General features: G+C 56.8%; 182 protein-coding genes, 5 tRNA genes, 3 rRNA genes, 5 pseudogenes and 1 riboswitch (2 of these 196 only partly in view). Of the genes and pseudogenes, 61 read left to right on the top strand and 134 right to left on the bottom strand.

All coding sequences use genetic code 11. From position 1 onward, the window contains the following. Positions 1–2477, top strand: the 3' portion of a protein-coding gene (gene cobN / locus CGLUCO_RS06260; protein ID WP_005390120.1) for a cobaltochelatase subunit CobN. 1120 nt of this gene lie to the left of the window's left edge; only the last 2477 of its 3597 coding nucleotides appear in the window; the start codon falls outside the window, past its left edge; its stop codon occupies positions 2475–2477. On the opposite strand, the gene CGLUCO_RS06255 is transcribed toward cobN, so the two are convergent. Next, positions 2474–2722, bottom strand: a complete 249-nt coding sequence (locus CGLUCO_RS06255) for a DUF3253 domain-containing protein (RefSeq protein ID WP_084036258.1) — start codon at positions 2720–2722, stop codon at positions 2474–2476. The two genes, cobN and CGLUCO_RS06255, sit on opposite strands and share 4 nt — an antisense overlap. Positions 2723–2765: 43 nt before the next feature. On the opposite strand from CGLUCO_RS06255, the gene CGLUCO_RS06250 reads away from it, so the two are divergent. The 4 genes from CGLUCO_RS06250 to CGLUCO_RS06235 all read left to right on the top strand — a co-directional run bounded on the left by CGLUCO_RS06250 (position 2766) and on the right by CGLUCO_RS06235 (position 6278). Then, complete coding sequence (locus tag CGLUCO_RS06250; RefSeq protein ID WP_084036257.1) at positions 2766–3290, top strand: FxsA family protein; 525 nt, start codon at positions 2766–2768, stop codon at positions 3288–3290. An 8-nt stretch (positions 3291–3298) separates the two neighbouring features. Then, on the top strand, positions 3299–4843 hold the full coding sequence (gene lnt / locus CGLUCO_RS06245; protein WP_084036256.1) for an apolipoprotein N-acyltransferase: 1545 nt from the start codon (positions 3299–3301) through the stop codon (positions 4841–4843). A 19-nt stretch (positions 4844–4862) separates the two neighbouring features. Beyond that, positions 4863–5660, top strand: a complete 798-nt coding sequence (locus CGLUCO_RS06240) for a polyprenol monophosphomannose synthase (RefSeq protein WP_084036255.1) — start codon at positions 4863–4865, stop codon at positions 5658–5660. Positions 5661–5981: 321 nt separating this feature from the next. Beyond that, entirely contained in the window at positions 5982–6278 is a 297-nt protein-coding gene (locus tag CGLUCO_RS06235; protein ID WP_005390132.1) for a class III extradiol ring-cleavage dioxygenase family protein, read from the top strand. Between the two features lie 202 nt (positions 6279–6480). Here CGLUCO_RS06235 and CGLUCO_RS06230 read toward each other — a convergent pair whose 3' ends face one another. Further along, complete coding sequence (locus tag CGLUCO_RS06230; protein ID WP_005390133.1) at positions 6481–6867, bottom strand: RNA polymerase-binding protein RbpA; 387 nt, start codon at positions 6865–6867, stop codon at positions 6481–6483. Between the two features lie 114 nt (positions 6868–6981). On the opposite strand from CGLUCO_RS06230, the gene CGLUCO_RS06225 reads away from it, so the two are divergent. Genes CGLUCO_RS06225 through CGLUCO_RS06215 form a run of 3 tightly spaced genes read left to right on the top strand, consistent with a single transcriptional unit; the run spans position 6982 to position 8202 of the window. Beyond that, a complete protein-coding gene (locus CGLUCO_RS06225) occupies positions 6982–7320 on the top strand; it encodes a hypothetical protein (RefSeq protein ID WP_311197335.1) in 339 nt (112 codons plus the stop codon). Positions 7321–7333: 13 nt separating this feature from the next. Next, entirely contained in the window at positions 7334–8029 is a 696-nt protein-coding gene (locus CGLUCO_RS06220) for a YceI family protein (RefSeq protein ID WP_005390138.1), read from the top strand. A gap of 2 nt (positions 8030–8031) precedes the next feature. Further along, positions 8032–8202 (top strand): hypothetical protein, encoded by a 171-nt coding sequence (locus tag CGLUCO_RS06215; RefSeq protein ID WP_005390139.1) that lies wholly within the window; start codon positions 8032–8034, stop codon positions 8200–8202. A 408-nt stretch (positions 8203–8610) separates the two neighbouring features. Here CGLUCO_RS06215 and CGLUCO_RS06210 read toward each other — a convergent pair whose 3' ends face one another. The 3 genes from CGLUCO_RS06210 to CGLUCO_RS06200 form a co-directional block, all read right to left on the bottom strand. Continuing rightward, positions 8611–9351 carry a TSUP family transporter gene (locus CGLUCO_RS06210; RefSeq protein ID WP_005393898.1) on the bottom strand — a complete coding sequence of 247 codons (741 nt, stop codon included), beginning with the start codon at positions 9349–9351 and terminating at the stop codon, positions 8611–8613. An 85-nt stretch (positions 9352–9436) separates the two neighbouring features. Then, positions 9437–9934, bottom strand: a complete 498-nt coding sequence (gene tpx / locus CGLUCO_RS06205; RefSeq protein WP_005390141.1) for a thiol peroxidase — start codon at positions 9932–9934, stop codon at positions 9437–9439. 40 nt (positions 9935–9974) lie between these two features. Further along, positions 9975–11183 (bottom strand): cyclopropane-fatty-acyl-phospholipid synthase, encoded by a 1209-nt coding sequence (locus tag CGLUCO_RS06200; protein WP_084036254.1) that lies wholly within the window; start codon positions 11181–11183, stop codon positions 9975–9977. Positions 11184–12106: 923 nt separating this feature from the next. On the opposite strand from CGLUCO_RS06200, the gene pflB reads away from it, so the two are divergent. The 3 genes from pflB to pflA all read left to right on the top strand — a co-directional run bounded on the left by pflB (position 12107) and on the right by pflA (position 15627). Then, complete coding sequence (gene pflB / locus CGLUCO_RS06195) at positions 12107–14212, top strand: formate C-acetyltransferase (RefSeq protein ID WP_005393893.1); 2106 nt, start codon at positions 12107–12109, stop codon at positions 14210–14212. A gap of 93 nt (positions 14213–14305) precedes the next feature. Then, on the top strand, positions 14306–14557 hold the full coding sequence (gene grcA2, locus CGLUCO_RS06190) for an autonomous glycyl radical cofactor GrcA2 (RefSeq protein WP_005390145.1): 252 nt from the start codon (positions 14306–14308) through the stop codon (positions 14555–14557). Between the two features lie 200 nt (positions 14558–14757). Continuing rightward, on the top strand, positions 14758–15627 hold the full coding sequence (gene pflA / locus CGLUCO_RS06185; RefSeq protein WP_005393891.1) for a pyruvate formate-lyase-activating protein: 870 nt from the start codon (positions 14758–14760) through the stop codon (positions 15625–15627). 35 nt (positions 15628–15662) lie between these two features. On the opposite strand, the gene CGLUCO_RS06180 is transcribed toward pflA, so the two are convergent. Continuing rightward, positions 15663–16298, bottom strand: coding sequence for a class I SAM-dependent DNA methyltransferase (locus tag CGLUCO_RS06180; RefSeq protein ID WP_005393889.1), 636 nt, complete (start codon positions 16296–16298; stop codon positions 15663–15665). A gap of 157 nt (positions 16299–16455) precedes the next feature. Between CGLUCO_RS06180 and CGLUCO_RS06175 the strand changes: the two genes are divergently transcribed. After that, a complete protein-coding gene (locus CGLUCO_RS06175; protein WP_005393887.1) occupies positions 16456–17793 on the top strand; it encodes an SLC5/6 family protein in 1338 nt (445 codons plus the stop codon). Positions 17794–18002: 209 nt separating this feature from the next. Here the strand turns inward: CGLUCO_RS06175 and CGLUCO_RS06170 are convergent, their stop codons facing one another. Then, positions 18003–18455 (bottom strand): PaaI family thioesterase, encoded by a 453-nt coding sequence (locus tag CGLUCO_RS06170; RefSeq protein ID WP_070739297.1) that lies wholly within the window; start codon positions 18453–18455, stop codon positions 18003–18005. A 109-nt stretch (positions 18456–18564) separates the two neighbouring features. Between CGLUCO_RS06170 and gnd the strand changes: the two genes are divergently transcribed. The 5 genes from gnd to CGLUCO_RS06145 all read left to right on the top strand — a co-directional run bounded on the left by gnd (position 18565) and on the right by CGLUCO_RS06145 (position 24971). Continuing rightward, the gene (gene gnd / locus CGLUCO_RS06165) at positions 18565–20016 is read left to right on the top strand and encodes an NADP-dependent phosphogluconate dehydrogenase (protein ID WP_084036253.1); all 1452 of its coding nucleotides are present in this window, start codon (positions 18565–18567) and stop codon (positions 20014–20016) included. 82 nt (positions 20017–20098) lie between these two features. Then, on the top strand, positions 20099–21484 hold the full coding sequence (locus tag CGLUCO_RS06160) for a hemolysin family protein (RefSeq protein ID WP_005393885.1): 1386 nt from the start codon (positions 20099–20101) through the stop codon (positions 21482–21484). Then, positions 21481–22524, top strand: a complete 1044-nt coding sequence (locus tag CGLUCO_RS06155) for a hemolysin family protein (protein WP_005393884.1) — start codon at positions 21481–21483, stop codon at positions 22522–22524. The genes CGLUCO_RS06160 and CGLUCO_RS06155 overlap by 4 nt, the downstream gene beginning before the upstream one ends. Beyond that, complete coding sequence (locus tag CGLUCO_RS06150) at positions 22517–23383, top strand: 3-methyladenine DNA glycosylase (RefSeq protein ID WP_084036252.1); 867 nt, start codon at positions 22517–22519, stop codon at positions 23381–23383. The genes CGLUCO_RS06155 and CGLUCO_RS06150 overlap by 8 nt, the downstream gene beginning before the upstream one ends. 103 nt (positions 23384–23486) lie before the next feature. After that, complete coding sequence (locus CGLUCO_RS06145; protein WP_231286062.1) at positions 23487–24971, top strand: hypothetical protein; 1485 nt, start codon at positions 23487–23489, stop codon at positions 24969–24971. Between the two features lie 788 nt (positions 24972–25759). On the opposite strand, the gene CGLUCO_RS06140 is transcribed toward CGLUCO_RS06145, so the two are convergent. The 5 genes from CGLUCO_RS06140 to secA2 all read right to left on the bottom strand — a co-directional run bounded on the left by CGLUCO_RS06140 (position 25760) and on the right by secA2 (position 30748). Continuing rightward, the gene (locus CGLUCO_RS06140; RefSeq protein ID WP_084036251.1) at positions 25760–26305 is read right to left on the bottom strand and encodes a MerR family transcriptional regulator; all 546 of its coding nucleotides are present in this window, start codon (positions 26303–26305) and stop codon (positions 25760–25762) included. A gap of 168 nt (positions 26306–26473) precedes the next feature. Beyond that, positions 26474–27019: a bifunctional nuclease domain-containing protein gene (locus tag CGLUCO_RS06135; protein WP_231286078.1), complete on the bottom strand. Its 546-nt coding sequence runs from the start codon at positions 27017–27019 to the stop codon at positions 26474–26476. 37 nt (positions 27020–27056) lie between these two features. Next, positions 27057–27722 carry a transcriptional regulator FtsR gene (ftsR, locus tag CGLUCO_RS06130; RefSeq protein ID WP_070739306.1) on the bottom strand — a complete coding sequence of 222 codons (666 nt, stop codon included), beginning with the start codon at positions 27720–27722 and terminating at the stop codon, positions 27057–27059. A gap of 231 nt (positions 27723–27953) precedes the next feature. After that, positions 27954–28382: an oxoglutarate dehydrogenase inhibitor Odhl gene (gene odhI, locus CGLUCO_RS06125; protein WP_005390169.1), complete on the bottom strand. Its 429-nt coding sequence runs from the start codon at positions 28380–28382 to the stop codon at positions 27954–27956. 86 nt (positions 28383–28468) lie between these two features. After that, the gene (secA2, locus tag CGLUCO_RS06120) at positions 28469–30748 is read right to left on the bottom strand and encodes an accessory Sec system translocase SecA2 (protein WP_005390170.1); all 2280 of its coding nucleotides are present in this window, start codon (positions 30746–30748) and stop codon (positions 28469–28471) included. Positions 30749–31223: 475 nt separating this feature from the next. Here secA2 and CGLUCO_RS06115 point away from each other — a divergent pair, with 475 nt between their 5' ends. The 4 genes from CGLUCO_RS06115 to CGLUCO_RS06100 all read left to right on the top strand — a co-directional run bounded on the left by CGLUCO_RS06115 (position 31224) and on the right by CGLUCO_RS06100 (position 35857). Next, entirely contained in the window at positions 31224–32450 is a 1227-nt protein-coding gene (locus CGLUCO_RS06115) for a bifunctional alpha/beta hydrolase/OsmC family protein (RefSeq protein ID WP_084036250.1), read from the top strand. 134 nt (positions 32451–32584) lie between these two features. Further along, positions 32585–32658, top strand: a tRNA-Pro gene (locus tag CGLUCO_RS06110). A gap of 521 nt (positions 32659–33179) precedes the next feature. After that, complete coding sequence (locus CGLUCO_RS06105; RefSeq protein ID WP_084036587.1) at positions 33180–34379, top strand: IS110 family RNA-guided transposase; 1200 nt, start codon at positions 33180–33182, stop codon at positions 34377–34379. A gap of 377 nt (positions 34380–34756) precedes the next feature. Further along, positions 34757–35857: a lipase family alpha/beta hydrolase gene (locus CGLUCO_RS06100; protein ID WP_005393873.1), complete on the top strand. Its 1101-nt coding sequence runs from the start codon at positions 34757–34759 to the stop codon at positions 35855–35857. Between the two features lie 205 nt (positions 35858–36062). On the opposite strand, the gene CGLUCO_RS06095 is transcribed toward CGLUCO_RS06100, so the two are convergent. Continuing rightward, positions 36063–36566, bottom strand: a complete 504-nt coding sequence (locus CGLUCO_RS06095) for a phosphoribosyltransferase (protein ID WP_005390173.1) — start codon at positions 36564–36566, stop codon at positions 36063–36065. 495 nt (positions 36567–37061) lie between these two features. On the opposite strand from CGLUCO_RS06095, the gene CGLUCO_RS06090 reads away from it, so the two are divergent. The 4 genes from CGLUCO_RS06090 (at position 37062) to CGLUCO_RS06075 (ending at position 42384) form a co-directional block, all read left to right on the top strand. Beyond that, positions 37062–38570, top strand: coding sequence for an alanine/glycine:cation symporter family protein (locus CGLUCO_RS06090; protein WP_196793944.1), 1509 nt, complete (start codon positions 37062–37064; stop codon positions 38568–38570). Positions 38571–39078: 508 nt separating this feature from the next. Further along, positions 39079–40272 carry an NAD-dependent epimerase/dehydratase family protein gene (locus tag CGLUCO_RS06085; protein WP_196793933.1) on the top strand — a complete coding sequence of 398 codons (1194 nt, stop codon included), beginning with the start codon at positions 39079–39081 and terminating at the stop codon, positions 40270–40272. Between the two features lie 65 nt (positions 40273–40337). After that, entirely contained in the window at positions 40338–41474 is a 1137-nt protein-coding gene (locus CGLUCO_RS06080) for a glycosyltransferase (protein WP_005393867.1), read from the top strand. Beyond that, positions 41464–42384 (top strand): spermidine synthase, encoded by a 921-nt coding sequence (locus CGLUCO_RS06075; RefSeq protein ID WP_040428839.1) that lies wholly within the window; start codon positions 41464–41466, stop codon positions 42382–42384. The genes CGLUCO_RS06080 and CGLUCO_RS06075 overlap by 11 nt, the downstream gene beginning before the upstream one ends. Here CGLUCO_RS06075 and CGLUCO_RS06070 read toward each other — a convergent pair. The 20 genes from CGLUCO_RS06070 to CGLUCO_RS05975 all read right to left on the bottom strand — a co-directional run bounded on the left by CGLUCO_RS06070 (position 42347) and on the right by CGLUCO_RS05975 (position 63306). Then, positions 42347–43315 carry a hypothetical protein gene (locus tag CGLUCO_RS06070; RefSeq protein WP_301387088.1) on the bottom strand — a complete coding sequence of 323 codons (969 nt, stop codon included), beginning with the start codon at positions 43313–43315 and terminating at the stop codon, positions 42347–42349. The genes CGLUCO_RS06075 and CGLUCO_RS06070 overlap by 38 nt on opposite strands. A gap of 297 nt (positions 43316–43612) precedes the next feature. Beyond that, on the bottom strand, positions 43613–44575 hold the full coding sequence (locus CGLUCO_RS06065; RefSeq protein ID WP_005393863.1) for a sugar-binding transcriptional regulator: 963 nt from the start codon (positions 44573–44575) through the stop codon (positions 43613–43615). Positions 44576–44726: 151 nt separating this feature from the next. Beyond that, complete coding sequence (gene der, locus CGLUCO_RS06060; RefSeq protein WP_005393862.1) at positions 44727–46340, bottom strand: ribosome biogenesis GTPase Der; 1614 nt, start codon at positions 46338–46340, stop codon at positions 44727–44729. Further along, complete coding sequence (cmk, locus tag CGLUCO_RS06055; RefSeq protein ID WP_005390185.1) at positions 46337–46999, bottom strand: (d)CMP kinase; 663 nt, start codon at positions 46997–46999, stop codon at positions 46337–46339. Before cmk ends, der begins: the two co-directional genes overlap by 4 nt. Next, on the bottom strand, positions 46996–48045 hold the full coding sequence (locus CGLUCO_RS06050; RefSeq protein WP_084036286.1) for a pseudouridine synthase: 1050 nt from the start codon (positions 48043–48045) through the stop codon (positions 46996–46998). Before CGLUCO_RS06050 ends, cmk begins: the two co-directional genes overlap by 4 nt. Before the next feature lie 232 nt (positions 48046–48277). Beyond that, entirely contained in the window at positions 48278–48937 is a 660-nt protein-coding gene (gene bioD / locus CGLUCO_RS06045) for a dethiobiotin synthase (RefSeq protein ID WP_005393859.1), read from the bottom strand. Positions 48938–49400: 463 nt separating this feature from the next. After that, positions 49401–50714: an adenosylmethionine--8-amino-7-oxononanoate transaminase gene (locus CGLUCO_RS06040; RefSeq protein ID WP_005393856.1), complete on the bottom strand. Its 1314-nt coding sequence runs from the start codon at positions 50712–50714 to the stop codon at positions 49401–49403. 94 nt (positions 50715–50808) lie between these two features. Beyond that, the gene (gene scpB / locus CGLUCO_RS06035) at positions 50809–51339 is read right to left on the bottom strand and encodes an SMC-Scp complex subunit ScpB (protein WP_005393855.1); all 531 of its coding nucleotides are present in this window, start codon (positions 51337–51339) and stop codon (positions 50809–50811) included. Between the two features lie 130 nt (positions 51340–51469). Continuing rightward, positions 51470–52315 (bottom strand): segregation and condensation protein A, encoded by an 846-nt coding sequence (locus CGLUCO_RS06030; protein ID WP_005390190.1) that lies wholly within the window; start codon positions 52313–52315, stop codon positions 51470–51472. Beyond that, on the bottom strand, positions 52312–53208 hold the full coding sequence (locus CGLUCO_RS06025) for a ParA family protein (RefSeq protein ID WP_005390191.1): 897 nt from the start codon (positions 53206–53208) through the stop codon (positions 52312–52314). The genes CGLUCO_RS06030 and CGLUCO_RS06025 overlap by 4 nt, the downstream gene beginning before the upstream one ends. Positions 53209–53545: 337 nt before the next feature. Beyond that, positions 53546–54628 carry a site-specific tyrosine recombinase XerD gene (gene xerD / locus CGLUCO_RS06020; RefSeq protein ID WP_005390192.1) on the bottom strand — a complete coding sequence of 361 codons (1083 nt, stop codon included), beginning with the start codon at positions 54626–54628 and terminating at the stop codon, positions 53546–53548. Positions 54629–54630: 2 nt separating this feature from the next. Next, on the bottom strand, positions 54631–55245 hold the full coding sequence (locus CGLUCO_RS06015) for an NUDIX domain-containing protein (protein WP_005390193.1): 615 nt from the start codon (positions 55243–55245) through the stop codon (positions 54631–54633). Next, the gene (locus CGLUCO_RS06010; protein WP_005390195.1) at positions 55245–56255 is read right to left on the bottom strand and encodes a copper transporter; all 1011 of its coding nucleotides are present in this window, start codon (positions 56253–56255) and stop codon (positions 55245–55247) included. Before CGLUCO_RS06010 ends, CGLUCO_RS06015 begins: the two co-directional genes overlap by 1 nt. A gap of 15 nt (positions 56256–56270) precedes the next feature. Beyond that, on the bottom strand, positions 56271–57440 hold the full coding sequence (steA, locus tag CGLUCO_RS06005; protein WP_005390196.1) for a putative cytokinetic ring protein SteA: 1170 nt from the start codon (positions 57438–57440) through the stop codon (positions 56271–56273). A 231-nt stretch (positions 57441–57671) separates the two neighbouring features. Further along, positions 57672–59342 (bottom strand): DNA repair protein RecN, encoded by a 1671-nt coding sequence (gene recN / locus CGLUCO_RS06000; RefSeq protein WP_084036287.1) that lies wholly within the window; start codon positions 59340–59342, stop codon positions 57672–57674. A 64-nt stretch (positions 59343–59406) separates the two neighbouring features. After that, positions 59407–60252, bottom strand: coding sequence for an NAD kinase (locus CGLUCO_RS05995; RefSeq protein ID WP_084036288.1), 846 nt, complete (start codon positions 60250–60252; stop codon positions 59407–59409). Continuing rightward, complete coding sequence (locus tag CGLUCO_RS05990) at positions 60249–61061, bottom strand: TlyA family RNA methyltransferase (RefSeq protein ID WP_084036289.1); 813 nt, start codon at positions 61059–61061, stop codon at positions 60249–60251. Before CGLUCO_RS05990 ends, CGLUCO_RS05995 begins: the two co-directional genes overlap by 4 nt. Positions 61062–61478: 417 nt before the next feature. Further along, on the bottom strand, positions 61479–61655 hold the full coding sequence (locus tag CGLUCO_RS05985) for a hypothetical protein (protein WP_005390202.1): 177 nt from the start codon (positions 61653–61655) through the stop codon (positions 61479–61481). Continuing rightward, on the bottom strand, positions 61655–62638 hold the full coding sequence (locus CGLUCO_RS05980; protein WP_005390203.1) for an HAD-IIA family hydrolase: 984 nt from the start codon (positions 62636–62638) through the stop codon (positions 61655–61657). The genes CGLUCO_RS05985 and CGLUCO_RS05980 overlap by 1 nt, the downstream gene beginning before the upstream one ends. After that, a complete protein-coding gene (locus tag CGLUCO_RS05975; RefSeq protein ID WP_005390204.1) occupies positions 62638–63306 on the bottom strand; it encodes a tetratricopeptide repeat protein in 669 nt (222 codons plus the stop codon). The genes CGLUCO_RS05980 and CGLUCO_RS05975 overlap by 1 nt, the downstream gene beginning before the upstream one ends. A 36-nt stretch (positions 63307–63342) precedes the next feature. On the opposite strand from CGLUCO_RS05975, the gene CGLUCO_RS13130 reads away from it, so the two are divergent. After that, positions 63343–63690, top strand: coding sequence for a hypothetical protein (locus CGLUCO_RS13130; protein ID WP_005393841.1), 348 nt, complete (start codon positions 63343–63345; stop codon positions 63688–63690). A 519-nt stretch (positions 63691–64209) separates the two neighbouring features. Here CGLUCO_RS13130 and rrf read toward each other — a convergent pair. The 19 genes from rrf to pheS form a co-directional block, all read right to left on the bottom strand. Continuing rightward, positions 64210–64326: ribosomal RNA gene (gene rrf / locus CGLUCO_RS05970) — 5S ribosomal RNA — on the bottom strand. Between the two features lie 133 nt (positions 64327–64459). After that, a 23S ribosomal RNA gene (locus tag CGLUCO_RS05965) occupies positions 64460–67557 on the bottom strand. 377 nt (positions 67558–67934) lie between these two features. After that, positions 67935–69459, bottom strand: a 16S ribosomal RNA gene (locus CGLUCO_RS05960). Together the 16S, 23S and 5S rRNA genes form the textbook arrangement of a ribosomal RNA operon. Before the next feature lie 601 nt (positions 69460–70060). Beyond that, a complete protein-coding gene (galK, locus tag CGLUCO_RS05955) occupies positions 70061–71296 on the bottom strand; it encodes a galactokinase (RefSeq protein ID WP_005392431.1) in 1236 nt (411 codons plus the stop codon). Next, a complete protein-coding gene (gene galT / locus CGLUCO_RS05950; RefSeq protein ID WP_084036150.1) occupies positions 71296–72423 on the bottom strand; it encodes a galactose-1-phosphate uridylyltransferase in 1128 nt (375 codons plus the stop codon). The genes galK and galT overlap by 1 nt, the downstream gene beginning before the upstream one ends. A gap of 52 nt (positions 72424–72475) precedes the next feature. Further along, the gene (locus tag CGLUCO_RS05945) at positions 72476–72919 is read right to left on the bottom strand and encodes an ATP synthase subunit B family protein (protein WP_005392429.1); all 444 of its coding nucleotides are present in this window, start codon (positions 72917–72919) and stop codon (positions 72476–72478) included. A gap of 15 nt (positions 72920–72934) precedes the next feature. After that, a complete protein-coding gene (locus tag CGLUCO_RS05940) occupies positions 72935–74596 on the bottom strand; it encodes a sodium:solute symporter family protein (protein WP_034989647.1) in 1662 nt (553 codons plus the stop codon). A 341-nt stretch (positions 74597–74937) separates the two neighbouring features. Then, positions 74938–76164, bottom strand: coding sequence for an aldose epimerase family protein (locus tag CGLUCO_RS05935; RefSeq protein ID WP_232621848.1), 1227 nt, complete (start codon positions 76162–76164; stop codon positions 74938–74940). A gap of 913 nt (positions 76165–77077) precedes the next feature. Next, positions 77078–78337: a tyrosine--tRNA ligase gene (gene tyrS / locus CGLUCO_RS05930; protein WP_005392426.1), complete on the bottom strand. Its 1260-nt coding sequence runs from the start codon at positions 78335–78337 to the stop codon at positions 77078–77080. 227 nt (positions 78338–78564) lie between these two features. Next, positions 78565–78765, bottom strand: a complete 201-nt coding sequence (locus CGLUCO_RS05925) for a Trm112 family protein (RefSeq protein ID WP_005392425.1) — start codon at positions 78763–78765, stop codon at positions 78565–78567. Positions 78766–79187: 422 nt separating this feature from the next. Further along, on the bottom strand, positions 79188–80630 hold the full coding sequence (gene argH, locus CGLUCO_RS05920) for an argininosuccinate lyase (protein WP_005396225.1): 1443 nt from the start codon (positions 80628–80630) through the stop codon (positions 79188–79190). 102 nt (positions 80631–80732) lie between these two features. Then, positions 80733–81482 carry a hypothetical protein gene (locus CGLUCO_RS05915; RefSeq protein ID WP_070738988.1) on the bottom strand — a complete coding sequence of 250 codons (750 nt, stop codon included), beginning with the start codon at positions 81480–81482 and terminating at the stop codon, positions 80733–80735. Next, positions 81475–83139 carry a vWA domain-containing protein gene (locus tag CGLUCO_RS05910; RefSeq protein ID WP_232621849.1) on the bottom strand — a complete coding sequence of 555 codons (1665 nt, stop codon included), beginning with the start codon at positions 83137–83139 and terminating at the stop codon, positions 81475–81477. The genes CGLUCO_RS05915 and CGLUCO_RS05910 overlap by 8 nt, the downstream gene beginning before the upstream one ends. A 1-nt stretch (position 83140) precedes the next feature. After that, complete coding sequence (locus CGLUCO_RS05905; RefSeq protein ID WP_084036148.1) at positions 83141–84310, bottom strand: hypothetical protein; 1170 nt, start codon at positions 84308–84310, stop codon at positions 83141–83143. A gap of 500 nt (positions 84311–84810) precedes the next feature. Then, positions 84811–86016, bottom strand: a complete 1206-nt coding sequence (locus tag CGLUCO_RS05900) for an argininosuccinate synthase (RefSeq protein ID WP_084036147.1) — start codon at positions 86014–86016, stop codon at positions 84811–84813. A 386-nt stretch (positions 86017–86402) separates the two neighbouring features. Beyond that, complete coding sequence (locus CGLUCO_RS05895; RefSeq protein ID WP_005392417.1) at positions 86403–86879, bottom strand: arginine repressor; 477 nt, start codon at positions 86877–86879, stop codon at positions 86403–86405. A 466-nt stretch (positions 86880–87345) separates the two neighbouring features. Beyond that, entirely contained in the window at positions 87346–88209 is an 864-nt protein-coding gene (locus tag CGLUCO_RS05890) for a formate/nitrite transporter family protein (protein WP_232621850.1), read from the bottom strand. A gap of 443 nt (positions 88210–88652) precedes the next feature. Beyond that, positions 88653–91181, bottom strand: a complete 2529-nt coding sequence (gene pheT / locus CGLUCO_RS05885; RefSeq protein WP_084036145.1) for a phenylalanine--tRNA ligase subunit beta — start codon at positions 91179–91181, stop codon at positions 88653–88655. A gap of 120 nt (positions 91182–91301) precedes the next feature. Then, positions 91302–92309: a phenylalanine--tRNA ligase subunit alpha gene (gene pheS, locus CGLUCO_RS05880; RefSeq protein WP_198481516.1), complete on the bottom strand. Its 1008-nt coding sequence runs from the start codon at positions 92307–92309 to the stop codon at positions 91302–91304. Between the two features lie 70 nt (positions 92310–92379). Here pheS and CGLUCO_RS05875 point away from each other — a divergent pair, with 70 nt between their 5' ends. After that, on the top strand, positions 92380–92511 hold the full coding sequence (locus CGLUCO_RS05875) for a hypothetical protein (RefSeq protein ID WP_005392410.1): 132 nt from the start codon (positions 92380–92382) through the stop codon (positions 92509–92511). Between the two features lie 602 nt (positions 92512–93113). Here CGLUCO_RS05875 and CGLUCO_RS05870 read toward each other — a convergent pair. Both CGLUCO_RS05870 and CGLUCO_RS05865 read right to left on the bottom strand, forming a co-directional pair. Then, positions 93114–93917 (bottom strand): annotated as a pseudogene (locus CGLUCO_RS05870) (TrmH family RNA methyltransferase); the annotation flags it as partial. A 371-nt stretch (positions 93918–94288) separates the two neighbouring features. Then, positions 94289–94825, bottom strand: a complete 537-nt coding sequence (locus CGLUCO_RS05865; RefSeq protein WP_232621851.1) for a TM2 domain-containing protein — start codon at positions 94823–94825, stop codon at positions 94289–94291. 851 nt (positions 94826–95676) lie between these two features. Between CGLUCO_RS05865 and CGLUCO_RS05860 the strand changes: the two genes are divergently transcribed. Continuing rightward, entirely contained in the window at positions 95677–96609 is a 933-nt protein-coding gene (locus CGLUCO_RS05860; protein WP_005396202.1) for a diacylglycerol kinase family protein, read from the top strand. A gap of 237 nt (positions 96610–96846) precedes the next feature. Here CGLUCO_RS05860 and rplT read toward each other — a convergent pair whose 3' ends face one another. Genes rplT through infC form a run of 3 tightly spaced genes read right to left on the bottom strand, consistent with a single transcriptional unit; the run spans position 96847 to position 98047 of the window. Beyond that, positions 96847–97233 carry a 50S ribosomal protein L20 gene (rplT, locus tag CGLUCO_RS05855; RefSeq protein WP_005392403.1) on the bottom strand — a complete coding sequence of 129 codons (387 nt, stop codon included), beginning with the start codon at positions 97231–97233 and terminating at the stop codon, positions 96847–96849. 54 nt (positions 97234–97287) lie between these two features. Continuing rightward, the gene (gene rpmI / locus CGLUCO_RS05850) at positions 97288–97482 is read right to left on the bottom strand and encodes a 50S ribosomal protein L35 (protein ID WP_005392402.1); all 195 of its coding nucleotides are present in this window, start codon (positions 97480–97482) and stop codon (positions 97288–97290) included. Positions 97483–97525: 43 nt separating this feature from the next. Beyond that, a complete protein-coding gene (gene infC, locus CGLUCO_RS05845) occupies positions 97526–98047 on the bottom strand; it encodes a translation initiation factor IF-3 (protein WP_081446562.1) in 522 nt (173 codons plus the stop codon). A gap of 389 nt (positions 98048–98436) precedes the next feature. On the opposite strand from infC, the gene CGLUCO_RS05840 reads away from it, so the two are divergent. Beyond that, a complete protein-coding gene (locus CGLUCO_RS05840; RefSeq protein ID WP_005396199.1) occupies positions 98437–99903 on the top strand; it encodes a cutinase family protein in 1467 nt (488 codons plus the stop codon). A 74-nt stretch (positions 99904–99977) separates the two neighbouring features. Here the strand turns inward: CGLUCO_RS05840 and uvrA are convergent, their stop codons facing one another. Continuing rightward, the gene (gene uvrA, locus CGLUCO_RS05835) at positions 99978–102836 is read right to left on the bottom strand and encodes an excinuclease ABC subunit UvrA (protein ID WP_005392398.1); all 2859 of its coding nucleotides are present in this window, start codon (positions 102834–102836) and stop codon (positions 99978–99980) included. Positions 102837–103235: 399 nt separating this feature from the next. Between uvrA and CGLUCO_RS05830 the strand changes: the two genes are divergently transcribed. Next, positions 103236–103832, top strand: a complete 597-nt coding sequence (locus CGLUCO_RS05830; protein ID WP_005396195.1) for an MBL fold metallo-hydrolase — start codon at positions 103236–103238, stop codon at positions 103830–103832. A gap of 67 nt (positions 103833–103899) precedes the next feature. Continuing rightward, positions 103900–104823 (top strand): DoxX family protein, encoded by a 924-nt coding sequence (locus CGLUCO_RS05825; protein WP_005392394.1) that lies wholly within the window; start codon positions 103900–103902, stop codon positions 104821–104823. Between the two features lie 215 nt (positions 104824–105038). On the opposite strand, the gene CGLUCO_RS05820 is transcribed toward CGLUCO_RS05825, so the two are convergent. Further along, positions 105039–105779, bottom strand: coding sequence for a CPBP family intramembrane glutamic endopeptidase (locus tag CGLUCO_RS05820; protein ID WP_084036141.1), 741 nt, complete (start codon positions 105777–105779; stop codon positions 105039–105041). After that, a complete protein-coding gene (locus CGLUCO_RS05815; RefSeq protein ID WP_232621852.1) occupies positions 105754–106347 on the bottom strand; it encodes a TetR/AcrR family transcriptional regulator in 594 nt (197 codons plus the stop codon). The genes CGLUCO_RS05820 and CGLUCO_RS05815 overlap by 26 nt, the downstream gene beginning before the upstream one ends. A 607-nt stretch (positions 106348–106954) precedes the next feature. Here CGLUCO_RS05815 and CGLUCO_RS05810 point away from each other — a divergent pair. After that, the gene (locus tag CGLUCO_RS05810; RefSeq protein WP_084036139.1) at positions 106955–109219 is read left to right on the top strand and encodes a HelD family protein; all 2265 of its coding nucleotides are present in this window, start codon (positions 106955–106957) and stop codon (positions 109217–109219) included. 263 nt (positions 109220–109482) lie between these two features. Here the strand turns inward: CGLUCO_RS05810 and CGLUCO_RS05805 are convergent, their stop codons facing one another. Further along, positions 109483–109923 carry a universal stress protein gene (locus tag CGLUCO_RS05805; protein WP_005392388.1) on the bottom strand — a complete coding sequence of 147 codons (441 nt, stop codon included), beginning with the start codon at positions 109921–109923 and terminating at the stop codon, positions 109483–109485. A 64-nt stretch (positions 109924–109987) separates the two neighbouring features. Beyond that, positions 109988–112081, bottom strand: coding sequence for an excinuclease ABC subunit UvrB (gene uvrB / locus CGLUCO_RS05800; protein ID WP_005392387.1), 2094 nt, complete (start codon positions 112079–112081; stop codon positions 109988–109990). Positions 112082–112713: 632 nt separating this feature from the next. On the opposite strand from uvrB, the gene CGLUCO_RS05795 reads away from it, so the two are divergent. Together CGLUCO_RS05795 and CGLUCO_RS05790 are read left to right on the top strand one after the other, a co-directional pair. After that, positions 112714–114348 carry a peptide MFS transporter gene (locus tag CGLUCO_RS05795; RefSeq protein WP_005392386.1) on the top strand — a complete coding sequence of 545 codons (1635 nt, stop codon included), beginning with the start codon at positions 112714–112716 and terminating at the stop codon, positions 114346–114348. An 894-nt stretch (positions 114349–115242) separates the two neighbouring features. After that, on the top strand, positions 115243–116322 hold the full coding sequence (locus CGLUCO_RS05790; protein ID WP_005396185.1) for a glycoside hydrolase family 183 protein: 1080 nt from the start codon (positions 115243–115245) through the stop codon (positions 116320–116322). A 129-nt stretch (positions 116323–116451) separates the two neighbouring features. Here CGLUCO_RS05790 and coaE read toward each other — a convergent pair whose 3' ends face one another. The 3 genes from coaE to rpsA all read right to left on the bottom strand — a co-directional run bounded on the left by coaE (position 116452) and on the right by rpsA (position 120356). Next, positions 116452–117054 (bottom strand): dephospho-CoA kinase, encoded by a 603-nt coding sequence (coaE, locus tag CGLUCO_RS05785; RefSeq protein WP_231286178.1) that lies wholly within the window; start codon positions 117052–117054, stop codon positions 116452–116454. A 1104-nt stretch (positions 117055–118158) separates the two neighbouring features. Next, positions 118159–118527 carry a hypothetical protein gene (locus CGLUCO_RS05780; RefSeq protein WP_084036138.1) on the bottom strand — a complete coding sequence of 123 codons (369 nt, stop codon included), beginning with the start codon at positions 118525–118527 and terminating at the stop codon, positions 118159–118161. 380 nt (positions 118528–118907) lie between these two features. Further along, entirely contained in the window at positions 118908–120356 is a 1449-nt protein-coding gene (rpsA, locus tag CGLUCO_RS05775) for a 30S ribosomal protein S1 (RefSeq protein WP_005392378.1), read from the bottom strand. A gap of 263 nt (positions 120357–120619) precedes the next feature. On the opposite strand from rpsA, the gene CGLUCO_RS05770 reads away from it, so the two are divergent. Next, positions 120620–121372: a class I SAM-dependent methyltransferase gene (locus CGLUCO_RS05770; protein ID WP_084036137.1), complete on the top strand. Its 753-nt coding sequence runs from the start codon at positions 120620–120622 to the stop codon at positions 121370–121372. A gap of 270 nt (positions 121373–121642) precedes the next feature. Here the strand turns inward: CGLUCO_RS05770 and CGLUCO_RS05765 are convergent, their stop codons facing one another. From CGLUCO_RS05765 to CGLUCO_RS05755, 3 genes are all read right to left on the bottom strand, one after another. Next, positions 121643–121873, bottom strand: coding sequence for a hypothetical protein (locus CGLUCO_RS05765; RefSeq protein ID WP_232621853.1), 231 nt, complete (start codon positions 121871–121873; stop codon positions 121643–121645). A 104-nt stretch (positions 121874–121977) separates the two neighbouring features. Next, positions 121978–124584, bottom strand: a complete 2607-nt coding sequence (gene polA / locus CGLUCO_RS05760) for a DNA polymerase I (protein WP_232622031.1) — start codon at positions 124582–124584, stop codon at positions 121978–121980. 72 nt (positions 124585–124656) lie between these two features. Further along, positions 124657–125157 (bottom strand): hypothetical protein, encoded by a 501-nt coding sequence (locus tag CGLUCO_RS05755; RefSeq protein WP_005392371.1) that lies wholly within the window; start codon positions 125155–125157, stop codon positions 124657–124659. Between the two features lie 86 nt (positions 125158–125243). Here CGLUCO_RS05755 and CGLUCO_RS05750 point away from each other — a divergent pair. Next, positions 125244–125327 (top strand) — tRNA-Leu (locus tag CGLUCO_RS05750). Between the two features lie 134 nt (positions 125328–125461). Here the strand turns inward: CGLUCO_RS05750 and CGLUCO_RS05745 are convergent. The 4 genes from CGLUCO_RS05745 to CGLUCO_RS05730 form a co-directional block, all read right to left on the bottom strand. Further along, positions 125462–126838, bottom strand: coding sequence for an MFS transporter (locus tag CGLUCO_RS05745; RefSeq protein WP_084036135.1), 1377 nt, complete (start codon positions 126836–126838; stop codon positions 125462–125464). After that, positions 126831–127655 (bottom strand): ABC transporter ATP-binding protein, encoded by an 825-nt coding sequence (locus CGLUCO_RS05740; protein WP_005392367.1) that lies wholly within the window; start codon positions 127653–127655, stop codon positions 126831–126833. The genes CGLUCO_RS05745 and CGLUCO_RS05740 overlap by 8 nt, the downstream gene beginning before the upstream one ends. After that, a complete protein-coding gene (locus tag CGLUCO_RS05735; protein ID WP_005392365.1) occupies positions 127655–128731 on the bottom strand; it encodes a FecCD family ABC transporter permease in 1077 nt (358 codons plus the stop codon). Before CGLUCO_RS05735 ends, CGLUCO_RS05740 begins: the two co-directional genes overlap by 1 nt. Positions 128732–128841: 110 nt before the next feature. Beyond that, complete coding sequence (locus tag CGLUCO_RS05730) at positions 128842–129825, bottom strand: ABC transporter substrate-binding protein (RefSeq protein WP_232621854.1); 984 nt, start codon at positions 129823–129825, stop codon at positions 128842–128844. Between the two features lie 216 nt (positions 129826–130041). Between CGLUCO_RS05730 and CGLUCO_RS05725 the strand changes: the two genes are divergently transcribed. From CGLUCO_RS05725 to CGLUCO_RS05715, 3 genes are read left to right on the top strand one after another with little or no spacing between them, the layout of a single operon-like run. After that, entirely contained in the window at positions 130042–130980 is a 939-nt protein-coding gene (locus CGLUCO_RS05725; RefSeq protein WP_005392363.1) for an ABC transporter substrate-binding protein, read from the top strand. Between the two features lie 9 nt (positions 130981–130989). Further along, the gene (locus CGLUCO_RS05720; protein WP_005392362.1) at positions 130990–131889 is read left to right on the top strand and encodes an amino acid ABC transporter permease; all 900 of its coding nucleotides are present in this window, start codon (positions 130990–130992) and stop codon (positions 131887–131889) included. A 13-nt stretch (positions 131890–131902) separates the two neighbouring features. Continuing rightward, positions 131903–132667, top strand: a complete 765-nt coding sequence (locus tag CGLUCO_RS05715) for an amino acid ABC transporter ATP-binding protein (RefSeq protein ID WP_005396170.1) — start codon at positions 131903–131905, stop codon at positions 132665–132667. Between the two features lie 332 nt (positions 132668–132999). Here the strand turns inward: CGLUCO_RS05715 and coaD are convergent, their stop codons facing one another. The 7 genes from coaD to CGLUCO_RS05680 are packed head-to-tail and all read right to left on the bottom strand — an operon-like array spanning position 133000 to position 139474. Next, complete coding sequence (gene coaD, locus CGLUCO_RS05710) at positions 133000–133479, bottom strand: pantetheine-phosphate adenylyltransferase (protein ID WP_005392359.1); 480 nt, start codon at positions 133477–133479, stop codon at positions 133000–133002. A gap of 8 nt (positions 133480–133487) precedes the next feature. After that, positions 133488–134060 (bottom strand): 16S rRNA (guanine(966)-N(2))-methyltransferase RsmD, encoded by a 573-nt coding sequence (rsmD, locus tag CGLUCO_RS05705; protein ID WP_005392357.1) that lies wholly within the window; start codon positions 134058–134060, stop codon positions 133488–133490. Next, positions 134061–134282, bottom strand: a complete 222-nt coding sequence (locus CGLUCO_RS05700; protein ID WP_005392355.1) for a biotin/lipoyl-containing protein — start codon at positions 134280–134282, stop codon at positions 134061–134063. A gap of 41 nt (positions 134283–134323) precedes the next feature. Next, positions 134324–136432 (bottom strand): ATP-dependent DNA helicase RecG, encoded by a 2109-nt coding sequence (locus CGLUCO_RS05695; RefSeq protein ID WP_005392354.1) that lies wholly within the window; start codon positions 136430–136432, stop codon positions 134324–134326. Between the two features lie 3 nt (positions 136433–136435). After that, positions 136436–137827, bottom strand: a complete 1392-nt coding sequence (locus CGLUCO_RS05690) for a DAK2 domain-containing protein (RefSeq protein ID WP_231286176.1) — start codon at positions 137825–137827, stop codon at positions 136436–136438. Positions 137828–137837: 10 nt separating this feature from the next. After that, entirely contained in the window at positions 137838–138506 is a 669-nt protein-coding gene (locus CGLUCO_RS05685) for a uracil-DNA glycosylase (protein WP_084036134.1), read from the bottom strand. Further along, positions 138506–139474, bottom strand: coding sequence for a thiamine-phosphate kinase (locus CGLUCO_RS05680; protein WP_005392344.1), 969 nt, complete (start codon positions 139472–139474; stop codon positions 138506–138508). The genes CGLUCO_RS05685 and CGLUCO_RS05680 overlap by 1 nt, the downstream gene beginning before the upstream one ends. A gap of 19 nt (positions 139475–139493) precedes the next feature. Here CGLUCO_RS05680 and CGLUCO_RS05675 point away from each other — a divergent pair, with 19 nt between their 5' ends. Beyond that, positions 139494–140420 (top strand): DUF3515 domain-containing protein, encoded by a 927-nt coding sequence (locus CGLUCO_RS05675; protein WP_005392343.1) that lies wholly within the window; start codon positions 139494–139496, stop codon positions 140418–140420. 291 nt (positions 140421–140711) lie between these two features. Here the strand turns inward: CGLUCO_RS05675 and CGLUCO_RS05670 are convergent, their stop codons facing one another. Both CGLUCO_RS05670 and CGLUCO_RS05665 read right to left on the bottom strand, forming a co-directional pair. Next, a complete protein-coding gene (locus tag CGLUCO_RS05670) occupies positions 140712–141734 on the bottom strand; it encodes a D-alanine--D-alanine ligase family protein (RefSeq protein ID WP_081446561.1) in 1023 nt (340 codons plus the stop codon). A 5-nt stretch (positions 141735–141739) separates the two neighbouring features. After that, positions 141740–142789, bottom strand: coding sequence for an NAD(P)H-dependent glycerol-3-phosphate dehydrogenase (locus CGLUCO_RS05665; protein WP_005396165.1), 1050 nt, complete (start codon positions 142787–142789; stop codon positions 141740–141742). On the opposite strand from CGLUCO_RS05665, the gene CGLUCO_RS05660 reads away from it, so the two are divergent. Further along, positions 142788–143774, top strand: coding sequence for an NUDIX hydrolase (locus tag CGLUCO_RS05660; protein ID WP_005396164.1), 987 nt, complete (start codon positions 142788–142790; stop codon positions 143772–143774). The genes CGLUCO_RS05665 and CGLUCO_RS05660 overlap by 2 nt on opposite strands. 156 nt (positions 143775–143930) lie before the next feature. Here the strand turns inward: CGLUCO_RS05660 and CGLUCO_RS05655 are convergent, their stop codons facing one another. The 3 genes from CGLUCO_RS05655 to leuC form a co-directional block, all read right to left on the bottom strand. Then, positions 143931–144524: an arsenate-mycothiol transferase ArsC gene (locus CGLUCO_RS05655; RefSeq protein WP_005392335.1), complete on the bottom strand. Its 594-nt coding sequence runs from the start codon at positions 144522–144524 to the stop codon at positions 143931–143933. A 371-nt stretch (positions 144525–144895) separates the two neighbouring features. Beyond that, the gene (gene leuD / locus CGLUCO_RS05650; RefSeq protein ID WP_005396163.1) at positions 144896–145483 is read right to left on the bottom strand and encodes a 3-isopropylmalate dehydratase small subunit; all 588 of its coding nucleotides are present in this window, start codon (positions 145481–145483) and stop codon (positions 144896–144898) included. A gap of 37 nt (positions 145484–145520) precedes the next feature. Beyond that, positions 145521–146894, bottom strand: a complete 1374-nt coding sequence (leuC, locus tag CGLUCO_RS05645) for a 3-isopropylmalate dehydratase large subunit (RefSeq protein WP_005396162.1) — start codon at positions 146892–146894, stop codon at positions 145521–145523. Between the two features lie 53 nt (positions 146895–146947). Between leuC and CGLUCO_RS05640 the strand changes: the two genes are divergently transcribed. Beyond that, entirely contained in the window at positions 146948–147652 is a 705-nt protein-coding gene (locus tag CGLUCO_RS05640; RefSeq protein WP_005392329.1) for an IclR family transcriptional regulator, read from the top strand. A gap of 869 nt (positions 147653–148521) precedes the next feature. On the opposite strand, the pseudogene CGLUCO_RS13125 reads toward CGLUCO_RS05640, so the two are convergent. After that, positions 148522–149526: pseudogene (locus CGLUCO_RS13125) on the bottom strand (integrase core domain-containing protein); the annotation flags it as partial. Between the two features lie 390 nt (positions 149527–149916). Here CGLUCO_RS13125 and CGLUCO_RS05630 point away from each other — a divergent pair. Next, positions 149917–151287 carry a TetR/AcrR family transcriptional regulator gene (locus CGLUCO_RS05630; protein ID WP_070738955.1) on the top strand — a complete coding sequence of 457 codons (1371 nt, stop codon included), beginning with the start codon at positions 149917–149919 and terminating at the stop codon, positions 151285–151287. 123 nt (positions 151288–151410) lie between these two features. Here the strand turns inward: CGLUCO_RS05630 and CGLUCO_RS13120 are convergent. Beyond that, positions 151411–151696: pseudogene (locus tag CGLUCO_RS13120) on the bottom strand (transposase); the annotation flags it as partial. A 404-nt stretch (positions 151697–152100) separates the two neighbouring features. Here CGLUCO_RS13120 and istA point away from each other — a divergent pair. Both istA and CGLUCO_RS05620 read left to right on the top strand, forming a co-directional pair. Next, entirely contained in the window at positions 152101–153783 is a 1683-nt protein-coding gene (gene istA, locus CGLUCO_RS05625) for an IS21 family transposase (RefSeq protein ID WP_198481419.1), read from the top strand. After that, positions 153780–154541: an ATP-binding protein gene (locus tag CGLUCO_RS05620; RefSeq protein ID WP_070840902.1), complete on the top strand. Its 762-nt coding sequence runs from the start codon at positions 153780–153782 to the stop codon at positions 154539–154541. Before istA ends, CGLUCO_RS05620 begins: the two co-directional genes overlap by 4 nt. A gap of 615 nt (positions 154542–155156) precedes the next feature. Here the strand turns inward: CGLUCO_RS05620 and CGLUCO_RS05615 are convergent. The 6 genes from CGLUCO_RS05615 to CGLUCO_RS05590 form a co-directional block, all read right to left on the bottom strand. Further along, the gene (locus CGLUCO_RS05615; protein WP_232621855.1) at positions 155157–155663 is read right to left on the bottom strand and encodes a P-loop NTPase family protein; all 507 of its coding nucleotides are present in this window, start codon (positions 155661–155663) and stop codon (positions 155157–155159) included. A gap of 169 nt (positions 155664–155832) precedes the next feature. After that, the gene (locus CGLUCO_RS05610; protein WP_005396150.1) at positions 155833–156480 is read right to left on the bottom strand and encodes a nucleoside/nucleotide kinase family protein; all 648 of its coding nucleotides are present in this window, start codon (positions 156478–156480) and stop codon (positions 155833–155835) included. Further along, positions 156481–157281 (bottom strand): energy-coupling factor transporter transmembrane component T family protein, encoded by an 801-nt coding sequence (locus tag CGLUCO_RS05605; protein WP_005392317.1) that lies wholly within the window; start codon positions 157279–157281, stop codon positions 156481–156483. Then, positions 157278–158636 (bottom strand): ABC transporter ATP-binding protein, encoded by a 1359-nt coding sequence (locus CGLUCO_RS05600; protein ID WP_260322632.1) that lies wholly within the window; start codon positions 158634–158636, stop codon positions 157278–157280. The genes CGLUCO_RS05605 and CGLUCO_RS05600 overlap by 4 nt, the downstream gene beginning before the upstream one ends. Positions 158637–158926: 290 nt before the next feature. After that, complete coding sequence (locus tag CGLUCO_RS05595) at positions 158927–159586, bottom strand: ECF transporter S component (RefSeq protein WP_005392311.1); 660 nt, start codon at positions 159584–159586, stop codon at positions 158927–158929. Further along, a riboswitch (TPP riboswitch) is annotated at positions 159582–159692 on the bottom strand. (Overlaps the previous gene by 5 nt.) A gap of 142 nt (positions 159693–159834) precedes the next feature. Next, on the bottom strand, positions 159835–160977 hold the full coding sequence (locus CGLUCO_RS05590) for a TDT family transporter (RefSeq protein ID WP_268753250.1): 1143 nt from the start codon (positions 160975–160977) through the stop codon (positions 159835–159837). A gap of 69 nt (positions 160978–161046) precedes the next feature. Between CGLUCO_RS05590 and CGLUCO_RS05585 the strand changes: the two genes are divergently transcribed. Continuing rightward, a complete protein-coding gene (locus CGLUCO_RS05585; protein WP_005396146.1) occupies positions 161047–161943 on the top strand; it encodes a LysR family transcriptional regulator in 897 nt (298 codons plus the stop codon). Between the two features lie 14 nt (positions 161944–161957). On the opposite strand, the gene CGLUCO_RS05580 is transcribed toward CGLUCO_RS05585, so the two are convergent. Together CGLUCO_RS05580 and CGLUCO_RS05575 are read right to left on the bottom strand one after the other, a co-directional pair. Then, on the bottom strand, positions 161958–163235 hold the full coding sequence (locus tag CGLUCO_RS05580) for a 3'-5' exonuclease (RefSeq protein ID WP_232621856.1): 1278 nt from the start codon (positions 163233–163235) through the stop codon (positions 161958–161960). A gap of 185 nt (positions 163236–163420) precedes the next feature. Further along, positions 163421–163493, bottom strand: a tRNA-Glu gene (locus CGLUCO_RS05575). Positions 163494–163712: 219 nt separating this feature from the next. On the opposite strand from CGLUCO_RS05575, the gene thrC reads away from it, so the two are divergent. Both thrC and CGLUCO_RS05565 read left to right on the top strand, forming a co-directional pair. Next, a complete protein-coding gene (gene thrC, locus CGLUCO_RS05570) occupies positions 163713–165086 on the top strand; it encodes a threonine synthase (RefSeq protein ID WP_084036223.1) in 1374 nt (457 codons plus the stop codon). 685 nt (positions 165087–165771) lie between these two features. After that, positions 165772–166467 carry a metallophosphoesterase gene (locus CGLUCO_RS05565; RefSeq protein WP_005392294.1) on the top strand — a complete coding sequence of 232 codons (696 nt, stop codon included), beginning with the start codon at positions 165772–165774 and terminating at the stop codon, positions 166465–166467. A 104-nt stretch (positions 166468–166571) separates the two neighbouring features. Here CGLUCO_RS05565 and CGLUCO_RS05560 read toward each other — a convergent pair whose 3' ends face one another. The 10 genes and pseudogenes from CGLUCO_RS05560 to CGLUCO_RS05515 form a co-directional block, all read right to left on the bottom strand. Beyond that, the gene (locus CGLUCO_RS05560; protein WP_143336855.1) at positions 166572–167672 is read right to left on the bottom strand and encodes an FGGY-family carbohydrate kinase; all 1101 of its coding nucleotides are present in this window, start codon (positions 167670–167672) and stop codon (positions 166572–166574) included. Beyond that, positions 167597–168184 (bottom strand): annotated as a pseudogene (locus CGLUCO_RS05555) (DUF3427 domain-containing protein); the annotation flags it as partial. The gene CGLUCO_RS05560 and the pseudogene CGLUCO_RS05555, both read right to left, overlap by 76 nt. A 15-nt stretch (positions 168185–168199) precedes the next feature. After that, a complete protein-coding gene (locus tag CGLUCO_RS05550; RefSeq protein WP_472843674.1) occupies positions 168200–168484 on the bottom strand; it encodes a DUF8090 domain-containing protein in 285 nt (94 codons plus the stop codon). Next, entirely contained in the window at positions 168376–169659 is a 1284-nt protein-coding gene (locus CGLUCO_RS05545) for a DEAD/DEAH box helicase (RefSeq protein ID WP_159447580.1), read from the bottom strand. Before CGLUCO_RS05545 ends, CGLUCO_RS05550 begins: the two co-directional genes overlap by 109 nt. Positions 169660–169699: 40 nt before the next feature. After that, positions 169700–169930, bottom strand: a complete 231-nt coding sequence (locus tag CGLUCO_RS05540; RefSeq protein WP_143336858.1) for a DEAD/DEAH box helicase family protein — start codon at positions 169928–169930, stop codon at positions 169700–169702. Between the two features lie 172 nt (positions 169931–170102). Then, positions 170103–170423 carry a phospholipase D-like domain-containing protein gene (locus tag CGLUCO_RS05535; protein WP_084036226.1) on the bottom strand — a complete coding sequence of 107 codons (321 nt, stop codon included), beginning with the start codon at positions 170421–170423 and terminating at the stop codon, positions 170103–170105. Between the two features lie 225 nt (positions 170424–170648). After that, positions 170649–171809 (bottom strand): ABC transporter ATP-binding protein, encoded by a 1161-nt coding sequence (locus CGLUCO_RS05530; protein WP_084036227.1) that lies wholly within the window; start codon positions 171807–171809, stop codon positions 170649–170651. Positions 171810–171852: 43 nt separating this feature from the next. Then, the gene (locus tag CGLUCO_RS05525) at positions 171853–173172 is read right to left on the bottom strand and encodes an ABC transporter substrate-binding protein (RefSeq protein ID WP_005392280.1); all 1320 of its coding nucleotides are present in this window, start codon (positions 173170–173172) and stop codon (positions 171853–171855) included. A 165-nt stretch (positions 173173–173337) separates the two neighbouring features. Next, positions 173338–174366, bottom strand: a complete 1029-nt coding sequence (locus CGLUCO_RS05520; protein WP_084036228.1) for a carbohydrate ABC transporter permease — start codon at positions 174364–174366, stop codon at positions 173338–173340. Continuing rightward, positions 174367–175314 carry a carbohydrate ABC transporter permease gene (locus CGLUCO_RS05515; RefSeq protein ID WP_084036229.1) on the bottom strand — a complete coding sequence of 316 codons (948 nt, stop codon included), beginning with the start codon at positions 175312–175314 and terminating at the stop codon, positions 174367–174369. A gap of 506 nt (positions 175315–175820) precedes the next feature. Here CGLUCO_RS05515 and CGLUCO_RS05510 point away from each other — a divergent pair. After that, complete coding sequence (locus CGLUCO_RS05510) at positions 175821–176021, top strand: hypothetical protein (protein ID WP_070739021.1); 201 nt, start codon at positions 175821–175823, stop codon at positions 176019–176021. A 300-nt stretch (positions 176022–176321) separates the two neighbouring features. Here CGLUCO_RS05510 and CGLUCO_RS05505 read toward each other — a convergent pair whose 3' ends face one another. The 4 genes from CGLUCO_RS05505 to gltX form a co-directional block, all read right to left on the bottom strand. Beyond that, positions 176322–177200 (bottom strand): DUF1963 domain-containing protein, encoded by an 879-nt coding sequence (locus CGLUCO_RS05505; protein ID WP_084036230.1) that lies wholly within the window; start codon positions 177198–177200, stop codon positions 176322–176324. A gap of 596 nt (positions 177201–177796) precedes the next feature. After that, a tRNA-Glu gene (locus CGLUCO_RS05500) sits at positions 177797–177869 on the bottom strand. Positions 177870–177902: 33 nt separating this feature from the next. Next, positions 177903–177974 (bottom strand) — tRNA-Gln (locus tag CGLUCO_RS05495). A gap of 230 nt (positions 177975–178204) precedes the next feature. Beyond that, complete coding sequence (gltX, locus tag CGLUCO_RS05490) at positions 178205–179686, bottom strand: glutamate--tRNA ligase (protein ID WP_084036231.1); 1482 nt, start codon at positions 179684–179686, stop codon at positions 178205–178207. A gap of 33 nt (positions 179687–179719) precedes the next feature. On the opposite strand from gltX, the gene CGLUCO_RS05485 reads away from it, so the two are divergent. Beyond that, positions 179720–180820, top strand: coding sequence for an isochorismate synthase (locus CGLUCO_RS05485; protein ID WP_034989638.1), 1101 nt, complete (start codon positions 179720–179722; stop codon positions 180818–180820). Positions 180821–181063: 243 nt separating this feature from the next. On the opposite strand, the gene CGLUCO_RS05480 is transcribed toward CGLUCO_RS05485, so the two are convergent. The 11 genes from CGLUCO_RS05480 to CGLUCO_RS05430 all read right to left on the bottom strand — a co-directional run bounded on the left by CGLUCO_RS05480 (position 181064) and on the right by CGLUCO_RS05430 (position 194785). After that, complete coding sequence (locus CGLUCO_RS05480) at positions 181064–181819, bottom strand: fumarylacetoacetate hydrolase family protein (protein WP_081446556.1); 756 nt, start codon at positions 181817–181819, stop codon at positions 181064–181066. A 73-nt stretch (positions 181820–181892) separates the two neighbouring features. Next, complete coding sequence (locus CGLUCO_RS05475) at positions 181893–182909, bottom strand: 3-isopropylmalate dehydrogenase (RefSeq protein ID WP_005392267.1); 1017 nt, start codon at positions 182907–182909, stop codon at positions 181893–181895. A 126-nt stretch (positions 182910–183035) separates the two neighbouring features. After that, positions 183036–183455, bottom strand: a complete 420-nt coding sequence (locus tag CGLUCO_RS05470) for a hypothetical protein (protein ID WP_231286173.1) — start codon at positions 183453–183455, stop codon at positions 183036–183038. A 55-nt stretch (positions 183456–183510) separates the two neighbouring features. Then, on the bottom strand, positions 183511–185106 hold the full coding sequence (gene serA / locus CGLUCO_RS05465; protein WP_005396125.1) for a phosphoglycerate dehydrogenase: 1596 nt from the start codon (positions 185104–185106) through the stop codon (positions 183511–183513). Between the two features lie 125 nt (positions 185107–185231). Then, positions 185232–186674, bottom strand: a complete 1443-nt coding sequence (locus tag CGLUCO_RS05460; RefSeq protein ID WP_005392263.1) for a hypothetical protein — start codon at positions 186672–186674, stop codon at positions 185232–185234. A gap of 568 nt (positions 186675–187242) precedes the next feature. After that, positions 187243–189048 (bottom strand): GmrSD restriction endonuclease domain-containing protein, encoded by a 1806-nt coding sequence (locus tag CGLUCO_RS05455; protein ID WP_084036232.1) that lies wholly within the window; start codon positions 189046–189048, stop codon positions 187243–187245. A 24-nt stretch (positions 189049–189072) separates the two neighbouring features. Next, on the bottom strand, positions 189073–189897 hold the full coding sequence (locus tag CGLUCO_RS05450; protein WP_005396124.1) for a cation diffusion facilitator family transporter: 825 nt from the start codon (positions 189895–189897) through the stop codon (positions 189073–189075). A gap of 422 nt (positions 189898–190319) precedes the next feature. Next, complete coding sequence (locus CGLUCO_RS05445; RefSeq protein ID WP_005392254.1) at positions 190320–190904, bottom strand: nucleoside/nucleotide kinase family protein; 585 nt, start codon at positions 190902–190904, stop codon at positions 190320–190322. 258 nt (positions 190905–191162) lie between these two features. Further along, positions 191163–192179 (bottom strand): ketol-acid reductoisomerase, encoded by a 1017-nt coding sequence (ilvC, locus tag CGLUCO_RS05440; protein WP_005396122.1) that lies wholly within the window; start codon positions 192177–192179, stop codon positions 191163–191165. 121 nt (positions 192180–192300) lie between these two features. Beyond that, complete coding sequence (ilvN, locus tag CGLUCO_RS05435) at positions 192301–192831, bottom strand: acetolactate synthase small subunit (protein WP_005396121.1); 531 nt, start codon at positions 192829–192831, stop codon at positions 192301–192303. Then, a complete protein-coding gene (locus CGLUCO_RS05430; protein ID WP_143336859.1) occupies positions 192824–194785 on the bottom strand; it encodes an acetolactate synthase large subunit in 1962 nt (653 codons plus the stop codon). The genes ilvN and CGLUCO_RS05430 overlap by 8 nt, the downstream gene beginning before the upstream one ends. A 422-nt stretch (positions 194786–195207) precedes the next feature. On the opposite strand from CGLUCO_RS05430, the gene CGLUCO_RS05425 reads away from it, so the two are divergent. The 3 genes from CGLUCO_RS05425 (at position 195208) to CGLUCO_RS05415 (ending at position 199280) form a co-directional block, all read left to right on the top strand. Further along, positions 195208–195747 carry a PH domain-containing protein gene (locus tag CGLUCO_RS05425; protein WP_005396117.1) on the top strand — a complete coding sequence of 180 codons (540 nt, stop codon included), beginning with the start codon at positions 195208–195210 and terminating at the stop codon, positions 195745–195747. Between the two features lie 259 nt (positions 195748–196006). Then, complete coding sequence (ilvD, locus tag CGLUCO_RS05420) at positions 196007–197842, top strand: dihydroxy-acid dehydratase (RefSeq protein WP_034989652.1); 1836 nt, start codon at positions 196007–196009, stop codon at positions 197840–197842. A 91-nt stretch (positions 197843–197933) separates the two neighbouring features. After that, positions 197934–199280, top strand: a complete 1347-nt coding sequence (locus CGLUCO_RS05415) for a glycosyltransferase family 87 protein (protein WP_005392245.1) — start codon at positions 197934–197936, stop codon at positions 199278–199280. A gap of 6 nt (positions 199281–199286) precedes the next feature. On the opposite strand, the gene CGLUCO_RS05410 is transcribed toward CGLUCO_RS05415, so the two are convergent. Continuing rightward, positions 199287–200183, bottom strand: a complete 897-nt coding sequence (locus CGLUCO_RS05410) for a DoxX family protein (protein WP_005396113.1) — start codon at positions 200181–200183, stop codon at positions 199287–199289. A 90-nt stretch (positions 200184–200273) separates the two neighbouring features. On the opposite strand from CGLUCO_RS05410, the pseudogene CGLUCO_RS05405 reads away from it, so the two are divergent. Beyond that, positions 200274–201383: pseudogene (locus tag CGLUCO_RS05405) on the top strand (glutathione S-transferase family protein). On the opposite strand, the gene CGLUCO_RS05400 reads toward CGLUCO_RS05405, so the two are convergent. Continuing rightward, a complete protein-coding gene (locus CGLUCO_RS05400; RefSeq protein WP_005392241.1) occupies positions 201380–202264 on the bottom strand; it encodes an ArgP/LysG family DNA-binding transcriptional regulator in 885 nt (294 codons plus the stop codon). The pseudogene CGLUCO_RS05405 and the gene CGLUCO_RS05400 sit on opposite strands and share 4 nt — an antisense overlap. Before the next feature lie 141 nt (positions 202265–202405). Here CGLUCO_RS05400 and CGLUCO_RS05395 point away from each other — a divergent pair, with 141 nt between their 5' ends. Continuing rightward, complete coding sequence (locus CGLUCO_RS05395) at positions 202406–203089, top strand: LysE/ArgO family amino acid transporter (RefSeq protein ID WP_232621857.1); 684 nt, start codon at positions 202406–202408, stop codon at positions 203087–203089. A 121-nt stretch (positions 203090–203210) separates the two neighbouring features. On the opposite strand, the gene mgrA is transcribed toward CGLUCO_RS05395, so the two are convergent. The 5 genes from mgrA to CGLUCO_RS05370 form a co-directional block, all read right to left on the bottom strand. Further along, positions 203211–204284, bottom strand: a complete 1074-nt coding sequence (mgrA, locus tag CGLUCO_RS05390; protein WP_034989650.1) for an L-glyceraldehyde 3-phosphate reductase — start codon at positions 204282–204284, stop codon at positions 203211–203213. Between the two features lie 20 nt (positions 204285–204304). Further along, positions 204305–205621: a YkvI family membrane protein gene (locus CGLUCO_RS05385; RefSeq protein WP_005392230.1), complete on the bottom strand. Its 1317-nt coding sequence runs from the start codon at positions 205619–205621 to the stop codon at positions 204305–204307. Positions 205622–205799: 178 nt separating this feature from the next. Further along, positions 205800–207305 (bottom strand): Asp-tRNA(Asn)/Glu-tRNA(Gln) amidotransferase subunit GatB, encoded by a 1506-nt coding sequence (gatB, locus tag CGLUCO_RS05380; protein WP_005396104.1) that lies wholly within the window; start codon positions 207303–207305, stop codon positions 205800–205802. A gap of 58 nt (positions 207306–207363) precedes the next feature. Further along, positions 207364–208719, bottom strand: coding sequence for an MFS transporter (locus tag CGLUCO_RS05375; RefSeq protein ID WP_005396102.1), 1356 nt, complete (start codon positions 208717–208719; stop codon positions 207364–207366). Between the two features lie 13 nt (positions 208720–208732). After that, positions 208733–209488 (bottom strand): glycerophosphoryl diester phosphodiesterase, encoded by a 756-nt coding sequence (locus CGLUCO_RS05370; RefSeq protein WP_231286170.1) that lies wholly within the window; start codon positions 209486–209488, stop codon positions 208733–208735. Between the two features lie 381 nt (positions 209489–209869). On the opposite strand from CGLUCO_RS05370, the gene CGLUCO_RS05365 reads away from it, so the two are divergent. Continuing rightward, positions 209870–210382, top strand: a complete 513-nt coding sequence (locus CGLUCO_RS05365) for a GNAT family N-acetyltransferase (RefSeq protein WP_005396097.1) — start codon at positions 209870–209872, stop codon at positions 210380–210382. Here the strand turns inward: CGLUCO_RS05365 and CGLUCO_RS05360 are convergent. Both CGLUCO_RS05360 and CGLUCO_RS05355 read right to left on the bottom strand, forming a co-directional pair. Further along, positions 210363–211424, bottom strand: coding sequence for a sialidase family protein (locus CGLUCO_RS05360; protein WP_034989636.1), 1062 nt, complete (start codon positions 211422–211424; stop codon positions 210363–210365). The genes CGLUCO_RS05365 and CGLUCO_RS05360 overlap by 20 nt on opposite strands. A gap of 172 nt (positions 211425–211596) precedes the next feature. Further along, positions 211597–212970, bottom strand: coding sequence for a YkvI family membrane protein (locus CGLUCO_RS05355; protein ID WP_084036233.1), 1374 nt, complete (start codon positions 212968–212970; stop codon positions 211597–211599). A gap of 258 nt (positions 212971–213228) precedes the next feature. On the opposite strand from CGLUCO_RS05355, the gene CGLUCO_RS05350 reads away from it, so the two are divergent. The 3 genes from CGLUCO_RS05350 (at position 213229) to CGLUCO_RS05340 (ending at position 217593) form a co-directional block, all read left to right on the top strand. Beyond that, the gene (locus tag CGLUCO_RS05350; RefSeq protein ID WP_232621859.1) at positions 213229–214785 is read left to right on the top strand and encodes an aspartate:alanine exchanger family transporter; all 1557 of its coding nucleotides are present in this window, start codon (positions 213229–213231) and stop codon (positions 214783–214785) included. A 180-nt stretch (positions 214786–214965) separates the two neighbouring features. Beyond that, the gene (locus CGLUCO_RS05345; RefSeq protein ID WP_005392214.1) at positions 214966–215646 is read left to right on the top strand and encodes a 6-carboxyhexanoate--CoA ligase; all 681 of its coding nucleotides are present in this window, start codon (positions 214966–214968) and stop codon (positions 215644–215646) included. A 123-nt stretch (positions 215647–215769) separates the two neighbouring features. Next, on the top strand, positions 215770–217593 hold the full coding sequence (locus CGLUCO_RS05340; RefSeq protein WP_084036235.1) for a 6-carboxyhexanoate--CoA ligase: 1824 nt from the start codon (positions 215770–215772) through the stop codon (positions 217591–217593). 176 nt (positions 217594–217769) lie between these two features. Here CGLUCO_RS05340 and CGLUCO_RS05335 read toward each other — a convergent pair whose 3' ends face one another. From CGLUCO_RS05335 to gatC, 4 genes are all read right to left on the bottom strand, one after another. Continuing rightward, the gene (locus tag CGLUCO_RS05335) at positions 217770–218801 is read right to left on the bottom strand and encodes a 6-phosphofructokinase (RefSeq protein ID WP_084036236.1); all 1032 of its coding nucleotides are present in this window, start codon (positions 218799–218801) and stop codon (positions 217770–217772) included. Between the two features lie 208 nt (positions 218802–219009). Next, positions 219010–220290: an MFS transporter gene (locus tag CGLUCO_RS05330; protein ID WP_005392209.1), complete on the bottom strand. Its 1281-nt coding sequence runs from the start codon at positions 220288–220290 to the stop codon at positions 219010–219012. A 165-nt stretch (positions 220291–220455) separates the two neighbouring features. Further along, complete coding sequence (gatA, locus tag CGLUCO_RS05325; protein WP_005396076.1) at positions 220456–221952, bottom strand: Asp-tRNA(Asn)/Glu-tRNA(Gln) amidotransferase subunit GatA; 1497 nt, start codon at positions 221950–221952, stop codon at positions 220456–220458. A 4-nt stretch (positions 221953–221956) separates the two neighbouring features. Further along, positions 221957–222250 (bottom strand): Asp-tRNA(Asn)/Glu-tRNA(Gln) amidotransferase subunit GatC, encoded by a 294-nt coding sequence (gene gatC / locus CGLUCO_RS05320; protein WP_005392205.1) that lies wholly within the window; start codon positions 222248–222250, stop codon positions 221957–221959. Positions 222251–222477: 227 nt separating this feature from the next. On the opposite strand from gatC, the gene CGLUCO_RS05315 reads away from it, so the two are divergent. Next, positions 222478–223155 carry an ACT domain-containing protein gene (locus tag CGLUCO_RS05315; RefSeq protein ID WP_034989622.1) on the top strand — a complete coding sequence of 226 codons (678 nt, stop codon included), beginning with the start codon at positions 222478–222480 and terminating at the stop codon, positions 223153–223155. A gap of 170 nt (positions 223156–223325) precedes the next feature. Here CGLUCO_RS05315 and ligA read toward each other — a convergent pair whose 3' ends face one another. Further along, complete coding sequence (gene ligA / locus CGLUCO_RS05310) at positions 223326–225365, bottom strand: NAD-dependent DNA ligase LigA (protein WP_005396074.1); 2040 nt, start codon at positions 225363–225365, stop codon at positions 223326–223328. 195 nt (positions 225366–225560) lie between these two features. On the opposite strand from ligA, the gene CGLUCO_RS05305 reads away from it, so the two are divergent. Continuing rightward, positions 225561–226235, top strand: coding sequence for a 3'-5' exonuclease (locus tag CGLUCO_RS05305; RefSeq protein WP_005392200.1), 675 nt, complete (start codon positions 225561–225563; stop codon positions 226233–226235). Positions 226236–226531: 296 nt separating this feature from the next. On the opposite strand, the gene CGLUCO_RS05300 is transcribed toward CGLUCO_RS05305, so the two are convergent. After that, positions 226532–230686, bottom strand: the 3' portion of a protein-coding gene (locus CGLUCO_RS05300; RefSeq protein WP_198481421.1) for a hypothetical protein. It continues 1632 nt past the right edge of the window; 4155 of the gene's 5787 nt are visible here — the last part of the coding sequence; its start codon lies beyond the right edge, outside the window — the gene reads right to left on this strand; the stop codon is at positions 226532–226534.

Raw genomic sequence — 230686 nt, 5'->3', positions numbered from 1 at the left:
TCGGTGATACCGCGAAGATCCCCGGTTATGCGGATCTCGACGGCGATGCGCTGATGCACGCTATCATTGCTGCCGGCGGGCACGATCCAGAATGGTTGACCCCGGAGGTCATGGAGAAGAACGAGCTGCGGGTGTCCGCCGACACATATCGGCGATACTTCGCTACCTTGCCACAGTCCATGCAGGACAAGATGGTGGAGGCCTGGAGCGAGGCGCCCGGTGAGCTCTACGTCCACCCGGAGACGAAGGACATCTACGTCGCCGGCCTCCGCTTTGGCAATGTTGTGGTCATGGTGCAGCCGCCTCGTGGCTTCGGGGATAACCCCGTCGGTATTTACCATGACCCTGATCTGCCCGCGACGCACCACTACTTGGCCACGTACCTGTGGCTGCGGGAGGAGTTCGGTGCCGATGCCATCGTTCACATGGGCAAGCACGGTAACCTCGAGTGGCTTCCGGGGAAGACGATCGGCATGTCTGCGGAATGCTTCCCTGACCAGGCGATTGCGGATCTGCCGATGATCTACCCGTTCCTTGTCAACGATCCCGGCGAGGGGACGCAGGCTAAGCGTCGCGCCCATGCCACGCTCATCGACCACATGATTCCTCCCATGGCCCGCGCGGAGACGTACGGCGACATCACCCGCTTGGAGCAGCTCCTCGACGAACACCAGAACCTCACTGCTCTTGACCCATCCAAACTGCCGGCTATCCGCCAGGAAATTTGGACGCTGCTCACCGCAGCGAAGATGGACAAGGATCTGGGCTGGGACAAGCGCCCCGACGAGGACGTTTTCGATGACATGCTCATGCACGTCGACGGCTGGCTGTGCGAGATCAAGGACGTCGCCATCCGCGGTGGGCTCCACATCCTCGGCGAAGCCCCCACAGGTCACACCCGCATTGAGCTCCTCGCCGCCATGCTGCGCTCCCGTCAGCTGTGGGGAGGAACGCAGACGTTGCCTGGCATCCGTCAAGCACTAGGACTTGATATTGAGGATGACGGTGAGGAGCGGACGGAGACTGACCGGACGCAACTGATCGTCGAAAAGCTTCTTACAGACCTCGATGAGCGCGACTTCGATGCCACGGCCGTAGCCGATGTCGTGGACGGTGTCGAGCTTCCGACAGGAAGCGACAAGGATGCGGTATGTGCACTGCTCCGCTTCACCTGCGAGGAGATGGTTCCCCGGCTGAACGAGACGGCGGGGGAGGTCGACCAGATTATCCGCGCCCTGGACAGCGAGTTCATCCCCGCAGGCCCCTCCGGATCTCCCATGCGCGGGCTTGTCAATGTCCTCCCCACGGGGCGCAACTTCTACTCCGTCGATCCGAAGGCGATCCCGTCACGGCTTGCCTGGGAGACAGGGCAGCTGCTCGCAGACTCGCTCATCGAGCGTTACCAATCCGACCACGACGGCGCGTACCCGCAATCCGTCGGCTTGTCTGTGTGGGGCACCTCCGCGATGCGTACCTCCGGCGACGATATCGCCGAGGTCTTCGCGCTTCTCGGTGTTCTTCCCGTGTGGGACGAGGGCTCCCGCCGCGTCACGAGCCTCGAGGTCATTCCGCTGGAGGAGCTCGGCAGGCCGCGCATCGATGTCACCGTCCGCATTTCCGGATTCTTCCGCGATGCGTTCCCCCACGTTCTTTCGCTAATCGACGATGCGGTGCAGCTCGTCGCAGGCCTCGACGAACCCGCCGAATCCAACTACATCCGCGCCAACGCTGCCGGATCGACCGGCCACGTCAAGCGCATCTTCGGCTCCAAACCAGGCACCTACGGTGCCGGCCTGCTCCAGCTCATGGACTCCGGCCAGTGGCACGGCGACGAAGACCTCGCAGCCGTCTACACCGAGTGGGGTGGCTACGCATACGGACGCGGCATCAACGGCGAAAAGGCCGTCGCCGATATGGAGGCCGCCTACAAACGCATCTCCGTCGCCGCCAAGAACATCGACACAGCCGAACACGACATTGCCGATTCAGACGACTACTTCCAATTCCACGGTGGGATGGTCGCCACCGTGCGCCACCTCACCGGTGCAGACCCCGACGCATTCATCGGCGACTCCACACGCACCGAGCGCGTGAAGACCCGCACGCTCCATGAGGAATCCCGTCGCGTGTTCCGCGCCCGCGTGGTCAACCCGCGGTGGATCGACGCGATGAAAAAGCACGGGTACAAGGGCGCTTTCGAGATGAGTGCCACCGTGGACTACCTGTTCGGCTACGATGCCACGACAGGCCTCATGGACGACTGGATGTACGAAAAGCTCACAGACAGCTACGTCCGCGAGAACCGGGACTTCTTCCAGGAATCCAACCCGTGGGCACTCCGCGACATTTCCGAGCGGCTTCTTGAGGCCGCCGACCGTGGCCTCTGGGAAAACCCACGCCCCGAGGACATCGATACCCTGAAACAGACCTTCCTCGACATGGAAGCGGAAGCCGAGGGCGAGGACGAAGAGGACTAACCCCGCCCGATTCTGACAGGTCCGCGCGCCGTAGCGATATCAACAGGCTGGTCCTTCTGGGTTACCACCACGTCGCCACGAGCGGCCAGCTCACCCGCTACGGCGCGCACCGGTTCCATGAGGTCCCGCCACTGATCGCCGCCTAGCGCGCGGGCGACCTCCGACGGACAGATCGTCTTGTCCGGATCCCTGCGAGCGAGCAATTCTGCGATGGTTTCCCGGATATCCGCGTCAGAAACAGCCATGGTGTAAGGATAACCGCATCGTCCATCGCTATGATGGACAGCAATGAATCTCGCTATTTTATTTCTTGTCTACGTCCTCCTCGAAGGCCTGACCTTCTGGGGCATCGCGTCCCTGGTGGGAGCCGGGTGGGCTCTCGTCGGCCTCGGCTTCCTTTTTATCCTGGGAATTATCCTATCGATGGTGGAAATGCGCTCGATCACCTCTCGCGCGCTTGCAGGCCAGGAAAATGCCGGTGCGGTCCTCGGCGACAACGGGCTGATCATGGTCGGCTCCACACTGCTCGCCCTGCCTGGCTACCTCTCGACGGTTGCCGGCCTACTTCTTATTTTCGGGCCAACGCGCTCTGTCGCCCGCCGGATGATCGCCCGGAAACTGCAAGAACGCATGGACAACATGGCCTACCAGGTGTTCACTCAGCCCGGTTTCTCGCCGTTCGGGGCTGCTGGTCAACGACAAAAAGACACCCGCTTCGGAAGCTTTGGCAGCGACCAAAACGTCGTCAATGACGATAGCGTTATCGATTCCGAGGACATCAAGAAATGGGAAGAGGAGAACGGCTGGCGCTAGCCTCTACCATGAAAACTGCACTTTACACAGTACTTCGGCTAGTCCTCGCGGCGTTCGGCGGCTGGCTCGCCTACCTCGGCTACGAGCCCCACGGCCAATGGGAGCTCGCCCTTGTCGGCGTGGCGCTATTCATCGCCGCCCTGAGTCCCTGGGGCCGGGAACAGGTGGGGAAGAGGTGGGGAGCGCTCCTCGGCTTCGCCCACTTTTTCGCCTGCTATCTGTTTCTCCTGCCGTGGGTGGGGGAATTCGTCGGCGCTTTTCCGTTCGTGGCACTGTCCTTTTTTGAAGCCCTTTATGGTGCTCTCATCGGCGCAGGTGGCGTTATCCTCCTGCGCTCGCGCATCGGCAGCCTGTTCTTCCCACTCTTCTACGTCGCCGTCGAATTCTTCCGCAGCTCCTGGCCCTTCGGCGGTTTCGCCTGGGTGCGCCTCGCGTGGGGACAGGTCGACGGGCCGTTATCCCTCCTCGCGCCCCTCGGCGGACCGGCTTTGGTCACGGCAGCGGCAGTCACCGCAGCCCTCGGCCTCGTCCTCCTCTTTTCACGTCGCTACCTGGCGGGAGTCATCGCCCTCGTCACCGTCGCCACAGTCTTACTTGGCGCCTTTCCCCTAACAAACCCGGGGAACACGCGCACAGGGGCCGTCACCGTTGCCGCGATCCAAGGCAACGTCCCCCGGATGGGTCTCGACTTCAATGCACAGCAGCGGGCAGTCCTTGCCAACCACGTCGAGTCCACGAAAAAGCTCAGTCAGCCGGTGGATATGGTCATCTGGCCCGAGAATTCCTCAGACGTCAACCCGTTTGCGGACACACAGGCTCGGGAGCTCATCGAAGAAGCTGTTGATGCTGTCGGCGCACCGATCCTCGTTGGCACCATCACCCGTGATGAGATTGGGCCCCGCAACACGATGGTTGTCTTCGACCCGAAGCTTGGTACAGGGGAGTACCACCACAAGAAGTACCTCCAGCCGTTCGGTGAATGGATGCCTTTCCGGTCCTTTTTCCGGCTGTTTTCCTCCTATGTGGACCAGGCCGGTAACTTCAAGCCGGGTACGGGAAACGGGCTTGTACACATGGTCGCGGCACAGCTTGAGCAACCCGTCGCCGTCGGTGTAGCAACCTGCTACGAGGTCGCATTCGATGCCGCCTACCGCGATGCGGTCCGCGCCGGCGCACAGATTCTTGCTACCCCTACTAATAACGCCACCTTTGGTTTTACCGACATGACGTACCAACAGCTGGCGATGAGCAGATTCCGCGCAATGGAATTGGACAGGGCAGTGGTTGTTGCCGCCACCAGTGGTGTCTCCGCCATTGTCGCCCCCGATGGCACGGTGATCAGCCAGACAGATATCTTTACCCAGGATCAGCTTGTGGCAACGCTGCCGTTGAAGGAGGGACTCACACCCGCCGCGCAGTGGGGACGCGCCCTCGAGTGGATCCTCACTTCGCTCGGATTGCTGGCGCTTGTTGGGTGCGCGATCTGCTATCGCCGTCCGGAAACCTACGCCTTCTCACTGACCACTGTGCCTGCTCATTCTGCCCAACTGTAACAGGAGTACCCTAGTGGTTATGGCTGACAACACCACTTTGGTTATCATCCCCACGTTCAATGAGCGCGAGAACCTGCCTCTTATTTCCGACCGTCTGATGAAGGCTGTCCCCGAGGCAGATCTCCTCGTCGTCGACGACAACAGCCCTGATGGGACCGGCGACGTCGCAGACGAACTCGCCGCCGCGAACCCACGTATTCACGCTGTTCACCGCACAGCAAAGGAAGGCCTTCTGGCCGCCTACGTCGAGGGCTTCACCTGGGGGCTCGATCGCGGATACACGGTCATCTGCCAGATGGATGCCGATGGCTCCCATGCTCCAGAGGATCTACCGAAGCTCCTCCATGAGATTGAAAACGGTGCCGACCTGGTAATCGGCTCCCGGTATGTGCCGGGTGGCAAGGTGGTCAACTGGCCGAAGAACCGGTATATCCTCTCCAAGGGCGGAAACTTGTACATCGGGCTCATGCTTGGTGGCGGCCTGACCGATATGACGGCCGGCTTCCGCGCCTTCAAGCGCGAAGTTTTAGAGGCGCTGAACTTTGACGAGCTTTCCAGCGCTGGATACATCTTCCAAACGGACATCGCCCGCCGTTGTTTGCGGATGGGCTTCGACGTACGGGAGGTCCCCATCACATTCACCGAGCGGGAGCTGGGGGAGTCCAAGCTTGACGGTTCGTTTGTTGGCGATTCCCTCAAGGTCGTTACCGCCTGGGGTCTCAAGCACCGCGGCAAGCAGGCTCTCAACGCGGCATCACAGCTGGCCGCCAAGGCCGCAGATGCGTTGAGCTCGGTGAGCTCACGCATCAAGGAGTAGCTGCCCGCGCTCTGGCGCAAAGATAGTGTACCATTGGTGACATGTCACCTAAATTGGTGCCCTCACTTTTCGTTGGCCACGGGTCGCCTATGAACGCGATTTAGCAAAAACGCCTTCACCCAGACGTGGAAAAAGCTGGGCGAAAAGGTAGGAAACCCAGAAGCAATCATCGCCGTGTCCGCCCACTGGTACACACACACGGCACCTACGTGACGGCGATGGAAGACCCCCGAACCATTCACGATTTCTGGGGCTTCCCGCCCGCGCTCAGCGAGGTTGAATATCCCGTCCCCGGTTCTCCGGAGGTCGCGGGGGGAAGTTGTGGAGGCCGCAAAACCCATCTGCGTGGAAAAGGATACGCGGTGGGGGATCGACCATAGCACGTGGAGCGTCCTGCGCCATATGTTCCCCCACGCAGATATTCCCGTCAGCCAGGTTTCAGTCAACGCCGACGAACCCGTTGACTATCACATTGAGCTCGGAAAGAAGCTCTCCACCATCCCCGGCGCACTGCCCATCGGCTCCGGTAACATCGTCCACAACCTATCCGCCGTTGACTGGCACACCGAAGCAGGTTTCGATAGGGCAGACCGCTTCGACGAAAAGCGGCAGAGCTGATCACTGCTGAGCCGACGAGCTTCACTGAACTGTACGGGGACCCCGATTTCGCCCGCGCCGTTCCCACGCCGGATCATTTTCTCTCCCTGGCATACTTTGCGGGCGCGACTGAGGGGAAATCCGTGTCCACCTTCAACCGCGCCCGCACGATGGGATCCCTGTCGATGACGGGATACCTCTACGAACAGGATGCCAGAGCAACCTATGCGTTCTTCTTTGCTTCCTCTTCCTTCTGCTGCTTAAGCAGCTTGGCAGCGTGGCGACGACGCTTGCGGAGTGCGTCGACACGCTCGTCAAGAAGTACCTGGAGCTCTTCCATGGAACGGCGCTCACAGAGCATGTCCCAGTGCGTCCGTGGTGGCTTCGTCGGTTTGGATTCCATGCCCTCACCCTCAACGAGGGTGCCGATCTTCCCGTTCTTGCACAGCCATTCCTGCGGAATCTCCGCATCGTCGGCGAAGGGTACATCGAAGATCTCATTATCTTCCGTGCGGTATTTCACCATTTGACGAGGCGCGAGATCGTGATCGCGGTCAGTTTCGTAGCTGACGGCGCCCATGCGGCTGCCGCGCAGTACCCGATCTGCCATGTAGCTGCAACTTCCCTTCGTGAGTGTCCAATTTCTCTGCTCCACGCTCGATGAAGCAGTGACGTAACAAACTATTATAACCTACGACCGCAACCATGGCCTATGGTGTTAGACGTGGAACAGTCCAAAACAGCCAGAAAGCAGCCGTCGTGCGCGTGGTGTGGCAAGCCGATCGAGGCAGGTTCCTGCGGGCGTCGCCGCAAATACTGCAGCCAGGCTTGTCGACAGCGCGCGTACGAACAAAGAAACAATCTATCCAACACAAATATTCCCAACAATGCTGTCATGCTCACTCCAGATCAGGCAGATGAGCTAAAGGACAAGCTCTTTGAGGTTCGCTGCGCAGCCGAAGACATCCGTGAGGCTGTCCGAGACGGGGCCACGCAAACCGAGCTCGAGGGGCTTATCGACGATCTGGTTACCCTAACTCGAGTTACTGAAAAACTACGGTAAACTAATCGACATTATGCGTCGCAGGAAATTACCTCTCATCGTCCCCATTGCCATTGTCGCTATCATCGTTGTTGCCCTCGCCGGAGTAGCACCGATGGTGTACAAGGCTTTCACCTCCCATGGTGTGAAGACGGAGGGCATCGACAACACCGGCGTAACCAGCGCATCCACCGACCTCAACGGCACATGGAAGGTCGTTCCCGGCCCGGAAAGTAACCATTCTTCGGTGGGCTTCACCTTTTACGAGATGCTCCCCAACGAGAAGAAGTACACGTCCGGCTCGACGCGTTACGTTGAGGGGACCGTCAAGGTGGAAGACGACACGCTCGTCTCCGGCGACGTTACCGCTGACCTTGTGAAACTGCGCACAGATGTCCAGGATCGCGATGTCAGCATCCGCCGCAAGCTGTTCCACACAGACCAATTCCCAACGGCGAGCTTCACCACCAACGAGTCCGTGGATCTAAGCGGAATCCCCAGCGACGGTAGCGTGGGCCAGGTCACAATTCCAGGTGAGCTCACCGTCCACGGCGTAACCAACCACGTGGAGCCCGTTTTCGATGTCGTTCGCAGTGGCAAGCACGTGACCATCGCCTCGACGCTTCCGATCAACCGCCTCGATTACGATGTCAAGCCTCCGGAGTTTGTTGCGGCCTTGATCAACGAGGAAGGCGAGGCGAACATTCGCCTCACGTTTGAAAAGGAATAGACATGCTCGCCGAACGTATGCTTCCATTCATTTGGTTGCGACTTGTCGTCCTTATCGGCTTCACAATTTTCGTTGCAGTGAAATCCATGTGGGTAGTCACACTCATCGCCGTGGCGTTAACTGCGTGGACCGTCTTTCAGCTGACATACACGTACCGCAATTTGTCACAGTGACGAAATAGTGACGTGCAGAGCCCGGCATAAAAACACCCCTGGAGGACCTGAGTGTTGAATAGCGTAGCCCAAAAGGGGGCTGCGCTTTTTCTTTCCCTGGCGCCGATCAGTTGTAGGGGTTAAGTACGATACGCCTCAAAGGAACCCGTAGAGATTTCCCAACCATGCAGACGTAAGAGCGAAACATCCTGCGGAGAACAATTGGCGGACAATTCGCCGGGTGTTGACGGGTCCTGAGATCGTCGAGCACGGATAGGACATCGAAAGCAGTACGAGGCCTCATCACCGGGCATGAACCATAGCATGACTCCTTGGAGGGAGCGGTCAACCGGACATGAAGCCCCACAAAACGCCAATGTACGGGTAACTGTCCGATAATGTACATTATGTCAGTTAGGACTTCCCCGCCTAGGCGAGGAACTGGTCGTATCCCAGCTTCGCAGACATCACCACGACGAGGACCAAGATCAGAATGCGAAGCATCCCCGCCCCCTTTGCCATCACGAGTCGGGCGCCGATCTGTGCCCCAATGACGTTCGCAACTGCAAGCGCAAGGCCAAGTCCCCACAGAATCTCCCCGTGGAACGAAAACACGATGAGCGCCCCAAGGTTGGTAAATGTGTTCGCAATCTTCGCCCAAGCGGCGTTCTCGAGAAAATCCCCGCCGCGGATGCTCGTAAAGGCCATGATGAAAAACACTCCAGTTCCCGGACCGAACGTGCCATCGTAGATGCCAATAGCCAACACCGCCGCACATATGGCCACAACCCTGACGGTGGTGTGCGGATACCGCGTAGACGATTGCCCAAAAGACGGTTTGAACAGCACAAACGCCCCTACCAGGACGAGCGCAACTGCAATGATTGGCCGCATAATCGCCTTGTCGACGTTACTCGCCACCAACGCTCCAAGACCCGCACCGACCAAAGCCAACGGTGCATAGCGTAGCGATCGCCTCGCCGAATCTACCTTTGCCCCCAGAGTGAACGCCGCGCTTCCCGTCCCGACAATCGCAGCTACCTTATTTACGCCCAGTGCCTGCGCATTTGAAAACTGCGGGTTGCAGATGAGAATGAGAGGCAGAAGGATAAGTCCCCCACCGCCGATGAGGGCGTCGATAAGCCCTGCAACGAGCGATCCGACGAGCATAACAGCAAGCACAAGTGTAGCTCTTTCTAAAAAGAAAACGGTCGTGGGAGGATTCCCACGACCGACAATTTTACTTCCCGGGCTCTTAGGACAGCGCTGCTAGGGCCTTATCGTAATCCGGCTCCTCGCCGATCTCCGGAACGAGCTGGGTGTACGTAACCTCCCCCTGGGGGTCGATGACGACGACAGCGCGAGCCAAAAGACCTGTCAGAGGTCCGCTTACCTGCTCGATACCGAACGCCTCACCGAAACCGTGGCGGAAATCGGATGCCGTCTCCACATTCTCCAGCCCCTCCGCGGCGCAAAAACGGTCGAGGGCGAAGGGAAGATCGCGGGATACACACAGAACAACGGTGTTATCCAGTGAGGATGCCTTCTCGTTGAAGGTACGCACCGACTGTGCGCAAACGCCGGTGTCTACGGACGGGAAGATGTTGATGACCAGGTTCTTCCCGGAGAAATCGGAAAGAGTGCGGTCCGATAGATCGCCAGCCACAACAGTAAAGTCCGGAGCCTTGTCCCCGACGGCGGGGAGACTGCCGGAGGTCGTTACTGCATTTCCTTGAAAAGTTACTTCAGCCATGCACCCCAATGTAGAGGAAACTGTTTGCCAGCGCTACATCCTAGTGGCTCGCAATTATATGTCGGGCACCGATCATCCCGCTCTCCCCTAACGCCTCGACGCTTGCAAGTGTGAAGCGGAACAAGTTGCGATAACAGGAGTCAAATCCCAACGCTGCGGCCTCAGATTCGGCGTTGTCAAAGTTAGTAAAGAAGATACCGAAGCTTGGTGCGACGTGCGTATCAAAGACCGTGGTCGACAGCTTCGGCAAGCCACTTGCACGGCTAACGATTCTGCTCATCTTTGCCGCATCTGGAAGTCTAAAGGTTGGTGCGAGGTAGCGCCGTGTCACCTGAAGTACGTGGTCAATAATCGCGTGATCGCCAGTGCGCACGAGGGCGGAAACAGCGACTGAGCCGACCGGAGACAGGTTTTCGCTTCCCCACCGCACAAACGCCGAGAACGCAGATTCAGATAGCACATTGGCGTAGTCTCCCGTAGTCACTACCGTGAATCGACGGGGCCGCGTGCGTTCAGTTGGGACTGGAAAGGGTATGCGCCCGACGGATACGCCGGGGATGCGAGCAGCTCGCACTTTTTCCACGTTGAGGGGGTCAGCACTCAGGTACTCTGCCCTAGCCCCCATGGAAGATGCAACCGCACTCAACGCTGCACCGTTATATCCAAGTTCGCTGACGAAATCGCCACTGCGGATATCTACGTCTGCACACAAAACGGCAAGCGCCCGCTGTTGGGCTTCGTCGAGGTCTCGCGGCAGGACCCGTCCCGGCGCCGAATAGGTTCGTGTGGTCAGAGCTGGATTGGGTGTGGTTACAGTCGGGATGCCCGCGTTAAAGATGCCAGGTTGCAGGCTGACCAAACTCCCGGACGCGAGGCGGCGAAGGTCCGTTGGGATCCCCATAGCCTCCTCGTTCGAGGGAACGACCCGAGCTTTTTTCTTCGGCACATAGGCAACACTCATGAGACGGCGAAGAACCGTCGGCAGATCACCGGCAGTCCACTCTCCTGCCATGTACGATTCACCGATCCCGAGCCACCCGGACTCAGCAAGACGATAGAACAATGCATCCGACGAGACGGTTATATCTGCACCGGTTCCTAGACTGATACCAGCCTCGCGGCATATGTCCGCGAAGTGCGCTTCTGCTTTCCGCACGCGGGTACGCCCGAAAAGCCCACCCGTCGGAACAGTAGCGACGGCCGGCCAAAGATCGGGATCTACATGCGAAAGGTGCTCTGGAGTGCTCATCACTTTCCATTTTCCCAAAGTTGAACGCGGTTGGTCTTCCGACACACCTATGCCGCGAAGAGGTGGGGCCAGCGGTCCACCCGAAAGCAGAAACACGAGTGTGGTTTTTGTCGGCACACATGTTCCCTTCCAAACATCAGACCCCTGCGGACCGTGGAGGCACAACTGTGCCTTGCCGACGCACCAGTGTCCCCCGATCCGTCACGTACATCCATCCTAGTTTTTTCACACCCTATATATAGAGGGCCAAAGAGACCCGCGATAGGACGTGGAGAACATGCAGCACAACGCCGACATATCCCGCCACCATTACCATTCACACTACGTTCCTCACCCGTAGAAACTGCGCCAACATACCTTAGATGAGCTGTACCAATGGGCGAATTCGCTTGAGAACGCGCCTTGAGGTTGTCCGATGTCCTATCCAGTGAATCGCTCACACAATCACCGAGCGTCAATAACGTGCACCATTCGGGGGGAGTACTTTCGTACCCTTTCTACAATAAAGTGTGTTACATTACCGCCGGTTGTCTGATGTCAGTTCGATTAACCTCGCACTTTATAAACGGCCGGGGTTAGAAAAGCTTTTAGTGCGGTCAAAAATGTTTGCCGGCACCCCACTTTTAGTATGTTGTAGGTCACATTACACAGGTAGATTTCTCACATCTCTCTTCCCTTTCTCGGGCCCGTCGCCCGCAACCGGGCAGGTCACGGCGGTGACGAAAGTTTGGTGGCGAAACCTTCGCGGGCGACGTGCAAATAGGATGATCTTTTTGTGTGTACAGTGACTCAACGAAAGGCCGATAGTCGCGAACGCCCGGACAGGGCGATCTCCACGGCACGTACGTATGTACCTGGATTGAAGAAGCGGCTTCCGGCTCGCAAGCTAAGTTTTAACGGACCTAACCCGAAAGGCGGGAACTGTGACTGCACAAGTAGACAACCAGAAGGTCGCTGCAGAATGGAAGGGCTTTGAGCCCGGCAACTGGCAGGATGAAATCGACGTCCGCGACTTCATCCAGAAGAACTACACTCCGTACGAGGGTGATGCTTCGTTCCTCTCCGGCCCGACCGAGAAGACCAAGCGTGTCTGGGATCACCTTGAGGAGAACTACCTCTCCGTCGAGCGTAAGAAGCGCATCTACGATGTTGATACCGAAACCCCTGCTGACATCGATGCCTTCCCTGCTGGCTACATTTCTGACGACGACAACGTCATCGTCGGTCTGCAGACCGATGTCCCGCTGAAGCGTGCCATGATGCCGAACGGTGGCTGGCGCATGGTGAAGCAGGCCATCAAGGAGGCCGGCAAGGAAGTTAACCCGGATGTTGAGGAGATCTTCACCCGCTACCGCAAGACCCACAACGACGCGGTGTTCGACATCTACACCCCGCGCATCCGCGCCGCTCGTTCTTCCCACATCATCACCGGCTTGCCGGATGCCTACGGCCGTGGCCGCATCATCGGCGACTACCGTCGAGTTGCACTCTACGGTGTTGACCGTCTCATCGAGGAGAAGACTGCGGAAAAGGACAAGGTTGCAGGCGACAACTTCTCCGAACACTGGGCTCGCTACCGCGAGGAGCACTCCGAGCAGATCAAGGCGCTGAAGAAGCTGAAGCACATGGCTGAAATGTACGGGTTCGACATTTCCGGCCCGGCTAAGACCGCCCAGGAAGCTGTTCAGTGGACGTACTTCGGCTACCTTGCTTCCGTCAAGAGCCAGGACGGCGCCGCTATGTCCTTCGGTCGCCTCTCCGCATTCTTCGACTGCTACTTCGAGCGCGACCTCGCTGCTGGCACCATTACTGAGGACGATGCCCAGGAGATCATCGACGCACTCGTCATCAAGCTGCGCATCGTTCGCTTCCTCCGCACCGAGGATTACGATCAGATCTTCTCTGGCGATCCTTACTGGGCAACCTGGTCCGATGCTGGCTTTTCCAACGACGGGCGCCCGCTGGTCACCAAGACTTCCTTCCGCCTGCTGCAGACACTGCGTAACCTTGGTCCCGCCCCGGAGCCGAACATCACCATTTTCTGGGATCCGGAACTTCCGGCTGGTTACAAGGAATTCTGCGCCGCTATTTCGATCGAGACCTCCTCTATCCAGTACGAGTCCGACAAGCAGATTCGTAAGCAGTGGGGCGACGATGCGGCAATCGCGTGCTGTGTGTCCCCGATGCGCGTGGGTAAGCAGATGCAGTTCTTCGGTGCCCGCGTGAACTCCGCTAAGGCTCTCCTCTACGCCATGAACGGCGGTCGCGACGAGGTCAGCGGCAAGCAGATCACCGACGAGCGCGAGGGCGTTCAGGGCGATGGCCCGCTCGACTTCGACGAGGTATGGGAGAAGTACGAGGAGATGCTGGACTGGGTTGTCGGCACCTACGTAGAGGCTCTGAACATCATCCACTACTGCCACGACCGTTACGCCTACGAGGCCGTCGAGATGGCACTCCACGATGCCGAGATTGTCCGCACCATGGGCTGTGGCATCGCCGGACTGTCCATCGTTGCTGACTCGCTCTCCGCCATCAAGTACGCCAAGGTTTACCCGGTGCGCGACGAGACGGGTCTCATCGTCGATTACAAGACCGAGGGTGACTTCCCCTGCTACGGCAACGACGATGACCGCGCCGATGATATTGCGGCTACGGTGGTTCACACCATCATGTCGAAGATCAAGGAAATCCCGATGTACCGGGACGCTATCCCGACGCAGTCCGTGCTGACCATCACCTCCAACGTGGTGTACGGCAAGGCCACCGGTGCCTTCCCGTCCGGCCACAAGGCAGGCACCCCGTTCGCACCGGGTGCGAACCCCGAGAACGGCGCAGACAGCCACGGCATGGTTGCATCCATGCTTTCCGTGGGCAAGCTGGACTACAACGATGCGCTGGACGGCATTTCGCTGACCAACACCATCACCCCGTCGGGCCTTGGTCGCAACAAGGATGAGCAGGTCAACAACCTCGTTGGCATCCTGGACGCCGGCTTCATCATCGACGGCGATAACTGCCCCGCCTAATCGACACCGTAGGCTTCAAACAATCTTCCTGGGCCCCTCCCCTGTGGAGGAACCGGCCCGGGGCCCCGTAAATACAGAAAGAGAGATAACAATATGTCTGCTCAGACTTTCGAGTCCCGCATGGAATCCATGAAGGCTAACCGCGAGAAGAACAACTCCGAGTCTGGCCTCTACCACGCCAACATCAACGTGCTGGATCAGTCCACGCTCGAAGACGCAATGGAGCACCCGGAGAAGTACCCGAACCTCACCGTTCGCGTTTCCGGTTACGCCGTTAACTTTGTCAAGCTGACCCGCGAGCAGCAGCTGGACGTCCTCTCCCGTACGTTCCACCACAACGCTTAAGGGATAGTTTTCCCAACTCGCCCGCTGCGTACTCCCGTGGCGGGCGCTTTCATATGCCCGTGGATCCTATCTCACCACGGCTTTACATTTGGTAATATCTAATTAACAGTGGACGTTGTGCGATAGCCGCCTCCTACAGGTGCTCATCATGGATGCGGTCGAAATGAGATGAACAACGATTAATCACGAGGAGGAACACTATGGCAGATGGATTAAACTCAACGGTTACTATCGCTCCCTCCGACGGTGAACGCATACGTGGCATGGCCGGCGGCATCGGCGGACATTCCGATCTTGCAGAAGCCGAGCGCTCCGAACTTTTCGCGGCGAGGAGAACGGGGTCCGTGGGGCTCGTTCATTCGTGGGAACTTGTGACGGCCGTCGACGGACCTGGTACCCGCATGACGCTTTTCCTCTCCGGGTGCCCGCTGCGTTGCGTGTACTGTCACAATCCCGACACAATGGATATGAAGGAGGGCACGCTGGAGGATGTCGAGGCGATCATCAAGAAGATTAAACGGTATCGCCCCGTGTTTAACGCCTCTGGTGGCGGCCTGACGATCTCCGGTGGTGAGCCGCTTTTCCAGATCGCGTTTACGCGACGGATTCTGGAGGCAGTTCACGCGGCGGGCATCCACACGGCGATCGACACGTCTGGTTTCCTCGGCGCCAGGCTCACCGATAATGACATCGCCAACATCGATCTCTTCCTCCTCGATGTGAAGTCTGGCTTTCCGGACACATACAAGAGGGTAACGAGCCGCGACCTTCAGCCAACGTTGGACTTTGGTGAGCGTCTCACCAAACTTGGCAAGAAGATCTGGATTCGCTTCGTCCTGGTGCCTGGTTGGACGGACGCTCCGGAAAACATTGAGCGCGTCGCTCAAATCGTTTCCCGCTGGAAGTCATCCGTCGAGCGTGTGGAGGTTCTCCCCTTCCACAACATGGGTGCCGATAAGTGGAAGAACCTCGATATGGAGTACAAGCTCGAGGGCGTGAAGCCGCCGTCAGCAAAGGCGGTGGAGGCAGCACGGGCCGTATTCCGTTCCTACGGCCTCACTACTTTCTAAAAAATATGGACTGGGTAGGTACCCAGTCCATATTTTTAAAACTTCTTCAACAGGCCGAGGTCGAGCGACGGCTTCGCTTGCTTTTCAGCGTGCTCGAGGATGGCGACCACAAAGGAGGAACGTCCTCGCGTGAACGGACGAAGATCCCAGCTTTGCAGCAGCAAGGAGCTGCGCAAACCCGCCGCCTCCCAATCAGCTTCGAACTGATCGAAGCTGTAACCGCGATCCAATCCAAACCCGAGTACCAGGCGACCAGATTGCTTGAGAAGACCCGCTAGCTTTTCTAACACCGCACCCTGGGAGCCCGGAGCCAAGAAGGTAAAGACATTTCCCGTGCTAATGACAGCGTCGAAGGGGCCGGCCGGGAGCTCATCGGCAACGAGGTCGGCGACGTCCCAGGTGGCTTCCGGATGACGAGAGCGGGCAACGTCGATGAGATAGGGATCGATGTCCACCCCCGTCACCGCGTGCCCACAACCAACGAGGTATCCACCGATCCGACCTTGACCACAGCCTACGTCTAGGATTTGAGACTTCCGATCCACGAGAGCGTCGACAAGCCGAGCCTCCCCGTAGATGTCTTTTCCCTCCGCTTCGATACGGTCCCAGCGCTGGGCATAGGCGACTGAATGCTGCGGGTTGTTATCCGTAATCTGTTTCCATGTGGGCATAAAAACAACTGTAGTCTAACCAATCGGGGGTACCCGACATACGTAATTCGGTTTGTTTCCCACTGTTACAACCCCCTAGGGTGGTGTACGTAAAATGTTGAGCAGAATGTGATCTGGTCAACACAGTTAGTCCAATAATCTACAGAAAAGGACCAACGTGGCTTCATCAAAAAATACACAAGCCAATGATGCCGTCGACCGCACACCCACTGCGGCTGCAGACGACTCCGCACGGCAACGCGACGAAATTCCCTCCGACCTCAAAGCTTACGACCGCAGCTGGGTATTCAGCTTGTTCGGTACCGCCGTCGGCGCCGGAATTTTGTTCCTCCCACTCAACGCTGGTATCGGCGGCTTCTGGCCGCTACTCATCGTCACACTTCTCATTCCGGGAATGACGTACTTTTCTCACCGTGCGCTGTCGCGGTTCGTCTGCCTCTCCCCGGGGTACGCCGATGACATCACGGTCGTCGCAGCTCAGTACTTTGGCAAGATTCCCGGCTGGATCATCACGATCCTCTACTTCCTCGCGATTTACCCCATCGTGCTCATCTACGGTGTCTCCATCACCAACACCGTGAACTCCTTCTTCGTCAACCAGATGGGTTGGCCCGAAGTACCCCGCGCGATCCTCTCCGCGATCCTCATCGCCGCCATGATGGCCGTGCTGCTGTGGGGCGAGCGCCTCATGCTCATCGTCACCGGCTGGATGGTGTACCCGCTCATCGCTTGCCTCTTCGGCGTGTCCATCTACCTCATCCCGTCGTGGGACTTCCGTGGCCTCATGGAGATCGGCGATAACTCTCCGAGCTCCATCATCTACTCGGTGTTCATCATCATCCCCGTCATGGTGTTCGCCTTCAACCACTCCCCGGCAATCTCCCAGTTCTCCGTTGCCATGCAGCGCGCACACGGCTCGCGCTCCACTCAGCACGCATCACGCGTCCTGTTCTGGACGATGATCCTCCTCGTCGTGTTCACGATGTTCTTCGTCTGGTCCTGCGTCCTTGCACTCGGCCCCGACGGCATGGCTGAGGCCAAGGAACAGAACCTCCCGGTTCTGTCCTACCTGGCCAACGTGCACGGCAACCCCCTGATCTCCTACCTCGGACCGTTGGTAGCCTTTGCCGCCATCGTCTCCAGCTTCTTCGGCCACTACCTCGGTGCCGCTGAGGGCGCTGCCGGACTCGTTCGTGCCTCTGCACCCGCTTTTGTGGAAAAGGTAGGGATGAAGGCAATCAATACCGGTGTCGCCGTGTTTATGTTCGTCACAACCTGGATCGCGGCGATCATGAACCCCTCGATTCTGTCCATCATCGAATCGCTCTCCGGCCCTGTTATCGCGTCCATCTTGTACCTCATGCCGATGATCGCGATCTACACCGTCGATGTGTTCAAGCCATACCGCAAGAACGCATCGAATATCTTCGTTATCGTGACCGGCCTGATCGCTATTAGTGGCATCTTCCTCGGTCTCGTCCACCTGTTCTCCTAAGTAAAAGAACCGGCGTACCGCGAAACGACCTTCCCCTGCCCGCAACGGGCAGGGGATTTCTTGTGCAGAAAATGAGTGTGCGGGCAACAGCTACAAGCGACGATTCACCCATCGGACTCAGCCAACAGACATAGACAACAACGCACCCAACACACTTCTGCGCTCGTACTATTTTCCAACAGAGGACGTACAAGCTGGAAAGTTCGTTTTTAGTCCATCCGCGCACTGTGCACGATGAGGCGGACGGCGCTCTTGGCCAGGATCCGCTCGCCGCTGGTACAGGTCACGTTCCACAGGTGCAGCGTTTTTCCGCAGTGCACGGCCTGCGCCGTCACGGTGATCGTGCCGTGCGCTGCGGACGAGACGAAATCGGTGGAATTGGAGATGCCCGCAACTCCCCGGGCTCCCGCAGTGGCCACGAGCCCACCAACAGATGCCGCCGATTCCGCCAGTGCTGAGTACACACCACCGTGAACGATACCGAAAGGCTGGGTGACGCGGTCTGTGATCTCCAACTCCATTGTTACCGTTCCGCGGGAAATAGCCGTGTATCGCGCCCCGAGCGTGCTGTCCAACCCGCCGGTGGCAGCGTTAAATTCCGCTATTTCCTGCTCATCGAGAGGGCGGGAATGGGCACGGGCACATAACTCTTGCAGCTTCATGGCCTTAAGGCTACCGCGATTGTGGGGTTCCGGCTCGTGTGAAGGAAAAAGTTGGCAACTTTGTTGCCGAGACTGCTCTCCCACCGGCGGACTAGGTACGATACTAAGTATGACAGAAGCAACTCCTGACAAGAAGGCCCAAATCGGCGTCGTTGGACTCGCCATCATGGGTTCCAACCTCGCCCGCAACTTCGCTTCCAAGGGCTACACCGTCGCCGTCTACAACCGCACCTTCGCCAAGACACAGGCGCTCATGGAAAACCACGGCTCCGAGGGAGATTTCCTCCCGTCCGATACCATCGAGGATTTCGTGGCTAGCCTCGAAAAACCACGCCGTGCCATGATCATGGTTCAGGCCGGTGCCGCCACCGATGCCGTCATTGAGCAGCTCGCCGCTGCGATGGAGGAAGGCGACATCATCATCGATGGCGGTAACTCTCTGTTCACCGACACCATCCGCCGCGAGAAGGCAATCCGCGCCCGTGGCCTGCACTACGTTGGCACCGGCGTGTCCGGTGGCGAGGAAGGCGCACTTCACGGCCCGTCGATTATGCCCGGCGGCACGGAGAAGGCGTACGAATCTCTCGGACCGCTTCTGGAATCCATCTCTGCTCACGTCGACGGCGAGCCGTGCTGCACGCACGTCGGCTCCGATGGTGCAGGACACTTTGTGAAGATGGTACACAACGGCATCGAATACGCTGACATGCAGGTCATCGGCGAGGCTTACGATCTCCTGCGTCGCGTTGGCGGGCTGGATACCGATGAGATCTCCGAGATCTTTGGCGAGTGGAACAAGGGTGACCTGAACTCTTACCTGGTTGAGATCACCGCTGAGGTTCTCGCCCATAAGGATGCTGAGACGGGCAAACCGCTTGTCGACGTCATTGTGGATGCGGCCGGCCAGAAGGGTACCGGTCGGTGGACGGCCAAGGAAGCTCTCGACCTCGGCATCCCGGTCACTGGTATTGGTGAAGCCGTCTTCGCCCGTGCACTGTCCTCCAGCCTCGACCAGCGCGCTGCTGCGCAGGACAAACTGCCCTCCGGCACCCTGTCTGAGGAAGCTGTGGACAAGGATCAATTTGTCGAGGACGTTCGTCGCGCTCTGTACGCCTCGAAGCTCGTTGCCTACGCTCAGGGCTTCGACGAGATCCTTGCCGGGGCGAAGGAATACAACTGGACGATTAAGCCCGGTGAGCTTGCCAAGATCTGGCGCGGGGGCTGCATCATCCGCGCAACCTTCCTCAACCGCATTACCGATGCCTTTGAGAAGAACCCGGAGCTTCCGTCTCTTCTGCTCGACCCGTACTTCAACGGTGAGCTCGATGGTCTGGTGGACTCTTGGCGCCGCGTTGTCGTTGAGGCAACAAAGCGCGGAGTGCCGGTGCCCGTGTTCGCATCGTCACTGAGCTACTACGACGGTCTGCGTTCCAACCGCCTGCCCGCCGCTCTCATCCAAGGTCAGCGCGACTTCTTTGGTGCTCACACCTACAAGCGTGTGGACAAGGAAGGCACCTTCCACACCCTGTGGTCTGAGGATCGCTCGGAAGTTGAGTACTAAATAATTTTTGTCTCGCACCCGCGTTTTGTCTGTCAAAGCGCGGGTGCTGTTGTTTCCACTGTTATGCTATGTGTGATCACTGATGGACATATTTTTAAGTATTTTATCCCTCGTTGGCTTCGTCGCCCTCACGGGGCTTACAGGCCTGTTCGTTGCCATTGAGTTCGCAATCACAGGTCTCGAGAGGGCAACGATCGACAGCCACGTTAAACAGGTTGGCGACCGCCGAGCGCTGGCGATCAAAGAGGCGCACAACAATCTGTCTTTTGAGCTTTCCGGTGCCCAGCTGGGCATCACCATCACCACACTGGCTACTGGTTACCTCGCAGAACCGGTTCTCTCTACATACTTCACCCCTCTCCTCACTCTCGTGGGACTTAGTGAAGAGCTCGCGACCTCCGTGGCACTCATTCTCGCGCTTATCGTTGCCACGCTCCTTTCCATGGTCTACGGCGAATTGGTGCCCAAGAACCTAGCCATTACTAAACCCCTGGCAACTGCCCGCTTCGTCGTCCCGCCCGTCCAGATCTTTAATAAGGTTTTCTCTTGGTTCATCAAAGCACTCAACTGGGCGGCAAACGCGCTAGTACGAAAGCTCGGCGTTGAACCAGCCGACGAGCTCGCGTCGGCCCGCACCCCGCAGGAGCTCGGCGCTTTGGTGCGAAACTCCGCTAATCAGGGCAAGTTTGATCAGTCCGAAGCCCAGATGCTCGATCGTTCGCTCAAGTTTGGCGAATCGGATGCTGATGAGTTCATGACACCACGGTCTACCATTGTTTCTTTGCAAGCCGATGACACTGTTAACGACCTCCTGCGCGTCGCCATCGACACCGGCTACTCTCGCTTCCCCGTTGTCAACGGTGATCTGGATGAGACGCTCGGCGTTGTCCACGTGAAGTCAGCCTTCGGCGTGCCGCGCGATAAGCGCTCAACAACTCAGGTCATCGAGCTTGCTCGCACAGTGCCCGTCGTCCCCGAATCCCTCGACGGCGATGCCGTGCTCAAGGCTGTCCGTTCTGCAGGATCGCAGGTCGTCCTCATCGCGGACGAATACGGCGGTACTGCCGGTTTTGTCACGATGGAAGATGTGGTGGAAGAAATCCTCGGCGAGGTGTACGACGAACACGACGATGCCTACGAGGAGCAGGAATACCGGAAAGCGGGCACACACAGTTGGGACGTTTCTGGTCTCGCTCGCGTGGATGAGCTGCCAGATAAGATCGGGTACTACGCACCCGAGGGCCCATACGAATCACTCGGTGGTCTCATCATGGCCACGCTCGGGGCGATACCCGAGGGCGGGGAAACCGTCCTTTTGCCCGAAACAGATAGGGATTACCTCGACGAATTCGAGTCCGGACTCCCCGGTCGGTGGATCGCACGCGTCACACAGATGGACGGAATGCGCATCGATCGAGCCCTGTTGACCCCCATCACGAACGAGGAAGCGGAGGCGATGCAGCAATGAGTATCTGGACGGCATCCCTCCTCATCATCGTATTGCTGCTGTTCAACGCTTTCTTCGTGGGCGGCGAGTTTGCTCTCATCTCCTCTCGCAAGGATCGTCTGGAAACCCTCGTCAGCCAGGGGAATCATCGTGCACGCACCGTCCTTGACGCGATGGAGCATCTCTCCCTCATGCTCGCGGCCGCGCAGCTCGGCGTGACTATTGCCTCACTTATTTTGGGCAAGCTCGGCGAACCCGCGATCGCTCACCTTCTGGAGCGTCCCTTTGCGGCTATGGCCATTCCGCCAGACCTCCTCCACCCGTTGTCTTTTGCGATCTCCCTTTTCATCATCACGTTCCTCCACATTCTGCTCGGCGAGATGGTGCCGAAGAACCTTGCGATCGCAGGCCCCGAATCGACGGCGCTGATACTCGTCCCGCCACTCATTGCTTTTGAAAAGATCACTCGGCCGTTCATCCACTTTGTGAACTGGATCGCACGGATGACACTCAAAGCCTTCGGGATCGAGCAAAAAGACGAGCTTGATTCCACTGTTGATTCCTCCTCGCTCGCCGCGATGATCGCGGAGTCTCGTTCCGAGGGGCTTATCGACGCCGAGGAGCACGTCCGACTGAAGAAGGCGCTGGGTGCTGCACGACGCAGGGTGAAGGAATTGTGTATCCCCCTAGACAAGGTCATCTCCGTTCCTCTGAACCCGACTGTCAAGCAGCTCGAGGCCGCTGTAGCTGAAACGGGTTTCTCCCGCTTCCCCGTCCGCTCGACCACAGGTTTTGTCGGCTACATCCATGTCAAGGATGTACTAGAGAAGATGGTGTCCGAGGATCCCGGAGCAGAGGACGAGATTATTGAACGCTCGGAGATCCGTTCGCTGAAGGTCATGGATGCTGCCACGCCCATGGACGATGCCCTGCGGATCCTGCGCCGCGACCGCGCCCACATGGGTCTCATCACAGAGAATGGGAAAATTCTCGGAATGGTCGCTCTGGAGGACCTCATCGAGGAGTACGTAGGAACGGTGCGTGACTGGACGCATGAGTAGGCCCCAGAAAGTACTAAGCGCAAGCGAATGGATGCCGCTCGCCCGTGCCCACGAGGAGAGCGTCGACACGCTCACCAAAGCCCACCTCGACCGGCACGCGCGGGGTGAGAAACATCCCGTGTGGGACTTCATTTTTGACTACTACCGCAACTCCCCCGGAAAGTTCCGGCGCTGGCATCCGGGAGCAGGCATCGCCATCGCGGGCGCATGCCCGCACGCCAACTGGAAGTACTACGTCAGCGATGGCGACATCACCTGGTGCGATACCGATGCGTTCCTAGCCAAGCGTGGAAAAACCGCGCGTTACGTAGCCAATCTGTTGCGTGCGACGACCGCACACACCGCCCACTATGACTGCTTCTGCCTGCACGAATGGGCGATGTGCTACAAGGAAACGCCCCGCCACTCGCTTCCACTGCGCCTCGGCTCCGACGGCGTTGTCGACGTTGTGGACAGCCACGATATCCGCTGCACCCACTACGATGCGTTCCGCTTCTTCACCGATGCCGCCCGGTCCCTCAACCAAACGCAGCTCACGCGGGATCTGCAGCCCGTGATGGAGCAAGCCGGTTGTTTGCATGCGACGATGGACCTGTACAAGTGGGCGTTCAAGATGGAACCACTCATTAGCAGCGACATCACTGTAGATGCCTTTCTCCTCGCCTGCGATGCGCGCATTCTCGATATGCAGGCATCACCGTATGACTGCCGCGCCTTCGGGCTCGACCCTGTCGCGGTGGAGACGACAGAGGGAAAAGCCCAGTTCGTGCACCGACAACGCGAACTCGCCCGGCGTGGCACTGCCATCCGCTCGCGCCTGTTGACGGCACTCGAAGCCGCCGGAGTAGACACTCCCTAACTGGAGACAACCAGCACCCCGCGCATTGCTTACAATGGAAATAACCCTCGCCTGCACGGGTGAGCTTTAGACCGCACGACCAAACATAGAAGGTGGACTTACTGTGGCACGTCATTCGACCGGGGAAAACAACTACTCCGTGTCAAAGGGATTCGTCGCCCTTCTGGCGGTACTTCTTCTCGTCATCGCCGGAGGCATCTACGCCTGGGTCAACAGAGACTCAGACACCCCGGGAAATGCCAAGGCAGACTGCCCTGAGGGTTCAGCTTCGTTTCACGTCGCCGCAAGCAATGACAGTGGCCTTGTCCAACTGCTACAGCAATACTCAGACACTGCTCCCGTCGTCCAGGACCACTGTGTGACGGGCACTGTAAGGGAAGACATTGAAAGCGCCGCCGGCGTGGCGATAGCTGGCTCTCCAGATGGCGTGCACCAGTTCCTCGCGGCATCCGGTCGCTCCGGTGCGTCGGAAAACTGGCCCATCGCGGCGCAAACACAACTGGGGCTAGTTCACAAAGATGGCGCGGACTTCCCCGGCGGAGATTGGTCGAATCTCAAAGACCTAGACATCGCATTCCCTGCGGATAACCCCACTGTCTCGGCGGCTGTGGCCGTGGCTCTTGCAAACGGTGACGCGGCAGTTGCTTCCCAGCTTCTGGAAAAAGGTCAGGTCGAATCCCTTGATGGCGCTGTTTCCGAAGGACACCCAATCATCGCTGCAACCCGAGTGCAGAGACCGGAGGGATACTCTTTCTATAACCCCGACGACTACGCACTATCCACCTACTACGTGCCTCTTACCTCCACGGACAAGGTCCCTGAGCTGCAGGCACGCGCTGCCTTCGATTTCGGTTCGTTCCTCGAATCCCAGGATTCCTTCCGTCAACCGGATGAAACCCACGCGTCCTGGCTCGCCACTGCTTCCGCTATCGCGGGTAATTCGTCGGGTACCGGTACATCCGAGCAGAAACAGGCAGCTCCCGCCGTTGATTTCAGTGAGCCGCTAGACACGCTTGTACTCCTTGATACCTCCGCCGCCATGGGCAACGTTGCTAACGGGTCCGACAATACGTGGCTAACAGAGGCGCAGTCGGCCGTCGCCGACTATGCCCGCGCCGTCGGTGGCGCTGGGACGAGCATCTCACTGTGGAATTATTCCTCCCCGCTTAATCCGGGCGTGACGAAGGGATGGCGCCAGAACGTCACCTTCGATGAGGGTGCAGGTGGGGAAGCAGCAGCGAACCACGTCGTCATCCTCGGTTCCGGCGGCGAGTCGTGGACACGTTCCAGCGTAGTTGCAGCTCTCGGCACCGCCGCAGATAGGAGCCGGGCGATCCAGAAGCCGGTGAACCTTACCGTTCTCACCACCGGAACGGCAGATCTCGCTGACGACACGGCCTACACCGATGAGCTCAATGCAACTCGCGGCGATGCTGATGTCCGCGTCAATGTCATCCATATAGGTAAGGGCGATCACGATCAGGCACTCGAGAACTGGGCCGCAGATGCGACCGGTGGACTCGTTACCGATGCTGCTACTCCGCAGGCGCTTCGTGTGGCCTTGCAGAGCCTAAGCCCCACGCAGTAGCTTTGAGCGCACACTTCAATGCCCGGCCCGTTGTGGCCGGGCTTTTCGCTTCTCGACGACGTTCTGTTCCGGACGTGCCGTCACGGTTCGCCTGCCTGTGGATGGTGTTTCGTTTGAGTGGCCCGGCGTGCTAGCTCTAATTGCTAGCCCGGTAGCCGCCACCCCGCAACCCGGCTAACACAACCCGGCTAGCACGAGGTGGGCTGGGGCTGCCGCCTAAACGGAACTGCGCCCGCTTATGCCAATCCGTAGGCCTCTTCTCCAGTTTCTCTACCTGCGTCTCAATGGCCCAGAGGAAACGAAACGTACGGCCGGGTGGCCGCCTCGCGGGTGCCACTGCACGCGAAGGCAGTCATAAGACCGGGGTCGCTCCTCCCGCTCTTCACGACGGGAGTCGTGGTGGTGACATCTGGACGTAGTGGCATCGGGGCGCTGGGGACATCGGGACAGAGTGGCGCACAAGTTCCGCTGTGGACTCGCCAAACGCACCGCCTGTAACCTCAATCGCCTGCTCCAAGCTGCGTGTGAGACTAAAGCGTCAAACGAAATGTCCTCTAGGAAGTCAAGCGGATTCACGAACTCGGCCACAGGGAAACGTGTCACCGTCACAGATAGCCTTACAAAACGGAAATACTCATGCTTCCCGTCGGCCTCCACCCGCATCAGACATGGTCATTTACGGATCTAAGGAAACAACCCCGACCTGATGCACACTGCTCCCAGCAATAGATTAGAAGAAAAAGCCGCACGGGGAGGATGACTTACCCGTGCGGCTTTGTAATACGAAGCTAGGAAAGCTTGCGGCGACGACGCTCAGCCAGTTCGTCCAAACCCGTGGTCTCGCCCTCTGCTGGTTGGTCTAGTCGCTCGTGCGGGAACTGCGTGATCGTACCCGTAAGATCCTTCATAATGCTCGGCACGGCGATACCGAACACGCCTTGTCCGCCGTTGAGCAGGTCGATAACTTCTCCGGCGGAGCGACACTCATACACAGTCTTGCCGTCGGAAACGAGGGTGATAGTCGCAAGATCATTGACACCAAGATCGCGCAGCTTTTCAACGGCAGAACGAATATTTTGCAAGGAAATACCGGTGTCCAGCAGCCCCTTCACAATTTTCAGAACAAGAATGTCACGGAACGAATACAGGCGCTGCGAGCCCGAACCGTGAGCACCGCGGATGGAAGGCTGCACCAGGTTGGTTCGATCCCAGTAATCAAGCTGGCGGTAGGTGATCCCGGCAACCTGGCAGGTTGTGGGAACACGGTAGCCAACTTCTTCATCGGGTCCGATGTCGAAAAGGGACTCTTGCATCGGGCGATCATCGTTTACCATGTGTCATCCTTTAGTCGTGGTGTTTACCTACATTTCCAATGTGCAAAGCAGAACCACCTTGCAACTCTGAAGTTCAACTTTAACACTAGTCACATCCGTGTAGTTTACAAGTTGTAGACGGCGTGTCGTATGAAAAAAGCGCCACACGTACAGCATGGCGCTTTAAACTCACTGGTCATCGGGGTTCTCTAAGTCAAGCTTCAAATCACTTTCACTGATTCCCAAGTCACCCATGAGAGCCGAAAACTCATCGTCGTCTGAAATGTCAATATCGCTCGGATCGAATTGAATGTGTTCGCCCTGCGGTTGGAGGGGTACCGTACCTTCAAATAGATCGAAAAGATCCGTTTGTTCATCAACGGAAAGTCCACATTCACAGAGGACATCCTCTCCGATATACAACGTATCTTCGATGAGATCGGCCATGACCAGTGCATCCGTCGGCCGACAGTCGATCTCCTCACCGTTTCTCAAATAAATGGTGGCATAAAACACACCGTCGGAATAGCCGGTTATCGCAACTTTGTCCACGCCAATGTCTTCAATCCGATCCAGGAGCAGATCCACCCCTTCTGGGCGATTTGGGGGTCGCACGAGCCGTCGCTCTAGATGGACAGCTGAACTTCCGGGCACCCACACGGGGAGGAGAACATTCCCAACCCGAAAGCTCAGGCATGCGTAGGTACGGTCGAAGGAGTACCAGACCTGATCCATGATTGCTTCGCGCAGAGCCGGTTTCTTCCCCATCGCATTAACTCCTGAGAGCGTTCTTCAAGAGGGTCGCATGCAGAGACACGACGAGCGCAGCGATCTCCTGCTGTTTTTCGTCTGCCCGGTGCTTCGCTGTGTCATCCCGTCCCATGGCGAGGGGCTGCGTTACCTGTTCCACGATGTCCGATTGGCGAATCGCCGCGTTCTTCAAGCTCTTGAGATGGCGCGACTGAAGTCCTGCATCGGTCAGGCGTGCGACAGTGGTGACAATTGCCATGTCATCTGCCGTGAAATATCCCGCAGGATCAGGGGTGATGAGTCCCAGCTTGATGCACTCGAATACGAGATCCTCGTCCGCACCGGAGCCGTTGGCGAGATCCACATCGGAAAGTCGCACGGGAGCAGGATCGCGGAAGTTCTCCGGGCTAACCACGGGAGTCGACGATGACGCACTCATGATTGAGGCGACCTCACCGGCGTCGATAGCCTCTAATTGTTCCCGAATGACCTTTAACGGCAGATAATGATCCCGCTGTGTAATGAGGATGTAACGCAGGCGCTCGACATCGTCCTCGGTGTAGCGACGGTATCCAGAGGATGTCCGGGATGGAGAGATGAGTCCCTCCGACTCCAGGAACCGGATTTTAGATACGGTTACGTCTGGAAATTCCTCGTTAATGCGCTTGAGCACGACACCAATCGACATTGTTTTCTTTGCCCTGGGAATCCGCCCACCTCGGGCGGATTCATAAACAGAGGAAGCTACCTCATTTTTACGTGCAGGAACGCTCACAACACCCTCTTCTAACAAAACCTACCGTTATGGTTTCAGATTGTACCCTCACCACCACCTTAACGGCACGCCGTAAACAATCAAGGACACAGTCTTTACAAAAGGCCTTTCCGTGTAACGGAAAGGCCTGGGTATTAGTTTGGACTATTTGGCTTGAAGGTACACGAGGCGGAACTTGCCAATCTGTACCTCATCGCCTGAGGACAGCACCTGGCTGTTCTGAGGTTCACGGTTAACATACGTACCGTTGAGGCTTCCCACGTCGGTGACCTCGTAACCACCGTCAACCTTCTTAAATTCCGCGTGACGGCGCGAGACCGTTACGTCATCAAGCAGGATGTCGGAATCGGGGTGACGACCAGCAGTCGTTACCGGCTGGTCGAGAAGGAACCGTGCGCCAGCGTTCGGGCCCCGCTTGACCACGAGCAGCGCTGAGCCGGAAGGAAGGCTATCCGCGTTGAGTCCCGGTTGCGAACCCGTGTTTGCGCTCGACTCCATTTCCTTCAAGAGGTCTGCGCGGAAAACGGAGGTAGTTTCTACCTGTGCCTCAGGAATCTCGTTATGGTCTGCCATTAAGCGGCCTCCAATTCTCGTAGAAAAAGCATGCGGTTGCTTTCAACTATAGCCAGTTCGACGCGCCACGTGGGGTAATTTTCTGTCTACCGGAAGATATCCGTTACCCCCTGAATGAAGCGCCCGGACTTCTTTTCCAAGGGGTTATCCCCGACCATGTATGTCCATGTCGCCGACGGACGAGACAATCCAAGATCATCTAAGTGGGCACCCTCGTTATCGACGGTTACAGTGTTAAACGTATCCACTGCCTCGTCTACAGCGCGGTTAACGAGATCCTTGAACTCACGCACCGCAATGCGGTGAAACTCAGTCAGTGGCGTTTCCCGCGCGATGGCTCGCAGGTGAATGGATTCTCGTACCTCGTCCATGAGCGCGAGGTGATCGCTCCACCCCATGTCGAGGTGGTAAAGCATAACATCACGCGCGGCCTGCACAAGTGTGTCGTGTGCGACGGTACGCTCCAACTCCTGCACACGATCCGGCGTGCGCTCCGCAAAATCTTGCAGCGCCTTGTCTGTGTCCAAAATGGTCGCGCGCCGTTCGTCGATGATTACACGCTGGTCTGCAAGCAGCTTGGAGTACTTCCATGTCTGTGAGTGAATTTCCAGCAGCTGCCCCTCGGTAACACGCTGACAGTGCTCAACGAAATCTTGCACACGCTTTTCCTGGATGAGACCATCCGGCCCGGGGTGGGCGGTAATGGATTCACCGTCGCCACCACTGAGGATGAGCTCGTCCTCCAGAGAGACATAAAAGACAGCGTGACCGGGATCTCCCTGCCGTCCTGCACGGCCGCGTAGCTGATTGTCGAGGCGCGAGGACTTGTAACGACCGGTGCCGATGACGCAGAGGCCCCCGAGCTCGCAAACTTTTTCGTGTTCAGCCTCGTCGGCACCGCCCAATTTGATATCTGTGCCACGCCCTGCCATCTGCGTGGACACGGTGATCCTACCGATGTCTCCGGCCTCAGCGATGATTTCGGCCTCCTCGGCATCGTTTTTCGCGTTGAGGACGTTGACATCAATGTCGTATTCACGGATAGCTTGTGCAAGTTCCTCGCTCTCCGCCACGTCATGGGTACCGATGAGGATGGGTTGACCGGTGGCGTGTCGCTCGAGAATATCGGCGACGACTGCCTCCATCTTCTCCTCCGCCGTAGCGTAGATTCGGTCGGCTTCGTCGAAGCGACGTAAGGGCTCAGCTCGATCAATGACGGAGACGCGCAGGTTGTAAAACTCCCGTAGCTGATCGGTTGCCTCTACAGCAGTGCCCGTCATCCCGCACACTGCGGGGTACCTCCCGATAAGCGCCTGGAGCGTCATGGAATCGAGGATGCGTCCGCCCTCGGTTACGTCGAGGCCTTCCTTCGCCTCTACGGCCGCCTGGATCCCGTCGGGCCAGCGTTGCAGGTCCGCAACACGCCCCTTTGACGCGTCGATAAGCTGAACCTTCCCATCGCGAACGATGTAGTGCACATCACGCTGGAGCAGAGCCTCCGCATGAAGGGCGAGGTTGACGTGCACAAGCGTGGTACCGACATGGTCTTCACTGTAGAGAGAATCAATTCCGAGCGCTTTCTCCACCACAGCAGCTCCCTCATCCGTGAGAAACGCGTTACGCCCGTCGGCATCAACCGTGTAATGCTTGCCCGGGGTGAGGGTGCGAACGATATCGGTGATGTGGCCCTGGGGCGCTGTACCGGGGACCGAACCGGCGAGGACCAGCGGAACCAGCGCTTCGTCGACAAGCACACTGTCAGCCTCGTCCACAATGGCCACATCCGCGCCGTGCTGGACGGCATCCTCACGTCGTGTAATGAGCTGATCACGGAGCACGTCGAAACCAATTTCGTTGACGGGACCGTAGACAATGTCCGCCTTATATGCCGCGATGCGCTCCTCACGGGTGGACTTTTCCGTGACAAAGGCAACGGAGAGCCCGAAGAACTCCACCAGCGGGCGCATCCACGTTGCATCGCGCTCGGCCAGATAGTCATTCACAGTGATGAGGTGCACTTTCTTGCCTTTGAGCGCAAACCCCGTTGCCGCCATTGCCCCCACGAGGGTCTTTCCCTCGCCCGTTGCCATGTGGATGACATCACCATCAAGAAGCCGGAGCGTAGCCTGCGACTGCACAGCAAAAGGCGTGAGTCCGATGGTTCGTGTGGAGGCAACTCCCAACGCGGCGAGAAAGGCCGGCTGGTCGTCTATATGTTCGCGGGCATAGCGAGCTAGATCGGAATCGGAAAGCGTAGCAAGATCGTCTGCGACTTGTGTCGCCGCAGCAACCACCTTTTTACTTTGCTTTTGGTTGCGCCCCTTCTTGGAGCCCAACGCGTTCCATAACCAATCCATTCCGGCCATGTGTCGCCTTCCTTGTTCGTACCTCACTCATGCCTGTATGCACACACCCGTGGACGGGCGCGCTGCACACCAGCTACGCGGTCATTGTCTCCAGACTAGCGCACGGATTCCCTTGCCTTCTTCACGGCTACCAGCACCGCCACAAAAATTTCCCATTTCGGCGCCGAATCTCACCAGCCATCTCCACCAGTCAACACCACAGCGGGCAGAATCGAGGGACACGTAAGTCGATAGCTGTCCCCTCCAACACACGGGCTATGACAGCATCGACCCGCCGTGGCGCCAGTCACGCCAAGCACTTCCGTGATATACCGACACACCTATTAAGGGGCAAAATCATTAGGATTGGGGACGGTAAAACTTCACGCATTCGCGTTGAGATGAGTAGCCTCAGGTGCGAACGGTACGGTTTGCTCAACAACTACCTACCACCAGCACTGAAGGACACCGCGGAAGAGAAGGATCGGAATACACTATGCACTCAGTAAACGTCACAGTCCCCTCACCGGCAGGCCTCGGGCTCGCCGCAACTATTGACTTCCCGGATACAGAGCCCAAAGCGTTCGCCATCTTTTCACACTGCTTCACAGGTAACCGCCATACGCCGTGTGCATCACGTGTATCCAAAACACTTTCGGAGTATGGCTACGCCGTTCTCCGCTTTGACTACCCCGGCCTCGGCCAATCCGAAGGTGAGTTCGCTGACCAGACCTTCACGTCAAACTGTGAAGACCTCTACGCCGTTTACGAATGGCTGGAAGAGAACTACGAAGCTCCCGCCCTTCTCGTCGGACACTCCCTCGGCGGTGCTGCCGCTCTGCGCACCGGTCAACGGATGAAGAAGCTGAAAGCAATTGCGACCATCGGCGCACCCTTCGACCCTGCACACGCGGTATTCCAGTTCCCAGATGCGATCAGCGAAGTCGACCGCCAAGGCGATTACACCTTCTCCCTTGTGGGACGCACCATGACGATCTCACGCAAGCTCCTCGAAGACCTTGCAGAGACCAACCCGGAGACCTACCTTCCGGATCTAAAGAAGCCCCTCCTTCTCCTCCACTCACCCACCGATCAGACTGTCGGCATCGACAGCGCCCAGCTCATCTTCCAGGTCTCCCGGTACCCTAAGTCCCTCGTCGCCTTGGATAAAACGGACCACCTGTGCACGAAGCCTGGGTCTGCGGCACGTGCCGGGCGACTTATTGCTGAATGGGCCGAGCCGTATACCCAGGTCGGTGAGCGGTTCCGTGAACAGGTAGACGAGACCGTCGCCGAGGCACGCTCTACCCGGACGGGTAAGTACACCGACGCGGTGCGCGCCGGCGTCCGCCATTTCATCTCCGACCGCGAAACCACGCGTGGCGGTAAGGGATACGGCATCACCCCCACGGGACTTCTCATGAGCGCCATCGCTACGTCAACGTCCCAGCAAATCCGTGTCAACGCCAAGAAACTACGCATCCGCGGGTTGGACAACGTACACGTCGATGTTCAGCAGACCCCCACAGCGGCAACTGAGGTCGCCGACTTCACTGGCGACGGTTCCTTCGATCTCACACGGTCGATCGAACTCACCGGCAGGCTTTCCGACGATGAGGTTGCCCGCCTGACAGCTACCCTCGACGATCCGCTCATCCACTCACTCCTTGAAGGTGCCCTGAATATCACCGATACCATCACCAATACATCAGTAGATGCCTGACAAAGCGATTCCAGGCGGAAAATCACCAGCTATTACTGCTTCAAAACTCGGCGACTTTCCACCGCTTCACCTGCCAATTTTGGATCCGTATTGCAATGTTGTAATCTGGATGAGCTGCACAACAAGGGCAGCGGCGGACTGTGGCGCAGCTTGGTAGCGCACTACACTGGGGGTGTAGGGGTCGCAGGTTCAAATCCTGTCAGTCCGACTGAAAAACCGGCACCGCGAACGCGGCGCCGGTTTTTGTTATGCGCACTCCACGCACACAGATCAGCACCCAAAAAGTCACGGGGACAACGCGTCGCCTCGCCACGTGAAGCCAGATCCCCCCAAAGGGGTGTACTCCACCTGCTAGCAAGCGTGCCGTGTTCCGTAACCACATAGCGGCATCTGCGGAGTGCCCATTACGGTTTAGGCAGTTCCCTGCTGGGGACCCGAGGATTCATGGTTTCTCCCCTTTTGGGGTGGGTTATGTTTGTTCCGGTCCCTGCTTAGCAGCGGGACTCGTCACTGGCTTCGGTATGGCTTGTTTTTGTCCCTGTCTGAAAATGATCCGGGGGGTGATGCCGCCGAAGGCAGTGACATACTTCAACTGCTAATAGGAACCTGACTCGCCGGAATGCCTGGTGAAGTCTCAAGTAATGTGGATGCCAGCGAGAGTATGTCCGACGAACCCAGTGACGATATCTGTCCGTTTCACACTTATATCGCACATGGAGAATCGTCCTCGTGACCTACGATTTCGTCATCGGCATCGATGTCGGTAAATACTTTCATCACGCTTGTGTCCTCGACAAAGATGGTAAACAAGTAAAGTCAAAACGCATTGACCAGTCAGAACATTCTTTACGCAGGTTCTTCGACCTTTTCCTCGCCCTGTCCTCGAAAATTTTGGTTGTGGTCGACCAGCCCAACAATATTGGCAGGCTTACCGTCGCAGTTGCCCAAGACATGGGGATTACCGTTAAATATCTTCCTGGATTGTCGATGCGGCAGCTGTCGAGGGTTCATGTCGGAAATGCGAAAACTGATGTTCGTGACTCATATGTCATCGCGCATGCAGGAGCCAATCTTCCCGATGCCTTGCGCAATGTTGACCGTGTCCAGCAGGTGTTCAGTCAGCTAAAAGTACTCAACGGTATCGATGAAGACCTCGCCCGGTCCTACACCAGGCTGATCAATCAAATCCGCTCCTCCCTTGTTGGATCCTATCCCGAATTCGAACGGGTACTTCGTGGCCAAAATATCCACAGACGGTGGGTGTTGCACATGCTGGCCAAATATGGTGGCCCCACAAAAATCAAACGAATGGGGCGCGCACGCCTGATCGCGTTCGCGAAGAAGTACAAAGCAAGAAACCCCGAGAAAATCATCGATGGCCTGCTGGATGCCATCAAGAATCAAACCGTGTCAATCCACGGGTCGGAATATGTTGAACTCGGTGTCGCCATGTCCGCCACTGATGCCTTGGCAAAGCTTGACCACCGGAAAGTTATCGAAGAAAAAGTAGGCGCCCTCATCGAGGAGGTTCCGCACACCCACATCCTCTTGTCTATGCCTGGCATCGGCCCGAAAACCGCAGCTCAGATCCTCATGACAGTCGGGGACTTCTCGGACTTTAAAACAGCTTCCCACATGGCCTCATACGCAGGACTATGCCCACAGACCAACCAGTCAGGCACATCCATCAACACGAAATCACCGAACAGGGCGGGAAACAAGAAATTAAAGAACGCCCTATGGCAATCCTCATTTTCAGCGATCAGATACCACGAGCGTTCACGCCAATACTACGAGCGGAAACGTAAAGAAGGCAAGAGACACAACGCCGCAGTCGTAGCTCTAGCAAGAAGACGCCTCACCGTCTTGTTCACCATGATGGCAAATCACAGCCTCTACCAAGAACCAGAAAAACAGAAGACAGCTTAACGGGCTAAAACACCCCAGCCGATTGGCAATACGCCAATCGGCTCCCAGGCGTACCCAAAAACAATCCCACACCGAACGTCACCCCCAACAACTACCCCCCTCAGGTTGACGAACTATATAGGAACACCCCCCCACCTAGCATGGCGGCTCACATCCGTTGAAATGCCCAAATCCCGTCATCCATTCCTTCACAACTGTTTTTGAATAGAAAACTACTATGCATGCTCCATAGTTACGCTTTCTGCACCCTATCCAGGTGGAGAAAAATGTCGAGACGCTCGACTATAGTTTCTTTTCGGAGTTGGACGTGAGTTAAGGCTCACCGACTGTGCGCTCCCCAGGTGTCTCAAGAGATTAGGAAGTTTTAGGAACCGGAAATGACCATGTCCGTTCGTCTTACATGCGCAGCCGCAATTACATCTGTAGCGGTTGCCCTCGCAGTTCCAGCAGTCGCTGCAACGACGCAGCACACATCCACGGAGCCGTCTACGACTACCACGGTTGTCGCAACGGCCCAGAGGACATCCGCTGAACCGACACCCGATGCCCGGACCGCTGAAACGGGGACCAGACTCCGCGACCTTCAGACGACCGACGGGTCCTCCACGCAGGATTCCGCGAATGGGCAGTTCAGCGACCCCATCACGCCTATTGGCGCCCCGTCATTCCTCAACGATCCCGACTGTGTTCCCGCAGCCGAACATCCACATCCGGTGCTTTTCTTGCACGGCACCACACGCAATATCAAAGACTTTTACGATTCTGCATCTTCACTCCACAACGAGGGCTTCTGTGTTTGGGGATACAACTATGGGAAGAACACAGGGCTTTCGATTCAAAATCTGAACCCCAGTATGTACGCGACGGGTGACATCATGACGTCTGTGGCGGAAGTCTCCCACCAGATTGACTATGTCCTAGAGAAATCCGGTGCAGACAAAGTCGACCTCGTCGGGCACTCTCAAGGCGGCATGATCCCCAAGGCGTACATCGCCAAGTATGGTGCTGAGAAGGTCAACCGTGTAGTGGCGATGGGTGCCCCGTTCCACGGCACAGCGATCAACGGGTTCGGCACCTTTGCGCGTGGACTCATCACCCTTGCTCCACACCTCATGACTTTCTTCCTGTCGCCGGCGAGCGCCCAGCAAATTATCGGCAGCGACTTCAACGCGTGGCTAAATGCACAGCCGGACACGGTCCCTGGCGTAATCTACACGTCCTTCTTCTCCCCCGATGACACCGTTGTCACGCCGAACAGCACGAGTGAGCTTAGCCCCGTCGACGGTGCCGATGTTGCTAACGTCAACGTCAAGCAGGCCTGCCCCTTCAAGGACGACAAAATTATTCACGATGATCTACCAACTTCTCCCACCATGGCATCGCTGACCTATTGGGCACTGACGCGCGATGCAGGAGAAACCGCGCCGGCCATCGATGCCTGCACTGCCCTGCCAAATGATGAATTGACCTGGTACTAACGCCTCGATAACGACTATGCCACCTTGCGTTTCCATCCGGATCGTTGAAGGCAGGAACCTGCTTTTCCAGATCTAATGGTTCTGCCATGTGTGGCGTTAGACCGATACATCATCCCCGACTTCGCACACGATAAAAGGTCCGCAGCTTGCCTGCTGCGGACCTTTTATCCTTCGCTCCCCTTGATTATTGAGTGGATCGTCGCCCCTAGTTCGATTTGGTAACCGGGGGCTCGGCTGACCATGGAAAAGCAATCCACTGATCTGTGTGGCGCCACACGTAATTCGGTTCGACAACAGAGCGAGACTTGCCGTAAATGACAGCAGATCGCACCTCTGCAGCACTCTTCTGCAAAATCTTTAGCACAAGATCCAAGGTACGACCGGAATCCGCAACGTCATCAACAACAAGCAGCTTCTTGCCACCAAGCGCGTTGGTGTCCAGCAACGGTTCGAGAAGGATCGGGTCGGGGAGGGTCTCTTCCACATCGGTGTAAAACTCGACGTTTATTGCATCGGAAAGCTTCACGCCCATGGCGTAGGAAAGGGCACCAGCGGGCAGTAATCCACCCCGAGCTACCGCGATAATAATGTCGGGCTCATAGCCCGAATCGACAATCTGTTGAGCGAGCTCGCGTGATGCTTGTCCGAACATATCCCACGTGAGGACCTCAAGGTTATCCATGTTGGAAGAGTCTGCATGATAGGCCATATATTGAGGATACCGCCTCAGTTAAGTCGGCGGTAATAAGTTCGGCGTTTTCCTGGCCTCATCAGCGCCACGCAGGTGGCCTCTTCGTATCTTCTTCGTACGTCCCTAAAAACCAGGGGACAGGGCCTACCTATCCCAAGCGATGCCCCACCCACTCTAGGACAAAGGCCCCAGCCGCCCCAAGAAAACGTGCTCCTTGTGCCAAGATAGCGGCTTACCTCTCCTTGCCCTACCCCAGGCGATGGCCTGCCTAGCTCTACTGACGGCCCACGCTTTTCCACCACAGTGCACCAGTGAGCAATCATTGTTTGAATATTCATCGTTTGTAGTTAGCGGTTTGCCTGCCCTATCCAGTGCTGTAGGTTTCACCTCCTGCTGCGGAACATCTGATAAGTTGGGTTTTTCCATGATGCTTAGGGAGGTTTCAGTTACTTTAACTAAATGCCAGTCGTGTAATCTACTCCCATGAATATTATGGAAGGCTTCAACAGCGTCATGGGTGTGTTGGAGAATGCTGTGGGAACCTTTAACGGTCACCTGTGGTCATTCCTGCCCATCCCCCTCATGCTGGCAGGCATTTACTTCGGTTTCCGGACATTCATTGTCCAAATCCGCAAAATCCCCGATATGTTCAAGGCTGTTCTTGAAAAGCCTGCAGAGCAAAACGAGGAAGATATTTCCCCCTTCAAGGCATTCACGATTTCCGCGGCCTCTCGCGTGGGCACTGGCAACGTAGCCGGTGTCGCCATCGCCATTACCACTGGTGGCCCTGGCGCCGTCTTCTGGATGTGGATGGTTGCCATCGTCGGTGGTGCCACGAGCTTTGTGGAATCGACTCTTGCCCAGCTGTGGAAGACCCACGACGGAGATTCCTACCGCGGTGGCCCAGCTTATTACATGACGCGCGGATTAAATTCCAAGGTCTTGGCAACAATCTTCGCTATCGCAATTGCCTTCACCTTCGGTTTTGTGTACAACGCCCTCCAGTCCAACGCCGTCGTAGAAGCCATCGCTAAATCAGTCGAAACCATTGGTTCCCCAATGGATGAGCATACGACGTTCCTCGTACGCCTCGGAATCGGCATTGTTATGGCGGTTCTCGCCAGCCTTGTTATCTTCGGCGGAATTCAGCGTATTGCGAACTTCACCCAAATGATCGTCCCGTTCATGGCTGTGGCCTACCTCATCCTCGGCATCATCATCGTCGCTCTGAACATTGAACAGGTTCCTGGAATGATCGCCGACATCTTCGGTGCGGCCTTTGGGTTCCGCCAGATCGGTGGCGCCACTATGGGCATGGCATTCATGTACGGAATGCAGCGTGGCCTATTCTCCAACGAAGCCGGCGAGGGGTCTGCCCCGAACGCTGCAGCAACTGCAACGGTTTCGCACCCGGTGAAACAGGGGCTCGTTCAGACTCTGGGAGTCTACTTCGATACGCTCCTTGTCTGCTCCATCACGGCCTTCATCATCCTCTTGAGCGATTACCACACTGCTGCCGACGGGCAAACCTCGTCTCTCACCCAGGACGCCGTTGCGCATTCCGTGGGCACCTGGGGTATCCACTTCGTAACGCTCGTTCTCTTCTGTCTCGCCTTCTCCTCGCTGATTGGCAACTACTACCTAGCACAGGCAAACGTGCAGTACCTCACCGATTCCAAGACGGCTCTGACAGTATTCCGAGTTGTCGTTCTTCTGTTCGTCATCTTTGGTTCCGTCGGATCTGTTCCGCTCATCTGGGCACTCGGCGACACCTTTGCTGGCACGATGGTGATCATCAACCTCATCGCGATCGTTCCACTCGGTGGTGTAGCTATCAAATTGCTGCGCAACTACTCGGAGCAGCGTTCCAAGGGGTTGGATCCTATCTTCCACCGCGCAATGCTTCCGGAAATCAAGAACGTGGAGTGCTGGAACGGCACCGATTCTGCAACCAAGAATTATCCCGTAGCCTTCGATGCTCTCGGCATTCCGCTGCCGGAAAAGAAGCAGGAGAGCAACTAACCTCCCCATCAGCAACGTGAGTGTCATAGACATTCAAGGTACACATACCGTCTTTCTCTCGGACCGCTATGGTGGTCCGTCCGAAGCGCTTCATATCGATTCGCCACCAACTGCCCGCACTAGTAGGTGCGGGAGACCGGTGGCGTTTCTGTTTTTGGTCCAACCTTTCCTTTCAGTGACTTTCAGCGTTCAAACGGGCACTGACGTTTCTAGATACGGTGCCGCTCCTCCTACATTTCGCCGTCACCAGGGGACTAACCACGACGAGCTGCGAAAGTTTCTCAGCCAGCGCAAACGATCTGATGCCCCACACGGATACATCTGCACGTGCGATGTCCCCCATAGCTCAGCAGATTGAGGCTGACCATCTTCGTGTGCTCCCCCCATGTGCACCATCATTGGGGGTAACCGGCTCATCAATATTTTTGTTCTTGCGCAGCGAAGTTAGTAAATACCCACTAAAGTTGAACGCTGTAACTATTTTCGACCATGGTAAGTGGAGATCTACGTGAAAATTGCAGTCCTCGGAGGCGATGGCTTTTGCGGCTGGCCAACAGCCTTGCACTTGTCCGATGCGGGACACGACGTACTCATAGTGGACAACGGTTCACGGCGAGCGATTGACGAGGAACTCGGCGCATTTTCCCTCACACCGATTTGTCCCCTCAATGAGCGGGTCAAGGCCTGGAAGGACGTAACCGGCAAGGAGATCCGCACTTTCAACATTGACATCGCGCAGGAGTACGACAAGCTGCGGGAATTCCTTGCCACTGAGCAGCCCGATGCGGTCGTACACTTTGCTGAGCAGCGCTCCGCGCCGTATTCCATGACGAACTCCACGCACAAGCGCTACACCGTGGACAATAATGTCAATGCGACACACAACTTGCTTGTCGCCATTGTGGAAAATGATCAGGACATTCATGTCGTGCACCTGGGCACGATGGGTGTCTACGGGTATGGTACTGCCGGGATGAAACTCCCTGAGGGCTACCTCACCGTGACTGTGAAGGCCGACGGTAAAGAGATTGAGCAGGAAATCCTGTACCCCACGAACCCAGGCTCCGTGTACCACATGACCAAGGTGCTCGATCAGAACCTTTTCGCGTATTACGCCAAAAACGACGAATTGCGCATCACTGACCTTCACCAGGGCATCATTTGGGGTACGCACACACCACAGACTGAACGAGACGAGCGCCTCATCAACCGGTTCGATTACGACGGCGATTACGGGACCGTTCTCAACCGCTTCCTCATGCAGGCTGCCCTCGGATACCCGCTGACGGTGCACGGTACCGGTGGACAGACCCGCGCATTCATTCACGTCCGTGATATGGTGCGCTGCATCGAGCTCGCTATCGAGAATCCTCCATCCCGCGGCGATCGGGTTAAGATCTTCAACCAGATGACCGAGACCCACCGAGTGCGGGATCTCGCTCAGCTCGTCTCCAAGATCACCGGAGCAGAGGTTCAGATGGTTCCCAATCCCAGGAAGGAATCTGCTGAAAACGAGCTACTCGTCACCAATGACAACTTCCTCAAACTTGGTTTGGAACCTACTACCCTGTCCGAGGGGCTTCTCCATGAAGTGGAAAACACCGCAAAGAAGTACGCAGACCGCGCCGATCTTGATAAGATCCCGGCTCGCTCGCTGTGGACAAAGCACCAGCACCCCGGTGAGCCGAACCTGAACAAGTAATATTGTCGCGCCGTGTGCTCACCCCAGTGCGGGCGCACGGTGCCTTTCTTCTTACACTAATTTTCATGCGCATCGCCTTTTTCACTGAGGTATTTCTACCCAAAATCGATGGTGTCGTCACGCGTTTGACGAAAACGCTCGAGCAGCTCCGTGTCCTCGGGCACGAATGCATCGTCGTTGCACCGCAGCCCTGCCCTACTACCTTCGCGGGATTCCCCGTCGTGGGTGTCCCTGCTACTGGGCTAACCGTCTACCCGGAACTTAAGTACGGGTGGCTCACCCCGCACGCGGTTAGCACCGTTATTGATTTCAACCCAGATATCATCCATGTCGTGAATCCCGTGTGGTTGGCTGCGGGTGGCATCTGCGTAGCGCGTACACAGCGAATTCCTCTGGTTGCTAGTTTTCACACTAACGTCCCCGATTACATGATTGACCTTGGTTTAGGGATTATCAGTGGACCCGTTCAGCGGATCATTCGTTTTTTCCACAATCGTGCGAAGATCAACCTCGTCACATCTACACCAATGCTCGAACGCGCAACCAGCGTTGGAATAAAAAACGTTCACCTCTGGCCAAAGGCTGTGGACACTCATCTCTACCACCCCGGACGGGCGACTCAAGAAATGCGTCAGAAGCTCTCTTCTGGGCACCCAGACGATCCTCTCATGCTATTTGTCGGTCGGCTAAGCAAGGAAAAGAACCTCGCTTTTCTTCATTCGGTCATGTCCGACCTTCGCACGCGTTTACCGAAGGCCCGCCTGGCATTTGTCGGCGGAGGTCCCGATGAAGAGGAGTTAAAGCAACTCTTCTCTTCGGATTGGTGCACGTTTATGGGTTACATGCGGGGGGAAGAGCTGGCTGCTGCATTCGCGTCGGCCGATGTATTCTTGTTCCCCTCCAAAACAGAAACCCTCGGTCTCGTGGCTCTTGAGGCGATGGCCAGCGGGATCCCGGTCGTTGGAGCCCGCGCAGGCGGCATTCCGTTCACTGTTGTCGATGGCCACACCGGTTTTCTTGCGCCACCGGACGACGTACAGGAATGGGTTCGTCTCATCATTGCCGCCTATGAGAACTCCGCGTTCCCTGAGCAGGCGCGCGCCGAGGCTGAAAAATACTCTTGGTTGGAAGCTACGCGCACCCTCACCGATTTCTATAGACAAGCGCTCAACAGCGGCGAGGGAAAGAGTCATGGCGCATAGGAAACCTGGAACACGTCGGCGAAATACCGTCGAGCTCACACGTGCCGAAGACGCTTCCGACGATGTTCTCGTCCGTGAAAACGGACGGGAGTACCCCATCGACTCCGGAATTGCTACCTTTGAGAAGGTAGCCGGTTACGCGGATTCCTGGAACCTTCTCATTAACGGCCAGTACTCGTCTCACATCACCGTCGGTGAGCCTACCCGCCTTTCCTTCCCCTACATGCAATGGATCGCAGCCGGAGTAGCGTGGTTCGAACGAGAGACAGGCACCGAACCTCGTCGAATCACTCACCTTGGCGGCGCCGGTTGTTCGCTAGCTCGATATATGGCAGCCACGTACCCTAGCAGCAGGAACACCGTTGTTGAGATTGATTCTGCGCTTGCGGATCTAGCCCGAAATCTGTGCGACATACCTCGCGCGCCACACGTGAAGATTCGCGTTGGCGATGCGCGAAACGTGACTGAGTCGTTTCGTCCAGCATCTCGGGACATTGTCATCCGGGATGTGTTTTCATCCTCCACCACTCCTGTTCCCCTCACTACCGTGGAATTCACTGAGGCAGTGCAGAGCAGTCTGGCACAACCGGGTCTCTACGCCGTTAACTGTGGTGCGCAGGCTGGTCTCGATACCGCCAAACGTGAGGCGGCCACACTTCGGGAGACGTTTGCCCATGTCGCTCTGATCGCAGACAGCACGGTGTTGAAGGGCAAGCGTGGTGGCAACATCGTCTTCCTCGCCTCGTCTGTTCAGCTCCCACAGCGGGATTCGTCGGCTGCCACCGCGCTTTCCTCCGACGTCATGCGCGGGCGCGTACCGGCCGTGTACAAGGATCCTGCATGGGTGGCACAGTTCTCCGCTGGGGCTGCGGTTATCTGTGATCCGCGAACACCACAGGATGCGGATTGACCTGATTGTCCCCCACGGTGCACTGCATCGCATCGCCGGGTAGAGAAGGAACGCGTTGGACCGGGGTGACCGGGAGCACCTCTATGTCATCAGTGGAACAGGACCCACTGGATAACGCCGGGAGTAAACCGATAAATGATGCGTATTTTCTCTGTTTTTCCCTGGGCATTGCTTCAGGAAGAAGCAGGATCGTTTTCCATTCGTCCCTCGCAGGTGCCTCCACGCTCGTGGGTGCCGCAGGCAAAAGAGAAATCATCGGTGAGACGACACACGTGTGGTGAGTGAACGCACCGGTGACATCGGCGGTGTGTTGTTGCCGCGACCCCTGGGTTGAAGCCACTACGATGAATCCATTTCCGACCGAGGCTGTGGAGTGGAACGAGCGGCGGTCGTTCGACCAGCCGAATTTTGTCCCGGTCACGCCAGGCAAGGTGGCAGTGCCGAAGTTTTGTGCGTAACCGTCTGCTGCTATCTCGTGGGCGGCTTCCATCGCCTCTATAACTGGCGAATTCTGTTTTACTAAGCTGTGGAGAAAGCGAACCATGTCGCCTGTGGTCGTTACCCCTGCGCCCCACTTGTTACCCACCCAGGTTGAGCGGAGATTTTCCTCTTTGACAATAATTCGAATTGATGCAGGATATTTTTCAAACAGTTCTTTGGCTGCCTCATCGTCAGAGCCCTGTACCATTTCCAAGGCCTTGGTTTGATCTGCGGCTGCGCCGAGGCCGTCTGCGTGACGGATGACGTATTCGGCGATGAGGAGCTTTATCAGGGATAACGCAGGCACAACTTCGTAGGCATTGGATGTCTCCACCCAGCGCCCGCTCGCGGTATACATAACAGTGATGTGAGTACGCTCGCGCGCGACAATAGCCCCTGACTCATCGATTACGGCCAGCGGGAACGATGTGGGTGCCAACGAGGCTGACACACAGCATTGTCCGTCTCCAGCTAGACGGCTATTCTGCTCTCGTGCTCGAGCTACAGGCTCCCCCGAAAACGCTAGGGCGAGAAGACAGCATACAACTACCCACGTACACACCCCGTTGACCACGCGCAGCCTTCCATCACACACCCGAAGAGTGTACAACTGTGGCTTGCACCCGCTGGCAACCGGTATCCTCTGGCCGGATACTGTCGGTAGGTGCCTAGCGGCAGCAGGTACCCGCCGACAGGTGCCCACCGGTATGCGTCTGCCAACCGGTATGCGTCTGCCTACCGGTGCGTGCTAAAGGGTCTGGAGAATATGCTCGGCGACGGTCGCATCTGTCACGAAATGGGTGGCCATCCCCTTTTCCAAGGCGACGCGGAGAGGAGCTGCTTTCTCTAACCCTCCCGCTACGAGTAACCGCACCGGAACTTTTCGCAGATCTGCGAGGCTAATCCCCACGGAGCGGGCATCGATTTCAGGCACCGCGATCTCACCGTCGGCTGTGACCCACCGGGAGCAAATATCGCCCACAGCGTGTACGAGGATCCGCTCTACATCCGCGTCGCTGAAATATCCCAGCTGCAAAAGCGTGGAATCCGGGCTGGCCGCGCCGACTGTAAAAACAGCGATCGTGGACTCGCGGGCGAGCGAAGTCAGCTGTTCAATGAACGGTTCTTGCTCCACCAATCGCTTTACCTCTGCAGATTGGAAAACTGCGGGAAGTGGCAGAAGATGCGCGGGGGCGTAGAACGCCTCGGAGAACTTTGAGATGGTGTCGAAATCGTTGGTGCTGTGCGCCGAGTGTGATAGACCCCCTTTTAGCTGGACAATCCGCACGCCAGTCACTGTTTTCTGATGCAGCTGATTGGCAATAGCGTGCAGGGTGTTTCCCCAGCTCACGCCGATGAGGTCGCCATCGGAGACAAGGGAATCGAGCAGCTGAGCCCCTATTTTTCCGAGCTCCATGAGAGAAAGGGAGGGCGCATCGTTGACTGTCGCCCCAGATGCTGCCGTAATTGCTGGAACCACCCGCGCTTCGGTTAGCCCGAAGGCCTGCTTTAAGCGTTCGGCGAGGATTGAGCTAGAGGTACGGGGGTCATCGATTTCAATGCGCACATATCCGGCATCCCGGGCAAGGGTGAGAAGCTTGGACACCGTCGGGCGGGACACACCTAGTTTTCCTGCGACTTCGGATTGAGAAAGCCCCTCGACGTAGTAAAGCTTAGCGGTGTCGATGGCCAGCGCAATCCTCGAATCCATGGGTTTTAGCTTACGCTACGGCATGCGTCTGTCCGTACATGGCTCGATATTCGTGAGCCTCATCACTCCACAAGGTAAGCCCCGGTGGCACCCTCCTTTGGGGATGCCGCCGGGGCCTACATCAGCACACTCATCATGCTGCAGAAAAGAGCTAACGCTTCTTTCGGTTGGTTTTGCCACCGCGCCGTTCACGCACGCGGACCGCGATCCGCACGGGAGTACCCTCGAACCCGAACTGCTCACGGAACTTGCGTTCCAGGTAGCGCCGATAGGACGCGTCGAGGAACCCTGTGGAGAACAAGACGATGACCGGTGGCTGGGAGGATGCTTGCGTGGCAAAAAGCACGCGTGGCAGCCTGCCACCGCGCATCGGCGGCGGGTTGGCGGCGATAGCTTGCCGCAGCCAGTTGTTCAACTGGCCTGTGGACACACGCTGATCCCAGGACTCAAGTGCCTCGAGCATGACAGGCTCAAGCTTTTGCAGTGCACGCCCTGTCTTGGCCGAGATGTTGATCCGCTTCGCCCACGGAACATGAGCCAGCTGCTCGTCAATCTCCCGGTCGAGGTAGTCCCTTCGATCTTCGTCTACGAGGTCCCACTTGTTAAAAGCAATAACGAGAGCCTTGCCCGACTCCACAATCATCCCCAGCAGCTTCTGGTCTTGTTCGGAAATCGGCTCCGAGGCATCGATGATGAGGATACAGACTTCGGCTGCATCGATCGCGGTCTTGGTGCGAAGGGAGGCGTAGTACTCGTGACCGGAGGCATTTTTTACTTTTCGACGCAGCCCTGCGGTATCGATGAACTTCCACAGGCCACCTTCGAGTTGCACCAGCGAGTCGACAGGGTCGACGGTGGTTCCGGCGACGTTATCGACAACGGATCGTTCCTCGTTGGACAGTTTGTTCAAAAGGGAAGATTTACCCACGTTTGGCTTGCCAACGAGAGCGACACGACGTGGCCCCTCCGTGATCGACGTCTGGCGTGGCTCGTCAGGAAACAGTTCGAGAATCTGATCCAAGACATCTGCACCACCCTTGCCGTGCTGTGCGGAAACCGGGTACGGGTAGTCGAGACCTAAGCCCCAAAACTCTGCGGTTTCTGCCTCCTGCTTCGGAGAGTCTACCTTGTTCGCCACGAGGATCACGGGTACGTCCGAACGCTGCAGATTGCGAGCCATGACCTCATCGGAAGCGGTGATCCCGACGTTGGTATCTACCACCATTACGATGACATCAGCGGTCTCCATTGCAACTTCCGCCTGGCGAGCGATGGCCGCGTGGATACCCTTGGCATCCGGATCCCAGCCACCCGTATCCTGCACCCAGAAGCGCTGTCCATTCCACTCGGCGAGGTAGCTCACGCGGTCACGGGTGACCCCGGGGGTGTCCTCCACGACCGCCTCGCGGCGTCCGAGAAAGCGGTTCACGAGTGAAGACTTGCCAACATTCGGTCGACCGACAACAGCGACCGTACACAGGGCTTCCTCCGTGTGCGTGGGCTTCTCTACACCGAACGCACGCTCCAGCTCTTCCCACTTAGCTTCATCGGTCAGATCATCGTCATCCAACCCGTCGATCTCCTCATCGAAAGTGGAAAAGTCGAAGTCGTAGGGCTCGAACTCGGAGTTGGCGTAACCACCGCCCGTAACTTCTACATCTTCTTCCAAGAAGGCATCATCAGCGGAGATCTCTCCTCCGTCCGCAGCCGGATAGACGAAGACGATGTCGTCACCGTCTGTTTCATTAACTGGCTTATCGGTCATTTTCCCTCCTGGTAGGCGTTGATGACGGCAGCGATGACCTCGTCCATGGTGAGGTCAGACGTATCGATGATAGTGGCATCCTCTGCAGGGCGGAGCGGTGATGCCTTCCGGCTGGAGTCACGCTCATCGCGACGAATGACGTCGGCGAGGACAGTGTCATAATCCGACTGCTTTCCTGCCGCCAAATTCTGGTCGTGGCGACGTTGTGCCCGGACCTCCGGGCGAGCGTCCAAGTACACCTTGGTTGGAGCGTCGACAAGCACTACAGTACCGATGTCACGCCCTTCCATGACGATATCGCCAGCCTCTTTTGCGATGCGACGCTGCTGGGCAACGAGGTTTTCGCGAACCTCGGGGATCGCCGATACAGCGGAAACAGCTGCTGTAACTTCCGGACCGCGAATCTCGGCAGAAACATCGTCACCTGCCAGGAAGACGCGCGTGTCTGCGGGATCGTCGGAGACCTGCAGTGGCACATCCGCCGTCCGCTCGATAACTGCGGTGGCATCCGCAGGATCGATACCACCACGCAATACGTGAAGGGTGGCAATCCTATACATCGCACCGGTATCGAGATACTTGGCACCGAGTTGTGTGGCTACGGCACGGGAAACAGAGGACTTTCCGGTTCCCGATGGCCCATCAATCGCAATAATCACATTTCCACCGCCTTGTAAAGAGCGCGGAGCTCAGAATCGTTGAGATGCCTGATCGCGCCGGGGGTCAGCTCCCCGAGCTGAACAGTGTGAATCTTTGTGCGCACAAGCTGCTGCACGGGGAAGCCAAGCTCCTTCAACATGCGACGGACTATGTGCTTGCGCCCCTCATGTAGTTCGACACGGATAAGGGAGCGCCCTTCGTAGGTGTCAACGATCTGAACGTAATCAGCCTTAGCAATGCCATCCTCTAGATCGACACCCTCGCGAAGCTTCTTCACCAGCTCGCGATCGGCCTCACCAAGGACCGTGGCAAGGTATGTCTTGGAGACGTGGTACTTGGGGTGCATCAGACGGTTAGCAAGCTCGCCGTCGTTGGTGAGCAGCAACAAACCTTCTGTTTTCGCATCGAGGCGTCCGACGTGGAACAGATGCAGACCCGCATCCACCTTCTCACCCACAATATCGCCGACACACGGGCGCCCCATGTCGTCCTTCATTGTCGACTGCACACCTAGTGGCTTGTTCAAAGCGATGTAGACGAGATCCTCGTTCACCTTGACACGCACTCCATCGACGCGGATCACTGCGGTATCCGGATCAACCCTCACGCCTTGACGCATGACTATTTCACCGTTGACTTCGACGCGACCCTGAGCGATCAGTTCCTCCGACATGCGACGGGAAGCCACACCCGCTTGCGCGAGAACCTTCTGCAGACGAACGCCACCTTCGGCGCCGGCACTTCCTCCACCGGAGTGACCGCCGTTGACATGCTGATGACGTGCAGGCTTGGCCTTGGAGATGTACACGTCTTCGGCGCGACGAGAGTGCCCCGGAGCCTGTGATTGTGCCCGTCGACCGTTTCGTCCGCCTGCCGCACCACCGGTGCGGGGCTGCTCATAGTCGCGCGCGTGCGGGTTCTTGTGGGAGCGCTTCGCGCCCTTGCCTTTTCCTGATGTATTTTTGCTGAATGACCGGGATGAGGAGCCGCCATTACGGCCTTTGTTCCTTCCCGGTGTGCCGTCTCGGCGAGCGGATGGTGTCACAAATATTCCTTCTTCGTTTGTAGAGTTTTTAGCTAATCGGTTCGCAGATTAGCTCATCGGTTCCCTGATCAGTGCCGTGGTGCCACCATTCAGCACGTGCATGGTGGTGCGCGCGCTGATCTGAATCCGATTCTAGCCCTCCACGCGCTTCGCTATCTGGCGATCCCGTGGAGCCGGTCGTTTCCTGCGCCCACCGTTGAACTCGGAAGACGCTCGACGGGGCAACGGTACACTACAGACCCAATTTATTCAATTCCAGCTCAGCTGCGACACGGGCGAATTCTGTTTTCCCAAGGGTCCCACTTCCCTCTGGCATTACACCAGCGAAGGGCACTCCCGTCTTTGCCTCCATCTCATCGACGTTCAGGCGAGTGGGCAAGTCCGGATCTGCCGGATAACTGCCGCCAATGACACCGAGCACCGTGGCACCGCGGGAGCGAATGTGTGACACGGTGAGCTCAGCTGCATTAAGGGAACCAAGCTGCATGGACGTGACGACAATAATTGGCAGATTCAGAGTGAGGCACAAGTCAAGGAAGGTCCAGTCCTGCCCGAGACGAACAAGAATGCCGCCTGCACCTTCGACGAGGTAATTACCGTCACGCTTGTCCACCTCAGCGGCTACCTCCTCCAGCGTCGCCGGTTCGATCCCCGCTCGCAGAGCCGACTGATCGGGGGCGAGAGCCTCCGGGTAGTGCATGACCTCTTCAGTCTCGATGCCGGTGAGCTGGCGCACGGTCCGCGCGTCCGAATCGTTGACTCCCGTCTGCACTGGCTTGATCATGTGCCATTGCCCACCTGCAACGTTTCGACGATTGAGCTCTACTGCCAACGCCGCAGTGACGATCGTCTTTCCTACATCGGTGTTGGTTCCAGTGACTGCTATCTTCATTCCTAATTTCTCTCTTTCTCTATTTCCTTAGTGTTGCGTCATTCCCGTGGTTTCTGCGCCATTCCCTGAGCACTCAGGTTGCTGCCGTGCCCCGCAGCTGCCCGGACTTCTAGTCGGAGGGAGCCCTAAAATGGGGCTGCGCAGCTCACGTTGCGTCATTGTGTTTACCGTTGCGATTGGTGCTGAGTGGCGTTGCTTGGCGCTTCTTGGAGCTGCGTGGCGCTGCGTAGCGTTGCTTGGCGCTGCGCCGAATTGTTCCTTTGTCGTTCCTTAGTCATTCTTTAGGTATTCCCTAGGCACAACCATCTCTGGAGGCACATCCATTTCTGGCCGTTCGACTGGGGCTTCCACTGACCACCAATTGGTTTCCCTGGCAGCCTCGAGAATGTTCTCGCCGACTGCGCGTTGCGTTTTTGTGGGACTCTCGCCGTCTCTCACAGCTGGTGTCGGTTTCCCGCAAGAGCTACGCATGTGCGGCAGCGGATACAAGGCCCCGGCAAATTGTGGCGAGTTCGTCATCGCTACAGATAAACGGTGGCATAGCGTAAATGAGGCGCCCAAATGGGCGAATCCAGATTCCTTCGTCCATTGCAGCCCGAGTCGTAGCGATCATGTCCACATCGTGGTTCATTTCGATGACACCGATAGCACCACACACTCTTACATCAGCTACCCCGGGCACGTCCCTCGCTGGTGCTAGTCCTTCGGTGAGCACCGACTCGATGTGTGCAATGTCGTACGGTGCCGTTTCCATCAGAGTGACTGAGGCCAGCGATACCGCACACGCAAGTGGGTTGCCCATGAAGGTTGGACCATGCATCAGTGTCCCAATGACCTCGGCGACTTCACTGGTTGTGAGTGTTGCTGCGAAGCTTAAGAAGCCCCCGGTCAATGCCTTGCCCACACACATGATGTCCACACCCATACCTGTGGTGACGAACATCGGTCCGGTCCGCTTAAAGCCGGTGGCGATTTCGTCAGCGATGAACAAAATTCCGTGCTTGTGGCAGAGTTCCACTACTTTCTCCACAAGTGCTGTGTCGTGGAAGCGCATCCCCCCAGCGCCTTGAACGTGAGGCTCAACGATGACGGCAGCCACCGAGTCGGTGATGTAGCTCTCGAATTCCGCCACATACGCGTCCTGTTCTGCCTCCGTTGCACCCAGGACAGGTGGAGCGGGGGCGAAGATCTGTGTCGTGAGGGTCCCCTCCCACATAGAGTGCATACCTCCTTCGGGATCACACACGCTCATGGGTCCTTGCGTGTCGCCGTGGTAGCCACTGCGCCAGGTCAGAAATCGATTCTTTTCCGGGTGGCCCTTCCCCCGCTGGTATTGGAGCGCCATCTTCATTGCCACCTCGACGGAAACGGATCCCGAGTCAGAGTAGAAGACGCGTTGAAGGCCCGTAAGCTGTACAAGTTTCCTAGCAAGCTGCACCGCTGGTTCGTGCGTCAGGCCACCGAACATAACGTGCTCCATCGTGTCAATCTGCTTCTTGGCCGCCTCCACAATCTCCGGATGGCGGTGACCGTGAGCTGCAGCCCACCAGGAGCTCATGGCGTCGATGAGCTTCCCCTCAGTTGTGGAAAGGTAGACCCCCTCTGCTCCATGAACGAGCACGTGGGGATACGTGTTGGGGGTGGGAGCATAGGGGTGCCAGAGATGCTCCCGATCAAAGGCGATGAGTTCCCAGTCTAGTGACTCACGAACGCTATCGGCTGAATTCTTTTCATCATCCGCAATCACGCCATGAGCTACGCCCAGTGCAGTGGGCATACCCGGTGAATGGACGGTTTCCGGTGAATGGACGGTGTCGGATGACGTAGCGACGTCCGACACATCGACTGCATCCGTTTCTATTTCATCTTGGTTATATCTGCTCAATCTGGTCTACTTCCGGCAGCAAGGGGGCAAGGTTTGGCAGCCGGTCAAGCGAATCGATACCCAAATGTTGACGGAAAAGCTCCGTCGTTTCATAGAGAATTGCACCCTGCTCTGTGCCGCATTCGCGAACGAGCCCGCGAAGGCTCAGCGTGCGCATCACACCGTCGACGTTAACGCCACGGATGGCAGAAATCTGAGAACGCGTCACGGGTTGGCGGTAGGCCACGACCGCTAGAGTCTCCATTGCCGCCTTCGTGAGTTTCGTATGGCTTCCACCTGTGATGAAACGTTCCACAACGCGGGAGTTCTCGCGCCGAGTGTAAAAGCGCCAACCTCCGTCTACTTCACGGAGATCTATCCCGCTACCCCGGCCGCTGAAATCATTGGACATCGCCCGCAACTGGGTAGCAACGTCGTCCTCTGAGTGCTCTGTCGCCGCAGCTAGCGCCGCAACAGTCGCAGGAGTATCCACCACCAATAGAATGGATTCCAACTCAGACCGTAACTGCATACCCATGATTAAACTCCGTTCAATACGTTTATTCAAGCGGTCATTTCACAAAATAACGAACTCTCAACGTTGCCCAATAATCAATTCCAGAAGCCTCTCAGATGATTAATGCCGCGACGGAAGAAGGGGCACTTTCCTAGTCCCAGTTCGCAGCAGCAACAACCGTTGGATCTACTGTCTTCCCCGTCCAGGCTACATTGAGTTCTTCGAGCGGCACGGGTTGATCCACGTCCACGGCGTGTGCTTTGAAGAGCTCGAGCAACGCGAGGAAACGGCCGACAATCTCCATTGTGACGGTGCAGTCACGGGTCAGGGTGGAAAAAGTCATCCACGTACCCTTACCAGCCAGCGAGAGAGTATCGAGAAGGAAGCCAGCCTCGTGGGGGACGGAAACCTCTACTTGGTGCAGGTGACCGGTGTCCACCGTTTCGTCCTTATGCGGGCGAAAGACGCTCGCAGCTAACGTGGCAAAGTCTGCCAGGTCAATATCCAGGCGCAGCGGGGGCAACACGTCCACGAACGGTTCTTCCATCGAGACCTCGCGGGGGTAAATTTTGTCGGCCTCCGCCTCCCATTTCCGGAACAGTGCCGCAACCTTCTGGTAGGCCCGGTACTGGAGAAGTCGGACGAAGAGTAGCTCCCGTTCACGGAGAGCTTCCAACTCCTCCTCGGAATCGCTTTCACCATGGGGAATCAGGCGGGCAGCCTTGATGTCCAAGAGCGTTGCCGCGACGAGTACGAACTGCGTCGTTTCATCGAGGTCGGCGGTTTCCCCCAACGCGCGCGTGTACGCGATGAATTCGTCCGTCACTTCCGCTAGGGCCACCTCGGTGATGTCCAGTTTCTTCTTGCCAATGAGGTGCAGAAGCAGGTCAAAGGGGCCCTCAAAGTTGTGAAGCGCGACGCGGAACCCGGTGAGCTCCGGCTGTTCGGCTTTTTGAGAAAGTGACGCGTCGTCGCTGATATTCGTTACAGGGCTCACTCGAGTGTGGTCCGTTCGATGACCTCTTTGGCCAAGTTTCGGTACTGCTCGGCCCCCTGCGACTTCGGGGCCCACGTGGTAATCGGCTCGCCTGCGACGGAGGTCTCGGGGAACCGCACAGTTCGGGTAATGACCGTGTCAAACACCTTATCGCCAAAAACGTCGACGAGCCGGTCCATAACCTCGCGAGAGTGCGTCGTACGCCGGTCAAACATAGTGACCAAGATCCCCAGCACGTCGAGGTCAAAGTTGAGCCTGTCACGCACCTTCTCCACTGTGTCTGTCAAGAGTGCAAGCCCGCGCAGCGAGAAGTATTCGCATTCCATTGGGATGATCACACCTTGTGCACAGGTCAGGGCGTTCACAGTGAGGAGCCCCAGGGAGGGCTGGCAGTCCAGGACGATGTAGTCATATTCCTTCATCACCGGACGCAATGCACGGGCGAGAGTTTGCTCGCGACCGACCTCGTTAACGAGCTGGATTTCCGCTGCTGAAAGGTCGATGTTCGCCGGAACAATGTCCATCCCCGGGACACGGGTAGACATGACCGTTTCCTCGATGGTGGCATCGGTATCCACCAGCAGGTTGTACACAGTGAGATCCAGCTCATCTTGGCGGATTCCGAGTCCCGCAGAGAGGGCGCCTTGGGGGTCGAGGTCCACGAGCAACACCTTGCGTCCCTGCTCAGCCAAGCAGGCGCCGAGGTTGATCGTTGAGGTTGTCTTTCCCACGCCGCCTTTTTGGTTGCACATGGCGAGAATCTTTGCCGGACCGTGCGTGGTCAGCTCCGGTGGCTCCGGAATCGTGCGCAGCGGACGGCCGGTCAGACCATACTCGGAATCTGCCGGCAGGTCGGACTTGCTAAACAGTCCGTCATCATCGCGCGTGGACACAGCACCTCCATGAACATTCACCAACAACCGCACCCGAGTCGAAAAAGGATTTTTCTCCTGCGGGGAATTACAGCGCCGTAATTAGCTTCTTCTTGTTTTTAAAGTCTACAACGCATCTCCGGCACCCACGACGCGATCGCCGCGCGTGTCCAAACCCTCAACATGCACTTCACCGTTAGTTTTACTGTGCCAGGGGCCTTCTCCTCGGAGTTGTCATTCGGCAATTTTCTCCGCGTCTTTCTGCTCCTTGTCCCGGGATCTCGCTTGTCGACGCTTCGTCGTTACGCTCACTAAGGCACAAGGACGCCCCCGTCACCTCGCTGCGCACCCTCACTCCTTAGGCGCGCGGGTGCGCCGTGCGCCACATGGCGCGGAGAGAATCAGCGGTGATGTGAGTGTAGATTTGCGTAGTTGTCACTGAGGCGTGACCGAGGAGCTCCTGGACGCTGCGGACATCTGCCCCGCCTTCAAGGAGGTGGGTGGCGAACGAGTGACGAAGAGTATGCGGCGAGATGTCTTTCGTGATGCCGGCCTCCGTCGCAGCTTGTTTGACCACTTGCCACGCTGATTGCCGGGACATTGCTTTACCTCCGCGCACATTTAAGAACAAGGCTGCGCTTTTCCCCTTGTTCAGCTGCGGACGGCCACGCACGAGATACGCATCCACGGCTTGCCGTGCGTGAGAACCTACGGGAACGATACGTTGCTTATCGCCCTTGCCAGTAAGCACGAGAATGCCATCGGTTTCCTCCAACGCGGTGATGTCATCCACCGCAAGGCTGAGGACCTCGGAGATGCGTGCGCCCGTTCCGTAAAGGAGCTCCAGAAGCGCCTTGTTCCGCAAAGCAACAGCGCTGTCGCCAGCTTGGGACTCAATGAGGGTGTTTATCTCGTCCACGCTAAGCGTGTCTGGGAGGTGCTGAGGCATCGCCGGGGGCGTGATGTCATGTGCTACGTCATCAGCGACAATTCCCTCGTCGCGTGCAAAGGCGTGGAAGCCACGGATGGTCGAGAGCATCCGTCGTACGCTGGTAACGGCGAGCCCGTGCCTGCCGAGGGATTGAAGAAATGCCTCAATGTCGGTCGCAGCGATGGAATCCAGAGACCTCTCCCCCACGAAATCGAGGTAGGAAGCGAGATCACGTCGGTAGCTCGCAATCGTATTCCGCGCCTTGCCACGCTCGACAGTAAGGTAAGTGATCCACTGGCGGGCAACCTTCGCTGCCGATGTTTCCGCCTGATGCCGGTTTCCACTCCGCAACGGGCGAGAATCCGCCGTGTCGGCAGAGTCTCCGGTTTCGCGCTGGCTTGTCTGCGCTCCGCGACTTTCGCCACGCGCTCCGCGACGCTCTCCCCAGTCACGGCTGTTGATGGAGCGCCGCGGGTTCGAGACGGGCTCCGCCGGATTCGTCTTCACCATTCCTAGGGCCGACCGCCAGCTTGCAAAGCTCGCTTTCGGTCGGCAAGCGCCACGGGGCGGAGGCTGAATGGTGTGTCAACACTGCGCTCTTTTCCGCCACAGCACATGATCCCGGCGATGGCGATGGAGTTACAGATCTCACCATCGAGAACCATGCGCCTGGCAGTGTCGAGCGGAACCCACTCCCAGGTGAGGTCTGCTTCCTCATCTTCCGCCTCCGGTCGGAGGGTCTTCGAGACATCCGTGGCATGGAAGATGCGGACAGCCTCATCGCAAAAGCCCGGGCTAGTAACCAAATCCGTGATGAGCGCCCAGGAACCCGCAGCCAGTCCCACTTCTTCCTTCAGCTCCCGCTGCGCGCATTCGAGAGCCGTCTCACCTGGCTTGTCCAAGAGGCCGGCAGGCAGCTCCCAGAGGTGTGCGCCCACACTGTGCCGATACTGTTTTTCCAGCGCAATCGCTCCATCCTTCTCACAGACGACCGCGATGGCACCAAAATGCTCGACGATTTCCCGATTCGCTTCACCGGTCGGCATCGTAACGAGATCACGCCGGACGGAGATGATAGGGGCATCGAGGAGGTGCTCAGATGACAAAACCGAAAAATCAAAACTCATTATGCTGGTGCCACCGCATCTGTCTTGTCCGCTGTGCCGTAAGAACCGGAGCCGCCAGAGATTTGCTCGACCGTAGCCAGCACGGTTGCGAGCCTCCCGTAGAAACGGTCAATGGAATCCACGGTAGATACGCTCAACGCATCCTCTTGGTTCGTTCGCAGTCTGCCAATCAATCCGTCGGGGCCGGCAGCGGGCAGTCGCCCCGCAACTGTCGTGGGAAGCCCGCTTTTATCCAGCGCACGCGCGAAGTCCACATACTGGCTCACGCGGAAGGAGTCTTCCCTCCCGTCGGAGTCGCCGGTGACGAGTACAACTGCGGCGGCAGTGGGCACGTCCCCCTCATAGGAGAGGTAACCGGCCTCTTTCAAAGCCCCAAAAACAAGGTTGCGCTCATCTTGTCCAACAGGGCTTGTCGACGGCTTCTGCTCACCCTGATTCTCGTTCTCCCCCTCATCCTCGGGAGACTCTGGTTGCTCGCTGGAGGGAGAGTCTGACGGTGCAGCCACATTCGTGGGGCTCTCAGACAACGTCGCACCGATGAGCTCACCCATGTGTGTTCCCACGGATCGGTTATCCTCGCTCAGCTGAATCCCCGCAGGCAGTGTCGTGGCTGCAAGCGATTTAAGCGGTTCAGCGGAATCCTGGGTGAGGAACGAGTCGGTCAGAGTAATGCGTGTCACTGAGGGAGCACCGCCGATCTTCGACAGCCAGTCAATATGGCCAAAATCCTCCTCATTTACGCTCGGGGTGGTGATGAGGACAACGGGCTTGTCAGCTAGCCGGCCCCGCACCGTGTCCTCCGCGATATCAGCGATATAACTATCTGCAGACTGAGCCTGGGCTTGGTATACAGCCGCATCGTGCTCAGCGACTGCGAGCTTGTCGCTCACGCCACCGATGGGTGAGCCTGACAGGCTCGGCGCAAGGAGGTACGTGCCCGCAACGAGTCCACCTGCCAGACCGAACATGATTCCTGCTGTCACTGCAGCTGTTGGGTTTACACGTGCCATAGAACTCATCCTCCTTTACTTAAACCAACTCTGAACGGTCAGAGCGACGTTGTTCCACGTTGTCACCAGGTTCTCGCCAAAAGTGCCATCTCCAGAGAACCCAGCAATGAGAACGGTGACGGCAGCGAGGACGATGAGGCCGAAAAGTGCCCACACCCAGGCAACGGCCGACGTGTCCTGCATGACATAGAGATCGGAAACCGCCCGAGCGTCGACAAGCTTCCCACCAGCCTTGAAACGGGTGAGGAGAGCCGAGGGCTGCTCGGTCGTACCGGCAAAAACTGTCTGCAGATCAACGGGGGTGCCCAGGTGAACGATCATTGAAGCACCGTGGAAATCAGCCAGCAGTATGGCCAGCTCCGTGGATTCCTTACTCAATGCCGGAAACGTGATGGCACCGACACCCAGATCCTGAATGCGCTCCAAACCGGGGGCGTGGCCATCGGGGTCCGCAGGCATAACCACGCGTGCACCGCTACGCAACGCATCGGCTGAAATCTCCGACGGATCACCGACAATGAGATCGGGCTTGTAGCCGGAATCAGTGAGCACATCTGCCCCGCGGTCCACACCGATAAGAACCGGATCATACTCGCGGATGAAATTCTTCAGCTTCTTCAACTCTTGCGGGAGATCATCACACGGGCCGACAATCAGCACCTTCCGGTCCTCAATGTCAATGCCAGGATCGGGAACCCCGACACCGTCGACAAGCAGTGGAGCCTCGGAATGGATGAACTCGATGGCGTTTCCAAAGTAGGCCTCCATCCGATCCACGAGAGACGCTTGCGCAGTGCGAAAATTCTCTTCCGCGATGTCCGGCGTGACCCGGGTGCCTCGAGCAACGAGTCGGTCTCCCACGTATACGCCGTCGCCATCGATGCGCACCTTCTTGCCACTCTTCACCACAGAGCGAATTTCCGCTCCCACCCCCTCGATGAGGACGATGCCTTCGTCGAGAAGCATCTGCGGGCCGAAGTGCGGGACAGATCCGGATACAAACGAGCTAACGTTGACAACCGCCGCCGGAGAAGCCTCGGCAAGCCGGCTGGCGAATGTCCGCGTCATATCGCTTACATCCACTAGCGCGATGTCCCCCGCGCTCAATTTTCGCAGGTGAGCGGGGCACTCTCTCAGCGTGCCGGTGATACCCGGCAAATCTTTCCCAGATCCGAACAGACTCATGGCCACTATTGTGCACGTGAGCAGGACTAAGGTGCGGTAGGCGCGCGGGATGGCACTCCCACATGCCCCAAACGGAGTACGGGGAGCCGCCATCCTTTTGGCTCAGAACGAACCATGCGAGCGCAGTCAGCCACCGAGAAACTGGCGATACATAGCGAACTTTTCCTCTCGTGCGAGGATGGCACACGGTCACGTCCCGCCCCGAAGGGCACTACTGAAGATCCCGCATCCCTAAGAATCACCCTGCTTATTAAACTCCGAAGCCAGCTCCAACAGCTCCTTTGCGTGCGCGCGTCCCGTCGCTGTGTCATCGAGGCCAGCCATCATCCGGGCGATTTCCTCCACCCGCTCTTCACCGGATAGCACCCTAACAGCGGATTCTGCTTCGTCTTTCTCAACATCCTTGGAGACAAAAACGTGGGTCTGTGCATAGGCTGCCACCTGCGGCAGATGTGTCACCACAATGACTTGATTGGATTTGGCCAATAGGGCGAGACGCTTGCCAATCTGTCCAGCTGCTCGCCCACCGACGCCCTGATCAACCTCGTCGAAAACGAGCGTCGCACCACCTTGGCTCACAATCACTTCGATTGCGAGCATGACGCGAGAGAGCTCACCACCGGATGCACTCGCCGCAATCTTCTTACCATTGAGCTGGAACTCAACCTGGTCGAACCCGGAAGCCGACGGTTTGGCCTTTTCTATTGCTACGTCGAAACGAGAGTTGCCCATGGACAGACCGTGAATCTCGGACGTCACAGCGGTAGACAACGCGGTCGCTGCCGTGGCGCGTGCGGCCGTTAGCTTTTTTGCCTTTGCCCGCATACTCTTTTCCGCGGCAACAACCTTCTTCTTCAAGGCTTCTAGGCTCTCGGTCGACACGTCGAGTTTTGCCAGTTTCGCCTCCGCCTTGTGCCACCACTCAATGACACCGGCAAGATCCGGAGCATATTTGCGTGTCAGCCCCTTTAGCGCCTGCTGGCGTCGGAGAGCCTTGTCCAATGCATCGGGGTCGAGCGGAAGATCGTCTACAAAGCGTCCGAGATCCACGGAGACTTCCGTTAGCTGTGAAGTAACCTCGGACAAGACATCAGAAAGACGACTCAGCTCAGGGTCACCTGCGCTGGCCAGAGCAGCCTGAGCCTCCCCCAGTGCGCTTGCAGCGGATGTGTCCTCAAAAGAATCTTCTTCACCATCGATGAGCGCCAGAGCTGTCGAGGCCGCTTCTCGGAGCTGATCCACGCTCTGCAACCGATGGATAGACGTTGCTAGCTCTTCCTCTTCGCCAGCCTCCGGCGCGACCGTGGAAATCTCTGTGATCGCAAACTGCAAGCGGTCTGTTTCCTGCGCGAGCTCCCTTCGCTTTTCTACGCGAGTCTTCAGATCCTTCGCCAGGGACCGCCAGGATGCGTAGGATGCTGCGTAGTCTTCCCGCAAAGGAATGATCGCTGGATCGGACTCATCGAGGGCATCGCGTTGAGCATCCGCCGACATCAACCGAAGCTGATCGTGCTGCCCGTGGATGGTGATAAGGTCAGCCGTAAGCTCACGAAGAACTCCCGCAGGAACCGCCCGACCTCCCAAATACGCTTTGCTCCGCCCTTGGTCGGTGACTGAACGGGTAATGATCACTTCACCGTTTTCATCGATCTCACCGCCACGTTCTTCGACGGCTGCGCGCTTCCGCTCATCGACAACAAAACGGCCCTCGACCATTGCCTTCGACGCACCAGTCCGGACCCGGCTAGCATCCGCCCGGTCGCCTTTGAGAAGCCGTAGGCTCTCCACCACCATTGTCTTGCCGGCACCGGTCTCACCTGTGACGACGGTCAACCCTGCACCGGGCTGCGCACCGGCAGAGGTAAGGACACCGAGATTATGAATGGCTAGCTCCGAGAGCATGCGATCTCCTTCACATCACTTTGGGCTGTGGCATCGCACCGTTCGACCTTTTGGGCATCCACAGCTACCGCGACTCTGCCCACGGTACACGCCTCCGCCAGCCTTCCACAGGCAGACGGAATTTGGTGACCAGGCGATCTGTAAATGTGGAATCGTCCATCCTCACCCACCGTACCTTCTGGCTACCGTATTGCACCTCGACTCTCCCGCGCTCGGGGACAGTGAGAACTCTAAAGCCATCACAGACCGCATGCGCTGACTTCCGCGTGTCCACAGCCACCCTCGACTGCGGACTGACAACGAGGGGTTTAGCAAACAACGCATGTGCATTATTTGGAACGACAAGAATGGCATCCAGGGACGGCCAAAGGATCGGGCCTCCCGCAGAGAATGCATATGCCGTCGAACCCGTTGGAGTGGACACTATGACACCGTCACAGCCGAAGCTTGACACAGGCGCGCCATCGACGCTGAGAATCGAATCTAACACACCTCGCCGCTGTGACTTTTCCAGCGAGCATTCGTTCAGCGCCCAACCCTTTTCGAGAATTTTCCCGTCCTCGTTAAAGACTGTGACATCGAGCGTCATCCGGTCTTCAACACGGTACTGCCGATCCGCTACAGCGTGGAGTGCTGTTTCCAACGAATCAGCTTCCCACTCAGCAAGGAACCCGACGTGACCCAAGTTAATCCCTAACACTGGAAGATCCGCCTGGCGGGCAATCTCTGCCGCGCGCAAAAACGTTCCGTCTCCTCCAAGAGATAGCACGAGCTCCACGTCTCGACGCTGGTCATCAGTGGGAAGGTCATACACAACTCTGATTCCGTAGGAGTGCAGAAGTTCCACGGCTTTATCCACGTCGTGCCTCTCAAAATGGGACACGACTAATACAGCGCGTTTTTCGGTCATTGCGGGCCCTCCTCAACAGCCGTGTGTACTCGATCGACAATGTGCTCGTCGCTCATCGGCTTGGCGCCACGGGTGAGCCAGAGGAAGTACTCCACATTGCCACTGGGCCCGGGAAGCGGTGAAGCCACAACATCACGCAACCCCGCGCCCTGTTCCTGCGCGAATCGGGCGATATCAATAGTTACTTCTGCTCTAAGCTCTGGTGAGCTTACGACTCCGCCGTGTCCCAGCCGATCCTTACCAACCTCGAACTGTGGCTTCACCATTGGAAGAAGGTCCGCACCCTCCTTCACACACCCGAGTATGGGCGGAAGGCAGAGGCGAAGTGAGATGAAGGACAGATCACCAACCATCATGTCACAAGGGCCACCTGTCAGATCCGGCGTTATGTAGCGAATATTCGTACGATCGAGGACTGTGACACGCTCGTCGTTTTGCAGGCGCCAGATGAGCTGTCCATAACCCACATCTGCCGCGACAACTTCTCGCGCACCACGGCGCAAGCAGACATCGGTAAAACCGCCGGTGGAGGCACCGGCATCGAGGATCTTTTTCCCCTTCAGATCAAGCCCGCGCGGTTCAAATGCGTCGAGGGCACCAATAAGCTTGTGTGCCCCACGCGAAGCGTAGTCATCGATGTCTCCCTCCACGCGAATAGAGACATCACCTGTCACACCCGTCGCGGGCTTCGATGCTTTAAACCCACCAACAAAGACATGGCCATCTGTAATTAGCTGCCGAGCCTGCTCCCGGGAGCGGGCGATTTTTCGCCGCACGAGCTCCGCATCGAGCCGACGATGTTGCACCATGGCAGCCTCTTTTCTAGTTTCCTCTATGCCCTGTCTGCAGCAGCGTGAGCGCTCTGAGGGGCGGCATCATGGGTGTATTATCCACCGGAAACCGCAACTCAGGCGCAGGAACCGCGCCATTTCCTCTGAGCGGAAAGGATGGCATCGTTCTCGCGCCAGCGGACTATATAGCTAAAACGTACTGCTTTATAGAATAACGCAGCCACCATCACTACGGTTCATTCCCGTCACTTCCTTTCCGTACAGATACGAGACAGAGGAAACAACCAAGAAAGGAAAACAGCAACCACAACGGGTGCCAAAAGATGCCCGCGCATCATTCCACCACAGCTAGAGCAAGCAGAAGCGCAGGTATCTAAGCAAGACACCTGCGCCAGAAAAACCGGTTATTGCAAACTCGTCGCCACGTCGCTCCTTTTAACGGAGCTCAGCGTTAAGGATGGCGTACGCATCTGTCAGAATCTTCGCCTCGTCGGCCAACGAATCGCACGGGGTATCTAAAATCTCGTCGATTCGCTCCGTAAGAGGTCGGGTCTTCTCGTATAACTGCGCTGGGGAGGGCGCTGCCTGGCGATCCCCTCCTACTCCGGTCATTAGCGCCACTCAGCCAATACTTTTTCAGCCACTGTAGAGGTGGGGATAATGCTCGTCGGGGTGGGACCGTCATGTTTCCACACGACGTCAAGCACGGTACGCAAAGCCTGCATAGCAGTGGAATCCGAGCGCCCGCCGGCAAGAACCACATCGTTGCCTTTCACCATGGCAGAGAAGTCTCCCTGCCGACCGGGCTTGAGGCTTTCGAGCGGGGAGTAAAGATCCCGCAAATCGGTTGCGATGAGCGACGGGCGTTCAGCCGGCACTGCGGCAACGAGGGCGTGATGCCCTGAAACGCCGGTCATCACGTGCAGCGTATCCATTCCTGCGGCATTGCCACCAGCAATATCGGTATTGAGTCGATCGCCGACAGCCAGTGGTACGCGAGAGCCCATCCGCCGCGCCGCATCATGGAACATTTCGGCCTCCGGTTTACCAGCCGAATGTGGACGGACACCGGTGGCGTGCACGACTGCCTCCACCATCGAGCCGTTTCCCACCATCAGGCCCCGCTCCTGTGGCAACGTCGCATCCAGGTTCGACGCGAAGAACAAAGCACCATTGTGAATAGCAAGCGATGCCTCAGACAGCTGCCGCCACCCGGTATCGGGGTTGTGCCCCTGCAATACTGCAACAGGATTCTCATCAGCTGAGTTGACCGGTTCATAGCCGGCCTCGCGCACGAGATCGACAAAAGATTCAGTTCCGAGCACAAGCACTTTGCCGGAAGGTAGCTCACGCTTACACATATCAATGGCAGCCATCGCCGAGGTCAAGATGTCATCGCGCGTAGCCTCAAAGCCCATTCCCTCCAGCTTTGTGGCAACAGCCTCCGGACCACGGGACGCGTTATTCGTTACGTACATTTTCCGCGTCGCGCATCCCGCCAAAGCATCGACAGCATGAGGAATGGGCTCATCACCCATCCAGACTGTGCCATCGAGATCAAGGAGAAGTGCGTCGTAGCAATCTATGAGCCGCATTAGCCGAGCTCCTTTAGACGCTCACCTGCATCCAGTAATTCATCAACGTCAGCCTTCCGAGCAATTTCGAACCACTCACGCGCCTTTGGCTTGTCACCAGCGAGTTCGTAGGCGTTGCCCAGAGCATAGTCGAGTCGAGCCGACTCAGGATCGGTCGCATGCGGATCAGGATTGAGCTTTGTCAATTCGGTAATCGCCGCATCGTACTGTTCAAGATCCTGCCGGGCACCAGCGAGTACGATCGCCAACTCGATCGAGTCAGCACGGTTCAGCTCTGACAGATCCTCTTCACGTGCAAGCTCAAGAGCCTTCTCAGGACGACCGAGACCACGTTCTGAATCAGCCATCACGGCGATAAGCCCCGGTCCACCGCTCATTCGGCGAGCAGCGCGAAGCTCGGACAGGGCTTCCTTCCATTCGCCGGCGTGATAAGCTGCGATGCCGTTGGTCTCACGAACGACGGACACTCGACCAGCACGATTCTTTGCCGCACGAGCATGCTCCAGAGCAAGCTTCGGATCATCAGCCATCCACGTTGCCGCCATGATCATGTGCTTGGCAACAGCATCCGCGTTGTCCTTGGAAAGAGAACGAAGATCCTGGCGCACACTCGAGTCCAAATCGCGGACGTTAATGTCCTCCGGCAGATCGGGCTCATTTGCGTGCACGGCAAGCCGCTCGTCTCGGAAGGACGGCCTTTTTCCTTGCGAGTTACGGTGACCGCCACGGTCACCTCCACGCTGTTGGTTGTGCTTCTTATCGAGGGTACGGTTACCTCTGCCCCCACGATTGCCGTCCCTCCGGTTGCCGTGCTGACGGCGGTCATCGCCGGAACCTTCCCTATCGTTGCCCCCGTTACGGCGCTTGGCCGGGCGACCCTTGTCATCGGAAAAGGCGACGTCAACGAACTGCCCTCGCCGGGCATCCCAACGACGGCCCTTTCCTCCGTTTCCGCGACGACCGCCGTCGCCACGTCGTCCGGAATCGCCGCGTCCGTTGTGGAAATCATCCCGTGGGGTCATACCGTCTACTTTCCTTTTTCAAATCAATAATGTAGAACCGCCGCACACACGGCAGTTCACGTCCGTCAACTTCTTTTAAAGGAGCCGCAGCAACCTGCTCTAGGGCCAACTGCAACAGCTCTGCTTGGATCGTTCCTCTGCACAGATTCTAACCCGAAGGCACAGGAAATGAACACGTCATTAATCCTACGAATCACTCAACGGATCTCCATCCCCGAAGGATAGGTGAACCCGTAACTAAATCCGTCCAACGAGAAAGCAACTCTCCACGCAGATCGCGAATATGCCTAGGCAATTGTACTGGCTGGAAGGTATTAACCAAAGTCGCAAAGCGAGACTCGACACTCACTGAGGTGCCACGAGGACAATGGTCAGCTCCGTTGGCTCCGACGGGCCCTAACAAACCGCAACGTGCGAGGCGAGCAGAAGGAAAAGGCATCGGCAATATGCGAAGGAATGGCGACAGCTAATGATAGACCTCGTTACTCAAGTCCGCACAGAAAAAGCCGATGGCAACCAACAAGTGGTGGCCATCGGCTTTATGTTTGTGGTCGGCGGTGTCCTACTCTCCCACATCCTCCCGGGTGCAGTACCATCGGCGTTGGTTGGCTTAGCTTCCGGGTTCGGAATGGGACCGGGCGTTTCCCAACCACTATCGCCACCGACACGTCTTATTTTGGGCGTGTTATTTTCATTTATCTTTTCGTCGTCGGTGTCAGCCGACGGTGTGGTGTGTCTGATATTGCATAGTGGATCACGTGTGATTCGTTGTCGCGTTTAGTGTTTGTAGCAGGTTATAGTGTTTTTTAAAGTATGGTTATTAGTACCAGTCACCTTCGGTGGTTACCCACCTTCCAATTCTGGCCTATCAACCCCATCGTCTATAGGGAACCTAAGAAACCTTATCTTGAAACAGGCTTCCCGCTTAGATGCTTTCAGCGGTTATCCTTCCCGTACGTAGCCAACCAGCCGTGCCACGGGCGTGACAGCTGGCACACTAGAGGTACGTCCATCCCGGTCCTCTCGTACTAGGGACAGCCTTTCTCAAGTTTCTTAACGCGCGCGGCGGATAGAGACCGAACTGTCTCACGACGTTCTGAACCCAGCTCGCGTGCCGCTTTAATGGGCGAACAGCCCAACCCTTGGGACCTACTCCAGCCCCAGGATGCGACGAGCCGACATCGAGGTGCCAAACCATCCCGTCGATATGAACTCTTGGGGAAGATCAGCCTGTTATCCCCGGGGTACCTTTTATCCGTTGAGCGACACCACTTCCGTACATCGGTGCCGGATCACTAGTCCCTACTTTCGTACCTGCTCGACATGTCCGTCTCACAGTCAAGCTCCCTTATGCACTTACACTCTAAACACCTGATTGCCAACCAGGCTGAGGGAACCTTTGGGCGCCTCCGTTACATTTTGGGAGGCAACCGCCCCAGTTAAACTACCCACCAGGCACTGTCCTTGAAACCAGATCATGGCCCGAAGTTAGACATCCAATCCGATCAGAGTGGTATTTCACCTTCCGACTCCACGCGCACTAGCGTGCACGCCTCAACGTCTCCCACCTATGCTACACAAACCGAACCGAACACCAATACCAAGCTATAGTGAAGGTCCCGGGGTCTTTTCGTCCTGCCGCGCGAAACGAGCATCTTTACTCGTACTGCAATTTCACCGGGCCTATGGTCGAGACAGCAGAGAAGTCGTTACGCCATTCGTGCAGGTCGGAACTTACCCGACAAGGAATTTCGCTACCTTAGGATGGTTATAGTTACCACCGCCGTTTACTGGGGCTTAAATTCTCCGCTTCGACCACAAAATGATCTAACAGGTCCTCTTAACCTTCCAGCACCGGGCAGGCGTCAGTCCGTATACATCGAATTAACCTTCTTCGCACAGACCTATGTTTTTGGTAAACAGTCGCTTCCCTCTATTCTCTGCGCCCCACAACCGCACTAGTTGCTGTCAGCAACGGTCATGGGTCCCCCTTCTCCCGAAGTTACGGGGGCATTTTGCCGAATTCCTTAACCATAGTTCACCCGTTCGCCTTAGTATTCTCAACCTGACCACCTGTGTCGGTTTGGGGTACGGGCCACACTTGCACTCGCTAGAGGCTTTTCTCGACAGCACAGGATCACCACCATCACCCTTTAACAGGCTACGCATCACGCCTCACACATAATAAGAACGGCATTTAACACGTCCTCGTGCCACACGCTTACACCACAATCCACTAAGTGGCGCGGCTACCCTACTGTGTCACCCCATCACGTGGCTACTACCACATCAGGTCCCACACACAAAAAACAACACCCCACATCAAAAATGCAGGAAAACGTTGATCTCCATGGGTGGTTAGTATCAATGATTCACCATTTGTCGCACATGCGCGGGTACCAGAATATCAACTGGTTATCCATCGACTACGCCTGTCGGCCTCGCCTTAGGTCCCGACTCACCCTGGGAAGACCAGCTTCACCCAGGAACCCTTAGTCATCCGGCGGGTAGGATTTCCACCTACCATTCGCTACTCATGCCTGCATTCTCACTCGCACACACATCCACCAACCGTTACCAGCAGGCTTCACACAATGCACGACGCTCCCCTACCCAAAAACAAAAAACATTCTTGCCGCGGTTTCGGCGGTGTACTTAAGCCCCACTACATTGTCGGCGCACAACCACTTAACCAGTGAGCTATTACGCACTCTTTCAAGGATGGCTGCTTCTAAGCCAACCTCCTGGCTGTCATCGCGATTACACATCCTTTTCCACTTAGCACACCCTTAGGGGCCTTAACCGGCGATCTGGGCTGTTTCCCTCTCGACTACGAAGCTTATCCCCCGCAGTCTCACTGCCGTGGACCATACATACGGCATTCGGAGTTTGGCTGACGTCACTAAGACAAAATCCCGCTCAATCAACCAGTAGCTCTACCTCCGCAGCACTACCAACGACGCTGCACCTAAATGCATTTCGGGGAGAACCAGCTATCACGGAGTTTGATTGGCCTTTCACCCCTACCCACAACTCATCCCCGCAGTTTTCAACCTACGTGGGTTCGCGCCTCCACAAAGTCTTACCCTTGCTTCACACTGGCCATGGGTAGATCACCCCGCTTCGGGTCCAGAACATGCCACCAACACCCTAGGTTAGGATTCGGTTTCCCTCCAGCTACCTACAACAAATAGTTAACTTTAAAGCGACATGCCGCTGACTCGCAGGCTCATTCTTCAAAAGGCACGCCATCACCCCATTAAAAGAGGCTCTGACGGATTGTCAACACACGGTTTCAGGAACTATTTCACTCCCCTCCCGGGGTACTTTTCACCATTCCCTCACGGTACTCATACACTATCGGTCACAAGCAAGTTATCAGACTTACCGGACGGTCCCGGCAGATTCACAGCAGATTCCACGAGCCCACTGCTACTCGGGGACACCACGCACACCCAAGCACACACATTTCACGTACAGGACTCTCACCTACTCCGGCAGGCGATTCCACACCACTTCCGCTACGCATGCGCTAAAGGCTGGTGGCAAAAAGGTTGACCACCAACGCAGACCCCACAACCCCACACACAACACCCCAACCAAGGCATCACGCTGCATGCAGTTTAGTCAAAAATTCGCTTTCGTTCGCCACTACTCACAAAATCACAATTGTTTTCTTACACACCAGGTACTAAGATGTTTCACTTCCCCGGCCACTCCCGCACAACTATGAATTCATCATACGGTAACCCCCATCACTGAGAGCTAGGTTTCCCCATTCGGACATCCTCGGATCAACGCTCATACGGCAACTCCCCGAGGCTTAACGCAGCCCACCACGTCCTTCATCAGCTTGCCATGCCCAGGCATCCACCGTGTGCCTAAAAAATAAAAAACACAAACACAATGCCACAATCAAAAAACTAAAACATGAACAAAAAAGAAATCACACGCGTCCACTATACAATTCACACACACCACACCACCACAACCAAAAAACAAGAAAACAAAAACCCTGTCTTTCAACCATGGTGACCAAAAGGAACAACACATATTGCCCCAGACACCCAACAGCATGCCAATGCACCACCACATGTTTTTTTCGTTCAACACAATCCTTGCAGCACCCACATATTGGGCAGGCCACCAATTTTGCATCCACGCTGGATTCAAAACTTTAGGCGCGGTCACACATCCGGCGACACAAACACCTGCATCCCCTACCAACCATGAGTGCCAGTAGAAGAAAAATAATAATAAATAAAACTCCTTAGAAAGGAGGTGATCCAGCCGCACCTTCCGGTACGGCTACCTTGTTACGACTTCGTCCCAATCGCCAATCCCACCTTCGACCACTCCCCCCGGAAAACCGGTTGGGCCATGGGCTTCGGGTGTTACCAACTTTCATGACGTGACGGGCGGTGTGTACAAGGCCCGGGAACGTATTCACCGCAGCACTGCTGATCTGCGATTACTAGCGACTCCGACTTCATGGGGTCGAGTTGCAGACCCCAATCCGAACTGAGACTGGCTTTCGCGATTAGCTCCACCTCACGGTGTCGCACACGCACTGTACCAGCCATTGTAGCATGTGTGAAGCCCTGGACATAAGGGGCATGATGATTTGACGTCATCCCCACCTTCCTCCGAGTTAACCCCGGCAGTCTCTCACGAGTCCCCACCACAACGTGCTGGCAACATAAGACAAGGGTTGCGCTCGTTGCGGGACTTAACCCAACATCTCACGACACGAGCTGACGACAACCATGCACCACCTGTAAATGAGCCACAAGGGACGAACTATCTCTAGCCCAATCTCACATATGTCAAGCCCAGGTAAGGTTCTTCGCGTTGCATCGAATTAATCCACATGCTCCGCCGCTTGTGCGGGCCCCCGTCAATTCCTTTGAGTTTTAGCCTTGCGGCCGTACTCCCCAGGCGGGGCGCTTAAAGCGTTAGCTACGGCACAAACCCCGTGGAAGGGACTCACACCTAGCGCCCACCGTTTACAGCATAGACTACCAGGGTATCTAATCCTGTTCGCTACCCATGCTCTCGCTCCTCAGCGTCAGTAACTGCCCAGAGACCTGCCTTCGCCATCGGTGTTCCTCCTGATATCTGCGCATTTCACCGCTACACCAGGAATTCCAGTCTCCCCTACAGCACTCAAGCAATGCCCGTATCGCCTGCCAACCAAAAGTTAAGCCCCTGGATTACACAGACGACGCGACACACCACCTACGAGCCCTTTACGCCCAGTAAATCCGGACAACGCTCGCACCCTACGTATTACCGCGGCTGCTGGCACGTAGTTAGCCGGTGCTTCTTATCCAGGTACCGTCAAAAAAACTTCGTCCCTGACGAAAGGAGTTTACAACCCGAAGGCCTTCATCCCCCACACGGCGTCGCTGCATCAGGCTTCCGCCCATTGTGCAAAATTCCCCACTGCTGCCTCCCGTAGGAGTCTGGGCCGTATCTCAGTCCCAATGTGGCCGCACACCCTCTCAGGCCGGCTACCCGTCGCCGCCTTGGTAGGCCATTACCCCACCAACAAGCTGATAGGCCGCAAGCTCATCCCACACCAGAAAAACCTTTCCACCACACCAACCACGATGCGGTCCTATAGGGTATTAGACCCAGTTTCCCAAGCTTATCCCCCAGTGCAGGGCAGATCACTTACGTGTTACTCACCCGTTCGCCACTCGAGCACCCCAGCAAGCTGGAGCCTTTCCGTTCGACTTGCATGTGTTAAGCACGCCGCCAGCGTTCATCCTGAGCCAGGATCAAACTCTCCAACAAAAAAAGTTGAACAAGCAAAAAACAGCTCAAACCAAAAAAAATAAAAACGTTCCAAAAGAACAAAAGCGTAAAGAAAAAAGTAAACAAAAAACAATGATGGCCTCAACGAGAAAACCACCACCACAATGTCAACAAAATTCTTGAAGCGCCACATCCACCAAAACGAAACCAAAACGGAAACGCCTTGTACAGAGCCAGATGACAGCCCCCCAGCCACAAAACCAGAAAACCACACCCAACAAGCACCACAAAAACCTGTCAAACAAACAAAAAGTAGTACATCAACACACTATCGAGTTCTCACACAACATGCACACCCGTCAAAATGCTTCGAAGTTCGAAACAGTTTGAGAAAGCGCTTTATTTACTTTAGGTAACTTCGTTTGTTTTGTCAACAAGCCGTTTACCAAGCCGTTGCACTAGATCTTCTAGCTGAGCTAGTCGCTCTGTGCAACGGAGGATTAATATACACATTCTCCTAAATACGCACAAATACCGAGGTCAGAGCTACGGTTAAGGTGACCGCCTCTCTTTTTCGGACACGGTCACAGGTGCCGGACATATGGAATGTGCGCTGCTTTAGACAGTCACCCTGAGGTGATTAAGCAAGCCGTCGAGCACCGTGGCTTGGCCGTGCCTCCAAAAATGTGGGAGCTTCAAAGCCTCGCGCTTCTGCCGCTTCGGCAATCGACTGCGCCGTCGATTCCATATTTTCCTTTTTTACCAATGCAATGATTGAACCTCCGAAGCCACCGCCTGTCATTCGAGCACCCAGCGCGCCCGCAGAAAGTGCGGCATTAACGGCGCAATCCAGCTCCGGCGTCACTACTGCGTAGTCGTCTCGAAGGGAAGCATGGGATTCAGTCATGAGCTTGCCGAATTTGGAAAAGTCGCCGTCACGCAGGCAGCTGACAGCGTGTTGTGTACGTTGAGTTTCGCTGATGACGTGCCCAACCCGTCGCCGATAGAGATCGTGATCGCTGCACTCCGATGTTTTTGCAAGAAGCTCCAGTACTTGTTCCACTGTAAAGTCACGGAAAGTAGAGTCCTCCTTGCGCAGGACTGCGGTAACTTCATCGATGAGTCCGCGTCGCGAACCGTATTGGCCGTCGATAAGCCGGTGCGGAGCGTTGGTATCCGCCACCAGCACGGCTAGCCCGTGATCGGCGAAGTTGCAGGGGACATAGGTGAACTCGTCGTAGAGGAAATCTATCTCTAGCGCTTGGTTTTTCTTCCCATAGAAGCTCGTCCGCTGGTCAAGGCCGCCCGTTGAAGCACCAACAACATCGTTTTCCGCACGCATCGTGGCTTCCACCATTACCGGGTACATCGCCATCTTTCTAAACGATGAACCTTTAACGTCTACGGCAGCGAGCGCCGTCGAACACTCGAGTGCGGCTGACGAGGAAAGCCCCGAACCGACGGGAACGTCGGATACCACTGCGATATCCATCCCCGTCTTACAAACGAGAGCATTAGAGGAATTCAGCGCCCAAATGACTCCGACAACGTAGCCCGCCCAGGTAGCCGGATTCCCCTTGCCTACTTCCTCCAGGGACATCGACAAGCGCTGGGGTTCATCTTGCCCGGGCATGACAGTGATGATGTTTACCACGTGGTCATTGCGACCAGCAGCAGCGATTGCTGTGAGCTGTTCAAGGGCGAACGGAAGGCAAATACCCTCGGCGTAGTCGACGTGATCCCCGATGAGATTCACGCGCCCAGGAGCAGCCCACACACCTGTGGGTTCCTCATCATAGGTCGAGGTAAACAGCGTCTTTGCGTCGTTAACAAGCTGCTCTTCCGTACGGGTTGTCGCCCAGTGGGTGGTAGCCATTACCAAACCTTTCGTAGTGTCTCTGCGATGATTTCTGGAGTCGTATCGTTGATCCACACACCCATGGCCGATTCGCTCGACGCGAGGAATTTCATCCGGTGCGGCGAACGCATCAGCGAAAACAATTGCAGGTGCATGCGGAATTTGTCGCGGTCAGGATGCTGAACAGGCGCCTGATTCCAGGCCGCGATATAGGGGGTCTTTTCTACGCCGTCGAAGAAATTGTCTACGGCCGTGTACAGGCTCTTCAGTAGGCCTGTGAGCTCATCCTTCTCGGTGTCGTTAAGTTCGGTGAAATCAGCGACCTGCCGGCGGGGCATCACCATCACTTCCAGTGGCCATTTGGCTGCAGCTGGAACGAATGCAACAAAGGACTCTGTTTCTGTCACGATCCGCCGGCCGTCGGCTAGCTCGGAATTCAGCATATCTTCGAACAACGTAGGAGTGCGTTCGATTTGGCACATGATGTCCGAGATACGTGGTGGAAGAAACGGATAGGAGTAGATCTGTCCGTGAGGATGCTGGAGCGTAACACCGATCTCCTCGCCCCTATTTTCGAACGGGAAAACGGTTTGGACACCATCGATCGTGCTTAACGCTGCTGTACGGTGAGTCCACACCTCGATTATTGTGCGAATGCGATGCTCTGACAAGTCCTTGAACGAGACGCTCGGGTTTGGTGCGAAACATACGACCTCGCAGCGGGCTCGAGCTGGCCGACGTGGAACGAGTTCCCCTTCATCTGCGTAATCCGCATAATCTTCCGGAACATCCATGTGCAGGGAGAAAGAGGGAAAGCGGTTTTCGAACACGACCACGTCGTAGTCCTCTGCCGGGACTTCGGTCGGGAGTGCACCCTCCTTCGTCGGTGCGAGGGGGTTTTCGTTGGCAGGTGGAAGGAACGTACGATTCATCCGGTGCGCAGCAAAAACAACCCATCTCCCGGTAAGCGGATCCCTGCGCATTTCCGAGTCCGTGTGAGTCTCCGGCAGGCCCCGGTGGTCCTCGGTGTTCCTAGTTACTTCCCCCGATAGAGCCTTCGGTGAGTCATCAAAAAACAGTAACTCCCGCCCGTCGGAAAGCTGAGTCCTCGTGATCTTCAGGGGATGACTGCCGTTAACACTCATATTTCCGATGGTACGGCCCGCGTCCTCATTTCGCGCAGTACCCGTTGTGCTGTTAGTCACTGTTATCGCTGCCCTTTCCCGGCGTCTTGCCTGCAACCTGCTGGTTAAACTGCGCAAGCGCTTGCTCACGTTGAGCTTCCATCTCCTTGTGGTGCTCTTCTCGGATTCGCGCGGCTTCCGCATCGACCCGAATCGGACTGAGCTTCGCCCACAAGGCGAAAACCACTGCGGCAAGCACCAAGCACATTCCGGTGATGAGGTTATAGGAGGCATTTTTCGGATCCCCAGAGTCCGGATTAATACCAGGGTCTATGACAAAGTAGGCAAACAGGAGAAGGATGCCAAAGATGCCAAGGAGAAGCGCGATTATGTTACGGATATCGAAGGCGCCTGCTGTTTCCGGGGCGGTGCCCACGTCGTGCTGTGAGGGGTCGTCGGACCCCACGTGGTTAGAGGCGTTTCCTTCACGTTCAGGCGAAAATTGTGAGTTGTTCATTTCAAGTACCTACCTTTACGCGAACACTACGTTGAGAGCGATGACGAGAACTAGGCACGCTATTCCTAGCGGGACGGTTTGCTTGTACCAGGGAAGAGTGGCCTCGATCGGGTCCCGGAGAAACTCCTTCGGAGTAACTGAGGAAACAAGGCCAACCAGCTCGTGGTCTGCCTTCGGCTTAGTGAAGACTGTCACAACCACACTGACAGCGATGTCCACAGCGAAAGCCAGTGAGGCAGCGATAAAGGCTGTGCCCTGTCCGGGGAGATTGAAGAAAGAAGCCTCTGCTCCCGTAAAGGAGGAGATGTACCAGTAGATAACTGCCGCTGCGGTGCCACTGACGAGACCGGTCCAACCGGCGGCTGGTGTCATGCGTTTCCAAAACATGCCGAGGAGGAATGTCGCAAAGAGAGGGGCGTTGAAGAACCCGAACAGTGTCTGCAGGTAGTCCATGACATTCCCAAAATTGTTGGCAATCATGGCAGTGCCAATTGCGATTAATGTCGCAGCGATAGTCGCGATTCTGCCAACGCGGAGGTAATAGTCATCGTCGCGGTCTTTAACCACGTAGGTTTGCCAAATGTCGTAGCTCAGCACCGTGTTAAAGGCGGAAATGTTCGCGGCCATGCCTGCCATGAAGGCTGCAAGGAGTCCCGCGATCGCTACCCCAAGAAGTCCATTGGGCAGGAGATCACGCATGAGATAGAGGACGGCATCGTTTGGCTGCGCGGATCCCTCGCGGATCGGCGTGACAATAGATGCCGCCACCATGCCAGGTAGAACAACAATGAAGGGGATGAACATTTTGGGGAAGGCGCCTATGATTGGTGTCTTCCGCGCTGCTGACATTGAGTCGGCGGCCATGGACCGCTGGACCTCGACAAAGTTCGTGGTCCAGTATCCGAAGGAGAGCACAAATCCAAGGCCAAAAACAATGCCGACGACGGACCAGAAAGGCGAGTCAAAACCGGAGATGTCCATGCCAGGCCATGTGTGGAAGTGACTTTCGGAAGCAAGCTGTTCTTTCAGTCCGCTCCAGCCCCCGACGTGCTTCATTCCGATGACGGTGAGTGGCAGGAGTGCTGCAACGATGACAAAGAACTGAATGACCTCGTTGTAAATGGCGGCGCTGAGACCACCGAGGGTGATGTAGCTCAGCACAATCAGTGCCGCGACGAGGAGAGTAATCCACATGTCCCAGCCCAACAGGGAGTTAACTACTTTGGCTAGTAGGAGCAGATTAATACCGGCGATGAGCAGCTGTGCCAACGCGAAGGAGATCGCGTTAACGAGGTGCGCCGCAGGTCCGAACCGCTTGCGCATGAATTCTGGAACCGAACGCACGCGCGAGCCGTAGTAGAACGGCATCATGACGATGCCGAGGAATACCATGGCTGGCACCGCCCCGATCCAGAAGTAGTGCATCGTCTGGAAGCCGTATTCCACGCCGTTGGCAGACATACCGATGATTTCCACGGCACCCAAGTTCGCGGAGATGAACGCGAGGCCGGTTACCCAAGCCGGTAGTCCACGACCAGCCAGGAAAAAGTCAATAGAGGTTGAGACCTTGCGCCGCGCGGCGAGGCCAATTCCCAGTACGAAAACAAAGTAGATGGCTACGAGCGTGTAGTCCACCCAGGAGGCATCAAGTCGCAATACCGACGCTGCCTGTTCCATAGGATTTCCTTTCTTCATTGCCGTCCTATTCACATGCACGTTGCCCTAACTATGATCTGGGCTACACGAGTAGTTCAAGACGGCCACTGTTCCAAGCGCAGCAGCTGGTAGGAGAAGCTAAACCACCCTTGACAACCGCTGTCGCTCGGACAGAACCGACGGCGATTGCGGTGTGGCTTTCGCACCTTTGACGATCAACCGTCGGATACAAGCAGGTGATACCAGTGCACAGGGTGTCAAAAACGATGCTCTCAGCAAGACTTCGGCTTGCCCCGCACAGAGCGGATTGTCGATCTAGGAATCTGCCTCTGCCACTGCATCGACCTGCGTCAAATTACCTGCTAGTCACCGGTCAATGCACGAAACGTGATGGTGTAGGCGACAGACCGCCCTGGTGGTAACTCGACCAAACCGATTCCGGAGCGCAATGCGTCTGGCGGGGCGGACATGGGTTCCACGGCAAGAGCTCTCCCCCGACCGGGGAATCCCTGCCCATGATCGGGGTCAGCAGTAAAGATCTGGAACCAGGGAAGTGTTGGGCTTGCGGTCATCTCCACGCCCTTGCCACTACTGTGGACGAGACGGATTGTCCGGTCTGCGGTAGCTTTTCGCGCGTCGACGAACGCGTGGTCCAGCCACACCCCCTGCATTTGCTGACCCGAGTCAAAGGACAGACTCTCGGGCAGACGGGCTGTAGCGCTCGGCCAGTCTGTCTCCTCGCGGGGCAGGTCCTGCGTTCCGTTACTTGTGTCGGTGCATTCTGCAAGTGGTACCAGGCGCAGTGGCTCCAGGGGCAGGTTACGTTCGCTGTCGAGTGGCAAACAGTCGGTGACCGGCACAAAAGCTGTGCACTCATCGATGGGAGTCCCCCACGCGTTGAGATAGGTGTGCACGCCGAAGGCCACCGGAATTGTCTCCTCGGAGTCGTTAACCAGCCGGTATGTCGCGGCTAGGCCACTATCCTTGCGGAGTTTGAAACTGGCGGTAACAGTCATTGCCCACGGCCACCCTTTTGTCGGAGCGATGTGTCGACAAAGCTCGCCGGCGGCTGCAGCGCAACGGGATACATCGCCGGTGTCTGCGTTATCGTCCGCAATTCCGGATGCTTCTGTTTCTAGCTCAGCTGCACTTACTGCCTCTTCCCAGGGGCAAAATCCAACAAGTCCATGGATCGCGTTAGATCTCTCTGGCTCCGTGAGATCCAGCTGGTGGGTCTCTCCGCGAAAATCGAAGCGCCCGTCGCGGACTCGATTTGGCCACGGAGCAAGGACGATCCCGGCACAAAATGGGATGTTTCCCGATTCGTCGCCTGTGGCCTCTCCCCCGTCGCCGACGGTTGTCGTATCTGCTAAGGGATACGTATCTGTCAGGGGGTGCCCCTTGTAGGTCAGGCTTCTTAAAGAGGCTCCAACGTGATTGATCCGTGCCTCATAATCCCCCGCCGTGAGCACTAATTCTCTTCTGGCACAGCTGGAATTGGCAGCGGTGGAGTTCCCGCTGCAGCCTGTGGTCGACCCCATGTTCTCGGTATGGTCGTTCGTTCCAGCATCGGTTTTCAGGTCAGTCATATCCAACCTCCACATCGCATTCCCCGTGTGGCAGAAGACACCCCGCTTTCAGACGGGGAAGTCTCTCGCATCGCGATGCCGCCGCCTTCTGCACACTGCTTTGTGCTGACCCCGCCATCGCCTCCCGTATCTTCCGGGAGCTCCCTAGGGAAAATTGTTCAGTTTCATAGTAACGTTTGTGCAATTCCGGATAAAAAGCCTCCGGCGTTGCGTACCCCCGCGCTTATCCTCAACCAAACCGCGCGATGTTGACTGTTGTCGCAACATCCCATGCCCCTAACATGCCTTTCTCTCCAGCCGTTCCCAGGGAACCAAAGAATCGTCACCTTTGAGCTAGTTAACTCACTACCCCCAAGTGTGATGTAACATGCATTTTTGCGGACACAACTAGATGCAACCGGGAGCAAACGGGGCTACAGCTCCCGCTGACACGGTTTCTAGGACACACCCGCCCCACGGAGGTCAACCTCTTAACTGAAGCTTTTTCACTGTAGCTCTCAAGCTGAGCAATTTAGCTGCAGCCCTCTAACTGCAGCTCCAAAGCTGCAGCCCTCTAACTGCAGCTCCAAAGCTGCAGCCCTCTAACTGCAGCTCCAAAGCTACAACTCTCTAGATACAGCTCTTTAGCTCTCAAACTACCTACTTCCGCCTGCATCCCCTCACACCCGCACTATACGTGATTCGCGCACCCGAATCCGTAAACCGCATCCGCAAACCACATCTGCGAACCACAGCCACACCCCGCATCTCTCCCGTAACCACACCTCCCCATCCCCCATTTCCGGACGCAGAACACTCAAAGCCATACAGGGCTGCTCAAGGCTTTTTGAGACTTATCAAGACATAGGAAGAGGCCTGCCAGTGGCAACAGCCACTGGCAGACCTCCATCCCATCTTGATCCTGCGTATTTACTTAGTGCGCGTATTTGGCGCCACCGAAGTTCTTCTTGCCCTTGCGGAGTACAAGCCAGGAACCGTGGAGGAGATCGGATTCCTTTGGCTTCCATTCAGCATCCTCGATGCGCTTGTTATTGGCGTAGGCACCGCCCTCCTTAATCGCACGGCGAGCAGCACCCTTGGACTCAGCAAGACCCGCCGCTACGAGAAGATCCACGATGGTCGGTTCGTCGCCGGCGCTCACCTCCGCAACGGTCGTCTCGGCGAGCGCACCTGCCAGGGTCTTTTCGTCAAGGCTGTCGAGTTCAGCTTTACCAAACAGCGCCTGCGTTGCGAGCTCCACGGCCTTAGTCGCCTCCTCGCCGTGGACGAGAGTGGTGAGTTCCTGAGCCAGGCGCTTCTGAGCCTCGCGCTTGAATGGCTGGTCAGCAACCTTTTGCTCGTACTCAGCGATTTCTTCCTGGGTGAGGAATGTAAACCACTTGAGGTAGTTGATGACGACCGAATCGCCGGCGTTGATGAAGTACTGGTACCAGGAGTACGGGCTGGTCAGTTCCGGATCGAGCCAGAGCTTTCCGCCACCGGTGGACTTACCAAATTTCTTACCCTCCGCATCGGTGACTAGCGGCACCGTAAGACCGTGAACCTTGCGGCCGTCCATACGACGGTTCAGGTCAACGCCAGAGACGATGTTGCCCCACTGATCGCCACCACCGATCTGCAGGCTGCAGTTATAGGCGCGGGCAAGATGAACGTAGTCATTGGCCTGCAGCAACATGTACGAGAACTCTGTGTAGCTCATGCCGTCGTTTTCCAAGCGACGCTTCACTGTATCGCGGTCGAGCATGACGTTGAGGGAGAAAGACTTTCCGATGTCGCGCAGGAACTCGATGACGTTCATCTTCGAGATCCAGTCAGCGTTGTTAAGAAGCTCACCTTTTTCGCCGTCGAGCTCCACAAACTTGCTGATTTGGCCCTGAATGCTGGCGAGGTTCTCTCGAACGGTTTCGTCCGACAGCATGGAGCGTTCGCCGACGTCGCGCGGGTCCCCGATCATGCCGGTGGCTCCGCCACCGAGAGCAAGAACGTGGTGACCGGCCTGCTGGAAACGGCGCAGCATAATAAGCGGCACGAGGTGCCCAGCGTGCAGCGACGAACCTGTTGGATCGAAACCGCAGTACAAGGTTATCGGTTGCTCGCACGCTTCTTTTAGCGCGTCGAGGTCTGTGGACTGGTTAATAAGTCCGCGCCAGGACAGTTCCTCAATAATGTTCATGGAAGTATGTTCTCCTTATCAGATCGACATTCTCGGGTGGATATCTTCTATTTCTCAGGTGGATATCCTCTTGCAAGAGCAAAGGAGTTACAGAAACAAAGGAGCGCCTTCACAGAGGGGAATTTCCCTCTTGCACTCTTGGTTCTCCTGTTTTATTAACTCTCCACGGTGCCATGTTCGCCACTCGCTGTTCCAGTGCTCCTTGCAGAGATCTCCGCGCCTGCGCCTTAGTTCGCGTCCGCAGCCGCAGTCCCTGATGCTGGGTACGGCTGCGCTTCCGATTCAAGCAGCACGGGGATGGAATCCTCGATGCGATAGGCGATCCCCAGCCGTTCGTTAACCAGCAGTTGCTCGTCCTCCAGATATCGAAGTGGACCTTTGTCTTTCGGGCACACCACTACATCCAATAGCTTGGGATCAATACTCATAAGCTGTGATTGTACATACTTCCCCCGCGCACGTTTGCTGTACCCTCTCGCCCCCGGCAGACCTCCGGAAAGTCAAGGTATAGTCCTTGATTTTAGCTTGTCGATGCCCCCGTTGTACCGCTACTCCCTCTTCACTGCCCTAGAGGATTATCCGTTCACAGCCATGTTTAGGCAGTACTTTAGGCTGTGCGCTGTTCAGCTGTGAGATCGCCACCGAGGTTTTGCCCGCAGGTGCCTGCAAGATCGTTTGCGGGGCGCGAACAGATGAGCCGCCATCGGACTGCACAGCGCCGTTTTGCCCTTGGCATGAGTACTGCGCACCGATGGCGGCCAGCCATTTAATTCACCTGTGTTTCGGCTTCCGGAGTCACCGATACGCCACCGGGAAACCCGTGGCTTTATCCAGATGCTGAAACTGCCTTTTAGTTATCGTTGCCGGGACTGTGGGATGCCCATTCTCTCAGTTCTGCTGTGATGGCTTCTACGCGCTGACGCTGCTCAGCCACTCGCTCTGGTGCCGTGCCGCCATAGCCTCGACGGGACTGTACCGCACCTTCCACAGTGAGTACCGAGCGAACCTCTGGGGTCAGACGGGGATCGGCTGATGCCAGCTCTTCGTCAGTGAGATCGATAAGGTCGACACCGTGCGCCTCAGCAAGGCGGACACACTCACCGGAAGCCTCGTGCGCTTCACGGAAGGGCACCCCTTGCCGGACCATCCACTCAGCCAGGTCGGTAGCCAGCGTGTAGCCACGCGGGGCGAGCTCTCGCATTCGCTCCTCGTGGAAGGTCAACGTGGAAACGAGGCCCGTCATCGCCGGTAGCAAAAGATGCAGCTGGGACACAGAGTCAACGATCGGCTCCTTGTCTTCCTGCAAGTCACGGTTGTAAGCAAGTGGCTGCGCCTTGAGCGTGGCCATCAGTCCGGTGAGGTTCCCAATAAGGCGTCCAGTCTTGCCACGGGTCAATTCCGCAACATCGGGATTCTTCTTCTGCGGCATGATCGACGACCCTGTCGACCACGCATCGGACAGTGTGACGTATCCAAATTCAGGGGTAGACCACGCAATGATCTCTTCCGCGAGGCGTGACATGTCAACAGCGATCTGCGCCAGCACGAACGCCGTCTCCGAAGCAAAATCACGAGATGCGGTTCCGTCAATAGAGTTTTCCGCTGCTGCATCAAATCCCAAGTCTGCGGCGATTGCCTGTGGGTCGAGATCCAAAGTGGAACCAGCCAGCGCACCCGATCCATACGGCGACACAGCAAGACGCTTGTCTAGATCCGTAAGGCGCTGCACATCCCGGATAAGTGGCTGCGCGTGTGCCAGAAGCTGGTGCGCGAGAAGGACAGGCTGAGCCGCCTGGAAATGTGTCTTGCCAGGCATAATGGCCGTCTCGTGGGCTGAAGCCTGGCCCACGAGGGCGTCGACAAGCTCCAAAGCACCGAGCGAGACCTCCCGGACGGCATCACGGACCCACATCCTAAAGAGCGTTGCTACCTGGTCGTTACGGGAACGGCCGGCGCGAAGCCGCCCACCTACTTCGGGCCCCACTCGTTCGATGAGGCCACGCTCCATCGCACCGTGGACATCCTCATCTTGCGGATCCGGCTGGAATTTGCCCGAAGCCACATCCTCGCCGAGCCGGTTCAGCCCGTCGATCATGGTGGCAAAATCCTCGTCGGACAGGAGACCTGCCTTGTGAAGAACCTTTGCGTGGGCCTTCGATGCCCGCACGTCGTACGGTGCCAAAACCCAGTCGAAGTGAGTGGAAACGCTGAGCGCAAACATTGCTTCCGAGGGACCGCCGGAGAAGCGACCGCCCCACAGAGCACCCTTGTTAGTCTTGTGGCGATTATGCATAAGACAAACTGTAGCAGTGCAACGGACGGACAAGTTTTCCTGGGCGTAACGGTTTTCGTCGACTGGGCTGAACGATTCACCTACCGCCACATCTGCTGCGATCTAATCCTCAAAAGCCGGATATTCCCGTAGCTTTCTCTTCGCCCTCGGATTCTCCTCGTTATCGGCACCTTTGAGAACCTTATTATTATCATTACCTGCTGCTGCGGAAGACGATTCGATTTGCTGGGTGAGCGTGGGCGAGGCGAATTTACTTTCCAAACTTTTGGCGTTCGAACTTAATGTATCGAGACTGTGCCTGATGATCCCGTCCCTGATCCGCTCTACGGCCTGGTCAAGCGAATGAATCGACTTCACGACACTTTCCACCGCATCTGGGTGGAGCTTATTGGGCACATCGATGTAGTCTCCAACAACTTGCGGAAAGTAGACGTTCACTACATCATTCATAGTTAGCTGATGTTCGGGCTGGCCTTCGAGGTCATCCCAGTTTGCTAGCACGTATTTCGTGTTGCGCTGGAGATCCTTCGCCGTATCCATAACGCGGTCCGGCACCTCAGCTTTGTCTAGCTTCCGCATCGTCGTTGTTAGCGTCCGCTTGAGACCGGTTTGTAACGGAATAGCCTTCTTTTCAATAGCCGGTGGTTGCTTCTTTGGAGTGAGCATGACACCTGCACCCCAACCACAAATCGCCACAAGTGGCCACAGCACACCTAACCCCACAACGATGTGCACGATGATGACAAGAAAAGCGACTACTACGCCGACGAGGTTTTGACGAGAGCGAAAAAACGAAGAGTCGGCATCCGTTCCCGTCTGCTTCCTATGCGATGTTGATGTGCGTTTACTCACGAACTTCCCTCATTCCTTCTCTCACTCCTTCATCTGTCGTTGCGTCAAACACCTGTCCACCTGTTATTTCGGCGAGCGTATCCATCCACTCGGTATGAGCCGGATCAAGCAGGAAGATATAAGCGGGGTGTGGGCCTGACTCTTCTGGTAGAGAGTCAACGTTCGATTCGAAATTCTCGCATTCAGGGTCGTCCTCGTCAGTTCCTGTTGTAAATATGACGGCTGGCACTGCATTTCCCATCCCGTCGGCTCCCAAAAGACCTCTAATGAGTGTTTCGCAGGTTGAAATCTTCGGGCCAGTATTCAGCCCGTTGGCAAAGTCTTCCAATTCCCGATAGGAGTCAGGATCTTCTGGGTCGTACGCGACGTAGCTCGGTCCAGAAGACTGCGGTGTGAGACCGAAGAAGGAAATTTTATCCCCCGGCCTGAATGCATACTCACCGTAGGACGATTCAAACATCCCCTTGGACAGCTCTGCGAGAATTTCTTTCGTCCTTTCGAGTGGCTGGCCTTCCATTGAACTGGACGTATCGACAGCGATAAACATCTCATGTGCAGGGAACTGCTGGAAACTCGAGGGAATTCTCAGCCGATTCAAAATCCGGAGATCCTGTGGGAAGGGAATTTCGAAGACTGGTTCTTGGCCGTCACTTCCCTGGCCACGCACCGGGCGGAGACTTTTCTTAGCAAGCAGTTCCCTGTGGTCTAGGAGATACTGAGCTAGTGCTTCTACCTGGCTCTTCGAGCTTTTACGCGCGGGTTTCGCGAGAGCACTGAGAGGATAATCGGCCATGATCGACCCGTCTGCGGGAATGACGAGCCGTAGCGGAATGCCCTGGTCGATGGTGTTCAGAATTTCTGCCTCCGTACCGATCACCCCGTCCACGTGAAAATCCCCATCCGCCAGCCTATCGGGTGTCGCAATCCAGCCTCCTAAGGCTGGGGATTCCCGATCGACAAATTTTCCTAGCCGTGGAAGAACTGTACTTATATCATCTTGTGTCAGCGCCATCCCTGTCCCAGACAAGGACGATGCTACGGCAACGCGCGCAGCATCCCGCGCAAAGGACAAAGATTCGAAATCGAGCGCGTACGTGAACGATTCGTTTGCTGCCGCACCAGCAACGTCACTCCACGTAGGCGTAACACTGTCCCAGCCATTCTGCTTCGCCGTTTCATCCCATACCCCAATCGTGACGGGACTGAGAGCGACTGATGTGGCCGAAGAGAGCTTTTCTGAGGCCCCAGCGAGGTCTACATAGCGGTTGGTAGCGAATAATGTTGCATCGATTTTTCCATCGTAGAAGCCCTCGGACAGTCTATTCGTACATTGTGGGGTTGAGGAGCACCGCTCAATTTCGACGTCGATGCCGAGCTCATCGCCAGCTATCTGCAACGCTAACGTGAGAGGGGCACTCTCTTTTGAAATGAGGATTTTCAGAGGTTTCTGCGATGCCTCGCCGCTTTCTTTCCCACTGAATGCCTCATCTAATCCGAATCCCTCGGGAACGGTGCAAGCAGAGCAAAGTAATAGGGAAAAGATGCTGGCTATAACCACCCACATCTTCCTCGCATCGCCCTTTTTGTTCCCAGCGCCCTTTTTGTTCGCAACGCCCTTTTTGTTCATGTCCATTTTGTTTACATGTGGTGCGGTCATGTCACTGCGCCCCTCCAGTGCCCGTGCCACCTGCGTACGCGTTGCTTACCTGAGTGATGAGCGCCTCTAGCTGGTCGTATGACGGCACAGGAACCGTGTCAACTATCGTCTCTGGAACAGTGAACCCCTTTTCTGCTGCCACCTGGGGAAGCGAGCCGGACTGAGTCGGGCGGAAACCGTGCCGCGCGGCTAGTTCTTGAAGCTTAGGATCCTCAGCAAGCAGATGAGCCAGCAACTTTCCTGATGGTGTCCGGCCAAGGATCGTGTGGGAAGCGACGACGGTCGGGCTCGGATACACTAACCGGTTTTGCTCGCCGAGACGAGAATGATCGGCCATGGCCTCCTCCAAGTACTGAGCTTCGTAGATCATAACCATGGGCGCAGCTCCGATCCCCTTACTCAGATAGTCCTGAAAGGGGCCCGCAGATGAAGACAAGGTGTATCCCTGCCCTGAAAAGAACGGACCGATGTCGTTCGCCAACATGTTTACATCGTTTGCGGCATCTGGGTTTCGTTCAGTGAATGCCCAGCTGAGCAGCGACAGATACATCGCGGCAGAGTTGGACTTACGAATATCGGTGGAGGAAATTTGCACAGTTCGGGAGGAAGGGATTTCCGGCCCGAGATCACGCCACCGTTTCCCCTCACTGGAAAGATCGATGTACGCCTGCACGTCCAGGATCGCCTGATCCCCTTCATAACGCACCACCCCGGCCCGCTCAAGCACATCAACTACAGGTGTAAATGTAGCGATCGCCATGGGAGAATAAAACGGTTCGTTTTTCTCTGCGCTTGGCCACTTTGCAGCAATTTTATCTGCCGCTGGTGCAGATGATGGAAAAGCAAAGTCTATCGCCATGAGATCATCCCGCGTAGCGATCTCACGAGATCCTGCCGTCTCGACGCTGACTATTAACCCTAGCTCCTTCAACCGAGCTCTCACTTCTGGATCGTCAAAAAACGGTTGCTTCTCCGATCCGATGAGGCCGCTGACGAGAGTCAGTCTGTTGTGCTCCGATCCAACGTCGAGTCCCCCGAAATATCTATTCGAAAGCAAAAGAAATTCCGGAGATTTACCAATGAAAACCAGAATGATTGCGAGAACTAGTAAAAGTAGCCCACCTCGAATCCCAGACTTCTGCCCATTTTTCGGTTTTCCTTTAGCACTCATGTCCGCATTGTAAAACCGGTGCCCTTACTCCGCATCCGGAGGCGATCCAGATCACACTACCTCAGGGGTTGGTTCCGTTCCCCTTTAAGCGTGAAATTGTTCCTTCGATCACTTGTTCTTATCACCACTCGTCGATATCGGGGGCACGCGCCATACCGTCTGCCCACAGAGAGCTATGTCCTTGCTATGCCGGTGAAAAGATGTACGGGAAGCAGAGCAATAGCACCCAACCCCTTGCACCTAACACCCGTCACCCAGCGCCCCTCACCCAGCGCCCACTGCGGAACCGCTTAGGTTCGTAAATAATTCTCTTAGCTCAATGCGGCATAAAAATGCCTGTGCAGGGAAATTCCCGGCACAGGCATACCGTAAATACCTATCGGTCGCCCCGCTTACCAGCTCATACAGCTGCACAGGCGATGCCACGAAAGTCACGCCCAACAAAACATCAACGGGATTTTCGTAACGGCTACTCCAACGGCTATTAATTCCGCTGACTATTAGAAGCCGTGGCCCTCGCGATCACGCTTAGAAGCAATCTGTGAGGACAGACCGTGGAGCTTCACAAAGCCCTTTGCGTGGGACTGATCAAAGGTGTCGCCGGTGTCGTAGGTAGCGAGATTAAAGTCGTACAGCGACTGGTTGGAGCGACGACCGTTGACCGTGATCTTGCCAGCGTGCAGAACCAGGCGAATGTCACCGGTGACGAAGGTCTGCGTGGACTGGATGAACGCGTCGAGGGAGCGCTTCAGAGGACCGTACCAGAGACCGTCGTAGACCTCCTCGGACCAGCGGGCGTCGATAAGCCTCTTGTAGCGAGCAAGCTCACGCTCGACGGTGACATCTTCGAGAGCCTTGTGCGCAGTGATAAGGATCATCGCGCCCGGTGCCTCGTACACCTCGCGGGACTTGATGCCCACGAGGCGATCCTCGACCATATCCAGACGACCAACGCCCTGGGCACCCCCACGACGATTAAGCTCTTCGATGATCTGCAGGACGCTCATCTTCTTGCCATCGATAGCTGTGGGCACGCCTCCCTCAAAGCTGAGAACGAGCTCATCCGGGGCGTTGCCCAGGCCCGGATCCTCGGTGTAGGCGTAGAGATCCTTGGTCGGCGGGTTCCACAGGTCCTCGAGGAAGCCGGTCTCAATCGCGCGTCCCCAGACATTCTGATCAATGGAGAACGGGGACTTCTTGGACTGCTCGATTGGCAGATCAATTTCCTCAGCGAAGGCGATCGCTTTGTCACGTGTCCATGCGTAGTCGCGGGCGGGGGCGATGACCTCCAGCTCCGGTGCGAGGTTAGCAAAGCTGACCTCAAAACGAACCTGGTCGTTACCCTTGCCAGTGCAGCCGTGGGAGACGTGCGTGCCACCGTGCCCCTTAGCAGCCTGAACCAAGTGCTTCACAATCAGAGGACGCGAAATAGCAGACAGGAGCGGGTACTCCCCCATGTACATACCGTTGGCCTGAATCGTTGGCACACAGTATTCCTCCGCGAACTCATCGCGGGCATCGACGACAATGGCCTCAACGGCACCACAGTCGAGAGCGCGCTGGCGCACCGTCTCAAGGTCTTCTCCGCCCTGACCAAGGTCGATGGTGACGGCAACGACCTCACCGCCGGTCTGCTTGGCCAGATAGGGGATGGCGACGGACGTATCAAGTCCGCCAGAGTACGCGAGTACAACGCGAGTGGTCATAAAAATCTTCTTTCTAACTGCGATTTGTTTTGGTCTATTCGGATGTCCACGATGGCAAAGCAACCGTCCACAGGGTGACTGTAGCAGCCGACCAATACGGTGCGTAGCTGTATCTCATTCAGGTGCGACTTCCGCATGATAAATTCCAGTTAAACACCAATTTGCACTGATCCCCGGCACACCTGTGCTCGTGTCTGATAGCTTCTGCTACCAACTACCACTATCACCTGGTGCACCTCTCATGGCCGGTTATTGAAACACGAGTTGTTTACGCCCGAACGAGGGGGTGCTGCTTCACAGCTCAAAAATACAACCGGAAAACAGCTTACTCGAGCCAACACGCATGACATGAAGGAGCCGATTGCTCACCTGTGCCACCGGTTTGCTTAGCGCTTGAGGAAGATGTCTCCCAAATCCGCACCTGATAGCGGTTCGCGAGCGAGCACAAAGATAGTGTCATCGCCGGCAATACAGCCAACTACCTCGTTAAGCCCCACCCTGTCAATAAAGCTAGCAAGGTATTGGGCTGCGCCCGGAGGGGTGCGAAGCATCGCAATGTTGCCCGAGTGGTCAACACTGACAAGCATCTCATCGAGCATACGCCGCAACTTTTCACGTGGACCATGTGGCGACCCGCTCAGGTCTGTCTCCATGGGGCCGACAGCATAAAACGCACGACCATTGTCGGGACGAATCTTCTTCGCCCCCAGCTCGTCGAGATCACGGGACAACGTAGCCTGCGTGATATCAATTCCGTCTTCCAGAAGCAGCTCAGAGAGCTGCACCTGGCTGGATACCCTGGATTTGCCCAGGATTTCCAGGATCCGCGCCTGGCGGGCGGTACGTGAAACAGGATTGGACATCGGCGATCTTATTTATTCCTTTTCTTCTAAAGCCGTCCTTCCGGAGGCCTCGTAACGGTTTTAGGGCTAGCCCGATTGTAGTACAACCTGACTCATTTTCATACATCGGATAGCATACTATCCAGAGTGTAACAGAATATAGGCGAGGTGCACGCATTTTTCCTTTCATATTCTCACTCCTTTCCACCGTTTCATTCACATTATCGGCAAATCGGTATGGGACTCGGTAAGAGACCAGGTCCAGCTCCACATTCCGATGAGCCTCGTGCCGTGGTGGACGGCCTCACGAACCAGCGGCTCAGTACCCGTGCCCCCTACCCTTTCAATGCCATACCTCCTCGGACAGGCCAAAGACGACAGAAACAGAAAGGTGGGGACGTATCCCCGTAAAGGTTCCATTCAACCAAAAGCGGTGGGACCCACACTGTGGGTCCCACCGCTTATCGTGTTGAGCTGGGGAAGAGTCTTACTTCGCAGCTTCCTTTTCGGCCTTGAGAGATGGTCGGTTGGGGTTCATGGCCAACATACCGAGCGCCACAATTGAACCGCCGATAATGTTGCCGATTGTTACCGGCAACAAATTGTCCCAGAGAAAACCACCCATGGTGAGGTTAGATAGATCCAGGCCGTTCGTGGCCGCAATGATGTCTGGGTTACCTTGCGCCTTGAGAAGAAGACCGAACGGGATCATGAACATGTTCGCCACGGAGTGTTCAAAACCGGAGCCGACAAACAGAGCGATGGGCAATGTCACAGCCACAATTTTGTCGGTAAGGCTGCGACCGGCAAACGAAAGCCAGACGGCTAGGCACACCATGACGTTACAGAAGATGCCGAGCAGCAGGGCTTCGAACCAACCGTGGTTCACCTTGGCCGTCGCAGTGGAAACGATGACCGCGCCCCATGCACCGTCCGCCTGCTGTGCCGTGCCCGCACCGTACAGACCGAAAACAACGAGTAAGGCACCGACGAAATTGCCACAATACACAACGAGCCAGTGAGTGAGCAGGCGGCTCGGGGAAAGTTTGTTCTCAATGGCGAGCAACGTGGTCATTGATGTGGAGGTGAAAAGATCTGCACCGGTAAGCACGACCATTCCGAGGCCACAGGAGAAGACGAATCCACCGAGTAACTTCTTAATTCCGAATGGAACATCCCCCATTCCCGTGTTCACGGTGGTGAAGAAGACGAAGCCAAGCGCAATCATGGCCCCGGCGAACATCGCGGAGATAAAGATCGTGCCAAGGCCTTTCGAGGCCTTTCCTTTTAGCCCCTTTTGGGCGACATCGATAATCTGTGGAGGTGCTACTGCAGATACGTAGTCTGACACCTGGTACTCACTTTCTTCCAATAAAGGCGTAGATAGTAAAACAATCGCTGCGATGAACGGCCAGCACCACGGGGATGAGGAAACGAAAGTAAACGAACCAGAACTCTCCGATCTGAATACCCGAACTTCGCGTGGGTAACAGTGTATTAGGCCGACCCCATGCATTCTCTACTTGCACCCCCTCTGTGTGGCCCCGGTTCCCCGTTCCCCTCCTTCGCGCGATGTCCGTTCCCCTCCTTCGCGCGATGTCCGTTCCCCTCCTTCGCTCTCGTACCTCCTCTTTAGCTGTCGTCCTAGTTTTCCTGACACCAGGTCTCCGCCTACACAAACCTGAATCTTTACTACCACGTGACCCGGCCAAAAAGGACGGAGAAGGGCAGGAAAAAACGGGGCCACGGCAACAATGAGTTGCCGTGGCCTACAAATCTTGGACTGTACGAACGCTACTCGCCGCGCAAAACGGCTCCGTGACGCTCAGCGGCGAGCTCGACAGCTGCGTGGCGAGCAGCCGAAGCCTCATCGTCGGTTAGCGTGCGGTCAGGGGCACGGAAGGTCACTGCGAAAGCCAAAGATTTCTTGTTCTCTCCCAAGGACTCCGAGCGGTAGACGTCGAAAAGCTCTACCTTCTCCGCAAGCTCACCGGCACCCTCCTGAACCGTAGTGCGGACGGCCTCGGCAGGCACGTCTTCGTCAACGACGAGGGCAACATCCTGGAGGTTCGTCGGGAAGGCAGACAAAACTGGTGCCGGAGCGGACGGCGCGAACGGCAACGCGGAGATATTCATCTCCATGGCGCACGTACGCTTAGGCAGGCCAAGGCGCTCGAGGATCTGCGGATGCAGCTCACCGGCATGTCCAACAACCTCACCATCGACGAGGATGGCAGCACAACGTCCCGGGTGCCACGGGAGGTAGTCGGCATTTTCCACGGTAATGTCCACGTCTGCTGCGCGGGCAACCAGGCGAGCAGATTCGATTGCATCTGCGAAGGTGTACGTACGTCCTTCGCCCCACGGCCCTTCGAACTCCTCGTTTCCGCACCCAACTGTGGCTGCATACAGAGGCTGGGAGGGCAAGGTCTCACGAAGGTGCGCGACTTCTTCATCACTCGGGCGGTGGGAGGTGTCCAACATCGGGGACTTTCCATCACCATGATTGATCGCCACCTGTTCGACACCAAACAGGGCGAGGTCGTGTGCCCCGCGAACAACATTGCGACGGACAGCGTCGAGCATGGAGGGAAGAAGGGTGGTGCCCAACACAGCACGATCGGATTCCAGCGGATTCTGCACTGTGACCACCTGACGGCGTTCATCGTCCTTGTCCAGGCCCCACGTATCAAACGTATCCGTGGCGATGAACGGGGTGGGGAGAATTTCCACGTAGCCGTTGTAGGCGAGCGCGTGCGTCACGTGCCTGCGACGCAGCTGCGACTGGCTGAGGCCGTCGCCGGCGGGAGCGACCGGGATAATGGACGGAATCTTATCCAACCCCTCCAGGCGGGTGACCTCCTCGACCAGGTCGCACTTTTCCTGCAGATCCCCGCGCCACGTCGGAGGAACGACGGTGAGCGTGCCGCCGTCGCGGGTGACGGTGGCGCCGATCTCCTCCAAGCGGCCGACGACAGCATCAGCACCATATTCCACGCCTGCAACGGAGCTGGGGTAGGCGATATCCATGGTGATCGGAGCGGGCTCTGCTACCTCACCGTATAGGAATCGTTCGCCCGTCGCTTCGCCACCGGCGATTTTCACCAGGAGAGCGCAGGCGATGTCGAGCGCTACCTCAACGAGCTGAACATCCACGCCACGTTCGTAGCGTCGGGACGCATCCGAGGAAATCTTCCGGCGCCTCGACGTGCGAGCGACGCGAACCGGCTCCCACACAGCAGCCTCGAAGAACACGTTCGTGGTCTTGTTGTCCTCGATCTCCGAGGTCGTGCCTCCCATGACGCCGGCGAGGGACTGCGGACCAGTCTCGTCGCAGATGACTACGTCCTCCTCGTGGAGCTTGTGGTTCGTGTGATCGATGGCTTGGAAGGTCTCGCCCTTCTGCGCATTCCGGATGGTGAGACCGCCAGAGATCTTATCGGCATCGAACGCGTGCATGGGTAGTCCGAGGAGCAGCATGACGTAGTTGGTCACATCCGTTGGAGCGTTGATCGGACGGAGGCCAGAAAGCATGAGCTCCCGCTGCAGCCAGTAGGGGGACTCAGCCTCGGGGTCGATGCCTGTGACGTGGCGCAGTCCAAAGCGACGAGTCTGCGTCTTAGGGTCGATGGAAATATCGATCGGCGCATGTCCAGTTGCTGCCGGAATGGCCGGCAGATCAAGCCCTGCTACTTCTGGATCCTCGGCCGGATCAACAAAGTTCAGGTTGAAAGCGCTGGCGAGCTCTCGGGTCAGCCCGCGGGCTGATAGCGCGTAGCCGCGGTCTGGGGTGATGTTGACATCGAATACGGTCTCCTTGAGCCCCAGCTTCTCAGCAGCAGGCTCACCGGGGGTGCCGAAGTCGTCGGGAAGCGTAATGATGCCCTTGTTCTGCGCATCGGTGAGACCCAATTCGGCAGCGGAGCAGATCATGCCCTCTGAGACATGGTCGTAGGTCTTGCGGGCGGAAATCTTGAAGCCACCAGGCAGGACAGTGCCGGGGAGGGAGATGACGACGAGGTCGCCTTCCTTGAAGTTACGGGCACCACAGATGATGTTCTGTAGTTCACCGGTACCGTTGGCTTCGCCCACATTGACCTTGCAATTGCGGATCGGCTTTTTGAAACCGGTGAGTTCTTCGATATTTTCCACACGGCCGAAAACGAGCGGGCCGGTCGTCTCCTCGATAGGTTCGTAGCCTTCGGTTTCAAAGCCGACGCGGACGTATCCCGAGTCGAGATCTTCACTGTTGACGGACCAATCGGCGTGATCGGGATTGCTGGCGCGGAGGAGACGAGTGACCCAACCTTGAGAAATAAGCATAATGCGTTGGCTTCTTTCGAACGTTAATTACGTATTTAAGTGTTTATTACGGATGATGTGCCCCACGACCCCATGCGATCAACCGCATGCGAGACGTGGTGCACGGTGCTTCTACGCCTCCTAGGCGCGAACACCAAACGGAGCAGTGAAACGGATGTCGCCTTCGACCATGTCGCGCATATCGCTCAGCCCGTTGCGGAACTGCAGGGTACGCTCCAAGCCCATGCCGAATGCGAAGCCGGAGTACACCTCGGGATCGATGCCTGCTGCGCGCAGCACATTCGGGTTGACCATGCCACAGCCACCCCACTCGATCCAGCCTGCTCCGCCCTTCTTGTTGGGGAACCATACATCCACTTCCGCCGACGGCTCGGTGAACGGGAAGTAATTCGTGCGCATGCGCGTGGTTGTGCCCTCGCCAAACAGGCGCTTAGCCAAGTGGTCAAGGGTGCCCTTGAGGTGCGCCATGGTCAAGCCCTTATCCACGGCGAGCCCCTCCACCTGGTGGAACACGGGGGTATGCGTGGCATCAAGCTCATCCGTGCGGAACACACGGCCAGGGCACGCAATGTAGACCGGAAGATCGCGGGAAAGCAAGGTTCGCACCTGCACGGGCGAGGTGTGCGTACGCAGCACCTGCTTCGAGCCCTCGGGCCCAACATGAAACGTGTCCTGGAGCGTACGCGCAGGGTGGTCGGGAAGGAAGTTAAGAGCATCGAAGTTGAAGTACTCGGCCTCCACCTCGGGGCCTTCGGCGATCTCCCAGCCCATAGAGACGAAGATGTCTGCGACTTCCTCGCTGAGGGTGGTAATCGGGTGCATTGCACCCACCTGGCGTCGCGTGGACGCAACGGTGACATCTTCGCGCTCAGCGACGAGAACCTCAGCGTTTCGCTTCTCCTCGAGTTCCTTCTTAACCTGTGCGTAATGCTTCTCCACTGCGCCACGGGCCATATTCACGAGCCGGCCGGCATCCTTGCGCTGGTCTTTGGGAAGGGTACCGAGCGAGCGGCGCGCCTGCGGGATGGGGGCTGCGTCACCGAGATGATCATGGCGCGCAGCGGAGAGCTCTTCGAGGTTTCCTGCCGCGTCGAAAGCAGCGATCGCCGCATCTCTGGCTTCGTTCATTCCCTGTTCGGTGATCTGCACTTCGCTCACTTTTCGCAATTCCTCTTTTACCGTATGTATATGTACGTTTATGTCTTTTCCTGGAACGGCTCCGCCGGATGAAGTCAACGGTGGTTCCGCCCACGGTCACCTCGACGTTCGTTCCGCCACATCTCCTGGGCTGGCGGTAAAAGATATCCGCGCTGCCCAGAAGTGTTTGTAAAGTATTAATGTAGTCGAGCCTCACGCGTTCTACCCACTCGGTCAGGCATTTCCCTCACCGCTTCGCCGATTCACGCACCGTAAAACAGCACAGTTTTCGCCAGAGTGCTCAGAGATCAGTGGCCTAGGCTCCCCCGCGGGTGTGCCACCACGAATCCGCGTTGCACGCCGTTTTGTTTCCTACCGCGTCGCCGCTGTGCCCTAATTTTGCAGTTCAGGGGTGCCCGTGTAGGTGCCGTACTCATCAGGCTCACTGCTTCTCAGGTCTCCTCATCACGCTTTTCGACGTTTGGTTCCCCCTGTACGCCACATGTCCTGTTACTTCCGAGAATTCAAAAGTGACAGGACACCGACAGGGCAGCAAAAGCGCGTAGAAGGGAGCTAGATGTCCTCCGACCCGCTGGTATCTGATTCACACCCGTCGAGCACGTTTCCATCCACCGAGAGGTCATCGCTTTCGGCCTCACGGTTGCCAGCGGAGAGCTCACCAGCCTCTGCGGCACTGAACTCGTCGGGTTCGGCGATGCTCAACTCGTCGAACTCTGCAGCCTCGGGAACGTCCTCTTCACTTATCTGCCCACTACGCGCGGATTCTGCAGCTTTCGCCTGGTATTTCGATGATTCAAACAGACAAATGGAGGCTGCAGTGGCTAGGTTCAAAGACTCCGCACGACCGCGAATGGGAATCCGGACTCGGTAATCCGCTTGTGCCTGGAGTTCCTCTGGCAGACCATGAGCCTCATTACCAAACAGCCACGCCGTAGGTTGGGAGAGAAGATCCTCAGCATCAGTGAGATCCACCTCGCCGTCCGCCGCCGTAGCGGCGATCGCCAGACCGCGTTCGCGAAGCATACTGACAACCTTCATAATGTTTCGCTCTCGCGCCACGGGGATATGGAACAGCGATCCAGCCGAGCTGCGCGCTGCTTTTCCCGACTGGGGATCTACCGTGTCGCCCGCGAACAACACGCAATCTGCACCCATGGCATCGGCAACGCGGATAAGCGTCCCTGCGTTTCCGGGTTCGTTTGTTTCTACCGGAACGCTGACTAGCTTCGGACGGCCATTGAGCACGTCACGCGCAGACCACAGCACTTCCCGACACACGGCGAAGATACCTGTCGACGTAACCGTGTCCTGGAGGCTCTTTGCTGCCTTTTCATCGATGAAATGCACGTACATTCCCATAGCTTTGGCAGCGGCAACAATATCCGTAAAGCGTGCGGCCGCCGACTTCGTCAGGAAAATGTCGGTTGCCGCACCGGTGGCGACAGCCGCCTCCACGCTATTTTCGCCCTCGACGAGGAAGCGCTTCTCCTTTTTCCGCACTGCGGATCGTTTGAGCTTTGCAGCATTCACGACACGAGGTGTCCGTTCAGTGAAAATCGGCTCGCCGGTAGCGGTCACCTTCGGCTCCTCGTCCTTTACGTGGTTGCGGTGCTCCTCGCCTCCGCGACGAGCACTCTGGCGGGAATCGCGCCGCCCATCGTGATTATCTCTACGGTTCGCTCCCCACTTCTGCGCCTCGCCCCTACCACGTCGGTGTTCACGGGAGCTCCGATTCTCCCGTTGCTCGGACGACGACTGCCGATCCCGTTTGCTGCGCTTTTCGTGGCTGGCTGCGGGATCGTAACTGCCGTATTCTTCGCGAGCGCTACTCCGACGGCTGTCCCGCGCTTCGCTCTCACGCACTCCGGTATCTACCTCGGAGGCGCTGCGATGCGAGCGGGATCGAGCCCTAAACCCGCCGTTAGAGCGAGAAGAATTCCTTTGGTTGCTCACGGGCGCATCGGCCTCCCGTAACCATCGGTGCCCCCGTTGATGACGAGGATGAGGAATTCGATGAACAACCAAACTGAGAGAATACCCCAGCTCACAAGAGCAAAGGGGATTCCGAGGATGCTCACGAAGAGCCCCCAACCGGCGATATTCAGAACTAACTGACCGATGCCGTAGTTAGTCTTTCCCAGGTAGAAGTTGTGCACACCCAGACCACCTACGAATGCAAGAAGAAGCGCAGCGACGATCCAATTCTTGTCGCTGATAGGTGACACGTCCTGAGAAAAACCGTAGGGATTGTTCATGGGAGCTGGAGAAGTTTTGTCGCCCCACTGCTGCCCCGCAGATTGCTGCCAACTCGGTGAATTCCCACGTGGAGGCTCGCTGGAAAAGGATGCCTCGCCAAAACTCGGCAGGTTTTGTGGAGTCTGCCACCTTCCCTGCTCCATAGATGAGGAGCCCGCTTTCTTGCCATACTTACGCTTTATAGGCATGCCATCGCGGTCGAAGTCATCCGGACTATATGGAGACGACATGGTGTTCCTGCTTTCTTCTCTATCGGTTTTCTTCACCAACGCTGTCGAAAGACTACCTGCTTCCTACAAACGCAGACTCCCGGTGATACACGCTATGTTACCGCGACCGTCCCACACCGCTTCCCACACGCCTCACGAACATACCCATACCTCAACACAGACACAGGGTGTCTCCATTATCCGCGCTCACTAGCACCCAGCGATGCCTGATGAAAATTGTCCCTTCCACACCACCGCTAGCGAACGCACTGCCCCTTCCACATCTGCAATGGAGCAATCGCTATCCGCTGTTTAGCCTCCTACGTAACCCTTGCACGTCCATACCATGACCCTAGCGTCAAAAAGCCAATACGTGGCTCACCTGGCCTCCCCTAGCCTCTGCAATGGCCATTTTCCCGTCCTTCACTGCCCGCACCCGATTCACGCCTGTAGTCCAAGGCACTCCGAGGTCAACGAGATTCGATTCCAAGGCTCTCCGGGCACAAGACACAAAACATTGACAAAACATTGAACCGCCACACGTTGAACGAGTCGTTTCTCCTCTGCCGATAAAGAGCTGATTAGCTCGAACCTCTCACGCGGGGTACCGAGTATCCCTTGTGTAAAGGAACTCAAGGAGCGAGCACGTCAGTATCGTCGGTAACACCGTAGAGCAGCCAAGGCCAGGTATTGCACCAAGCGAACAGTCGCTTCGGGGTCCTGCTACCGCTGTTGCCTGGTCGATTCGGACATCACAATAGGAAATTTTCCAACGGGCGGCCCCAATGTAGGTATGTCTATAATTGGCGAAAGGTAGCATGTGTTGCCCCTTTCGGGGCTCTCGCCCCGCCCGCTGAGAAGAAAGGTCATCTGTGACAGCTCTACCCGACGACTACGCACCCGAAAAGCGAACCATCAAGCGGGTCGGCATCATCACAAACCCTGAATCCGGGAACCGGTCACAGGAAGCGACGGCAGCGGCCGCAGCGGAGTTTGTCCGTCACGGTGTCAACGTAACGTCAGCAACTGGACTCGACCCCGACTCCACACGCGAGATCGCATCATGGATGATCCGAGATCGCCACATCGATGCGATTGTGGTGTCCGGTGGTGACGGACTCATCCACCATGTCTTGCAATCACAAGCTGGGACGGATGTCCCGATGGGTATTATCCCTGCGGGCACGGGCAACGACTTTGCGCACCATTACGGGTTACCACGAAACCCGGTCAAAGCAGCTCGTCTTATCGCTGCCGGAAAAACACAACACGCAGATCTTGGAATCCACACCACCGCCGAAGGCGTGCGCGAGTATTTTGCAACCATAACCTGTTGTGGCTTCGATTCACGTGTCAATGCCAGAACCAACCGGTTGTCATGGCCGAAAGGTACACCCCGGTACGTGTTGGCTGTGTTACTCGAAGCTCTCAATTTCCATGGATACCCCGCAAAGATCACTCTCGATCACAAGCATGTTTTGGAACAGGATCTTTTCACCACCGTCGCAGTGGGTATCACGAGTTCCTACGGGGGAGGCATGAAAATCAGTCCGGATGCTGACCACACCGACGGACTGCTGGATATCACCGTAATTTACGGGATGAGTATTCCACAAGCGCTCAAAACCTTCCCGAAAATCTTTCGCGGAGAATTCTCCAGCCAAGATGGCGTAAACACGTACCACGCCAAGCATGTCCGCGTTGAGCTCGAAGGCGCGCCTGTGTTTTCCGACGGGGACTTTGTGAGCGATCCTCCCATTGAAGTTGACATCGCTCCTGCGGCCGGGCTCTTTTTCGTCCCGTAGCTTCTTTTTCAAGCGCAGGCGTAGAGCTAGCAGGCACCCATATCTTCCGCCTACACCCATCGGCGACGTGAACCCCCGTCGCCCATCATTGATGTGACGAGGCCTACGTCCTCCCCTAGCTCCTCTATCCCCTCCTGTATACCCCATGTCTACTGTTTCGTCCCTTGGGCTTTGACAAAAGCAAAAGCCGCCCGCCGGAAACCGGGGGCGGCTAGCAAAGCGTTACGCTTTTATCGCTTAAGCAGCGTTCTTCGGGGCGTTGACGTCCTCAGGGAGGGCGTTCTTAGCAGCCTCGCAGATAGCGGAGAACGCAGCGAAATCATTCACGGCGAGCTCAGCGAGGATCTTGCGATCAACCTCGATCTCAGCAAGGCGCAGGCCCTGGATGAGACGGTTGTAGGTAATGCCGTTCATGCGTGCAGCCGCGTTGATACGGGTAATCCACAGGCGACGGAACTGGCTCTTACGCTTACGACGATCGCGGTAAGCGTACGTCATAGAGTGCAGCCACTGCTCCTTGGCCTTACGGTACAGGCGGGAACGCTGGCCACGGTAGCCCTTAGCGGACTTGAGGATTTCGCGACGCTTCTTCTTGGCGTTAACTGAACGCTTCACACGTGCCATCTTGATACTTCCTTCGGTTTATAGCTTGATATATCGGACTATGGGCGAGGCGACTTATGCCTTGCCAAGAAGGCGCTTTACGCGCTTGACGTCTGCCGGGGCAACGTCCACGGTGCCCTTGAGACGGCGGGTGCGCTTCGAAGGCTTGCTCTCAAGAAGGTGGCGACGGCCAGCACGCTCACGGCGGAGCTTGCCCTTGCCAGAAATCTTCACACGCTTAGCCATGCCCTTGTGGGTCTTCTGCTTCATGGGATAAGTCCTTACTCTCTTAAAAGATCTGCTTGCAGATGGTTTACTTCTTGCCCTTGCGGACAGGACCGAGAACCATCGTCATATTGCGGCCGTCCTGTTTCGGGCGGGACTCGACGGTGCCGTAGTCCTTGACGTCCTCAGCGAGACGCTCTAGCAGGCGATAACCTAGCTCCGGACGGGATTGCTCCCTACCACGGAACATAATGGTCACCTTTACCTTCGAGCCTTTCTCGAGGAAGCGGACGACATTGCCCTTCTTCGTCTCGTAATCGTGATCATCGATCTTGGGACGAAGCTTCTGCTCCTTGACCACAGTCTGCTGCTGGTTCTTCCGAGCCTCGCGAGCTTTCTGTGCCTGCTCATACTTGTATTTCCCGTAGTCCATGATTTTGCACACGGGAGGCTTAGCCTTGGGTGCGACTTCGACCAGATCAAGGTCGGCGTCGTACGCGAGCCGTTGAGCATCCTTAACCTTAACGATGCCAACCTGCTCACCACTAGGCCCGATTAGACGGACCTCGGGAACTCGGATTCGCTCATTGATGCGAGCTTCAGCGCTGATGTGGACTCCTCAATTCACAGAAAATTTACGGTTAGTTTCGACCGCGCATGTTGCTTTGATGGACAGTCAAGCGCTTTCCCCATACAAAAAATCCCACCTGCTGTTGCCAGCACGTGGGAGATCCGTACGCTCTACATCCGAGGATGAGAGTATAACCATTATCCTTCCCGGATAAACCGGGCGGCATCTGGTGGGAGGGACCTCCACTTGATGTACACCGCATTAACGCGGTAGCTGTTGCAATATAACACACCGTGGCAAAAACGCCAAATCCAGACTGTCGTACACATTTAATGCACATCAATCGACTGCGCTGTCCGACGCACGACCCACTAGACAGAGACACTTTGCAAGAAAGAGTGTCTATTGAACGGTTAAAATTATACCCCATGCACCGCCGTCTCGCCGTCTTACTAACAGCTGCCAGTGTTCTGGCACCAGCAACTGCAGTTCTCACACCGGACACCGCTCACGCTTTCCCTGGTTGCACACCCATCCTCGTCATACAGGCGGCAGGTACCGGATATTCGAACAGAGCTCAGACAGCGGACCCGATCCCCCTGTACACCAGCGGCTGGAATCCAACCGATAAGCTTCAGCAAGAATTTGGTGTTCGCAATGTTGCCGGGTTTAACGTTGCCTATCCAGCAAGTCTCGGGCGCATCAACGCATTAACGCCAGGGCCGGTAAGCTCCGAGGCCGCTACGTATGGGGAGTCAGTCTTGGCCGGTGTGGAGACGGCCACCGCCGAATTAACACGTCTTGGTCGACGCTGCCCCAGCACAAAATTCTTCCTGGTCGGGTATTCCCAAGGCGCATCAGTGATCGGAAATGCCGCCGCCGAGGTCGCAGCCGGTCGTGTTTCTCACGTCAAACCGGAACAAATCGGTGGCGTTGTCCTGGTCGCAGACCCCGGACGCTCACCTATCATCGACAAGCCGACACAGGACCAGGCGGACCTCGCCGCAAAGAACGGTGGCGTCTTTGCCGCCAACGGCGAAATCATCGTCGGCGGGTCCACCGGTGTCTTACCCGGTCGAGTCGGCATGACGGGCGCCCGTCCGACACCTTTTACTGGTCTCGAAGGCACAGTTATCTCCATCTGCGACAGCAACGACATGGCCTGCTCGATTCACGAGGGCTCGCTCATCCGCGATGTCGCAAACTTTGCCAATCGTGTCGATTTGCCAGGCCTCGCGGATGACCAAACTAGTAAAGCGATCGACAGTGTCAGGGGACAGCTCGAAGCTGGAATTCCCCTCGACACAGCCCTCATCACCGCAGGTCTGGACTGGATCAACATCCTCAGCATTACCGCCGCACTTGTGGAGGTAGCGAGCTATCTGAAGATCGTCGTTGACCACACACGCCCGGATCTTAACTTTGCGCAGCTAGTAGCGCTTTCTCTCATCGCTGCCACCCCCGGGTTGGCGGCTAAGGGAAATACGGCCGAGTACCTTCTGCCTGCAGCTGAAGGCCTGGCTTCCCAGGTAGAGACACTCTCCCCCGATGCTGCAGCCATCATCACGCTGGCAACCGAGTCAACGCGACTCGTATTCACCGCCGAGGAGCCATTCGACGCTCCCGGCGATGGCCGCGCGTCCGCTACCCGACGGGATGTGTCTAATTTAGGCCAATTCATTGCAACTCAGACCGGTCTCTCCCCGCTTTTGGAAGACCCAGCTAACGCGAACTTGATCGAATCGATGGCTGTCGCCGGAGATTTCGGGTTTGCCCATATCTCCTATTTCGATGGGCACTTCAAGGTTGGCGACCGCAACGGCTCTGACTTTGCAGATGACTGGCTAGCCGCGCGAGCTGCCACCATCCTCAAAACTGATAGCGGCAGTTCCTAGTCCTGAAGGAATCCCAGCCCGGCACGACGGGACTCCTAGTCCAGGATGACGCGGTAATTTAAAGGCACGTGCGCTTACTTTGCCCCCTTTGCCGTGCCCGCGAGCATCTCTTTGAGGTACATGCCGGTATAAGAGCCTTTGACCTTGGCTACGTCCTCAGGTGTTCCCTGCGCAACGACGCGACCGCCACCTGAACCGCCTTCAGGCCCCATATCAATAATCCAGTCTGCAGCCTTGATTACATCGAGGTTATGTTCAATGACGATGACGGTATTGCCCTTATCCACAAGCCCGTTAATCACAAGCATGAGCTTGGAAATGTCATCGAAATGCAAACCTGTCGTCGGTTCATCGAGGATATATACTGTGCGCCCCATCGACCTCTTTTGCAGTTCTGCGGCAAGCTTCACGCGCTGAGCTTCACCTCCGGACAGCGTTGTTGCCGCTTGACCGAGCTTGACGTAACCAAGCCCCACCTCATCAAGGGTATTGAGGTAGCGATGAATGGAGGAGATGTTCTTGAAGAACTCGGTGGCCTCAGAAATCGGCATATCCAATACTTCGGCAATGTTCTTGCCCTTGTACTTCACCTCCAACGTCTCCCGGTTGTAGCGTGCGCCATGGCACACCTCACAGGGAACATAGACGTCGGGCAGAAAGTTCATCTCAATTTTCAGGGTGCCATCGCCTTGACATGCTTCACAACGCCCACCCTTGACATTGAACGAGAAACGCCCAGGCTTGTAGCCTCGTACCTTCGCCTCATTCGTCTCGGCAAACAACTTGCGCACCTTGTCAAAAACGCCGGTGTACGTAGCCGGGTTCGAGCGGGGTGTGCGCCCAATCGGGGATTGATCTACCTGTACAAGTTTGTCCAGGTTCTCCAGCCCCGTCACATCTTTCACGTACCCGGGAACCTGGCGCGCCCTGTTGAGCTTATTTTGAAGAGTCTTCGCCAAAATCTGGTTGACCAGAGTAGATTTACCCGAACCACTCACACCCGTGACGCAGGTCAGCACACCTTTAGGGAAAGACACGTCGATTCCCCTCAGGTTGTTTTCGGACGCCTTCACAACATTAATCATGTTGTGCTTGTCCACAGGGCGCCGCGCATCCGGAACAGGGAGGATCTTTTTACCAGACAAATATTGTCCGGTCAGCGATTCCTCGCAAGCGTAAAGCCCCTCTGGCGAGCCCTGGTACACCACCTCGCCACCGTGGACACCGGCCCGCGGTCCGATATCCACCACGTAGTTGGCTTCTCTGATCGTATCCTCGTCGTGCTCAACGACGATCAGGGTGTTGCCGATGTCTCGCAGATGCTTCAGTGTCTCAATTAGGCGATGATTGTCGCGCTGATGAAGGCCGATAGACGGCTCATCCAGCACGTACAGAACACCTGCTAATCCCGACCCAATCTGGGTAGCCAGGCGGATACGTTGGGCCTCACCACCGGACAAGGTCCCGGCAGCTCGAGACAGCGTGAGGTAATTAAGTCCGACATCCTGGAGGAACTTAAGCCGGGCATCGATCTCCCGGAGGATCGCCTCTGCAATCTTGCGCTCCCGCACCCCGAGGTCAAGATCGCGGATAAAGTCCAGGGCATCATCAATGGATAGATCCGTCAGCCCCGCAATGGAGCACTCACCATGTTCATGAGAAGCAAGGCGCACGGCGAGAATCTCGTCGCGTAGTCTGGCCCCCTTACACGTGGGGCAGGGAACCTCACGCATGTAGGCCATGAGACGATCCTTGGAGCTCTCTGTCCCAGCCTGGTCAATCTTTCGGTGAACAAAATTGGCAGCGCCTTCAAACGGAGCCGTCCAATTTCGCATCCGTCCGTATCGGTTCTTGTATCGAACGCTCACCTTTTCCTTGGTGCCGAAAATGAGAGCCTTTTGCTGCTGCTTCGTTAACTCGCTGTACGGCTGCTCGGGATCGAAGCCGAGGGCTGCGCCCAGCCCTTTAACCAATGCCCGGAAGTAGGAGCTATTCGGCGAAGAACTCCACGGGTGCACCGCCTCATTTGTCGGCGCATCAGGGTTAGGAACCAAAAGGTCGAGATCAACTTCTTGCTTAAACCCCAGACCGTCGCAGGCCGGACACGCACCGTACGGTGAGTTGAAGGAGAAAGCACGCGGTTCCAGGTCTTCGACATCGAGTTGGTGGCCGTTGGGACAGGCCATTTGCTCAGAGAAGGTGAGCTGCTCTCCGGAATCGATAAAGTCAGCGACGACAACGCCGTCGGCAAGCGCTAGTGCTTGTTCCACAGAATCGGTGAGGCGCTGCCTTTGGGACTCTTTCACCTGAAGTCGATCGACCACGACATCAATATCGTGCTTAATCTGCTTCTTTAACTTCGGTGGATCGGAAAGCTGGTGCATGTCGCCATCGACGATGACGCGGGAAAAACCTTGCGCGGCAAGACTTTCGAAGAGCTCGACGTGCTCGCCCTTGCGGGTCTTAACCACAGGCGCAAGAATCTGGAATTTCGCTCGTTCCGGTTGCTCCAGAATCTGGTCGACGATCTGCTGGGGAGTCTGTTTGGCAATCGGAGCGTCACACTCGGGGCAATGGGCGGTGCCCGCACGCGAATAGAGAAGACGCAGGTAATCGTAAATTTCTGTGATTGTACCGACGGTTGAACGCGGGTTGCGGTTCGTGGACTTCTGGTCGATAGACACGGCAGGCGAAAGCCCCTCAATGAAGTCCACGTCTGGCTTGTCCATCTGTCCCAGGAACATACGTGCGTAACTGGAGAGGCTCTCAACGTACCGGCGTTGCCCCTCAGCAAAGATGGTATCGAAAGCGAGCGAGGATTTGCCGGATCCGGACAAACCGGTAAAGACGACGAGCTCATCACGCGGGATATCCACGTTTACACCCTTCAGGTTATTTTCTCTCGCCCCGCGGACAACCAACCGATCAGCCACTTACACGATCTCCTTTTTGCGCTCTAGCGGGCAGCGCTTTCAGCTGCCAATACCGTCTCGAACATACCAGCGAACTGGGCCATTCGCTAAATCTAGCACGGTTTACTTCAACTGACCCGGGATGACTTTTATTCCCACACACAGTCATCTCATACTTACTTCCATCCCTTATTCCCTCCCGCCAAAACTTGTCTACCTATTTTCTTCCATCAGCACTCGTCGCCCGGTTTATGTCTGTCAGCACCCGTCGTCCTATTTACTTCCGCCAGCACCCGTCGCCTGCCCTTCTATAGGGATCAGGCTGGAGCCACTTTGTCACTCGAGGTTACTCACTCGGTTCGCTCGCGAAGAGCTATTATCCGACGACTTACTCCTCAAAGCTTGGCTATCCTTAAAAGTATGAGTTTGACTTTGCACCACGTTTCTGTGTCTTCCATGGACAACAACTGCTACCTCCTGGTTGAGGGATCTCACGGTTTGCTTGTCGACGCCGCGGCCGATGCGCCGGCTCTTCTTGATCTCGCAACTTCCGCTGGATGCACCATCACGGGAGTGCTCACCACGCACCGCCATCACGACCACGTCGGTGCACTGGAAGAGGTGCTCCGCGAAACGGGAGCTACTCATTATGCGTCAGCATTGGATGCGCCCGCTCTCCCCTGCCCTGTGGATGTCGAACTCAACCATGGCGACACTCTGGAGTTTGAGGGGCACCGCTTCCCCGTCATAATTCTTCGTGGCCACACCCCCGGTGGCGCAGCAATTTTCGCCGAGATCGACGGCAAGCAGCACCTTTTCGTCGGGGATAGTCTCTTCCCCGGTGGCGTGGGAAAGACCAATTCGCCAGCGGAGTTTCAGCAGCTCCTTACCGATGTAACGGAGAGGCTTTTTGATGAGTACCCGGACGAAACCATTGTGCACCCCGGCCACGGAAAGCCCACAACGCTCGGTGAAGAACGACCTCATCTCGGTGAATGGCGAGAACGTGGCTGGTGATTAACCGGGTTACTGTACACTAAAACAGAGCACTAGAGAACGAACTTTTGAAGGAGCGTTACAACACATGATCCGGAAGATTATCCGACCCATGATTGCGGCAGTCTATGTTGCAGATGGTGTCAAAGCACTGAGCAAGCCGGAGGATTACGTCGAGGGAACCAAGAGCGTGCTGGACAGCGCCCGTGCCGTTCTCCCCTCTCAGTACAAGGGATACGTGCCCACCGATGCCACGATGGTTACCCAGGCCGCAGCCGGTACCCGCGTCGGCGCCGGTTCGTTGCTCGCCCTCGGTAAGGCTCCACGCCTAGCCGCCAGCACCCTGGCACTCATCTCTGTGCCCACCATTTACGCCCGTAACGCATTCTGGAACACGGACGACGACCAGGAGAAGGAGCAGCGCAAGAACGGTCTGCTAACCAACCTTGCCCTCCTCGGCGGATTGGTTCTTACCTCCCTCGACACCGAGGGCAAGCCCGGTCTCGCGTGGCGTGCAAAGGATGCCGGACGTCGCGCTAACAAGGCCGTCCAGCAAGCTCTCCCAGGCAAGAGCGAGCAGGAGGAAATCCGCGACAACCTCGTAGAGGGCGCATCTAACGCTCGCGACAACATCGTGGAAGGTGCTACCGTCGCAGGTACCGCCGCCGCTGGTTTCTTCTCCAACGCTGGTGAGAAGCTTGCCGACGCATGGAACGATGTCACGGACTACGTCGAGGACAACAAGGACGACTGGCTCTCCACCGCAAAGAAGAACGCCAAGATCGCTAAGAAGCGCCTGGTGAAGGCCGCCGACAAGGCCCAGAAGCGCGCCGCCGAGGCCGCCGACGAGGCCCAAAAGCGTGGCGAGGAAGCCGCCAAGAACGGCAAGAAGTCCGCTCAAAAGCTGGCTAAGAAAGCCGATAAGCGCGCCAACAAGCTCAGCAAGCAGGCAGAAAAAGCCGCTAACAAGGCAGAAAAGAAGTTCTCCAAGAAGCTGGAGAAGCTGAGCTAAACTCTGAGCAGAAGATAGACCCAAGCATCCTGGGGCCGTTAACGGCCCCAGGATGTTTTTCGTCTGTCCCGCTCACGTCCTCCCCAGTACCACTTCACCACGAGAGCCCAACACGCAAAGTACAGCGGGGATACCACCACAGCCCAGACGGGTCTCTCGCGGATCCCACAGCCGGGATGGGAAACCACAGGGGCATCGTCCCTGGCGGCCCTGCCTCAGCTCTGCATTAACAGCCCCTTTGGCAAAGTACGATTGAGAATCAAGATATAAACGATGATCACCGTCATCTGTGTGAGCACGTAAAGAACATTCTTTCCGAGGGTTAGGTCAGCTTCGACGGTGAAGCCTTCAGAAATGTTAATGAGCTGGTGCGTAATAATGCACGGCCATAGACTGCCACCTCGGTAGACAATGGTGACAAAGAGAAAGCCAACGGCGATGGCGAAAACAACTTGCAGCAACGTAACCGTTAGTGACTGGCCACTTCCGTTCACGCTATTCACGATGTGCCCAATCCCAAATGTGACGCTGGAGACAACGATTGCCTGACGCAAGCTTTCCTCCGCCATTGCTCTGAATAGGAACCCACGAAAAATCAATTCTTCAAGAAAACCGACGCACGCCATAAGACAGATGTAGAAACCAGTTTCCACGACGGTGTACCGAAGACCAATACCATTCCATAGGGCGCCGCTTATCAGAATGAGGAGCGGAATGTAAAAGACAAAGCGCTTCGCCGACAACTGCGGACTGCGAATCCCGTAACGCTGGAAAAGTCCATGCCTGCGTAGAAACAAATACAGGATGATTGTTTGGGTTGCCGCAAACAGAGCACTGAAGGAGAATTTGATGCCAACCGTATCATTGAGAGAAAAGGCCAAGGATTGCAGGACACAGTAGATCGCAATCCAGGTGAGCGAGAAGAGCAACTCACTTTTGTCGTACAGTTTTTTCATTGTGGCCCTCCTGGGCAACAGATATTGCGCCATTAAAGACGCTGGATAATTGAGACGTGACAAATTCCTCTCTGTATTCCAGCAGATGGTTGGAAAGCAGGCTTGCATACCCGTGAGTAACCATGGCTAGGCTCATGAACACCGTTTTCGCTTGCTGAATGTCCAATGCGGTCTCTGTCTGCAGAGCGGAGAGCAACGGGGCAAGCTCGTCGCTGTCAAATGTTTCATTAAGACTTTGATGCGGAGAAAAAGCACTTTGGAAGAGGAAACGGAATAGGGGCGCCTCTTCTCTTGCAAAGCGAATATGGTTCATTCCGATGGACAGGAAAGGCGATCCGCTTTCGCCTCGTTGCCGTAGCAGGTATTCCGTGTGAAATTGGTCGGCACGTTCGTACACCGCTTCTTTGAGCAGGTCCATGGTTTGGAAGTGGTACATGACCGGCTGAGTGGAGCACCCCAATTCACTGGCAATGCGTCGCACATTCAACTGCTCTATGCCAGACTCACGCACGACCGCGAAGGCTGCATCGAGAATGTCCTCCCGCTTTACTTTAGGCTTTGGCGGCATGCTCATCCCCTTACATAACACTCGTTACATAACATCCATTATAGAACGAACGTCTATACGCGCAATTTCAGTTGCGCTACCGGCGCAGCACATAGTCAGCTGTGTTTCTTTTTCATCGTTAACAGCCCTCTTCATATTCTCTTTCCCCACGTTGCGCCCTCCCCCTTCTCGCGTCACCCACCATCGGTTCCCCGAGTTACATCGCACAACACATTCCCGTCTCGCTTGTCTCTCCCGGCATGAATTTATTCGAGCGGGAATGAATAACAATGGTGGCGCGTTCACCATAACGAACGCGTTGAAAAGTTGGGGTGAGGATCGCACATTGCCTTTGGCAGTTTTGGGTCGCAACATCTTCTCCCCCATGCAGGACGCAGCGCCCCGGAAATCGCCCATTGATCACTCGTTCATGCGCCCTCAGACAGAATTTTGGATGGCGGCATGCGCGCCACCGGTGGGACACGCTTCGCGCATGGAGGCAACCTGCTAAAACGTCAACTGCCTGTTGGCCTGACAGCACGTGGAGTATTCTAGGTCCCTTAACGTTATACGTGTCCATACGCAGCAGTACAGAAATTTTGGACAACCATCTGGAGGTTAATCACACGTGACTGACAATGATCGCCTCATTGATGACTCGATCGCAGCCGAACAGGAATACGTCGATGGACTGTTTCGGCGAATCGACGGCGACATTGACACGGCCAGGGCACGGCTTGAATCCGCCGTGAAGAAGCTCGACACCAACAGTCCCCTCGCCGAGGACCTTGTCCAACGTGAGGTAGAGGTAGCAACACTTGCCAAGCGTCTCGACCGCATGAATCTTGCGCAAGTTGGACTCGTCTTTGGTCGCATTGACATCGATGACAACGACCCCGAAACCCCTGTTCCCGGTAAAGACAAGCAGGATCGCCGGTACATCGGGCGATTGGGTGTCGATGCCCCCGAGGACCATTACCGCACCCTCCTACTGGATTGGCGCGCGCCGGCGGCACGCCCGTACTATCTCGCTACAACAGCTCAGCCCGAGGGCGTTCACGTTAGACGCCACATCCGGATGTCGTCTCGCGAGGTTACGGACATCACGGATGAGGTACTCAACGAGGACGCGCGAGCAGACCACCCCACGGCTAATCAGCTAGCGAGCGACACTGTTGCCGGTGAATCAGCTCTTTTTGAAGCACTCAATCGTGCGCGCACCGGTTACATGTCCGACATCGTGGAGACGATCCAGCGCGAACAGGACACCATTATCCGCGACCCTTCCCGCGGTGTCATGGTCGTGGAAGGTGGACCGGGTACGGGGAAGACAGCAGTTGCCCTGCACCGAGTCGCCTATCTGCTGTACACATGGCGAGATCAGCTCGCTAAAACAGGTGTCCTCCTCCTCGGTCCCAACACCACCTTCTTGGACTACATTTCTCGAGTTCTGCCCGAGCTTGGCGAAACGGGAGTGGTCCTCCGTACCGTCGGCACCTTGTACCCCGGCTTCACCCCGGTAGCCACCGAGACACTCCTGGGAAGGGAAATTAAGGGAAGCGAGGAGATGGTTCACATCCTCGCTGCCGCAGTGCAGCGTTACGAAGTGGTACCTGAGGAGTCAATCACCATCCAGCTAGACGGGGTGCGTGTAGATATCACTCCGGCGATGGTGAAGAAGTCTCGTACCCGCGCACGACGTTCCCGTAAGCCACACAACGAAGCACGTGGCATTTTCGCTGACCAGTTGGCCGAACTCACCGCAAATAGGCTCACCGAAATTATCGGCTCTGATCCTCTCGGGGGAGAAAACTTACTCTCAGCAGCCGACACAGCAGAGCTCACGGACGAGCTGCTCGAGGATCCACAGTTCATGTCTGTTGCTGACTCATTGTGGCCGGAACTTTCGCCCGAGGATGTACTTGCCGAAATGCTCAGCAACGAAGCAGTACTCAATGAGGTAGCTGGCGACTACGACGACGATACACACGACGGGTTGTTCCGCACTGATGGGTACGCCTGGACTGATTCCGATGCTGCTCTCGTCGACGAGCTTGCCCACCGCATTGGGGTACCGGATCCGGAGGAACAGCGGAAACGTGAAGAAAAGGAGTGGCAGCAGCAACTCGCGGAGGCACAGGAAGCTCTCGACGTGCTGCAATCCTCGGAGAATACGGACCTTGACGATGAGCTTGAAGCAGAAATTTTGTCCGCGCACGATGTCATCGATGCGGAGCAACTCGCCCGCCGCCAGCAGGAGACGGACAACCGCACAACAGTTGAGCGCGCCGCCGAAGATTACACGTGGGCATACGGCCATGTCGTCGTTGATGAGGCACAGGAACTCACCCCGATGGAGTGGCGGATGATTATGCGTCGTTCTCCTAACCGGTGGATGACCCTTGTCGGCGATACCGCGCAGACCTCGGCCCCAGCCGGCGTGGAAAGTTGGGAAGAAAGCTTGCAACCGTTCGTCGACAAGCGTTTCACCCTCCACCGCCTGACGGTCAACTACCGTACCCCGGCAGAGATCATGGAATATGCAAACGCCCTCCTGGAGAGCATCGACCCCGAGCAAGACCCTGCACGGGCAATTCGTTCTTCCGGTGAGCCTGTTCGGTTCCTCCCCTCAGGAACCGATCCCGAACAGGTTGCGTCCGAGTTCGCGGATGGACGCCTCGTACAGATCATCGACTCGGACAATGTCCACGACATCAAGGGACTCGAGTTTGACCATGTGATCCTCGTGGAGCCGAGCGCCATCATCGAGAATTCTCCCCAAGGACTGCAGGATCTCTACGTGGCCGCTACCCGCGCCACCCAGACCCTCACGATTATCGGCGAGCAGCGCTTTACTCGCCGGCATCCGAGGTGCAACGTTGACCTCCGGTAAGCCAGGCCACTCCTCCAGTAAGCGCTCTACTCCCCAGGCAAGCGTGCTACCCACCGGTGAGCATAAACCACGCTCCCTATTGGTGGGGTTCCGCCCCACTGGTGAGCTGGTTTGCGCGAGAAACACGAAACCCGCCGACCAAGAAGTAGGTCGGCGGGTGACAGCTATGCACGCCCCCTCCGAATATTAGAGCTACCAATATCAGAGGTAGCCCTCATTTCTGCGGATGCAGCTCGGAGCGCTAGCAAAGATCCGTTCGTGTCTTACTGAACGGTGTGGACGATCATGACGTCGCACTCGGACTGGCGGGCGACGTCTGCGGGCACAGAACCCAGCAGACGACCGGTCAGGGAGTTGATGCCACGGTTACCTACAACGAGCAGATCTGCTTCGTTCTCGTGAACGATCGCCATAAGAGCCTCAACTGGGGTGCCGGGCTTAATGGCGGTCTCAATGTTGGAGGCACCGACCTCCTCGGCGGTTGCGCGAGCAGTCTCAAGATTCTTGAGCGCCGGATCGTCACCCAAAACGGTCACGGAATCCTTGCGCAGAGTCTTGGTAGCCTGCTCTTCATTCTCGTAGTACGCGCAGCCGATGATCAGCTTTGCATCGAAGGATGCTGCGATCTGTGCAGCGCGCTTCACTGCGAGCAGTGAAGACTTTGAACCGTCAGTTCCCACAACGATGCTCTTATAAGCGGACATTCTGTACCTTCCGAATCTTCCACAAATTTGGTTTAATTGCCTGCATTCCAGACTACATGGTTGACTAAATGCCTGCTTCCTTTAGCCCCCTTAGCTCCTTTTCTAGGCTCACGATCTCATCGCGCAACCTGGCTGCAAGCTCGAAATTCAGCTCCCGGGCTGCTGCCCCCATCTGTGCGCGGAGATCCTTGATCAACTTTTCTACCTCATCCTGCGCCATCGTAGACACGTCGTAATCTTTCGCTACAACAGCATCTGCGCTGGGTGTCTCCCCTTCTTCGGCATCTTCATAGACGAGATCCAGAATGTCGGCGATTTTCTTACGCAGGGGTTGCGGGTCAATACCGTGTTCCTTGTTATATGCAATCTGCATCTCACGGCGACGCTCTGTCTCATCGATTGCCTGCTGCATGGAGTCCGTAATCGAATCGGCGTACATGTGCACCTCGCCCGAGACGTTGCGGGCCGCACGCCCGATTGTCTGAATGAGGGATTTCGTGGACCGAAGGAACCCTTCCTTATCGGCGTCGAGGATGGACACCAGCGAGACTTCGGGCAAGTCGAGCCCCTCGCGCAGCAGGTTAATGCCAACGAGAACGTCGTACTCTCCAAGGCGCAGTTTGCGCAGCAACTCAACACGCTGCAGGGTATCCACATCTGAGTGCATGTAGCGAACCCGCACTCCATTTTCCTGCAGGTACTCAGTGAGATCCTCCGCCATCTTCTTGGTCAACGTGGTGACAAGAACGCGCTCTTTCTTCTCAGCGCGCACCCGGATCTCATGGATGAGATCATCGATCTGTCCCTTGGTGGGCTTAACCACAATTTTCGGGTCGACGAGGCCAGTCGGACGAATGACCTGTTCAACGAACTCGCCGCCGGCCGCGGCAAGCTCATAATCGCCCGGAGTAGCTGACATGTACACTGTCTGCCCCTTGCGTTCCTCGAACTCCTCCCACGTCAGCGGGCGGTTATCTAGGGCGGAGGGAAGGCGGAAGCCAAACTCGACGAGGTTACGTTTGCGGGACGCATCCCCCTCATACATGCCACCGATCTGCGGGACAGTGACGTGAGACTCGTCGATAATCGTGAGAAAGTCTTCCGGGAAGTAATCAATCAGCGTCGGCGGCGGATCGCCCGCCTCACGGCCATCCATGTGCCTCGAATAGTTCTCGATACCGGAGCAGAATCCCATTTCCTCGATCATTTCAAGGTCATACTCCGTGCGCATGCGCAAACGTTGGGCTTCAAGCAGCTTGCCGCGGTTTTCGAAGGATGTAATCCGCTCCTCCAGCTCCTCCCGGATTTGCTCAATCGCCTTCTCCACACGCCCCTCTGAGGCGATGTAGTGCGTCGCCGGGAAGATACGAAGGACATCGACGTTGCGGATAATCTCGCCTGTCAGCGGATGGATGTAATAGAGCTGGTCAACCTCGTCGCCAAAGAACTCAACACGGACAGCAACCTCCTCGTAGGCAGGGATGATGTCCACTGTGTCCCCCTTGACACGGAATGCACCACGCTTCAGGTCATAATCGTTGCGCTCATATTGGATATCGACAAGCAGGCGGAGAAAACGGTCTCGGTCGATCTCCTCCCCTACCTCAATTTTTAGAGATCGATCAAGGTAGGACTGCGGGGTCCCCAGACCGTAAATACACGATACGGAACTCACCACGACAACATCTCGTCGTGACAGGAGCGCAGACGTAGCCGAGTGGCGAAGACGCTCCACATCCTCGTTGATGGAAGAATCCTTCTCGATGTATGTGTCCGTCTGCGCGATATACGCCTCTGGCTGGTAATAGTCGTAGTACGAGACGAAGTACTCTACCGCGTTATTCGGCAGCAGCTGGCGCAGCTCGTTGGCAAGCTGCGCTGCCAAGGTCTTGTTCGGTGCCATGACCAGTGTCGGCCGCTGCACCTGCTCAATCAGCCAGGCAGCCGTAGCAGACTTACCTGTGCCTGTCGCACCCATGAGCACGATGTCTTTTTCACCGCGCTGGATTCGCTCCGTCAGCTCCTTAATCGCTTTCGGCTGGTCACCCGCAGGCTCGTACTCAGAGATAACCTCAAAGGTTCCCTCACGGCGCTCGACCTCCTCCACAGGACGGAAATCAGAATGCGGTAAAACAGGGTGTTCCATAGGAAATGCCATACGTACAGTCTACGGTGATGCCAAAATCGCGGGCGCGAGCCAACCACCCGCTCTTCGTAGGCACCGCACAAGCACCGCCGCCGACCGCCCCCACCTGTAGCAGACCGCAGGCGATACCACCATGACTAGTGCCACTTGAGTCATTACAACGCAGTGCCAAAACGAACGGAAGAGAACTGGTAGCCGAATCGTCGTAAAGCCTTGAGAAGACTGCTGCGCTCCGGTCCGAAACGTGAATCCCGGCCGCGGCACCCATATGCGATAAATGCAATAGTCAGTGCAATAGTCGAGTATGGATGAATAGGGAAATGTAAGGATGACAGAAAGATGAGGAAGTGAGTAAAACCCTGGCGCTACGGCAAACGAAAACCACGTGATGGTTACATAGGTGTGCGGAAGTGAACACAAACTTATAGCATTTTTCGTTTCCGAGGCGTACCTGCGCGAATGGCTCAAGGTATAACCAGCCTGTTCAACATTTGTGGACACGCGCTAAAATTACGCCGTGACATCCATTATGCGATAAGTCAAAAACTTCCAGCTGTGTGCTTTACATCACACACCACGTTGGCAGGGCCATCCACGCCCGGCCAAGAGCCGCCGACCGAGGCGGCATTATTCCAGAAAGGTAAATGATGGCTGCAGACACATCAGATGCAGACCTCGTCGGGGTCGCAGGTGTCGCTTCGAAAAAGTCTCTGTACAAGCCCAAAAATCTCGTAACCGGTCCCCCACGTGAGGACAAGGCGTTCCTCGGTCACCCAGGTGGACTCCCCTGGATGCTACAGGTTGAAATGTGGGAACGATTTTCATGGTTCGGCATGCGAGCCATCCTCGTGTACTTCCTCACGGATACCATCGCCAACGGCGGCATGGGGCTTACAGACAATGCGGGCCAGGTGGTCATGGCCTCCTACGGTGCTGGCGTTCTCCTCATGACCATTCCCGGCGGCATCCTTGCCGACCGACTGTTAGGGCCATGGCTTTCAACACTATCTGGTGGTGCAGTCATTATGGGTGGCCACCTCGTCCTAGCGATCCCCACAGTTCCTACATCCTGGGTTGGCCTGGTCCTCATCGCAATTGGCACCGGCCTCATCAAGCCCAATCTCTCCACCGTCGTGGGCGGACTCTACGAGGAAGGCGATCCCAGGCGCGACCAAGGGTTCCTCTTCTTCTACATGTCGATCAATATCGGTTCCCTCTTCGCCCCTCTCATTACCGGTTTTCTCAAGGATCGTTACGGCTACCACGTAGGTTTCATCGCCGCCGCGATCGGCATGGCATTCGCACTCGTCGCCTTCGTGTACGGGCGAGGCAAGCTTCGTGAGTTCGCATTCAACATTCCCTACCCTATGCGCAAGGGCGAAGGTCGAAAGCTAGGCTTGGGAGCTATCGCGGTAGCCATAGGTTTCCTGGCGCTGGTCGGGCTGTGCACTGCCGTCTTCGGTGAGGTTACCTCCGGGATTGCGTACTCCCTCTTCCTGTTCGCGGTGGGCACGAGCCTTTTCTATTTCTTTACGATGTTTAGGTCTCCCCAGGTTACCGTCCACGAACGTGGGCATCTCATGGCGTTTATTCCCCTCTGGGTCGGCCAGGTTCTCTTCGTGATGATTTTCGAGCAAGCAGCCGGAAAAATGGCCACCTTCGCCAAGGACAATACGGACGGATCCATCGGTTCCCTGTTTACGCTCACTCCAGAGCAGTACCAGATGTTCAACCCGATTTTTGTCCTCATCTTTGCTCCCATCCTTGGCTGGATCTTTGCCAAGACGCAGGGCCACTTCCCCAACACTCCACAGAAATTTGCCCTGTCGGTTTTCATCATCGGACTCTCTGCACTTCTCATGGGCTTTGGCTTTAGCCAATGGCCCGGCGGCACCGGCGGGCTCTCCCCCTGGTGGTTCCTCGTTGCTGTGTTTGCCGTTCAGACCGTCGCCGAGGTGATGATGAATCCAATCGGGCTGTCTAGCGCAACCAAGCTCGCCCCGGTGAAGTTCGCGTCTCAGACAATGACCCTCTGGCTACTTGCAGCTGCGTGTGGCCAGGGTCTAGCGGCTGTCGTTATTGAACGCACCTCCGAGCTTGGCGATGTCGTGTTCTACTACGGTGTCGGCGGAGTCACCCTCGTTGTTGCGCTCGGTTTGTTCCTTATCTCTCCGTGGACACAGCGGCATATGGAAGATGTCGATCACCTCGAGCCACAGGAGCACGGTGACGCTGAGGCAGCACCTGGATCTACGACAGTGCAGACCACCCAGAAGTAATGCGGTACACCACCTCTTCGCCGTGGCGAGGGTTCGGATGCCCCACCCCCACTAATTGGACTCTCGAGTTCTCGGACTCGAGGGCCCTCCCCTTTGTGGGGTACAGCTCCTCCGCCCGACGTCTACAACAGACGGTGCACGTGCGTTCACGCAGCGAGTACGCTCCTGCGCATCCGCCTAGTCATCGCGAGGGAACAGGATCCGAGGCATCCCAACTATCGCGCTTTAGGTGCGCAGGCTGTCCCCGTCAGGTTCACGGGCTGTCACGCCAGATGCATGGGTTACCTCGGCAAACAACAACGCCAATGCTCTTCCCGACTATCTGTGGGGGCGGATCCCTCGGCTATTCCATCACTACTCTGTACATCTTCCAGTTGGTCATGCCGACTGCAAGAGAGACGGGAATGTCGCCCGCTTACCCGCCTTGCCGGAAAACGACGAATTGCTACCCTCAATGTGGGTTCCCACACGGAGGTCGAACGCAGAAGTACGCTTCAACAATCTCTGGCGAGGTCGATGACCACATGGAATCCGCTTGTCCCCTGTCCAGTGACAAAACTTTGGTGCAAACCACTTGCGCAACAAACTGGATTCGTTAAAGTTTAATCCATGACTCGTCAGCATCGACCTCGCATCGCTTCTGTACTTGCTACTACCGCTCTTTCTGCGGGACTTCTAGTACCTGTGGCACCCTGGAGTATCCCCACTGCGTCAGCAGCACCGTGCCAACCGGATAATGGCTCGTCAGCCATTAATATTTCTTCCCGCTTGTTCAACGGATCATCGCTTTCAAGTGGAATTTCGCAGTCTTCTGAATCGAGTCGGCAATACACTAAGGACGAGAACTACATTGGAAGTTCCAACCCCCCATTTCTCAAAGGACAACCAGGTGGCATGCCAATCCTCAAGGGGCATACGGGGGTAACCCAGCTGGTCACCGGGCCTGGCTCTCCAGATCGCACGGACCGAGTTTACGATGTCACTGGAACCGATCTGGGCATTGCCTATGATGACCAGAGGGGCAACACCATGCTCGTGTTGGGCGACACAATGGCGTGCAACTTTGCAGTGAATAATTGGCGGTCAAACGCTATTCTGCGCTCCCACGATTACACCTCCAGCGATGGGTTCACCATCCACGACGCCCTGGGCAAGAACGGGTACATGACCGGAGGCCACGCCACCGAGTTCATCCCCTCAATGAAGGTTCCTGGCATCGAGCACACAACTATCCCCACTGCAGGTATTGCCATCGGCGATACGCAGTACATCGATTACATGTCGGTGCGAAACTGGGACAAGCCCGGCAATTGGGTCACCAACTATGCGGCAACTGTTCGCTCGAACGACGGTGTTCACTGGACAATCGTGCCCGAGTCAATCCGTACAAACACGGATGCTCCAGCTGCGCTTAATTTCCTTCCTGGATTCCGCTCTGGCAACCAGAAAGCGCAGATGTCCGCGTTCGTTGAGAGCAATGGCTTTGTCTACCGTTTCTCCACTCCTTCAGGTAGAAACGGGGCTGCGATCCTCGGCCGTGCCCCCATTGGTCAGTTCCCTAACGAAGCGGCCTTCGAATATCTCACCCCTGACGGTTGGGTACCCGACCTGAATGCTGCTACTCCCGTCATTAATGATCAGGTCAGTGAGCTCTCCGTTGCGTGGAACGAGCACCTCCACAAGTTCATTGCCATGTACACCGATGGCAGGGGCCTCGTCATCCGCACTGCGGACGCTCTTGAAGGCCCGTGGTCCGAGAAAACGATGGTCGTAGATGTCGACACACTCTACGACCTATACGGTGGCTTCATGTTGCCCCACCAGAACGGGAGAGACCTCTACTACGTCCTGACCACGTGGTCCAACTACAACGTCATGCTCATGCGCACGAATCTGGATGCGCTTCTGGCCGAGCGCCCGAATGCAACGTGGGATGATGGGCTGACGAACGCCGGTACCGCAACCTACAAATAGCGATCCAGCATGCCAAGCGCGCTTCTGCTGAGGTACTCTCCAGCGGAGGCTAGCAACGCCACAGGATCCTCACTCTCATGCCGGCGATGCGCTTTTAGCACTCCGGAGTTGCGATTCTACGTGGACTGACTATTTGCTCTCCCGTGACAAAAGTTCAGCGATAACCTCCTGCACCTGGGCTTCCAGGTGCAGGAGGTCTTTGTTATTGTCCAGCACGTAATCAGCAACGGCCGCGCGCTCAGCATCTGTAGCCTGTTTGTTAATGCGAGCACGCGCATCGGCCGGGTCGAGTCCTCGCATCGTCACAAGCCTGTCGACACGCAGATCCGGATGGGCAACAACCACGACCACGGCATCACATTTCGCGTGAAAACCGGTCTCCACAAGCAGCGGCATATCGATAAGAACGGGATTGTGCTTTGGGTCTGCCGATGCAATCAGGCTGAGGGTGCGATTCCGGATGGCCGGGTGAGTAATGCTGTTTAACGCTTCGGTTGCCTCGTCACTTGCAAATGCCCGCTGTGCCAACAGCGTCCGGTTAAGTGGCGCTTCAGCATTCCCCGTGCGGATATCTTCGCCAAACCGTTTCACCAATTCCGCCATTACCTCGGGAGTCTCCACTTCCGTACGGGCGATGGCATCGGAATCAATGAGGGCGAAACCCGCATCCGCAAACATCGACGCTACCGTAGATTTCCCACTGCCGATTCCTCCGGTTAGCCCTACGAGCATAACGTAACCCTTCCTCTCATTGTCCACATCTCTTGAGTCAGTCGCGCAGCGCTGTTCATCCAACCACAAAAGGAGTCCCATACACCCTCAATCCTAAAAGTCAACGCCGATGTCAAGACAGCTTTTTGACGTTTCCCGGATAAGAAGGCCTAGGAAACCCGCGCTGCCCCTATTTTAGAACTGTTATGTCCCAGTAGTTTTTGGACACGGAGTCCAGATAGTTTCTGGAAACGGAATCCAAAAACCCACTAGACACCACAGAAGGCACCTAGAAGGCACCTAGAAGGCACCTAGAAGGCACCTAGAAGAGCAGTACAAGAACGGAGAAATCGAAGAAGCTACCTACAATAGTGAATTGGAGAGCATAGGTCTCGTTCCCGCTGATTTCGCGGATTCGATTTTTGAAGCATACAGAGCGTGCGATGAAGGCACATCCGTAACGATCAAGGATCGCACTGCCGCAGCCATGTTGTCTCTCCCTTCCTCCAACAGCCAACTTCAAAGAGAGCTCAAGGAGGATCTTTAACCGCTGTTCATCCAGCAGGATGGTCAGCTTGGGCCCGCGTCCATCGGAATCATAGTGGTCGGCATCCTACTCCTTGCCGGCGGTGGGGTCGCTGCATTCTGGCCACAGATCCAGGCTCTTCTACCGTCATTGCCCGGCATCGCATAATCCTCAAGGAGGGCACGGTAGTGACACCTGCCAGTTGATCAATGGTTTCGTCCTTCCCTCGGAATTCTAGGCACGATCCCAGGATCGCCTCCTATAGAGCGTATGACGCTCGTGGGCACCGTGATTGACTGTTTCCCTCACCGACTGAGGTCACGAGTGGTGAAGAGGTCCACCCTTGACACGCGGACCTGGGGGTTTGGTGGCGTGCTGGTGAGAACGTAACGGCCACTACCGCAGTTTCGAACGGGACTTCAACGGACAAATCATCCACGCCACCGTCCCCAGCAACGTCCAATCCACCGCCAGCACGAACGTCCCCCACCGAGAGGGCACTAACCTGTCCCAACTCGGATTCACGGTGAAAACGAGCTGTGCCAAATGGTAACCAGCTTAAAGCTATAGTCGCCACGTTCTTCTCAGAGGGGCGCACATTAGAAGATGGGATGCCGGGCGATCCACGCGGCCGCGAAGGCGACAAGAATGATGATGCCTATGAGTACCAGAAGAACCCATCGATAGATCCTAGGAAGTTCATGGTGGGGAATGGTAAGGGAATCCCTGTATGCAGGCCGTAGCGAGATGATGACAGACTTTTCTCTTAACGTTGCGTCCTGGACGCACGGTAAGGATCGCAGCGAGGGGACGTCGACGCGGTCTGCCTCATACACCTCGTACTCAATCCCCTCGTGGGTTGTCTCCGTGTAAGCCACGTTGGTGAGGCTACCAATGAGCGCAAGGATGTCCGCCTCCGCTACTTGTTTTGGCTTATTCACCTCACTGCGCTCCTCATTGCTCCTCACACTTGTACATCGTGACGGTGCCCTATGTTACCGCAGTTGTAGGAAATCATCTTCCGATAGCCCATTTCCACCAAAAGGGCTGTCGTCAACAAACAGAAAGCACGTACTCTATGCCCGCACAGAACATGGGTAAAGCCCGCAATCGTGCCTAGGCCTGCGATGGAGGGGCAAGACTGTGACTACGTGAGCGACCTTTGGGCTGCCGCCCCTAGATGGGTTTGTTCCTTCCGGAAACGACCAACCTGCATGTCAGGCAGCCCCCTTCTACCTGCCCTTGTCTTTGTTGCAACACAAAAATCCGGACCTCCTTTGGAGATCCGGATCCTCGTTGAACCGCATTTTAGCGGGTCATTATGTACGGCTGTAAAGCCTCACGTGGCTTAGTTGCCAGCGAGCTTCTCACGCAGTGCAGCGAGCTGCTCGTCGGAAGCGAGGGAACCCTCGGCAGCCGGAGCCTCGGTGCTGGTGTAGTTGCTCGCAACGTCTGCGCCACCCTTTTCGGAGCTTGCTGCCTCTGCAGCGGCGGCGCGGTTGCGCTCGATCTGAGCAGTGTGGAGCTCGAAGCGACGCTCGGACTCGGCGTAGCGAGCTTCCCATTCCTGGCGCTGCTCGTTGTAGCCCTCGAGCCACTCGTTGGTTTCTGCATCGAAGCCCTCGGGGAAGATGTAGTTGCCCTGCTCGTCGTAGGAGTCGGCCATGCCGTACTTCGAGGGGTCGAACTCTTCCGTGTAGTCCTCGTCAGCCTGCTTGAGGGAGAGGCTGATGCGACGACGCTCGAGGTCGATGTCGATAACCTTGACCATGATCTCCTGGCCAACGGACACGACCTGATCCGGAACCTCCACGTGGCGCTGAGCCAGCTCGGAGATGTGGACGAGGCCCTCGATGCCCTCCTCGACGCGAACAAACGCTCCGAACGGGACGAGCTTGGTGACCTTGCCGGGAACGATCTGGCCCACGGCGTGGGTGCGTGCGAAGACGCGCCACGGATCTTCCTGCGTTGCCTTGAGGGACAGCGAGACGCGCTCGCGGTCGAGATCGACATCGAGAACCTCGACGGTGACCTCGTCGCCCACGGAGACAACCTCGGACGGGTGATCGATGTGCTTCCAAGACAGCTCGGAGACGTGAACGAGGCCGTCCACACCGCCGAGGTCGACGAATGCACCGAAGTTGACGATGCTGGAGACAACGCCCTTGCGCACCTGGCCCTTTTGCAGCTGGTGGAGGAACTCGGAGCGAACCTCAGACTGGGTCTGCTCAAGCCATGCGCGGCGGGACAGAACAACGTTGTTGCGGTTCTTGTCCAGCTCAATGATCTTGGCCTCGATCTCCTGGCCGATGTACGGCTCGAGATCGCGAACGCGACGCATCTCAACGAGGGATGCAGGCAGGAAGCCACGGAGTCCGATGTCGAGGATGAGGCCACCCTTGACTACCTCGATGACGGTACCGGTAACCGGCTCGTCCTTCTCCTTGAGCTCCTCGATGGTGCCCCATGCGCGCTCGTACTGTGCACGCTTCTTGGACAGGAGGAGACGGCCTTCCTTGTCTTCCTTGGTGAGGACGAGGGCGTCAATCTGATCGCCAACCTCGACCACATCGTCGGGATCGACATCGTGCTTGATGGACAGCTCACGGGAGGGGATGACACCCTCAGTCTTGTATCCGATGTCGAGAAGAACCTCGTCGTTGTCAACCTTGACCACGGTGCCTTCAACGATGTCGCCATCGTTGAAGTACTTGATGGTCTCGTCGACTGCTGCGAGGAAGTCCTCAGCGGAGCCGATGTCGTTGACGGCTACCTGAGGGGTGTTGTTAGTGGGCATATGTATTGTTTGCTCCGAATTAGATAGGAAATCGAAATTGGACAGTTGCACCTCGTCTCGTGTTAGAGCAGGACAGACCCAACAATTCAGCACTTTTTAGGGCATCGCCTGAAAAGCGTGTTGACGTTGTATCTGCGACTCGCACACGATCCCGCACATCTTCGCTGGTTACCCTCCTATCTAGACAACCAGCAAAGGATGCGCATTGAGACGCTTCACCTAGGGTAGTGCACATATCCCCCGCTTGCAAATAAAATACGAGTATGCGCCTCGACGAATCTGATGCCCAACACGCCTCCCGCTCTTGGTGGGACGGGGATGCTGGCCGTTACCACAGGGAACACCAGGGCTACTTTGACACATTTTACTGGTGCCCCGAGCGAGTAACGGAAGAGGATGCCGATTTATTAGGTGATCTTACGGATCTTGACGTATTGGAGGTCGGTTGTGGTTCCGCTCCGTGTTCGCGGTGGCTTGCGCGCCGCCGGTCTCCTCACCTCCTCGTCGCTTTTGATTTGTCTGCGGGGATGCTCGCGCAGGCAGAGAGCAGCCTAAACCTCGTCCAGGCTGACGCGACGGCAATGCCGTTCGCTGACAATTCCTTCGACGTGGTGTTTTCCTCCTTCGGCGCAATTCCCTTCGTCGCTCACCCGGAGACAGTGATGCAGGAAGCTGCCCGGGTTCTCCGTCCCGGAGGCCGTTTTGTTTTCTCCGTTAACCACCCAATGAGGTGGATCTTCCCTGATGATCCCGGCCCGGCCGGGCTCGTTGCGCAGATTAGCTATTTCGACCGCTCCCCCTACGTCGAAACCGAGGATGGCACAGTCACCTATGTAGAAACGCACCGCACTATCGGGGATCGAGTGAGAGATCTTGTAGCGGCGAACTTTCGTATCGATAGCATTGTCGAGCCGGAGTGGCCGGACGATCTCACCGAAAATTGGGGACAGTGGTCGCCTTTACGAGGCCGCATTTTCCCCGGCTCGATTATTTTCTGCTCAACCTACGCGCCCTAAACGGTGCCGGGAGACATCAGTCTCTCAGCATTGTTCCACGCCGCCAGTGCGCAGGCTCCGATCCTTCCTTGGTGCAGACCTTTCGTTCCCAAGTTTTCATTTTTCTTTCATGTTTCCGTTTTTGGTTCGGGTTCTTCGGATTAGGTTTTCTAACTTGTCGACGCCTGTGGTTGAGCATTGCGCGAATGGTGACCCATTGCGCGAAAGGTGGCCCATTGCGCAAGAGGTAGCCCACTGCGCAAAAGGTAGCTCATCACGCGGCGCACTACTCTAATTCTGAATGACCCAGCAACCGTCGACTCGGGCAAAGCGCATTCGATCGTGCAGATCCTGCTCGCCTTTCCGGCCGGTAGCTGTCAGGTTCAGGAGGTCAGTCTCAATCGGATAGGAACGCTTGTCGACGTTAATTGCACCATCTTCAAAAATCACCATACGAGCACGGGGAAATACCGCTCGAAGAATGATGTCATGGTTTGGCGCATCGGAAATGTATTCAATCATGTGTCGCTGCACTGTCTCGCCCGACCGGGACGGTGACACGAGAGCGAAGAGTACTACGGCAAGAACGGCGATGGCAGCCAATGCTATGACGACGAGAATCATGACTAATGCGCCGCCTCGTCCCAATTCGTCCCGTGCCCAGTGGATACCTCTAACGGCACACGCAGGGAGATCGCACCGTCCATCTCCTCGGACACGATCCGCGAAACCTCCTCAAGCTCACCCGGAGCCACTTCAAGGACGAGTTCATCATGCACCTGTAGCAACACTCTGGATTTCAAACTATCAAGGCGCCGGTTAACCCTCACCATGGCCACCTTGATGATGTCGGCTGCCGTGCCTTGAATCGGTGCGTTCAGCGCCGCGCGCTCGGCGTTTTCACGTGCTATCCGATTGGTGGAAGTGAGCTCGGGAAGGTATCGACGACGCCCGAAGAGCGTGGAAGTATACCCGTCTTTGCGGGCTTCATCCACCACCGAGCGGAGGTAATTTTTCACCCCACCAAAGCGCTCAAAGTAGCTATCCATGATGGATTTCGCCTCACCTTGGGGGATGTCTAGCTGAGCTGCAAGCCCATAGGAACTCAATCCGTAGGCGAGGCCGTAGCTCATTGCTTTTACTCGGCGGCGAAGCTCCGGGGTCACCTCATCAATCCCCACATCAAACACTTTGGAACCCACGTAATTGTGCAGATCCTCACCGTCCTTGTACGCCTGGATCAGGCCGGCATCCTCAGACACGTGAGCCATGACGCGCATCTCGATCTGAGAGTAATCCGCAGTAAGCAGGGTTTCGAAGCCCTCGCCGACGACAAAGGCGGAGCGGATCTTCTTGCCAGCGTCCGTCCGTACCGGAATGTTCTGAAGGTTCGGATCCGTGGAGGAGAGGCGCCCAGTTGATGCCACGGTTTGCTTGAACGTCGTGTGAATACGTCCATCCCCGCCGACACTGCGGATGAGACCCTCCAACGTGGATTTCATCTTCGAGTACTCCCGGTGCGCCAGAAGGTGCTGCAAGAACGGATGATCGGTCTTCTTTGCCAGCGCCTCGATTTCCTTGGCAGCAGTGGAATACCCCGTCTTCGTCTTCTTCGTCTTCGGCAGATCGAAGGTCTCAAAAAGAACCACCTGCAACTGCTTAGGGCTAGAAAGGTTCAGAGAGGGATCACCAGCGAGGTCTCGCGCTGCTTCCTCCTCCTGAGCGACGAGGTCGACGAAACCATCCAGCTGTTCCTCCAGCGTATGCGTGTCTACCGCGATACCAGTGTCTTCCATGGCCGCCAGAATGGTGATGAGAGGAATCTCCAGGTCGGTGTACAGCTCGAGAGATTCAATATCTGAAAGTTCGTCAGTCAGCCGTGGGACCAGCTCTAAAACTGCCATAGCCTCAATAAGAAGGGGCTCCGAGGGAGAATCATCCAGAAGCGACAGCTGCCCATCGGACTGCGGGAGCTGTTTTTGCAGGTGACGCTGGTAGACATCGGCGATCTCGTAAGTGCGCTGCCCAGGACGCAACAGATAACCAGCGATGGCCGTATCATGTGCAATTCCACCGAGAGTGAAACCACGGGAAATAAGCTTGTGATACGTCCGCTTTGCAAAATGCAAAAACTTGGGATCGTCGGAACTAACCCACTCAGCGAAGGCATCCCTTTCCTTGCCTTCGAGCGCAGAAAAATCCACCGTCTGGGAGGTGTAATCCGTAGCCACAAGAACAGCGAAGGTGCAATCTCCTTGGCTGGGTTTGGGGTCGCCGTCAACCGCCATGGCGATACCGGCATCCCTGTTCCTTGTGAGCCACTCAGGCAGAGCCTCAGAGGCCTCGGTAACCTCCGGTGCATTGACGGTGGCTTCGGGTTCCGGACTATCCTCCCCCAGAGCTTGCAGTACGCGCTCGCGCAGATTTACGCCGAATTGAAGCTCGTCGAAGCGGTTGGAGATTTCAGTGACATCGGCATCTCCCCGCTCCAGCTGTAGAGGTGAGACCTCGAGTGGGAGGTCCTTCACCATCTCCGTCAGCTTACGGTTGATCGCTACCTGATCCACGCGTTCACGCAGCGCGTCACCGACCTTACCTTTGATCTCATCGACATGTGCAAGGAGATTGCCCAGGGTCTCGTACTTTTTGATCCATTTGGTCGCGGTCTTCTCACCAACACCTGGAATCTTGGGCAAGTTGTCGCTGGGGTCCCCTCTCAGAGCCGCAAAATCTGGGTACTGGGTAGGCGTGAGGTCGTACTTCTTTTCCACGGCGGCGGGTGTCATACGGTTCAGTGTGGACACGCCACGTGTGGGGTACAGCACGGTGACATCATCGTTTACCAGTTGGAAGGAGTCCCGGTCTCCCGTCACAATGAGGGTCTTCATCCCCTGTTTCGTCGCTGCGGTGGCGAGTGTAGCGATGACATCGTCAGCCTCGTAGCCCGGCTTCTCCACAGTAGTGACACCCATAGCGTGGAGAATGTCCTTGAGGATTTCCACCTGCCCCTTGAATTCCTCAGGGGTTGGTGCGCGCTGAGCCTTGTACTCGGGGAATAACTCGTTGCGGAACGTCTCTCTCGCGACATCGAAGGCAACCGCCAGGTGGGTTGGCTCTTCGCTTGTCAGAATGTTGACAAACATGGACAAAAATCCATATACCGCGTTTGTGTGTTGCCCGCCTGTGGTGGAGAAGTTCTCCGCCGGCAGCGCATAAAACGCGCGGAATGCCATGGAGTGGCCGTCGATAAGCAGGAGAGTTTTTTCAGTTCCGTCAGTCACGTTACCCACTCTAGCGCGACGGGTCTAGGAAAATGGCAGCTGGATCTTGGGTAGCTGTGGAAGCTGCGGAAATCCCTGCGTCCATACTGCGTATGCACCGACGAGTCCGAGGAGGACCAACACGCTAACGAAGAGGGCCTTTCCGACGGCGAATGCCTGGAGCCCGCGCGCCGATTGCCTAAGAACTTCCTGTTGGTCCGCCGTGGCTCCGGATTCTGCGAGGAGACGGCTGACGGTGTCCTGATTCATGAGTGCGTCGGTTGGCCAGAAACGAGGATCGAAGAACACGGCGGTTTCATCCCCATAGCTGACTTTATCTCCCCAGTAGAACAGATCCGGTTTATCGCTCGATGTCGTGCTCGAAACGGCGTCGGGGGAAAAATGAGACGCCACTTTGTCGGAAGCCACAGAAGCACTGGCCCGATCATCCGGCTGTGGGCCGTGTGCGTCTCCCGCCCACGCCGGTGAAATGAGACCGAACAAAACGCAACCGACAGTCACGAACGTTGCACCCATTTTCTGCATGTGCTGCAGTCCTCCTCGGCGCCACTGTGCGCACGTACTAGCGATTTCCTTTAGCCGTGGTTTGTGGTTTAGTATATTTCCTCGAGGCCGACATGGCGGAATTGGCAGACGCACTGCACTCAAAATGCAGCGCCCTTGCGGGCGTCCGGGTTCGACTCCCGGTGTCGGCACATCGCACGAAGAGACCACTTGGTTCCTACGAATCAGGTGGTCTCTTTTTACGTCGTACCTGGGGCACCGGGTTAAGAAGCTAAGAGGTGCCAACAGTCTCATTAGGGGTTAAGGGATCGATGACGGTCGCTGGTTAATCCAAGCGTATTCCCTTCTTTTCCTTGGTAAACAGGTACGTTATCGCACCGATAAATAGACACGCGCCGTAGAAGGTGAAGGCCGGTCTAATCACGCTCAGAGTCATGTCGCCGGCGACTGCCTGGCTTCCGATAAGCCAGCCGAGAAGTGCGGGCCCCACGATCTTGGCGGTCGCGCCGAGACCGTATCCAAGACCAAGCCCCGTTGAACGGATGGGCGTGGGAAACTGCTCGGCACCGTGGGAGTTGAGGATACCGAAAGCCCCATCGCCGAACATGAGGATGATACTCACCGCAACGAAGAACTGAGGGCCGTCCCCCGGAGCGTCGGAAAGCGCAGCGAGTACACAGCCACCGGTGGCGATAAGCCCCCAGATAAAGAGAACGAGCTTGCGACCGATGATATCGGCGAGGTAGGCGGCACCAAGACGCCCGAGGATATCCAGGAACGATGCGAGCATAAACATCGAGGCAATCGTGCCCACCGAATAGCCGAACCCGTCTTTCAAGAGCGTCTGCCCCCAGGATTGGACAGTCGTCGCTCCGAGGATAAACGAGAACGTGCCCAGCACCACCAGGATGAGCGAGAACCAGTGCTTGGAGAGCAGGAGTCTGTAGGAACCGGCCTGTGCACGCTTTTGTGCAGGGCGTGCGGGGGAGTCAGTCGAGATCGGCGGTAGGTAACCGACCTCCGCAACATCGATTTCCATCGCCCACGCAAGAGCACCCCGGGCCTCATGAACCCTGCCACGCATATGCAGATAACGCGGCGACTCAGGAACCCGGGCGAGCCAGAACAGGAGGAAGATGGGGATGCATCCAAGGACGATGAGGATTCTCCAGTCTTCACCAGCGGCTTTCTGCGCCACGGAACCGAGAAACAGACCCGCCGGGATAAAAATACTGCCAAGACCGGCAAGAAGCCCTCGTTTTGAAGTTGGGACAAATTCCTGAATGTACGGAATGGACGAGATATTCAGCCCGCCGACACCGATGCCCACACCGATACGCAACAGACCGAGAAGAGCCCAACCATGATCGGGAACGACGAGCGTGAGCCCCGTACAGGTGACAAATAGAATAACGCACCACATGTAGGAGCGTTTACGTCCGAGGGAATCGGCTAGCCTCCCCCACACGATCGCGCCGAGCACGTTGCCGAGGCCTGCGCACGCAAGGATGTACCCGGCTTCCATCCCCGTCAACTCCCATGGCCCGGTAAGAAGGGCGACGACGAAGCCGATGAGAAACATGTCGAAATATTCGGCCAGATTGCCGACAACAACGAGTCCGATGAGGGACTTTTGGTGACGAGTGAGCGGGCGCGAATCGAGCTGATCGTAGGCTGACAGCCCGGCCGATGCATTAGTCAATGGTGTTTCCTTTACTATTTCGACGTACGGGAATAATTGCGGGTCGCCCTGCTATTTCGGAAACGGCGACAGTCGCACCGTACTCGCGCGAGATCGTCTCCTCTGTGAGGATCTCTTCTGCAGAGCCCACCTTTTGCAGTCGACCTTTTGCGATGAGCGCTAGGCGGTCTCCATATTGGGCAGCCAGCGGAAGATCATGAACGGTGGCAATCACTGTTAGCCTGCGCGCGTCCGGTCCCTGATCAGACAGTGAACGTTCCACCCGCGTCTTATCCACCAACTCCAGGACGTGCTGTGCGTGGCCAATATCCAAGGCGCTTGTCGGCTCATCCAGGAGGAGAACTTCCGGCTCTTGGGTGAACGCCCGTGCCAAAGCCACAATCTGTTGCTGGCCACCGCTGAGATTTGCTACGTCCCTCGCTGCAAGGGAATTGATTCCCAGTTGGTTGAGCGTGCGAGCCACGATGTCGTTGTCGTACGCACGCGTGGTGGAATGCGGGTAGCGCCCCAAACGGACATACTCGCGCACTGTCATTCCTGCTGGAACCACAGGCTGCTGTGGCAAAAGCGCAACTTTGCGGGCAAAATCCCGTGCACGCGCCTTCCTCGGGACTAACCCCGCGACGCGCACAGCACCTGTGAAAGGTACGAGCCCGCACAGAGCAGAGATAAACGTAGTTTTCCCGGATCCGTTGGGCCCGATAACTGTAAGCCACTCCCCCGCGGGGACAGTCAACGTAAGATCAGCAAGGCTCGGCTCCGACGAACCGCGATAGCGGACAACAAGATCCTCGACCACAATGGCATTCTCACTCATCACCTGACTCCCCCACGCGCAGCCTTGATCAGTAGGAAAAGGAAAAATGGTGCACCAATAAAGGCTGTGACCACGCCAACGGGCAGTTCCTGTGGCGCGAGAATGCTCCGCGCAATCGTGTCAGCGGCAAGCAGAAATCCAGCGCCAGCCACAATAGTTAATGGCAACAGGAACCCGTGTCCCGGACCAACCATGAGGCGCAACATGTGTGGCACCACAATTCCCACGAACCCGATGAGGCCGGAGATGCTGACAACTGCCGACGTTGCTAGCGTCGCCACTGCAATGAGCACTACTCGCGCAAGCTGGACGTTTATCCCGAGAGTCTGGGCTTCGGCTTCCCCCAATGTCAGGACATCCAGCGCCTTGCTTGCCGCGAGAATGGCACACCAGCAGGGAACAACAACGCACAAAACAGTGGCGATGTCTTTCCAACCGGCTCGCCCAAGGTTACCGAGCAACCAAACGTAGACCCCCTCTAACTTTTTCAAGTCCCGAATTTGCAGGTAGCTTTGCACTGCGCCAGCGAAAGCCGACACGGCTACCCCTGCGAGGACGATCACTGTCGGGTGTGAACCGGCGCCTGTGGCAACCAAGAAGGCGATGCCAACCGCCGCCATACCACCGACGAACGCTGCAGGAATCACACCGGCGCTGGATGCCCCCGCCATCATCGCAGCGGTAACGCCCAGGCTGGCACCCGAAGATACACCCAAGAAGTAGGGATCCGCCAAAGGGTTGCGGAATAGTGTTTGAAACACAGCACCGGAAACTGCGAGTGTAGCCCCGACGATAAGGGCATTGACCACGCGTGGAAGACGGATCTGAGTGATCACCGCGAGGTCCCTCTCGTTGAGGGCAGCCGCCCCCGTCACATGGGATACGAGATCGCCAAACCCGATCCCGAGGGCACCAGAAGAGGTGGCAGCAATAGCTGCTATACACAGCAGCACCACTGCCACCGCCATAACCAAAACCTTGCGAGTTCGCACGATATGTGAGGTTACCTGTTCTTCCTTCGCTGCAATGCTCACCGCCCCGTGCACCGCATCAATCAACCCCTCGCCCAGTTCCATTCTGATCTCTAGGCGCACGTCTCTGATCTCTAGACGCGCGTCGGTCGCACCGGAAATCGACTCGATAAAATGCGGGACAGGCCGGATAGTACCTGCACGATGAGCTCTACTTACAAGCTATCTGCGATCTGCTGAACAAACTCCGGAAGGCGTGGACCCCAGCGGGAGGCGAGATCCTCATCCAGCGGAATGATCCGCCCCTCTTTCACCGCAGTGATGGACTGCCAGCCGGGACGGGCAGCGACCTGTTCAGGCGTAAGCTGCTCAGACGTGTGGTCGACGAGGAAAATGTAATCCGGGTTGGACGCAATGATGGACTCTTCGGTCAGCTGGGGGTAACCGCTGGCATCGTCCGGCGCGATGGAAGTGAGCCCGAACTGGCCGTACACGTCACCTAAGAACGTGTTGTTCGAGACTGTGTAATAGTCGATGGTCACCTCGTGAAAGTACGTCTTACCCTCGCCCTTCTTGGCTGCTTTTTCAACGGTGTCGCTAATCTTCGCCTTCATATCAGCGGCGACTGCGTCCGCTTCCTCGGCGTGGCCGGTAGCCACTCCGAGCCTTTCTACTTGTTCGTAGGCACCGTTCACCGTCGTCGGTGGCAGCATGACAAGCACAGGAACGCCCACCGCTGTAAGCCCAGACACTAATTCTGCTGCATCGAAGGACACAACGACCAGATCCGGGTCGTAGGTCAGCAAGGCCTCAGCATTCGTGCTGCGCCCACTTAGCCCCTCCTCGTTTGGGGCTTCTTCTGGGTAGGTGGAATACTTGTCCGCCGCCACCACAGCATCCCCTGCACCGATGGCGTACAGGGTCTCGGTAGCACTGGCGCTGAGAGACACGATACGGTTGGGCTTCTCCTTGACTGCCACATCCCCGCCAGTGTCGCTGGGGATCGAAACAGGAAATTCCCCGCCGGCAGAAGAACGGGACGTTGCTGAGGATTCAGATGTGTGAGAATCGCTTGCGGTGGGCCCCGAACAACCCGCAAGGACCAAAGTAAGGATGCTCAGGCTTGCAAGGAGGATCGCCACAAGCGTCACCTTACTACGTCCCTCGGCAGAGGATAGAGATCCAACGAATCTTTCCACAGCAACATTCCTTTCCGCGTTATGCGTCCACGCTCAATGTTTTCCTCTAGATAGTGTAAGTCGCCATACGTTCGAACAGAAACAGTGACTTCGACACATTTTCTTGCACTCAACCGTATATTCACTACGAAGAGGGCCACGCTAAATAACCTCTCTAGGCTGTTCAGGGCACAATTTTCTGCAGAGTTGGCAAATGTATAAACATTTGATACAGTTATGCGCATGAAAAGTTGGGTTAAAGGTACAGCAGTGGCTGGCATCATCGCGATGTCCACCACACTTACCGGATGCGTGGTCAATGATGAGGGAGGTCACCCCGAGGGCTGGACACCCGTTGAGGTGGAGACTGTTCCCGAAATCGCCGCAATGGTTCCAGAAGAGGTCGCCGCAGATGGCATCCTTCTCTACGGAACTAACCCGCCGTTTCCCCCCATGGAGTTCAAGAATTCCGCCGGTGAAATCATCGGTTCCGATATCGACTTGGCCGCGGCCGTCGCTAAGGTAATGGGGCTTGAGGCTAAGCCTGTGGAGCAGGAGTTTCCGATGATTCTCCCGGCGATCAGTGCTGGCACTGTGGAATTCGGCGCGGCTGGTTTTACTGATTCCGAGGAGCGACGAAAGAACTACGACTTCGTGGACTACCTCGTTGCCGGTATCCAGTGGTCCCAGCAGCCCGGCGGTAACGTCGATCCGGACAACGCCTGCGGACTCACCGTTGCCGTCCAGCGCGGTACGGTCTCCGACACCGACGATGTCGATCGTCGCTCCGAGGAGTGCGTGACCCAGGGCAAACCCGCAATTCACAAACTGGCGTACGACTCTTCCGATACCGCAGCAAACGCGCTTGTGCTCGGCCGTGTCGATGCCTTCTCTGCTGACGCACCTGTCAATGCCTACGCCGTCGCGCGAGCTGGCGGTCGGATGGAGCTTGTTGGCGATATCTACGACGCTGCCTACTACGGCTGGCCAGTGAAGAAGGGCTCCGATCTCGCCCCAGCACTAGCCAAAGCTCTCGAATATCTCATTGAAAACGGCTATTACGAGCAAATCATGGGCCAATGGAATCTGAACGATACGTTCATCGATGAGGCAAAGATCAACGGCGAGCCACTCGCTTCAGCCCCACATACAACGAAGAATTCACAGCAAAGCTAGGGAAAAGCAATGAACGAACCAAAACCAATCGAAGCTAAACCGTTGCGGCGCCCCTGGCGGTGGGTGTTCGCCACTATTCTTCTCATCCTTTTCGCCCTGTTCGTCTTCAGCGCCGCGCGCAACGAAGCGTATGGGTGGGATACGTACTTCCAGTACCTCCTGGATAAACGCATCGCTATAGCGTCACTGCACACCATTGCGCTGACTATTATCGCCATGGTGATCGGTGTCGTGCTCGGCGCGATCCTCGCTGTGCTCCGAATGTCCCCGAACCCGGTGCTCAGTGGCCTTTCGTGGATCTACTTGTGGATCTTCCGTGGAACACCGATTTACGTGCAGTTGGTCTTCTGGGGTCTTCTGGGCTCCATTTACCAGACAATCAATCTCGGATTCGCAGAGTTCGACCTTCAGGGTTTCCTCTCCAATATGTTCCTTCTCGCGTGCCTCGGCCTCGGACTCAATGAGGCCGCCTACATGGCAGAGGTCGTCCGCGCAGGTTTGCAGGCTGTTCCTGAGGGCCAGTACGAAGCGTCCAAGGCGCTGGGCATGAGCTGGTGGCAGACGATGAAGCGCACTGTGCTCCCGCAGGCCATGCGGATTATTATTCCCCCGACGGGCAACGAGCTAATCTCCATGCTGAAGACCACATCCCTCGTGGTCGCCGTCCCGTACACCTATGAGCTGTACGGTAAGGCAACGGATATCTCCTACTCCCTGTTTGAACCGGTGCCGCTCCTTCTCGTTGCAGCAACGTGGTACATCGCCATTACTTCCGTACTGATGATTGCCCAGAGCTACCTGGAGAAGTACTACGAGCGCGGTGCAACCCGTGAGCTCAGCTCCCGCCAGCTCGCTGCCCTGGCAGATGCTGAAGGCAAACTCCCTGGCAACGTGATTATCAAGGACTAAAAGGAACTGCACCATGACTTTAATGATTGACGCTCAGCAAGTAGTCAAGGACTTTGGCAACCTTCACGTGCTCAAGGGTATTGACCTGCAGGTTCCCACAGGCACTGTGACCACACTTATCGGTCCTTCGGGATCGGGTAAGTCCACATTCCTCCGCTGTTGCAACCACCTTGAAAAGGTGACCGCCGGCAGGCTCTACATCGATGGGCAGATCATCGGTTACAAGGAAAAGAACGGCACCCTGTACGAGATCACGGAGAAGGAAGCAGCCGCTCAGCGTGCCGGCATCGGTATGGTTTTCCAGAACTTCAACCTGTTCCCCCACCGCACCGCTGTGGAAAATATCATGGAAGCGCCCATGGTGGTCAAGGGTGTTTCTGAGGACGAGGCCAAGCAGCAAGCTATGGAGCTTCTCGACATCGTCGGTCTCGCCCACAAGGCCACGGCCTACCCGGCTCAGCTTTCCGGAGGGCAGCAGCAGCGCGTGGCGATCGCCCGCGCGGTGGCGATGAAGCCGAAGCTGATGCTGTTCGACGAACCGACCTCAGCTCTCGACCCCGAGCTCGTAGGTGAGGTACTCAACGTGATGAAGAAGCTCGCCGCCGACGGCATGACCATGCTCGTCGTCACCCACGAAATGGGGTTCGCCCGGGAGGTGGCCGATCAGGTCGTGTTCATGGCTGATGGAGTAGTCGTTGAAAAGGGCTCCCCCTCCGAGGTCATTGACCACCCACAGCACGAGCGGACCCAGCAGTTCCTCTCCACCCTTTTGAAGTAAATCCGCTCACGTACGCGCAGGATTCAGAGGGCTTTCGTCTCCCTGGAGTCAGAGGGTTCTCGTCTCCCCCGCTTCACGCGCATCAACAACCCCGCCACACAGCGTTTAGCACCTATGGGGCGGGGTTGTGCGTTGTGCGATTCCCAGCGAGCTGACCTGCCTTCGTGCGCCTGCTGGCCCATCTGACGCATCCCGGAGCGGGACAGTTGGCATCCCTCTCGCCGGACGACACCCCCGCCCGGCAGTCGTTTGGGTTCGCGTTCATCACCCCACCGAGAACAACCTGAGTAGTGTTGAGCGATCTTTTCGCGCCCAGCGGATGGTAGCTGAGCCTACAACTCCCCGCGTTTGCGCTCTAGCGCAGCGATAACATTATCCGGAAGCATTCCTGTCACATCACCACCGAGAAGAGCTACCTCCTTGGCAATTGACGAGGAAATGTACCCGTAAGCGGGCGTAGTCAAGAGAAAAAACGTCTCTACACCTGTCAGTTTGCTGTTTGCCTGAGCCATCGGCTTTTCATACTCGTAGTCCAGGCCTGAGCGCAAACCTTTCACCATCGCGGTGATGTCGTGCGTTGTGGTGTAGTCCACGAGGAGCCCCTCCCAGTGGTCCACGGTCACGTTGGGGAGCTCGTGAACGCACTCGCGGATCAGGTTCATCCGCTCCTCTGGGGTAAACATCGCCTTCTTCGACTTATTCACCGTAACCAGAACGACGACGTGGTCGAACTGGGCCGCAGCTCTCTTTATGATGTCCAGGTGCCCAAGTGTCACCGGGTCGAACGACCCCGGGCAGCACACGGTAGTCATAGAACGGCTTATCCTTCCGTCTTGTGGTACACAGCCATATCGAAACGAGTCGTGCCGTACGTCCGCTTCTTTAGTTTCTGGGTCGTGGGGTGGAAATCATCCGGCCACGTTGGCTCAGGCGAGTCAGTTGAACGCTCAAAAACGACAACTGCCTCGTCACGAAGCAATGGACGAAGTGCCTCTACAATCTCGTCGACTGTCTCAGGTGCGAGATCATAGGGAGGATCAGCGAGCACCATATCGAAATGCTCCCGCGGCGCGGAAGCGACATAGGTAGAAGCCTTCGTCTCTTCAACAAACACACCGTTGATACCGACAGCTTTCGCATTGTCTCGGCAGATGGCGGCGGCTTTGGGATTCGACTCCACGAGCACGACCATCTCCGCACCTCGTGATGCGGCTTCCAAGCCGAGAGCCCCGGAACCTGCAAATAGGTCGAGGACACGTCGGTGAGCGAAACCGAAGCGCACGTCGAGGGAAGAAAACAGCCCCTCTTTAGCACGGTCGCTCGTAGGGCGCGTACCCTCCTCAGGAACTTTTAGCTTCCTGCTGCGCGCTAGACCAGCGATAATCCGTGCCATCTACGCACCTTCGCCTTCGCTGAGGGTCAGAAGCACGTCCCCACCGGACACATCCGAGTAATCCGCTACGTGAATCGAGGAGATGACGCCGGGCCCCGGCGCGACAATGGGTGCCTCCAGTTTGACTGCTTCCACAGAGGCGAGTGTGTCCCCCACCTTCACGGTCTGTCCTTCGGTCACACTGAAGTGCACGATACCGGCAAATGGTGCGCAAATTTCCATGGCGCTAAGTCTAATCGGTCACACGCCGAAGCGCGGAACCGCTAGGACTTCTCCAAATATTCGGCGACATTGGAGCCGATATCTGCGACGAGTTCCTCTGCCAGAATGCGATCCGCGTGGACAAGCTCGTCGGCGTGTTTGTTTGCGTGCTCGATGAGTTCGCCGTCACGGGCAAAGCTCAGCAACCGTACCTGTTTCCGACTGCCGGACTGTGATGTGCCAATTATGTCGCCTTCTTGCCTGGTTTCCAGGTCGAGTGTGGCCAAGGTGTAGCCGTCATTTGTGTTAGCGATAGCGCATAACCGGGCATATTGCTCGGAATCGGGTAGCGCAAGAGTGTGGAAAAGACACCACGATTCATATCCTCCACGCCCGATACGGCCTCGCAACTGATGAAGCTGGCTCACCCCAAAGTTCTCTGATTCTCTCACCATCATGATGGTGGCGTTGGGCACGTCGATGCCGACCTCGATGACCGTAGTTGAGACAAGGATGTCGATCTGACCCTTGCCGAAGGCAGTCATGATTTCCTCTTTATCGTCCGGATGGAGCTTGCCGTGGAGGAGTGCAACGGCTAGATCTGGGTAAATCTGCCCTTCTAAGAGCTCATACACCTCTTCGACGCCTCCTGGCCCGTCGATCCTAGGGCAGACGATGAAAGCTTGGTGGCCCTGTTGGACTTCCTCCCGGATGCGTTCCCACGCACGGTTCATCCACGCATCGTTGCCCTCGAATACGACAGCAGAGCGTATCGGTTTTCGTCCACCAGGAAGTTCTGTGAGAAGGGAGACCTCCAAATCTCCAAAAGCGGTAATCGCGATAGTACGGGGAATCGGTGTTGCTGTCATAGCGAGCAGATGCGGAGTAATGCCGTTAGTCCCCCTGTTCCGCAGCATATCGCGCTGCTCCACACCAAAGCGGTGCTGCTCATCCACGATCACCATGCCGAGATCGAAGAACTCGACCGTATCTTGGATAAGCGCGTGCGTGCCGACGACAATATCTGCTTCTCCGGAGATCGTTTTGAGCAGCGCATCCTTCTTCTGCGCCACTGTCATCGATCCCGTGAGGCAAACCACACGCGCGGGAACAGCCCCGAGAAGCTGGGTCAGCGACCGTGCGTGTTGCTGTGCGAGTACCTCGGTGGGAGCAAGAAAAGCGGTCTGGTGGCCGGCATCAATTACTTGCAACATGCTGATGAGTGCGACGACGGTCTTCCCGGATCCGACCTCTCCTTGGAGAAGCCGAGACATCGGTGTTGGTTTTGCTAGATCGCTGGAAATCTCCTGGACAACGGACTGCTGTCCATCGGTGAGTGTGTAGGGAAGACTCTCGATGAATTGTTGGCGGCGAGAGCCGCCATCGTCGAGGGGTGCGCACGGGTGCGCGCGACGATGCGACTGATCGTCGCGAAGCAATGCCATTACGAGCGAAAGGCTAAGGGCCTCGTTGTACCGAGCGCGCTGCTCGCACGCATAGGGAGACACTGTGCTGGGAACATGCATGCCGCGCAGCATCGTGTCAAAGTCCACCATCTCCTCCGGCGGGGTGCCGAGAGGTTCAGAAATATGCGGTGTTTGCCGTAACACTTCGGAGGTGGCAGCCCACATCCGCATCGAGGGAAAGCTGGACGTACCCCGGTAGATCGGTGTCCATGGAGAAGCAGTGAGCCGACGAAGGATCCCCTCCGCGTCCGGGTATTTCGATAACTCCTTAATCTGACCTGTGCCCTTGTGAGTGGAGTTGAGTACAAGGAATCCGGGGTGAGATAGCTGGGGTTTGCCTTGGTAGGACTTCACCTTTCCTGTCACCAACACACGGGATCCCTCGATGAGCACGTGGGATAAGTATGCCGAGTTGAAGAACACGCAGGTGACCTCTACCCCACCGTCATCAACTGTGACGTGGAAGATCTTCATCCCTTTGCGGGTGGTTGTGGACCATGTCCGGGTGATGGTGCCGATGGCGGTGACGATGTCACCGTCCTGGGCACCAATGAGCGCTGTTCCCTGAGCTGAATCGATGTACCGGCGCGGGTAATTGAGAAGAAGCTCAGGAACACTCGTTATTCCGAAATTCTTTTTCAACGCGCGACACTCTGTGGCCGGTAGCAGGTCTGTCAGTGGACGCGAGTCCTTCCAACCCAACACGAGTCATTCCACCCCGATCTCAAAAAATGTATCGCTTTCGTGTGTGACCAGATCAGCGGGAACGGCGGATACACACGCAGCAACCTTTTCCTGATCCAGCTCCTGTATGGGGCCGATGATAGTCACAACCTCTGCTGTGGTGCTAGCACACTCGTTGATTGCCTGACAGACCGCAGCTTCGGGCGTACTCGCCACGATGTCGTCGTGTCCAATAACATGGACGCGCCACGAGCCCGTCGTGGAGTTTTCTTTTTGCGCCACGTCTGCGGGTTCCGCCACGTCTCGAGTAATTTCAGCCGATGCAACCTGCATCGCTGCCCGCTGCATCGTGTCGACAGCTTGGCTCCGAGGCAGTCGGGGATCAAACATGCTCACTGCGGCTACTGCCTCCACGAGGTTGTTTGTGTCGATAACCTCCGCTGTCAGTGGCAGAGATCGTGGAATAGGAAGACCACAGGACACGTACACCATCGCTCTTCCATGGTTGCGCGCCAAGGTTGACGCTTCAGGGAAGATGTCCTGGGCCTCCTCGGGTACGACGATATCCACCGCGGTATCCCGTGGATCTTCCGGCAGCGACTCGATACGTAGGTGGGTGACTGTTCCCCGAGTAAACGCCTCGGTGATAAGATCTCCTGCCCGGCGCGTATGCACGTGGATAGTTCCGCTCGTCGGGGTGTCTCGGGCGACCATGAAACTGTCCCCCTCGAACACAGTGATGTCTGTGTCAAAAGTTGGTGACTCGAAGTAGAACATCACCTCCAGGTAACTCCCGTTAACCTCAATGTCAGGAGCGATGTGTGCTCCGATACCACCAGCGAGGGCATCTCCCAAAGCGCCAAGAATGACGCATAATCCGCGCCCTCCCGCATCGACGACCCCCGCGCGTCTCAGTTCTGCTAGTTGGGATGGTGTTTCCGCGAGCGCTCGATTGGCCGCAGCGATCACGTGGCTTACCGTGGCACCGGGCTCCCGTGCAGCAGTGGCGGCTGCACGCAAAACAGTAAGCACCGTGCCTTCCTTCGGGTCGGCGATAGCCTGCGTCACGAGCTGCACAGCCGCTTCGAGGCTCGCCGCTACGTCGCTCATATCAGCGCTGGATCCAGACACACGCGCGAGTCCGCGGAAGACCTGCGACAAAACGACACCGGAATTGCCGCGTGCTCCACGGACAGCTCCGGTTGCCAAAGCCTGGGCGATGTGTTGGAAAGATACGCCCGAAGGAAGCTTCTCCGCTTCTTCCAGTGCCGCCTGCATGGTGTGAGCCATGTTCGAACCGGTATCGGAATCGGGTACAGGGAAGACGTTGAGGGCGTTGATCTCTTCACAGGCATCCTGCAGCGCGTTCGTCGCGAGCCGCGCCCATTGGACGAGCACGTCACCGGTAATCTCCATGACGCTCATTCTAGGGCAGGCGCCAGTCCACCGGGGTGGCCCCGAGCTCCTCCAGGATCTCGTTGGCTCGACTAAAAGGGCGGGAGCCGAAAAAGCCCCTCGACGCTGACAGCGGCGACGGGTGCGGTGAATTGATACACGGGGTATCTCCCAGAAACTTCTGAGCGGTCTGTGCGTCCCTTCCCCACAGAATCGCTACCAGGGGCCGATCTCGCTGGGCAAGGGCTCGGATGGCCTGCTCTGTCACGTGCTCCCATCCCCGGCCTCGATGGGAGGCCGGTTTACCTGGCTGTACGGTCAGGCACCGGTTGAAGAGAGCCACTCCCTGTTCGCACCACGGGCGCAGATCTCCATCCGTTGGCTTATCGCAATCGAGGTCGCTAGCCAACTCTGTGAAGATATTAGAGAGGCTCCGTGGAAGGGGCCGTACCCCTGGGCGGGTAGCAAAAGAAAGACCCATTGCGTGCCCCGGAGTGGGATAGGGATCTTGGCCAATGATAAGCACCTTTACCTGGTGGAATGGGTACGTGAAGGCGCGAAGAATATCGTCTCCTGGGGGCAGGTACCCACGCCCTGCGGCGACCTCCTCGCGGAGAAAAGCGCCCATTGCGTGGATTTCGTCCTCCACGGGTGCTAACGCCTCCTGCCAGCCATATTCGATTGGAAGACTCGATTCCATCAGTATGATTTCCACCCTTCTGTCCACGTGGGAGCCTCGCCACCGATGGTAACTGGATCGGTTCCTCTACGGATCACTCGGCCGATCTCACGGAATCCTGACACGTTCTCGCCGGTCGTTGTAGCAAGCAGCGTGTGATCCTCTCCGCCGGACAAAACCCACTTCCAGGGATCCGTTCCCAGCACCTCTGCCGCGCGAAGAAGGCGATGATCGGGCTCGATGGCGGCGGGATTGAGCTCAATCGTCACCGCCGAACGGTCTGCGATCGTAGTGAGATCTGTGATGAGACCGTCAGAGTTATCTGTCATGGCGGTAGCTCCCGTGGCGCGAGCGACGACACCCCGGTCTGGCATCAGAGGTGGCGTGCAGTGGGCGCGGACAAGCTTGAGAAATTCCACGGGTACATGGTCGCGCCCAAACTTCTTCAATAGGTCAAGGCCAGCTGCCGAATACCCGATACAACCGCAAGCGATAACGCTTTGACCTGGTCGTGCACGGTTGAGAGACAGTGGTGGCTGACTTCCACCCAGTGAGCCCACTGCGGTGATTGATAAGACAATAGAGTTCCCTGCGGTGAGATCGCCACCTACAAGTTCCGCAGAAAACTCTTGGATCCGTTCATAAATCCCACGGGCGATTCCCGTAACGAGGCTGAGCCGTGTGCTTGGCGGTGCCGAAAGCGCCATGAGAACAGCGATCGGGCGGGCTCCCATCGCCTGAATATCCGCGAAGTTCTGTACAACGGCCTTGTGCCCGATCTCCTCTGGTGTCGACCAGTCGAGCTTGAAGTGTCGATTTTCTACCAACATGTCTGTGGTCACCACCGTGCGAGTATTCGGAGGACCGATGGTGAGAACAGCGGCATCATCTCCGTTAATCATGCTTGGGGCCACCTCTTGGATGGCCGCGATCACTCCCTTTTCCCCTATCTCTGCAAGGGTCGGTGTGTTTAGGCGCTCGTTAGTCACACCGGCTACCCTAGTGCCTATGGAACGCAAAAACACCCCTATGGTGATCGCTCTCGTGCTTGCCTTGGTATTTGTCCTCGCCGTCGTCTTCGGCGCTAAATTCGTGTATTCCAAGGCTGCCAGTGGCCCCACGGTGGTCACTGACCTCGGCTACGAGGAGGCGGACTCTGCTGAGTGCCAGAGCTTTGTCGACGCTCTGCCGAACAAGGTCGGCACATTCAAGCGCGTTCCTATCGCTGACCCAGCCCCCTCCGGCGCTGCAGCGTATAAGCACGGCCTCGAAGACGAACTTACGATCCGCTGTGGCGTGCCTACCCCGGACTACGCGTCGCAAGCTGATTCTGTGACAGAAAAATCCGGTGCCCAGTGGCTCAGAATTAGCGATAACTCCGGAAATGCCACGTGGTTCACGCTTGACACCACCCCAGCGGTAGCTGTGACTGCGCCGGAGGGTAGCAAGGCGAAAAAGGTGACAGGTGGCCTGGACGAGGCTATCGGCACACTCACGCACCACGAGATTGACCTTCCTGCTACGCCACTCGAACGCATCGATGCGTCCGCTGCAAATGAGACAGAGTCCTGCTCCGTGCTTAACTTGCCTGAGAAGTATGGCGACCACGTCCTAGCTGGGCGTCCAGATTCCCCCACCGGTTCGTGGCTTTATACCTCCGACACCCGCAATCCCATCGAAGTCCGCTGTGGAGTGTCGATGAGCCCTGAATACGCCGCTGGAGCGCGATTGACGCAGCTCGACGGCCGCCCCTGGTTCACTGATTCCTCCGGCCTACGCTGGTGGTCCATGGGGACACCCACCGTAGCCGTATTTGCGCCCCTTGATTTGGCCGAGAACGTCCTCGCCGATGTCTCCCGCCAGATCGGTCCTGTCGAGGACGCAGGAGACTCCGCTCCTTCGCAGGACACGGCCGACGCTCAGAAAGCGCAGTAACCGCACGCTGAATGCCACGGCGCGGGAGCGAGAACTGCACGCACATATCGTCGAAAAGAAAAAGGGCCAGCCGACCTTTTTCCTTTTTACCCTGAATGTCTAGCACGCAATTCGGCAGCCCCTTGTCGTTTCTGCGACCACATGAGCTAGCACCCGAGAACATCCGTGTACGGAATTGCTGAGGCGGGATTGTTCCTCCACCGCAAATGCGATCGCAATCGCGATTGCGACCGCCATCGCGGTGATTGCGGTGATCGCCGTGAAAATGCAGCCCCCCAGCTGTGCTTGCGCCTACTTAGATTTTGTGGCCAGTGCCTGCTCTATCAGGATGTGGAGGAGATCCCCATAGCTGATGCCTTCTGCCTGGAAGACCTGCGGGTACATTGAAATCGGGGTGAAGCCGGGAAGCGTATTGATCTCGTTGATCACTGGGCCGTGCTCGGTGACGAAAAAGTCGACTCGGGCGAGCCCATTGCAGTTCAGAGCCTTAAAGGTCTGCACCGCGATCTCCTTGACACGCGCGGTTTCCTCTTCACTCAGCCGCGCCGGGATGTGCGCAGAAACCTGGCCATCGAGGTACTTCGCTGAAAAGTCGTAGAAGCCAGCCTCACCATCCTCTGTGCCAATGAGCTCCGCAGGTGCCGCTGCGACAACGCGTCCATCCGGGTACTCGAGAACACCACATTCAACCTCGATGCCCTTGATTTCTTCCTCAATGATGACCTTGGGGTCGCTTTCTCGCGCAAGGCGAATAGCCTCATCGATACCGGACACATCCTCAACACGGGAGATGCCGATGGAAGAACCACCGCGGGCGGGCTTGACGTATACGGGGAAGTTCAGGGTACCGGGGATGAACTCCTCTCCTCCTTCGAGTACAAGGTCTTTGCCGATCGGGAGTCCAGCGAGTTTACACAATTTCTTTGTGTACTGCTTATCCATCCCGCACGCGGAGGCAAGAACTCCATTGCCCACGTACGGAACGCCGGAGAGCTCAAACAGACCCTGGATAGTTCCATCCTCGCCATTGAGACCGTGCAGCACGGGGAAGATGACATCCACAGTCGCGAGGACCTCACTCGTCTCCAGGAGCCGGATTTCGTTTTTATGCAGGAACACCTCGCGTTCGACGGTAACTTCCGGGAGTGTTTCTGTCATGTGCCGAGGATCCCCCGTTGTCCACGTGCCATCGCGGGTAATCCCAACGGGGAACACGTCGACATCGTCGAGATGATCCATAATAGCCCGTGCAGAGATGCACGAAATGGAGTGTTCGGTGGACTTACCACCGTAAATAACGGCAACTGTGGTCACTTGTTTTACTCTGCCTTCTTCGACCGGCCCATGAGGGCTGTAATCATTTCATCAACGCTTACTGCATTGTGGCACACGCCGTACACCGCCTGTGTGATGGGCATCTCCACGCCGTGATCCTCCGCTAGGTGGTACACGGATTCTGACGATATTACTCCCTCAGCTACTTGCCCATGCGTCGCCTTGGCAGCATCTTCCAGGCTATCGCCACGCCCCAAACGCTCGCCGAAGGTTCTATTCCGCGACAACGGCGAATTGCACGTGGCCACGAGGTCCCCGAGCCCCGCCAAACCGGCGAACGTGCGGGCATCTGCACCAAGCTCAACTCCCAGTCGTGTGATTTCTGCGAGGCCTCGAGTAATAAGTGTGGCGACAGTGTTTTCGCCTAGCCCCTTACCCACAGCCATACCGCAAGCGAGTGCGATGACGTTCTTACATGCGCCTCCCAGCTCCGCCCCGATGACATCGGTCACCGTGTACGGACGGAAGTACGGGGCACTCACTGCTGCTTGGATGACCTTGGCATGCGAGTGGTCGGAGCACGCGATCACCGTGGCAGCCGGCTGTTCCATCGCGATCTCGCGGGCCAGGTTGGGTCCTGACAGGACCGCAATCTTGTCACTAGGGTGTCCGGTCACGGTGGCGATGACCTCGCTCATCCGCAGGCCTGTCCCGTGCTCAACGCCTTTCGCAAGCGAAAGGATGAGGGTGCTCGTACCTAGGAAGGGGGTCCACTGCTCGAGGTTTCCTCGTAGGCTTTGCGACGGCACACCCAGAATAACGATGTCTGCACCCGTGGCCGCCTCCTCTGCCGACGACGTTGCCGTGACTGAAGGTGGCAGCGTGAGCCCCGGAAGGTAGTCGCTGTTCTCACGCGTAATCTGGATCCTCCGGGCAGCGTCTTCCCTCCTCGCCCAGAGGGTCACCGTGTTGCCAGCATCGGCTGCAACCTTTGCCATTGTTGTCCCCCAACTACCGGCACCCATGACTGCGACGTGCATTAAACATGTTCCTTTCAACAGTTCTTGTTGGATTAAGGGTAACTTAAAAGACATGTCCAAGTCACCACACGAACAAGACAAAGACAAAGCAAACTCACTTTACGTCACCGGCCGCTTTCAGCAGATCCCCCCAAAGCCAGGTAAGGACGCGAAGCGGCCTACCCTAGCCGCCGGTGCGGTGCTCTGGAAAGGCGATGTCGACGACCCACGCGTCGCGATTATTCACCGCCCCTGCTACGACGACTGGTCCCTGGCCAAGGGAAAGCTGGACCCAGGCGAGTCCCTTCCAGTCACGGCGATTCGAGAGATCTTCGAGGAAACCGGGTACACCGTGCGACTCGGGAAACTCCTGGGCAACGTCAGCTACCCTGTTTTGGACCGCACCAAGATCGTCTACTACTGGACGGCTAAGGTTCTCGGCGGTCATTTCACACCCAACGATGAGGTCGATGAGCTGCGGTGGGTCACGCTGGAGGAAGCGAAGGAACTTCTCACGTACGAGGTGGACACACACGTCTTAGAAAAGGCAGACAAGCGGTTCCACCTCCCCGCCGAGTCCCGGATTCTCCTTGTCCGTCATGCCAAGGCGCACGACCGGCGGAAGTGGGCTGGCGACGACAATCTGCGCCCGCTGGAGAAGAAAGGCCTGCGTCAGGCCGAGATGCTTGCTCCGCTCCTTCTCGGCTTCCGCCCCGAAAAGGTGTATTCCGCCGTTCCAGATCGCTGCCAATCCACTGCTGCCCCGATTGCGGAAGAAGTTGGCGTATCTGTCATCGTCGACCCGCTGCTTGGCGACGATGCCCAGCCCGATGAAGCAATCGCACGTTTCGACGAGATCATCGCCGACGGCGGTGTCTCCGTCGTTGTTTCCCAGGGTGAGCGAATCCCAGCGTTGTTGCAGCATTACTCCGACACAGGACGCCTACCCCTACCGATGGATGAAGTGAAATGCAAGAAAGGGTCAGTGTGGGTGCTGTCGTTTAATGATGGCCAACTCACTGGAGCCGACTATTTGGCGAGCGCCCTCCCAGTGAAGTAAAAGCCACAGAGGATACAAAGAGGATATACGTCCGGGGCTCTCGGACACGTCCAATCAGAAAGCACAAAATCCGCTCTAAGGGGTTATCCCCCTCAGAGCGGATTTTTGCAATCATCACCCAGTGACGGCCGTCGTGTCACAGGGCATCCCGCCGCACTATGCGGCAAGTTCGAAAAGGAGCGTACGGACAAGAGCGTCGATCTCTCGTGCAGCCTCTCGCATCGCGGCTAGGCCTTTACCTGCCGGGTCGTCAACATTCCACTCCACATAGCGCACTCCAGGCAGGTTAGGAGACTCCTCCACGCCGAGTAGGACGACGACATCAGAGAAGTGCACGGTGCGCGGGGTGTCATCCTTCTCATAAAGGACACCGCCGGAGACACCCATCTCGTCCAGAACCACCAGAACATCCGGATCCACCGGGGCACGCCCCTCAACTCCCACAGTTCGGATGAACAGATGGTCACCCGCGTAGTAGCGCGCCAGAGCGTACGCCAGCTGCGCTCGCGCGGAGTTGTGTTTGGAGGCAAAAAGCACCTCCTTGCGGACAGTTCCCATCGATTCAAGCGTTTCTCGGGCTTCGCGTTCAACGAGCACAGGGATGAACGTTTCAATGCGCGCATCTTCGCTGACATCAGAAATCGCTGAATCTACGACATCATCAATGACGTCGGACTCCACAGATCCCCCGTAGTAGCGGTGCATATCTTCTCGGACGATGCGAAAACGATCGACAAGCTGTGCGGTCATTTTTCTTCCTTCCACTACGCGCCAGTTTCCCTATCGCGTATTCTTTCGTTTCCCTTTTGTTAACTTGTTGTTAACCTTACCGGAATATTCATTACCCGGCAAGAAAGACACGCTCAGAGATTCTTTTAGGTACTTACTAACGGAACCGTAGCGCCGAAAGAGTCCAAACGACGCCACACTTTGCGGTAAAGATATTCACTTTCCGTTTACCTTGAGGATCAAAAAATGGATGCCTCAGCTTCAGCTGAGGCATCCATTTCCTATCCGGCTCTTATCCGGCGCTTATTCGGCCGAAGTATCTCTTCGGCCTTTTATCCAGTTATATTGCGATTGTGTAGCTCTGCAGATATGAAGCTCCGCGGAGCGCCATCTCACAGGGTTGTGGGCTTGAAGTCTGGGCGGGCCTTTTCATACTCACTGATATCATCCTCGTGAGCGAGGGTGACAGAAATATCATCAAGCCCTTCAAGCAGACGATGCTTTGTTTTTTCATCGATATCGAACGGCAGGACATACTCCCCCGCTTTTACTGTCTGGTCCTCCAAATTGACGGTGAGCTGCAGACCGGGAGTTTCCTCCATGAGTTTCCACAGCAGCTCGATATCGTCTTGCGACATGAGTCCAGCTACGAGACCTGCCTTTCCGGAATTTCCGCGGAAGATGTCAGCGAAACGAGACGAGAATACAGCTTTAAACCCGTAATCCATGAGCGCCCAGACGGCATGTTCACGGGACGATCCGGTGCCAAAATCAGGGCCGGCGACGAGCACTGAGCCATTTTTGTATTCCTCTTGGTTAAGGACAAAGGCGGGATCCTGACGCCAGGCCGCGAAGAGGGCATCATCGAAACCCGTGCGCGTGACTCGCTTGAGGTAAACAGCTGGGATGATCTGGTCAGTATCAACGTTCGATGATTTGAGCGGCACTCCAACACCGGTGTGAGTGACAAACTTTTCCATGAGTGTTTCCTTTTACGTTCTCAGTAGTTTTCAGGTTTTATGCCATCGCTGGAGCGAGGTCTGCGGGGGAAGCGAGATGCCCTGCAACCGCCGTCGCAGCCGCAACCGCAGGACTGACCAGGTGCGTGCGCCCACCCTTACCCTGACGTCCTTCGAAGTTACGGTTCGAAGTGGAGGCGCTTCGCTCACCGGGAGCCAGCTGGTCAGGGTTCATCCCGAGGCACATAGAACAACCAGGCAGACGCCATTCAGCCCCGGCATCCAAAAAAACCTGATCCAACCCTTCCTTCTCAGCTTCCAATTTCACCCTGTAGCTTCCGGGAACGACAAGCGTCCGAGTGTTCACGCTGCGCCCCTTCATCACACGCGCAGCAGCCCGCAGATCCTCGATGCGCCCGTTTGTGCAGGAACCAATAAAGACAGTGTCGATAGCAACCTCTCGCATGGGAGTCCCCGGTGTCAGCCCCATATACTCCAGTGCCTTCGCTGCGCTTGCCTGTGCTTCATCACCAGAAAAGTCCTCCGGGCTCGGCACACTCGCGGCGAGAGGCACACCGTGTCCGGGGTTGGTTCCCCAGGTAACAAAGGGGGTGATGGTGGAGCCATCAATGTCTACGACAGTGTCGAACTCAGCTCCCTCGTCAGTGACAATGGACCGCCAGTATTCGACCGCCTTGTCCCACTGCTCGCCCTTCGGTGCGTGATCCCGGCCTTTGAGGTATTCAAAGGTGGTTTCGTCAGGGGCAATCATGCCCGCGCGCGCTCCCGCTTCAATTGACATGTTGCACACCGTCATGCGCTGTTCCATCGTCAATTTACGAATGGCGGAACCACGGTATTCGATGATGTGCCCTTGCCCGCCCCCGGTACCAATCTTGGCGATAATCGCCAGGATCAAATCCTTTGCGGTCACACCGTCTGCGAGCTCACCAGACACATTGACTGCCATCGTTTTCAGGGGTTCGATCTGCAGCGTCTGAGTTGCAAGGACGTGCTCGACCTGCGACGTGCCAATGCCGAAGGCAATCGCACCAAACGCACCGTGCGTAGACGTGTGAGAGTCACCGCACACGACGGTCATACCCGGCTGCGTGAGGCCCAGTTGCGGGCCTACAACGTGAACGATTCCCTGCTCTTTATCCCCCATCGAGTGCAACCGGATACCGAATTCCTCGCAGTTCTTCCGCAACGTTTCAACTTGCGTCCGAGATACTGGATCGGTGATCGTGGTGGCATTGGTCGGTACGTTGTGATCCTCTGTCGCGATCGTCAAATCTGGACGACGGACTTTGCGACCCACCAAGCGAAGACCGTCGAAAGCCTGCGGGGAAGTCACCTCATGCAGGAGGTGAAGGTCGATGTAAATGAGCCCTTCAGCAACCTGATGAGCTTTCCAGACCTTCTCTGCCATTGTTAACGGTTTCAAAACTAGCCTCCCACAGAATGGAATGTTAATATCGTGTCATGGGACAGTATAACACTGACAAAAGTGGCATTAAGGTTCTGGATAGAACGTTGTCCATCGTATGGGCCGTTGCGGAAGGACCGCACTCTCTAACCGAACTGTGTGACATCACCGGTTTACCACGCGCCACGGCTCACCGCTTGGCTACCGCACTTGAAGTGCACTCGATACTAGCTCGCTCCACTGACGGAAAATGGGTAATCGGCCCGGCACTGACCGCGTTGGCTTCCGGCTCCACCGATAAGCTTATCGACGCTGCAGTGCCCATTATGACCACCCTCATGGAGGACACGGGAGAATCCGTGCAGCTCTACCGGCTCACTGGGATGCAACGCACGTGCATCGCCGCACAAGAACCACCCTCAGGCCTCAAATACACCGTCCCCGTTGGCGCACGCATGCCTCTGACCGCTGGTAGCGCTGCCCGCGTGTTCGTAGCTTTCTCCGGCCCAACCCTCCGCGACCGTATCCTCAAGGATGCTGTTTATACGGAGGAAACTGTGGACAAAGTTCGTGAGCAGGGCTGGAGCGATTCTAAAAATGAACGTGAGAAGGGGTTGGCCAGCGTCTCCGCACCCGTGTTTAACCCCACTGGAGATCTCGTTGCTGTCCTTAGCTTGTCCGGGCCATCAGAACGATTCGACGGAAAACAGTTCATTGCCCCGTTACGCGACGCAGCCCGATCGCTCGGTGCCCTGCTCTAAGAGCACGTCAACCGCCCCCGTTCAGTCTTTTACAGCGTGACCAGACCACATTGACTTGGGTTTAATCCGCTAAGTCTTAGAGTGAAACCTGGGAGGCAAGGATAAGCCTGTTGCGGGTGTGCGTACCGGACGGACTGGGCCATCTTACTCGTCTGCCAGCAGCAGGCAATTTTTCCATCAAAGTGTCACGAGCCTGTTCCTTCATACTTTCTCCACGCCTGCACACTCCAGTCCCCGTCCGCAGAGCCACTGTCAAACCAAAGTGACTTTGGCGAGGATCCAGCACTGTGCTCCGCCGCCGAAGGTGGTGCGCCGACAGCTAAACCACCTCCTAGTTCGGTGGCCCTAGTTCGGTGGCCACGGTCTACGGTTAGGCTACAAATCCATGCCGACATCCAGGAGCAGCGTCCTAAGTCACCATCCACGGTCAGCGTACAAGATCAGCGTGCAGATAAAGCGTCACTGCGTTTTGGCCACTATCACTCAGCCAGTACCCTGCACCAGTGCACAACTATCTAATTTATTTTCTTTGCGTGTTTCATTGCACTCTCCTCGCCCTCCGCGCGATTGAATTGTTTCGTTGCACACTCTAGGTCGTACAAAACCGTCGGTCTTACCAGCTACGCATACGGCTCACTCAGATCTCCCCCCTCCATACTGGATCCCCTCCATATTGGATGAATGCCGCATTCGGTTAGAGTAAACACCGCTTACCTTATATATACCGATGTTTACCTCGATCGGGCTACAACCTCCCTAGCATGGACATAAAAGCATGGACTTAACGGTTTTATGTCCATGACTTCTTGGACTCGGAGTCCAGTGACTTTATGGACTCGGAGTCTTTGGTCTCTTTGGACTTGGAGTCCATGGTGTTTTTGGTAGCCGTCAACGATTCGGGCCCACAGGTAGTCAGGGTCGATGGTGTGGGTCGGTGGGGCCGCATGCGGCAGGCTGTTCCAGGCCTGTTTGGGTGTGATGTGCATCTTCCCGCAGACAAGACTCTGGTGTATGCGTTGGGTGTTATAGAACTGGCGGAACTGTGTCAACAGTTGTCTCACGTGCGTCAGCATTGTGGGTTGTCGTGCGTCTAAAAACCTCGTCAAGGTTTTGTGGGAGCGTTCATATTTGCCTTGTACTGTGGGCGCGAATCCGGCTATAGCCGCAACGCCCTTTTGGGCCAACCACAGCTCTGTGGAGGACAATCTGCCCCAGTGATAGGTAGCAAAGGCATCCCCATTATCTGACAGGACCTCCTGTGACAACCCGTACGTATCGAAGGCAGCTGCAAGGACAAAGCGTGCGTCGTTGCCGTTTTCGGCAGCAGGAAACGCTTGGGTGCCCACATCAAATCGGCTGGCATCATCAATAACCTGATACACCGTGATCTGGGTATGGTCATGATCAAACAGTCGGTACACCAACCCGTCGATCTGCCACAGCTCGTTCACCTTGTCGCGAGTAAAACCACCTGTACGAGCTACGGAGTCGTTTCCTGGTGTTAGCCTCAACAACACCAACCTCACGCAACCAGCACGCAATGGTTGACCGCCCTGGCGGGTCTTGGATCCCCAGATCATCGATCAGGTAGTACTAGATTGACCACGGCCCGTAGTCCCGCCCCTGACTCTTTAACGTTGCGCGGGATTCAATCACCAACTGCCGTATCTGGCCATCATGGCATCTCTTCGGGTTTTTCGGTGCCGTACTGTCCGGCAAGATGCCAGATTTACCACGTTCGGCGATACGCTTTTTGATATTGAAGTACGTCTGCTTAGAAAACCGTTATCCTTGCAGAACTGCTTGATCGTGATCCCGCTTGCAACCGGTTCGAAATCAGCGATTATCTTTCTGAGATGGGATGAAATTGCCATCCCAAAATAGTGGCCTCACCACGTCCAAAAAGTCAGTAGACACCACAGCATGGACTTAACGGGGGCTACCTAGCATGGACTGAACGGGGGACTCCCCAGCATCGTACGCGCACGGAATGCGCAGGGAAAGGAATGACAAAAATGCAAAACAAGGAACTAAGCAAAAGAATAAGGGTCGCGAATCCCAAAAGTGTGATTCCCCTTCGAACAAACCAGAAGATGAGTTACGCCCCGTAGTAGCCATGACCATGCGTGGCTGTCAATCTTTCAAGAGAAGTTGTTACAATAGGCCTTTCAAGAGAAGTTGTTACAATAAGCGGAAGCAGGAAATAGTGAACCAGTTTCCGCTCTCGCGAGAGACGAGAACCACATTATTAACGAGGAATATCAGTGAATCTTTACCGTAGTAGAGGCAAAACAGAGGCACGGGGTCGCGTCATTTCCGCAGGTTATGAAATCGTTAGCAACCGTGGCTTTAATAACCTCAGCCGGGAAAAAATCTCCCTCATTTCCAAAATTAGTGAAGAGGACATCTCGGAATTTTTCCCTACCGACGATAACCTCAAGCAAGTCCTACAATCCGAGCTTGATGCCACCATCATCCGTTTTGCCGACTACGAACTAGGGAAGCTCCCAGAGGATGCCTCAACTCTGGACAAGCTCAAGGCCACCGGCCGAGCCTACTTCTCGTTCTCACAGGAAGCTCCGGATATCTTCGGTGCGTTTATCTCCGCACCGATGAATATCGACCTTCCCGAAGGTTTCGAAGGCAATTTCAATGACTTACTCATGCCGCCGACCGTCACCCGGGTTCTCGGCTACATCCGGGACCTTATCGAGGAACTCGACGGACCCAAGGATTCGAAGTTCCTCCTTGAGATTGCTCTCACCGCTTATGCCACGATTCACGGCATTACCCACCTTTGCACCTTCGGTATCTGCAGGCTCTTCAGCCCGGTAGCCAAGAAGCAGCTGCTGCAGGGCTCGCTGGAATCTCTGACCGCAGGTATAGTCCGCTCGATCAAGAATAAGGGCGCAACTGAGCTCAACCCAAAGCAATTGGGTGGCAATGTTCCGTTTAATGCGGTGCCTAAGGCTCCGGAGTTCCCCCGCAACAACGACGATGAGAAGCAAATCGCAATGTACCGCGGTCTCATCGACCTCGTGTGGGATCTCGGTCAGTCCAATGTTGATCTCAGTCGCGTCGCACAGTACGCAAATCTCCCCAAGAACGATGTTCTCCGCTTGGCCGACGGAGCCGATAAGCTCGTAAAAGAGGTCGAGGACTACCTGGATAACCAGGATCAAGGATTTATCGGCGCCCAGTGCTTCTCCCTCCCCGGTGGGTCGAACGCATTCTCCTACCTCAAGGCGGCAGGATTCGGGTACGTCTCTTTCGCATTGCACGATCCGATCGGCTGGAACGTTCTCATCGAAATTGCCTCCGGTGCCATCGTGCCCACCGATTTTGACAACTTTGACCAAAGCGAACGCATGGGGGTCGCTTTCTCCTTCCTCGTGGAGTTGACCAAGAAAGCTATCGAGAACTCGAACAATCCCCGCCAGGCGTGGATCCTTTACTCCCAGGTGTTTTCTGCGTGGGCATCGGCACACGGTCTCGCGCACCTCTTTTCCACCGGGTCTCTCAAGAATCTGGACGAGAAAGACAAGTTGGAATACCTTGGACCTGTCTTCGACATCGTTATTCAGGGACTTCTGAGCACCCTGAATATCGACTCGGTTGATGATTTGAAGGAGTAACTGGATTAACACAACCTAGGTCTGTTATATCCATGAACTTCTTGGACTCGGAGTCCAGTGACTTTCTGGACTCGGAGTCTTTGGTCTTTTGGACTTGGAGTCCATGGTGTTTTTGTACGTGGGCTAGTGCGGTGGTTTGTTGTTTCCTCGTCGTGATGGGCGTGGGCGGGACAGCTCTGGTTTGATGTGTGGGGGGTTGCCGGTGCCAGAAGCCTTCCACGTGACCGATATTGACTTGGCCTCCTGCAGGCCGGTGTTTTAAGACGATGGGCAGTGGGAACGCGAACAGGAGTTCACCATCGTGGTCGGTGAAGAATTCTGCGTAGTTGTTGTCGTCGACCGTGGTGTAGATTTTTCGGTTTTTAAACCGCAACCCGACGTAGAGACCATGTCCGCAAATACGCACCACTTTATCTGGTCATCGTGGCGTCTTTTGGGTTTTTCGGTGTTGTACTGTCCGGCAGGATGCCAGATCTACCACGTTCGGCGATACGCTTTTTGATATTGAAGTACGTCTGCTTAGAAAAACCGTTATCCTTGCAGAACTGCTTGATCGTGATCCCGGATCGAAATCAGCGATTTTCTTTCTGAGATGGGATGAAATTCCCATCCCAAAATAGTGGCCTCACCAAGTCCAAACAGTCAGTAGACACCACGTGCGAAATAGGGGTTGTTGGTACCGGTTGTCTGCGTAGTTGGTACTGGGGGTGTGCGTAGTCGGTACTGGGTGGGTTTTTCCTTCATTGTTGTTAGTGGCGGCGTCATGTTCTTGTGGCGTCGTGGCTAGTTTCAACATGGAAGGGGTTGGTCTTTGTGGCTAACTTCAAAGAGATTATGGCGATGTGTCTTGATGGTGCGTCGTATTCTCGGATTACTACTGTTCTTGGCTGTTCGCGGCGTGATGTGTCGCGGGTGAAGGCCATTATCGCGGAGGAGTCGATCACGGCTGAGTCGTTTCGTTTGCTGCCTCCGGGTTGGTTTGTTTCCAGGTTTTCCGATGGGCGCAGTAACCGGCGTCAGGCGTATGACCAGCCAGATTTCAAAGCTCTGGCACAGCGTCTGAAGAACAATCGGCACCTGACAAGGAATCAATTGTGGATGGATTACTTGGCGGCCGAGTCTGCGGATGGGGAGGTGAAGTACCAGTATTCGCAGTTTTGTGCGGGGTTGCGTGACTATCTGCGGGTTAATGACCTGGATGGGGTGGTTGAACATGAACCAGGCCAGGAACTGTATGTGGATTGGGCAGGCGATAAGGTCCCGATCGTTGATGCTGCAACCGGCGAGGTGGGGATGAAAGCGTCGTTGTTTGTGGCGGTGTGCCCGTATTCCGGGTTGATGTTTGTCACTGCGAAGGCTAACGAGAAGATGCCAGCGTGGTTGGAGTGCCATGTTCAAGCCTTGGAGTATTTAGGGAAAGTGCCATCTGTTGTGGTGCCGGATAATGCACCAACAGCGACGTATCGCCCGAAGAAGCATTCCACGTATCGTTTGGTGTTGCCCAAGTATCAGGAATTGGCTGATTACTACCAGATGACAATCGTGCCGACACGGCCTGCCCGCCCGAAGGATAAGGCAGCTGTTGAGCGTGCTGTGCAGATTGCCTACACCAAGATCATGGGCTATTTCGATGGAGTGACGTTTTACAGTCTGGATGATCTTAATGAGGAGATCGCTATCCGGCTGGAGGACATCAACAGTGGTCTTGCCCGCCCGGATGGCACTACCAGGCGTAAGCGGTTCGATGAGGAAGAAGCACCGGTGATGCGGGATCTTCCCGCAACGGCGTTTACTGATGTGGTGTGGAAACACCCCAAGGTGGATCGTAACTGGCATGTCATGTGCGACTACCAGTACTATTCGGTTCCTTTTACGCTGGTCGGTAAACGACTTACTGCACGGATCACTCCAGGGCTGGTGACCTTGTTTGACGGGGAGCATATCGTCGCGGAACATGTGCGGCTTACGGGTTTTAAATACCGGTATTCAACCGATCCTGCCCACGGGCCTGCCGATGGGGACACCAGCCATAATGTGCTTACCCGGGATGAGCTTATCTCCTGGGCATCCTCGTTCGGGCCGGCAACGCTTACCGTTGTCACAATGATTATTGACAGGAATCAAGCAGCCACTCCCAAAGGGTTGTTCCAGGTACGCAATATTCTTGCCAAGCTGGGCAAAAAGCACGGTAAAACAACCCTTGAACCGGCCTGCCGTGAAGCTTTAAACAAAAAGCTTGTCCCCACCATGACGGTATTGCAGCGACTGCAAACAACGATCGCCCATGAGATGAAAAACGGCCACACCCCGCACCGCAGCGGTTGTGATGTGGCACGCACACCACAGTCCACACCGGTGGACATAACGCAGTTCAGTGCCAATGACGTGTTCATCCGACCGATCGAACACTACGCAGACGACGGTGACACCGGCCTTGTAAACGATGTGTTCCCATACGGCACACACACAAGCCAGGAAGGAGGAAACCTGCAATGACACGCTTTGAGGTCGACGAAACAACACGTCAAAAAATGCGCACCCTACGCGTATCAACCTTTGCTGACGTCTTCTTTTCCATTGTCACTGATGAAGCACACACCGATGCGCTTCCCGAGGATATCTTCCTAGCCGCAGTAGATGAGGCCTTCGCGCAACGCACCGCGAGAAACATCGACAAAGCGATCACGCAAGCAAAATTTCGCTACCCAGATGCCACCCTCCACGAAGTTATCCACCCAGATCAACGTGGCATCAACATGCGGCAATTGAAAAGGCTGGCAGCAACCAACTGGCGGGAAAACCCCACCAACATTCATATCCTCGCCCCCACAGGAACAGGAAAAACCTACATTGCCTGTGCCCTAGGCATTGCCGCCTGCCAAAGTGGGTTCAGTGTCGCGTACTACCGGCTTGACCAGCTTGTAGATGAACTAGCGGTCTTCCTGCCGACAGACCAAGGCTATATCGACAAAATGAGAAAACTGTGCAACATCGATGTGCTTATCATCGATGACTTCCTCACCATCGGAATAGACCAACGCGGACAAGAAGACCTAACCCGCATCGTATTCGAAAGAGACGGGCGTCTGCCCATCATCGTCTCCTCACAATCAACCGCCGCATACTGGCGAGAAACCCTCCCCAACCCAGTCGGCGCAGACTCGCTCGTAAGCAGGCTCAACAATGGTCAACGCATCAAAATTGGCCAATACGATATGAGAAGACACCTCAACACCCAAAACGCCGAAAACTAACCCACCCCTGGCCCCTGCCTCACACTGGCAGGGGCCAGTACCAACAACGCACAACCCCCCAGTACCACATCAACACAAACCCAGTACCAACTCACCGCTCTTGGCAACCACGTACAAAAAGTCACTGGACTCCGAGTCCAAAAACTACTGGGACATAACAAACATAACCTAGAACAGGCTTCCTACCACGCGGTAGGAAGCCTTTCTTCTGTTGCGGAAGCGTTGTCCGCACTAATGGTACCTGCAGTTCGGCGGGATCCCCCTCATAACAATGAACTATGGAGACAATGCAAGGGCTGTGCCCCACTCACGGGATGTTTTCGCCTCTGGGGAAGGTAGAGCCCCCCTTTTTTCGGACAGTTGCTGTAGTATTTCTCTGCCTCACGCGTCTCAGTGTGTACATAGCGAGGGGACGCGGTATGACTTCATGCCCATGAGGCGGCTTTCAGGGGTCCTGGGTGCCAAATCAATGGCCACAGTGGCATGGTTGAGACTACCACTCGGTAGCCTCATCCCCCTAGCAGCCGGAATCTCCGTTCATTAGCCTACGAGCGAGGAACCGCCTCTGTATGCGAGACTCACCGCTTGCGGTGGCCATGCGAGCACCCTATAAGGCTATTGGCGCCACCCCATGGCACGAAGATACGTAGTGGCTCCAGCATTAGTGGTGAAGCGGTTGACAAGGAGCCGAGGCCTGCGACGCAGTTCCTCAAAGACTTTGGGGCGCGATTCCATGTGGAACTTGTTGATGAACGATGCTTCGTTCTCGTTTGCACCTGGCGCAGCGATCCACGCCGCACCGTCGTTCTGCGCCTTATAGTTCTTTACGCTTTCCAAACACGCTTCAAGTGAGTAATCAAGGAAGAATGCTCCATCGCTGGCATCAAGGAGCTTACCGAGAACGTTAAGATAGGTACCGCTAATGATCCAACGACCATCCGCCATGGCCTCATCGACCCTGGCGAAAAAGGTGTCGTCTCCAACGTATGTGCCGTCGTCGTTCCAGTAGAGTGTATCCAGATGTGTCACTGGCAACCCAGAGACGCTGGAAAGTGCGGTGCTAAACGCCCGCTTACCGGATCCCGGCGAGCCGATGACGACAAGTTTATCCATTCTCGTCATAACTCCCATCTTAGATCCTATAAGGATGTAATGGTTACAGAACTTTTAACATGATTGAAATCACGTTCTTTCGCAAAATTACTCGCCCTCAAATCTACATCATTTCACGAGATAAACAAAACATATTACGATTGCTCAAAGTTGTTTTTCCCCAGGTAAATACGTAAATCTAAGAATAATTCTGCTTATAACCAGGTGCCGCTCCTTTCACACCACATTGTACCCACTCTACGCAATCCTGCAGCGCCGAGCGTAGAATTTTCGCGTTGTCCTGAAAGCCGATCCCAGCCGATTGAACCCTCATATTACATTGCTTTAATTCTTCTTTTCTCTCAAAACTCTGTTCAAAGCACTCCTCCTGACGCGCCCACATTTCCCAAAAATCAACGAACCCAGGGTCCCTGGCCAGCGCGCGTTGACGTCGAAGCCCGTCGGGAACTTCTACCCATACGGTGAGACAGCCCAGCCCCTCCGCCTGGGACAGTTTGCCCTCTTTAGATTCTGCGTATCTTTCACGGGCGGCACGGACGTTGCCTGTCGTAATCGAACCGACCCCCTCGATAACGAGGTCTGCCTTCGGATCAACACTCACCCACTCCCCCGGTCGCTCCTTCCCCCAATCCCACCGAAAATAACCCGGGTCATCCGTTTGGAGGATACAGTTTTCGACCATTCTAGCACCCTCTATAAGGCCACCCCACCCAGGGTAGAACTCGTCGAGGTGGATGACGTGAAAGCCAGTCGCCTCCCCAACGAGCCCGGCAAAAGTTGTCTTACCCGCTCCTGACCTTCCATCGATAAGAATAGTGCGCGCCATCTAGCCAAAAACTCCAAAGAGACGGAAAGAGCCTGTAGCGACAGAAACAATAATAGGGACGGCTGCGAGAACAGTGGTGATAGCGAGCGCAACCACGTCTACAGCACGCAGAGTGGACGGCTTCGCCCACGTACGACGATGAGCGTAGGAAAATCCACGTGCCTCCATAGCCACCGATAGCGTGGAGGCTCGACGAAGCGACTGTACGAGAAGCCCGAATGCAAGCGTAATCGCATTGCGGAAGCGGTGACCGAAACCTCGCTGGTCTATCAGTCCACGGGAACGGCGGGACTGGTGCATAGCATGGAGGTCTTCTCGCAGAGCTGTGAGCATCTGCAGCGCTGCCACGGTGCCCAGGACAAATCGTGCGGGGAGGTGCAGAACCTGGGCGAGCGCGCGCCCTACATCCGTCGGATCCACACCGTGAGAAACGACTACTACGGGAAGGCCAACAGCGAGGACACGAACAAAGATCCCCGCTGCCAGCTGAAGCGAATTATCCGTGATTTGTGCTGTCAGAAACGACGCGTAGGTGTGTCCGTCGGCCTGCCCGTACAGCATCATGGGAATGGCACCGAGGCCAGCAGCGATAAGAAGGGGAATACTTCGCCTGACTACCATCCTCACTGGTACCTGGAGAATAGGTATTGCGATGAGCTCGATAGCGATTGCCACCGTCGCCGATACCCAATCCACAGTGAAAAAGAGCGGCAAGGTGAAAATGAAAACCATGAAGAGGCGCGTTACGGGGTTCAGTCCCCCTACGCCCAGCCCTTTCGTGTGCTGCGTTGCAGCTGTCATAGGAGCACCTCCGTGTGATCGCCGAGGCTGTGTTCAAATACAGGATCATGCGTGATCGAGCACACTGTCACTCCATTGACTGTCAGCTCACGGATTAAACCAACCAACTCTACAAACGTCGTCTTATCTTGCCCAAAGGTTGGCTCGTCAAGAAGGACGAGGCGTGGCGCGTTGGCAAGAGCCGTCGCGACAGACAAACGCCGCTTTTCACCACCAGATAAGGTAAAGGGGTTGGCATCAAGGACGTGACCAAGGCGTAGCCGCTCCACTAGCTCGGCGACACGTTTCCTGTCTGCACCACCAACAGCAAGCTCCGCAGCAACAGTGCGGGCTACGAATTGATGCTCTGGGTTTTGGAAAACGTACCCTACGCGACGGGCTAATTCGCGCGAGCGCCATGTGTGCGGGGGACCTGATAAGCCTTGTCGAAGCGAATCTGCAATATACATGTGCCCCCCAACCGCTTTTTCCAGTCCTGCAAGTGTGAGAGCAAGGGTGGTTTTTCCTGTACCGTTCGCTCCACGGATGACCGTCGAATATCCCTCGGGAAGCGCAACAGACCGCGGTGGCCCCCATATTGTCTGCAGATCCGTTGTTTCAATAAGATTACTGGCCTCTGGAGTAACTGTTCTATGCTCCGGTAAGTCGAACGTAACTACAGCATCTGCGGGAGCAATCTGGTGGATACCATCTTTTTCCATGCGATAGACGGTGTCCATTAGTGGCAGCCACAGCGCAGGGGAATGCTCCACCACAATGAGCGTCGCCCCCACGGAGTGCGCAACCGAATCGACCGCTCGAACAATATCTTCAGCCCCCTCGGGATCGAGGTTCGCCGTAGGTTCGTCGAGAATGATGATATCCGGCTTCATTGCCAAAATTCCGGCCAGAGCGAGTCGTTGTTTTTGACCACCGGATAGCTTGGATGCCTGATGGTCAAGGGGAACCGACAGTCCCACCAAGTCCAGTGACGTTCGTACACGGTTCCAGATTTCCTCCGGATCAATTCCGAGATTTTCTGCACCGAAAGCCACGTTATCGCTGACCCGGTTACAGATCACCTGTGAATCAGGATCCTGCAACACCATCCCCACGGAACCCCGGACAGTGAGACTCCCCTCCTGTGCACCTTCGTCATCGCTCGTGTATAGACCCGCGATGAGCGATAAGAGCGTAGATTTTCCCGCCCCGGAATCGCCAGTTAGAAGAACGCGCTCCCCCCGCTCGATTGTGAGGTCAAGACCCGTGAAAGCGGGGATTCCGCGGGACGCATGCGTGTATCCCAAATTTGTGGCTTCCACCACCACATCCCCGTGCTCCTGACGATTACGTGAACCTACTGGTCTCGTCGTCATCGTGCCGTCCCCACAAGCATGTCTTTCTCCTTTTCACGTGTGGCAGGCGCAGAAAGCACGCCTGGAGCCCCAGCGATTGAGGTGCCAACCGCTGTTTTCTTTCCCAGATGCAGGTGGACTCCGCCCTGCGGGAACCACACTCGCCCATCAGCGCCCGCAAAGCTTGTCGGAGTGCGGGCCTCAGATGCAGTCGGCTCGGTTTAGGCTTCAAGCATTTTTCTGACAGGCTGGGTGCGCGTACGTGAGATAAGCCTGGCTTTTCTCGAGGCTTTTATTCTCGACTTTTTTGTTTAAGCCTTCGCTGCGCGTCCAGCTGCGAACCTGTCGAGAGCGCCGGTCTGTGCGAGGGCCTTCACCAGATAGTGGCCAATGATGCCTGCGAGAATCGCGCCAGAAATGATGAGACAGACAATGTAGATGAGGTTAAATTCTGCGCTCTTAGCGAGATTGCCACTGGTGAACAACTCGAGGCAGAACGCTCCGATGCCTGATGCAGCACCGGCAAGAGCTGCGATTTGCAATCCGAATTTCTTGTAACCGAAGATAGCGAAAACGATCTCGGCACCAAGCCCCTGCGCGATTCCCGAGTACAGCGTCGAGATTCCCCACTGGCTTCCCAGCACAGCAGAAACACAAGCGGCAACCAGCTCAACGAAGATCGCGGCACCTGGTTTCCGGATGACTAATCCGCCAAGGACACCACCCAAGAACCACGTGCCCGTCACCAGACCACCAAACCCGGGTGTCAGTGTGTCCAAGGCTGTAAAACCCGCGCCGCCGACCATATTCCACAGCCAGAAGATGAGGCCACATGCCACAGCTAAAACTGCGGCAGTAATGATGTCGATGCCACGCCAGCCACGCGTGTCTGTTTTCCTGGATGGCCCCGATGTGCGGACAGGCACTCCTGCAGTGCCCTTTTCGTCCGCTGGGTTGACAGAATTGTTCATGAAAGTTATCCCTTCCTCTCGCCGGTATTACCCGGATCAGGTTCTACGGTTCGCCGCGAGGCATCTCAGCCGACAGGATTTCCTGTCAGCTCCCGTGGTGCGCAATTAGCTTAAGATTAATCCGAACTTTCCGGCAACTGCCTACCCCCACATGTCCCAAATGAATCTATCCAGGTTTAGACGAGTCGGCTCCGGTGTCCCTGGAAATCCCGCTGTAACTGCCTAATTCTGTGCGCAAACTCCGTCGTTTATACTCCCCGCGCTCCAGAGACCGCAGGGTGTGCTGCTAGGCCTTCCTTACTCAGGCGCTCATGATCGGGATCTGTTGAATCGGCATGGCTCTCCACGACAAAGTCGCCCCCGTCGTCGTTCGATGCAGGTTCAGCTTCTCCATGGTGAAAGCGTGGATCCTCGATGACGAGGGTGGGGTGGCGTTTGGCGTGGTAGCGGTGTGCTGTCGGCGACTCCCGGAGCAACCATGTCGCCCACCGGGCGCAACAAATCGTCCAGTGGCAGAGCAACAGGATGAGGAAGAAAATTGACACGTAGTTGAGCCACTCCGCAGAAGCTGTTTTGCTCAATAAGTGAGTACCCAGGCACAACGTACCGGTGGGGAATGTCGAGCCCCACCAGCCGGGGCTGTAGCCGTCCCACTCGAACACGGCAACGTAGAACTTCTTCATAGCGAACTCGACCATCCTGATGCCGGCGATGAGCATAACGGCACCGTAAATGATGGCAAACTTACCCCCGAAGAGAACCTGCGCAGCTGCTGTCGACTGACCCACGACACCAAGGGGAATCCACGCTGTTCCGGCGATTTGGCCTGGGAGGTGCAACTTCCCACGGACGACATCGATGTACACGCGCGCAAAAATGGGCAGCGCGGTGACCAGTGAGAGCACAAAACATGCGATACCCGCAGTGTGATAAAGCCCCCCGTGGTCGGGTGCAAGTTGGCCCCCACTTGTAGCCCCAACCATCGGGGCTACAAGTGCAAGCCCCCATTGGAAGGTGGGCGCGCCGGCGAATCCGCGCAGCTGGTTGAGGCACACAATGATCCCCAGTGGTGTTCCGATCCACCAGGAGATGATCTGGAACCAGTCATTGCCAGTGACCGCTGTCCAAGCGGATCCGCAGGCGAGGATGCCCATGGCGTACATGCCCCACGCTGGCATGAGGGTGTGGGAGAAGTGGGGGTTGCGGTGGATAAGCCAGCCGACCGTGATAGTCACGAGGATGCCCGCTGCAATCGTGGTAAAGAAGGTGGATACCCACCCGGGTAGACCGTGAGCAGAGGTGAGTGACGCAGCAATTGAGGTCCCCATGAGGGACCCGGCCCAAGCTGGGCCCGCCGGAGCAAGAACACATGGTTTATCTGACTTATGCACACAGGCACTCTATTAACTCGCAGCCCAGAACCACCACACCCCAGAAATTGTGGGGGGTACAATGAATGCGTGTACCGCAATCTACCTGCGTGGGACGATCTCTACGCCGTGGTCTTGACCGCCGAGCACGAAAGTATCTCCGCCACCGCCAGGGACAGCCACATTCACCAGCAGACCTTGAGCCAGCGCATCAATCGTGCAGAAAACACCCTGGGCATCGAGATTTTTCACCGTTCTCCTTATGGCATTGCACTCACGGCTGCAGGTCGATCGCTCCTCCCACACGTCCGCACTCTCCTCGCCCACGCCGACGAGTTTGAGGCTTCTCGACGCCTCCTTGCCCGCACCCCTGCGCACGTCACCCTGACCATCGCTGTATCGAACACCGTCGCCGAGCTCTACAGCCCCGCCTGGATCGCGACTTTTACTGCTACACACCCGCACGTGTCGATCACACAGTTACAGGACAACTCGGCAGGGGTGCGCAAGCTTGTCGCTGAGCAGCACGCCGATGTCGGCGTCGTTGAGGGAGGCACACCTCTCCACAACGAGATTGAGAAGGAACTCGGCTCAGACGAGCTGGTTCTTACCGTCACCCCGGATCACCCATGGGCAAAGCGTGACAACGAGCACCCCGTCACAGCTGCAGAGCTACGTACAACTCCCCTGGTCGTCAGGGAGAAAGGATCCGGTTCCCGCGATGTCATTGAGAACGTCCTCGGAACACTTTCACCACCTGCCGGCGAGTTCGGCTCCCTTGCTTCACAGCGATCCGGCATCATGGCGCTGAAAGCCCCTGGCATCATCGCGAAGGGCGCTATCGCAGATCATATTCAGCTTGGTCGCCTCATCGCCGTTCCCGCTGAGGTTACCTTCACCCGGCCACTTACCGCAGTCTGGCTCCGGCACGCGACGAGAAGTAAAGAAGCTAAGGAGTTCATTGACTCGATCGTTCTTCCAGCATAAATACTCCGGGTCGCTTATTGCTTTGGCCTCTCATCTTCTGAGTAGTTCTCCAACATCTGCAAACCTATAACGATCAGCGCACAGGCCTCGGCATCCGAGTCAGCGCGGTGGTGATCAAGACGGAACCATGGCGCGATTGCCTTGGTAACGGTGGGTAGCTTGTAGTTTTCCAGGCCAGGAATCAGCCTCTTTGCAGTGCGATAAGAACAGTAAAACTCTTCCGGCAGCGTCCTCGTTCCGTAGTAAGAATCCATGCTCACCCATACTCCCCTGTCGAAAGACGCATTGTGTGCATACACAGGCAGGCGGTCAACAAAAGCTCGTATGTAAGGTTCGACAAACTTCCAGCTTGGAGCATCCGCGACATCGCGAGCCGAGATGCCATGGAGATACGTGAATTCAAATTCATCGTGCCCCGGTGGAGGTTTAAGCAGCGTAGAGAATCTATCTACGATCTGGCCGTACTCGACCTTGACCATAGCGATTTGACACGCAGACCTCGAGGACCGGTTAGCTGTCTCAAAGTCAACGGCAACGAATTTCGGCTTCGCAAGTGCCTCCGGAGATGCTGCATATCTCCGTGGTGCGTGCCGACTGACCGTCGCTATAGAGTCCAATCCAGCCGCTGACCTGCCGGTGAGTGAACCTGAGTCAACCTGAGATTTCTTGGTTTCTTTTTCCAGTTCAACGAGCCGCTTCCACTCTGCTGTGTAGGGCGCAGGATCGGTTCCGCTCCTCTTAGCCGCCATCTCTTGCGCCTTGGCTTGTCTTTTCAGAAGATTGACGTGGAGATCCTGTCTAGAGGCAGGTAGCTGGAGGCCCAACCAGTAATCCAGAGTTTCCAGCTCTCCCACATAGTCCCGCTGCTTGTGCTGGATGATGAGTACCTGACTTACGTAAAATTCCATCACATTAGCTGGATTTTCTCTCGCCGCGTGCACCATTTCTTCCATGCACCCTTTGGCAAAATAGAGGGCAGTATCCAAATCCCCGTCTCGCTTTAATTGGGCGATGGGGTTCACCCAATCACAGATGTAGCGCCCCTCAAAGGTTGGCATCCTTATCGCCTGCTTCGGTTCCAACCACGGCAATGGCGCGGAGCTCTCTACGCTTCTCGCGACCGAGAATTGCGGATAATGAGATGTGGGCGCCGCAAGTGGTTGATTGGGGAGCCCGCCTTCTTCGAGGCCTCCAAGAACGTTATCAATACCGGGCGCTGTGTCGTTCCGGTGATTCCTGGAGTCTGCGTTGTCGCCACTGAGAAGGTTCGAAATGAAATCAACAAAGCCCATATCCATAACTTTATGACTAAACACAACGTAATTCCTCGGTCTGAATGAACATTCGTTCTAACGTTGTCCACCTGCAGTATGTGTGAGAACCTGGCATTTAACCCGCCCTCTCCATGCCACCTGTTGGCGTGTCTACCACCGCATTAAAAAAGGCACTCAGTGTCTCCACTGAGTGCCTTTCCTTGTACCCCGTACGGGATTTGAACCCGTGCCGCCGCCGTGAGAGGGCGGTGTCCTAGGCCGCTAGACGAACGGGGCATACGCAACGTATGCGTTTTCACTTTTTACTCTGACGGTTATACTCCGTTGAGCGTGCCCACGAGTCTACGTAACCGTCACCGAATTACCAAATGCGCACGTCATATAGCTTTTCGGGCGGTTACGAGCGGTCGGGAGTGAGGGAGAAGATACGGTGAGACGAGGCGTCGACAAGCAAAAACCACCTACAGACCGGGCGGTACGGTACGATTCCTACCCATGAAGTACTTCTCCACCCGCGATCACAACCACCAGTCCCCTGCCAGCTTCGATGACGTACTCATCCGGGGGCTAGCCCCCGACGGCGGCCTGTACCTACCCGAAAGCTACCCGCAGCTGAGCAAGGAGGACTTAGACGCGCTCAAGGGGAAGACCTACCCTGAGGTGGCCGAGGCCATTATCGAACTGTACGCACCTGGCAAGGGCCACCTCGCGCACCGGGCCTACACGACAACGGCCTTCGATTCCGAGGAGATCGTCCCGCTGACGAGGGTCACCGACAACCTGTTCATCGGCCATCTGTCTCAGGGGCCGACGGCAGCTTTTAAGGACATGGCGATGCAGCTCCTCGGTGTGCTGTTTGAGGACTCCGGCAAGGAGATGAATATCCTCGGTGCCACAAGTGGCGACACCGGCTCCTCTGCGGAATACGCCATGCGCGGACGCGACGGAATCCGGGTGTTCATGCTCACCCCGAAGGGCCGTATGACACCGTTCCAGCAGGCGCAGATGTTTAGCCTCGACGACCCGAATATTTTCAACATCGCCGTCGACGGTGTTTTTGATGACTGCCAGGACATTGTCAAGGCCGTCTCTGCCGATAAGGAGTTTAAGGAGACGTACCACATCGGCGCGGTCAACTCGATTAACTGGGCGCGGCTGCTGGCACAGGTGGTGTACTATGTCTGGCTCTACCTGCAGGCCGGCGCTCCGATTGCCTTCTCCGTTCCTACCGGCAACTTCGGCGACATCTGCGCCGGCCACATTGCCCGCCAAATGGGTGTTCCGATTACGTCGCTGATCGTAGCCACCAACGAGAACGATGTCCTGGACGAGTTCTTCCGCACGGGCACCTACAGGCCCCGTTCGGCGGCGGAGACGCTCGCCACGAGCTCCCCCTCGATGGATATTTCCAAGGCCAGCAACTTTGAGCGGTTCATTCACGATCTTGTCGGTGCTCAGCGCACGGCGGAGCTGTTCGGTTCTACCTCCCCCTCGTTTACGCTTTCCGACGACGAGATGGCGTGCGTCTCTGACGAGTTCGGGTTCGCCTCGGGGTCTTCTACCCACGCAGACAGGCTGGCTACCATCGCCCGCCTGCATTCCGAGTACGACCAGCTCGTGGACCCACACACCGCAGACGGCATTCACGTGGCGGAAACTCTACTTTCCGCCGGCACGGTCACAGGCCCCGTCATCTGCCTGGAGACCGCTCTACCGGTGAAGTTCGCCGAGACTATCTACGAGGCTATCGGCGAGAGTCCCACCGTCCCCGAGCGTTTCCGTGACATCGAATCTGGTGAGCGCCACGTCACTGACATGCCAAATGATGCGGAAGCCGTCAAACGGTTCATTGCCGAGAAGGTAGGCTAACTACTCATTTTTCTGTGTCTGCTGGTTGGCGACTGCCAGCCAGTGGTAACCGCGCTTTTCTGCCAGCAGCGAGAAGGGGGGCCGCCCGGACACTAACTGTAAGGTGGCTGGCCCCACGCCCATGAGCAAAGGCGTGCAGGAGCCTCTACGTCTCACACAAGCTGGTCTGCTATCGGGAGCGGGGGGATAGTCACCGAAATCAACAACTCAAATTAGTGCGGGTGCAACGTTCGGGTAGCGGGGAGACGGTCGCGTGGCATAAAGTACGCGTCGTCACCGTTGTGACACCCTGCACGAAAATCCGCAGTAGAATGCGCAGAGGCTGACGCAGGCAGAACTTGACACATGTGTGCAGAACACCGAAAAACTGCACCCGCCTAGGTGAAAACGACGGGTACTCGGGGAAGGGAGGAGATCGATGCGGGATCATGGTTCGACGCACGCTTCTAACGCGCGTCGCGATCACCGAGTGCCACTCCATAAGGCTTGTCTCTTGTGCAACCCCATTCTCATTCACGCAGAGTAGAGCCTCCAAAGGCAAGCAAACTTTTTAGAATAAGCCGTTTCAAAACGGGTCGGGTCGCAACAGACATATAACGTAACAATCATCTCAAACCTGGCATCTTCTGGCTCTACATGCCATGCCACAATCATTCCACTACCTGTCAAGGAGACGTGAAAAACAATGGACGGTAGGAAAAACAACTCCGTATTTAAGGATCTGGATCGAACATTCTTCGTCAGCGACCTACACCTCGGGCACCCTCTGGTGAGCCGAAAGCGAGGATTTTCTACAACAGACGCGCACGACGAATACATTATCGGCGCTATCAGGAGGGTTACCCCCCACGGCGCAAACCTCATAGTCATGGGAGATATCACTGTGCGGCGCGAAGACTACGCCCTCGAGGTTATTGACCAGTTGAAACATGAATTGGAGCTTTCTAGTCTCATTCTCCTTCCTGGAAACCATGACATGGTTCACCCCATGTGTGGGCTAGACCAAAACCTCCGATGGAGTGCCCCCTTCAACGCCGTATTCGACTACATCACTCTGCAGTTGGAAACCTACGTACCACAGGTGGGCCACGTTCTGCTCAGCCACTTACCGTGCAACGAGGCGGAAAACCGCTATACCAAACCGCACCTCGTCCGTTTCGCCCCGAAAATGAATGGGTACCTTGTCAACGTGCACGGCCATACTCACCGCGAGACCCTCATCGACCATAACTTTGTCAACCTCAGTCTAGAGGCCACAGGGCTCGCACCAGTGTCGCTGAGAGATGTCCACTATATGACCGCAATGGCTCGGAAAACCGAGAGGCAGCAACAGAAAACGTACCAGTTACGCGAGCTTTCCTTGCCTTCTCGAGCCAGCTAGCAGTTCTATCGTTTAGCCGAGAGGAGCCGAATGGAGTCTGCAGTAGGTTCAGTGTGCTCAGCGCCTGGCTGGAACGCGCACTGTTAGTTTAAGAGCTGTTAGTTCTAGAGCACTGCGCGTACAGTGGCGAACACGTCTTTTTCCTGCTCGTATGATTCCTGCGGTTTGTAAACCGCAGTGGGCGGTGGCGTGGGGATATCCACACCGGCGAACCGCAGCGCCCCCACTGTTCCAGCGTCGAAATCGGGAAGCACCTCGATGACCCAGCCCGTAACATCGGCGAGGATCTGCATCCATTCCGGTGACCGCGTGCATCCGCCAACGGTAGCGAGCGGGGCACCATTGGGCTCAATATCAAAGCTCAGCGCCAGGCACACCCCTTCCAAGATGGCCTTGTGCAGGTGTGCCTGGGTAGTCTGCGGCGTCACGCCGATGAATGCTGCTCCAGGGGTCTCTACGCGGCGGGGAAAACGCTCACGGAAAAAGGTCGGCAGGGCGACGACACCGGAGGGCCCAGACGGCAGCGCCCCGTCGATGGGGAAAAGCCGCAGAGCTTCCTCCCGGGCAGACCCCGCCACCTGGACCGCAGCAATGCTGCGATCCTTGTCATTCCCCAAGGCAAGGGTGTGTTTCTCCCGCCGATGGGTCGCCACTACCATATCGATGCTCGCATGCCACCCGGTCGTGCCCATGTAAATGTGCTTCTCCCCGATCCCAAGTGCAGTTGTACCAGCATCCCCCGGCGCGAGGATGATATCGACCCCCTGATCGGTGCCGATGTGCCCCTGCCCGATCGTGGGCAGGTGCACGGCCGGATCAACACCGATTGCCTCGCAGATGGCGGGAGACCACGCGCGCGTGGCGAGGTCCATAAAGCCGGTGGTCGATGCTGTGGTTGGATCTACATAGTGACCAAGCCCAAGGCGGTATGCGATATAGCTGAATGGAGAAAACACCACTCGCTCAACACCGAGTGTATGCATCATCGCGACGTTCGAGGTCGGCCCCTGCTGGTTGCCGGTAATGATCTCCCACTCAGCGATGTCTGGTACTGAGGACCGTGTATCCGAATATAAGACGGCGACATCATCGTCGCGATCCAGGTAAATGAGGTCGTGCATCTGGTCCGTTAAGACGATGGCCTCTGCTGTAGGGTCGAAAAGCTCGTTGAACGCGCGGAACCAATCGGATGGTTGTTGCTCCACCTGGCCAGGGGCGGGGATAGCGCGTGGGGTACGTTACGGTACGTCCGTCGGAGCGCTTGGCACCGGAGATTCCAAAATCGATGGCATACACGGTCATGGGGAGTCGGAGGCTTTTCAGATTTAGAGAGGTGGCGGTAGAGGTGCTCCTCCACCGGCGAACGGAGGACAAGATCCATGGTGACGACGGGCTTGCCGCCGTGGCTGCTATTGGCTGCACCGTGAGGATCAACGCATCCTAAATAGTAGAACCTCTTGCCTTCCTGGTCACTCTTTTCCACAAACAGGTGGTGGGCAACCTCAGACTGGAGGACGCGTTTAATTTCTGGGGAAACGAGTGTGCGATCCAGACGCGTGTACCAATGCAGGACGCCGTTGTCCTTGAAGTGATCGTTGTACATGTCCCCGTCGTAGGTGACGAAAATAGGGCATGTCGACGTTGCGGTGTCTACCTTGTAGCCGTTGATCACGCCTTCTTGGTTCGCGTCCCAGCCGAGCATGCGACACACTTGGCGGCGGCTGTACTGGCGTCAAATTACGAGCTCACCCGTGTCGGTGCCACGTAGGCGCGACAGGGCAAGGCCAGTGTCGAGGACATCGTCGACGTGGGCGCGGAAGGACTGCGCGGGATCGGCATCCGGAGAGTAAGAGTTGTAGAGGCTGGAGAAAGAATCGGAGAGGTACCATCGACCACCAGCCTCGCGGATCAGCGGCACTGTGCCGAAACGTGCACCGAACTGTTTGGCGGAATAAAACTGCAGGGTAAGTACCCGATAGACGTTACGGCGAATGACAGGATCCGGGATGAGTTCCACGGGTCAACGCCGTCCCCGGCGCCGCGGGTAAGGGAGCGTAAGATGTGCAGTTCCTGGGGTCGGATGGCATCGAGAAGCTCCTGCGACATGAAGGTGAGGAAACGTGCCTCCTCGTCTGTGGGCGCGTGCTCCACCGCCCGGAACTGACACAACAATGACCAGTAGTTTTTCTTCCGAACAACAACATCAGGATCCATCGTTTCGAAGCGGAGAAAATCCATGAGCCGGGGAATCCGTCCAAAGCGGTGCGAGAGGTCCGTGAAAGCGGATCGGATCTCCCGCATACCGTCAATCTTGCTGGTCGAGATTGCGTCAAGTACACGCTTGGTAGCAATCCGGTCGAAGCTCACCGTCGAATTGGTGGGAACCCCATCCCCGGTGATCACCTTCTTGCGCAACGCTTCCTTGCTGCGAGACTGGTCACCGGTGAGGGCGATGGGGATCATGTAGTTGTTCTTGTAGTTGCCGATGAAATCGATGACGCGTAGGTGATCCTTCCCCGGCGCTTTGCGTAACCCGCGGCCGAGCTGCTGGGTAAAGACGATGGAGGACTGCGTCTCACGCATGAGCACGATTTGGTTGACACAGGGGATGTCGATACCTTCATTGAAAATGTCCACGGTGATGATGTAGTCGATCTCACCTTGTTCGAGCTGCCCAACGACTGCTTCCCGGCGCGCGGGTGCATCCGCGTCGGCGAGCGCAACTGCGCGGATCCCCCGCCGGGTGGGTTCTTCGGCGAGTGCGTGGAATATCTCCACGCTGGAGGTAAAAATTAACCCGTGGACATCGTCTACTCTGCCGTACGTGTGCAGCGTGTCCACCACATCCTCGACCCGCCCGGTATCGGCGATGCCGTAGTAGTGCAACGGAACCGGCATCTTTTGCTTAAGCGCCTCACCCACGCGGATTTCATAGGAGACGTTGTAATCAAAGAGGTCATAGATGTTGAACCCGTCGGTTCGCTCCGGCGTAGCCGTGAGCCCGAGCAAGAACCCAGGCGTGAAGTAATCAATAATCGCCCGGTAGCTGTCGGCGCCGGCTTTGTGAACCTCGTCAATGACGATGTGGTCAGACCTCTTACGTGGCACCATGTGCAGGTTCTTGGACAGCGTCTGCACGGATGCGAACAGGTAATCGGCGACCAGTCTGCCCGGCCCCCACGGCAACGCCATACTTCTTTGCCCCCAGCACCCGCTCGAACTCGCTCCGCGCCTAGGTAAGGATTTGTTCGCGGTGAGCGATGAAGAGCACGCGCGTGGGGTCTGCATGGCGAACAGCGAAGGCTGCAAGGATTGTCTTGCCTGTGCCGGTGGCCGAGATGACCACCGTCGGCGTTTCCCCCGCCTCGCGGACGTCCTCGATCTGCTCCAGCGCCACCGCTTGCATCGGGTTGGGAACGAGCTTCTCCCCCACCCGCGGTTGATCGCCATCGACGGTGATCACACGCTTGCGCCGGCGCTTCTCATAGTCTGCAATTCAGGCCTCAGTGAGCGGGATGCACTGAGATCGTTGCTTGTCGACGGCCCGCCTCAGCAGTTCGACCACGTCACCGTCGCCGGTTGTATAAAACTTGAAGTTCCACTCCTCGTTGCTCGCCAACGCATTGTTGGTGAGGTTACTGCTTCCCCACGATGGCAGTAGCCACGCCACCCTCATGCTCGAAGACGTACCCCTTGGCATGAAAACCCCGATCGAGATCCGTGTGAACATACACATCCGCACCCGGCAGGGCCATCAACTCACGCAAGGCCTCCGGATCGGTGAAATCCAAATAGGTGGAGGTGATGATCGTATTGCGCGTGCCCTGGCGGAGAGCCCGGCGCCCGGAGTCCACCAAGGACTGTTTCAACGCGCCAATGCCGCTGGTGTTGATAAAGGCCACGGAAAAGTGAAAAGACCCAGCGATCGCAATTTCGGCGCGCAGGGCCTCCAGCATGGTCGCGCCCTGGTTAAAAACAAGAGAGAGTGGGGATGAGCTAAGAAAAAGACGGCGTTGGCGCAGAAACAAAACCGTAGCGCACCGCTTGAATCAGATCATCTTGCATAACACTAACCCTACGGGCCCACCGCCGCCCAGGGAAGTAAACGCGGCCGTCCACACATAACGTAGACCCCGCATGCGAGAACATGCGGGGTCAACGAATCTGTTCGGCTTAGCTACCTAATGAGCCAGTGGCGCGGTCTCACGATTGGGGAGGTAGGAGAGGTTAATCTCCGTCTCCGGATCGAAGAACACACAACCATCGGGCACTGGGCGCACCCAGATCTGGTCGCCCTTTTCAAGGACATCGTGCTTACCGGCACGTACGGTGACCATCTTGCCACGGACACGAACTGGAGAATTCTTTGTCATGTGTGCGTGACAGTAAGTATAAATTTCCGCACCGAGGTGTTCGACGATAGCGACGTCGAGTGGTAGACAAAACTCCTCGGGCTCCTCGTTGACGGAGACAATCTCCCAGTTTTCCGGTCGTACTCCAACGATCACGGTATTACCACTGAGCTTTAGCGCGTTTTCCCGCGCCAAGTTGAGATCCATACGGTGTCCCTCGCCGACAACCGCACGCCCCTCTTCCACGGCGATACCATCGAGCAGCGTCATCGACGGGGACCCGATGAACTGCGCCACGAACGTATTACCGGGGTTGTTGTACAGCACCTGGGGCACATCGACCTGCTGCAGGATGCCGTCCTTCAGCACGCACACACGGTCCCCCATGGTCATAGCCTCGGTTTGGTCGTGGGTCACGTACACAGTCGTAACTCCCAGCTCGCGCTGCAAGGCAGCGATCTGGGCACGTGTGGACACACGAAGCTTGGCGTCGAGGTTACTGAGTGGCTCATCCATGAGGAACACCTTTGGCTCCCGCACAATTGCGCGACCCATGGCGATACGCTGGCGCTGGCCACCAGACATCGCCGCCGGCTTCTTATCCAGCAGATCCTCCAGCTGGAGCATCTTCGCAGCGAAATCGACGCGCTTGTCGATCTCTTCCTTCGGAACCTTCTGGTTCTCCAGAGCGAACGAGATATTCTGGCGTGCCGTCATATTGGGGTACAACGCATAGGATTGGAACACCATTGCCACGTCGCGTTCGCGAGCTCGGGACTCACTGACATCCTGTCCATCGATGAAGATCTGCCCTTCATCGACGGGCTCGAGGCCAGCAAGCATTCGCAGGGTGGTGGACTTGCCGCAGCCAGATGGTCCGACAAGTACAAGGAATTCCCCATCGTCGATGGTGAGGTTGATCCTGCTCACTGCAGGCGGGCGTGCCGGGTCGTAGATCCGGGAGGCCTGGCGAAACTCTACAGCTGCCATTGTCTACTATCTTCCTTTCACGTTCCCTTTGTCGTACCTGGGCTTAGAGGAACGGCGTGATCTGCTGGTCGATGGTCTTCTGGGTTTCCTTCTGAAGATCCTCAAACACAGCGGTGACATCTTCCTGTCCCACGGTGATGCGATCGAGCGCACCGCCGATGCGGGCTCCGCCACCGGGCACGAAAACGCGGGCGTAATCCTGCGGAGCGGTGTTCTCAGCGAGCTGCTTGATCGCTGTTTGGGCGTTGGGGTTGTCCTTCAGGTACGCCTTCTCGTCTGGATGCTCAATAGCTTCCTTGCGTACGGGCATGTAGCCTGTGGCCTGGGAGAACTTCACCGTGTTTTCTACGTTTGTCATGAAGTCGATGAACTTTACGGCGTTGCGCTTACGCTCATCAGAAATACCGTTGGCCACGGCGAGGCCGGCACCGCCAGTCGGGCAGCCCGGGGTCGGCCCCGGGAGGTAGGTGGTGATGAACGGAATGGTGGCCGTCTTGTTCAGGCCTTGCAGCGAGCCTGTGGACTCCAACAAACCTGCGGCGTTACCTGCGCCGAACTGCACAGTGGGATCGGTTTGAACGTCGATGTACCTCTTCCCCACCATTTCCTTGAGGAACTCTCCCGCCTCGATGGACTTCGGATCCGTAAACGTGGGCTCCCACTCCTTGGAGTAGGCACCACCAAAGGTCCAGATCATGCCCTGGAAGTACCAGTCAAGGTAGTTCGAACCATCGGGCACGACAACCGCCGGCTTGCCGCCGTTGGCTTCTACGAGCTTGGGTGCCCACTCTGCGAACTCCTGCCACGTCTTCGGCCCACGATCTGTGGGAAGGCCCGCCTTAGCCAGAATGTCCGTGTTGAAGTACATGAGGCAGGTGGAGCGGCAGTATGGAACGCCGTAGTGCTTGCCATCGTAGGCATAGTCCTCGCGGAGGGTGTCTACGTAGCTATCCTGGTCGGTTCCTACTTCCTTCCACAGGTCATCCAGCGGAGTGGTGGCCTCGTTGAAGGCGAAGTTAAACCAGGTCACGTCGCTAGCGACAATGACGTCCGGCAGGTCTCCGCCGGCAAGAGCTGCGTTGAACTTCTGAGCGAGCTCCTCGTAGTTGGCGCCTGCGCTCACAAGCTCGACGGGAATATCCGGGTTTTCCGCCATGAAGGCATCAATCATCTCCTGCTCCATATCCTTGGAGCTAGCGGGGTGGTTGGACCAGAACTGCAGCGTGCCGTTTCCTTCTTGTCCGCCACCACCGGCGGCACTGGTGCTACCACCAGCGCAGGATGCCAGTCCGAGGGCGGTTGCGCCCATGACGCCGAGTCCGAGAGCCTTACGACGGCTGATTTCAATGTTGAGCGGGTTCATTGTGATTCTCCTTGAATGAGGTGTGTTATCTGACGGTGCGACACGCGCCGGCAGGAAAAGGGATGTGTTTCCAGGGGTTGTCTTGTTGATGGGGACGGTCTTTGTTGTCCGGCAGAGTCTCTGTTCTGCGATACAGGATTGTTTTCCGGAACAAGGCTCTGTGATCTAGCCCTTGACCGCGCCTGCGGTCAAGCCCTTGATCATCTTCTTCTGCAACAATAGGAAGGCAACGAGCATGGGGACGGTGGTGAGCACAGTGCCCGCCATAACTGGTCCCCAGTTGGTGAGGCCCTCGGCATCCTGCAGGCGTGTAAGGCCAACAGGAAGTGGAGCAGTCGCCGCGGTGTCAGTGATAAGGAATGGCCACAAGTACTGGTTCCATTCACCGACAACCGTAATGAGGACAAACGCCGACAACGTCGGCCAGCTCATCGGCAGGACAACCTTGAACAGCGTGGTAAAAAATCCAGCACCATCCATTTCGGCAGCTTCCATGATTTCCTTCGGCAGACTCATGAAATGGTTACGCATGAGGAACGTGCCAAAAGCAACGCCGGCAAGCGGGATGATCACACCGGCGAATGTGTTACGCCAACCGAGGGAGGCGACCAGCGCATAGTTTGAAATGATCGTGATCTGGTTCGGCACCATGAGCGTCGCAATGACGAGCATGAAAAGCAGGTTGCGACCGGGGAACTTGAGGAACGCAAACGCATAGGCGCTCATCACACCCAGCCCGACTTCCACTACGGTGAGTATCGCCGTGATGATGACAGAGTTTCTCAGATAAAGGTTGAAGCCTGAGGTTTCCATCACATAGGAATAGTTCTCTGGGGCAAAAGGATTTGGCCAGAAAGTAATTGGATCCGAGTAGACATCCTGGAATGTCTTAAACGAGGTAACAACAATGAAGTACAGCGGCACGAGGATGACAAGGACAGTGGCAGCAAGCGCCATGTACCCGAACACCCTGGCAATCGTGGACGTATGCTCCATTCCCCCGCCTCGCGCAACACGCTTCCGCTGCGCGTCGGTGATGACGGGCTCGCCCTCTCCCTGTGATCCTGGAACTGGGGGCAGGTTCTTCTTCGGGCCTTCCGGCAGTGGGAGCTGGCGCTTACGTCCACTGGTCAGACGGCGCTTCGTGCGCCTGGTGGTGCCATCTCCTGTGCCTACACCAATTGCGCTCGACATTTACTTATCCCCCTTTTCTTGGCAGTACACCTGGATAGCGGTGATAACGAGAACGACAAGGAACATGATCGTGGCGACGGCAGCACCGTAACCGGCACGGCTATTCACGAAGGTCTCCTGGTACACCTGGAAGACCATGGTTGAGGTGCCATAGCCGAACGGCCCACCCTTTGTCATCGCGTTGATGATGTCAAAAACTTGGAAGGAGTTCAGTAGCACAGTGATCGACAGGAAAAATGTCGTCCCGCGCAACTGAGGCATGACAACTCGGAAGAAGCGACGCATCGGCGGAGTTCCATCAATCTCCGCTGCCTCATCGAGATCCTTACGGCGCCCCTGCAGTGCAGCCAAGTAAATGACGAATACGTAGCCCACGTTCTTCCACACGTACGTGGTTGTGATCATGAACAGCGCCCACTTGGACTCTTGATAGAAGTTTGGTGATTCGATCCCGAACCAACCGAGGAAGTACTGGATGAGTCCGTAATTGGGGTCGAACACAAACTGGAAAGCAACGCCGATGGCGGCGCCGGCAATAACATAAGGTGCAAACACCATGGATCGCACCGCGCTCCGACCGAACAGTTTTTGGTCGAGCAAAAGCGCCAGTGCAAGTCCGATCATCATGGAACCCGCCACTGCGAAGAATGTAAACACGGCAGTGTTGAAAACAACCGTTTTTGTCTCCGGGGCAGTGAACCACTCAATGTAGTTATCCAAGCCCACAAACTTCATTCGCGGGGAGGAAATGTTCCAGTTATAGAACGAGATCCTGATGTTGTCGATGAGAGGGCGGTAGGTGAAGATGACCAGAAGTATGAGGTTCGGAAGCACCAGCGCTGCCGCCAACAGCATCTGTTTGGTGCTGTATTGCGGACGTTGCTTCTTATGCGCGAATATTTCGGATACCTCAGGCCTTTCGCTCACCGCAGGTATTAGCGTAGCCATGAATGTGAACCTAAACGTATTACGTTAACGGTTAGTTACCTACGCAGACCTAAACAGTTAACTCTCCGTTAATACTTGGCTTTGCAGCACCTCTACTGTCCGCTCGTAGAACGCGGGGTGAGAGGCGGATAGGCACGCTCATTCAGCAACACCCCTCAAAATCCACCTGCGAATAGCAGCCCGATTGCGTTAATTACCCCCGGTGTAGGGTACACACCTCTGCCGTACGGAAACTTTGTAGAACATAAGAAAAACAACCGACCGGCACCCAAAATCCACCTTCCGCTCCGCGATTAGCTGGGAGAATACCAAAATACAAAACTTTCCCCCTAAAACTTAACTTTTACTAAGAGTAAGGCTTTATGTGCGCTAAGGTGATATCTTTAAAGAAGAATGGGGCGTTGCGCTGGACAAACTCCACACGCTGTCTGCTACTATCAGAAACCGCGCCACAAAGACGTAGCGCGAAACCTTAAATTCCCATAAGAAAAGGAAGGACCAGATCCATGGATCTCAGCACCACTCTCAACATTGTAAAGTCCATCATCAAGGCTCTCAAGGGCATCGCTTCCGGCGACATCGACTTCGAGAACCTCTCCTCCAACTTCGACAAGCTCAGCTCCGCCTTCGAGGGTGCTGAGGGCTCCTCCAAGGCAGACGCTGCTGACAAGGTTGCCGAGGGCAAGGACGCTATCTCCAAGAAGTAACTTCTAGGAATACCTCAATCGTGGCACGATCTTCGTGCCACGATTTTTTTGCTCTAGTGCCCGGTCCCTCCATCACCGCCACCCGAGCCAAATCCGAGGCTAACCCTTCCTAGCGCAAGAACCAATTCCCCCCTCTCTCGTACACCCTGCGACAAGCCTCGTACACCCTCCGACAAACAATGCCCCACTCAGATGCGAGGAAAACCACGCATCTAGGTGGGGCATCGGCTCGTAGAGCACGTGGACAGTCTCAAAGACGCATGAGGTCAGAGCCCAATGGTGCAGTCTCGGGCGGATTTCTTAGAAACAGTCCACCGTAAAAATTACAGGTAGCTCTTTTTCTGTCACGAAACGATTTCCGGGGGCCTCATCGAGAGAGGAAAGAGGGCCTAAAATGAGTGGCTCAGCGTTCTCCTGCCGCATATAAGCAAGAATCTCATCCCTGACGTACACGTGCGCTGTGCCGCAATCGCCCCAGATGAGCGTGTCAAAGTTATCAGTGGACAGGTTGAGAAGGTGAGTGTACCCCTCTGGAAAGAAGAGATCGTTAGCAAAAGTACCGGCTGGGCCAAAGATGATATTGGATACCCTCTCCTCTTCCTCACCGAGAATGTCAACAAGCTCCACACACAGCTTGTCGCTCGACTGCACAACCTCCGGAGTTGAGTCCACAAAGCAGGTCTCATACTCCATCTCATCTTCATCAAGGAATCGCATGCGTTCATCTTCTTCCTTCTCGAAGAAGTGCTCGCTGCCACGATAAGATGCCAGCCGTCCGTTGAGTTCAACCGGATTTTCAAACACATAATCTGCCTCTTTTACGAAAGGCAGATACCTCTCGAAGGTACTCGGTGCAGGAATGGCATCCTGAGAAGTAGGCGGAAGGTCCGCAGAGTCCGTGCCGGGAATACGTGGGATGAAACGCAGTTCCCAGCCGTCGGCATCCTTCCGAAGATTGTCGAGATCGCAGGTGTCTTCAATTTCGGAGCCGAAAAACAGATCATTTCCCGTAAGGAGCTGCAGCAACCCGTGTGAGGGGTAGCCATCAAGTGTCGGAATATCAGCAAGATTAACCTGGATAACAAAGGTCAGCGGCCGGCCAGATCTTCCTTTGGGCCATGTATATCCCTCAGGCAAAAAGGGTGTTCCGCCAATGAACGTTCCATGTAGAGCAACCATTCTTTTTCCTTACTCGAAAAGGTCAATGTGAGACGATGCGATTGGGTAATCCAACGGTGGGAGTACACGACAATGGCTGATTCTCCATCGCCGATGTGCTCATTCCCATGTGTTACTGAGAGTGTAAAACCGTCTACCATTGAACGCACGGCGAAGAATCCGGGAGGGTACCCCCTCCAACCCTCTCGAACCCCCTCCCACGCCCCTCACCCCGGTATAAGGAACAATCGGCTCGTGGTGGAGTCGTGATGGTCGGTAATGATCCTTACTCCCGCGCCCTAGGAAACGATCACTGCGGGGGTTCCTTGAAGCTGTTCACAATTACTGAGAGACCAAAGCACGCTTTCGAGTACAGTAACTTCGCTGATCGCGACCGACTGAAATAATCGAAAGAAATACCTGACAATAAAACGTGCGAAGACCGTAGTGCCGTTTCCGTTCCAGTTGGCGTTCTCTCTACCAGCAAGGAATTCAATAGTGGGTCACGCTCTTCACCGGTCGGCGCCACACACTAGCCCACACCGGCAGTCATACCATGCACGTCGCGCCAATAAACAACTAAGGCAGCCAGTGACAAACTGACTGCCTTAACTCTGTACCCCGTACGGGATTTGAACCCGTGCCGCCGCCGTGAGAGGGCGGTGTCCTAGGCCGCTAGACGAACGGGGCATATTTATTTTTACTTCATCCGAAAATGAAGAGCTGGCCTACCAGGACTCGAACCTAGAATGGCGGTACCAGAAACCGCTGTGTTGCCAATTACACCATAGGCCATTTGTTTCCGACTTCCTCGTCGGCAACGCAGATAACTATAACCATAACGCCGTTTACTAGCAAATCGCCAGGTAAATGCTCGTATTAGGGTGTGATATTCGGCCGAAAATGACATCGTCGGAATTTAGCAAAACTCCTCGCGCCTCAGGTGAAACTATCCACCTGAGGTGCGAGGAGCCTGCCAGTTGTGAAGAACGCTTTTACACGCTTATGCGCGAAGGCTTCTCTGCCTACTGCTGCGCCTCAGCCTGCCAGGGAGTGACCGTCTGAGCTTTCTTGATGCGCCCCAGCGTGCGCTCCTTTCCAAGGAGCTCCAGAGACTCGAACAGAGGCGGAGAAACAGCCTCACCAGATGTCGCTACGCGGATGGCACCGTAAGCCTTACGTGGCTTGAGCTCCAGCTCGTCGATAAGCCTCGTCGACAGCGCCTTCTCGATGTTCTCCGTCGTCCACTCCTCCAGGGGCTCAAGGGCAGCAAGAGATTCAGCGAGAGCCTGCACCGCATCGTTCTTGAGGTTCTTGCGGGCTGCCTTCTCATCGAGGGTGAACTCGTCCTCGTCGATCACAAGGAATTTGAGCAGACCGTAGGCCTCAGAAAGCGTCTTGATGCGCGTCTGTACCAGCGTCGCGGCGAAGGCGAAGTCTTCATCGGGCAGATGGAAATCGTAGTGCTCTGCAAGGAAGGTCTTGAGGCGCTCCTCAAAGTCCTTCGGGTCAAGCATACGGATGTGGTCGGCGTTGATCGCTTCGAGTTTCTTCTGGTCAAAGCGGGCCGGGTTCCCCAAAACATCATGGACGTCGAAGGACTTAACGAACTCATCGACACTAAAGATGTCCTGGTCCCCCTTCAGCGACCAGCCGAGCAGTGCCAGGTAGTTGAGCATCCCCTCAGGGATGATGCCCGCATCGCGATGGTTGAAGAGGTTCGACTGCGGATCGCGCTTAGACAGCTTCTTGTTGCCTTCACCCATGACGAATGGGAGGTGGCCGAACTCCGGGGTCTGCTTCGCAATCCCGAGTTCTTTCAGCGCCTCGTACAGCGCGAGCTGGCGCGGCGTGGAAGGAAGAATGTCCTCGCCGCGGAGCACGTGGGTGATCCCCATGATCGCGTCGTCGATGGGGTTCACCATTGTGTACAGCGGGGATCCGTCTGAACGAGCGACAACGTAGTCGGGCTGCGTCTCCGGGGCAAAGGAGATCTCTCCGCGCACCATGTCATTCCATGTCCAGGTACGCTCGGGCATCTTGAAGCGCCACACAGGCTTGCGTCCCTCTGCCTCGAAGGCAGCCTTCTGTTCGTCGGTGAGATCACGATCGTAGTTGTCGTAGCCCAGGTGCGGGTCACGGCCGGCAGCCTTGTGGCGAGCCTGAACCTCTTCGTTGGTGGAGTAAGCAGGGTAGACGTATCCGGTTTCCTTCAGCTTCTCCAGCACTTCGAGGTAGATGTCACCTCGCTGGCTCTGGCGGTAGGGCTCATGAGGACCACCCTTTACTACCCCCTCATCCCAGTCGAGCCCGAGCCACTGCAGTGACTCGATAATCGCCTGGTAGCTCTCCTCGGAATCGCGGGCAGCATCGGTATCCTCGATGCGGAAAATCAGTTTGCCACCGGTGTGACGGGCATAGCCCCAGTTGAAAAGTGCTGTTCGCACCATACCAACGTGCGGCGTGCCGGTTGGGGACGGACAAAATCGAACGCGTACATCAGACATGGTCTAAAAGTCTACCCGCTACAATTTCTCATCATGCGACCAAGCAGACCTTCCAGACCACACACAGCCCCGGACTTCCTCTTGTCACGTGTCCACGGCTCCGTCCGCACCCAGGGACGAGCAGCCTTTTACACGTCCGTTGACGAGGCGATCGCCGCGCTACCTACGGCAGGGCTCATAGTAGGGGCGCTCCCCTTCGATCCCTCCGCCCCTGCTGCACTGACAGTTCCCAAGTCCGTGATCTGGGAGGAGACATCGCTGCATCCCCACCCGTACTACCTCACCGGCGAGGGATCTACGCTCAAGGCGCACATCGCCGGGTTCGACCCATCTCCTGAAGAACATCTAGCTCGCGTTACCGCAGCTGTGGAGGCACTAAAACGTGGCAACCTGGACAAGGTGGTCCTGGCGCGCGCAGTCGATATCGCCTTTGACGAGCCGGTTGACCCACGCCTTGTCGCCGCACGGCTCATTGCCACGTCGTCATCCCATGACGGTTTCATCGTTGACCTTGGCGGATCCTGGCTTGTTGGGTGTTCACCTGAGGTGCTCGTACGCAAGCAGGGCGCAGAAGTCACGTGCTACCCCCTGGCGGGTACCGCACCGCGCAGTGCAGATCCGGTTGAGGACCAGGCTGCAGCGAACCGACTGCTGGCATCGGCAAAAGATCTCGCGGAACATCGCTTTGTGGTGGATGACATCCGCGCGTCGCTGGAACCTCTCACCTCGTCTCTCACTATCCCGGACACTCCGGAACTGACCAGCACGAACGAAGTGTGGCACCTGGCTACCCCCATACGCGGTAAACTCAGCGACCCAACGCTCACGGCACTCGATCTTGCCCGCGCTGTCCACCCCACACCCGCGATCTGTGGCACCCCGGAGGAAGCCGCGCGCCAGATGATCCTCGATGTGGAATCCGATCGCCACTTTTACGCGGGCACTGTCGGCTGGGCCGATGCGAAAGGAAACGGCGAGTTCATGGTTGCTATCCGCTGCGCCGAGGTGTCAGAGGACGGTACCCGTGGCCGGGCATGGGCCGGTGGCGGTATCGTTGCCCAGTCCGATCCGCAGCAAGAACTCGAGGAGACAACTGCCAAGTTGGGAACAATCCTGCGCGCGCTGGGGTTGTAATTTTTCTGACCCACGCTCTACCGCTCACCCAGAGCTCCCCGGATCGCAGGCGCTAGGATGCGCGAGCACCGCAGCGCGGCACCGCAGCGCGGCACTCCCGCACCAGCGCATTAGCGGGTCTTTGCCAGCGGAGGAACTGGGAGTTTACCCGGCCCCACCAGGGTGTACCGCAGATCACCAAGCAGTCCGCGATTCACCAGCGCTTACCTGCGATCACCAGGTTTTATCAAACCTGAGGATTTTCTAGAGCACTCGGTTTCGCAGCTGCCCCAGGCCTTCTACCTCAATAGTGACAGTGTCTCCTGCTGCGAGCTGGTGCTGCTTCACCGGCAGCCCGGTGGCGATAATGTCACCCGGCAGAAGGGTCATGGTGTGGGAGACGTATTCGATCATCTCACCGAAGCTCCACACGATTGAGCTTGTCGACGCCTCTTCATAGGTGGTCTTTTCCTCACCGCGGGTCACGTGGCCGATGACCTCGGTGTCCTCCACGTTGAGTGACTCGAGATCCGTATCAATCCACGGGCCGACCGGGCAGAAGGTGTCGAATGCGCGCGCACGAACAGCCTGTTCGCCGGGGGTATCGAGGCCGACAGCCGAGACATCATTGAGAATCGTGGCGCCAAAGACTGCCGAGCGCCAGTCTGCGGCAGCGACGTCCTTGCACGGCTTCCCGATGACGAGTGCCAATTGGCCTTCAAAAGCCGCACCCATGGCAGCTGCGGGAATCCTAATGGGGGCACCCGGACCGATAACTGCAGTCGGGGGCTTAAGTAAGAAATTCGGCTCCCCATCACCGTGATTATCCTCGATAAGCACGATCTTTGAGGGAAGCATCGGGGCGAGGAGCTTCACCTCGTCCGGGCGAAATTCCTTACCTGTGTATTCCGGCTCCTCAAAGGGGTGGCCGGCGATCGCACGGAACGTCAGGTTCTGCTCTTCACCGTCGACGGTGGAGAAGCTCATAGATTCTTTTGTTGCAATTCGAGCAAAACGCATATTGGAAACTATACCTACAACAAGAAAGCCCAGCGTCTTCCAACGAGAAGAAGCTGGGCACGTTGTTCAGGCTCTAGGCGAGAGCTGCGGCGATCGTATCCCCTACTTCTGCGGTCTTGACCTCGCCCGCCGGGCGTGTCTCCACGTCATGGGCAACGGCATCGCGGACGCGCTGAGCATTCTCGTCATCGCCAAGATGCTCAAGGAGCATCGCCACAGAAAGGATGGCAGCGCGCGGGTCGGCGATCCCCTTTCCTGCAATGTCCGGCGCGGATCCGTGAACGGGCTCGAACATGGACGGATTCGTGCGAGTCGCATCGATGTTGCCTGACGCTGCTAGACCAATGCCTCCTGTGATGGCACCAGCCAAATCGGTGAGGATATCGCCAAAGAGGTTGTCGGTCACGATGACGTCGTAGCGCTCCGGGTTGGTCACCATGTAGATTGTGGCGGCATCGATGTGGTTGTAGTCCACTTCCACCTCGGGGTACTCCTTGGCAACCTCATCGACAGTGCGCTTCCACAGACCGCCAGCATTAACAAGCACGTTCATTTTGTGCACAAGCGTCAGCTTTTTACGGCGCTTCATTGCCCGTTCAAAGGCATCGCGCACGACGCGTTCAACGCCATAGCGCGTATTCTGCGATACCTCGGAGGCCACCTCGTGCGGGGTTCTGTGGCGAAGCGTGCCGCCGTTGCCGCAGTACAGGCCCTCCGTTCCCTCGCGGACGACAACGAAATCGATCTCACCGGGATCCTTCAGCGGGCTGGGGGACGTGGGATATAGCTTCGCCGGGCGCAGGTTGACGAAATGATCCAGCTCGAAACGGAGTTTTAACAGCAGTCCGCGCTCCAGCACACCGGGGGCAACCTCGCCAGGCGCACCAACCGCACCAAGCAGGATTGCATCGTGCTCGCGAAGAGCAGCCAGATCCGCATCGGTGAGCAGATCGCCGGTAGCAAGGTAGCGCTTCGCTCCGAGATCAAAGTCGGTGACCTCAACATCGTCGCGGACGGTCTTCAGAACCTTAAGCGCTTCGGCGGTAACCTCTGGCCCGATACCATCTCCACCAATCACTGCCAATCTCATATTATGAACTCCATTTCTCACTATGTGACTAGTTGAAGTCTAACAGTCCCTACCCCCCGGCAACAATGCCACACAAAATCGCAGGAAAACACACTACGATCCCCCTCCGCGTGTGCCCAGAAACTTCTAATACAGTCGGTACGCAGTGTCGAAGTACCTCTGCTCTTCCCGATATTGATCCACAATCCACGGGTTAACCAAGAGGCAGACCCCGGCCCCAAAAAACCGTGCCATCGTATCCGGGTTAGAGGAATTCAGTCCCTGCGCACAACGATCGAGTTCTCTAAAAGAACCCCGCACCTCCAGGCCTCCCTGCGACGCGGCATAGATACTGAGCATCATGTTTCTGTCATTATCCGCTTGCAGGAAGTTAATAAAGCCCAAAAGTGGTGGCCAAATGATTTGAGAGGATGCGTACATGACCTGCCCTACCGGCGTGTCCGGGTCATATCCCTGTGTTGACTGAGCTGAAGCTGGTCCTGCGACACAGGAAGCTGCAAGAACAGCAGCAAGGGCACTGCGGACGATAACTGATCTGTGCGTCATATTCACCATGCTACCGGCCAGCAGTGCCCTGCGAGAGGTAAATTCTATTTGCCTACTATTTGCCGAGGTCGATCTTCACTGCCGTCGCCTTGAGCGCCTGTGCACAATCCTCGAGAGTCTCCTGTGCTACATCACCGTCGACTCGCAGAACCAGCGTTGCTGCGGAGGAGTCACGGTCGATCGACATCGCCGCAGCGAGAATATTGATGCCAGCGGCCCCCAAGCGTGACCCCGCCTTGCCGATAGCACCGGGGTGATCCTGGTAGCGGAGAATGAGGTTCTTGCCCGTTGCATGCAGATCGAGCGGACGCCTGCCGAGAGTGATGATGCGTTCTTCCTTGTCGATTCCGGACAGCGCGCCCTTCGCCGAATACTTGGATCCGTCTGCAGCGATAACGGTCACTTCCAGCGTCGAGCGGTAAGACTGTGCCTGTGGCTCGGTATATGTAGAAACGGTGACGTTGCGCTCCTCAGCAATACGTGACACGTTGACAAAGCTGACGTCCTCGTCAACGACTCTGGAGAAGATTCCTCGCAGCGCAGACAGACCAAGAGGCTCGATGTTCTCGTGAGAGATCTCGCCACGGGCGACAATCTCCACCGTCGACGGAGCCTTCTCCAGCACTGCGGAAGCGATAAGTCCCAGCTTGCGAGCAAGATTGAGCCAGCTGGATACCTCTTGAGACGGGCGCCCACCGGGCACGTTCACAGCATCGGGTACGAGATCGCCAGCGAGTGCCATAAGAACAGAGTCCGCCACGTCGCTTCCAGCGCGGTCTTGTGCTTCAAATGTCGAAGCTCCGAGGTGGGGGGTGACCACTGTCTCGGGAAGCGAGAACAACGGCGAATCCGTGCACGGCTCCGTAGCATAAACGTCAAAGCCTGCACCGCGAATGCGCCCCTCGTTGATCGCATCGGCGAGCGCCTGCTCGTCGACAAGCCCGCCACGCGCGGCGTTGATGATGATCTGGCCTTGCTTGGCGGAGCTTAAAAGGTCCCGGTCAAACATGCGCTCCGTTTCGGGAGTCTTGGGAAGGTGGATGGTGACAAAATCAGACCGCTCCATCAGATCGCGAATGGGAACCAGCTCCACACCAAGTTGAGCAGCACGTGCGGGGTTGGCATACGGGTCGTAGGCAAGGATCTCATCAACGCCGAAGGCGGCAATACGCTCGGCGAACAGCTGACCAATGTGCCCAAAGCCGACAATACCGATCACCTTGCCGTAAATCTCCACGCCCTTGAATTTCGAGCGTTTCCACTCACCATCGCGAAGGGTCTTATCGGCGGCTGGGATTTGGCGCGCGGTTGCGAGCAGCAGAGCCAGCGCATGTTCACAGGCGGAGTGGATATTGGACGTGGGGGCGTTAGCGACCATAATCCCCTTCTCCGTTGCCGTCTCCACATCGACGTTATCTAGGCCGACTCCTGCACGTCCGACGATCTGTAGGTTCGCTGCAGCATCGAGAACTTCCTTATCCACCTTCGTAGCCGAACGCACGAGGAGAGCGTCGGCCTCAGGAATGGCTTCGAGGAGAGCGTCTCGATCCGTGCCGTCTACCCAGCGAACCTCAACATCAGATCCCAATATCTCCACCGTGGACTGGGACAGCTTATCCGCGATGAGTACGACAGGTTTACGCTTGGGCATGTCTCTCCTTCACTACAGGCACCACAAGGCGTATAACTCACAATGCAATGCATATTTTCACTTTGTAATGAATAGATTCTAGCCCACCTGGAGGATAAAGGGAACCGCTTTCTAAAAAAGGCTCCTTACTGGTAAGACACGAACCACGGCTGTGGTACAACCGTCGTCATCGTCTGTTCAGGGGTGAAAGTCGGCGTGTCTTCGTCGATGAAATTCTTCCACGCCATGAAATACCGTGAATCCAGATTCTGGCGCAAATTATTCCACGTATCAAACTTCTGCTCCGGGACACCGTGACCATCTGCATGGAGCACAAAAGCAAGTTCGGGATGGAGAGTATCTATGTTCTCCCGATCGGGCAGCATGGCGAGCTGGAATTGGTGCAAAACGAAGAGTTTCTGAGGAAGGTTCTCTCGCTCCACCAACTGCGCCAACCATTCAGATACCTCGTTGATCTCCGCAGCCGTCGCGGAGCCGATGCGTTGCATAGGCAGCTCATCGGGGCCGATTCGCCATTCAGCATCGAGTGCAAGCCCAACGTTCGGACGTTTGAGAAGGTCCTCGTAAAGCTTTGCCTGCTCCAAAAACGTTGCCCGACCCGGCTGCAGATCAATGACGGCATACCCGCCGGCCTCTGTAATCGCATCAATGTATCCCACGAGATCCTCCGGAGCCGATTCGTTGGAGTAGTTTCCATCCGGGCCTGGGCCACCAGAAGCCACAGTGGCAATGATCTCGAAGGCGGGCACGACCGGTTCCGAGGAAAATGGCTGGTACTGAGCAACAAGTTCCTTCACACGTTCAACGGACTCCGCCGGCGGCTGCTCCCCCATAACACCGAGAACGGGAGTGAGCTGATGGCCGTAGAGAGCAACCATGCGTTGCCCGGGCAAAACCAACGGAGTGCCTGTGGCCAGGGTCGGCCGCTCCTTCTCACCAAAGCGAATCTCCTCTGCAAGGTACTCCCCTGTCCCGAACGCGCTGCCGAGGGCGATGAGGGGCTTATCGGCGAGGCCTGCAACGAGCTCCATTGACTCCTTAGACACGCGCGGGTCTGGGTAAGGCAAAACGTGTACTTCTGCTCCGTAAACACGCGCGTTGGCGATGGAGGCCACAGCGGTCCCCGACCAGGCCAAAACGACAGGAGCCATGCCACCATCACGGGGCGACTGAATGGGAAAAGCACGCAGCGCTGTCCGCTTGGCGTGTGGGTCCTCAGGTGTCTTCACTAAATGCGGATCAAGGGGTTCAAATGAGGGTACGAGCTGGACAGTGTTGTTCGTGCCGAGCCCGGCAACTGCACTTGCGACATCCTCCGGCGCTTCCACTGGGACGCGGTTGAGCTTGAGAGCGATGAGCTCTTCGACTCCGCGATCCGTGAAGTCATCGGTGATCACCGTCGTCTCTGGACTGATACCGGTGAGGTCTGCGTCGCCTACCGCAAGGATAGTGTGTGCACCAAGCCGTGAGAGCTCGTCGATAATCGACTGCCGGCTCTCGGGTGTCATTCGGAACATCGGCGCGTAGGAAGCAACGGAAAGGGACGCACCCCGCAGCTGTTCATTCATCGTCGGACCTGTAACGATGGCTGTCTCCGATTTTTCTAAGAAAGTCTGGGAAGCACTAACTCCGGAGTAGGAATCGTCGGCAACAACGTGAGGGGTCGCTGGAAATCGCTCGTCTACTGTCCTCGACGTGTTCCGCGCCTTGGCCTCTGCGAATAACCCCGTTGGCTGAGCCTGGGTTGTCGTTTCTACAGCGGAATCACCGTCCCACGAGGAGCAACCAGCAAGGGTCAGGCCTGCAACGAGGACGGTGGAAACGCAGAGCGCAAGGTTTTTACGGACGGACAATGACCGCACCTTTCACAAACGAGACCACCGACATATGCGCCGGTGGCAAACAGTAAAAAGACAACTATTCAACGGTGCCAAAAAACCAGAAAATTAGCAACCATGCAGCGCGGAACCGTGCAACCACGGGTATCTTGCTAACGCGGACAAGAAAAATTGAGAACCGACAGGCGTAGACGCTTGAAAACCTTCAAGCCTGAAGGGCTATGAAGGTACGAAAAAGGTCGGCGACGAATGTCACCGACCTTTTGTGAATTAGTAAACCTCAAAGGTGAGACTGGGGCTACTGAACAAAAGCATCCGGGCCTTCGAAGCCTCCGCGGAGATCCGCTTCGTCCACGTCGTGAGTGACGGGCTTGCCCATGGCCTCCTCGACCATCTTCACAAAGCGCTCGCGCCGATCGGCGAAGAACTTGAATGGCTCACCGGCCTGCAGCAGCTCAGGGTCGAGCAGATGCGTAGCCAGGACCTTGTTGAACTGGTTCTGATCCATGAGCGACTTGCCCATAAGTCGGGCGAGGTAACGCGCTGGTGATGTTCCGGCACGCACAACCTCCGTGCGTCGCGCCATAGGGGTGAGGTTGAGCACGGATTCTTCCAGCACGCGATCAACGCCGTTGTCCTCACACCAGGAGCCCGGGAAGATCGTGTGGAAGCCGGTCTTCATCTCGAAGAAGGTTTGTTCCGTGAACAGCTCACCGGTGCGCCAGTCGCGTGCACCGCGTGCCATGAGCAGCGTGTGGATCGCTTTGTGCACTGGCGAATCACGACCGACGGAGAAGAGCCTGGACTCGTTAAACGTGGCGGACTCGACCGTCGCCGGCTCAGGAACTGTTTCGTCGTCCTCAGCTCCCGCACGCACCCAGCGAGTCACCTCGGAGCAGTCGTGGGCGATGCGGGTGGTCAGCGAATGGGAACTGTACAGCTCGCCGAACACTCCCGACCAGAACCAGCGGTTCATGCGGTCGACAGCATCCTGGGACTCGAACACCTCCGGGGTATCCGAGAGCAGCGAAAGAATGACCGTGATGGGAATGAGTTGTTTGGGGAACGGAATCTGCTCAGCTGTGAACATGCCGCGGACGGTGACGAACTCGGCTGCAGACTTAATCCCCTTGCGCACGGATTCAGCGGCCGGAATGTAGTCATCCAACGTCAACCGAAGGATGTCCTCGCGGTGGCCACGTGCGTGTCCCTTCTTTGCTGTCACATACAGGGCGACTGCGGTGAGGAAGTCCGTGCGGTCGAGGTCCTTAAATACAGGATGGTTCTCCAAGATGCCCTTGGTACGTTCCCAATCTGCCTTCAGGTCGAACTCCGGATCCTCTGCGGCGAAGACGGCAGTGAGGAGCTCGAATACGTCCATCTGCAGGCCTGCAGAATTTGCGTGCGCGAAGATAGAACCCACGCCCGCCTGTGCCGTCTCTCGGTCGAGCCGGATAACGGGAATCTGGTAGCCAGCCAGTGGTTTGACCACTTTGTTGTTGAAGGCTTTGACTTCTTGGCGCTGCATGTTTCCGGTGGATGCCATGTCCAAGAGAAGATCGGTCACCTTGTCCGTCAACAGGCTGGAAACGGGCACCACGTTGGCTTTGAGGAAAGCCTCTGTAGTGTCCAGCGGAAAATCGATCTGTGGGCCAAAGTGACTGCGCACTTTTCCTTTCTGGTCAACGGAAAAGACAGCCTCATCCGGAAGGATATCGGACTCCGCCACACGGTTGAGATCGACGAAGAAGCGTCGCTTGATGGGCTTGGAGCGGGAATCGACCGTCTTCACAAAGCCGTCGCCCTTCAGCGTGTGGTAGAGCGATGTGAGGCGCTGCTGGCCATCGAGCAACAGCAGGCCGGGGTTGTCATTAATGTCCGGAGCGCCGTCAATCGGGCGCGGGCGGAAGCGGATGGGGACATGTCGGGTCTCGAGCGCCATCAGTGCCCCGACGGGGTAACCGCGGAGGACTGTAACGATGAGCTCGCGGATAGCGTCGAGGTTCCATTTGTAGCCTCGCTGGAAATCCGGGAGCTGGAGATCACCTCGATCAATGCGCGCAAAAAGATCGTGCAAACCGTAACTCGGTGTTGAAAAACCCATGGCCTTAAATCTATCTTCTTTCGCCTAAGGATGCAGCTCGCCTTCGCACTTTACGTGGTCAGGGGTCTCCATCTGGATGGTCGAATGGTCAATTCCCATTTTTACTAGTTCACTGTGGACCGCGTCCAATACTGGGTGGTGTGGCCCATCTGCAACGACATGGCAGGTGGCGAGAAGAGACTCCCCGTCCAGCGACCAGACGTGGAGGTCATGAACGGCGACCACGCCAGGAAGCGCTGACAGGCGTTGCCTGACTGCTTTCACAGATACTGTCTCCGGGGCACGCTCGACAAGGACTCCTGCGGAGCTAAACACGAGGCTCGTTGCGCGCGGAACGATAATCACTGCAATGACGAGGGACGCAATGGAGTCCGCTGCAGTAAAGCCTGTGAACTGGATTATGAGCCCCGCGACGATGACGGCGACGGAACCCAAAAGGTCGCTCAAGACGTGCAGGAGCGCCCCTTTGACGTTCATCGAGTCGCTGGCAGAGCGGTTAAGGATAATTGCGGAGACGACGTTGGCGAGTAAACCGACGACAGCGACAACAAGCATGACGCCGGTATGCACTTCAGGTTCGGGAGCCATGAAACGCATGATCGCGCGGACAATGATCCACACACTGATAGCAAGCACAACGACGGCATTGATGAATGCCGCGAGCACCTCGAAGCGTTTGTTTCCGTACGTCGCCCTCCCCGAAGCTTGCTTCTGCCCGTACCAACTTGCGACAAGAGCAAGGATCAGGCCTGCGGCATCCGACAGCATGTGGGCGGCGTCTGAGAGTAGCGCCAGTGATCCCGAGACAATGCCACCAACAACCTCTGCAATAAGGATGGTCACCGTCATCGTGCACGCTATTGCCAGTGCTCGAACTGATGCCCCGGCATGATGGTGCCCGGCATGATGATGGTGGTTGTGCCCCCTTGCATGTGGGTGCTCGTGCTCGTCATGCGCATGATTGTGAGCTTCCACGGTTTCTCCTAGCCTGATACCGCCTGCAAACTTTTACTTCAAAACTAAGGATACCCTTTGTTGGAGGCAGTGGAATAGGTTTCACTGTGCTCTTTCGATCGCACATCTCGACCGCTCTCACTTCTTAGCGGTCGCACCTATTTCCGCTCTCACTCCTCAGCGGGTGCACCTCTTACCGCTCGGGTTTCTCCGTACTCGCGCTTCTTTGCGCTCGCGCTTCCTTGCGGTCGCGCAACCGATTTCGGTTACGGGCGTTGCCGCTTACAGGGCTTTTCTTCTGCTCACCTTTCCGGTTCTCACGGTTCCTTCTGACCTCTCAGCCGTGCAACGGCAAGGGTGTCGCCCATAACGTCAGAGCCGTCGACGATCCACGTCGCGTGCGCCCACGGTGTCATGTGCTCCAGGAAGGAAATTTCTTTGTCCTGCCAAGCATCGAAAAAGGCCGGATCCTCTCCCCTGTCTATGCAGCGCTGGCGCTGCTCCTGTATGTCACCGGCCACCCACACACTGCTCTTCCAGTCGAATTCGGGTCGGATGATCCCCGTCCCCTCTATGAGCACGACAGGTGCGCTCCCCGGCAAGACAATGGCCCCCGTTCTGCCGTGGGGTTTCCACCCCGGCGGGACGTAATTCACATCGAGGCCACGCAGAAGCGGGTCGACAATGCCCTTCTTTAGCTCATCCGCCCAGTCGAAGCGACTGTAATTCCACGACACATCGTCGACGTGCACCACGGGGGCACCGAGATGCTCCGCCACCCGAGCCGCAAGCGTCGATTTCCCTGCTCCTCCACGCCCGTCAATGGCAATGAACCGCAGTGTCTCGCGCACCAACTCACGCACCCAGCGCTCAAAGCTAACGGCTGTGTAGGTTATCTCCATGCCTCCACTGTAACGGTTCGTTTCCCTTTTGCTTGTCGACGCCCTCGGGTGCCGTCACGTCATCCGTCCCGGCTCACCGGCGAGCCGAGAAGAGGCAGTAAACCGAAGCGACGACACGTCGTCGACAAGCAGACATGTAGACAATCAGACAAGGTGCAAACGACAAACACACCGCCTCGCGGAAGGCGAGGCGGTGTGTCCCGTGTGCAAAGGTACCGCTACGGCGAGAAACAACCGTTGCGAATAATGAGCGGTGAGCTAGTGAGCGGTATCGTTCAGCGGGTTCTTAACCCAGCTCATGAGGTCACGGAGCTCAGCGCCGGTCTTCTCAATCTGATGCTCGGCGATCTTCGTGCGACGAGCCTCAAGATCCTTGTTGCCACCCTCAATGTTCTTGAGCAGCTGGCCAACAAAGGTGCCGTCCTGGATGTCCTTCAGGACGTCCATCATCTTCTGCTTAACGGAGTCATCGATGATGCGCGGGCCGGACAGGTATCCGCCGTACTCTGCGGTATCGGAAATGGAGTAGTTCATGTTGCCGATGCCACCTTCATAGATGAGGTCAACGATGAGCTTCATTTCGTGCAGTACCTCGAAGTAGGCCATCTCCGGCTCGTAGCCAGCCTCGGTCAGCACCTCAAAACCGGTCATGATGAGCTTCTCCAGGCCACCGCACAGGACGGCCTGCTCACCGAAGAGGTCGGTTTCCGTCTCATCCTTGAAGGTGGTGGGGATCACGCCGGCACGGGCACCGCCGATAGCTGCAGCATAGCTGAGGGCGAGGTCACGGCCGTTGCCCTCCGGATCCTGATCGACCGCGATGAGCATTGGAACGCCCTTGCCATCGACGAACTGACGGCGTACGAGGTGACCGGGGCTCTTCGGAGCAACCATGCCGACGGTGATAGACGGATCCGGCTTGATGAGGTCGAAGTGGATGTTCAGGCCATGGCCGAAGAAGAGTGCGTCACCGGGGTTGAGATTCGGTGCGATGTCCTTTTCGTAAATAGCTGCCTGGGAGGTATCCGGAGCCAGCAGGACGACAACATCAGCCCATGCGGCTGCCTCAGCGTTGGACGTAACAGTGAAGCCAGCTTCCTTTGCCTTCACTGCGGACTTAGATCCCTCGCGGAGGCCGACGACGACCTCGACACCAGAATCACGGAGGCACTGCGCGTGCGCGTGGCCCTGGGAGCCGTAGCCGATGATGGCGACCTTGCGGCCCTGGATGATGGTCAGATCAGCGTCATCGTCGTAGAGAACTTCGATAGCCATTGTGTGTCAGTATCCTTTCACGGAAGATATTTCGAATGCGGAACCGTCTGCAGATAATCTGCATAGGGTGAATCCGGGTGGACGAATCACCATGGTGTGAATCCGCCCGTGTAGTAGTAGTTTAATTTTGCTGGCGGAGCGCCGGGGGCATCATTGTCCGCGGTCCGCGGCCCAGGGCGATTTGGCCACACTGGATAAGCTCCAGAATCCCAAAAGGCTCCAGCACCTCAAGCAGTGCCTTGAGCTTCGCTTCACCGCCGGTCGCCTCGATGATGACCGATTCCCGGGCTACATCGATGACGCGTGCACGGAACAGCTTCGCTGCATCCACCACCTGTGGCCGATTTGATGTGTCGGCCGCCACCTTCACCATGAGGAAGCCACGGGCGATAGCAGCCTCGTCTTCGAAGCGCACCACCTTGATCACGTTGATGAGCTTGTTCAGCTGCTTGGTGATCTGCTCGATGTGCACCTCGTCTGCCCAAACGACGACAGTGATCCGGTTGAACCCGGGAACTTCCGTCTTCGCCGAGTTGATCGAGTGCATGTTGTAGCCGCGGCGGGTGAACATCCCGGAGACCCGGGACATAATGCCGTCGACATCTTCCACCAGCACGGAGAGCGTGTGCATCGATTTCTCGCGGTTAGCCATTGTTCTCCTCCTCGTAGGTGAAGTAGCTCACCTTGGGCGCGGGCCCAGGGGCAGCTAGATCCGAGTGATCCGAATTATGGGGCGCTGTGTGTGCCTGCAGTGCCGCGTCGATGGCGGTGAGGCGTTCGGCGGCCGAGTCTTCGTCGAAAAGCGGGCGCAATCCGCGCGCGTATTCGATGTCCGAGTTCGACGCACCGGCGGCGACCATCGGCCACACCTGGGCATTTTCGGCGACGATAAAGTCGATGACCACGGGGCGGTCGTTAATTTCTTGCGCCTTCTGGATCGCTGGCTCCACGTCTTCCTCACGCTCTACGCGGATGCCCACGCAGCCCAGGGCTTCGGCGAGCAGGACGAAGTCCGGGATATAGGAGCCACGGTCTCCCAGGTGTGTGTTGGAATAGCGCTCCTCGTAAAAGAGCGTCTGCCACTGCCGCACCATGCCCAGGTTTCCGTTATTGATGATGGCCACCTTGAGTGGGTAGCCCTCGATCGCGGCGGTAGCCAGCTCCTGATTTGTCATCTGGAAGCAACCATCACCGTCAATCGCCCACACATTCTTTTCTGGACATGCCGCCTTAGCACCAAGTGCAGCTGGGATGCAGTACCCCATGGTGCCGAGACCTCCGGAGTTCAACCATGTACGAGGCGCATCGAACTCGAGGAATTGGGCAGCCCACATTTGGTGCTGTCCCACACCAGAGACGTAGATCGCGTCGGGTCCCACGATCTCTGCAAGCTTCTGCAGAACAAACTGCGGGTCGATATCGTCGCCATCGGACGTGTCGTATCCGAGCGGGAATTTCGACTGCAGATTGTTCAGGTAGGTCATCCACTTTCCCAGCTCAAGCTTGCTGTGTCCGGCCTGTTTGTAGGCCGCATACAGCGCACGCAGTACCTCCGCCGCATCGCCGACGATGGGAACATCCGCCTCCTTAATCTTGGAGATCTCGGCCGGATCAATATCCGCGTGGATGATCTTTGCGTGGGGCGCGAAGGCCTCGACATCACCGGTGACGCGATCGTCAAACCGCGTTCCGATAGCGATGATGAGGTCAGAGCGTTGGAGAGCAGCGTTAGCCGGAACCGTGCCGTGCATGCCTGGCATTCCCATATTCAACGGGTGATGTTTTGGCATCGCGCCGAGCGCCATCAGAGTGGTTACCAACGGAATGCCGGTGAACTCAGCGAACGCGCGGAGATCCTTGCAGGCACCCGACTTGATCACGCCACCACCGATGTACAGCACCGGCTGCTGTGCAGCAGCGATGAGGTCCACGGCTTCGGAGATTTGCCGCTTGTGTGGCTCGGTTACCGGGTGGTACCCGGGAAGGTTCATCTCTGGTGGCCACTGAAACTCAAGTGTCGCATTCTGCACATCCTTGGGGATATCCACAAGGACGGGACCGGGGCGCCCCGTGGAGGCGATGTGAAACGCCTCCGCAAGCATGCGGGGGATATCCTCCGCGCACTGAGCCATCATGTTGTGCTTTGTGATAGGCATCGTGATGCCACGAGTATCAGCCTCTTGGAAGGCATCCGTACCGAGCAGGCTGCGACCAACCTGACCGGTGATGGCGACAATCGGAACAGAATCGAGGTTGGCATCTGTCAGCGCCGTCACGATATTCGTAGCACCGGGTCCGGAGGTAGCGATGCATACACCGACCTTTCCACTAGCCGTGGCATAGCCTTCCGCTGCGTGCCCCGCCCCCTGCTCGTGACGAACCAACACGTGGTGGATCTTCTCCGAGCTGTAGAGGGGGTCATACAGCGGTAGGACGGCACCACCAGGAATACCAAAGATGGTGTCTACGCCGAGCTCTTCTAGAGACCTCACGACGGCTTCTGCTCCTGTCATCGTGATCGGCTTGACGGATTCGTGCTGCCCAGAAGCCGTGTTTTTGAGCTTCTTGGGCAAGCTGGCTGGAGTTGGGGGTTTACCTTTTGTCACAACCTTGTACCCTTTCCCTTCATCTGCGCCGTGTGGCGTGGGCGGTTCGGTGGAGTTGTCGTTTCGCAACAGGTGGGGTGAACCATGGTGCGGTTTACGTCTATGAGTGCGGGTGGCCCTGACGTGATAGACAAGACCCCCGCCTTCGGTACCGGGGTGCGGCGCGAAGACGGGGGCGAATAAAAGCGTCTGTTGCTTTTTCTACGACGACATTGGTAGCGCCCGCAGCCTGCACCGCTCGGTAATCACTACCACTAGAAGTCGAAGATTTGTCATGTCTGAGACTTTATAGCGGGTCTTCCACTACCGCAACTGCGCTACCCCCAAATTTGGGATACTTATCCCATTTGGCGAGATTTACAAGCTTACACCCCAATCACCCTATGCATGCGGGATGCCCGGAATGCCATAGAATAAGCCCCATGCCAAAGACGAACGCGCCCAGCAATGCCGCCAGGTTCACCCCCTCCAAGGGACACCTTGCCGCCGCTCTTTTCTTCCTCTTCTTTATCTTCATCGCTGCAGGCAGGGATTTGTGGGTCTATGTTTTTGTCATTATCCCCACCCTCCTCGTCTGGTGGGCACTTCGCTCCTCCACCACGGTCGCCTCAGAGACGGGCATCACGGCACGCTACGCCTTTAAGGCGCCACAATCCATGACATGGGGCGAGTTTGACAAGCTACGCTTTGAAAAGTCGCGAACACTGGCAGTAGCAAAGGATGGCCGCCTTCTCCCCCTCCCCGCCGTCACCTTTAACAGCATTCCTAAATTTGCAGCGGCCTCCGGTGGCCGCATCCCGGACGTCTACACCGATGGATACGAAGCCGCCAAGGACAAAGTACGAATCGTCTCGAAGGACGGCCACGAGGTACTGGTTTCCAAAGAGGAGGCGGAAGCGCGCGAACAAAAAGTGGCCGAAGATCTTGACCGGAAGCGCGCAGCACGCAAGAAAAAGCACTAGCAGCAATACGCGCACGAAAAAGTACGAGTAGCACGATGTGCTAGTAGTACAGCGCTTTTACCCCTTCAGCCACGTGCCCCAGCACGTGGCTTTTCTCATTCTCTCCCGCCAGACGGAACACACTAACCACATTTTGGGATTTTTTCCGGGGAAAGCGACTAAGGTATGTTTACCACAACCTGTGAAGGCGTTTATTCGCCCCAGATACATCGTTGTGTTGGTTTTACCGGTCACTTTCAGGCACAAGGAGGAGCGCATCATGATTCAACTTCGCTCAAAGGTCACTACCGTAGGCAGGCAGGCAGCTGGCGCACGGGCACTGTGGCGGGCAACGGGCACCGCCGAAGAGGACTTTGGTAAGCCGATCGTGGCCATCGTCAACTCATACACACAGTTCGTTCCTGGGCATGTTCATCTCAAAAACGTCGGCGATATCGTTGCTGAAGCGGTACGCGCGGCTGGTGGTGTACCCAAGGAGTTCAACACTATCGCCGTGGATGACGGCATTGCTATGGGCCACGGTGGCATGTTGTACTCGCTACCAAGCCGCGAGATCATCGCTGATTCGGTGGAGTACATGGTCAACGCGCATACTGCAGATGCCATGGTGTGCATCTCCAACTGTGACAAGATCACCCCAGGCATGCTGAACGCAGCGCTGCGACTGAACATACCCGCCGTGTTCGTCTCGGGTGGCCCGATGGAAGCAGGCAAAGCCATCGTCGTCGACGGCCAGGCTAAGTCCCACTCCAACCTCATCGATGCCATCCAGTACTCAGCCGATGACAACGTGAGCGACGAGGAGCTCGGCACAATCGTTGAATCCGCGTGCCCGACGTGCGGCTCCTGTTCCGGCATGTTCACGGCAAATTCGATGAACTGCTTGACGGAAGCATTGGGACTTTCTCTTCCTGGAAATGGAACGACGCTCGCCACCCACACCGCCCGCCGCGATCTGTTTACCCGCGCCGGGCGCACCGTCGTGGAGCTGTGCAAGCGCTACTACGGTGAGGAAGACGATTCGGTTTTGCCGCGCTCAATCGCCACTCGTGATGCGTTCCGCAACGCCATGGCACTGGATATGGCCATGGGCGGTTCATCCAACACCATCTTGCACACGCTCGCTGCCGCGCAGGAAGGCGAGGTGGACTTCACCCTCGACGATATTGACGAGCTTTCCCACGTAATTCCCTGTATCTCCAAGATCGCCCCAAACGGCACCGCGCACGTTGAGGATGTCCACCGTGCCGGTGGTATTCCCGCCATCCTCGGAGAGTTACACAGGGCTGGCATGCTCAACGAGGACGTGCGCTCCGTCATTTACCCCGATCTGGACACGTGGTTGAACGATTGGGACATCCGTGGCAGGCACGCCACCGATGAAGCCATCGAGCTCTTCCACGCCGCACCCGGTGGCACACGCACGAACGAGGCGTTCTCACAGTCCACCCGGTGGGACGACCTGGATACCGACCCCGTGGCCGGTGTCATCCACGATGTCGACCACCCGTTCACCTCCGACGGTGGCCTCGTCATCCTCCGTGGCAATCTGGCTCCAGACGGTGCGGTGTTGAAGTCCGCAGGTGTTGACGAGGATCTCTGGGAATTCTCCGGCCCCGCCCGTGTGGTAGACAGCCAAGAGGCGGCTGTCTCCATGATCCTCAACCACGAGGTTCAGCCGGGTGACTGCGTGGTCATCCGCTACGAGGGCCCATCGGGAGGACCGGGTATGCAGGAGATGCTGCACCCAACGAGCTTCCTCAAAGGTGCAGGCCTGGGCAAGTCTTGCGCGCTCATCACCGACGGCCGGTTCTCCGGTGGTACCTCTGGACTGTCCATTGGACACATTTCTCCCGAGGCTGCCCACGGCGGGCTCATCGGATTGATCGAGGATGGCGACACCGTGTCTATCTCTGTACACAACCGCACTCTTACCCTCGATGTGGACGAGGAGGAGCTCCAGGGTCGCCGTGAGCGGATAGAAAACTCCGAGCACCCGTGGACACCGAAGCGAAATCGTGTCGTGTCCAAGGCTCTACAGGCTTATGCAAAGCTTGCTACCTCCGCAGACAAAGGTGCAGTGCGCGCTCTGTAATCCCGGCTCATGAACGCACTGTAATCCCGGCACATGCCCGCCTTTCTGTGCGCGTGTGCGATTATGGAGTGAGTCGAGACGAAAGGTGCGCATGCAAAAACAAGTGGCGGACGGGCACAACGCAGATAGGCACGTGCCTGACAGGCGTGAACCGAACCAGGGAGTGGCGACCAGGAATGGAGCGGATAAAGGATTAGCCCTTTACCCCACGGCTCTCATCACCGTGGGGCTTGTCGCTGGGCTCGCAGTGCTGTGGCAGCAGGTTCGGATGAACGATGAACCCATTGATATGGCTATCTATATCGAAGGTGTGCGGACGTTCATCCGTGGTGGTGAGGTATATTCCCAGCCGATGCAAGTGGGAACAGTTCTGCTGCCGTTTATCTATCCCCCGTTTGGCGCCTTGGTCATGGTTCCGTTGGCCTTGCTCGGCGTGAAGCTAGCCGGCGATATCATGATCGCGTCCTCCGCTTTGTTGTTGCTTACCTGCCTGCATCTTGTCGCTCGAGCTATTCTCACTCCGGCTGGCACGTCGACGACTACACAGCACGTCCTTGTGGCAGTGACGTGGCCGGCGGTCATGTTGTTGGAGCCCATCGTCCTCAACTCGTCGTTTGCACAGATCAACATCATCATCATGGGACTCGTTGTACTTGATCTTGTCCCCCGACGGAGGTTTCTTCCCCAGGGAACGCTCATCGGCATCGCTGTGGCAATCAAGCTTACACCCCTCGTCATGCTTTTCTTCTTCTTGCTGAACCGGAACATTCGCGCAATCCTTGTCAGCTTCGCCTCGACAATCCTTGCGACGCTTATTGCGGCCGCCGTTCGCTGGGATGTGACTGTGGAGTACTTTTCCTCCACCCTGTTAGGGCTCGGTTCCGGTCAGGACGCGGGCGTAAACACTGCGTACCAGTCCAACTCCTCGTTTAAGGGCATGATCATGCGGTGGTTCACTTCTGAGGACGCACTGAACGCTCATTCGGGGCTCCTCAACGTGACGTGGCTCGTGCTGTCCTTTGCGGCTATCGGACTTGTCGGCTGGCTGATGGTCGCCCTCGTCCGCCGTGGTCTAGACGTGGACGCTTGGCTCTGCAATGCGATTCTCATGCTGCTCATTTCGCCGATTTCCTGGTCACATCACTGGGTCTGGGTCGCCATTTTCATCCCCGTCTTCGCTTGGCGGTGGTACACGGTTTTTGGCAGGCCACGTGCCCTCGGCTTCGTCCTGGGGATGTGGACTCTGCTCATGGTGACGAATCCTCCCAAATGGTGGTTCGGCGATGCCATTGACCTCTATGCTCTTTCCTGGTGGAAAACCTTCTTAGTCTCGGACTACGTCTGGCTCGCCCTAGCTGTGTTGGCGCTCTATGCTCTCGCCTGTCAACACCTCCCTGTAACGTCCGCACGAAAAAGCCCCGCCGAGGCGGGGCGATGAATGCTGCTAGGCCAACGGGTTAATTCCTGCACCGAACCACCAGAGCGCGCCGGCGCCGACGATTCCAAGGATGAACCAGATCCAGCTGGAGGCACGTGGTCTCCGTGCCCAACTCCGGGAGAAATCTAAGGCGATCTTCCCCGGCCCGGTGAACTGCAATGCGAGGGCGATACCTAGGAGAAGGACTGCAAGTGTTACCGCCGGCGACACCGAGAACAGGCTCGTTGTGTCATTCTGAACAAACATGTGAAGGGCGTTAAACCCCGTTGCCACGAGCGCCAGCGCCGCAGCGACAGGTGTCAGAAGGCCGAGAACAAGGAAGACTCCTGCGGTGAGCTCGATCGCGGGGACGGCGATGGCCAGAACCGTGGGAATGCTGTAGGAAGCGAACGCGTCCTTCATACCAGCGAGGCCTCCCCCATCTCCGAGATTGAAGAACACCTTTATCGCTTCAAAGACGAGAAAGCCACCAAAGGCGAGCCGAAGGAGCAGGAGACCGAAGTCGATTGTCCCGCGACGGGAATCGGCGATCTCTTCTCCAGGCTCCTCCACTGCAGGACCAAGCCTATAAGAGGAGCCTGTAGTGGAATCTGCTACCGTCGTGGCGGGCGTAGAAATCGCCGTGGCGAGGCTTGGGGCACTCGGTGCCGGAGTAGACACGGTCGGCGCAAAATCTGCGTCCGGCGACTCTGAAGCCGAGAACACGGCAGTTGCCGCGTTTTCATTCGGCGTGGGGCTAATAACCTGTGGCTTCGCACGCCCTGGACGACTAAAAGCCGTCGTCTTCTGGCTATCAGGCGAACCAAAAACCTCGGTTTTCCCCTCGGCGGTGCCGGTGTAGGTGGGGATCTCAGAATCGAAATCGACGGGGCTTGCTTTATCTGGCGTGTTGAACTTATCCACGCCCCTAGCCTAAAGGACGAACATGCCACCTTGTCGGTTTTCGCATTCCGGGCGCGCCGTCACCTTTTGTTGATGCGTACACTAGATTGCATGACGAAGACGAAAGATACTGACTGGGCGGGCGACGCTGAAAACCGCACGAACAACGACAAAGGCGAGTTTGTACGCGACACCAACTACATTGACGACCGCATAGTCGCCGATCTAGAACCAGGATCTGCACCACAGCAAACAGATGACAGATCGTTTGTTTGGCCAGTGGAAAAGGATCGCTACCGTCTCATCGCTGCCCGCGCCTGCCCATGGGCGCACCGCACTATTATTGCCCGCAGGCTTTACGGCCTGGAAGATGCAATCTCTCTCGGATTGGCGGGTCCCACGCACGACAAGCGCTCGTGGACCTTCGACCTTGATCCAGGGGGCGTTGATCCTGTTCTAGGGATCCCCCGGCTTCAGGACGCCTACTTCGCGCGCTACCCCGAGTACCCCCATGGCATCACTGTGCCCGCTATCGTTGAAGTGTCCACTGGCAAGGTGGTGACGAACAAGTATTCCGACATCACCATCGATTTTGGGCAGCAATGGAGGCAGTTCCACCACGAGGACGCACCCGACCTCTATCCGGCTGAACTCCGGGAAGAAATGAAACCGGTGATGAAACGCATCCTCACTGAGGTGAACAATGGTGTCTACCGGCGCGGCTTCGCCACGAGCCAGGGAGCCTACGAGGATGCCTACCACCGCCTCTGAACGGCCCTCGATTGGCTGGAAGAGCGCCTCGCACACCGACGCTACCTCATGGGAAGCCACATCACTGAAGGCGATATTCGCCTATTTACCACGTTGATTCGCTTCGATGCCGTGTACCACTGTCATTTCAAAGCCAGCAGAAACAAGATCACTGAGATGCCGAACCTGTGGGGCTACCTCCGCGACCTCTTCCAGACACCAGGATTCGGCGACACGTGCGACTTCACAGAGATGAAGCAGCATTACTACATCGTGCACAAGGAAATTAGCCCCTCCCAAATTGTGCCCGTTGGACCAGACCTTTCTGGCCTCGTCACGCCGCACCACCGAGAGGAGTTAGGTGGCTCGCCTTTCACTCCGGGAACGTCTCTTCCCGGAGAGATCGCAGAATCGGAAAGAGTCAAAAATCCCGAAACTTGGCAGTCTGAATTCTTCGGCTGGGATCACTAGAGCGACGGACGCGGCGGGATATTGGCACGAGCGGCGCGGGTTACAGCAGAGGTGAGGAGCTCAAGAAGGGGCGACTCAAGGCGCCAGTGTTGCCAGTACAAATCTGCGCTAATCACCTGATTATCAAGCCACACAGCAACCCCCTTCCCGATCATCTCCTTAGCCTGCGTATCCACTACGATAGCCCACCCCAAACCGGCCTCGATGGAGTGCAAAAAAGCCTCCATCGACGGCACTACGGACACGCGCCGATGCTTCGGCGGATTATCAAGCCGTCCAACAAGATCACGATCTTGCAGATAATCCCTGGGTCCGAAACGGAGTGCAGGTATGCGTGCCCAATCAATGGCCCCGTCCTGGGTATACTTCTCTGCCAGCCAGGGGGCCGCCACGGCCACGTAGTGCATCGTGCCGAGAAGCACGGAATCACACCCGGAGACCGGTTTGGACTCGCGCGTGACAGCCCCAAGACAATCACCGCTGCGCAGGAGTTCTAGCGAGTGCGACTCATCTTCCAAGCGCATCATAATGGAGGCTGAATCCCACTGAGCTACTTCACGGAGCACCGGCGGAAACCACGTAGCGAGGGAATCGGCGTTGATCGCCACGTTGAGGGGGACGCTCGCCAGGCGCCGATCAAGTGCTGCTTCGGTCTCCGCCTGCAACAAGGCCACACGCCGCGCAGCTTGTGCAATTACCTCGCCTGCCTCCGTTGGGGAGACCGGGGTTTCCCTGCGCACCAGTACCCTGCCGGTACTGTGCTCGAGGGCCTTAATACGTTGACTCACAGCCGGCGCACTAATCCCGAGCGCGGTAGCGGCACGTTCGAAACTCCCCTCGTCGATGATCGCCAAGAGGGTTTCCATTTGCTCAAGTTTCATTACTGCTCCACATTCTCCCACGTAGGTTAAGCTACTTTTATGGTACCCGAGAATTTATCATTTTACTTATGTGTGTTGCTGACTCACAATAAGTATGTGAACGTTTTCTTTGCTGGATTGCTATTTAACCTTTCCCTAATCTTGGCACTCGGGCCCCAGAACGCGCTCATTTTGAAGTACGGGCTGCGGCGCCAGGCCATCACCCTGGTTATCTCCGTGTGTGCGCTGTGCGACATCACGCTTATTGCGCTTAGCGGTGTAGGTGTCGGTGTGATTTTACAGAAGGCTCCCATCGTATTGGAGATCCTCCGCTACGCAGGGTTCCTCTACCTCCTATGGTTCGCGTACACATGCTTCCGCGATGCCATCCACCCCAAGACGCTGGCGACCGAGACCGTCTCTGAGACCAAACCGCATGAGGAGGAGCTGCCGGACGTATCATCGACCACCGCAGGAACGACGATGGCCACAGCGACGGTCATGGAGACAGCGACGACGGTGAAGGAGAAAACTCACCGCCGCACTTTCCATATACCCCAGGAAATTAAGGGGCCCGCAGTCGCTGCATTCGTGGTCAGTGTTATCAACCCGGCTGCGTGGGTCGACCTCTTCGTCGTCATCGGGTCGATTTCTTCCAGTTACGGCCCGGATAAGTGGGCATTCCTCCTCGGAACAATGGCTGCTTCGCTTGTTTGGTTCCCAGCCTTTGGCTACGGTGCCGCAGCGCTGTCAAAGCCTTTATCGAGCCCCAAAGTCTGGCGTTGTATCAACTCTGGCATCGGTTTGTTCATGGTTTTCATGGCTTTCCGTGTCCTTTTCATGTAGCGGCAGACAGCACGACGGTCAAAACGACGGAACAACACAACGGGACGACACGACACAGCCCCGGAGTTGTGTGAACCCCGGGGCTTTTCTTCGGCCTTGTTAGTCTTCCGTTAGTCGACCGTTAATCGTCCGCTGACTTTGATCGGGTCGCCCCACCCCAGATGTTGATGCCGGCATCACTCGTAACCCTGTCAATGGTGTCAAGTTCTTCCTGGCTAAATGCCAGATTCGTGAGCGCATCCAGGTTCTGGTCGAGCTGCTCAACGGAGGAGGCTCCGATGAGCGCACTCGTCACAGTCTTCTCTCCGTAGTCTCCCTGCTTGCGCAGCACCCACGCCAGAGCGAGCTGAGCAATGGTTTGGCCACGCTTGTCCGCCAACTCCTTCAACGCTCGCACCATGTCTAGGTTTCGCTCGCTCAGCATGTCCTCGCTCAGGGACTTGTGACTTGCTGCGCGGGATCCCTCGGGAATGCCGTGGAGGTAACGATCAGTGAGGAGCCCCTGCGCCAGCGGGGAAAAGGCGATCACGCCGAGACCGTTGTCAGCTGCGGAGGTAAGAAGGTTGTCACCGCTATCATCCGGCTCCTCCACCCACCGGTTCACGATGGAATAGCTTGGCTGGTGGATGAGCAGCGGACACCCTTCCTCCCGCATGATTTCTGCGGCCTCGGCAGTCAGATCCGCTGAATAGGATGAGATCCCCACATAGAGCGCCTTTCCAGAAGCAACGATATCCCGCAGCGCGTACATTGTCTCTTCCAGTGGCGTATCTGGGTCCGGCCGGTGATGGTAGAAAATATCCACGTAGTCCACACCGAGGCGCTTCAACGACGCGTCGAGTGATGCCATGAGATACTTTCGCGACCCACCAAAACCATACGGCCCCGGCTGCATACGCCACCCAGCCTTGGAGGAAATAATCAGTTCATCGCGGTGACAGGCGAAGTCCTGCCGCAGTATCTCCCCCACGTTCGTCTCCGCTGCGCCCGCTGGCGGGCCGTAGTTGTTTGCCAGATCGAAGTGGGTGACACCGCGATCGAATGCCCGACGCATAATCGCCCGTTGAGTCTCCCGTGGTTTATCGTCGCCAAAGTTGTGCCAGAAACCTAGGGAAATCGCGGGGAGCATCAGACCGGAGTTACCAACGCGTCTGTACTCCATTGATTCGTACCTGTCAGAGCGTGAAGTATACATGTTTCCGAGTGTAACCACGGTTAGGACTTTTCGCCGTCAGCGTATTCCTCCGGATAGCGCTCTTTGAAATACTCGTCCGAGGAAAACTCAACATCATCATCCGAGTCCAGGCGGTCCGCCTCTTCTTGTTCAATAGCCCGGTACAACTCTTTATCCTCCACGTTGGAAGCACGCACTTCATTGCGCAGCTTGCGGCGTTGCTTGGAGGTAAAGCGCGCGCGAGGATCGAGCCGACGAGACACGAGGCGACGGATTTTTTCACGCCTGGAACCTTCCTCCGTTATCTCCGGCCGCGTGGCTACCCACGAGACGATAAGCGTGACAATAAGGAGGATGCCTACGTAGCCGACCAGCGGATACAACCAGGAGACGAGGGTGGAAAACGGAATGAAGGAAAAGACAAAACCAATAAGGGTAGAGCCGATCATGTAGCGACGGAAATTCTCTGGCTTCTCGGCGCTCAACCTCTTGGACAAGGCGTAGAACATGGCAATGGCCGTGTTGAAAATCATCGCGTAGATCACGATCGCCATGATGGTCCCCAGCACCGGATGAATCTGAGAAACGAGGGCGAGCGTTGGCATGTCAAAAGAACCGACATCGCCGATGTTGAAATACAGCGACAGTACGAGGCCCAGAAGGCACAATCCGTAAAGGGCGCCACCGATGATGCCACCTAGACCAGCGGCCTTCGGATCTGCACTGTTGCCGCCCATGATGAGCGCCATGGAAATCCCTACCATGAGGCACATGCCGACATAGTTTGCCGACGACACCCACCAGTTCGGAACAAGATGACCCGCTTGGACGCTCGCCGCCTGTGCGTCGAGAGCAGCGATGGAATCGGTAGGACTGAAAGCGTATTTGGCAAAAATGATCACCATGAACACGAGAAGAAACGGCGTGATGATACCGATGACGTTGGATACTTTATCTACGTCGAGGAAGCCAACGGCAATGACCAGCACCACCATGAGCACAGAACCTGCAATTGTCGGCAAGCCGAATTGCTGGTTGAGGTTGCTGCCCGCGCCCGCAAGCATGACGAAACCCGTGGCGAAGAGGGTGAGCATGATGGCATAGTCAAAAACCTTCGCAAGAAACGGGCTGGCGATGTAGGACACGACTGGCATGTGTTCTTTCGACTGAAAGTAGGAGCCGAACTGGAGCGTGACCATGCCGGAAATCATCATGATGAGTCCGGAGATAACTGCTGCTGCGATCCCCCAGTGCCCGAAAGCTCCGAAGTATTGCAGGATCTCCTGTCCCGAGGCGAAGCCTGCGCCCACAAGCACCCCGAGGAAGGCCATAGACATTGCTAGTGCACGTTTGATCATGTGTTCTCCTTTTTAGTGGGGCTACACACGCATAATATGCACCAATGAGCGTTGATTGCGACGATTTCAGCGCTTTATGCGGAAATTGCAATCGAACCGTGACAAAACACGATAACACTCCAAAACACAAAAATTCGCCTGCACAAGCAGGCGAATTTCGGGGCCGGTAGCTTTCCTCCTAGGAAAGCTTCTTGGCGATGAGCTGGTTGACAGTCTTCGGGTCGGCCTTTCCCTTCGTCGCCTTCATGACTGCACCAACGATGGCGCCGGTGACCTTCTTGTTGCCAGCTCGGTACTTCTCGACAATATCCGGGTTGGCAGCGATTGCCTCATCGACAGCCTTCTCAATCGCCGCGTCATCGCGCACGACCTCGAGACCACGCTTAGCCACAACCTCATCCACGTCGCCCTCGCCGACGAGAACGCCGTCGATTGCAGTGCGGCCGAGCTTGTTCGTGAGCTTGCCCTCACGGACGAGCTCTGCAACACGAGCTACCTGCTTCGGAGTAATGGACAGATCCTCAAGCTCCACCTCGGATTCCTTGGCCTTCTGTGCGAGGTAAGAGGTCCACCAGGAACGGGCCTCATCTGCCTTGGCACCAGCCTCCGTCGTTTCGACGATGAGGTCCAGCGCCCCAGCGTTGACGAGGTCGCGCATCTCAGCATCGGAGACACCCCATTCCTTTTGCAGGCGGTCACGCTTGACCCACGGAAGCTCAGGGAGGGTGGCACGGATTTCCTCAACGCGCTCCTTGGACACGATCACCGGGGGCAGATCCGGATCGTTAAAGTAGCGGTAATCCGAGGAGGTCTCCTTCGGGCGACCCTTCTTGGTAGAGCCATCCACTTCCTGGTAGTGACGTGTTTCCTGGATGATTTCCTCGCCGGCTTCGAGGGCTGCAGCCTGGCGCATCATCTCGTAGCGAACTGCCTGCTCAACAGAGCGCACGGAGTTGATGTTCTTCGTCTCAGTGCGGGTGCCGAACTCGGTGGCGCCCTTGCGCATGAGGGACAGGTTCGCGTCACAACGCATGGAACCCTGATCCATACGGGCATCGGAAACGCCGAGTGCCTTCACCAAATCACGAAGCGCAGCGACGTAGCAGCGGGCGACCTCAGGAGCGCGCTCACCAGCACCCTCGATGGGCTTGGTCACGATCTCGATGAGCGGAACACCCGCGCGGTTGACATCGACGAGGGAGTGCGTAGCACCGGCGATACGACCGTCTGCGCCACCGATATGGGTGAGCTTAGCGGTGTCCTCCTCCATGTGGGCACGCTCGATCTCTACACGCCAGGTGGTGCCATCGTCGAGCTGCACATCGAGGTAGCCGTCATAAGCAATCGGCTCGTCGTACTGGGAAATCTGGTAGTTCTTGGGCTGATCCGGGTAGAAGTAGTTCTTCCGGGCGAAGCGGGAGTACTCGGCGATCTTGCAGTTCAAAGCAAGGCCAATCTTGATAGCCCACTCGACACCAGTCTCATTGACAACGGGGAGCGCACCGGGCAGACCCAAACACGTGGGGTCGGTGTGCGTGTTCGGCGGAGCGCCGAAATCGGCGGAACTGGACGAAAACATCTTGGTTTCCGTCTGTAGCTCCACGTGTACCTCGAGGCCCATAACCGGGTCGAAGGTCTCCAAAACCTCGTCAAAATCCATGAGATCAGTATCCTGGTACGTCATAAGGCTCTAGTTTATAGCGTCGGCAACTTGTTGGTGCCCTCGCCTACCTGTTTCGCCACTACTCGGTTACGGGTTCGAGCGTCTCGCCATCGACCGCCTCCTCTGAGGTTCGCAGAAGAACCCGCGCGTTGATGCGATCCAGAAGAATGGCACAAAATGCACCAACAAGCGCTACACACAGCGTGATGAGGAAGATTTGTTGGTAGCCCACGTGTGGGGTCTCACGGTGAGATTCAACGATGGCGGCTGTCATCGGGTTTGCCCAGAAAATCGATGCGTAGACTAGGAACGAACCGACAGCCATCGCGGAACCATTGATTTCCTCCGGCAAGTGCAGCTCGGCAATCGGCGCGAGGATGACTGCTTTGCCCATGAAGATTCCGAGCGCCATGACCATGAGCAGGAACATGGCGACCCAAATGCTTCCCCCCTGCGGAAGGATGTACACCAGACCTACGCCGATGGCCGTCAGCGCGAGCGCTGCCGCCATCATTCGCGTCGAAGACTTGAAGAGATAGTCAGCAACAAGACCGGAAACAACACCGGCAAAGATACCGACAAGTCCGGTGTTGAAGATACCGAAGGCACCGGATTGTGCATCCGTCGCGTTAAACACGAGAGACAGGTACGGCGCAGAGGAATAGATGAGGTTGACGTAGCACCAGTAAACGCAAAGCCCAGCGATGCCGGCTAGCCATACGCGCGGGAGCAGTAGAACCTTGACCAGTCCTTTGAGCGCTGCGATATTGTCGGATTCTTCTGGGTTTTCTGCCTTGGCTGTCGCGTTCTTGGGGACAAACTTCAAAATGCAGAAAATAAGCGGGATGATAATGAGCGAGTAGAGCACGCCCATGATCGTCATAACAGTATTGGCTTGTTCAGCAAAGATAGCAAGGAGTCCCACCACGATCAGGTTCATGCTGAATTCCACTGCACGGCGTATCGACTCCAGCATGCCCATGGCAAGGCCTCGTCCTTGTTTATTGGCATCTTGAGACATGAAGCTCACGCCGTTGACCACGGCTGGCCAACCAATCGCATCCCACACACCCCAGGAGATGGCGATAGCCACCATCACTGAGAAGCTCAGCCCCGGAACGAGGAAGAGGACAAGAGCGGTTACCATTCGCCAGGCAGCCCAGGCGATGAGGATGGAACGGATGGTGAAGCGATTATTCACCCAACCGCCAGGGATATACAGGAACATAGCGATGCCCAGCCACCCCATGAGGATGCCGAACTGGTCGATGCCGATACCTAAGGCGTTCGTGAGCGGAATCATCAGAGATCCCTTGAACGCTTCAAAGGCGGAATATGTTAGTTGTCCCGCAAACACTACGGTCAAAAAGCCGCCAATGCGCCCCTTACGCAGGAATATGGGGAGTTCACTGTTCCTGCTAAAAATGTTTTTCACTTTTTTATCACCCCTATTTCTCGCTCACCGCACCGGTAATACCAGTAAGGAGCTGGGGACAATTGGAGATGACACCGTCCACCCCCCAGTTAGCAAGCTGGTTTGCACGGCCTGGGTCATCGACTGTCCAGACGTTTACTCCGAAGCCTGCCGCGTGGAAAGCGTCCACTCGCTCACGGGTGAGGTAGCTATCTTCTGGGTGGATGTACTCGGCACCGACGAGTTCCAGAATCGACTTCCAATCGTCATACAAAGCAACTGTCTCGTACAAGCAGCCGACGGGAAGCTTGGGCGCGCGCTGTTTAAACACGGATAATAGAACGTGGTTAAAGGAGGAAACAATGACCTTGCGTGCGGGGTCAAGGTTTTCCAGTTCGGCGATGACATTGTCGATGAGCTGCAGGGTCTGCTTTTTTCCCTGTTCGTTGGACTTGATCTCAATGTTGGCGTTGAGCTCGCGTTCGTTCATGAACTGTACGAGTCCGGAGAGTGTGGGGATCTTTTCCCCAGCAAAATCCGGCGAAAACCAGCTACCGGCATCAATGGATGCAAGGTCGGATGCAGCCAGATTGTAGTACAGGCCGGGATGGTTGGTCGTGCGATCGAGCGACGTGTCATGCATGATGATGGGGGTACCGTCCCCCATGATGTCCACATCAGTCTCGATCCAATTGATGCCATGGTCTAGAGCGGCTTGGAAGGCACTGAAGGTGTTTTCCGGTGCGAGAGTTTTGGTGCCACGATGGGCGATGAGAGTGCAGTGAGACATTGCACGATCCTCCTTCATTTTCTGATAATTCGGAGACTACCAGTATTGATTTAAGTAAAATTTGCTTCGATTTGGCCAGGTTGAGAGCAAATCACTTAACCTACACCCCTGACTACCTACGACACCGTAGGTGCCCCTAACCAGCAGACCATTCCTCATGATTCAGATCACTGTTGAATTACCCCATTTAGGGGGAAAACTATTCACATTCTTTCTCATCAAGACCCGAAAGGAGAACAGTTTTCAGACCGAACGCTACAGTAAAACGAGCGTCTTCGCTGACTAAGCGGAAGTCCTTCTTAGATTGCTGAGACGACAGGCACCTCAGAAAAGGCAAGGAAGACAAGGAAAAAACGACGATAAGAAAGTCGAGGGTGAAAAATGCCAACAGTGACCGTTTCACCAGCTGGTCCTCGGGACGTTGACGAACTCCAGCAGCTATCCATTGATACCTTCACCGAAACTTTCGGTCGTCTTTACCCGGCTGCTGATCTCGACTACTTTCTTACGACGACGTACTCGACCGAGGCGCTCGTTTCCCTCTTACGCAGTAGGAAACACTCGGTGTGGATCGCCCGCAACGGCCAGGTGGCCGTTGGCTATGTCCTCGTCGGCCCCTGTGGTCTTCCCCATCCCGATGTCACAGAGGGCGACGGCGAACTCAAGCGCTTGTATATCCGGGGCACACACCAAGGCAGCGGCCTAGGCGGTGTGCTCATGAAGCTGGGCATGGACTGGTTGGATCAGCACTATGCCACCCAGTGGCTCGGGGTCTGGTCACAAAACCTCGGCGCGCAGCGGTTTTATTCCCGGTTCGGATTCCACAAAGCAGGAGAATACCGCTTCAAAGTCGGCGATCAGCGCGACCACGAGTTCATTTTCCGGCGGGGTTAACCACCGGAGGCTTAGCCCACGTGCCTGCACCGCGCCTCGGGACGATGTCCTCGCCACGAGTAACGGTAGCGAACTGGATGGTGCGGTAATCGTCGGCTTCCCACGCCAGCGCGAGAGTGTCATCATCAAGTGGCGCTGCTACGGAGTAAGCCGTGGCACCGGTATCGATGGGAATTGCCGGCCCCCACGTTGCCCCCTCATCGGTGGAAAAGTGAAGGCTCAAGCGCCCGCGTTCCCGTGGGTGGTCGCACATGCTCGCCACAATTAGGCCGCCCCACCTGCACAGGCCACCGTTGCACGCCGGATCTGTCAGCGCCGGCACGGGTTTTGGGGAAGCAAACGTGAGGCCATCGCGTGACAGTGCTTGTCGACGCACCGGGGTCGCCCGCGCGTGCATGAGGATGTCTCCGTTTGCAAGCTCAACCACCTTGTTTTCGTCGCAGTCCGGGCCGATGAGCTCACCTGCGCGCCAGGTCTGTCCCCCGTCATCGCTGCGGGCAGCCAGCGCGAAGTTGTCCTCCCCCACGCGGGCGACAAAGGTCTGGATGAGACCGCCGTCGGACAGTGCGAGCCCATTGCCAGAGGAGGCGAACATGCCACCTACTGATTCCGGACGCAGGTCGTCCACCCGGTGGTGCTCCCACGTCATCCCGTCGTCCCGCGAACGAGACAGCCAGAGCTCAAGCCCGGGTTTTCCAGGCGTGGCGCTGAAGTAGGATTCCCCTGTTGACCCGACGTACCAGCACAGGATGTCGCCGCCATGACGTGTCGACGTACACACGAGGGAGGCATCCCCGAAACCATGCCCCGGTTCGTGGCGGCGTAGCGCACGCGGAGCCGACCACGTCTTTCCGCCGTCATCACTGTGTCGCAACGTCATATCAAAATCTGCCGGCAAATCCCGCCAGTCTTCTCGCACGTCGTACGCCAGAAGGATGCGACCGGATCCTGTCACGCACAGAGCAGGGATCCGGTAGATCGGCGAGGAAAAGGCCGAACCGGGAAATGGTTCACCGGCCGTCGCGATCGTCACAGTTTGCACTCGTCACCTCACACATAGATTGGTCTTACCTCATCCACGATGACATAACACAAGAGTTTTGTCGATGCTTTCTCCGTCATACAGGCACGAAAAAGCCGCCCCTAGGGGCGGCTTCAGGAGCACGTCCACGCTGGATGGTGCTCGTACTTTTCTGTTTATTACTCTTCTCTATTTACTTTTCTACTTTGGTGGAGCCGGTCGAGGCCCCATCTGCAGCAGGTGTCGGAGTGGACGGAGTGGAAGCGATATCGAAATCATCGAAGGATGCTTCCTGCCCCTCTTCATCAGCGGAGTAGTCGACATCATCGTCGCTATCGAGTGCCTGGACGACTTCCTCGGTAACGGTGTTCTGCAGCTCCTCGTTATCTACCGGGGACTGCTCCACGAGCTTGGTGAGCTCACGCTGCTCCTTGCGCGTGAGATCGCCCTTATCCGGGTGCTCATGCTTGTAGAACAGCTGGCGGATACGCACGCGGCGCTGCGCCTCAACGGAAATCTTCGGACGCTCACGCAGGTAGGCAATAACCAGCGTGGCAACGAGCACGACACCCAGGTAGCCAAGTGCCGGGTAGACCACGCCCATGAGATCCTGGAAGCCGATGAAGCTCACGGCCCAACCAATGATCGACGTAATCGTGAAGTAGAAGCGGAACTTGGACTGCTTCCCCGCTGCCAGGCGACGGCCCAGCGCGTAGAACATACCGATGCACGTGTTGTAAACCATCGCGTAGACGATGAACACAATGATGTAGCCTGCCCAGCCCTGCAGGTTCTGGAACAAAGCGAGCATGGGCACATCCGTGCCCACGATGTCATCAATGTTGATGTAGATAGAGGTTGCAGCCATGGCCAGCAGCAGCATGTACACCACGCCACCGGCCAAACCACCGATGCCAGCCTCACGGGGATCAAGGTAGTTACCACCGATGACGAGGACCATGGAGACACCCAGGATAAGCGCAAGACCCGCATAGTTAACAGCGGAAATCCACCACGGGGTGACAGGCATATTCGCAGTCTGCGCAGCCTGATTGAGCACCTCCGTGTCAACGGGAAGCTGTGTCATGGAGTACCCAAACGCGACGATCACCATGATGATCACCAACGGCGTGAGCGCGCCGATGACATCGGTGATCTTTTCCACGTCCAGGAACCCGGAAATGAGGACGAGTGCCAGCATCACCGTGGACCCAATCCATGCTGGCCAGCCGAATTGCTGTGTCAACGTGGATCCGGCCCCGGCGAGCATGACAAAACCAAAAGCGAACAGGGTGATGATCACCGCGATGTCCAGGAATCTGGCGACGACGGAATGCGAAACCGATGTGAACACCTTGTTGTGCTCGTCTGCCTGGAAGTAGCTCCCCAGCTGAAGGATGACGAGGCCAGCTCCAGCGATAATGACACCGGCGATAATGGCGCCGATGACACCGACGCTGCCGGCAGCCACAAAGTATTGGATCACCTCCTGGCCTGTAGCGAAGCCCGCACCGACCAAGAGGCCAATGAAGGCGAGAGCGATGGACAGTGTTCGTCTAAAAGACACGCATACCTCCGTTATCGGATACAGTAACGGGGGCAATTCTACACAGCTAACGTATTTTTTCTACGCGCTACGCTGCTATTTCCCTATAATTAGCGCCCCCTGTGTCCTGTATGGGACGTGTTTCCCGTGGACAACGGATCGAAGGGAATTGCTAGCAAATTCCCAGGTTTACTGCCTCTCTCACGTACTCGTTTTCCGGAATGGGGAAATCTTTGAGAACATACTTAGGTGATAGAAATACTTGCGGATACTCCGATCTTGACACTGTTTGTTGTGATCGCCTTGGGAACGGTCCTTGGCTCGATCCCATTCGGGCCGTTACGCTTCGGACCGGCAGGTGCACTTTTCGTTGGTCTCGCCGTCGGCGCGCTGGATCCACGATTAGGTGAGGGACTCGGCCTCGTACAGACGGTAGGCCTCGCCCTCTTCGTGTACACCATCGGCTTGGCAGCTGGTCCGTCATTTGTTCGCGAATTCAAACGCCAGTACAAACTGTACATCGGAGCGACGGTCATTCTCGTCGCGATGGCTGCTCTGGCCCTTGTGGCAGGTAAGTTCTTTGGCGTGGACGCGGGCATGATCGGGGGCATGTACGCGGGTGTGCTCACCGCCACCCCGGCACTCGCGGCTGCGCAGGATGCCCTCGGCGGGGCGATGAACCCAGCAGTTGGCTACTCCATCGCCTACCCCGTTGGTGTCATCGTCACGATGATCGCACTGACGATCCTGGCCCGTATGCGCTTCCCCGCGACAAATGACCCCGCTCACGCTGCCTCGGAAGGTCTCGTGAACACGACAGCAATCGTCGATACACCGATGCGCGTTTCCGAAATCCCCGGCATCGCGTCCGTCCCCGGCACCTATGGTGGCTCGGTACGCGTCTCCTATATCCGGCGAAACGGACACACGTCTGTCGCGCACCCAGCCCAGGAACTTCTTCCCGGCGACGCGATTGTCATCGTGGGCTACCCGGAGGCCGTGGACACAGCAGTCGATGCTCTCGGCCACGCCTCCGACCTCAACCTCACGGAGGATCGCTCCGAGGTGGATTTCCAATGGATCCTTGTCTCCGACAGCCGTCTCGCTGGCCGTTCAATCGCAGATCTCTATATACCGCTGCGCTTCGGCGCGATTGTGACGCGGATTCGCCGTGGCGACGAGGTGATGCTCGCGGAGGCTGAGGCGGAGGTGCAGCTCGGCGACAGACTCCTCGTCGTCTCCCCAGTGTCCGCCTTGGACTCCATCAAGGACTACCTGGGCAACTCCGAGAAGGAGAACACCGAGGTGGACTATATGACAGCTGGCATGGGTATCGCGCTCGGCATCGCCCTCGGTCTCATCACCCTGCCTATCGGCGGTGCAGCCGTTGCACTGGGGAGCGCGGCAGGCCCCATGGTTGTGGGCATCTGGCTCGGTTACCTCGAGCGCACCGGACCCTTCGTTTGGGGGATGCCCACATCTGCAAACCTCACCATCCGCCAGTTCGGTCTGGTCATCTTCCTCGCTACGGTAGGCCTGTCCTCCGGCCAGATGTTCGCGGCGACGGCATTCAGCGCCGAGGGTATCAAGGTAGGACTCATCGCCGGCGTGCTCCTCGCCGTCATGCTCGTGGCCCTCGCCTTCGTCGGTCGCACGCTGGGACTCTCCATGCCACGCACCGCCGGTGCCATGGCCGGCTTTGTCGGCCAGCCAGCGCTACTCACCCACGCGCAATCGCTTGTCGACGATCCCCGCACCAACTCCGGTTACTCTGCCCTCTTCGCCATCGCAATGATTATCAAAATCCTGGCGGTGCAAGCGGTCGTCATCATGTAACCCTCCGCACTCGTCCCCGTACCCAGCCCCCGGGCTGGGCTTTCCTTTTCCGCCCCACCGATTTCTCCGCCACCGACTTTCTGTTTGCTCGCTCCACTAGCCCCAGAAGGCGTGTTAATTCCACCACATCCCGCGTATTGTTCAACGACAACCATCGAGCAATACGTACACTAGAAAAATGTGAATGAAGAGTATTTTTCTGTCCGCATGCGCGCTTCTCGCGGTGGCATCCACGTCTCCGGCGCCGAGCGAATCACCCAGCAGGTCTACATCCCGACAATCACCTCTGCGCTCACATCGCGAGCACTCAACCACTCTTTCGGTGTCCCCGATGAAATCCACATAACTGTGGATCAAGTGCGAACCACGCCCCTCGTTCTTAACCAGCTGCCGGTTAAGAACGTGAAAGAGGTCGGTGATCTTCTGGACGGCCTTCCCGAGATCGGCCACCAGATCGCAGCCAGTGAAATCCGTATGCGCGGGGCAGCGCTCATCGATGTTCACACCGGCAAGCGCCTGGAACCTGACCCAGATAGAGGTATTCGCGTCTCTATGATGGACTGGGAATTCACGCCCATCACAGAGGAAGAAGACCACTTCCGTGAGTCGGTTGCGCTCGCTACCAAAGTGCACCACTGCCCCGGTATGGTCGCCGAGCTCGCTATCAGTGACGACCCCGGGTTTACCAGTGGCTATATTGTCCGAGACGGGGGCTTCTACCGCATCCCCAAGATGAAAGAGCTGGGACAGCGTGGCGGGGGTAGAGCGTTCTACCTTGACACCCACGTCACCACCCCGCAGGAGGCCATCGCCTACCTGGAGCATCGCCCAGTTCTCATCCGCGCCGAAACGGAAATGTAAGGCGGAAAGATGTTCGGGGCACCTCACCTGTCGGTCACGGGCCACCTTAAAAAACAGTATTCATGCCAACTCTTGTTAACTAATTTCGCTTAGCTTAAACGCAGTTCTAGTTACACTGGGTTGGTGACTCCTTTCTACTCCGTCCGCATGCGCGCATCCCGCCAATCCACACATATCTCTGGAGCAGAGCGCCTAACCTCCCACACCGAAGACATCCCCGGCATCGCCACCAGTTTGGTTACCCGGGGCTTCACCCACGAGCTCGGAACGCCCGACTCACTTACCCTCACCTGCGAGCAGGTGGCCTCCCCACCCAGGTTGTTAGATCCCCTCGCTGTGCAGGAACACGCTGGCCCCGAGTGCATCCCGGAGCTTCTTTCCGGCCTTCCGGAAAGCGGATGGGAGGTAGTCACCTCACCGGAGACGATGCGCGGGGCAGCGCTCATCGATATTGCTACGGGCAGACGGGTCGAACCCAATCACGAGCGGGGCGTACGCGTCACGCACATGGATTGGGCCGAGCTCACTCACGGGGTCCAGGCAAAGGCAACAAAGGACCACTTCCGCGAGGCTCTTGTCTTGGCCACAAAAACGCTGTCTTGTCCTGGGATCGTTGCAGAACTCTGCGTTTCAGACGACACGAGCTACACCACCGGCTATATTGCCCGCGACGGTGTGTACCACCGAATTCCCCGCATCGCACCTGGCGCACGTGGTGGCCGGGCGTTCTTCGTCGACCTAACGCAGGCAAGTGTCGAACAAATTATCGCTTACCTCGAGCACGAGCCGGTACTCGTGCGCACACCACCGCCCCAGCCGACCTCATTAACTGACGAGCTCCATTCCCGTAACAAGACGTGGCGGTCAAGCGGACTGTCCCGCTCGGAGCACGTGTTTACCACGGGCCAGGACACGGAGTGCATCGTGGACGGGAAGAACTACACACTGTTCTCTTCCTCAAACTATCTGGGCCTTGCGACACACCCGGAGGTAGTCCGAGCCAGCACGGACGCGCTCCATCGCTACGGTGCGGGATCTGGAGGATCCAGGCTGACTACAGGTACAACACACCTGCACACGCGGTTGGAAGAAGAACTTGCTTCCTGGCTGGGCTATCCGGAGTGTGTCCTGTTTGCCACCGGCTACCAGGCCAATGTCGGACTGCTTCAGTCACTGGGTGAGCTTTCCCCCACTTTCTATTCCGACGCGGCCAACCACGCCTCGCTTATCGACGGCCTCTCCCTCGCTCGCCGCAAAGGGGCCACCATGCACGTCTACGCGCACGGTGGGGTGCCAGAAAAGGTTTCCGGGCGACTCCCCCTCGTCGTTACCGACGGTCTCTTCTCCATGGGAGGAGACATCGCCGATCTTCCTGGATTACATGACTGCGGTGCGCCACTTATCGTCGACGATGCGCACGGGCTGGGCACGCTCGGAGACACGGGCAGAGGCGCAGCCGAGCTCACCGGTGTGCGCCCGGAGATCCTCGTCGGGACGCTGTCCAAGGCTTTCGGCTCCGAGGGCGGCTTCGTATGTTGCGACAAAGAGCTAGGCATGTATTTGCGCAACCACGCGCGCAGCTACGTTTACTCCACTGCGCTTTCCGCAGGAGTGGTAGCCGCAAGCCTCACGGCACTGCGACTGATCCAGGAATCTGACGTTGTGGCGATACTCCATTCAAACATCGAATACGCACGCACTGCCCTCGATGCCTCCAAAGCGGGACCAATGACACCGATTATTCCCGTCACGATTGGCGACGAGCGCAATGCCGTCCGCGTTGCAGATTTTCTCCGTGAGCACGGCGTGTGGGCACCAGCTATGCGCTACCCCACGGTGCCACGAGGCGAGGCGATCATCCGCGTAACGGTCTCTGCGGCGCACACGCACAGTCAGATCGACCGGCTTGCCGAACTCCTCAGGACTGCGACCACACCGCGACGATAGGCGTCGACAAGCAAAACACCCACGGGATGAATCCTGTGGGTGTCTATAATCTCCTGCAGGGGAATCTCCTGCAGGGTCCCACAACCCGTGGGTGCCAAAGAAACCTACGGATGGGGGCATGGCCCCATGCGAGCGACATGGACTACAAGAGAAACCCAGCCGCCAGAATCGCTGTTCTACCCGAAGAGTGCCTGTGCAGTAGCGTAACGGCTCAAAGGCACGGACTTCAACGTACCCACAGCCTCCTGCAAATCAATCAACTCAATATGCTCACCATGGAGCGCAACACACTTACCAGACTCCCCCTTATGAGCAGCACGAGCAGCAGCCACACCATAACGAGTCGCAAGCACACGATCGAACGCCGTCGGCGTACCACCACGCTGAATATGACCCAAAACCATCGTCCGCACATCATGGCCTAGGCGCTTATGAATCTCGTCACCAATCACCTGGCCGATACCATTGAAGGTCTTATGCCCAAACTCGTCCTCTTCCCCCTCCTTGAAATCCATCGTCCCCTCCCTAGGCAAAGCGCCCTCAGCAACACAAATAATGCCGTACTTCTCCCCCATCTGGAACCGGCGCTCCATCGCCTTGCAGATGTCATTGATATCGAAGGGGTACTCGGGGATAACGGTGTAGTGTGCGCCACCTGCCATGCCGGCGTGCAAAGCGATCCAGCCTACGTGGCGTCCCATTACCTCCATGATCATCACGCGGTTGTGGGACTCAGCCGTCGTATGCAAGCGGTCAATAGCCTCTGTCGCCACTGATACTGCGGTGTCAAAACCGAAGGTGTAGTCTGTGCCGTTCACATCGTTATCGATGGTCTTCGGCACACCTATAACCGGAATGCCATTGTCAGCGAGGAACTGTGCACCCTTGAGGGTGCCCTCACCGCCGATCGGAATGAGCGCATCGACCTCGGCCTCGCGGAGGTTTTCCTTGATCTGGGCGATGCCTGCTTTGAACTTTTCGGGGTGCAGGCGACCGGTACCAAGAATGGTGCCGCCACGAAGAAGGATCTTGTCGATGTTGTCGTCGTCGTAAAGCTGGACTCGGCGATCTTCCATCAAGCCGACCCAGCCATCCTGATAGCCAACCACAGTCGAGCCGAATTCTGAGCTCGCCGTACGGACGATACCTCGGATCACGGCGTTCAGGCCGGGACAGTCACCACCAGAAGTCAAAGTAGCAATACGCATAGACCCGATATTAGCGAACCTCAAGGAATTTGGAGAGTTGAGGCGAACCATCGCAGGTCAGCAAATTGCGCCCGCCCGTGCATAACCAAAAACGCGGAGTCGTTATTTGTTTTTGGTTACCCCGTTTTGGCTGTTAATTGCCATGCTCCACCGGATCACCCGTATCGCTCACCGTCGATCACCGTTTCCCACCGTTTCCCACCGTCGGTCACTGCCTCTCATGGTCTCCGCAATCCACCCCGTCTGCGTGAACCGTCCTCCCCTCGTTGTTCGCGTTTGCGTATCGAGGAAGCACCGCCCAGCCCCGGGCTATGGACCAGGAGCCAACACCCAAAAATACCAAGCTCAGCACAATGCAGACGTGGTAGATATTCAACCAATGGAGCAGCCCCGTGACAATGACTAATCCGATCGGAGCCGCGAACATTCCGAGAGCGTTAAAAAGTGAGAAGGCTCGGCCACGAACGTCATTTGCGACACCCTCCGTGACGATCACCATTATCATCGGGGCGAACAGCCCACCTCCGATGCCCGCGATCACCATGCCGACCATCGCTGTCCAGTTCAACTGGATCACGGTGAAAAACAGCATGCCGACGATCTCCAGCCCCGCAGCTACAGCCCACATCGCGCGCCGGCGCTGCGTACCTCTCCACGCCACATAAGCCCCTCCAACGATTTCTCCCACCGCGTAGGCACTCATTGTGATGCCGAGGAGCCCTGGACGGTCGATCGACTGGAAGTGCGCCGGCAACAACACTGCCAACAACGGTGCCACGCAGACGGTGGATGCCAATGACACGACGGCGATGAGTCTAATCGCTGGCACAGCAAGGATCCGCTTCCACGATCCTAGGGAACCACGCAGTGTTTCCCCTTCCCCTGCGGCTGCTGAGGTACCGACGGGTAGAAGCGTCGTCAGGCCAGCTGCAGCGAAGGAGCAAATTGCCGTGATCCACAACACGTCTGTCATGTTTAGGGTGCTGAGTAGGACACCGGCGAGTGCGGGTCCCACGAGGAAACCGAAGCTCGCGATCGTCTGGTTAACTCCAGAGAGCCTGTCGAGGGTCATTTTCTCCGTTACGACATCGCCCACAAGCGCCGAACGTGCGCTCATTCCAGGGACATCGCCCACGGCCCCGAAGATCCCCAAAGCAATGAACCACCCCAGCGACAGGTCAGCCACATGGTCCACCATGATGAGCAGCACGATGGACAGTGCTGAGACCACATCGGAAACAACGGACATCGGCTTCCTGCCTACGGTATCAACCAGATGCCCGCCGACAAACGCAAAGATGAGAGACGGAACTGCAATCGCGGTAGCGACGATCCCCGCTGCCGCCGGATTGCCCGAGCGTTCAAGGACCATCCACGGCCACACAATACTCGCCACCGCGTTGCCGAGAATCGACATCGCTGCGGATGCGAGATACACGTACGGAGTGATAGCGGGGACAGCAACGTGTCCGGGGGCTCCCTGAGTCATTCCTACGAGTGTAATAGCCCTCCTTGGTACTTGCTTATAAGCCCTTACTTCAGAGCCACAGTGGCTGAGCGCGCGTCAGACTCCAGTCCGTCACTCAAATACCAAAGGTACAGAAAGCAAAACGGATCCCACTGCGCTTGAACTGCGGGATCCGTTTTGAGAACTTTAGCTACGTGCTGCTTCGAATGCGGCACCAACCTTGTACAGGCGATCATCCTTGAACGCCGGGGCCATGATCTGCAAACCAACCGGGAGGTTCGTGTCGCTTGCCAGGCCAGCCGGAACACTCATACCACCGAGACCTGCGAGGTTCAGCGGCAGCGTGAACAGGTCGAAGTTGTACATGGCCAGCGGATCGTTCACCTTCTCGCCGAGGGCAAACGCCGTGGTCGGTGTCACAGGCGCGACGAGAACTTCGGCTTGTTCGTATGCCTTAGCAAAGTCCTGCGCGATCAGCGCACGCACACGCTGAGCCTTGAGGTAGTAGGCATCGTAGTAGCCAACAGACAGCGTGTAGGTGCCAGCGAGGATACGGCGCTTCACCTCCGGGCCGAAGCCTGCGGCGCGGGAGATGCTCATCACCTCAGCAGCGGAGTGCTTTCCATCGTCGCCCTCACGCAGGCCGTACCGCATGCCGTCGAAACGGGCAAGGTTCGAGGAAATCTCCGAGAACTGAATGAGGTAATACGTGCCGATGGCATCGTCGAAGTGCGGACAGTCGACCTCGACGATATCTGCGCCGAGACCCCGCAACTTCTCCATAGACTGCTGGAAGTTTTCCAGCACACCGGGCTGGTAGCCTTCGCGAACGAACTGCTTAACCACGCCGACTTTCACGCCGCTGAGGTCACCCTTTGCGCCCTCGCGAGCTGCACCAACGACATCCGGAACGGGCGTATCAACGGTCGTTGCATCGTGCGGGTCAACGCCTGCAATGACTTCGTGCAGCAGCGCGGTGTCCAGCACCGTGCGCGCGCAGGGGCCACCCTGATCGAGGGAAGACGCACAGGCGACGAGGCCGTAACGCGACACGCCACCGTAGGTGGGCTTCACGCCCACGGTGCCTGTCAACGCTGCGGGCTGACGAATGGAACCGCCCGTGTCCGTTCCGATACCGATCGGGGCTTCGCCGGAAGCTAGTGCTGCAGCGGTGCCGCCACCGGAGCCACCCGGGGTACGCGTGCGGTCCCAGGGGTTTTTGGTGACATGGTAAGCAGAGTTCTCGGTGGAGGAGCCCATCGCAAACTCGTCCATGTTCGTCTTGCCCAGGATCGGAATACCAGCGCCGCGAATCTTCGTTACGACGGTGGCATCGTAAGGACTCATGTAGCCCTCAAGCATCTTGGATGCACATGTCGTCGGCGCGTCAGTGGTGACAAAGACATCCTTGAGTGCCAGCGGCACACCGGCGAGAGGAGACGCGGGCTTTTCTCCCTTGTCCAGGGACTCGTCTACTGCACGGGCAGCAGCAAGTGCCTCATCGGCACCGACGTGGAGGAAGGCCCCGAGCTCCTCGTCAACCTCGGCAATGCGGTCGAGGTGAGCCTGGGTTGCTTCCACGGAGCTAACTTCACGGCTATGAATCTTCTCCGCGAGCTCGGAGGCGCTCAGGGAGGTCAGACCCGTGGTGGATTCTGCAAGAAAAGTATTATCTGTGCTCATAACGTTATTCCCCCAGAATCTGCGGTACGACGAACTTATCCTCTTCCTTTTCCGGAGCCTGGTCCAGCGCAGCCTCCTGCGACAAGGACGGGGCAACGGTATCTTTCCGCATCGCGGTGTGCGTGGCATGGGGATGGCTCATGGGTTCCACTCCCTCTGTGTCCACGTTCTGAACTGCTGATACGTGGCCAATGATGCCGTCGATCTGGCTAGCGAAGGTGGTAATCTCCTCTTCGCTCAGCGCCAACCTGGCGAGTGTGGCGAGATGAGCCACCTCATCGCGAGAAATTTGAGGCACGCGAGCTTCCCCTTTTCTTTTCTCTAAAGTGTTCTGTTACGAATCGTAAGTGTAGTAACGAGCTACATTCTTATCTCTTTGACTCTACCGTACCCCGCCTCCACAGCAGGCAGCGCGTGCTCCCCATCGACATACCGAGCTGTCTATATCTTCCATTCCGGGCAAGTGTTTGGTTACAATGCCTACGTTAAACCCCAATCAAGAACGATAAAAAGGCTGTGATCGTGATGGAGACTTCTTATCTCATCCGTGTGCTGCTCCCCGACGAACCCGGCGCTCTCGGACGTCTCGCCAGCTCAGTTGGGCTGACCGAGGGAAACATTCAATCCGTAGACGTGGTTGAGCAGTTCCCCGATGGCACAGTCATGGACGATATCGTCATCACGCTTCCCCAGGGTGCTCTCCCCGACACCCTGGTCACCGCCGCCCAGCAGGACGAAAACGCGGTCATCGATTCGATTCGCCCGTTTTCCGGCAGGGTGGATCGACGTGGACAGGTGCAGATGCTCGCACGCTTTGCTGAGCACGCTGCTAGCACCCGCAATGCCCTAGACGAGCTGGCAAACGTCATGCCTCAGACAATGACCGCCGGCTGGTGCATCATTCTGCGCGAAACTCCTGAGCTCACCCGCGTCGCAGCCTCTGCGGCCGCCCCCTCGGACGATGGCACGCACCCCTCCAATGTCGAGGTGGATTCGTGCCGGATGCTCAACCCCGAGACCGAGGACTGGATTCCTGAATCCTGGACGCTTCTCGACGCTTCCCTGGCCGCTGCTCCTCTCACCGGCACCGATCTCATCATGGTCATCGGTCGACCCGGTGGACCGGACTTCCTGGGCTCCGAAATTGCCCACCTGGGAGACCTTGGAGTCATCATCGGGACGATGCTCAGCCGACAATCCTAGATCTGCGGAACAAAAACCTGCGCTGGCTATCCTGCCCGGGAGTGCCCACGTTGGAAAGCTCGACAGGACAGCTCACATAGGAGAGCTTGCATAGGAGAGCCCGCCTAGGAAGGCCTGCACAGGAAACATCGCGGGAAAGCCCTTGCTTCTTGCTGTTTTAGGCAGACAGTTTAGAGAAGCGAGGTCACCGCGCCGGTAGCGAGCAACTCCTCAAACTGCTGTTCGTTGATGATTGGCCGGCCGAGTTCCTCGGCTTTCGCAGCCTTGGAACCGGCGTTTGCGCCCACGACAACGTAGTCCGTCTTCTTGGACACGCTTCCGGATGCCTTGCCACCGCGCTCGATGATTGCCTCCTTCACCCCATCGCGGGTGTAATTTTCCAGCGAGCCTGTGACGACGATAGTAAGTCCCTCGAGCGTCTGTTCCTTGGCCTCTCCACGCTCATCCTCCATGGTGACGCCCGCTTCCGCCCAGGCATCGACGATGGCGCGGTGCCAGTCGACCGAGAACCAGTCGACGATGGACGCGGCGATGACACCTCCAACGCCCTCCGTTGCTGCCAGTTCTTCCTCGGTTGCTTTCCTGATCGCATCCATCGAGCCGAATTCCCGAGCTAGGGCTCGTGCTGCTGTGGGGCCGACGTGGCGGATGGATAGACCCGTAATGACGCGCCACAGGTCTGTTTCCTTCTGTGTCTTCAAACCTGCGATGAGTTTCTTCCCTGCGGCGTTTACGGCCCCCTTGGAGTTGGTGTACACCCGAGAATCCAGCAGATCGTCCTCGGTAAGGGTGAACAGATCCGCCTCGTCAGTGAGAATTCCCGTGCGGACGAGATCCGCAGCGGCCTTCTCACCCAGTGCTTCAATATCGAAGACGCCCCTGCCCGCGATGTACTCCAAGCGTCCGGCCAGTTGGCCCGGGCAGCTACGGGTATTGGGGCACCTCCAGTCCGCATCCTCCTCTTTCGCCGGGGCAAGTTTCGTCCCACACTGCGGGCACAGAGTGGGAAAGACGAAGGGACGCTCCGTCCCATCGCGCAGATCCGCCACCGGCCCCAAGACCTCGGGGATGACTTCTCCGGCCTTCCGGATCACAACCTGATCCCCGATGAGCACGCCCTTGCGATTGACCTCGGATTGATTGTGCAAAGTAGCCATCTCCACTGTTGACCCGGCCACTTCCACCGGCTCCATGATGGCGAAGGGGGTAACCCGGCCGGTCCGGCCTACGCCGACCCGAACGTCGATAAGCTTCGTAACAGCCTCTTCTGGTGGATACTTGTACGCGATCGCCCACCTGGGGGCGCGGGACGTTGCCCCAAGCGCGCGCTGCTGTTCCCGATTATCGACCTTGACCACCATGCCATCCATCTCGAAGACGGCATCGTGGCGGTGATCGGCCCACTTTTCCACCATCTCGTGCACCTCCTCATGGGAGTGCACGACGGTGGTGTATTCCGACACAGGCAGACCAAAGGCAGCGAGCGCCTTGTATGCCTCCGTCTGCGACTCGAAGGAAATCCCCTCCGCAGCGCCAATGCCGTGGCAAACGAGAGTGAGCTTCCGCTTCTTCACTGCCTGTGGGTCCTTCTGTCTCATAGAGCCGGCTGCTGCGTTACGGGGATTTGCAAAGGGCTTCTTGTTTTCCAGCTGCCGCTGCTCATTGACCAAGGGAAAATCGTCAATGGCGATATAGACCTCACCCCGAACCTCCAACACGCTCGGGATCGGGAACGCGTCATTTTCCTGTAAGTGATCGGGAATACCAGTGATCATCCGGGCATTGGCAGTGATCTCCTCCCCCACCGTGCCGTCCCCTCGCGTCGCCGCAGTGGCGAGCTCACCGTCACGGTACACAAGGTCAATGGACACACCATCGATCTTGAGCTCGACGGAGTACGTGTCCGATGGGGTACGGATCAGCCACTGCTCGAGCTCGTCCTTGCTGAACACGTTATCCAGCGAATACATCCGCTCCAGGTGAGCGATGTTTTCAAAGCTTGACCCCTCGGGCGACGGCGCGCCGACCTCGAGAGTCGGACTATCGGGTGCCCGTAACCCCGGGTGCTCCGCCTCCAACTGTTGGAGTTGAGAGAAGAGCACATCGAACTCAGCGTCCGTTATCTCCGGCGTTCCGTTGTAGTACTTGTCCCGGTGATACCGCACCTGGGCTGCGAGCTCCTCCCATCGTGCGTGGAGGGAGGAGTCCATGGGTTGACTGGAAGTTGCTTTGTCAGACACGCGCTTCAGTGTACCTGTGTGTGGCAGATCGCTCACCGACACACGCTTTCATTATGACTGTGTCCCGGCAGGTCAGGCTAAACACGTCTGGGGTGTGTTCAGGCGGTGGTAGCCTAACGTGCATAGCTAAAAATCCGCACACAGTGAGCTTCGGAGGATTGAACCGTGTACTCCTTTGACCCGTCCAAGATGGTGGCTTTCGATCTGGAAACCACCACCAACGATCCCCTGAAAGCCCACGTTGTTACGTCCTCTGTCATCCGCATCGACGGCTCCAATGCCGACGAAACCTATCTGCTGGCGGATCCGGGCATTCCGATCAGCGAGGAGGCAGAGAAGGTCCACGGAATATCCAATGAGTACGCCAAGGCCAACGGTGAGCCCCACGACGATGTCGTCGCCAAAACTGTTGAGCTTATCCGCCGCGGGTGGGATGAGGGCTTCACGCTCATCGTCTTCAACGGTTGCTTCGACCTCACCATTTTGCACCAGTGCTCCCCCGACTTCACTATCGACGGGCTGGTTGTAGACCCGTACATCATTGATAAGAAGAAAGACCATTACCGCGCCGGAAAGCGCAACCTCTCGGCGATGTCGGAATACTACGAGATTCGCCTAGATAAAGCCCACAACTCCAGCGCTGATTCCCTCGCCGCCGCACGCATCGCGTGGAAGCAGGCACGCCGATGGCCAGAAATTACCACCATGGATGGCGATGAGCTGATGGAGAGCCAGACGGTATGGTACTACGAGATGCAGTCCGATTTGGCCAAGTACTTCGCTGGAAAGGGCAGGGACGTGGAAGTGAACCTCTCCTGGCCGCTCCAGCTCTCTTCCTAGCCCCACTACAAACTCGTATCCTGCAGTGCAGGAATACCGGCAGGTCGTCCGCCACATGTTGTGAGCGTGGCCCTGAGGTACGTACGCCTGTTGTGCGTGCGTCTGTGGTGCAACCTTTGCCCTACACAACCCACAAACTAACTACCAGTGGATTTTTACCTGCAGGAAGGCACAGCGACCATGAAAAACACCGCACGCAACGGATCTGTTGCGTGCGGTGTTTTTGCAGTTTTTTGCTGAAGCTCAGCTAGTGGGAGCGGACGCGGGAGCGAGATGCGCTCCCGCGCGTTAACCCATTAGTTGGTTTCTTCAACAGCCTCGTCCTCGGCGGGCTCAACAGAGGAGCCCTTGACGGGGATCATCTTGTCTTCGGAGGACAGGTTGGCGTTCTCGTCCTCGGACACCGCCGAGAAGTCCCAGCCGACACCCGTGGTGCACTTGGATGCGTAGTACGCACCTGTGACCGCGATGAAGGCGGCTGCGCCAAGCAGAGCCAGGATACCCGGGATGTTGATCTGGGCGCCGATGGAGGCGAGCCAGCGGTTGCCGTCCTCCATCCACTGCGGCTGGCGGAAGCCGTTGTCGCCGAAGGGGTTGAGGCGACGAAGTTCATCCTGGACAGATGCCGGGAGAGCCGGAATCTCTACCTGGGTTAGTGCCCCCAGGGCTGCCAGCGGCAGGCCCCACAGCAGCGGGTTCGTCCACGAGTTCGTAGCGAGCTGGAAGCACTTGCCGGCGCTGGAGCCCTCGGCGCTACCGTTATCGTTCGGAACCGGGGTGTCCTTGCCAATGCCACCAGGGTTGGTGTTGAAGGAGTTCGGATCCGTTTGCTTCCCGCCAGCGGCCGGATTCAGTTCCTGACCGTCGCTGATGGAATCGCCATCGGTGTCGGGATTAAGCGGGTTGGTGTTACCCGGCTTGCCGTTCGGATCAAACTGGTTGCCCTTGAACGGGTTCTTGGCACCGGAGACCTCGTCACCATCCTTGATGCCATCACCATCGGTGTCAGGGTTGGAGGGATCAGTGCCGTGCGCCTTCTCCTCGTCGTTGGTCAAGCCATCCTCGTCCGGATCAGCAGAGCCGTCGTAGGTCGGCAGATCTGAGGGGTCCTTCTTGTCGTCGGAACCGTCATTCGGGTTAGTACCCTTGTTGATCTCGTCACCGTCATTGACACCGCCGTGATCGGTATCGGCGTCGGCGGGGTTGGTGATGTGAGAATCGCCCTTATTGGGGTTGATTTCGTCGCCGTCCTCTAGACCGTCGCCGTCAGAATCAGGATTCTTCGGATCGGTGGGCTGACCCCACGGGTTCTTGGCACCGGAGACTTCGTCACCATCGTTGATGCCGTCACCATCGGTGTCAGGCTTCGTCGGATCGGTGTTGTGCTTATGGACCTCATCGCCGTCCTTCAAACCATCGCCATCGGAGTCAGGGTTCTGCGGGTCGGTGCCGAGCTCCTTCTCCTCGTCGTTGGTCAGGCCGTCCTTGTCCGGATCTTCCTTACCGTCGTCCTTACCAGGCTTGTCGCCAGGGGTCTCACCAGGCTTGTCGCCAGGCTTGGTGTTATCGTCGGCAGGATCAGTCGGGTCCGAGCCGTTTTCAACCTCGACACCGTCCTTGACACCGCCCTTATCCGTATCCGGATCGTTCGGATCAGTGACCTTGTCAGAACCACGGGTCGGATCAAGCTCATCACCATCATGGATGCCATCACCGTCGGTGTCCTTCGACAGCGGGTTGGTGTTACCCGGCTTACCCTTCGGATCAAACTTGTTGTCCTTGAACGGGTTACGGTTGCCGTTAACCTCGTCACCGTCATTGATGCCATCACCATCGGTGTCCGGGTTAAACGGATCAGTACCGAGAGCCTTCTCCTCATCGTTGGTCAGGCCATCACCATCAGGATCGGCAGAACCATCGTTGTCACCAGGCTTCTCACTGGGCTTGGTGTTGTCATCGGATGGATTCGTCGGGTTCGTGCCGTTTTCAACCTCGACACCGTCCTTGACACCGCCCTTATCCGTATCCGGATCGTTCGGATCAGTGACCTTATCAGAACCACGGGTCGGATCAATCTCGTCACCGTCGGTGAGACCATCACCATCGGTGTCCTTATTCATCGGGTTGGTGTTGCCCGGCTTACCCTTCGGATCAAACTTGTTGTCCTTGAACGGGTTACGGTTGCCGTTAACCTCGTCACCGTCATTGATGCCGTCACCATCGGAGTCAGGATTGTACGGATCAGTGCCGTGCTCTTTCTCCTCATCGTTGGTCAAGCCATCCCTGTCGGGATCCTGCGAGCCCTTATCGTCGCTCGGCTTGTCGTCAGAAGGCTTCGTCGGGTCAGTGCCGTCGTGAACTTCGTCACCGTCGTTGACACCGCCCTTATCCGTATCCGGATCGTTCGGGTCAGTGACCTTATCAGAACCACGGGTCGGATCAATCTCGTCACCGTCGGTGAGACCATCACCATCGGTGTCCTTATTCATCGGGTTGGTGTTACCCGGCTTACCCTTCGGATCAAACTTGTTGTCCTTGAACGGGTTACGGTTGCCGTTAACCTCGTCACCGTCATTGATGCCGTCACCATCGGAGTCAGGATTGTACGGATCAGTGCCGTGCTCCTTCTCCTCATCGTTGGTCAAGCCATCCTTGTCCGGATCTTCCTTGCCCTTGTCGGTGCCAGGCTTATCACTGGGAGTCTCACCAGGCTTATCGCCAGGCTTGGTGTTGTCGTCGGAGGGCTCTAGCGGGTTTGTACCGTTTTCAACCTCGACACCGTCCTTGACACCGCCCTTATCCGTATCCGGATCGTTCGGGTCAGTGACCTTGTCAGAACCACGGGTCGGATCAAGCTCATCACCATCGTGGATGCCATCACCGTCGGTGTCCTTCGACAGCGGGTTGGTGTTACCCGGCTTACCCTTCGGATCAAACTTGTTGTCCTTGAACGGGTTCTTGGCACCGGAGACCTCGTCACCGTCCTTGATGCCATCACCATCGGTGTCCGGGTTAAACGGATCAGTACCGAGAGCCTTCTCCTCGTCGTTGGTCAGGCCGTCCTTGTCCGGATCTTCCTTACCGTCGTCCTTACCAGGCTTGTCGCCAGGGGTCTCACCAGGCTTATCGCCAGGCTTCTTGGAGTCATCATCCTTATTATTCGGGTTGGTGCCGTCTTTGACTTCGTCACCGTCGTTGACGCCGCCCTTGTCCGTGTCCGGATCGTTCGGGTTCGTTACGCTCTCGGAGCCACGCGTCGGGTCGAGTTCGTCACCGTCGGTGAGGCCATCACCATCGGTATCCGGGTTCATCGGGTCGGTGTTACCCGGCTTGCCCTTCGGATCAAACTTGTCGTTCGTGTACGGGTTCCGGGTGCCGTTAACCTCGTCGCCGTCATTGATGCCATCGCCATCGGAGTCAGGATTGTACGGATCAGTGCCGTGCTTCTTCTCCTCATCGTTGGTCAAGCCATCCTTATCCGGATCAGCAGAACCATCACTTGTGTCAGGAGTGTCTTTATCGTCGGACGGGTCATTCGGGTTGGTGTTACCCTTGATTTCCTTGTCATCATTGACGCCGCCGCCGTCGGTATCAGCCTTGTTCGGGTTCGTTACAACGCGAGTGCCTGTGGTCGGGTCCAGCTCATCACCGTCGGTGAGAGTATCGCCGTCGGAATCCTTCTTCGTAGGATCCGTGTTGCCTGGCTTGCCCTCCGGATCAGCCTTTTCGTTCTTGAACGGGTTGCGGCTGCCGTTGACCTCGTCGCCATCGTTGAGGCCATCGTCATCAGTGTCCGGGTTGTTCGGGTTGGTGACAATCCGGCTACCCTCACTCGGGTTCAGCTCATCGCCGTCGGCGAGACCATCACCATCGGTGTCCTTATTCATCGGGTTCGTATTACCCTCAGGACCGGTAGGATCCGCCTTGCCAGGCTTATCGTTCCTCGAGCCGTTAACTTCCTCACCATCGGTAAGACCGTCATCATCCGAATCCTTGTCGTTCGGATCGGTAACAACATGGCCAGCCTTGTTCGGGTCAACCTCGTCACCATCGGTGAGACCATCACCATCAGTGTCCGGGTTCGTCGGATCCGTATTGCCGACGTTGCCGTTGGGATTGAACTTGCCTGGGAACGGGTTCTTCGTGCCCTTTACCTCGTCACCGTCTTCGATGCCGTCGCCATCGGTGTCCTTGTCATTCGGATCGGTAACAACGTGACCAGCCTTGTTCGGGTCGAGCTCGTCACCGTCGTTGATACCGTCATCATCGGTGTCGGGATCAAGTGGGTTGGTGTTCCCCGGCTTGCCATTGGGATTGTATTTTCCAGGAAACTTACTCTTGGCACCGTTGACCTCATCACCGTCGTTGATGCCGTCACCATCGGAGTCAGGATTGTACGGATCGGTGCCGAGCTCCTTCTCCTGGTCATTGGTTAGACCATCGTTGTCAGG

Origin of the sequence: Corynebacterium glucuronolyticum DSM 44120 (assembly GCF_030440595.1) — a bacterium.
GTDB classification, from domain to species: Bacteria; Actinomycetota; Actinomycetes; order Mycobacteriales; family Mycobacteriaceae; genus Corynebacterium; species Corynebacterium glucuronolyticum.
Note: the sequence above shows the minus strand (reverse complement) of the source record. Positions and strands in the feature narration are given on the sequence as shown.

Excerpts from the sequence above, each read along its gene's own strand:
- CGLUCO_RS06015 (WP_005390193.1), bottom strand. The coding sequence starts at position 55,245 with ATGAGTTTTGATTTTTCGGTTTTGTCATCTGAGCACCTCCTCGATGCC.
- CGLUCO_RS06255 (WP_084036258.1), bottom strand. The coding sequence starts at position 2,722 with ATGGCTGTTTCTGACGCGGATATCCGGGAAACCATCGCAGAATTGCTC.
- CGLUCO_RS05925 (WP_005392425.1), bottom strand. The coding sequence starts at position 78,765 with ATGAGTATTGATCCCAAGCTATTGGATGTAGTGGTGTGCCCGAAAGAC.
- CGLUCO_RS05995 (WP_084036288.1), bottom strand. The coding sequence starts at position 60,252 with ATGACCGAAAAACGCGCTGTATTAGTCGTGTCCCATTTTGAGAGGCAC.
- gltX (WP_084036231.1), bottom strand. The coding sequence starts at position 179,686 with ATGTCTGATGTACGCGTTCGATTTTGTCCGTCCCCAACCGGCACGCCG.
- CGLUCO_RS05370 (WP_231286170.1), bottom strand. The coding sequence starts at position 209,488 with ATGTCTCACTGCACTCTCATCGCCCATCGTGGCACCAAAACTCTCGCA.
- CGLUCO_RS05690 (WP_231286176.1), bottom strand. The coding sequence starts at position 137,827 with ATGGAGATTACCGGTGACGTGCTCGTCCAATGGGCGCGGCTCGCGACG.
- coaD (WP_005392359.1), bottom strand. The coding sequence starts at position 133,479 with ATGACTACCGTGTGCTGCCCGGGGTCGTTCGACCCGGTGACACTTGGG.
- tpx (WP_005390141.1), bottom strand. The coding sequence starts at position 9,934 with ATGGCTGAAGTAACTTTTCAAGGAAATGCAGTAACGACCTCCGGCAGT.
- CGLUCO_RS06200 (WP_084036254.1), bottom strand. The coding sequence starts at position 11,183 with ATGAGCACTCCAGAGCACCTTTCGCATGTAGATCCCGATCTTTGGCCG.
- ligA (WP_005396074.1), bottom strand. The coding sequence starts at position 225,365 with ATGGACTCCTCCCTCCACGCACGATGGGAGGAGCTCGCAGCCCAGGTG.
- CGLUCO_RS05985 (WP_005390202.1), bottom strand. The coding sequence starts at position 61,655 with ATGACCGGAGTAGGAGGGGATCGCCAGGCAGCGCCCTCCCCAGCGCAG.
- CGLUCO_RS05400 (WP_005392241.1), bottom strand. The coding sequence starts at position 202,264 with ATGAAACTTGAGCAAATGGAAACCCTCTTGGCGATCATCGACGAGGGG.
- CGLUCO_RS05535 (WP_084036226.1), bottom strand. The coding sequence starts at position 170,423 with ATGCTGGAGGCCCTGCGCGCCGAAATTGCGATCGCTGGGTCTTTTCAC.
- CGLUCO_RS05425 (WP_005396117.1), top strand. The coding sequence starts at position 195,208 with ATGCCAAAGACGAACGCGCCCAGCAATGCCGCCAGGTTCACCCCCTCC.
- rpmI (WP_005392402.1), bottom strand. The coding sequence starts at position 97,482 with ATGAAGCAGAAGACCCACAAGGGCATGGCTAAGCGTGTGAAGATTTCT.
- CGLUCO_RS05525 (WP_005392280.1), bottom strand. The coding sequence starts at position 173,172 with ATGAACCCGCTCAACATTGAAATCAGCCGTCGTAAGGCTCTCGGACTC.
- CGLUCO_RS06095 (WP_005390173.1), bottom strand. The coding sequence starts at position 36,566 with ATGGCCTATCATGCAGACTCTTCCAACATGGATAACCTTGAGGTCCTC.
- CGLUCO_RS05935 (WP_232621848.1), bottom strand. The coding sequence starts at position 76,164 with ATGACTGACCTGAAAACCGATGCTGGAACGAACGACCATACCGAGAAC.
- CGLUCO_RS05450 (WP_005396124.1), bottom strand. The coding sequence starts at position 189,897 with ATGACGGTGACCATCCTTATTGCAGAGGTTGTTGGTGGCATTGTCTCG.
- CGLUCO_RS05945 (WP_005392429.1), bottom strand. The coding sequence starts at position 72,919 with ATGAACAACTCACAATTTTCGCCTGAACGTGAAGGAAACGCCTCTAAC.
- CGLUCO_RS05720 (WP_005392362.1), top strand. The coding sequence starts at position 130,990 with ATGAACGAACCAAAACCAATCGAAGCTAAACCGTTGCGGCGCCCCTGG.
- CGLUCO_RS05795 (WP_005392386.1), top strand. The coding sequence starts at position 112,714 with ATGATGGCTGCAGACACATCAGATGCAGACCTCGTCGGGGTCGCAGGT.
- CGLUCO_RS05815 (WP_232621852.1), bottom strand. The coding sequence starts at position 106,347 with ATGCCGCCAAAGCCTAAAGTAAAGCGGGAGGACATTCTCGATGCAGCC.
- leuD (WP_005396163.1), bottom strand. The coding sequence starts at position 145,483 with ATGGAAAAGTTTGTCACTCACACCGGTGTTGGAGTGCCGCTCAAATCA.
- CGLUCO_RS06240 (WP_084036255.1), top strand. The coding sequence starts at position 4,863 with ATGGCTGACAACACCACTTTGGTTATCATCCCCACGTTCAATGAGCGC.
- CGLUCO_RS05330 (WP_005392209.1), bottom strand. The coding sequence starts at position 220,290 with ATGACTCAGGGAGCCCCCGGACACGTTGCTGTCCCCGCTATCACTCCG.
- thrC (WP_084036223.1), top strand. The coding sequence starts at position 163,713 with ATGAAGTACTTCTCCACCCGCGATCACAACCACCAGTCCCCTGCCAGC.
- CGLUCO_RS05545 (WP_159447580.1), bottom strand. The coding sequence starts at position 169,659 with ATGGCGTTGCCGTGGGGGCCGGGCAGACTGGTCGCCGATTACCTGTTC.
- CGLUCO_RS05940 (WP_034989647.1), bottom strand. The coding sequence starts at position 74,596 with ATGGAACAGGCAGCGTCGGTATTGCGACTTGATGCCTCCTGGGTGGAC.
- CGLUCO_RS05505 (WP_084036230.1), bottom strand. The coding sequence starts at position 177,200 with ATGGTTGCTCTACATGGAACGTTCATTGGCGGAACACCCTTTTTGCCT.
- CGLUCO_RS05480 (WP_081446556.1), bottom strand. The coding sequence starts at position 181,819 with ATGCGTTTTGCTCGAATTGCAACAAAAGAATCTATGAGCTTCTCCACC.
- CGLUCO_RS05840 (WP_005396199.1), top strand. The coding sequence starts at position 98,437 with ATGCACCGCCGTCTCGCCGTCTTACTAACAGCTGCCAGTGTTCTGGCA.
- CGLUCO_RS06065 (WP_005393863.1), bottom strand. The coding sequence starts at position 44,575 with ATGGATTCGAGGATTGCGCTGGCCATCGACACCGCTAAGCTTTACTAC.
- scpB (WP_005393855.1), bottom strand. The coding sequence starts at position 51,339 with ATGGGTATGCAGTTACGGTCTGAGTTGGAATCCATTCTATTGGTGGTG.
- CGLUCO_RS05905 (WP_084036148.1), bottom strand. The coding sequence starts at position 84,310 with ATGAGTGCTAAAGGAAAACCGAAAAATGGGCAGAAGTCTGGGATTCGA.
- galK (WP_005392431.1), bottom strand. The coding sequence starts at position 71,296 with ATGGCTACCACCCACTGGGCGACAACCCGTACGGAAGAGCAGCTTGTT.
- CGLUCO_RS05735 (WP_005392365.1), bottom strand. The coding sequence starts at position 128,731 with ATGGAACTGGGCGAGGGGTTGATTGATGCGGTGCACGGGGCGGTGAGC.
- CGLUCO_RS06135 (WP_231286078.1), bottom strand. The coding sequence starts at position 27,019 with ATGGATCAGGTCTGGTACTCCTTCGACCGTACCTACGCATGCCTGAGC.
- CGLUCO_RS06075 (WP_040428839.1), top strand. The coding sequence starts at position 41,464 with ATGGCGCATAGGAAACCTGGAACACGTCGGCGAAATACCGTCGAGCTC.
- polA (WP_232622031.1), bottom strand. The coding sequence starts at position 124,584 with ATGGCATTCCGCGCGTTTTATGCGCTGCCGGCGGAGAACTTCTCCACC.
- CGLUCO_RS06180 (WP_005393889.1), bottom strand. The coding sequence starts at position 16,298 with ATGCCCACATGGAAACAGATTACGGATAACAACCCGCAGCATTCAGTC.
- CGLUCO_RS05675 (WP_005392343.1), top strand. The coding sequence starts at position 139,494 with ATGGAACGCAAAAACACCCCTATGGTGATCGCTCTCGTGCTTGCCTTG.
- CGLUCO_RS05595 (WP_005392311.1), bottom strand. The coding sequence starts at position 159,586 with ATGAACAATTCTGTCAACCCAGCGGACGAAAAGGGCACTGCAGGAGTG.
- CGLUCO_RS05990 (WP_084036289.1), bottom strand. The coding sequence starts at position 61,061 with ATGGTGCAACATCGTCGGCTCGATGCGGAGCTCGTGCGGCGAAAAATC.
- CGLUCO_RS05385 (WP_005392230.1), bottom strand. The coding sequence starts at position 205,621 with ATGATCAAACGTGCACTAGCAATGTCTATGGCCTTCCTCGGGGTGCTT.
- xerD (WP_005390192.1), bottom strand. The coding sequence starts at position 54,628 with ATGGTGAAGACGAATCCGGCGGAGCCCGTCTCGAACCCGCGGCGCTCC.
- CGLUCO_RS05565 (WP_005392294.1), top strand. The coding sequence starts at position 165,772 with ATGGACGGTAGGAAAAACAACTCCGTATTTAAGGATCTGGATCGAACA.
- pheT (WP_084036145.1), bottom strand. The coding sequence starts at position 91,181 with ATGCTTATTTCTCAAGGTTGGGTCACTCGTCTCCTCCGCGCCAGCAAT.
- CGLUCO_RS05415 (WP_005392245.1), top strand. The coding sequence starts at position 197,934 with ATGCAAAAACAAGTGGCGGACGGGCACAACGCAGATAGGCACGTGCCT.
- CGLUCO_RS05740 (WP_005392367.1), bottom strand. The coding sequence starts at position 127,655 with ATGAGTGAGAATGCCATTGTGGTCGAGGATCTTGTTGTCCGCTATCGC.
- CGLUCO_RS05600 (WP_260322632.1), bottom strand. The coding sequence starts at position 158,636 with ATGACGACGAGACCAGTAGGTTCACGTAATCGTCAGGAGCACGGGGAT.
- CGLUCO_RS05765 (WP_232621853.1), bottom strand. The coding sequence starts at position 121,873 with ATGATTGAATACATTTCCGATGCGCCAAACCATGACATCATTCTTCGA.
- CGLUCO_RS06150 (WP_084036252.1), top strand. The coding sequence starts at position 22,517 with ATGAGTAGGCCCCAGAAAGTACTAAGCGCAAGCGAATGGATGCCGCTC.
- CGLUCO_RS05365 (WP_005396097.1), top strand. The coding sequence starts at position 209,870 with ATGCCAACAGTGACCGTTTCACCAGCTGGTCCTCGGGACGTTGACGAA.
- CGLUCO_RS05530 (WP_084036227.1), bottom strand. The coding sequence starts at position 171,809 with ATGGCAGCTGTAGAGTTTCGCCAGGCCTCCCGGATCTACGACCCGGCA.
- CGLUCO_RS05755 (WP_005392371.1), bottom strand. The coding sequence starts at position 125,157 with ATGCAGAAAATGGGTGCAACGTTCGTGACTGTCGGTTGCGTTTTGTTC.
- argH (WP_005396225.1), bottom strand. The coding sequence starts at position 80,630 with ATGCATAATCGCCACAAGACTAACAAGGGTGCTCTGTGGGGCGGTCGC.
- CGLUCO_RS05655 (WP_005392335.1), bottom strand. The coding sequence starts at position 144,524 with ATGACCGCACAGCTTGTCGATCGTTTTCGCATCGTCCGAGAAGATATG.
- CGLUCO_RS05820 (WP_084036141.1), bottom strand. The coding sequence starts at position 105,779 with ATGAAAAAACTGTACGACAAAAGTGAGTTGCTCTTCTCGCTCACCTGG.
- secA2 (WP_005390170.1), bottom strand. The coding sequence starts at position 30,748 with ATGGCCGGAATGGATTGGTTATGGAACGCGTTGGGCTCCAAGAAGGGG.
- CGLUCO_RS06250 (WP_084036257.1), top strand. The coding sequence starts at position 2,766 with ATGAATCTCGCTATTTTATTTCTTGTCTACGTCCTCCTCGAAGGCCTG.
- CGLUCO_RS05485 (WP_034989638.1), top strand. The coding sequence starts at position 179,720 with ATGCGACCAAGCAGACCTTCCAGACCACACACAGCCCCGGACTTCCTC.
- CGLUCO_RS05640 (WP_005392329.1), top strand. The coding sequence starts at position 146,948 with ATGGGACAGTATAACACTGACAAAAGTGGCATTAAGGTTCTGGATAGA.
- CGLUCO_RS05725 (WP_005392363.1), top strand. The coding sequence starts at position 130,042 with ATGCGCATGAAAAGTTGGGTTAAAGGTACAGCAGTGGCTGGCATCATC.
- CGLUCO_RS05520 (WP_084036228.1), bottom strand. The coding sequence starts at position 174,366 with ATGTCGAGCGCAATTGGTGTAGGCACAGGAGATGGCACCACCAGGCGC.
- ilvN (WP_005396121.1), bottom strand. The coding sequence starts at position 192,831 with ATGGCTAACCGCGAGAAATCGATGCACACGCTCTCCGTGCTGGTGGAA.
- CGLUCO_RS05825 (WP_005392394.1), top strand. The coding sequence starts at position 103,900 with ATGATCCGGAAGATTATCCGACCCATGATTGCGGCAGTCTATGTTGCA.
- CGLUCO_RS05510 (WP_070739021.1), top strand. The coding sequence starts at position 175,821 with ATGGATCTCAGCACCACTCTCAACATTGTAAAGTCCATCATCAAGGCT.
- CGLUCO_RS06010 (WP_005390195.1), bottom strand. The coding sequence starts at position 56,255 with ATGGCACGTGTAAACCCAACAGCTGCAGTGACAGCAGGAATCATGTTC.
- CGLUCO_RS05615 (WP_232621855.1), bottom strand. The coding sequence starts at position 155,663 with ATGACGAGAATGGATAAACTTGTCGTCATCGGCTCGCCGGGATCCGGT.
- CGLUCO_RS05610 (WP_005396150.1), bottom strand. The coding sequence starts at position 156,480 with ATGGCGCGCACTATTCTTATCGATGGAAGGTCAGGAGCGGGTAAGACA.
- tyrS (WP_005392426.1), bottom strand. The coding sequence starts at position 78,337 with ATGAACATTATTGAGGAACTGTCCTGGCGCGGACTTATTAACCAGTCC.
- coaE (WP_231286178.1), bottom strand. The coding sequence starts at position 117,054 with ATGCTCGTAGGGCTAACCGGAGGAATCGGCAGTGGGAAATCTACGGTA.
- CGLUCO_RS05455 (WP_084036232.1), bottom strand. The coding sequence starts at position 189,048 with ATGGGTTTTTCAACACCGAGTTACGGTTTGCACGATCTTTTTGCGCGC.
- CGLUCO_RS06040 (WP_005393856.1), bottom strand. The coding sequence starts at position 50,714 with ATGCCCACTGCACTGGGCGTAGCTCATGGCGTGATTGCGGATGATGAA.
- odhI (WP_005390169.1), bottom strand. The coding sequence starts at position 28,382 with ATGGCAGACCATAACGAGATTCCTGAGGCACAGGTAGAAACTACCTCC.
- CGLUCO_RS05900 (WP_084036147.1), bottom strand. The coding sequence starts at position 86,016 with ATGACCACTCGCGTTGTACTCGCGTACTCTGGCGGACTTGATACGTCC.
- CGLUCO_RS06100 (WP_005393873.1), top strand. The coding sequence starts at position 34,757 with ATGACCATGTCCGTTCGTCTTACATGCGCAGCCGCAATTACATCTGTA.
- CGLUCO_RS06215 (WP_005390139.1), top strand. The coding sequence starts at position 8,032 with ATGCTCGCCGAACGTATGCTTCCATTCATTTGGTTGCGACTTGTCGTC.
- CGLUCO_RS05700 (WP_005392355.1), bottom strand. The coding sequence starts at position 134,282 with ATGGAAATTTGCGCACCATTTGCCGGTATCGTGCACTTCAGTGTGACC.
- CGLUCO_RS05865 (WP_232621851.1), bottom strand. The coding sequence starts at position 94,825 with ATGTCGTCTCCATATAGTCCGGATGACTTCGACCGCGATGGCATGCCT.
- CGLUCO_RS05515 (WP_084036229.1), bottom strand. The coding sequence starts at position 175,314 with ATGGCTACGCTAATACCTGCGGTGAGCGAAAGGCCTGAGGTATCCGAA.
- CGLUCO_RS05980 (WP_005390203.1), bottom strand. The coding sequence starts at position 62,638 with ATGCGGCTCATAGATTGCTACGACGCACTTCTCCTTGATCTCGATGGC.
- rsmD (WP_005392357.1), bottom strand. The coding sequence starts at position 134,060 with ATGGCACGGATTATCGCTGGTCTAGCGCGCAGCAGGAAGCTAAAAGTT.
- rplT (WP_005392403.1), bottom strand. The coding sequence starts at position 97,233 with ATGGCACGTGTGAAGCGTTCAGTTAACGCCAAGAAGAAGCGTCGCGAA.
- CGLUCO_RS06170 (WP_070739297.1), bottom strand. The coding sequence starts at position 18,455 with ATGAAGCTGCAAGAGTTATGTGCCCGTGCCCATTCCCGCCCTCTCGAT.
- uvrB (WP_005392387.1), bottom strand. The coding sequence starts at position 112,081 with ATGGCATTTCCTATGGAACACCCTGTTTTACCGCATTCTGATTTCCGT.
- CGLUCO_RS05830 (WP_005396195.1), top strand. The coding sequence starts at position 103,236 with ATGAGTTTGACTTTGCACCACGTTTCTGTGTCTTCCATGGACAACAAC.
- steA (WP_005390196.1), bottom strand. The coding sequence starts at position 57,440 with ATGAGTCTGTTCGGATCTGGGAAAGATTTGCCGGGTATCACCGGCACG.
- CGLUCO_RS05605 (WP_005392317.1), bottom strand. The coding sequence starts at position 157,281 with ATGACAGCTGCAACGCAGCACACGAAAGGGCTGGGCGTAGGGGGACTG.
- CGLUCO_RS06230 (WP_005390133.1), bottom strand. The coding sequence starts at position 6,867 with ATGGCAGATCGGGTACTGCGCGGCAGCCGCATGGGCGCCGTCAGCTAC.
- CGLUCO_RS05470 (WP_231286173.1), bottom strand. The coding sequence starts at position 183,455 with ATGACGCACAGATCAGTTATCGTCCGCAGTGCCCTTGCTGCTGTTCTT.
- CGLUCO_RS05665 (WP_005396165.1), bottom strand. The coding sequence starts at position 142,789 with ATGTCTTTTAAGTTACCCTTAATCCAACAAGAACTGTTGAAAGGAACA.
- CGLUCO_RS05475 (WP_005392267.1), bottom strand. The coding sequence starts at position 182,909 with ATGAGATTGGCAGTGATTGGTGGAGATGGTATCGGGCCAGAGGTTACC.
- rpsA (WP_005392378.1), bottom strand. The coding sequence starts at position 120,356 with ATGCCCACTAACAACACCCCTCAGGTAGCCGTCAACGACATCGGCTCC.
- CGLUCO_RS06080 (WP_005393867.1), top strand. The coding sequence starts at position 40,338 with ATGCGCATCGCCTTTTTCACTGAGGTATTTCTACCCAAAATCGATGGT.
- CGLUCO_RS05790 (WP_005396185.1), top strand. The coding sequence starts at position 115,243 with ATGCCAATCCTCAAGGGGCATACGGGGGTAACCCAGCTGGTCACCGGG.
- CGLUCO_RS05580 (WP_232621856.1), bottom strand. The coding sequence starts at position 163,235 with ATGGGCTTTGTTGATTTCATTTCGAACCTTCTCAGTGGCGACAACGCA.
- pflA (WP_005393891.1), top strand. The coding sequence starts at position 14,758 with ATGGCAGATGGATTAAACTCAACGGTTACTATCGCTCCCTCCGACGGT.
- CGLUCO_RS05335 (WP_084036236.1), bottom strand. The coding sequence starts at position 218,801 with ATGCGTATTGCTACTTTGACTTCTGGTGGTGACTGTCCCGGCCTGAAC.
- CGLUCO_RS05895 (WP_005392417.1), bottom strand. The coding sequence starts at position 86,879 with ATGTCCAATCCTGTTTCACGTACCGCCCGCCAGGCGCGGATCCTGGAA.
- CGLUCO_RS06160 (WP_005393885.1), top strand. The coding sequence starts at position 20,099 with ATGGACATATTTTTAAGTATTTTATCCCTCGTTGGCTTCGTCGCCCTC.
- pheS (WP_198481516.1), bottom strand. The coding sequence starts at position 92,309 with ATGAACGAAGCCAGAGATGCGGCGATCGCTGCTTTCGACGCGGCAGGA.
- gatA (WP_005396076.1), bottom strand. The coding sequence starts at position 221,952 with ATGAGCACAGATAATACTTTTCTTGCAGAATCCACCACGGGTCTGACC.
- CGLUCO_RS06140 (WP_084036251.1), bottom strand. The coding sequence starts at position 26,305 with ATGGTAAACGATGATCGCCCGATGCAAGAGTCCCTTTTCGACATCGGA.
- CGLUCO_RS05875 (WP_005392410.1), top strand. The coding sequence starts at position 92,380 with ATGTCTTTTCCTGGAACGGCTCCGCCGGATGAAGTCAACGGTGGTTCC.
- der (WP_005393862.1), bottom strand. The coding sequence starts at position 46,340 with ATGACCGATAAGCCAGTTAATGAAACAGACGGTGACGACATCGTCTTC.
- leuC (WP_005396162.1), bottom strand. The coding sequence starts at position 146,894 with ATGGCAGAGAAGGTCTGGAAAGCTCATCAGGTTGCTGAAGGGCTCATT.
- galT (WP_084036150.1), bottom strand. The coding sequence starts at position 72,423 with ATGAGTGTTAACGGCAGTCATCCCCTGAAGATCACGAGGACTCAGCTT.
- CGLUCO_RS05460 (WP_005392263.1), bottom strand. The coding sequence starts at position 186,674 with ATGAATGAACAGCTGCGGGGTGCGTCCCTTTCCGTTGCTTCCTACGCG.
- CGLUCO_RS05660 (WP_005396164.1), top strand. The coding sequence starts at position 142,788 with ATGTCCAAGTCACCACACGAACAAGACAAAGACAAAGCAAACTCACTT.
- mgrA (WP_034989650.1), bottom strand. The coding sequence starts at position 204,284 with ATGTATACTTCACGCTCTGACAGGTACGAATCAATGGAGTACAGACGC.
- CGLUCO_RS06090 (WP_196793944.1), top strand. The coding sequence starts at position 37,062 with ATGGGTGTGTTGGAGAATGCTGTGGGAACCTTTAACGGTCACCTGTGG.
- ilvC (WP_005396122.1), bottom strand. The coding sequence starts at position 192,179 with ATGGCTATCGAAGTTCTCTACGACGATGACGCTGATCTGACCATCATC.
- CGLUCO_RS05910 (WP_232621849.1), bottom strand. The coding sequence starts at position 83,139 with ATGACCGCACCACATGTAAACAAAATGGACATGAACAAAAAGGGCGTT.
- ftsR (WP_070739306.1), bottom strand. The coding sequence starts at position 27,722 with ATGTCGATTGGTGTCGTGCTCAAGCGCATTAACGAGGAATTTCCAGAC.
- CGLUCO_RS05445 (WP_005392254.1), bottom strand. The coding sequence starts at position 190,904 with ATGGAGATAACCTACACAGCCGTTAGCTTTGAGCGCTGGGTGCGTGAG.
- CGLUCO_RS05805 (WP_005392388.1), bottom strand. The coding sequence starts at position 109,923 with ATGTCCGCTTATAAGAGCATCGTTGTGGGAACTGACGGTTCAAAGTCT.
- ilvD (WP_034989652.1), top strand. The coding sequence starts at position 196,007 with ATGATTCAACTTCGCTCAAAGGTCACTACCGTAGGCAGGCAGGCAGCT.
- CGLUCO_RS05315 (WP_034989622.1), top strand. The coding sequence starts at position 222,478 with ATGGAGACTTCTTATCTCATCCGTGTGCTGCTCCCCGACGAACCCGGC.
- gnd (WP_084036253.1), top strand. The coding sequence starts at position 18,565 with ATGACAGAAGCAACTCCTGACAAGAAGGCCCAAATCGGCGTCGTTGGA.
- CGLUCO_RS06220 (WP_005390138.1), top strand. The coding sequence starts at position 7,334 with ATGCGTCGCAGGAAATTACCTCTCATCGTCCCCATTGCCATTGTCGCT.
- CGLUCO_RS05620 (WP_070840902.1), top strand. The coding sequence starts at position 153,780 with ATGACACGCTTTGAGGTCGACGAAACAACACGTCAAAAAATGCGCACC.
- CGLUCO_RS05685 (WP_084036134.1), bottom strand. The coding sequence starts at position 138,506 with ATGGAATCGAGTCTTCCAATCGAATATGGCTGGCAGGAGGCGTTAGCA.
- serA (WP_005396125.1), bottom strand. The coding sequence starts at position 185,106 with ATGCCCAAGCGTAAACCTGTCGTACTCATCGCGGATAAGCTGTCCCAG.
- grcA2 (WP_005390145.1), top strand. The coding sequence starts at position 14,306 with ATGTCTGCTCAGACTTTCGAGTCCCGCATGGAATCCATGAAGGCTAAC.
- CGLUCO_RS05770 (WP_084036137.1), top strand. The coding sequence starts at position 120,620 with ATGCGCCTCGACGAATCTGATGCCCAACACGCCTCCCGCTCTTGGTGG.
- CGLUCO_RS06155 (WP_005393884.1), top strand. The coding sequence starts at position 21,481 with ATGAGTATCTGGACGGCATCCCTCCTCATCATCGTATTGCTGCTGTTC.
- gatB (WP_005396104.1), bottom strand. The coding sequence starts at position 207,305 with ATGACGTACCAGGATACTGATCTCATGGATTTTGACGAGGTTTTGGAG.
- CGLUCO_RS05715 (WP_005396170.1), top strand. The coding sequence starts at position 131,903 with ATGACTTTAATGATTGACGCTCAGCAAGTAGTCAAGGACTTTGGCAAC.
- lnt (WP_084036256.1), top strand. The coding sequence starts at position 3,299 with ATGAAAACTGCACTTTACACAGTACTTCGGCTAGTCCTCGCGGCGTTC.
- bioD (WP_005393859.1), bottom strand. The coding sequence starts at position 48,937 with ATGAAGATAGCAGTCACTGGAACCAACACCGATGTAGGAAAGACGATC.
- CGLUCO_RS06115 (WP_084036250.1), top strand. The coding sequence starts at position 31,224 with ATGCACTCAGTAAACGTCACAGTCCCCTCACCGGCAGGCCTCGGGCTC.
- recN (WP_084036287.1), bottom strand. The coding sequence starts at position 59,342 with ATGCTCTCGGAGCTAGCCATTCATAATCTCGGTGTCCTTACCTCTGCC.
- CGLUCO_RS06210 (WP_005393898.1), bottom strand. The coding sequence starts at position 9,351 with ATGCTCGTCGGATCGCTCGTTGCAGGGCTTATCGACGCCCTCATCGGC.